This is a genomic window from Sorangium sp. So ce385, assembly GCF_051474135.1.
GTDB lineage: Bacteria > Myxococcota_A > Polyangia > Polyangiales > Polyangiaceae > Sorangium > Sorangium cellulosum_D.
Window position 1 is genome coordinate 12,379,387 of sequence record NZ_CP150337.1, and the last position, 230,686, is coordinate 12,610,072.

186 protein-coding genes (1 of these 186 cut by a window edge) are annotated in these 230,686 nt (G+C 72.4%); 89 read left to right on the plus strand and 97 right to left on the minus strand.

The genetic code is table 11. From position 1 onward, the window contains the following. Positions 1 to 298: the 5' portion of an AgmX/PglI C-terminal domain-containing protein gene (locus WME83_RS45285; RefSeq protein WP_437315928.1), read on the minus strand. 1,295 nt of this gene lie to the left of the window's left edge; only the first 298 of its 1,593 coding nucleotides appear in the window; the start codon lies at positions 296 to 298; the stop codon falls past the left edge of the window. A gap of 679 nt (positions 299 to 977) precedes the next feature. On the opposite strand from WME83_RS45285, the gene WME83_RS45290 reads away from it, so the two are divergent. From WME83_RS45290 to WME83_RS45300, 3 genes are all read left to right on the plus strand, one after another. After that, positions 978 to 3,035 carry a TonB family protein gene (locus WME83_RS45290; protein WP_437315929.1) on the plus strand — a complete coding sequence of 686 codons (2,058 nt, stop codon included), beginning with the start codon at positions 978 to 980 and terminating at the stop codon, positions 3,033 to 3,035. A 99-nt stretch (positions 3,036 to 3,134) separates the two neighbouring features. Next, a complete protein-coding gene (locus WME83_RS45295; RefSeq protein ID WP_020740943.1) occupies positions 3,135 to 3,623 on the plus strand; it encodes a thioredoxin family protein in 489 nt (162 codons plus the stop codon). Positions 3,624 to 3,732: 109 nt separating this feature from the next. Beyond that, a complete protein-coding gene (locus WME83_RS45300) occupies positions 3,733 to 4,365 on the plus strand; it encodes an AMIN-like domain-containing (lipo)protein (protein ID WP_437315930.1) in 633 nt (210 codons plus the stop codon). A gap of 69 nt (positions 4,366 to 4,434) precedes the next feature. Here WME83_RS45300 and WME83_RS45305 read toward each other — a convergent pair whose 3' ends face one another. Next, positions 4,435 to 5,655 carry a LysM peptidoglycan-binding domain-containing protein gene (locus WME83_RS45305; protein ID WP_437315931.1) on the minus strand — a complete coding sequence of 407 codons (1,221 nt, stop codon included), beginning with the start codon at positions 5,653 to 5,655 and terminating at the stop codon, positions 4,435 to 4,437. Positions 5,656 to 5,748: 93 nt separating this feature from the next. Next, positions 5,749 to 6,615, minus strand: a complete 867-nt coding sequence (gene mutM, locus WME83_RS45310; protein ID WP_437315932.1) for a bifunctional DNA-formamidopyrimidine glycosylase/DNA-(apurinic or apyrimidinic site) lyase — start codon at positions 6,613 to 6,615, stop codon at positions 5,749 to 5,751. 73 nt (positions 6,616 to 6,688) lie between these two features. Here mutM and recD2 point away from each other — a divergent pair, with 73 nt between their 5' ends. Beyond that, complete coding sequence (gene recD2 / locus WME83_RS45315; protein WP_437315933.1) at positions 6,689 to 9,103, plus strand: SF1B family DNA helicase RecD2; 2,415 nt, start codon at positions 6,689 to 6,691, stop codon at positions 9,101 to 9,103. A 422-nt stretch (positions 9,104 to 9,525) separates the two neighbouring features. Beyond that, positions 9,526 to 10,659, plus strand: a complete 1,134-nt coding sequence (locus WME83_RS45320; protein WP_437315934.1) for a tetratricopeptide repeat protein — start codon at positions 9,526 to 9,528, stop codon at positions 10,657 to 10,659. Between the two features lie 73 nt (positions 10,660 to 10,732). Here WME83_RS45320 and WME83_RS45325 read toward each other — a convergent pair whose 3' ends face one another. The 4 genes from WME83_RS45325 to WME83_RS45340 all read right to left on the minus strand — a co-directional run bounded on the left by WME83_RS45325 (position 10,733) and on the right by WME83_RS45340 (position 15,184). Further along, the gene (locus WME83_RS45325; RefSeq protein WP_437315935.1) at positions 10,733 to 11,575 is read right to left on the minus strand and encodes an HAD family hydrolase; all 843 of its coding nucleotides are present in this window, start codon (positions 11,573 to 11,575) and stop codon (positions 10,733 to 10,735) included. A gap of 86 nt (positions 11,576 to 11,661) precedes the next feature. Continuing rightward, the gene (rpmA, locus tag WME83_RS45330) at positions 11,662 to 11,919 is read right to left on the minus strand and encodes a 50S ribosomal protein L27 (protein WP_012240530.1); all 258 of its coding nucleotides are present in this window, start codon (positions 11,917 to 11,919) and stop codon (positions 11,662 to 11,664) included. A 14-nt stretch (positions 11,920 to 11,933) separates the two neighbouring features. Continuing rightward, complete coding sequence (gene rplU / locus WME83_RS45335) at positions 11,934 to 12,242, minus strand: 50S ribosomal protein L21 (protein ID WP_020740951.1); 309 nt, start codon at positions 12,240 to 12,242, stop codon at positions 11,934 to 11,936. Between the two features lie 329 nt (positions 12,243 to 12,571). Then, positions 12,572 to 15,184 (minus strand): ATP-dependent Clp protease ATP-binding subunit, encoded by a 2,613-nt coding sequence (locus WME83_RS45340; protein WP_437315936.1) that lies wholly within the window; start codon positions 15,182 to 15,184, stop codon positions 12,572 to 12,574. Positions 15,185 to 15,258: 74 nt separating this feature from the next. Here WME83_RS45340 and grxC point away from each other — a divergent pair, with 74 nt between their 5' ends. The 5 genes from grxC (at position 15,259) to WME83_RS45365 (ending at position 22,595) form a co-directional block, all read left to right on the plus strand. Next, positions 15,259 to 15,558, plus strand: coding sequence for a glutaredoxin 3 (gene grxC / locus WME83_RS45345; protein WP_437315937.1), 300 nt, complete (start codon positions 15,259 to 15,261; stop codon positions 15,556 to 15,558). 191 nt (positions 15,559 to 15,749) lie between these two features. Continuing rightward, positions 15,750 to 17,411, plus strand: a complete 1,662-nt coding sequence (locus tag WME83_RS45350) for a serine/threonine-protein kinase (protein WP_437315938.1) — start codon at positions 15,750 to 15,752, stop codon at positions 17,409 to 17,411. 6 nt (positions 17,412 to 17,417) lie between these two features. Further along, positions 17,418 to 18,650: a hypothetical protein gene (locus WME83_RS45355; RefSeq protein ID WP_437315939.1), complete on the plus strand. Its 1,233-nt coding sequence runs from the start codon at positions 17,418 to 17,420 to the stop codon at positions 18,648 to 18,650. A gap of 165 nt (positions 18,651 to 18,815) precedes the next feature. Continuing rightward, positions 18,816 to 20,783, plus strand: a complete 1,968-nt coding sequence (acs, locus tag WME83_RS45360) for an acetate--CoA ligase (protein ID WP_437315940.1) — start codon at positions 18,816 to 18,818, stop codon at positions 20,781 to 20,783. A gap of 264 nt (positions 20,784 to 21,047) precedes the next feature. Next, the gene (locus tag WME83_RS45365; RefSeq protein ID WP_437315941.1) at positions 21,048 to 22,595 is read left to right on the plus strand and encodes a serine/threonine protein kinase; all 1,548 of its coding nucleotides are present in this window, start codon (positions 21,048 to 21,050) and stop codon (positions 22,593 to 22,595) included. 51 nt (positions 22,596 to 22,646) lie between these two features. Here the strand turns inward: WME83_RS45365 and WME83_RS45370 are convergent, their stop codons facing one another. The 4 genes from WME83_RS45370 to rho form a co-directional block, all read right to left on the minus strand. Continuing rightward, a complete protein-coding gene (locus tag WME83_RS45370) occupies positions 22,647 to 24,326 on the minus strand; it encodes an ATP-binding protein (protein WP_437315942.1) in 1,680 nt (559 codons plus the stop codon). Beyond that, the gene (locus WME83_RS45375; RefSeq protein ID WP_437315943.1) at positions 24,323 to 25,408 is read right to left on the minus strand and encodes a (Fe-S)-binding protein; all 1,086 of its coding nucleotides are present in this window, start codon (positions 25,406 to 25,408) and stop codon (positions 24,323 to 24,325) included. The genes WME83_RS45370 and WME83_RS45375 overlap by 4 nt, the downstream gene beginning before the upstream one ends. A 49-nt stretch (positions 25,409 to 25,457) precedes the next feature. After that, on the minus strand, positions 25,458 to 27,446 hold the full coding sequence (locus tag WME83_RS45380) for a GAF domain-containing protein (RefSeq protein ID WP_437315944.1): 1,989 nt from the start codon (positions 27,444 to 27,446) through the stop codon (positions 25,458 to 25,460). 203 nt (positions 27,447 to 27,649) lie between these two features. Then, entirely contained in the window at positions 27,650 to 28,897 is a 1,248-nt protein-coding gene (gene rho, locus WME83_RS45385) for a transcription termination factor Rho (RefSeq protein WP_044986941.1), read from the minus strand. 387 nt (positions 28,898 to 29,284) lie between these two features. On the opposite strand from rho, the gene yccX reads away from it, so the two are divergent. Further along, positions 29,285 to 29,563 carry an acylphosphatase gene (gene yccX, locus WME83_RS45390; protein ID WP_012240542.1) on the plus strand — a complete coding sequence of 93 codons (279 nt, stop codon included), beginning with the start codon at positions 29,285 to 29,287 and terminating at the stop codon, positions 29,561 to 29,563. Between the two features lie 5 nt (positions 29,564 to 29,568). Next, the gene (locus WME83_RS45395; RefSeq protein WP_437315945.1) at positions 29,569 to 31,731 is read left to right on the plus strand and encodes a tetratricopeptide repeat protein; all 2,163 of its coding nucleotides are present in this window, start codon (positions 29,569 to 29,571) and stop codon (positions 31,729 to 31,731) included. Between the two features lie 206 nt (positions 31,732 to 31,937). Here the strand turns inward: WME83_RS45395 and rplQ are convergent, their stop codons facing one another. From rplQ to rplV, 24 genes are all read right to left on the minus strand, one after another. Further along, positions 31,938 to 32,456: a 50S ribosomal protein L17 gene (gene rplQ / locus WME83_RS45400; protein ID WP_437315946.1), complete on the minus strand. Its 519-nt coding sequence runs from the start codon at positions 32,454 to 32,456 to the stop codon at positions 31,938 to 31,940. A 20-nt stretch (positions 32,457 to 32,476) separates the two neighbouring features. Further along, positions 32,477 to 33,517, minus strand: coding sequence for a DNA-directed RNA polymerase subunit alpha (locus WME83_RS45405; protein WP_020740962.1), 1,041 nt, complete (start codon positions 33,515 to 33,517; stop codon positions 32,477 to 32,479). 208 nt (positions 33,518 to 33,725) lie between these two features. Further along, positions 33,726 to 34,355 carry a 30S ribosomal protein S4 gene (rpsD, locus tag WME83_RS45410; RefSeq protein WP_437315947.1) on the minus strand — a complete coding sequence of 210 codons (630 nt, stop codon included), beginning with the start codon at positions 34,353 to 34,355 and terminating at the stop codon, positions 33,726 to 33,728. An 11-nt stretch (positions 34,356 to 34,366) separates the two neighbouring features. Further along, complete coding sequence (gene rpsK / locus WME83_RS45415) at positions 34,367 to 34,777, minus strand: 30S ribosomal protein S11 (RefSeq protein ID WP_020740964.1); 411 nt, start codon at positions 34,775 to 34,777, stop codon at positions 34,367 to 34,369. Positions 34,778 to 34,797: 20 nt separating this feature from the next. After that, positions 34,798 to 35,178: a 30S ribosomal protein S13 gene (rpsM, locus tag WME83_RS45420; RefSeq protein WP_020740965.1), complete on the minus strand. Its 381-nt coding sequence runs from the start codon at positions 35,176 to 35,178 to the stop codon at positions 34,798 to 34,800. Between the two features lie 43 nt (positions 35,179 to 35,221). Continuing rightward, a complete protein-coding gene (gene rpmJ, locus WME83_RS45425) occupies positions 35,222 to 35,338 on the minus strand; it encodes a 50S ribosomal protein L36 (protein WP_012240549.1) in 117 nt (38 codons plus the stop codon). Between the two features lie 31 nt (positions 35,339 to 35,369). Then, positions 35,370 to 35,621, minus strand: a complete 252-nt coding sequence (gene infA, locus WME83_RS45430; RefSeq protein WP_129579869.1) for a translation initiation factor IF-1 — start codon at positions 35,619 to 35,621, stop codon at positions 35,370 to 35,372. Then, complete coding sequence (locus tag WME83_RS45435; protein ID WP_437315948.1) at positions 35,618 to 36,259, minus strand: adenylate kinase; 642 nt, start codon at positions 36,257 to 36,259, stop codon at positions 35,618 to 35,620. Before WME83_RS45435 ends, infA begins: the two co-directional genes overlap by 4 nt. Positions 36,260 to 36,269: 10 nt before the next feature. Beyond that, on the minus strand, positions 36,270 to 37,598 hold the full coding sequence (gene secY / locus WME83_RS45440; protein ID WP_437315949.1) for a preprotein translocase subunit SecY: 1,329 nt from the start codon (positions 37,596 to 37,598) through the stop codon (positions 36,270 to 36,272). A gap of 44 nt (positions 37,599 to 37,642) precedes the next feature. After that, a complete protein-coding gene (rplO, locus tag WME83_RS45445) occupies positions 37,643 to 38,134 on the minus strand; it encodes a 50S ribosomal protein L15 (protein ID WP_437315950.1) in 492 nt (163 codons plus the stop codon). A 50-nt stretch (positions 38,135 to 38,184) separates the two neighbouring features. Continuing rightward, positions 38,185 to 38,388: a 50S ribosomal protein L30 gene (gene rpmD / locus WME83_RS45450; protein WP_061609605.1), complete on the minus strand. Its 204-nt coding sequence runs from the start codon at positions 38,386 to 38,388 to the stop codon at positions 38,185 to 38,187. Continuing rightward, positions 38,385 to 38,993, minus strand: coding sequence for a 30S ribosomal protein S5 (rpsE, locus tag WME83_RS45455; protein WP_437315951.1), 609 nt, complete (start codon positions 38,991 to 38,993; stop codon positions 38,385 to 38,387). Before rpsE ends, rpmD begins: the two co-directional genes overlap by 4 nt. Before the next feature lie 79 nt (positions 38,994 to 39,072). Further along, positions 39,073 to 39,432: a 50S ribosomal protein L18 gene (gene rplR / locus WME83_RS45460; protein ID WP_020740972.1), complete on the minus strand. Its 360-nt coding sequence runs from the start codon at positions 39,430 to 39,432 to the stop codon at positions 39,073 to 39,075. Positions 39,433 to 39,479: 47 nt separating this feature from the next. After that, a complete protein-coding gene (gene rplF, locus WME83_RS45465; protein WP_437315952.1) occupies positions 39,480 to 40,109 on the minus strand; it encodes a 50S ribosomal protein L6 in 630 nt (209 codons plus the stop codon). Continuing rightward, the gene (gene rpsH / locus WME83_RS45470; protein ID WP_020740974.1) at positions 40,109 to 40,504 is read right to left on the minus strand and encodes a 30S ribosomal protein S8; all 396 of its coding nucleotides are present in this window, start codon (positions 40,502 to 40,504) and stop codon (positions 40,109 to 40,111) included. The genes rplF and rpsH overlap by 1 nt, the downstream gene beginning before the upstream one ends. Positions 40,505 to 40,508: 4 nt before the next feature. Further along, positions 40,509 to 40,694, minus strand: a complete 186-nt coding sequence (locus WME83_RS45475) for a type Z 30S ribosomal protein S14 (RefSeq protein WP_437315953.1) — start codon at positions 40,692 to 40,694, stop codon at positions 40,509 to 40,511. A gap of 10 nt (positions 40,695 to 40,704) precedes the next feature. Beyond that, a complete protein-coding gene (gene rplE / locus WME83_RS45480; protein ID WP_437315954.1) occupies positions 40,705 to 41,436 on the minus strand; it encodes a 50S ribosomal protein L5 in 732 nt (243 codons plus the stop codon). Between the two features lie 2 nt (positions 41,437 to 41,438). Further along, the gene (gene rplX / locus WME83_RS45485; protein WP_437315955.1) at positions 41,439 to 41,756 is read right to left on the minus strand and encodes a 50S ribosomal protein L24; all 318 of its coding nucleotides are present in this window, start codon (positions 41,754 to 41,756) and stop codon (positions 41,439 to 41,441) included. Beyond that, positions 41,756 to 42,124: a 50S ribosomal protein L14 gene (rplN, locus tag WME83_RS45490; RefSeq protein WP_020740977.1), complete on the minus strand. Its 369-nt coding sequence runs from the start codon at positions 42,122 to 42,124 to the stop codon at positions 41,756 to 41,758. The genes rplX and rplN overlap by 1 nt, the downstream gene beginning before the upstream one ends. A 4-nt stretch (positions 42,125 to 42,128) precedes the next feature. Continuing rightward, positions 42,129 to 42,428 (minus strand): 30S ribosomal protein S17, encoded by a 300-nt coding sequence (gene rpsQ / locus WME83_RS45495; RefSeq protein WP_061628603.1) that lies wholly within the window; start codon positions 42,426 to 42,428, stop codon positions 42,129 to 42,131. A 56-nt stretch (positions 42,429 to 42,484) separates the two neighbouring features. Further along, positions 42,485 to 42,688, minus strand: a complete 204-nt coding sequence (gene rpmC / locus WME83_RS45500; protein WP_012240564.1) for a 50S ribosomal protein L29 — start codon at positions 42,686 to 42,688, stop codon at positions 42,485 to 42,487. Positions 42,689 to 42,696: 8 nt separating this feature from the next. Then, on the minus strand, positions 42,697 to 43,110 hold the full coding sequence (gene rplP / locus WME83_RS45505; protein WP_020740979.1) for a 50S ribosomal protein L16: 414 nt from the start codon (positions 43,108 to 43,110) through the stop codon (positions 42,697 to 42,699). Positions 43,111 to 43,122: 12 nt separating this feature from the next. Beyond that, positions 43,123 to 43,815, minus strand: a complete 693-nt coding sequence (gene rpsC / locus WME83_RS45510) for a 30S ribosomal protein S3 (protein WP_020740980.1) — start codon at positions 43,813 to 43,815, stop codon at positions 43,123 to 43,125. Positions 43,816 to 43,832: 17 nt separating this feature from the next. After that, complete coding sequence (rplV, locus tag WME83_RS45515) at positions 43,833 to 44,171, minus strand: 50S ribosomal protein L22 (protein WP_012240567.1); 339 nt, start codon at positions 44,169 to 44,171, stop codon at positions 43,833 to 43,835. Positions 44,172 to 44,880: 709 nt separating this feature from the next. Between rplV and WME83_RS45520 the strand changes: the two genes are divergently transcribed. From WME83_RS45520 to WME83_RS45530, 3 genes are all read left to right on the plus strand, one after another. Next, complete coding sequence (locus WME83_RS45520; protein WP_437315956.1) at positions 44,881 to 45,576, plus strand: hypothetical protein; 696 nt, start codon at positions 44,881 to 44,883, stop codon at positions 45,574 to 45,576. Positions 45,577 to 45,904: 328 nt separating this feature from the next. Beyond that, the gene (locus WME83_RS45525; protein ID WP_437315957.1) at positions 45,905 to 46,795 is read left to right on the plus strand and encodes an SUMF1/EgtB/PvdO family nonheme iron enzyme; all 891 of its coding nucleotides are present in this window, start codon (positions 45,905 to 45,907) and stop codon (positions 46,793 to 46,795) included. A 229-nt stretch (positions 46,796 to 47,024) separates the two neighbouring features. Then, positions 47,025 to 48,449, plus strand: a complete 1,425-nt coding sequence (locus tag WME83_RS45530) for a hypothetical protein (protein ID WP_437315958.1) — start codon at positions 47,025 to 47,027, stop codon at positions 48,447 to 48,449. A gap of 92 nt (positions 48,450 to 48,541) precedes the next feature. Here WME83_RS45530 and WME83_RS45535 read toward each other — a convergent pair whose 3' ends face one another. After that, positions 48,542 to 49,114 carry a hypothetical protein gene (locus WME83_RS45535; protein ID WP_437315959.1) on the minus strand — a complete coding sequence of 191 codons (573 nt, stop codon included), beginning with the start codon at positions 49,112 to 49,114 and terminating at the stop codon, positions 48,542 to 48,544. A 1,421-nt stretch (positions 49,115 to 50,535) separates the two neighbouring features. Here WME83_RS45535 and WME83_RS45540 point away from each other — a divergent pair. Both WME83_RS45540 and WME83_RS45545 read left to right on the plus strand, forming a co-directional pair. Next, positions 50,536 to 51,201 (plus strand): class I SAM-dependent methyltransferase, encoded by a 666-nt coding sequence (locus WME83_RS45540; RefSeq protein ID WP_437315960.1) that lies wholly within the window; start codon positions 50,536 to 50,538, stop codon positions 51,199 to 51,201. Positions 51,202 to 51,280: 79 nt separating this feature from the next. Beyond that, positions 51,281 to 51,907, plus strand: coding sequence for a hypothetical protein (locus tag WME83_RS45545; RefSeq protein WP_437315961.1), 627 nt, complete (start codon positions 51,281 to 51,283; stop codon positions 51,905 to 51,907). A gap of 49 nt (positions 51,908 to 51,956) precedes the next feature. Here WME83_RS45545 and WME83_RS45550 read toward each other — a convergent pair whose 3' ends face one another. After that, on the minus strand, positions 51,957 to 53,057 hold the full coding sequence (locus WME83_RS45550; protein WP_437315962.1) for a PhoH family protein: 1,101 nt from the start codon (positions 53,055 to 53,057) through the stop codon (positions 51,957 to 51,959). Positions 53,058 to 53,464: 407 nt separating this feature from the next. On the opposite strand from WME83_RS45550, the gene WME83_RS45555 reads away from it, so the two are divergent. The 4 genes from WME83_RS45555 (at position 53,465) to WME83_RS45570 (ending at position 57,869) form a co-directional block, all read left to right on the plus strand. Beyond that, positions 53,465 to 55,096, plus strand: a complete 1,632-nt coding sequence (locus WME83_RS45555; protein WP_437315963.1) for a porin — start codon at positions 53,465 to 53,467, stop codon at positions 55,094 to 55,096. 185 nt (positions 55,097 to 55,281) lie between these two features. After that, positions 55,282 to 56,562, plus strand: a complete 1,281-nt coding sequence (locus tag WME83_RS45560) for a penicillin-binding transpeptidase domain-containing protein (protein ID WP_437315964.1) — start codon at positions 55,282 to 55,284, stop codon at positions 56,560 to 56,562. A gap of 461 nt (positions 56,563 to 57,023) precedes the next feature. Continuing rightward, positions 57,024 to 57,320 (plus strand): hypothetical protein, encoded by a 297-nt coding sequence (locus tag WME83_RS45565; protein ID WP_148314458.1) that lies wholly within the window; start codon positions 57,024 to 57,026, stop codon positions 57,318 to 57,320. 366 nt (positions 57,321 to 57,686) lie between these two features. Further along, positions 57,687 to 57,869, plus strand: coding sequence for a hypothetical protein (locus tag WME83_RS45570; protein ID WP_020740990.1), 183 nt, complete (start codon positions 57,687 to 57,689; stop codon positions 57,867 to 57,869). A 199-nt stretch (positions 57,870 to 58,068) separates the two neighbouring features. Here WME83_RS45570 and WME83_RS45575 read toward each other — a convergent pair whose 3' ends face one another. The 4 genes from WME83_RS45575 to WME83_RS45590 all read right to left on the minus strand — a co-directional run bounded on the left by WME83_RS45575 (position 58,069) and on the right by WME83_RS45590 (position 63,927). After that, on the minus strand, positions 58,069 to 58,572 hold the full coding sequence (locus WME83_RS45575; RefSeq protein WP_437315965.1) for a hypothetical protein: 504 nt from the start codon (positions 58,570 to 58,572) through the stop codon (positions 58,069 to 58,071). Positions 58,573 to 58,630: 58 nt separating this feature from the next. Continuing rightward, a complete protein-coding gene (locus WME83_RS45580; protein WP_437315966.1) occupies positions 58,631 to 61,681 on the minus strand; it encodes a BamA/TamA family outer membrane protein in 3,051 nt (1,016 codons plus the stop codon). Between the two features lie 24 nt (positions 61,682 to 61,705). Continuing rightward, positions 61,706 to 62,740 (minus strand): hypothetical protein, encoded by a 1,035-nt coding sequence (locus tag WME83_RS45585; protein WP_437315967.1) that lies wholly within the window; start codon positions 62,738 to 62,740, stop codon positions 61,706 to 61,708. A gap of 206 nt (positions 62,741 to 62,946) precedes the next feature. Continuing rightward, positions 62,947 to 63,927, minus strand: coding sequence for a methionyl-tRNA formyltransferase (locus WME83_RS45590; protein WP_437315968.1), 981 nt, complete (start codon positions 63,925 to 63,927; stop codon positions 62,947 to 62,949). On the opposite strand from WME83_RS45590, the gene WME83_RS45595 reads away from it, so the two are divergent. The 9 genes from WME83_RS45595 to WME83_RS45635 all read left to right on the plus strand — a co-directional run bounded on the left by WME83_RS45595 (position 63,900) and on the right by WME83_RS45635 (position 70,700). Continuing rightward, the gene (locus tag WME83_RS45595; protein ID WP_437315969.1) at positions 63,900 to 64,721 is read left to right on the plus strand and encodes a cell division ATP-binding protein FtsE; all 822 of its coding nucleotides are present in this window, start codon (positions 63,900 to 63,902) and stop codon (positions 64,719 to 64,721) included. The two genes, WME83_RS45590 and WME83_RS45595, sit on opposite strands and share 28 nt — an antisense overlap. A gap of 46 nt (positions 64,722 to 64,767) precedes the next feature. Beyond that, positions 64,768 to 65,661 carry a cell division protein FtsX gene (locus WME83_RS45600; protein WP_437315970.1) on the plus strand — a complete coding sequence of 298 codons (894 nt, stop codon included), beginning with the start codon at positions 64,768 to 64,770 and terminating at the stop codon, positions 65,659 to 65,661. After that, a complete protein-coding gene (locus WME83_RS45605; protein WP_437315971.1) occupies positions 65,658 to 66,662 on the plus strand; it encodes a murein hydrolase activator EnvC family protein in 1,005 nt (334 codons plus the stop codon). Before WME83_RS45600 ends, WME83_RS45605 begins: the two co-directional genes overlap by 4 nt. A 98-nt stretch (positions 66,663 to 66,760) precedes the next feature. Continuing rightward, complete coding sequence (rph, locus tag WME83_RS45610; RefSeq protein ID WP_437315972.1) at positions 66,761 to 67,534, plus strand: ribonuclease PH; 774 nt, start codon at positions 66,761 to 66,763, stop codon at positions 67,532 to 67,534. Continuing rightward, positions 67,531 to 68,154 (plus strand): RdgB/HAM1 family non-canonical purine NTP pyrophosphatase, encoded by a 624-nt coding sequence (gene rdgB / locus WME83_RS45615; protein WP_437315973.1) that lies wholly within the window; start codon positions 67,531 to 67,533, stop codon positions 68,152 to 68,154. Before rph ends, rdgB begins: the two co-directional genes overlap by 4 nt. A gap of 114 nt (positions 68,155 to 68,268) precedes the next feature. Continuing rightward, the gene (locus WME83_RS45620; protein WP_437315974.1) at positions 68,269 to 68,643 is read left to right on the plus strand and encodes an AtpZ/AtpI family protein; all 375 of its coding nucleotides are present in this window, start codon (positions 68,269 to 68,271) and stop codon (positions 68,641 to 68,643) included. Continuing rightward, complete coding sequence (locus tag WME83_RS45625; protein ID WP_437315975.1) at positions 68,633 to 69,097, plus strand: ATP synthase subunit I; 465 nt, start codon at positions 68,633 to 68,635, stop codon at positions 69,095 to 69,097. Before WME83_RS45620 ends, WME83_RS45625 begins: the two co-directional genes overlap by 11 nt. 203 nt (positions 69,098 to 69,300) lie before the next feature. Next, positions 69,301 to 70,071: a F0F1 ATP synthase subunit A gene (gene atpB, locus WME83_RS45630; RefSeq protein WP_437315976.1), complete on the plus strand. Its 771-nt coding sequence runs from the start codon at positions 69,301 to 69,303 to the stop codon at positions 70,069 to 70,071. Between the two features lie 290 nt (positions 70,072 to 70,361). Then, a complete protein-coding gene (locus WME83_RS45635; RefSeq protein ID WP_061622327.1) occupies positions 70,362 to 70,700 on the plus strand; it encodes an ATP synthase F0 subunit C in 339 nt (112 codons plus the stop codon). A gap of 257 nt (positions 70,701 to 70,957) precedes the next feature. Here the strand turns inward: WME83_RS45635 and WME83_RS45640 are convergent, their stop codons facing one another. From WME83_RS45640 to WME83_RS45650, 3 genes are all read right to left on the minus strand, one after another. Continuing rightward, on the minus strand, positions 70,958 to 72,316 hold the full coding sequence (locus tag WME83_RS45640; protein ID WP_437315977.1) for a L,D-transpeptidase: 1,359 nt from the start codon (positions 72,314 to 72,316) through the stop codon (positions 70,958 to 70,960). A gap of 37 nt (positions 72,317 to 72,353) precedes the next feature. Continuing rightward, positions 72,354 to 73,502, minus strand: coding sequence for an FHA domain-containing protein (locus WME83_RS45645; protein WP_437315978.1), 1,149 nt, complete (start codon positions 73,500 to 73,502; stop codon positions 72,354 to 72,356). Positions 73,503 to 73,797: 295 nt separating this feature from the next. Next, positions 73,798 to 75,402, minus strand: a complete 1,605-nt coding sequence (locus WME83_RS45650; RefSeq protein WP_437315979.1) for a hypothetical protein — start codon at positions 75,400 to 75,402, stop codon at positions 73,798 to 73,800. Between the two features lie 458 nt (positions 75,403 to 75,860). On the opposite strand from WME83_RS45650, the gene WME83_RS45655 reads away from it, so the two are divergent. Further along, on the plus strand, positions 75,861 to 79,298 hold the full coding sequence (locus WME83_RS45655; RefSeq protein WP_437315980.1) for a DNA translocase FtsK 4TM domain-containing protein: 3,438 nt from the start codon (positions 75,861 to 75,863) through the stop codon (positions 79,296 to 79,298). A 635-nt stretch (positions 79,299 to 79,933) separates the two neighbouring features. On the opposite strand, the gene WME83_RS45660 is transcribed toward WME83_RS45655, so the two are convergent. Continuing rightward, positions 79,934 to 80,821: a hypothetical protein gene (locus WME83_RS45660; protein WP_437315981.1), complete on the minus strand. Its 888-nt coding sequence runs from the start codon at positions 80,819 to 80,821 to the stop codon at positions 79,934 to 79,936. A 258-nt stretch (positions 80,822 to 81,079) separates the two neighbouring features. Continuing rightward, positions 81,080 to 82,771: a hypothetical protein gene (locus tag WME83_RS45665; RefSeq protein ID WP_437315982.1), complete on the minus strand. Its 1,692-nt coding sequence runs from the start codon at positions 82,769 to 82,771 to the stop codon at positions 81,080 to 81,082. Between the two features lie 193 nt (positions 82,772 to 82,964). Here WME83_RS45665 and WME83_RS45670 point away from each other — a divergent pair, with 193 nt between their 5' ends. Further along, complete coding sequence (locus tag WME83_RS45670) at positions 82,965 to 84,662, plus strand: cyclic nucleotide-binding domain-containing protein (RefSeq protein WP_437315983.1); 1,698 nt, start codon at positions 82,965 to 82,967, stop codon at positions 84,660 to 84,662. A 108-nt stretch (positions 84,663 to 84,770) separates the two neighbouring features. Here the strand turns inward: WME83_RS45670 and WME83_RS45675 are convergent, their stop codons facing one another. From WME83_RS45675 to WME83_RS45690, 4 genes are all read right to left on the minus strand, one after another. Continuing rightward, on the minus strand, positions 84,771 to 85,463 hold the full coding sequence (locus WME83_RS45675) for a hypothetical protein (protein ID WP_437315984.1): 693 nt from the start codon (positions 85,461 to 85,463) through the stop codon (positions 84,771 to 84,773). Between the two features lie 209 nt (positions 85,464 to 85,672). Then, a complete protein-coding gene (locus tag WME83_RS45680; protein ID WP_437315985.1) occupies positions 85,673 to 86,656 on the minus strand; it encodes a hypothetical protein in 984 nt (327 codons plus the stop codon). Between the two features lie 25 nt (positions 86,657 to 86,681). Then, complete coding sequence (locus WME83_RS45685) at positions 86,682 to 87,788, minus strand: M50 family metallopeptidase (RefSeq protein WP_061624635.1); 1,107 nt, start codon at positions 87,786 to 87,788, stop codon at positions 86,682 to 86,684. A gap of 179 nt (positions 87,789 to 87,967) precedes the next feature. Further along, a complete protein-coding gene (locus WME83_RS45690) occupies positions 87,968 to 88,534 on the minus strand; it encodes a hypothetical protein (RefSeq protein WP_437315986.1) in 567 nt (188 codons plus the stop codon). Positions 88,535 to 88,954: 420 nt separating this feature from the next. Between WME83_RS45690 and WME83_RS45695 the strand changes: the two genes are divergently transcribed. The 8 genes from WME83_RS45695 (at position 88,955) to WME83_RS45730 (ending at position 99,046) form a co-directional block, all read left to right on the plus strand. Continuing rightward, positions 88,955 to 90,775, plus strand: a complete 1,821-nt coding sequence (locus WME83_RS45695; RefSeq protein ID WP_437315987.1) for a right-handed parallel beta-helix repeat-containing protein — start codon at positions 88,955 to 88,957, stop codon at positions 90,773 to 90,775. Between the two features lie 283 nt (positions 90,776 to 91,058). Next, entirely contained in the window at positions 91,059 to 91,766 is a 708-nt protein-coding gene (locus tag WME83_RS45700; protein WP_437315988.1) for a hypothetical protein, read from the plus strand. Between the two features lie 321 nt (positions 91,767 to 92,087). Next, on the plus strand, positions 92,088 to 93,206 hold the full coding sequence (locus WME83_RS45705) for an SUMF1/EgtB/PvdO family nonheme iron enzyme (protein WP_437315989.1): 1,119 nt from the start codon (positions 92,088 to 92,090) through the stop codon (positions 93,204 to 93,206). 138 nt (positions 93,207 to 93,344) lie between these two features. Continuing rightward, positions 93,345 to 94,487, plus strand: a complete 1,143-nt coding sequence (locus WME83_RS45710) for a PEGA domain-containing protein (RefSeq protein WP_437315990.1) — start codon at positions 93,345 to 93,347, stop codon at positions 94,485 to 94,487. Positions 94,488 to 94,742: 255 nt separating this feature from the next. After that, positions 94,743 to 95,612 carry a hypothetical protein gene (locus tag WME83_RS45715; protein ID WP_437315991.1) on the plus strand — a complete coding sequence of 290 codons (870 nt, stop codon included), beginning with the start codon at positions 94,743 to 94,745 and terminating at the stop codon, positions 95,610 to 95,612. Positions 95,613 to 96,182: 570 nt separating this feature from the next. Continuing rightward, positions 96,183 to 97,289 carry a helix-turn-helix domain-containing protein gene (locus WME83_RS45720; protein ID WP_437322116.1) on the plus strand — a complete coding sequence of 369 codons (1,107 nt, stop codon included), beginning with the start codon at positions 96,183 to 96,185 and terminating at the stop codon, positions 97,287 to 97,289. Between the two features lie 522 nt (positions 97,290 to 97,811). Then, entirely contained in the window at positions 97,812 to 98,396 is a 585-nt protein-coding gene (locus tag WME83_RS45725; RefSeq protein ID WP_437315992.1) for a hypothetical protein, read from the plus strand. A gap of 284 nt (positions 98,397 to 98,680) precedes the next feature. Continuing rightward, the gene (locus WME83_RS45730; RefSeq protein WP_437315993.1) at positions 98,681 to 99,046 is read left to right on the plus strand and encodes a hypothetical protein; all 366 of its coding nucleotides are present in this window, start codon (positions 98,681 to 98,683) and stop codon (positions 99,044 to 99,046) included. A gap of 200 nt (positions 99,047 to 99,246) precedes the next feature. On the opposite strand, the gene WME83_RS45735 is transcribed toward WME83_RS45730, so the two are convergent. From WME83_RS45735 to gloB, 3 genes are all read right to left on the minus strand, one after another. Then, positions 99,247 to 100,173: an NAD(P)-binding domain-containing protein gene (locus WME83_RS45735; protein WP_437315994.1), complete on the minus strand. Its 927-nt coding sequence runs from the start codon at positions 100,171 to 100,173 to the stop codon at positions 99,247 to 99,249. Beyond that, positions 100,170 to 101,954, minus strand: a complete 1,785-nt coding sequence (locus tag WME83_RS45740) for a 1-acyl-sn-glycerol-3-phosphate acyltransferase (RefSeq protein WP_437315995.1) — start codon at positions 101,952 to 101,954, stop codon at positions 100,170 to 100,172. The genes WME83_RS45735 and WME83_RS45740 overlap by 4 nt, the downstream gene beginning before the upstream one ends. 66 nt (positions 101,955 to 102,020) lie before the next feature. After that, on the minus strand, positions 102,021 to 102,776 hold the full coding sequence (gene gloB, locus WME83_RS45745; protein ID WP_437315996.1) for a hydroxyacylglutathione hydrolase: 756 nt from the start codon (positions 102,774 to 102,776) through the stop codon (positions 102,021 to 102,023). 167 nt (positions 102,777 to 102,943) lie between these two features. Here gloB and WME83_RS45750 point away from each other — a divergent pair, with 167 nt between their 5' ends. Continuing rightward, positions 102,944 to 103,948, plus strand: coding sequence for a hypothetical protein (locus WME83_RS45750; protein WP_437315997.1), 1,005 nt, complete (start codon positions 102,944 to 102,946; stop codon positions 103,946 to 103,948). Positions 103,949 to 104,021: 73 nt separating this feature from the next. Beyond that, entirely contained in the window at positions 104,022 to 105,206 is a 1,185-nt protein-coding gene (locus tag WME83_RS45755) for a bifunctional methionine sulfoxide reductase B/A protein (protein ID WP_437315998.1), read from the plus strand. Positions 105,207 to 105,327: 121 nt separating this feature from the next. Here WME83_RS45755 and lpdA read toward each other — a convergent pair whose 3' ends face one another. The 6 genes from lpdA to WME83_RS45785 form a co-directional block, all read right to left on the minus strand. Then, positions 105,328 to 106,734 (minus strand): dihydrolipoyl dehydrogenase, encoded by a 1,407-nt coding sequence (lpdA, locus tag WME83_RS45760; protein WP_437315999.1) that lies wholly within the window; start codon positions 106,732 to 106,734, stop codon positions 105,328 to 105,330. 163 nt (positions 106,735 to 106,897) lie between these two features. Next, on the minus strand, positions 106,898 to 108,088 hold the full coding sequence (locus WME83_RS45765; protein WP_437316000.1) for a thiamine pyrophosphate-dependent dehydrogenase E1 component subunit alpha: 1,191 nt from the start codon (positions 108,086 to 108,088) through the stop codon (positions 106,898 to 106,900). 114 nt (positions 108,089 to 108,202) lie between these two features. Then, the gene (locus WME83_RS45770) at positions 108,203 to 108,478 is read right to left on the minus strand and encodes a hypothetical protein (RefSeq protein WP_020741038.1); all 276 of its coding nucleotides are present in this window, start codon (positions 108,476 to 108,478) and stop codon (positions 108,203 to 108,205) included. 108 nt (positions 108,479 to 108,586) lie between these two features. Then, on the minus strand, positions 108,587 to 109,201 hold the full coding sequence (locus tag WME83_RS45775; protein ID WP_437316001.1) for a DUF4149 domain-containing protein: 615 nt from the start codon (positions 109,199 to 109,201) through the stop codon (positions 108,587 to 108,589). Next, positions 109,198 to 110,235 (minus strand): HEAT repeat domain-containing protein, encoded by a 1,038-nt coding sequence (locus WME83_RS45780; protein WP_437316002.1) that lies wholly within the window; start codon positions 110,233 to 110,235, stop codon positions 109,198 to 109,200. The genes WME83_RS45775 and WME83_RS45780 overlap by 4 nt, the downstream gene beginning before the upstream one ends. Positions 110,236 to 110,288: 53 nt before the next feature. Continuing rightward, positions 110,289 to 111,017 carry a hypothetical protein gene (locus tag WME83_RS45785; protein WP_437316003.1) on the minus strand — a complete coding sequence of 243 codons (729 nt, stop codon included), beginning with the start codon at positions 111,015 to 111,017 and terminating at the stop codon, positions 110,289 to 110,291. 160 nt (positions 111,018 to 111,177) lie between these two features. Here WME83_RS45785 and WME83_RS45790 point away from each other — a divergent pair, with 160 nt between their 5' ends. From WME83_RS45790 to WME83_RS45805, 4 genes are all read left to right on the plus strand, one after another. Further along, positions 111,178 to 111,483 carry a YfhL family 4Fe-4S dicluster ferredoxin gene (locus WME83_RS45790; RefSeq protein ID WP_061621589.1) on the plus strand — a complete coding sequence of 102 codons (306 nt, stop codon included), beginning with the start codon at positions 111,178 to 111,180 and terminating at the stop codon, positions 111,481 to 111,483. Positions 111,484 to 111,576: 93 nt separating this feature from the next. Next, positions 111,577 to 112,365, plus strand: a complete 789-nt coding sequence (locus tag WME83_RS45795) for a hypothetical protein (RefSeq protein WP_437316004.1) — start codon at positions 111,577 to 111,579, stop codon at positions 112,363 to 112,365. A gap of 97 nt (positions 112,366 to 112,462) precedes the next feature. Continuing rightward, complete coding sequence (locus WME83_RS45800; RefSeq protein ID WP_437316005.1) at positions 112,463 to 113,434, plus strand: hypothetical protein; 972 nt, start codon at positions 112,463 to 112,465, stop codon at positions 113,432 to 113,434. 25 nt (positions 113,435 to 113,459) lie between these two features. Next, on the plus strand, positions 113,460 to 115,511 hold the full coding sequence (locus WME83_RS45805) for a protein kinase domain-containing protein (protein WP_437316006.1): 2,052 nt from the start codon (positions 113,460 to 113,462) through the stop codon (positions 115,509 to 115,511). Between the two features lie 6 nt (positions 115,512 to 115,517). Here WME83_RS45805 and WME83_RS45810 read toward each other — a convergent pair whose 3' ends face one another. Next, positions 115,518 to 115,805 carry a hypothetical protein gene (locus WME83_RS45810; protein WP_437316007.1) on the minus strand — a complete coding sequence of 96 codons (288 nt, stop codon included), beginning with the start codon at positions 115,803 to 115,805 and terminating at the stop codon, positions 115,518 to 115,520. A 184-nt stretch (positions 115,806 to 115,989) separates the two neighbouring features. Between WME83_RS45810 and hutU the strand changes: the two genes are divergently transcribed. Next, positions 115,990 to 117,663, plus strand: coding sequence for a urocanate hydratase (hutU, locus tag WME83_RS45815; RefSeq protein WP_437316008.1), 1,674 nt, complete (start codon positions 115,990 to 115,992; stop codon positions 117,661 to 117,663). Between the two features lie 78 nt (positions 117,664 to 117,741). On the opposite strand, the gene WME83_RS45820 is transcribed toward hutU, so the two are convergent. Then, positions 117,742 to 118,674 (minus strand): deoxyribonuclease IV, encoded by a 933-nt coding sequence (locus WME83_RS45820; RefSeq protein WP_437316009.1) that lies wholly within the window; start codon positions 118,672 to 118,674, stop codon positions 117,742 to 117,744. A gap of 265 nt (positions 118,675 to 118,939) precedes the next feature. Between WME83_RS45820 and WME83_RS45825 the strand changes: the two genes are divergently transcribed. From WME83_RS45825 to WME83_RS45845, 5 genes are all read left to right on the plus strand, one after another. Then, positions 118,940 to 123,520 carry an AMP-binding protein gene (locus tag WME83_RS45825; RefSeq protein ID WP_437316010.1) on the plus strand — a complete coding sequence of 1,527 codons (4,581 nt, stop codon included), beginning with the start codon at positions 118,940 to 118,942 and terminating at the stop codon, positions 123,518 to 123,520. Continuing rightward, the gene (locus tag WME83_RS45830; RefSeq protein WP_437316011.1) at positions 123,517 to 124,518 is read left to right on the plus strand and encodes an NAD-dependent epimerase/dehydratase family protein; all 1,002 of its coding nucleotides are present in this window, start codon (positions 123,517 to 123,519) and stop codon (positions 124,516 to 124,518) included. The genes WME83_RS45825 and WME83_RS45830 overlap by 4 nt, the downstream gene beginning before the upstream one ends. A 310-nt stretch (positions 124,519 to 124,828) precedes the next feature. Next, positions 124,829 to 125,860, plus strand: coding sequence for a sensor histidine kinase (locus tag WME83_RS45835; protein ID WP_437316012.1), 1,032 nt, complete (start codon positions 124,829 to 124,831; stop codon positions 125,858 to 125,860). Beyond that, on the plus strand, positions 125,857 to 127,404 hold the full coding sequence (locus WME83_RS45840; protein ID WP_437316013.1) for an RAD55 family ATPase: 1,548 nt from the start codon (positions 125,857 to 125,859) through the stop codon (positions 127,402 to 127,404). Before WME83_RS45835 ends, WME83_RS45840 begins: the two co-directional genes overlap by 4 nt. After that, complete coding sequence (locus tag WME83_RS45845) at positions 127,401 to 127,787, plus strand: response regulator (protein ID WP_437316014.1); 387 nt, start codon at positions 127,401 to 127,403, stop codon at positions 127,785 to 127,787. The genes WME83_RS45840 and WME83_RS45845 overlap by 4 nt, the downstream gene beginning before the upstream one ends. Before the next feature lie 17 nt (positions 127,788 to 127,804). On the opposite strand, the gene WME83_RS45850 is transcribed toward WME83_RS45845, so the two are convergent. Further along, a complete protein-coding gene (locus tag WME83_RS45850) occupies positions 127,805 to 128,698 on the minus strand; it encodes a DUF2267 domain-containing protein (RefSeq protein ID WP_437316015.1) in 894 nt (297 codons plus the stop codon). Between the two features lie 204 nt (positions 128,699 to 128,902). Beyond that, positions 128,903 to 132,907: a transglutaminase domain-containing protein gene (locus WME83_RS45855; RefSeq protein ID WP_437316016.1), complete on the minus strand. Its 4,005-nt coding sequence runs from the start codon at positions 132,905 to 132,907 to the stop codon at positions 128,903 to 128,905. A 203-nt stretch (positions 132,908 to 133,110) separates the two neighbouring features. Here WME83_RS45855 and WME83_RS45860 point away from each other — a divergent pair, with 203 nt between their 5' ends. The 4 genes from WME83_RS45860 to WME83_RS45875 all read left to right on the plus strand — a co-directional run bounded on the left by WME83_RS45860 (position 133,111) and on the right by WME83_RS45875 (position 137,800). Beyond that, positions 133,111 to 133,578, plus strand: coding sequence for a hypothetical protein (locus tag WME83_RS45860; RefSeq protein ID WP_437316017.1), 468 nt, complete (start codon positions 133,111 to 133,113; stop codon positions 133,576 to 133,578). A 71-nt stretch (positions 133,579 to 133,649) separates the two neighbouring features. Then, the gene (locus WME83_RS45865) at positions 133,650 to 134,081 is read left to right on the plus strand and encodes a hemerythrin domain-containing protein (RefSeq protein ID WP_437316018.1); all 432 of its coding nucleotides are present in this window, start codon (positions 133,650 to 133,652) and stop codon (positions 134,079 to 134,081) included. Positions 134,082 to 134,136: 55 nt separating this feature from the next. After that, a complete protein-coding gene (locus WME83_RS45870; RefSeq protein WP_437316019.1) occupies positions 134,137 to 137,049 on the plus strand; it encodes a protein kinase domain-containing protein in 2,913 nt (970 codons plus the stop codon). A gap of 7 nt (positions 137,050 to 137,056) precedes the next feature. Beyond that, a complete protein-coding gene (locus WME83_RS45875; protein WP_437316020.1) occupies positions 137,057 to 137,800 on the plus strand; it encodes a class I SAM-dependent methyltransferase in 744 nt (247 codons plus the stop codon). A 201-nt stretch (positions 137,801 to 138,001) separates the two neighbouring features. On the opposite strand, the gene WME83_RS45880 is transcribed toward WME83_RS45875, so the two are convergent. The 5 genes from WME83_RS45880 to WME83_RS45900 all read right to left on the minus strand — a co-directional run bounded on the left by WME83_RS45880 (position 138,002) and on the right by WME83_RS45900 (position 142,920). Continuing rightward, the gene (locus WME83_RS45880) at positions 138,002 to 140,566 is read right to left on the minus strand and encodes a hypothetical protein (protein ID WP_437316021.1); all 2,565 of its coding nucleotides are present in this window, start codon (positions 140,564 to 140,566) and stop codon (positions 138,002 to 138,004) included. 185 nt (positions 140,567 to 140,751) lie between these two features. Beyond that, positions 140,752 to 140,997: a hypothetical protein gene (locus tag WME83_RS45885; RefSeq protein ID WP_061622229.1), complete on the minus strand. Its 246-nt coding sequence runs from the start codon at positions 140,995 to 140,997 to the stop codon at positions 140,752 to 140,754. A 344-nt stretch (positions 140,998 to 141,341) separates the two neighbouring features. Further along, positions 141,342 to 141,653, minus strand: coding sequence for an NADH-quinone oxidoreductase subunit NuoK (gene nuoK, locus WME83_RS45890; RefSeq protein ID WP_020741059.1), 312 nt, complete (start codon positions 141,651 to 141,653; stop codon positions 141,342 to 141,344). A gap of 3 nt (positions 141,654 to 141,656) precedes the next feature. Further along, positions 141,657 to 142,172 carry an NADH-quinone oxidoreductase subunit J family protein gene (locus WME83_RS45895; protein WP_437316022.1) on the minus strand — a complete coding sequence of 172 codons (516 nt, stop codon included), beginning with the start codon at positions 142,170 to 142,172 and terminating at the stop codon, positions 141,657 to 141,659. Between the two features lie 88 nt (positions 142,173 to 142,260). Continuing rightward, on the minus strand, positions 142,261 to 142,920 hold the full coding sequence (locus tag WME83_RS45900) for a NuoI/complex I 23 kDa subunit family protein (RefSeq protein WP_437316023.1): 660 nt from the start codon (positions 142,918 to 142,920) through the stop codon (positions 142,261 to 142,263). 286 nt (positions 142,921 to 143,206) lie between these two features. Between WME83_RS45900 and dapA the strand changes: the two genes are divergently transcribed. From dapA to glyS, 4 genes are all read left to right on the plus strand, one after another. Continuing rightward, the gene (gene dapA / locus WME83_RS45905) at positions 143,207 to 144,112 is read left to right on the plus strand and encodes a 4-hydroxy-tetrahydrodipicolinate synthase (protein ID WP_437316024.1); all 906 of its coding nucleotides are present in this window, start codon (positions 143,207 to 143,209) and stop codon (positions 144,110 to 144,112) included. A 71-nt stretch (positions 144,113 to 144,183) separates the two neighbouring features. Next, positions 144,184 to 144,987, plus strand: a complete 804-nt coding sequence (gene dapB, locus WME83_RS45910; protein WP_437316025.1) for a 4-hydroxy-tetrahydrodipicolinate reductase — start codon at positions 144,184 to 144,186, stop codon at positions 144,985 to 144,987. 104 nt (positions 144,988 to 145,091) lie between these two features. Beyond that, positions 145,092 to 147,452 (plus strand): hypothetical protein, encoded by a 2,361-nt coding sequence (locus WME83_RS45915; protein WP_437316026.1) that lies wholly within the window; start codon positions 145,092 to 145,094, stop codon positions 147,450 to 147,452. Positions 147,453 to 147,694: 242 nt separating this feature from the next. Then, positions 147,695 to 149,794: a glycine--tRNA ligase subunit beta gene (glyS, locus tag WME83_RS45920; protein WP_437316027.1), complete on the plus strand. Its 2,100-nt coding sequence runs from the start codon at positions 147,695 to 147,697 to the stop codon at positions 149,792 to 149,794. A 139-nt stretch (positions 149,795 to 149,933) separates the two neighbouring features. Here the strand turns inward: glyS and WME83_RS45925 are convergent, their stop codons facing one another. Together WME83_RS45925 and WME83_RS45930 are read right to left on the minus strand one after the other, a co-directional pair. Then, positions 149,934 to 150,251: a DMT family transporter gene (locus WME83_RS45925; RefSeq protein ID WP_437316028.1), complete on the minus strand. Its 318-nt coding sequence runs from the start codon at positions 150,249 to 150,251 to the stop codon at positions 149,934 to 149,936. Between the two features lie 7 nt (positions 150,252 to 150,258). Next, entirely contained in the window at positions 150,259 to 150,999 is a 741-nt protein-coding gene (locus WME83_RS45930) for a 3-oxoacyl-ACP reductase family protein (protein ID WP_437316029.1), read from the minus strand. A gap of 101 nt (positions 151,000 to 151,100) precedes the next feature. On the opposite strand from WME83_RS45930, the gene WME83_RS45935 reads away from it, so the two are divergent. Beyond that, positions 151,101 to 151,718 (plus strand): TetR/AcrR family transcriptional regulator, encoded by a 618-nt coding sequence (locus WME83_RS45935; protein ID WP_437316030.1) that lies wholly within the window; start codon positions 151,101 to 151,103, stop codon positions 151,716 to 151,718. A gap of 55 nt (positions 151,719 to 151,773) precedes the next feature. Here the strand turns inward: WME83_RS45935 and WME83_RS45940 are convergent, their stop codons facing one another. The 5 genes from WME83_RS45940 to WME83_RS45960 form a co-directional block, all read right to left on the minus strand. Beyond that, positions 151,774 to 152,262, minus strand: coding sequence for a hypothetical protein (locus WME83_RS45940; RefSeq protein WP_437316031.1), 489 nt, complete (start codon positions 152,260 to 152,262; stop codon positions 151,774 to 151,776). Between the two features lie 236 nt (positions 152,263 to 152,498). Beyond that, entirely contained in the window at positions 152,499 to 153,389 is an 891-nt protein-coding gene (locus WME83_RS45945) for a zinc metalloprotease HtpX (protein WP_437316032.1), read from the minus strand. A 509-nt stretch (positions 153,390 to 153,898) separates the two neighbouring features. Beyond that, entirely contained in the window at positions 153,899 to 154,552 is a 654-nt protein-coding gene (locus tag WME83_RS45950) for a hypothetical protein (protein ID WP_437316033.1), read from the minus strand. Beyond that, positions 154,549 to 155,481 carry an ABC transporter permease gene (locus tag WME83_RS45955; RefSeq protein WP_437316034.1) on the minus strand — a complete coding sequence of 311 codons (933 nt, stop codon included), beginning with the start codon at positions 155,479 to 155,481 and terminating at the stop codon, positions 154,549 to 154,551. The genes WME83_RS45950 and WME83_RS45955 overlap by 4 nt, the downstream gene beginning before the upstream one ends. A 48-nt stretch (positions 155,482 to 155,529) precedes the next feature. Next, on the minus strand, positions 155,530 to 157,710 hold the full coding sequence (locus WME83_RS45960) for a MopE-related protein (protein WP_437316035.1): 2,181 nt from the start codon (positions 157,708 to 157,710) through the stop codon (positions 155,530 to 155,532). A 137-nt stretch (positions 157,711 to 157,847) separates the two neighbouring features. On the opposite strand from WME83_RS45960, the gene WME83_RS45965 reads away from it, so the two are divergent. Beyond that, positions 157,848 to 159,260, plus strand: a complete 1,413-nt coding sequence (locus WME83_RS45965; RefSeq protein WP_437316036.1) for a sensor histidine kinase — start codon at positions 157,848 to 157,850, stop codon at positions 159,258 to 159,260. 201 nt (positions 159,261 to 159,461) lie between these two features. Here WME83_RS45965 and WME83_RS45970 read toward each other — a convergent pair whose 3' ends face one another. From WME83_RS45970 to WME83_RS45980, 3 genes are all read right to left on the minus strand, one after another. After that, positions 159,462 to 159,899, minus strand: a complete 438-nt coding sequence (locus WME83_RS45970; RefSeq protein ID WP_437316037.1) for a hypothetical protein — start codon at positions 159,897 to 159,899, stop codon at positions 159,462 to 159,464. A gap of 33 nt (positions 159,900 to 159,932) precedes the next feature. Continuing rightward, on the minus strand, positions 159,933 to 160,289 hold the full coding sequence (locus WME83_RS45975; protein ID WP_437316038.1) for a hypothetical protein: 357 nt from the start codon (positions 160,287 to 160,289) through the stop codon (positions 159,933 to 159,935). Between the two features lie 139 nt (positions 160,290 to 160,428). Next, complete coding sequence (locus WME83_RS45980) at positions 160,429 to 161,559, minus strand: site-2 protease family protein (protein ID WP_437316039.1); 1,131 nt, start codon at positions 161,557 to 161,559, stop codon at positions 160,429 to 160,431. 291 nt (positions 161,560 to 161,850) lie between these two features. On the opposite strand from WME83_RS45980, the gene WME83_RS45985 reads away from it, so the two are divergent. After that, positions 161,851 to 163,914 carry a carotenoid oxygenase family protein gene (locus WME83_RS45985; protein ID WP_437316040.1) on the plus strand — a complete coding sequence of 688 codons (2,064 nt, stop codon included), beginning with the start codon at positions 161,851 to 161,853 and terminating at the stop codon, positions 163,912 to 163,914. A 5-nt stretch (positions 163,915 to 163,919) separates the two neighbouring features. Here the strand turns inward: WME83_RS45985 and WME83_RS45990 are convergent, their stop codons facing one another. Then, positions 163,920 to 164,519, minus strand: coding sequence for a hypothetical protein (locus WME83_RS45990; RefSeq protein WP_437316041.1), 600 nt, complete (start codon positions 164,517 to 164,519; stop codon positions 163,920 to 163,922). Between the two features lie 1,369 nt (positions 164,520 to 165,888). Here WME83_RS45990 and WME83_RS45995 point away from each other — a divergent pair. After that, the gene (locus WME83_RS45995) at positions 165,889 to 166,647 is read left to right on the plus strand and encodes a hypothetical protein (RefSeq protein WP_437316042.1); all 759 of its coding nucleotides are present in this window, start codon (positions 165,889 to 165,891) and stop codon (positions 166,645 to 166,647) included. A 226-nt stretch (positions 166,648 to 166,873) separates the two neighbouring features. Here the strand turns inward: WME83_RS45995 and WME83_RS46000 are convergent, their stop codons facing one another. From WME83_RS46000 to WME83_RS46020, 5 genes are all read right to left on the minus strand, one after another. Then, on the minus strand, positions 166,874 to 168,700 hold the full coding sequence (locus WME83_RS46000) for a glycoside hydrolase family 15 protein (RefSeq protein ID WP_437316043.1): 1,827 nt from the start codon (positions 168,698 to 168,700) through the stop codon (positions 166,874 to 166,876). A 67-nt stretch (positions 168,701 to 168,767) separates the two neighbouring features. Next, positions 168,768 to 169,310, minus strand: a complete 543-nt coding sequence (locus WME83_RS46005; RefSeq protein WP_437316044.1) for a response regulator transcription factor — start codon at positions 169,308 to 169,310, stop codon at positions 168,768 to 168,770. Then, a complete protein-coding gene (locus tag WME83_RS46010) occupies positions 169,307 to 170,590 on the minus strand; it encodes an ATP-binding protein (RefSeq protein ID WP_437316045.1) in 1,284 nt (427 codons plus the stop codon). The genes WME83_RS46005 and WME83_RS46010 overlap by 4 nt, the downstream gene beginning before the upstream one ends. 178 nt (positions 170,591 to 170,768) lie before the next feature. After that, positions 170,769 to 170,999, minus strand: coding sequence for a hypothetical protein (locus WME83_RS46015; RefSeq protein WP_437316046.1), 231 nt, complete (start codon positions 170,997 to 170,999; stop codon positions 170,769 to 170,771). 37 nt (positions 171,000 to 171,036) lie between these two features. Next, positions 171,037 to 171,651, minus strand: coding sequence for a class I SAM-dependent methyltransferase (locus tag WME83_RS46020; protein ID WP_437316047.1), 615 nt, complete (start codon positions 171,649 to 171,651; stop codon positions 171,037 to 171,039). A gap of 109 nt (positions 171,652 to 171,760) precedes the next feature. Between WME83_RS46020 and WME83_RS46025 the strand changes: the two genes are divergently transcribed. From WME83_RS46025 to WME83_RS46085, 13 genes are all read left to right on the plus strand, one after another. Further along, positions 171,761 to 174,004: a bifunctional salicylyl-CoA 5-hydroxylase/oxidoreductase gene (locus WME83_RS46025; RefSeq protein ID WP_437322117.1), complete on the plus strand. Its 2,244-nt coding sequence runs from the start codon at positions 171,761 to 171,763 to the stop codon at positions 174,002 to 174,004. A 123-nt stretch (positions 174,005 to 174,127) separates the two neighbouring features. Continuing rightward, on the plus strand, positions 174,128 to 174,979 hold the full coding sequence (locus WME83_RS46030; RefSeq protein WP_437316048.1) for a helix-turn-helix domain-containing protein: 852 nt from the start codon (positions 174,128 to 174,130) through the stop codon (positions 174,977 to 174,979). Between the two features lie 72 nt (positions 174,980 to 175,051). Beyond that, positions 175,052 to 176,299, plus strand: coding sequence for an MFS transporter (locus WME83_RS46035; protein WP_437316049.1), 1,248 nt, complete (start codon positions 175,052 to 175,054; stop codon positions 176,297 to 176,299). A gap of 167 nt (positions 176,300 to 176,466) precedes the next feature. Then, a complete protein-coding gene (locus WME83_RS46040; RefSeq protein WP_437316050.1) occupies positions 176,467 to 177,186 on the plus strand; it encodes a MerR family transcriptional regulator in 720 nt (239 codons plus the stop codon). 401 nt (positions 177,187 to 177,587) lie between these two features. After that, positions 177,588 to 178,505 carry an STAS domain-containing protein gene (locus WME83_RS46045; protein ID WP_437316051.1) on the plus strand — a complete coding sequence of 306 codons (918 nt, stop codon included), beginning with the start codon at positions 177,588 to 177,590 and terminating at the stop codon, positions 178,503 to 178,505. 387 nt (positions 178,506 to 178,892) lie between these two features. After that, the gene (locus tag WME83_RS46050; protein ID WP_437316052.1) at positions 178,893 to 179,906 is read left to right on the plus strand and encodes a YihY/virulence factor BrkB family protein; all 1,014 of its coding nucleotides are present in this window, start codon (positions 178,893 to 178,895) and stop codon (positions 179,904 to 179,906) included. Between the two features lie 38 nt (positions 179,907 to 179,944). Continuing rightward, on the plus strand, positions 179,945 to 180,295 hold the full coding sequence (locus WME83_RS46055; protein WP_437316053.1) for a hypothetical protein: 351 nt from the start codon (positions 179,945 to 179,947) through the stop codon (positions 180,293 to 180,295). Between the two features lie 217 nt (positions 180,296 to 180,512). Then, complete coding sequence (locus WME83_RS46060; RefSeq protein WP_437316054.1) at positions 180,513 to 181,463, plus strand: diacylglycerol/lipid kinase family protein; 951 nt, start codon at positions 180,513 to 180,515, stop codon at positions 181,461 to 181,463. Between the two features lie 423 nt (positions 181,464 to 181,886). Then, positions 181,887 to 182,138, plus strand: a complete 252-nt coding sequence (locus WME83_RS46065) for a hypothetical protein (RefSeq protein ID WP_437316055.1) — start codon at positions 181,887 to 181,889, stop codon at positions 182,136 to 182,138. Between the two features lie 131 nt (positions 182,139 to 182,269). Continuing rightward, positions 182,270 to 183,562, plus strand: coding sequence for a ketopantoate reductase family protein (locus WME83_RS46070; RefSeq protein WP_437316056.1), 1,293 nt, complete (start codon positions 182,270 to 182,272; stop codon positions 183,560 to 183,562). Positions 183,563 to 183,763: 201 nt separating this feature from the next. After that, positions 183,764 to 185,713, plus strand: coding sequence for a hypothetical protein (locus WME83_RS46075; RefSeq protein ID WP_437316057.1), 1,950 nt, complete (start codon positions 183,764 to 183,766; stop codon positions 185,711 to 185,713). 19 nt (positions 185,714 to 185,732) lie between these two features. Continuing rightward, positions 185,733 to 187,559, plus strand: a complete 1,827-nt coding sequence (locus WME83_RS46080; protein WP_437316058.1) for an acetyltransferase — start codon at positions 185,733 to 185,735, stop codon at positions 187,557 to 187,559. 29 nt (positions 187,560 to 187,588) lie between these two features. Then, on the plus strand, positions 187,589 to 189,082 hold the full coding sequence (locus WME83_RS46085) for an OmpP1/FadL family transporter (protein ID WP_437316059.1): 1,494 nt from the start codon (positions 187,589 to 187,591) through the stop codon (positions 189,080 to 189,082). A 235-nt stretch (positions 189,083 to 189,317) separates the two neighbouring features. On the opposite strand, the gene WME83_RS46090 is transcribed toward WME83_RS46085, so the two are convergent. Continuing rightward, positions 189,318 to 191,261: a multicopper oxidase family protein gene (locus WME83_RS46090; protein WP_437316060.1), complete on the minus strand. Its 1,944-nt coding sequence runs from the start codon at positions 191,259 to 191,261 to the stop codon at positions 189,318 to 189,320. Between the two features lie 146 nt (positions 191,262 to 191,407). On the opposite strand from WME83_RS46090, the gene WME83_RS46095 reads away from it, so the two are divergent. Both WME83_RS46095 and WME83_RS46100 read left to right on the plus strand, forming a co-directional pair. Next, complete coding sequence (locus WME83_RS46095; RefSeq protein ID WP_020741099.1) at positions 191,408 to 192,154, plus strand: ABC transporter ATP-binding protein; 747 nt, start codon at positions 191,408 to 191,410, stop codon at positions 192,152 to 192,154. After that, the gene (locus tag WME83_RS46100) at positions 192,155 to 194,275 is read left to right on the plus strand and encodes an FtsX-like permease family protein (protein ID WP_437316061.1); all 2,121 of its coding nucleotides are present in this window, start codon (positions 192,155 to 192,157) and stop codon (positions 194,273 to 194,275) included. Between the two features lie 126 nt (positions 194,276 to 194,401). On the opposite strand, the gene WME83_RS46105 is transcribed toward WME83_RS46100, so the two are convergent. From WME83_RS46105 to WME83_RS46145, 9 genes are all read right to left on the minus strand, one after another. Then, positions 194,402 to 199,186 carry a two-component regulator propeller domain-containing protein gene (locus WME83_RS46105; RefSeq protein WP_437316062.1) on the minus strand — a complete coding sequence of 1,595 codons (4,785 nt, stop codon included), beginning with the start codon at positions 199,184 to 199,186 and terminating at the stop codon, positions 194,402 to 194,404. Positions 199,187 to 199,260: 74 nt separating this feature from the next. After that, a complete protein-coding gene (locus tag WME83_RS46110; RefSeq protein WP_437316063.1) occupies positions 199,261 to 200,715 on the minus strand; it encodes a toll/interleukin-1 receptor domain-containing protein in 1,455 nt (484 codons plus the stop codon). A 450-nt stretch (positions 200,716 to 201,165) separates the two neighbouring features. Next, positions 201,166 to 201,513 carry a hypothetical protein gene (locus WME83_RS46115; RefSeq protein ID WP_437316064.1) on the minus strand — a complete coding sequence of 116 codons (348 nt, stop codon included), beginning with the start codon at positions 201,511 to 201,513 and terminating at the stop codon, positions 201,166 to 201,168. A gap of 2 nt (positions 201,514 to 201,515) precedes the next feature. Next, the gene (locus WME83_RS46120; protein ID WP_437316065.1) at positions 201,516 to 201,995 is read right to left on the minus strand and encodes a hypothetical protein; all 480 of its coding nucleotides are present in this window, start codon (positions 201,993 to 201,995) and stop codon (positions 201,516 to 201,518) included. Positions 201,996 to 202,344: 349 nt separating this feature from the next. After that, positions 202,345 to 203,220 (minus strand): hypothetical protein, encoded by an 876-nt coding sequence (locus WME83_RS46125; RefSeq protein ID WP_437316066.1) that lies wholly within the window; start codon positions 203,218 to 203,220, stop codon positions 202,345 to 202,347. A gap of 160 nt (positions 203,221 to 203,380) precedes the next feature. After that, entirely contained in the window at positions 203,381 to 205,450 is a 2,070-nt protein-coding gene (locus WME83_RS46130) for a dipeptidyl-peptidase 3 family protein (protein WP_437316067.1), read from the minus strand. A gap of 335 nt (positions 205,451 to 205,785) precedes the next feature. Then, on the minus strand, positions 205,786 to 205,941 hold the full coding sequence (locus WME83_RS46135; RefSeq protein WP_437316068.1) for a hypothetical protein: 156 nt from the start codon (positions 205,939 to 205,941) through the stop codon (positions 205,786 to 205,788). A gap of 380 nt (positions 205,942 to 206,321) precedes the next feature. Next, the gene (locus WME83_RS46140; protein WP_437316069.1) at positions 206,322 to 207,626 is read right to left on the minus strand and encodes a cation:proton antiporter; all 1,305 of its coding nucleotides are present in this window, start codon (positions 207,624 to 207,626) and stop codon (positions 206,322 to 206,324) included. A 216-nt stretch (positions 207,627 to 207,842) separates the two neighbouring features. After that, positions 207,843 to 208,931, minus strand: a complete 1,089-nt coding sequence (locus WME83_RS46145) for an AAA family ATPase (protein ID WP_437316070.1) — start codon at positions 208,929 to 208,931, stop codon at positions 207,843 to 207,845. A 358-nt stretch (positions 208,932 to 209,289) separates the two neighbouring features. Between WME83_RS46145 and WME83_RS46150 the strand changes: the two genes are divergently transcribed. After that, complete coding sequence (locus WME83_RS46150) at positions 209,290 to 209,748, plus strand: N-acetyltransferase family protein (RefSeq protein WP_437316071.1); 459 nt, start codon at positions 209,290 to 209,292, stop codon at positions 209,746 to 209,748. A 126-nt stretch (positions 209,749 to 209,874) separates the two neighbouring features. Continuing rightward, positions 209,875 to 210,759 carry an alpha/beta fold hydrolase gene (locus WME83_RS46155; RefSeq protein ID WP_437316072.1) on the plus strand — a complete coding sequence of 295 codons (885 nt, stop codon included), beginning with the start codon at positions 209,875 to 209,877 and terminating at the stop codon, positions 210,757 to 210,759. Between the two features lie 95 nt (positions 210,760 to 210,854). On the opposite strand, the gene WME83_RS46160 is transcribed toward WME83_RS46155, so the two are convergent. After that, positions 210,855 to 212,549: a hypothetical protein gene (locus tag WME83_RS46160; protein ID WP_437316073.1), complete on the minus strand. Its 1,695-nt coding sequence runs from the start codon at positions 212,547 to 212,549 to the stop codon at positions 210,855 to 210,857. Positions 212,550 to 212,566: 17 nt separating this feature from the next. After that, positions 212,567 to 213,598, minus strand: coding sequence for a DUF2169 family type VI secretion system accessory protein (locus tag WME83_RS46165; RefSeq protein WP_437316074.1), 1,032 nt, complete (start codon positions 213,596 to 213,598; stop codon positions 212,567 to 212,569). A 206-nt stretch (positions 213,599 to 213,804) separates the two neighbouring features. Here WME83_RS46165 and WME83_RS46170 point away from each other — a divergent pair, with 206 nt between their 5' ends. From WME83_RS46170 to WME83_RS46205, 8 genes are read left to right on the plus strand one after another with little or no spacing between them, the layout of a single operon-like run. After that, on the plus strand, positions 213,805 to 215,991 hold the full coding sequence (locus WME83_RS46170; RefSeq protein WP_437316075.1) for a type VI secretion system Vgr family protein: 2,187 nt from the start codon (positions 213,805 to 213,807) through the stop codon (positions 215,989 to 215,991). Further along, complete coding sequence (locus tag WME83_RS46175; protein ID WP_437316076.1) at positions 215,988 to 218,162, plus strand: type VI secretion system Vgr family protein; 2,175 nt, start codon at positions 215,988 to 215,990, stop codon at positions 218,160 to 218,162. Before WME83_RS46170 ends, WME83_RS46175 begins: the two co-directional genes overlap by 4 nt. A gap of 8 nt (positions 218,163 to 218,170) precedes the next feature. Beyond that, the gene (locus tag WME83_RS46180; protein ID WP_437316077.1) at positions 218,171 to 218,644 is read left to right on the plus strand and encodes a hypothetical protein; all 474 of its coding nucleotides are present in this window, start codon (positions 218,171 to 218,173) and stop codon (positions 218,642 to 218,644) included. A gap of 31 nt (positions 218,645 to 218,675) precedes the next feature. After that, positions 218,676 to 221,228 carry a type VI secretion system Vgr family protein gene (locus WME83_RS46185; RefSeq protein WP_437316078.1) on the plus strand — a complete coding sequence of 851 codons (2,553 nt, stop codon included), beginning with the start codon at positions 218,676 to 218,678 and terminating at the stop codon, positions 221,226 to 221,228. After that, the gene (locus WME83_RS46190) at positions 221,225 to 222,253 is read left to right on the plus strand and encodes a hypothetical protein (RefSeq protein WP_437316079.1); all 1,029 of its coding nucleotides are present in this window, start codon (positions 221,225 to 221,227) and stop codon (positions 222,251 to 222,253) included. Before WME83_RS46185 ends, WME83_RS46190 begins: the two co-directional genes overlap by 4 nt. Then, entirely contained in the window at positions 222,250 to 223,767 is a 1,518-nt protein-coding gene (locus WME83_RS46195) for a hypothetical protein (RefSeq protein WP_437316080.1), read from the plus strand. The genes WME83_RS46190 and WME83_RS46195 overlap by 4 nt, the downstream gene beginning before the upstream one ends. After that, positions 223,764 to 224,948 carry a hypothetical protein gene (locus WME83_RS46200; protein ID WP_437316081.1) on the plus strand — a complete coding sequence of 395 codons (1,185 nt, stop codon included), beginning with the start codon at positions 223,764 to 223,766 and terminating at the stop codon, positions 224,946 to 224,948. Before WME83_RS46195 ends, WME83_RS46200 begins: the two co-directional genes overlap by 4 nt. Positions 224,949 to 224,964: 16 nt before the next feature. Beyond that, positions 224,965 to 229,260 (plus strand): DUF6531 domain-containing protein, encoded by a 4,296-nt coding sequence (locus WME83_RS46205; protein WP_437316082.1) that lies wholly within the window; start codon positions 224,965 to 224,967, stop codon positions 229,258 to 229,260. 235 nt (positions 229,261 to 229,495) lie between these two features. Here the strand turns inward: WME83_RS46205 and WME83_RS46210 are convergent, their stop codons facing one another. After that, on the minus strand, positions 229,496 to 230,140 hold the full coding sequence (locus WME83_RS46210) for an RNA polymerase sigma factor (protein WP_437316083.1): 645 nt from the start codon (positions 230,138 to 230,140) through the stop codon (positions 229,496 to 229,498). Positions 230,141 to 230,686: the final 546 nt, after the last annotated feature.

Genomic DNA, 230,686 nt, shown 5'->3' on the forward strand with positions numbered 1-230,686 from the left:
CGCCCAGCCGCTCCGCCGGGAGGAAGAAATCGCACGCGCCCTCCGCGCCGTCCTGCTCGCCCACGTGGAAGGAGCGCGGCGGGGTCAGGTGCGCCACGTGGATCAGGTTGCTCCCCCAGCGGATCAGCACCTCGACAGACAGCGCCTCGGTCTCGCACTCCGCGGCGGGCACCTCGGGCGCGCTCTTGAGCAACGCGTACGTGTACGAGCCCTCCGGCGCGTCCGCGGCCACCTCGGGATCGCGGGCCGGCGACGCGCTGAAGGGCAGGTTGTCGAGAAACGGATTCGGGGATGCCATGCTCGGAGCCAACTTGAACGTATCCATCGGAAGCCAGGCCTTTCCCTGCTCGCTCGCGCGCTACCCGCGCAGCGAGCGGTCTGAATTGAGCGAGCCCGCGAGGGCCCGCGCTCTGGCGTTCCCCGGCGCACGCGCGGCGAGCTTCACCGCTCTCTGCGTGCGCCGCGGAGCACCGCGTCCACGCCCGGGATCGACAGCGACCCCGGCGCCAAGTTCCGGACCTGCGACGCGATTTTGAGCGGGAAGATGGCGCCCAGGGCGTTGAATGAACTCCAGATTGCCGGCCCGACCCCGCGCCGCTCGGCGGGGCGGCTCGCCCCCTGCCCTCGCGGCGCGCACCGCCTCGGAGGGGCGAGCGCCGACGTCCGAGCCGCGGTGTGTGTGCGGAGGCCACCTCGATGCGACGCGCGCTCGCGCGGTTGGCCAACAGACATGGAGTCGTCGCGAAACAGAGCCGTAAACTTCCGGTGCTCTCCGATGAACCGCGCCGCGCTCGCCGGCGCCGAGCCGCGTGAAGATGCGATCGAGCGCGCCGCCGATAGCGCACCAGACACGGCCGCGCCGCATCGCCGAACGAGCGGAGCTGCGCGGAGATCCCGAGGTGCGCAATCCAACGAGACGCGCAAAACACGGGCGTTGGGGTAGCCGCGCCCCCGCCGTCGTGCGTATGATGAACGGCATGGGTGCGACCAGGAGCAGCGGTCAAGACCCGCTCATCGGCGCCACGATCGCCGGTCGATATCGGATCGTATCGCTCATCGCGCGCGGGGGTATGGGCAAGGTGTACAGGGCAGAGCAATCGGCCCTGGGACGGATCTGCGCCCTCAAGCTCCTCGTGCCCGACGAGCGCCGCGAGCAAGATCCGGAGTTCTTCCGGCGCTTTTCACGCGAGGCCGCGACCGCGGCGCGGCTCACCCACCCGAACTCCGTCACCGTCTTCGATTACGGCAGGGACGATCCGCGCGGCATTTATTTCATCGCGATGGAGTACATCGCTGGCCGTACGCTGCACCGGGTGCTCCACGACGAGGGCGCGCTGCCCGAGGCGCGCGCGAGCCGGATCGCGCGGCAGATCTGCCGCGCGCTCATCGAGGCGCACGGCCTCGGCCTCGTGCACCGGGATCTCAAGCCGAGCAATGTGCTCCTCGTCGACCAGGGAGACGAGAACGACTTCGTCAAGGTGCTCGACTTCGGCCTGGTCAAGGACGTCTCGGGGCAGGACCTGGACGATCTGACCCAGAAGGGCCTGTTCATCGGCTCTCCCAAGTACACCGCGCCGGAGCAGGCGATGGGCCAGGAGCTCTCGCCGCGCGCGGACATCTACGCGCTCGGCGTCCTGCTCTACGAGATGCTCTCGGGCAAGGTGCCGTTCGACAAGAAGGTGCCCACGGCGACCCTCATGGCCCACGTCAGCGAGCCGCCGCCGCCGCTCGCCGGGAGCGCTCAAGGCGCGCTCGTGTCGCCGGCGATGGAAGCCATCGTGATGCGGTGTCTCGAGAAGGACCCGGACAGGCGCTTCCCGTCGATGAAGGAGTGTCTCACCGCGCTGAAGAGCGCGGCCGGCGAGCCGATCGATCTCACGCGGGCCTCGGCGCCCGACCGCCTGTCCGTGGCGCAGCTCGGCGGCGCGCTGCCCTCCGCGCCGTCGAACTCGGGCCCGCGCCTCTCGGCCCTCGCGCCGTCGCCGAACGAGCCGGGCGCGCCGCCCCGCGCCGGGGCGAGCGAGCCCTTCGCGCCGATCCGCCAGCCGCAGGGCGACTCGCTCTCTCCGGCCCAGGCGCCGCCGACCGTCAGCGGCTCCGTCGGCCCTGCTCGTCCTGCGCCGGTGTCCGTCTACATCGTGGCGCTCGTCGCGGCGCTCGTCGGCGGGGGGCTCGTGCTGGCGCTCACCGGGCACGTGCGCGGGCGCGCTCCGGACGCCCCGAGCGCCCCGGCCGCCGTCCAGCCCGCCCCGGTGCCGCTCGCGATGCCCGTCGAGGCCTCGGCGGGCGGAGAGCCCAGCGCGGCGGCCGAGTTCAGGATCGTGAGGATCGAGAGCGCCCCGCCCGGGGCCCGCGTGTCCGACCGGGGGACGGAGGTCTGCCTGGCGACCCCGTGCCGGCTCGTGCTGCAGGGCGCCGGGACCACGGCCGAGTACCGGCTCACGTTGACCAAGCCCGGCTACAAGTCGGCCGTGCTGGTCGTCCGCCCCGAGGACGAGACCGCCTCGGCGGAGCTCGAGGCGCTCGCCGCGGCGGCGCCGAGCCCGCAGCACGCGGCGAGCGCGCTCCCGGAGCCGGCGTACCCGGCAGAGCCGCCGAGCGCCGGGCCGCCGAGCGATGCACCGTCGTCGAGCGCCGGGCCCATCGCTGCCGGGCCGAGCGCCGCCCAGCCGGCCGCGCTCGCCCCGCCGGAGCCTCCGGCGGCCGGGGCCGCCGCGGCGCCGCCCGCGCCGGCGCCGGCCACCCCCGAGATCCTGCCGTTCCAGGAGGGGATGACGCGCCCCGTGCCGCTCGTCGCGCCCGCGGTCGTCTACACGCGGCAGGCGCGGCAGGCGCGGGTCGAGGGGACGGTCCTCGCGAAGTGCGTGGTGACGACGGCCGGCAGCCTCACCGGCTGCCGGATCGTCAAGGGCGTGCCCCACATGAACGAGGCGGTCCTCGAGGCGCTCGCGGCGAGCCGCTACAAGCCGGTCACCTACCAGGGCCGGCCGGTCAACGTCGACTACGTGTTCTCGATGAAGCTCGTGCTCCCCTGAGGCGCTGGCGCAGCCGGCCGCCGTGAGCAAGACCGTGGCCGAGAGGGAGACGACGACGTGAACGGTCATGGCCGGAAGGGGTCGGCTGGCGCCGGGCTTGTGCTCTGTCTCGCGGCGCTCCTCGGCTGCTCGCGGGAGGAGACCTCCGCGCCGGCCGCGGGGAGCGGCGTCGCGCGGCCGGCGGCGCTGCGGGCCGAGGTCGAGCTCGCGCCGGACGGCGGCGAGGTGCCGGCGCTGGTGCAAGCGGCGCGGGAGCGCGCCCGGCGGGAGGGGCGCGAGCTCGTCGTCTACGTGGGCGCGCCGTGGTGCGAGCCGTGCACGAGGTTCCACGACGCCGTGAAGGCGGGCCAGCTCGACGCGGCCTTCCCGGCGCTGCGCCTGCTCGAGTTCGACCTCGACCGCGACCGGGATCGGCTCGCCGAGGCCGGGTACGCGTCCGAGATGATCCCGCTGTTCGTCGTGCCCGGCGAGGACGGCCGGGGGACGCCCCTCCGCATCGAGGGGTCGGTGAAGGGCGAGCGCGCGGTGGACGAGATCGTGCCCCGGCTCGCGGCGATCCTGGCCAGGGCGCGGGCGCCCTCGCGGTGATCCTCGACGGCGCGCGCCGGCCGCGCCGTCGCTCGCGATGCCCGCGGCGCCGCGCGCGCCGCCTCGTCGCGGTGGACGTTCGGCGGCCGCGGCGCCATGAAAGCCCCTCATGAGGACCGCCGACCTCCTGCTCGCCGCCGCAACCGTGTCGCTCGCCGCGGGCTGCCGCGGCGGCGCCGGCAGCGAGCCTGCTCAGCCCATCCCGCACGTGACGCCGATCGACACGCGCCCCGAAGGGCCGGCCGTGGACGACGAGCCGCCCACGCCGCGGCCTCCGAAGGCGGCGGATCCCACGAGCACCGACACGTTCGAGGGCACCGCGGGCGCCACCGACAAGCCGCGCGCCGGCGCGAAGGTCGCGATCCTCCGCGACGTGCGCGCGGCCCGGCACGAGCACTACGACCGCGTCGTGTTCGAGTTCGAGGGGGACGCGGTGCCGGGCTACCACGTCGACTACATCGACAAGCCGGTGCGGCAGTGCGGCTCGGGCGAGGCGACCGAGATCGCCGGCGACGGATGGCTCGCCGTGCGCATGACCCCCGCCGCGGCGCACACGGACGAGGGGAAGGCCACGATCCCGTTCCGCGAGCGGAAGCTCGCGCTCGGCGTGGCGCTGGAGCTCGAGCGGACGTGCGACTTCGAGGCCGAGGTGACGTGGGTGCTCGGGGTCTCGTCGCCGAACAAGTACCGCGTCCTCGAGCTGACCAAGCCGGCGCGGCTCGTCGTCGACGTGAAGCACTGAGCGGGGCGGAGGCCGCGCCCGCGCGGAGGCCGCGCCCCGCAGGACCGGCAGCGGAGCCCCTCCCGCAGCTCAGCCGCCCAGCGCCGGCCCGGCTTCCTCGTGGCGCACCGGCGGAGACGCCTCCGCGGCCCGCGGCGGGGGCAGCCGGCGCGGCGGCACGACGACGTGCTTCGGCGGGGCGGCGGGTCCGCTCGACGGCCGCGGGATGTTGTAGACGCGCTTCGCCTGGATCGCCGTCGAGCGCAGGCCGTTGGCCCGCTTGATCGCCTCCACCGTGGTGCCGTACTGCCGGGCCAGCGAGCCCAGCGTCTGCCCCTTCTTCGCGGTGTGCCGCACGTACTGCGCCGTCGGCTTGATCGCCCCGCGCTTCACGAGCAGCGGGTACGCGCGCACGGCCGACTCCTGCGCGACCGGGCTGTAGAACCGGATGTGGATGTGGTTCGCGTGCCCCCGGGCATGGCGGATGAGCGGGCGCGGCTTCCTCGACCCGTACTGGAAGACCTCGTCGAGCCAGTCCTTGTCCTCGCCGATCTTCAGCGCGTGCTCCTTGAGCAGCCGCTGCACGCTGCTGTCGATGAGGATGAGCTCCACGTCGGTCTCGGTGATGAGCGCCCGGACGAACGCCCAGGTGCGCTCTCGATCGAGGTTCGCCGCCGTGGCCCGCTGGTACCAGCGGTGCCGCGCGTCGAGGAAATAGCTGATGTCGACGTCGCGCCCGGCCTGGTGGCTCTTGTGCGGAGAGAGCCGGCCGCCGTCCCGGGCGCTGATGTGCCCGATGTAGAGCTTCGGGCTGCCCGGGAACTGCCGGTGCACCTCCGCGATCGCCCGGTCGAGCGCGTCGATCGTCTCGCGCGTCCCCCAGGCGTGGCCCGGGTCGACGAGCTCCCACCGGTCGCTCTCCGGCATCCGGACGCCGTTGAACAGCGCGCCGGCGTTGGTGGCGCCCACCGACATCGGCCCCAGCGCCGCCGGGTCCTTCGCGAGCAGCTCCTCGATCTGGGACTCGGTCATCGCCGCGAGCGGCGAGTGCGCGCGCGTGCCGGCGCCCGGATCCACCGGCAGATCCAGGCCGTCGTCGACCTCCGCGCCGTCCTCGTCCACCTCGTCTTCGTGCTCGTGCGCGTCCGCGTGCGCGGCCTCCTCCGCCGCTGCCCCGGGCGCAGGCGCGCCGCCGCTCGGCTCCGTGGAGACCGAGGCGGCCACGCGCAGCAGGCGGTCCTTGGACCGCGCCGCCTCCGGCGCGCTCCCGGCACAGCCCGCGAGAACGAGGGCGCAGAGGACGGAAAGCAAGGTGCTGCGGCCCATCGCGGGGCCACTATACCGGCACGAAGATGTCACGCCAACCGCGGGTCCGCGGCGCAAATCCCTTCGCGCGACGGGTGTTCAGCGCCGGGGCGCCCTGCGCGGCCCCGCTCGCGCCCGCGCGCGGCCGCGCTCCGGCTGGCAGCGCGGGCAGAAGGCGCTGGAGCGGCCGCCGATCGCGCGCGTCTCCAGCGCCGCGCCGCAGCGGGGGCACGGCTCGCCGGCGCGCGCGTAGACCAGGAACGGGTTCGGTGTCGCGCCGGACTCGGACAGGTAGGCGATCTCCCCAACGCCGATCGCCCGGAGCGTGTGCGCGATCGAGTCCAGGGCGCCCGCGGCGATCGCGGCCACCTCCTCGCGCGAGAGGGATCGGCCCGGCCGCGCCGGGTGCACGCCGGCCCGGAAGAGCGCCTCGGTCGCCTGGATGTTGCCGAGGCCGGCGATCACCGCCTGGTCCATGAGGATCGCCTTCACGGCGCGCGCGCTCGCCCGCGCGCGCCGCGCCAGGTCGTCCACGTCGATCCCGTCGCGCAGCGGATCCGGGCCGAGCGCGGCGATCTCGGGGATCTCCCGCGGCGAGACGCCGCGCAGGACCGCGAGGCGGCCGAGGAGCCGCGGGTCGTTGTAGTGGAGCACGCTCCCCGAGGCGAGCAGCAGCCGGGCGCGGCTGTGCGCCGGCGCGGGCTCGCCCGGCGAGCGGCGCACCCACTTGCCGGTCATCCCGAGGTGGCTGAGCAGCACCACGCCGGCGTCGAGCTCCAGCGCGAGGTACTTGCCGAAGCGCGTGATGCGCTCGAGCGCGCGGCCCGCGAGATCGCGCTCGAAAGCGTCGCGGCTCGATCCGCGGAACACGCGGGTGCGGTCGCCCTCGGCGGACGCGATCCGGTCGCCCGCCAGGAAGCGGCGCAGCGAGGCGGCGGCGTGCTCGACCTCGGGGAGCTCCGGCACCCGCGAGGAGTATCACGCGCCGCGGCGCACGAGGGCGTTGCCGCCGGCGGGCCGGCGGCTACATGCTGCCTTCGTGCAAGGGTCCCAGCGGAGCGGCCGCCCCGATCGGGTAGCCCGGGGGGCAGCCGCGCCGGCGCCGCCGCCGGACGGCGCGCCGCGCCCGCACGAGCGCGGCGAGCGCCCCGGCGGGGCCGGCGAGCGCCCGCCGGGCGGCGGGGGCCAGCAGCGGCTCTTCTCGGCCAGGGAGGCGGCGGGCAACGGGCCCGCGACGGTCGAGGGCGAGGTCGCCCGCGTCACCTACGAGAACGAGTCGAGCGGCTTCCGGGTGCTGCGGGTGGAGGTCAGCCCCGGCGCCGCCCCGGAGGTCTGGGTCGGGGTGTTCCCGCAGGTCGTCCCCGGCACGCGCGTGCGCGCGACCGGGCGCTACGAGCGCGATCCGAAGCACGGCGAGCAGCTCAAGGTCGAGACCCTGCTGCCGATCGCCCCCGCCACGCTCGACGGGCTCGAGCGCTACCTCGGGTCGGGCATGGTGCAGGGCATCGGGCCCGCGTACGCGAAGCGGATCGTGGAGGCGTTCGGCGCCGAGACGCTGGAGATCCTCGACCGGTCGCCGGAGCGGCTCGCCGAGGTCCCCGGGCTCGGCCAGCGCAGGGCGCAGGCCGTCGCGAAGGCGTGGGCGGCGCAGCGGGCGATCGGGGCCATCATGATCTTCCTCCAGGCGCACGGCGCCTCCCCGGCGCTGGCGAGCCGCATTTACAAGCGGTTCGGCCCCCACGCGATCGACATCGTCTCCCGCTCCCCGTACCGGCTCGCGCTCGACGTGTGGGGCATCGGCTTCAAGACCGCCGACCGGATCGCGCGCTCGATCGGCGTCCGGGCCGACTCGCCCGAGCGGGCGCAGGCGGGCGTGCTGCAGACGCTCGTCGACCTGTCGACCCGCGGGCACACGCTCGCGGAGCGGCCGGAGCTCGCGGAGCTCGCCGCGGCGATGCTCGAGCGCGACGCCCCCGAGGTCGACGGCGCGATCGACGCGCTCGCGGCGAGCGGCCACGTGCGCGTCGAGACGCTGTCGACCGGCGAGGTGGCCGTCTACCCGAAGGACCTCTACGAGGCCGAGGTGCGGCTCGCGCGCCGGATGCGCTCGCTGCTCGGGGACGACGAGGCCGGCGACGCGCGCCTCGCGGAGGGCGTCGACGCGGCGATCGCCGCGTTCGAGGCGAAGACGAAGGTCTCGCTGGCGCCCGCGCAGCGCAGCGCCGTGGAGCAGGCGGCGCGGAACAAGGTGCTGGTCATCACGGGCGGCCCCGGCGTCGGCAAGACGACCATCGTCCGGGCCATCCTGGCGCTCTTCGACCGCGCCCGGCTCCCGGTGCGGCTCGCCGCGCCCACGGGCCGCGCCGCCAAGCGGATGAGCGAGGCGACCGGGCGCGAGGCGGTCACGCTCCACCGCCTCCTGGAGTTCGACCCCAAGCAGCGCAAGTTCGCGCGCCAGCGGGGTCGCCCGATCGAGGCGGCGGCGATCGTGGTCGACGAGGCGTCGATGCTCGATCTGGCGCTCGCCGACGCGCTCCTCCAGGCCACGTCCGACGCGGCGCGGCTCGTGCTGGTGGGCGACGTCGACCAGCTGCCGTCGGTCGGGCCGGGCGCGGTGCTGCGGGACGTGATCGCCTCCGGCGAGGTGCCCACGGCGCGCCTCACGCAGATCTTCCGGCAGGCCGAGGGCAGCCTCATCGTCCGGAACGCGCACCGGATCCACGACGGCGAGCCGCCGGAGGGCGCGCGCGGGCCCGGCGGCGAGTTCTACGTCATCGAGCGGACCGAGGCCGAGGCGGCGGCGGAGCTGATCCTCCACCTCGTGACGGAGCGCATCGCCAAGGGGTTCGGGCTGGACCCGCGGCGGGACGTGCAGGTGCTGACGCCGATGCACAAGGGCGAGGCCGGCGCGATCGCCCTGAACGCGCGGCTGCAGGCGGCGCTGAACCCCGAGGGCCCGAGCGTCACGCGCGGCGCGCGGACGCTGCGGCTCGGCGACAAGGTGATGCAGCTCCGCAACGACTACGACCGCGAGGTCTACAACGGCGACGTGGGGTTCGTCACGGAGGTGAACGCCGAGGAGCGGAAGCTCCAGGTGCGCTTCGACGATCGTGAGGTCAGCTACGAGGAAGCGGAGCTCGACGAGCTGACGCTCGCCTACGCGACGAGCATCCACAAGAGCCAGGGGAGCGAGTATCCGGCGGTGATCGTGCCGATCCTCACCCAGCATTTCGTGATGCTCTCGCGGAACCTCATCTACACGGCGGTGACGCGCGGCAAGCGGCTCGTGGTGCTCGTCGCGGATCCGCGGGCCGTGTCGCTGGCGCTGGCGGAGACCCGGAAAGAAGAGCGCCGCACCCACCTGGCGGAGCGGTTGCGCAGCGCGGCGCCGGCGCGCTCCGGGCCGGCGCTCGAGCTCAAGCCGGCCCTCGCCGCCGGCCCGCGACTCGACTAGGACGGCGCGCGGAGCACAGGGAGAGGGCGAGCGACATGAGCGTCCGTGACGGCGAGAGCGACAGCGAGCACGACAGCGATCCCACGAGCGACGGCGCGCCGCGCGTCGCAGCGACTGCAGCGGCGACGCAGGCCGCAGCGCGGCAATCCGGCAGCGCGGCGAGCGCGGCGAGCGCGGCGAGCGCGGCAAAATTCACTGGAATCACGGGTGGAATCTCGGGTGTAAACCCGGGCGGACCGAGCGCGGCGCGGGGCCGTGCTCTCCGAGCTCCCCCGTTGCCCGGGTGGGCCCTCCCTGCTAGCGTTCGCGCCCCTTCTACACGAACTACGGCCCCCATCAATTTGGCGCGCAGGGTACCGGGGCGAGGCTGGGTGATGCCTGCGCCTCGGCGCGCGTGGGGAAGAGATCTCGGAGCATCGACGATGACGACGAACGGACAGCAGCAGGCGGCTGGGCTCAATATCGCGGGAGGGGCAGCGATCGTCGCGCCCGTGAGCGCTTTCCCGAACGGCGTGCCGGGGAACGCGCTCATCGTCATCCCGGTCAACAAGCCGACCGATGAGCTGAAGGGTCTGCTCGAGCAGGGCCCCGCGGCGGTGACCCTCGATCAGATGTGGCAGCTCCTCGGCTTCAACGGGCCGGCGGTTCAGGTGCAGGACGACCAGGGGCGCCCGATCGCGATCGGCCTGGAGGACCTGCTCGCCGGCCTCGAGAAGCACTGGACCGAGCAGCCCGACGATCTGAACCGCGGGCGCATCTACGCGCAGGAGCTCCTCAAGCACAACCGGCTGCAGCGCGCCGAGCAGGTGCTCTCGAAGGTGGTCGCGAAGGGCGGCACGGGCGACGACTGGCTCGCGCTCGGCATCGCGCAGCTCTCGCAGGACAAGCACGACAAGGCCGAGGGGACGCTGAAGGGCGCGCAGAACCTGCTCAAGGACAACCCCTACCCCTCGCTGCACCTCGCGAAGCTCTACCAGGCGCGCAAGGAAGACGCGAAGGAGCGCGAGTTCATCGAGAAGGCGATCGCGATCGACGTGGAGTGCATCGACGCGTGGGCCTACCTCTTCCAGTACCTGAAGCAGCGCGGCGACGAGGCGAGCGCGGTCGCCGAGATCGAGAAGTTCTCGGCCGACAAGAAGACGCCGGCGCCGTACATCGCGATCCAGGGCTTCTACGCGGCCAACGAGGAGACGCGGGACAAGGCGGTCGAGTACGCCAAGAAGGCGGTCGCGCTGAACCCGGACAACCCGCTGGCGCTGCTCTGTCTCTCGGCGCTGTACGGGCAGAAGAACGACCTCGAGGCGGTGGTCCGCCTGCTCCAGCCGCACGAGGCGAAGATGAGCCGCGACGTGCGCCTGGCCAACAACTACTTCGAGGCGCTGTTCCAGTCGCGCCAGCTCGAGAAGGTGACCAAGCTGCTGAACGCGCTCGCGGGCTCTCCGAACAAGGAGGTCAAGCAGTTCGCCATCGAGCGCTCGCGCGCCGTCGCGCAGTACCTGCAGCAGCAGCAGCAGCAGCTCGCCGCCGCGGCCCAGCCGGCGCAGCGCAAGGCCTGACACGGAGCTTCGCGCGGGGGAGCGCCGAGCGGTGCTCCCCCGCTGCGCTTCGGCGCTCTCTGCCGCCCTCGGCTCAGCGACCGAAGGCGCGGCGGATCGCCTCGGCGATGCCGCCGCCGCGCAGGCCGTCGGCCTCCAGGCGGTCGGTCGCCGCCTGCTTCACGTCCTCGGGCGCCTGCGCCATCGCGAACGATCGCCCCGCGACCTCGAACATCGGCAGATCGTTGAGCCAGTCGCCGACGACGACCACGTCCGACGTCGCGCAGCCGTAGTGCTCCGCGAGCCACGCGATCGCCGTCCCCTTCGTCGACCCGGACGCGCGGACCATCATGGCCCAGATGCTCGTGTGACCGTCGCGCAGGAACGGGAACGAGACGACGAAGGCCGCTTCGCCGAGCCCGGACCGGACCTCCTCGACGGCGGCCATGACCTGCAGCTCGGTCCCGATCGCCACGAGCGCGAGCAGCCCGTGCTCGTGCTCCCAGTACGGGTGCGACGAGACGCGCTCGACCTCGGCGATCGCGTGCGACCAGCCGCGGACGTAGTGGACGTGCGGCGTGCCGGTCGCGTCGTGGACGATGCTGTCCTGCGCGAAGAGGAACGACGCCGTCGCGTGCCGCTCGGTGATCGAGCGCAGCAGGGCCGCGTGGGCGCCGGAGATCGTGCGCGAGTACAGGTGCGCGTCGCCCTCGGTGTGCACGATGTGGCTGCCGTCGACGCACGCGATGGGGCCGAGCACGCCGATCCGCCGCGCGACCTCGCGCGTCCCCGAGTACAGGCGCCCGGTCGCGATCGAGATCGGGATGCCGGCGCTCTGGAGCCGCTGGATGGCGAGGAGGTCTTCCTCGTGGATGGAGCCGTCGCGCCGGACGAGGGTCCCGTCGACGTCGAGGGCAAGGAGCTTGTAGGTCGTCACCGCGTTGGGGTGAAGCGTGAGCGCACGGAGCGCAACAGGCGGGACGCAAAAGGACGGCTCATGCCGCCGTCCCGGAGAGGGGAAGCTCAGGACGCCGGGTAGACCGACACCTGCTTCTTGGTGTTGGACTTCCACTCGTACGTCACGACGCCATCGACGAGGGCGAAGAGCGTGAAGTCGCGGCCGGTGCCGACGTTGTGGCCGGCGTGGATCGAGGAGCCGACCTGCCGGACCAGGATGTTGCCAGCGCGCACCGGCGCGCCGGCGTACACCTTCACCCCACGGCGCTGCGCGTTCGAGTCGCGGCCGTTCCTGGAGGAGCCGCCGCCTTTTTTGTGAGCCATGTCTACTTCTCCTGCTAGGCGGTGATGCCGGTGATCTTGAGCTCGGTGTACGGCTGACGGTGGCCGTTCTTGCGGCGGTAGTTCTTCCGGCGCTTGAACTTGAAGACCACGATCTTCTTGCCGCGGTCCTGCCCGGTGATCTCGGCAGCGACGGAGGCGCCGCTCACGAGGGGCTTGCCAATCTTGGGAGAGTCGCCGCCGACGAGGAGCACCTCGCTGAAGGTGACCTTGTCACCGGCATTGCCGGCAAGCTTCTCGACCCGGAGCTTCTGACCTTCGGCGACCCGATACTGCTTGCCGCCCGTCTTGATGACCGCGTACATGGTGCGTCTTCCTCAACCTGGGGACCGCGATCCCTCACCTTACGCCACGCATTGGCCCTCGAGCCGAGGGCCCGGTGAGCGAGGGAGCGGCAGTATACGGACCTTGCTTCGCTTGGCAAGAGGTTCGCGGCGCCGTCCGCCCAGGTTCTTCGCCCGGAGAGCCGGCCGCGCGCACCGGCGCTATAAAGCCCGAAAATTGCCCGCTTCTGCGGCTCAGGCCGAGCGCCGGCCGCGATCAGGCCGCGGTCGCGCAGCGCCCCGCCCTCCCCTGCGGCGCCGGCTCCGGTCGCGTCCGTCGCGCGCCCGCCTCGGGCCCGACGCGCGACCCCTCACGCCTTGGTGAAGACGAACTTCTCGTCGCTCACGTCGACCCGCATCGTCTGGCCGGGCTGGTATCCGCCGGCCAGGATGGTCTCGGCGAGCGGGTTCTGGAGCTCGCGCAGGATCGCCCGCTTCAGCGGGCGCGCGCCGAGGCTGGGCTCGTAGCCGAGCTCGACGAGCCGCGCCTTCGCGGCGTCCGTGAGGGAGAGGCGGATGTCCTTGTCGGTGAGCAGCTGCTCCAGGCGGCGGAGCTGGATGTCCACGATGCCCCGGAGGTCGTCCTTGCTGAGCGCCTTGAACACGACGATGTCGTCGATCCGGTTCAGGAACTCCGGGCGGAAGAACCCGCGCAGCTCCTCGAGCAGGACGTCGCGGATCGCCTCGCGCCCGTCCTCCGTGGTCCACAGCTTCGCGTCGGTCTCGAGCACGCGCTTCGACCCGATGTTCGAGGTCATGATGACGACCGTGTTCGAGAAGTCGGCGAGCCGCCCGCGGCCGTCCGTGAGCCGGCCGTCGTCGAGGATCTGGAGCAGCAGGTTGAACACGTCCGCGTGCGCCTTCTCGACCTCGTCGAACAGGAGCACGCTGTACGGCCGGCGCCGGGCCGCCTCGGTGAGGAAGCCGCCCTGCTCGCTGTCCGCGTAGCCCGGGGGCGCCCCGATCAGGCGCTGGGCCATGTGGCGCTCCATGAACTCGCTCATGTCCATGCGCGTCAGCGCCTGCTCGTCGTCGAACAGGAACTCGGCGAGCGCCTTCGCGAGCTCCGTCTTGCCGACGCCGCTCGGCCCGAGGAACAGGAACGAGCCGATCGGCTTGCCCGGGTCGCGCAGGCCCACGCGCCCGCGGCGCACCGCCTTCGCGATCGCGCGCACCGCCTCGTCCTGGCCCACCACCCGCTGCGCGAGCCGCTCCTCCATCTTGAGGAGCTTCTCGGCCTCGCCCTCGAGCATCTTGGCCACCGGGATGCCGGTCCAGTCGTTGAGCGTCGCCGCCACGTCCGACTCGCTGACGACGTTCGAGGTCGGCGCGACCCCCTCCCGCTGCGCGGCCTCCTCGGCGGCCTGGAGCCGCCGCTTGATCTCCGGGATGGTCACGTGCTCGAGCTCGCCGATCTTGGCGAACGCCTTGTCGCGCTGGGCCACCTTCAGCGCCTCGGTCGCGGCGACGAGCTCCCGGCGGATGGCCTGGCACGCGGCGATGACGCCGCGGCGCGACGCGTTGCGGCTGCGCATCGACGACGCCTTCGGCTCGATGTCCGCGAGCTCCGCCTCCAGGCGCGCGCGGGTCTGGACGCTGAGCTTGTCGTCGTCGTCGGCGAGCGCGGCGATCTGGGCGCGGAGCGCGTCGACGCGCCGGCTCAAGGCGTCGAGCTCGGCCGGCACGCCGTCGACCTCCACCCGCTTGCGGGCCGACGTCTCGTCGAGCAGGTCCACGGCCGTGTCGGGGAGCGCGCGGTCCGAGATGTACCGCTTGGCCAGCGCGACCGCCGAGGCGATGGCGCTCTCCCCCACGCGGACGCGGTGGTGGGCCTCGTACTTCGTCGCGATCCCGCGCAGGATCTCCGTCGCCTGATCGATGCTCGGCGCCTCCAGCGTGATCGTCGAGAACCGGCGGATGATCCCGGGGTCGCGCTCGTTGATCTTGCGCACGCCCTCCGGCGTCGTGGTGGCGATGATCCGGATCTCCCCGCGCGACAGGAGCGGCTTCAGGAGCTCGCCGACGCCGGCGCCCTGCACCCCTTGCCCGAAGAGCGCGTCGAGGTCCTCGACCACGAGGATGCTCTCGGCGTCCTGCGCGCCGCGCAGGCGGTCGACCAGGACCTTGAGGCGCTGCTCGATCTCGCCGCGGAGCTTCGCCCCGGCGACGAGCGCGCCGGTGTCGAGCTCGTAGAGGTGGGCGCCCGCGAGGTTCGTGGGCACGTCGCCGTGGGCGATCCGGTCGGCCAGGCCCCGGATGAGCGCGGTCTTGCCCACGCCGGGCTCGCCGACGATGAGCGGGTGGTTCTTGAACCGCCGCTCGAGGATCTGCAGCAGGCGCCGCGCCTCGACGTCGCGCCCGATGACCGGATCGAACCGCCCTTCGCGGGCGTCGGCGACGAGGTCCCGGGTGTAGGGCGCGGGCTGCCCGGGCTCCGACGCGCTGGACGCCGCGGGCGAGGGCTCGCGCGAGGCCGCCTCGAGCGCGCCGAGGTGCGGCCGGAACGCGCCGGGGCCGATGCCGAACGAGGAGAGGATCTCCCCCGCGGGGCCGCGGATCTCCTGCGCGAGCGCGTGGAGCAGGTGCTCGATGCCGACGTTCGCCGATTTGTCCCGGGTCGCCTCCCGCTCGGCGCGCCCGAGGAGGTCGAGCAGACGCGGGCTGACGTACGCCACCCCGCTGCCGGCCTTGGACAGCTTCTTCAGCGCGTTCTCGGCGAGCTGGAGCACCTCGTTCGGGTCGGCCCCGGCCCGCCGAAACACCTCGGATACCCCCCGGTCACGCTCCAGCAGCCTCATCAGCAGGTGCAGCGGCGTGACCTCGGCGTGCTGGCGCTCGTCCGCGATCTGCTGGGCGCCGGCGACGACCTGCTTCGCGTCGCTTGTGTAGCGATCGAGGTGAATCGTCCCCTCTTTCTCGGCCATGCGCGCAGCCTACCGCAAGGTGGAGCCGTGTGCGCTTGCATCTTTGGCCGTCCCGAGAAAGGAAAGAGGACGAGATGCCCATGCAAGCAGCCGACGTCACCATCTACGTCACCGAGTACTGCGGATACTGCGCCATGGCGAAGCGCCTGCTCAGCCAGAAGCAAGTGCAGTTCACGCAGATCAACGTGGAGGGCCGGGACGACCTCCGCGCCTGGTTGGTCAAGGCCTCCGGGCAGCGCACGGTCCCCCAGATCTTCATCAACGGCGTCAGCATCGGCGGGTTCAGCGAGCTGTCCGCCCTGGAGAAGCAGGGCCAGCTCGATCCGCGCCTCGCCGAGGCGCCGAGCCCGGACGCCGCCGCCCTCCCGCGCTGAGAGGGGCGGCCGATGTGCGACGGCGCCCCTCGCCCGGCGCACCCCTGACCGCCCCCGCCGGCGAAGGTGCACCCTGGCGGGGGTAGGTGATAAGCTGCCGCGCAGGGAAGGGGCGCAGCTTTCTTTGATACGGTTCGTCCATCGGGCCTCATAGCGCTTCGCCCGCCCGCCCCTCGCGAGTCGCAACCGCCATGCCTAGCAGCACCGACACCACTGCCGCAGCGACTCAGCCGGTCGAGGGCGCGCTCGTCGGAAAGCGGGTCCAGAAGTACGAAATCGTACGGACGATCGGGCGTGGCGGGATGGGCACGGTCTACGAGGCGGTCAACACCGCCATCGGCAAGCGCGTCGCGATGAAGTTCGTCGACGCCGAGCTCGCGCAGAACAAGGACGCCGTCGCCCGGTTCCACCGCGAGGCGCAGGCGGCGAGCGCCGTCGAGAGCGCGCACATCGTCGAGATCTTCGACGCCGGCTTCGCCGACGACGTCCCGTTCCTGGTCATGGAGCTGCTCCGCGGCGAGGACCTGGGCCACCGCATCCGGCGCTGCGGCAGGCTGGAGCTCGGCGAGTCGCTCCACGTCACCGCGCAGATCCTCCGCGGCCTCCACCGCGCGCACGAGGCGGGCATCGTCCACCGCGATCTCAAGCCGGACAACATCTTCCTGGTCGACCGCGACGACGACCCGAACTTCGCGAAGATCCTCGACTTCGGCATCTCGAAGGTGCGCCGCACCGACGGCGCCCCGGCGCACACGCTGACCCGGCAGGGCACGGTGCTCGGCACGCCGTTCTACATGTCGCCCGAGCAGGCGCAGGCGCTGCCCGTGGACGGCAGGACCGATCTCTGGGCGGTCGGCGCCATCCTCTACGAGTGCCTCACCGGGCACCCGCCGCACAGCGGCAGCTCGTACGAGCAGGTGATCGTCAACATCTGCATGAAGGACGCCCAGGACGTGCGGATGAGCAACCCGGCCGTCCCCGAGCCGATCGCGCGCGTCATCGCCAAGGCGCTCACGCGCGACAGGGACGCGAGGTTCTCGTCCGCGCGGGATTTCCTGGACGCGCTGGTCGCCGGCGCCGGCGGGCTCCTCGGCGCGCGGCGCAGCTCGAGCGACGAGCTCGGGGCGCACACGACGAGCGCGCCTGGGGTGCCCGGGCACACGCCGGTGAAGCTCACGCCGGGCGACCCGAACATCGCGATGGATCCGACGCTCGAGGTGCCCGGCACCGGCTCGAAGGTGGGCTGGTCGAGCAACGGGCGCGCGGGCGCGCGCAGGCCGCGGCGGCTCGCGCTCGCCGGGGCGGCGCTGGTCGCGCTGGTGGGCGGGCTCGCGGGCGCCGCCTTCCACGCGCGCCGCTCGCCGGCGGAGAGCGCCGAGGCCGCGGCGCCTGCGCCGCCCGCCCAGGTCTCCGTCGAGCTCCGGACGAACGCCGAAGGCGCGCGCTTCACCGTCGACGGCGTGGCGCTGGCCGATCGCACGCTGCGCGGCCGCACGGGCGAGACGAAGCGGGTGAGGATCGAGGCCTCCGGATACACGACCGTGGACAAGGAAGTGACGCTCCAGGCTGGCAGGGCCCCCATCGAGGTCCTGCTCCACCCGCTGCCGGCGCCGGTCGCGCCGGCGCCCACCGCGGAGCCGGCGCCCACCGCGCCGCCCCCGGCGTCCCAGGCCGCGCCGCCCCCGGCGCCCAAGGCCGCGCCGAGCGCGAAGAAGACGGCGACGCTCCCCTTCGCGGCGCGCCCCAGGGCGACCGGCGCCAAGGGCGCCGCGCCGGGTCCGGTCGTCGCGCCGGACGTCGCGACGTCGAAGCCGGCGGGGGTCGCGGCTGGCCTGCAGCTCAAGGTCGACTGAGGCGGCTTGGGCAGATCGCACGGACGACTCGCGGTCGCGCTCTGCGCGGCGCTCCTCGGCCTGGCCGCGCAGCTCTCGCCGGCGCTCGCGCAGGTCGAGCCGTACCGGCAGCACATGGAGAACGGCATCAAGCTGTTCCAGGACCGGAACTACCGGGCGGCGATCGTCGAGTTCGCGGCGGCCTACGAGGCGAAGCCGAAGGCCAGCCCGCTCTTCAACATCGCGCTCGCCGAGAAGGCCCTCTTCAACTACCCGCGGGCCATCGCGGCGCTCGAGCGCGCGCTCGCGCAGCACCGCGACACGATGGACGAGGGCGACGAGCGGACGGCGCGCAGCGCCATCGAGGAGATGCGCGCGCTGCTCGCCCACCTCACGATCGAGCTCAGCCCGCCGGACGCCGCGCTGCTCATCGACGGGGAGGAGCAGCCGCCCGCGTCGTCGGGGACGCGGGTCGTGGAGCTCGGGCCGGGGGTGCACCGCATCGGCGCGCGCGCCGATGGCCGCGTGAGCGCGGAGCAGAGCGTCACCGTGGTGAGCGGCGAGCGCGACAAGCGGGTGAAGCTGACGCTCGCCCCGGAGAAGCCCCCCGCGGTCGCGGCGCCGCAGCCGTACACGCCGCCGCCGCCGCCGCCGCCGCCGCGGCCGGTGCCCCTCTCGCTCGCGCCGCAGGGGTACTACGTGATCGGCGCGGCGTCGCTGCTCTGGCCGCTCGGCCACCCGCGCGACTTCAGGTTGCCGGAGGCGAACAGCGGCGGCGCCGGCTCGATCCGGGTGGGTTACCGCGTGAACACCCCCGCGGCGTTCGACGTGATGTTCCAGTACGCGAACATCGCCACCGGGTCGGACCACCCCAGCTACCCGAACGCCAGCTACACGCTCGGGTCGACGCGCCTCGGGCTGAACGTCCGCCTGATGACCCCGGGGCAGACCTGGCGGTTCGTGGGCTCGATCGGGGGCGGCCTCACCTACGACGACGTGAGCTTCGACAGCATCAAGGGGCCCGGCGGGGACATCTGCGACGGCCGGTGCAGTCACGCGTGGGGGGTGAACGCGTTCGTGTTCTCGGAGGTCGGCGTCGAGCTGGATCTCAGCGGCGTGCTCCTCGGGTTCTCGCTGGACAGCTATTTCCAGTCGTCGCGCGGCATCAGCTACAAGGACGGCGACGACGACATTCCCCTCTACTCGTCCGTGCTGCTGCAGCTGGGAGGCAGCCTGCACGCCGGCTACGCGTTCTGGTGAGCGGGCCGAGCCCGGGCGCCCGCCGGTTCCGTCCTTGTTCTGCCGCTCGACGGATGTATCCTCGCACGCCCTCGCGGTGAGTCGTAGATGGTTCGCCGTCCTCTCCAGCGGGGGAACAGCGATCGGGGGTCGGCCGCCGCCGTCCCCTCCAACGCAGGGGTGACCATGTCGCAGGATGCCATCACGTCGTTGCTGAAGGAGACGCGCCGGTTCGAGCCGCCGGCCGAGTTCTCGCGTCGTGCGCGCGTCGGCGCGCAGGAGGCCTACGAGGCGCTCTACCGCGAGAGCATCGAGCAGCCGGACGCGTTCTGGCGCCGGGAGGCGGGCGATCTCGTGTTCCGCACACCGTGGACCACCACCAGCGACTGGTCCCTGCCGCACGCCAAGTGGTTCCTCGGCGCGACCCTCAACGTCACCGAGAGCTGCCTCGACCGGCACCTCACGACCGCCACCAAGAACAAGGCCGCGATCATCTGGGAGGGCGAGCACGGCGCCACGCGCACGCTGACCTACGCCCAGCTCCACCGCGAGACGCTGCTGCTCGCGAACGCGCTCAAGAAGCTGGGCATCGAGAAGGGGGACCGCGTCGCGATCTACATGGGCATGGTCCCTGAGGTCGCCGTCGCGATGCTCGCCTGCGCGCGCCTCGGCGCGGTGCACACGGTGGTCTTCGGCGGCTTCGCCGCGGACGCGCTGCGCGACCGCATCCACGACAGCCAGGCCAAGCTCGTCATCACGCAGGACGGCGCGTACCGGCGCGGGCAGGTCGTGCCGCTGAAGGCGACCGTCGACAAGGCGCTCGCGCAGCCGGAGGCGAAGAGCGCGACGCGCGTCATCGTGTACCAGCACCTCGGCAGCGAGCGCTGTGAGGTGCAGATGACCGAGGGCCGCGACGTCTTCTGGCACGACCTGCTCGCCCAGGCCGCGCCCTCCTGCGAGCCCACCATCGTCGACGCCGAGCACCCGCTGTTCATCCTCTACACGAGCGGCTCGACCGGGAAGCCGAAGGGGGTGCTCCACACGACCGCCGGCTACCTGGTCGGCGCGCACGTCACGACGAAGTACGTCTTCGATCTGCGCGACGACGACGTCTACTGGTGCACCGCCGACGTCGGCTGGGTGACGGGCCACAGCTACATCGTGTACGGCCCGCTCTCGAACGGCGCGACGTGCCTCATGTACGAGGGCGCGCCGAACTTCCCCGACTGGGGCCGCTTCTGGCGGCTCATCGAGAAGCACGGCGTCACCATCCTCTACACCGCCCCCACGGCGATCCGCGCCTTCATGCGGCAGGGCGACGAGTGGCCCGCGAAGAGCGATCTGTCGAGCCTCCGGCTCCTCGGCTCGGTCGGCGAGCCGATCAACCCCGAGGCGTGGATCTGGTACCACCGGACCATCGGCGGCGGCCGCTGCCCCGTCGTGGACACCTGGTGGCAGACCGAGACGGGGGCGATCATGATGACCACGCTGCCCGGCGCGTCGTCGTCGAAGCCGGGGTCGACCGGGCTGCCGATGTTCGGCGTCGTGCCCGAGGTCGTCACGAAGGACGGCAAGCCGGTCCCCGCGGGCGAGGGCGGGCTGCTCGTCCTGAAGAAGCCGTGGCCGTCGATGCTGCGCACCGTGTGGGGCGACGACGAGCGGTTCCGCAAGCAGTACTTCAGCGACGTCGAGGGCTGCTACTTCACCGGCGACGGCGCTCGCCGCGACGAGGACGGCTATTACTGGGTCGTCGGCCGCATCGACGACGTGCTGAACGTGGCCGGCCACCGCATCGGGACGGCCGAGATCGAGAGCGCGCTCGTCTCTCACCCCGCCGTCGCCGAGGCCGCCGCGGTCGGCCGACCGGACGAGCTCAAGGGGCAGGCGCTCGTGGTGTTCGTCTCGCTCCGGCCGGGGTTCGCGGCCGGGCCGGAGCTCCAGGCGAAGCTCGCCGAGCACGTCGCCAAGGAGATCGGCAAGTTCGCGCGCCCCGACGCCATCCGCTTCGCGGACGCGCTGCCGAAGACCCGCAGCGGCAAGATCATGCGCCGGCTGCTGAAGGACGTCGCCGCCGGCCGCGAGATGACCGGCGACACGTCGACGCTCGAGGACCTGAGCGTCGTGGCGAAGCTCCGGCAGCAGGAAGACGAGTGAGCGCCGCGTCGGCGCGGGGGCGCGGCCGTGCCCCCGCGACCGGCGCGAGACGCCGCGCGTGAGGGGGGAGCGCCGGCGCATCACCCGAGGGGCGGAGGACCCACGGAAGAGCTCGATTCTGCGGCTCTTTCGCCGTCCTCGGCCGGGGCCGGGCGACGACGGGCCGCGGCCGGCGGCCCATCGCCCATGGTCGACTTACCGCGTTCGCGCCGGAGAATTTGATCGCCCGCATCGGCGCGGGGGATAATCTGGGGCGAGGCGCTTTTGGAGCTCGAAGCTGGAACCGTCGTTGCGAACCGGTACCGCATCATCCGCCAGCTCGGCCGTGGCGGGATGGGGGAGGTGTTCGCCGCGGAGAACATCCGCACCGGCCGCCAGGTGGCGATCAAGCTCCTTCGCGCCGACTCGAAGGCCAAGTCGTCCGCCGTCGAGCGGTTCCGGCGCGAGGCGCGCGCCGCGGGCTCCATCAACAGCGACCACGTCACCGAGATCCTCGACGTCGAGGAGGACCCCGAGCTCGGCATCGTGCTCGTCTTCGAGCTGCTCGAAGGCGAGTCGCTGATCGATCGGCTGAAGCGGACGGGGCCGATCGCGTTCGAGGAGCTGCACCCGATCATCGAGCAGGTCTGGATGGGCCTCGCCGACGCGCACCGCGCCGGGATCATCCACCGCGATCTGAAGCCGTCGAACGTGTACCTCGAGGCGCGCCCCGACGGGTCCACGCGGGTCAAGATCCTCGACTTCGGCATCTCCAAGCTGCCGAAGGAGATGGGAGGCGAGACCCTCACCGAGATGGGGCAGAGCCTCGGCACGTTCTCGTTCATGCCGCCCGAGCAGATCGGCAAGGCGAAGACGGTCGACCACCGCGCGGACATCTACGCCTGCGCCACGATGATCTACCAGTCGATGAGCGGTCAGCTGCCTTACCAGGCGCGCAACCTGCTCATCATGGTCGAGATGAAGCAGAAGACCGACGCGCGGAAGCTCGCGGACGCGATGGACGGGCCGGTCGATCCGCGGCTCGAGGCGTTCCTCGCGAAGGGGCTGGCGCGGGAGCCTGTAGACCGCTTCCAGAGCGCGCTCGAGGGGCTCACCGCGTGGCGCGAGCTGCGGCCCGCGCAGAGCTCGATCCAGCCGGCGATCAGCCCGCGCAGCTCCAGGGCGCCCGGCAGCGGCGCGTCGGGCCACGCGCCCGGCACGCCCCTCCCGCCCCCGACCTACAAGCCCCCGTCCTCGGGCGCGCGCAAGCTCCCGGTGCCGCCGGCCGATCCCATCCTGATCCGCACGGCCACCGATCCTGGGGCGCATCCGCCGGTCGAGGCCGCGGCGCGCCATCCCAGCGACCCTGCGCTCGCGGCCCACCACTTCCTCGGCGAGCCCGCGCCCGCGCTGGGCGAGGGGCAGCGTCCCTCTCACGCGGCGGGCGGGCTGCCGGCGGTCCAGCCCATGCACCAGCCCATGCCCTGGACCGGCCCGAACGGCACCATGGTGCTGAACAACGCGGCCATGGAGCTCGCGCCCCCGATCGTGTCGCACCCCGTGTCGCCGCGGACGCTGCCGGATTTCTCCGAGGACAGCTCGCCCGGGCCGACCAGCCAGGGTCCGACGCTCGTCTACAAACCCACGCGGCCGACCCTGGGCTCGGTCAGCTCGGGGCTGCCTGTCCACGGCGAGCCGGGGCCGCTCGAGCAGCCGCCGCGCGCGTCCCCGGCGCGGACGCTCCGGACCCTCTTCTACGTGCTGGCGGCGCTCGTGTTCGCCGTCGTGGGCTTCCTCGCCATGGGGATCATCCTCGAGCACCTGCCCAAGTAGCCGCGGCGGCCTGGCCTGCGCGCCGCCGTCACCGCGCGCGGCTGGCGCGGCTCAGAGCGCCGCGTGCGCCTCCGCGGAGCGGCCCTGAGACGGCGCGCCGCCGGCGGGCAGGACGATCCGGAACCGCGTGCCCCCCGCCTCGCGCGGCTCGCACGAGATGGCGCCGCCGTGCGCCTCGACGATGTCCCGCGTCACCGCGAGCCCGAGCCCCGTCCCGCGCTGCTTGGTCGTGAAGAAGGGGTCGAAGATCGACGCCCGCAGCTCCTCCGGCACGCCGGGGCCCGTGTCGTCGACCGCGATCGTCGCGGCCCCGCCCGAGAAGCTGACGCTCACCACGATCTCGCCGCCCTTGGGCATCGCCTCGCGCGCGTTGCGGAGCAGGTTCAGGAGCGCCTGCCGGAGCTGCGACTCGTCGAGGAGGATCTCGGGCCCCTCCTCCACCTCGACGCGGACCGCGACGCCGGCGCGGTCGAGCTCGGGCCGCACGAACGCCACGAGCTCCTGCACCAGGTCGTCCACCCGCTCCGGCACGAGCTGCGGGCGAGGGCGGCGGGCGACGCTGAGGTACTGCTCCGCGATGCGCGACAGGCGATCCACCTCGGCCCGGATGGCGGTGACGAGCTGCGCCGACTCCTTCATCACGGGCCTGAGCTCCGCGTCGGGCATGTCCGCGGCGGAGGCGCGCGCCACCTCCTCCTCGAGCAGCTCGAGGTTCAGCCCGATCGACGACAGCGGGTTCCTGATCTCGTGCGTGACGTGCGCCGCCATCTTGCCGATCGCCGCGAGCCGCTCGGCGTTCACGAGCTCGGCGCGCGCGCGGCGGATGGCGGCGACCATGCCCTCGAACGTCGTCGCGAGCTCGCCGATCTCGTCGTTCGTCGCGAGCACCTGCTTCGGGGTGAGGTCGCCGCGCGCGACCGCGTTCGCCCGCTCGGTGACCGCGGTGAGCGGGGCGAGCACGCGCCGCGCGTACAGCGACATCACCGCCCCGACGAGCAGCGTCAGCACGCCCAGCCCGAGCAGCAGGTGCATCGAGCGCTCCTCCCGCCGCCGCGCCTCGACGGTGAGGCTCTCCATCTGCTCCTCGACGCGGCTCTTGATGGCCCTGAGCCGCTGCGCGCCCTCGACCTCGCGCTTGACCAGCTCGTCGCGCGTGCGCTCCGCGAGCTCGCGGTTGCCGACGGCGAGCGCCTGGAACAGCTGCGAGAACCGCTCCGGGCTGGCGCCCACGAGCCGCTCTATCGCCGTCACCTCGGCCGCGATCTCGTCGCTGAACCGGCGCACGCCCGACGAGCCGGCCGCCTGCCCGACGCCGGCGCCCTTGCCGCCCTCCACCTCGTCGGCGCCGGCGAGCGCCCTGGCGGCGTCCTTGACGATCGAGAAGGCGAGCGGCCGGGTCCGCCGGGCGGTCTCGAGCCACTCGCGCACGTCGACGGGGTTCTTCGCGGCGGTGATGTGGTTGAGCTGGGCGTTGAAGACGTTCTGCTCGGCGAGGACCTCGCCGATGCGGAGCAGCAGCGGGACGTACCCGGCGCGCAGCAGCTGGGCGTCGCGCGACGCCGCGCGCAGGGCCTGGACGCTCCAGCCCACGGTCAGCGCGAAGGCGGCGAGCACCACGAGGTAGCTCGCGAGGAGCCTCCCCGCGACCGTGCGCCGCTTGTGGGGCGCCGGCCCCTCCTGGCCCGCGGCGCCGCCGCGCGCCTCGTCCACGGCAGGCGCCGGCGCGGTCATCGCGGCGCGACGGCCCGCGCGACCAGGCTCGCGAGGTCCTCCGCCGGCTCGCCCCGGGTCCTGAACCGCCGGAGGCTCTGCGCGCAGTGGGTCACGAGCAGCCCGCCGCCGAGCGCGCGGTGCTCCGCGATCCTGCCGTCGGCGATGGCCGCGGACGAGGCGGGGCGCGTGGCGGGCACGAGGCCGCCGCCGCCGCTGCAGTCGGCGTGCTCGCGGCGGTGGATGAACTCCTCCGGCGGCCGCCCCGTGATGCGGGCGAGGATCTCCCGGGGCGCGTCGTAGCGGTCGAGGCCGCGCCCGAGCTGGCAGGGGTCGTGGTAGCGCACCCGCCGCTCCGACGTCGACCGCTGCAGCCGATCGAGCGACGCCCGCGCGAGATCGACGAACAGCTCCGGGCTCTTCACGCTCACGCCCGCGCGCGCGTACTCGACGCGGACGGCGCGCGCGCACCCGGGGTCGACCGCGACGAAGCGCTCCCCCGCCGCGACCTCGGCGGCGAGCCGCCGCGCGGCGGCCTCGAAGCCCGGACGATCGCCGGCGTAGAGCAGCGGCAGCCCGCAGCAGGCGCGCACCGGGCGGACCGGCGCGCCGGTCAGCGCCTCGGTCGCCTCGAGCGCGTCGCGGGCGACGTCCGGCGCGTGGCGCTCGTAGCCGCAGCCGACCAGCACGTGCACCGCGGCCGTGTCCGGCTGGGTTCGCCCGTCGCGCTCGCCGGCGCGGGCGTCCTCGCGGGCCCGGAAGCGCGCCGCGACGCGCCGCGCCCCCTCCGGCTCGAGGCCGCGCGCGAAGAGCTCCGCGCGCGCGTCGGTCAGCACCGTGGCCACCTCGTTCTTGTGATCGCAGCGCTCGCGGCACGCGTAGCAGGCCGAGCACGCCCAGGCGGGATCCGCGTGGGGCGCGTCGAGCGGCACGTCGCCGCGCGCGGCGAAGTACGCCATCGACATCTTGCCCCAGGGCGTGACCGTCTCGTTCGCCTCGACGTTCGACACGGGGCAGGCGGCGCGGGAGAGCTTGGGGCAGTAGACGCACTTCTCGAGCGACGTCCGGTGCGGCTCGAGGAGCTTCAGGCGGAGCTGGGACACCGGTTGAGTCTCTCCATCGGATGCGCCTCGCGCAAGCGGCGGGGGCGCGTCACGCGTCCGAGCCGTTGCTCGACGAGCGCCTGCCGCGCTCGTTCACCGGCGTCGATGAGCCTGTCGGCCTGCGGCGAGGGACGCCCTCGTGCACGACCGGCGAGGGCTCCACCCCCGCCTTGGGCGCCGGGCCGCCGTCGGCCGGCGGCGGCTTGGGCTGCCCCTCCGCCGGCGCCGTGGACCGCGACGCGCTCTCCTGGGGCAGGCGGATCGTGAACTTCGCGCCCCTGTCGGACGACTCGACCGCGATCGTCCCGGCGTGCTCGTCCACGATCTTCTTCACGATCGCGAGCCCGAGCCCGGTGCCGCCGCGCTTGCCCGACGTGACGAACGACTGGAAGAGCCGGCCCTGGACCTCCTTCGGGATCCCCTTGCCGGTGTCGGCGACGCTGATGGCGAGATCCCCCCCGTCGCGGTAGGCGCGGATGGTCACCGTGCCCCCGCGTGGCCGCATCGCCTCGACCGCGTTGCGGACGAGGTTGTGCAGGAGCCGCGTCATCTTCGCCTCGTCGAACCGCGCCGTCCCGCGGTCCTCGAGCTCCAGGGAGAGCGTCACGCCGGTCCCGGCGAGCTCGTGCTCCAGCTGCTTCTCGATGTCGCCGAAGAACTTGGTCAGGTAGACCTTGCGCACGAGGATGCTCCGCTCGCCGCGCGCGAACTCCAGCACCTCGCGCTGCATCGCGCTGATCACGTCGAACTGCTTCAGGATCAGCCGCGCGTGCTCCTCCCTCGTCGCCGCGTCGGGGGCGCTGGCCATGAGCTGGACGTAGCCGCTGATCACCGTGAGCGGCGTGCGCACGTCGTGCATCACCCCCGAGAGCAGGCGCCCGATCGTGGTGAGCCGCTCGCTCTGCTCCCGCTCGAGGCGCGAGCGGAACAGCCGCAGCGCGGTCGACGCGTTCGCCGACACGAGCCGCAGGAGCGCCCGATCGTCCTTCGAGAAGCCGTGGGGCTTCCTGGAGTTGTAGAGCGCCATCGCGCCGATCGGCACCGCGTCCTCGCCCTCGAGCGGCACGGCGATCGCGGACTCCAGCTCACCGCCGAGCATCTGGGCGAGCCGGTGCGAGACCGTCATGTCCATGTCGTCGAGCTCGTCGCCCCCGCCCTCGCTCGAGTAGAACACGGCCTCGTTGTGCACCATGGCGCGCCCGACCAGCCCGTCGCCGCGGCGCATCGCGATGCGCTTCACCGCCGGCCTCGGCGGGGCCGCGACCACGACGCCCTCCGGCTCCTCGCCGGGCGCGCGGGGCGGCGGGCTGCCGCCCTCGGGCGCGTCGAGCTCGAAGAAGTAGAGGACCAGCCCGCCCTCGATCTCGTCGACGAGCATGCCCCCCGCGCGCGCCTCGCACGCCCTGCCGGCCGACGTGATGACCGCGCGCGCCAGGTCCTCCATGTTGGTCGCGCGGCCCATCGCGCTCTCGAGCTCGAAGAGCAGCTTGAGGTCGCTCACCCGGTGCTCGAGCTGCTCCTTCGTCTCGACGAGCTGCGTGTTCTTCTGGATCACCGAGAGGAACAGCCGCGAGTTGTCGATCGAGACCGCCGCCTGCGTCGCGAGCGCGCTCAAGAGCTCCTCGTCGTGGACCGAGAACTCCGCCCCCCCGTGCTTGTTCAGCACCTGGATGACCCCGATGGTCCGGCCGACGTGGTTCTTCATCGGCGCGGCGAGGATCGAGCGGGTGCGGTACCCGGTCACCTCGTCCCAGTCGCGCTGGAACCGGCGATCGCGGTAGGCGTCCTTCACGCGGACGGTGCGCCCGATCTTGGCGACGTGGCCGGCGATCCCGGCGCCGACGGGCAGCTCGATCGCGCGCGCCTCCTCGCCGATGACGATGCGCGAGTACAGCCGCTGGCGCTGCTCGTCGAGCAGGTACAGGGTCGCCCTGTCCGCGTCGAGCAGCTCGGTGATCTTGTTCAGGATGAGCGCGAGGAGCTGGTCGAGATCCAGGGTGCTGCCGAGCGCGAGCCCGACGTCCCGGAGCGCCTGCACGGTCTTGTCGGCTTGGGCAAGGCGCGCCTCGAGCTCCTGAACCCGAGCCTGAAGCGCTTTCGTGCGTTGTTCCGCCTTCGCGGTCACCAGGAGACGCTAACACGACTTCGCCCGGAGGAGCGCGCGCGCGGTCCCCTGCGCGACCCGTTCGCCCGGAAGAGAGCGCTCCCGACGTCCGCCGGGAGCGCCCCTAGGACGCGCCGCTACTGGTTCATGCTCTCGAGGAATTCCTGATTGGTTTCGGTGCGGCTCACCTTGTCCAGGAGGAATTCCATCGAGTCGATGACGTTGAGGGGATGCAGGAGCTGGCGGAGCAGCCACACGCGCTGGAGGATCCACTCCGGCAGGAGCAGCTCCTCCTTGCGGGTCGCGCTCTTGTTGATGTCGAGGCAGGGGAAGATCCGCTTCTCCATCAGCTTGCGATCGAGGTGGATCTCGCTGTTGCCGGTCCCCTTGAACTCCTCGAAGATGACCTCGTCCATGCGCGAGCCCGTGTCGACGAGCGCGGTGGCGACGATGGTCAGCGACCCGCCTTCCTCGACGTTGCGCGCGGCGCCGAAGAACCGCTTCGGCTTGTGCAGCGCGTTCGAGTCGACGCCGCCGGAGAGGATCTTGCCGCTCGGCGGGACGACCGTGTTGTAGGCGCGCGCCAGGCGGGTGATCGAGTCGAGCAGGATCACGACGTCGTGCTTGTGCTCGACGAGGCGCTTCGCCTTCTCGATCACCATCTCGGCCACCTGCACGTGCCGCGTCGGCGGCTCGTCGAAGGTCGAGCTGATCACCTCGCCCTTCACGGTGCGCTGCATGTCGGTCACCTCTTCCGGGCGCTCGTCGATGAGCAGCACGATCAGCGTGGTGTCCGGGTGGTTCGAGGAGATCGCGTTGGCGATCTGCTGGAGCAGGACCGTCTTGCCGGCGCGGGGCGGCGAGACGATGAGGCAGCGCTGCCCTTTGCCGATCGGGCAGAGCATGTCGATGATGCGGGTCGAGAAGCTCTTCGTCCCGTTCTCGATGTTGAACTTCTGCTGCGGGTAGAGCGGCGTCAGGTTGTCGAAGAGGATCTTGTCGCGGGCGACCTCGGGGGGCTCGCCGTTGATCTTGTCGACCTTGAGCAGCGCGAAGTACGCCTCGCGCTCCTTGGGCGGCCGGATCGAGCCGCTCACGCTGTCGCCGGTGCGGAGGTTGAAGCGCCGGATCTGGGACGGCGAGACGTAGATGTCGTCCGGGCCCGGCAGGTAGTTGTAGTCCGGCGCCCGGAGGAAGCCGAAGCCGTCGGGCAGGCATTCGAGCACGCCCTCGCCGTAGACCGGCTGGTCCTGCGCCGCGTGGGCCTGCAGGAGCGCGAAGATGACCTCCTGCTTGCGCAGCCCGGCAGCGCCCTCGATGTTGAGCCCCTTCGCCATCTGGACGAGCTCGGCCATCGGTTTCTGCTTCAGTTCCCTGAGGTGCATGAGTCGGAAAGCTCCAGGATGCGACAGCGCGCGCCCTGTCAAGGGCGTGGAGGCCGTCGGTCGATGGTTTCTGGTTGGGGGGGTCTAGCGGGTCGGGCCCGAGGCGGGGCCGAGCATGTCGTCGATGTCGGCGGGTCGCCAGGGGGAAGAGGGCTCGCCACGCAACCGGCGCCCTCACGTTCATGTCGCTCGATCGGCGGGCTGCGCTTGCCGATCGGGCGGCGACTCTATCAAGCGCGTCTGCTCTGTCAATGCGCGCCGGGAGGCACGGCCGCGGGGTCGACCGCGCCGTGCTCGCGCGGGACGGCGGGGGCGAACTGCCCGTGGCGCCCCGGCGCTCCCTGAAGTTGCCTCCCCCGGAACGCGCGGCTAAGTCAAGCTGGTTCCATGGGGCTCAAACAGGTTCAGCTGTTCGTCCGCGGTCGCGTCCAGGGCGTCTTCTTTCGTGCCTCCACGCAGCGCGAGGCCAAGCGGCTCGGCCTCACCGGCTGGGTGAAAAACCGCTCCGATGGCAGCGTCGAGGTGCTCGCCGAGGGGGAGGAGGACGAGCTCAAGGAGCTCATCGCCTGGGCGAACCGCGGCCCGAGCGCGGCGCGCGTCGAGCGCGTCGACGTCCGGTGGCGCGGCTTCTCGGGCGACTTCTTCGACTTTCGCATCACGGATTGAGGCGCTTGGCACGCGGCGCGTCGGATCCGAGGAGCGCGGGCGCGCGGCCGTCGCCGCGGGGCGGCCCGCGGTGCGCGTGGCTCGTCCTGCTCAGCCTGGTCGCGGCTGCGCCGCTCGCGCCGCCCCTGGCGCACGCCGCCGTGGATCGCGACGCCGGCGCCGCCGCGCCGGCTTCTTCGGCGCTCCCGGAGCTCCCGCGCCTCGCCCCGATCGCCCGTCCCGAGCCCGACATCACCGCGGTCCGCGAGCTCGATCGCGTGCTCGACCAGATCACGTCGCAGGACGCCCGCGCGCGGGAGAACGCGCGCGCGGCGCTCGACGAGCCCATCTCCGGCATCGTCGACGCGGTGCGGCTCCGCGTGCAGGACATCCGCGGCTCGATCGATCGCGACGCGGCGCCCCGCGCGCTCGCCGAGGCGCGCAGGGAGGGGCGCAAGGCGCTGAAGGGCGACAAGGGCGGCGACGACGCGCCAGACGGCAAGAAGAAGGGCGCGGAGGCGAAGGACGACAAGGGCGCGAAGAAGGGCGCCGGCGACGCGAAGAAGGGCGACGCGAAGAAGGGCGGCGACGCCAAGGACAAGAAGGACGCCAGGGACGACAAGGGCGCCAAGAAGGGCGGCGACGCCAAGGACGCCAAGAAGGACGCCAAGGCCGACCAGGGCGCCAAGAAGGGCGCCGGCGACGAGAAGGACGACGCCGAGGGCGACTGGCTGGACTTCATGCTCGCCACGCCGCGGCCGCGCGACAGCGCCTGGCGCGACGTCGTGAAGCTGCTCGCGATGGTGCGGATGCTCGCCGCCGACGGCACGACGCCGGCCGTCCGCGAGCTCATCGCGCTGCACGCCTACTTCGGCGAGCTGCTCCGCATCGATCTCCAGCGACAGGTCGCCAAGCTGCGCGACAAGGCGGTCCCCGCGCTGATCGAGGCGCGCCAGCACGACGCCAAGATCGTCCAGCGGTGGGCCAACAAGCAGCTCGATCTGCTCGGCCGGGCGATCCCCGGCGAGGCGATCGCGTCGAACGACACGCAGATCCTCGCCGACGTGCTCCGCGCCTACGGCCGCGTCCGGGACGTGGACGCCATGCGCGTGATCCTGAGCTTCTGCAACAGCGATCGCGCGCGGCTGCGCGACGCCGCCCGCGAGGCGATCGCCGCGATCGGCGAGCCCGGCGTCTGGCAGCTCCGCGACGCGTACCTGAACCTCACCGGCGAGAAGCCGCCGCGCGAGTGGTCGTGGGACCGGATCGCGCGCGAGCTCTTCGCGACGTACGATCGCGCGCGGCTCGCCGAGGTGTACAAGCTGATGGACGAGGGCGTCGCCGCGGCGAGCGCGAACAAGCTCGCCGAGGCGACCGACGCGTTCGACCGGGTGCTCGCCCGCGCGCCGCTCTTCGAGCGCCGCAAGGAGATGGTGGGGCCCTACGTCGAGCGCGCGAGGTCGATGCCGGCCGATCAGCGCGAGGACGCGCTCGCGATGCTGCGCAAGGCGCTGCGCCTCGACCCGACCGGCGAGCAGGCGCCGAAGATCGAGGCGGAGATCGCGTACCTCGAGGGCGCGCTCCTCATCGATCGCGGCACGCCGGACAAGTTCGTGCTCGAGCGGGTGATCGAGCTCGATCCGGGCCACGCCGGGGCGAGGGCGGCGCTCGCGTCCCTCGGGGACAAGGTCGCCGAGCGGAAGAGCCAGAAGAACCGCTACATCGCCGCCGGCGCCGTGGGCTTCGCGGCCCTGCTCGCGATGTTCTTCATCGCCCGCCGCCGGAGCGATCCGGCGCCGTCCGCGAAGCAGCCCAGCGCCGCCCCGCCGCAGCCGCCGGCGTCTCTCGGGGCAGAGCCGCCTCGAGCGCAGGCCAGCGCCGCGCCGCAGCCGCCTGCGCCTCCCGCGCCCGCGGCGTCCCCGACGCAGGACAGCGCTCCTCCTCGGCAGGCCATGGCGTCGTCCGACCCGGCGCTCTCTCCGGGACGGGACAGCGCTCCTCCTCGACAGGCCATGGCGTCGTCCGACCCGGCGCCGTCCGCGAGGCAGGACGGCGAGGCCGTGGCGCCGTCCGACCCGGCGCTGTCAGCCTCCGCGTCGGAGGCAAGCCCTGCCCTTCCCGTCCAGCCGATCGAGCCGGCGGAGCCGCGAGACGAAGGCGCACCTGAAGCCGGAACACCCAGCCGCTGAGCCACGGTCCGCGCCCGATTGCGAGCAACAACAGAACTCCACGACTCAGGTGGCGCGGCCGCGCCCCACGCGAATCATCCGCGGCGAGCTCGCGACACCACGGCCGCCGCGCGCGCCGGTCGCACAACGCAGAAACGCCGGGCGAGCTCATGGCTCTCCCGGCGTTCTCTCTGCAGCTGCGCCGGCGCCGCCGGCGTACCTCCGGCTCAGCCGGCGGTCGTCGCCGGGGTGGCCGGCTCCGCCGCGGCGACCGGCTCGGCCGCCTGCGCGGGCGCGTCCGCCACCGGCGGCGCGTCGATGAACTCGATGAGGCTCATCGGCGCGCTGTCACCGCGGCGCGGCCCGAGCTTGATGATCCGCGTGTAGCCACCCGGCCGCCCCTCGAACCGCTTCGAGAGATCGATCATCACCTTCGCGATGATGTCGACCTTCTTGCCGTCGGTCGCGACCCCCCAGCGAGGGATGTAGCTGCCCACGAGCCGCTCGGCGTGCAGCCGGCGCGCCCTGTCGCCAGGGCTGAGCTCCGCGTGCGCGGTGTACGCGACCTTGCCGAGCCGAGTCGCCTTGGTGATGAGCCGTTCGGCCACGCGCCGCAGCTCCTTCGCCTTGGCGTCGGTCGTCTCGATCCGCTCGTGCGTGATCAGGTTGGCCGTCAGGTTGCGAAGCATCGCCCTGCGGCTGGAGGTGTCCCGACCAAACTGCCTGCCCGCTTTCTTGTGACGCATGACGTTCCCTCAGTACCGACTCACGCCTGCGCCTGCTGCGCCTTCCAGCGCTCGAGGAGCTGCGGCCAGTTGTCGATCTTCATCCCGAGCGAGAGCCCCATGTTCGCGAGGATCTCTTTGATTTCCTTCAGCGACTTGCGACCGAAGTTCTTGGTCTTGAGCATGTCCTGCTCGGTCCGCTGCACCAGCTCGCCGATGAGCGTGATGTTCGCGTTCTGCAAGCAGTTCGCGGAGCGGACGCTGAGCTCGAGCTCCTCGACGGAGCGGAACAGGTTCTCGTTGAGCGGCTCGTCGTCGCTCATCACCGCCTGGTAGCTCGTCTCCTCGCTCTCCTCGAAGTTGACCCAGATGGAGAGCTGCTCCTTCAGGATCTTCGCGGCGAAGGCGACCGCGTCCGCCGGCGAGACCGAGCCGTTGGTCCAGACCTCGAGCGTGAGCTTGTCGTAGTCGGTCACCTGCCCGACGCGGGCGTTCTGCACGGTGTAGTTCACCTTGCGGATCGGCGAGAACAGCGCATCGATCGGGATCGTCCCGATGGGCATGGTCGGCGTCTTGTTTCGCTCGGCAGGCACGTAGCCGCGGCCCACGTTCACCGTGAGCTCCATCGAGAGCGGCCCCTTCTTGTCGAGCACGGCGATGAGGTGGTCGGGGTTGAGCACCGACAGCCCGTCCACCAGCTGGATGTCGCGCGCGTACACCGGCCCGGGCCCCTCGCGGTCGATCCGCACCGAGTACGTCTTCGGGGTCGCCGCCTTGAAGACGACCTCCTTCACGTTGAGGATGATGTCGCTGACGTCCTCGACCACGTCCGGCACGGTGGTGAACTCGTGCAGCGCGCCCTCGATGCGGATGGCCGTCGCCGCCGCCCCCTGGAGGGAGGAGAGCAGCACCCGGCGCAGCGAGTTGCCGATCGTGATCCCGAAGCCGCGCTCCAGGGGCTCACACGTGAACTTGGCGTAGAACTGGGTCCCGCTCTCCGCGTCGATCGAGATGCCCTTGGGCCGGATCAGATCGCGCCAGTTCCGGGCGATCATCGTGAGGTTCGGGTTGTTCATCGTCATGGCGATCTCCTTCCTTCATGAGGTTTGCGCGGAGGTCTCACGCCGCGGCCGCACTCGACCGGTCGGCGCCGCCTCCTGCCCGCATCCTTGGCTCCATGCGCCTGCGCGCCCGCGCGCAGGACGACGACGCGGAGGGGAGCCGGCAGCGAACGAGCGCACCCCGCAAGGTGCGCTCGTGGCGCTGCCCTCCTCCGCGCCGCCCTCGCGCTCAGCGCGAGTAGTACTCGACGACGAGCTGCTCGCGGATCTCGGGCTCGTTCAGATCCTCGCGGATCGGAGCGCCCTTGACCGCGCCGGTGAACGCCGCGCGATCCACGTCGATCCAGCTCGCGACCGGGCGCTTGTCCGCGCCCCCGACCGACGCGAGGACGCTCTTGAACTTGCGCGCCCCCTCGGTGAGCTCGATCCGATCGCCGGCCCGCACGACGTAGCTCGGGATGTCCAGCCGCTTGCCGTTCACGTGGACGTGCCCGTGCCGCACGAGCTGGCGCGCCTCGGCGCGCGACGAGCCGAAGCCCATCCGGTGCACCACGTTGTCGAGGCGCCGCTCCAGGAGCGCGAGCATCTCCTCGCCCGTCCGGCCCTTGCGCCGGTTGGCCTCCTGGAAGTACCCGCTGAACTGCCGCTCGAGCACGCCGTAGATGCGCCGCACCTTTTGCTTCTCGCGCAGGCGCACCGCGTACTCGCTCAGCTTGATGCGCCCCTGGCCGTGCTGGCCGGGCGGATACGGGCGCCGCGTGTACGCGCACTTCTCGGAGTAGCACCGCTCTCCCTTGAGGTAGAGCTTCATCCCCTCGCGGCGGCAGAGCTTGCAGACCGGACCAATGTAGCGAGCCATCGTGAATTACCTCAAACCCTGCGCCGCTTCGGCGGCCGGCAACCGTTGTGGGGGATCGGCGTGACGTCGCGGATCAGCGTCACCTTGAAGCCAGCGGTCTGGAGCGCGCGGAGCGCGCTCTCGCGCCCGGCCCCCGGGCCCTTCACGAACACGGCGACCGAACGCATCCCGTGCTCCTGCGCCCGCCGCGCGGCCTCTTCCGCCGCGAGCTGCGCGGCGAACGGCGTCGACTTTCGCGATCCCTTGAAGCCGCGAGCGCCAGCGGACGACCACGCGATCGCGTTGCCGTTGATGTCCGTGATCGTCACGACCGTGTTGTTGAAGGTCGACTGAATGTGCGCGATGCCCGCGGCGACATTCTTCTTGACCTTCTTCTTCTGCTTGGCCTTGGTGGTGGTGGCAGCCGTCTTCGCTTGCGCCATGGCGTCCTAATCCCCGCTCGTCACTTCGTAGCGGCCGGACGCCGCTGCAACATGCCCTTGCGCGGACCCTTCCGGGTGCGCGCGTTCGTGTGCGTCCTCTGCCCGTTCGCCGGGAGGCCACGCCGGTGGCGGAGCCCGCGGTAGCAGCCGAGGTCCATGAGCCGCTTGATGTTGAGCTGCACCTCGCGCCGCAGGTCGCCCTCGACCTTGTACTCGGCGTCGAGCAGGTCGCGGATCGCCTTCACCTCGGCGTCGCTGAGCTCCTCGACGCGCCTGTTCGGCGCGATGTTGGTCTTCTCGCAGATCTGCAACGCGAGAGTCCGCCCGATGCCGTAGAGGTACGGCAGGGCGAAGGCGACATGCTTCCGACGCGGGAGATCGACACCAGCGATACGAGCCATGGTTACTCCAAACCAAAACGAGGGCGGGCTTCCGCCGAAAGAGCTAGTTCCCCTGGCGCTGCTTGTGGCGGGGGTTCTCGCAGATGATCCGAACGACACCACGCCGCCGCACCACCTTGCACTTGTCGCAAATCTTCTTGACGCTCGGGCGCACCTTCACGGGGAGCCTCCAGATTCCTCAAAAAACTACGTTACTTGTGCCGGTACGTGATCCGGCCTCGGCTCGGGTCGTACGGCGAGACCTCGACGGTCACGCGGTCGCCCGGCAGGATCTTGATGTAGTACTGCCGCATCCGGCCGCTGATGGTCGCGAGGACGCCCAGGCCGTTGTCCGCCTTCACGCGAAACATGGCGTTCGGCAGGGCCTCTTGAACCACGCCGTCGAACTCGAGCTTGTCGCCCTTCGGTTCCTTCGGCGGTCTGGCTTGTTTCGTACGCCTCATTCTCCACCCGAGCCCGATCGGCCGAGGGCCGACAGCACCCTGTGCGTAACTTCGTCTGGCTTCCCGACCCCGTCGACGCGATGCAGCAGCTGCTTCTCCTCGTAGAACGGGAGAAGGGCAGCCGTCATCGCCTCGTAGGCATCGAGCCGCTTGGCAACAGCCTCGGGCCGATCATCGGCCCGATGCTCTAGCTCCGCACCGGGGGGCGGCGGATTATAAACGAGATGATATATCTGTCCACTGCGTTTGTCGGTCCGGCGATGGATCAGCCGTTCCTCGAGCAGGGGGCGCGGAACGTCCAGCTGGAGCACCGCATCAATCCGCCTGCCGCCCTGGCTGGCGAGGAGCTCGTCGAGCGCGGTCGCCTGAGGCACCGTCCTGGGAAATCCGTCCAGAAGGAAACCACCCTCGCAGTCGGGCTCGACCGTCCGCCGGGCGATGAGGCCGATGACGGCCTCATCCGGCAGGAGCCCGCCCGAGTCCATGATGTCCAGGTAACGCTTCTCCAGCGTGCCCGCCCGCTTGGCCTCGCGCAGCATGTCGCCGGTCGAGATCTGCGGGATACCGAAGCGCGAGCACAGCAGCTTCGCTTGCGTACCCTTCCCAGCCCCAGGAGGCCCCACCAGAACCAAGATCATTTGCCCTCCGTCACGCTTCCGGCAGCCTGCGGCCGCGGATGCGGGTGGCACCGGGGCCCGTCAGCCCCTCGTAGCTCCGCGTGATCAGGTGCGCCTCCAGCTGGTTCACCGTGTCGAGCGCGACGCCCACGACGATCATGAGCGACGTCCCACCGAAGCCGAAGGGGACACGCAGCAGGTTGCCGACGATCGAGGGGACCACGCACACCGCGGCGACGTAGAGCGCGCCGCCCACGGTGATCCGCTGGATCACCCGGTGGATGTAGTCCGCCGTCTGCTTGCCTGGCCGGATCCCGGGGATATTTGCCTGCTGCTTCTTCAGGTTCTCGGCGACGTCGACCGGCTGGAACGTGACGTTCGTGTAGAAGAAGCAGAAGAAGATGATGAGCAGCGCGTAGCCGGTGTTGAAGACCCAGTCCCCCCGGTTGATGATCGCCTGGAGCGCGTCGGCCCCGGGCACGTTCATGTTCGCGAGCGTCTGCGGGAACATCAGCAGCGACGACGCGAAGATGGGGGGAATGGTGCCCGCGGTGTTCACCTTGAGCGGCAGGTGCGCCGTCTGCCCGCCGTACACGCGGCGGCCGACCTGGCGCCGCGAGTACACGATCGGGATCTGGCGCCTGCCGTTCTCGAAGAACGCGATGATCCCGATGACGAACACGATGAACGCGGCGATCGCGGCCATCGTCAGCGGCTGGAGATCGCCGGCGTTCTGGGCGAAGTAGTTGCCGATCTGCTCGGGGATGCTCGTGATGATGCTCGCGAAGATCAGGAGCGAGACGCCGTTCGAGACCCCGCGCTCGGTGATCTGCTCACCGATCCACATCAGGAACGCGGTCCCGGTCGTCAGCGTGATGACCGTCATCAGCTGGAAGCCGATGCCGGGGTGGTTCACGATGCCGGCCCCCGTCTCGCTGCTCGACAGGCCCTCGAGCATCTTCGCGATCGAGAAGGCCTGGAACAGCGAGAGCGCGACCGTGCCGTACCGCGTGTACTGATCGAGCCGGCGACGCCCCTGCTCGCCCTCTTTTCGCAGCTCGTCGATGGGCTTGTACACCATGCCCATGAGCTGCATGATGATCGATGCCGAGATGTACGGCATGATCCCGAGCGCGAAGATCGACAGGTTCTCCAGCGCTCCGCCGGAGAACATGTTGAAGAAGCCGATCAGCCCCCCGGACTGCTTCGCGACGTACTGCCGCATCGCGTTCCGGTCGACGCCCGGGGTCGTCACGAACACGCCGACCCGGTAGACCGCGAGCATCACCAGGGTGAAGATCACGCGTCGCCGGAGCTCGGGGATCTTGTGGAAGTTGGTGATTCCCGCGAGGCTGGCCATAGGCGATCCTGGACTCCGGCTTGGTGGGGGCGCGTTCGCGCTGGCTACGAGGACGAGGAGTCCGTCGAGTTGTCCTGGGAGGCGGGCGACGCGAGGACGACCGCCTTACCCCCCGCCTTCTCGATCTTCGAGATCGCTCCCTTGGAGAAGCGATGCGCGGTCACCGTGAGCTTCTTCGTGAGCTCGCCGCTGCCGAGGATCTTCAGGACGTCGAACCGGCCCTGCACGAGGCGGCTTGCCTGGAGCGCAGCCACGTCGACCTGGGCGCCGTCGTCGAACGCCTCGAGGGCGCCGACGTTGACGTTGGCGACGATGTCCGCGAGCGGATTCCGGAAGCCACGCTTCGGGAGGCGGCGCTGGATCGGCGTCTGCCCGCCCTGGAAGTGCTTCTTGTTGATGTTGCCGCCCGCCCGCGCCTTCTGCCCTTTTTGTCCGCGGCCAGAGGTCTTGCCGACGCCCGACCCCACGCCGCGGCCGACGCGGAGCCTCTTGGTTACGGCGCCTTCAGGGGCTTGAAGCTTAGAGAGGATGTCCATGTTTCACACTTCCGTACGCGGCAGCTCCGCGGGGATGACGATCTCGCTTCTCAGGACTTCGGGGAGGTTGCCTCGTCGGCGACCTCCTCCACCTCGACCAGGTGGAGGATCTTCTTCACCATGCCACGGAACGAGGGCGTGTTCGCGACGACCACCTCGGACCCCGGCCCGCGCAGGCCGAGCCCCTTGATGACCTTGCGGGTGTGCTCGACCTGGCCGATGTTGCTGGCCTTCTGACGTACGCGGAGCTTCACTGCGAGCCTCCTTCAGCGCCGCCGCCGCCGCCCTGCGCGCCGCCCGGCCCGGGGGGCGCCACGCTCGCGCGCCGACGACCCGCGGTCCCGGTGCCGCCGCGGCGCTGGTAGTCGAGCGAGTCGAGCTGCATCGACCGCTTCCCGGCGACGCTCTCCGGGCTCTTCAGCCCGCGGAGCGCCGCGACGGTCGCGTGCACGACGTTGTGCGGGTTGCTCGTGCCGAGCGACTTCGACAGCACGTCGTGGATCCCCGCCGACTCGACGACGGCGCGCACCGCGCCGCCGGCGATGACGCCCGTCCCGGGGCTGGCCGGCTTCAGCAGGACCTTGCCCGCCCCGACGTGGCCGAACGAGTCGTGCGGGATGGTCACCCCGTCGAGCGGGATGCGGAACAGGTTCTTGCGAGCCTGGTCGTTCCCCTTGCGGATGGCCTCCGGCACCTCGTTGGCCTTGCCCAGGCCGACGCCCACGTGCCCCGCTTCGTCGCCCACCACGACCAGCGCCGAGAAGCTGAAACGCCGGCCGCCCTTGACGACCTTGGCGACGCGGTTGATGTGGATGACTCGCTCTTTCAGCTTCTCTTCGTCGACATGATCGAACGCCATATCCGTCCTCTATCACGTTCTCCGCCGCGGCAGTTGACCGCGCCCGCCGCCCTCACCATCAGGGCAGCGGCTGTGGGAGTCAGAAATCGAGACCTGCCTCGCGCGCCGCCTGGGCGAGGGCGCTGACGCGCCCGTGGTACAGATAGCCGTTGCGGTCGAAGACGACCTTGTCGATCTGCTTCTCTTTGCAGATCTTCGCGATCAGCGCCCCGACCTTCTTCGCCGCCTCGACCTTGTTGTCCTCGTCGAGCGCGCCCTTCAGATCTTTCGACAGCGTCGAAGCGTGGGCGAGGGTCTTGCCGCTCACGTCGTCGATGACCTGCGCGTAGATGTGCTTCGAGCTGCGGAAGACGCTGAGGCGCGGGCGCTCCGGCGTCCCCTCGACCTTCTTGCGGATACGGAGCTTCCGGCGCTCCCGACCGACGATTTTCATGCCCATGACCGTCTCGTCCCTCGGTGCAGCGGCGTCGCCGCCGCTGCTCGCCTTTACTTCTTGCCGCCCTTGCCGGCCTTGCCAGCCTTCTCCCGCACGCGCTCGCCGCGGTACCGCACGCCCTTGCCGCCGTACGGCTCCGGCGGCCTGAAGCCGCGGATCGTCGCGGCCGTCTGCCCGATGAGCTCCTTGTCCGCGCCCGTCAGGGTGAGGACCGTGCCCTTCGAGTCCGCCGGGATCGTCGCGGTCAGGCCCGCCGGCACCGCGAATGTCACGGGGTGGGAAAAGCCGAGGGCGAAGTTCAGCGTCGTGCCCTTGAGCTCGACGCGGTAGCCGGTCCCCTTGAGCTCGAGCGTCCGCTCGTACCCCTCGGCGACGCCCTTCACCATCGCGGCCACGAGCGCCCGCGTGAGCCCCTGGAGGCGCGACCCGTCGCGCCCGGGCGCCACCGAGCTCACGTGGAGCCTGGCCCCCTCGAGCTTGATGTCCACCTTGTCGGTGATCGCGCGGGAGAGCTGCCCCTTCGGGCCCTTGATGTCGATCTTCCGGCCGTTGACGGTCGCGGTGACCCCCTTCGGCAGATCGATCGGACGCTTGCCAACGCGCGACGTCTTCGTCGCGAGCCGGCTGTCACCGTTCGCGTTGCCCTTCGCGGGCTGGGCTGCGTTCGCCTGAGCTTCCATCACCACACCTCGCAGAGCAGCTCGCCGCCCACCTTCAGGCGGCGCGCATCCCTGTCGCTCATGAGCCCGCGGGACGTGCTCAGGATCGAGATCCCGAGCCCGCTGAACACGCGCGGGATCCTGTCGTGGCGCACGTACACGCGGCGCCCGGGGCGCGAGACGCGGCGCACGCCGTCGATCGCGCTCTGGCGGTCGCGCCCATACTTGAGCACGATCGTCAGCTTCTTGGGACCCTCACCCTCGGTCTCGCGCACGTCGGCGATGAAGCCCTCGGACTTGAGGATCTCCGCGACCGCAACTTTGATGCGGCTCGCGGGGATCTCGGTCCTGTCGTGCCGCGCGAGCGCCGCGTTGCGAATGCGGGTCAGCATGTCGGCGATGGGATCGGTCATCATAGAATCACCAGCTGGCCTTGATCACACCAGGGAGCTCACCACGGAGCGCGAACAACCGAAGGCAGACGCGGCAGAGCTCGAAGTCGCGGTAGTAAGCGCGCGAGCGCCCGCACACCTTGCAACGGTTCTTGTGCCGCGTAGTAAACTTCGGCGGACGGTTCAGCTTCGCAAACTCTTTTGCACGGGCCATCGAAAATCCCTCAATGCCGGAACGGGATGCCAAGCTCGGTCAGGAGCGCGCGTCCTTCTTCGTCCGTCTTCGCCGTGGTCACGAACGAGATGTTGAGCCCCTTCACGACGTCGATCTTGTCGTAGTCGATCTCGGGGAAGATGATCTGCTCGCGCAGGCCCATCGTGAAGTTGCCCTTGCCGTCGAACCCCTTCGGGCTGACGCCCTTGAAGTCGCGGACGCGCGGCAGGGAGAACGCGATCAGGCGATCCACGAACTCCCACATCCGCTCGGCGCGCAGGGTCACCATCACCCCGATGGGCAGGTTCTCGCGCAGCTTGAAGGTCGCGATCGACTTCCGGGCCCGGGTCACCACCGGCTTCTGGCCGGAGATCGCCCGCATGTCCTCGACGGCCGAGTCGATGATCTTCGGGTTCTGCACCGCGGCGCCGAGCCCCATGTTGAGCACCACCTTCTGCAGGCGGGGCACCATCATCGGGTTCTTGTAGCCGAACCGCTTCGAGAGCGCGGCGGTCACGCTCTTCTGATAGTGCGTGCGCAGCCGCGGGGTGTAGTTCGGGTCGCGCGGGCGCGCCTCGGTCGGCTCGCCGCCCTCGGCCTCCGCGCCCTTCCCCTTCGCGCCCTTGGCTTCCTTGCTCTTGGCGGGCGCCTGCGGCTTGGCCTGCTGCGGCTTGGGCTTGTCCTTGTCCTTGCCCTTGCCGCCGTCCTTGGCCGCCTTGTCCTTGTCCTTCTTGTCCGCCATGGCTAGCCCACACCGATCGCGCTGCCGCTCTTGCCGACGCGCGTCTTCTTGCCGTCCTCACCGACGCTGACCTTCACGCGCGTCGGCTTGCCCGTCGCCGGATCGACCGGCATGACCTTGGAGGCGTGAATCGGCGCCTCCTTGGTGATCTTCCCGCCCTCTTGGTTGCGCGGCGTGGGCCGCTGGTGGCGGGTCACCGTGTTCAGGCCCTCCACCACCACGCGATCCTCGTCGGCGAGGATCTTGGTGATGCGGCCCTGCTTCCCCTGCTCCTTGCCGCTGATGACCTGCACGAGGTCACCGACCCTGAGGCGCTTCATCAGAGGACCTCCGGCGCGAGCGAGATGATCTTCATGAACTTCTTCGCGCGCAGCTCGCGAGCGACCGGCCCGAAGATGCGGGTGCCGATCGGCTCCTTCTCCTTGTTGATGAGGACCGCGCTGTTCCCATCGAACTTGATGTAGCTGCCGTCCGAGCGGAGGTACTCCCGGGCGGTGCGGACGACGACGGCGCGCGCCGTGTCCCCCTTCTTCACCTTGGTCCCCGGCAGCGCTTCCTTGATCGACACGACGATGACGTCGCCGAGCGCGGCGTACTTGCGGCGCGAGCCGCCGAGCACCTTGATGCACTTCACGATTCGGGCGCCGGAGTTGTCCGCGACCTCGAGATGCGTCGACACCTGGATCATGGCGCTACTCCTCCACCGGCCGGGCAACGAGCTTGGTCACGAGCCACCGCTTGTCGCGGGAGATCGGCCTGTGCTCCGTGATCTCGACGCGATCGCCCACCTTGTACTGGTTCGTCTCGTCGTGCGCCTTGTAGCGCTCCCGCTGACGGACGTACTTCTTGTACACAGGGTCGAGCGCGTTCCGGATGACCTCGACGGTGACCGTCTTGTCCATCTTGTCGCTGGTCACCTTGCCGACCAGCTTGCGCCGGAAGCCGTGCGCCTTCGCCTCGGTCTCGGCCTGCGCAGGCGCGGCGGCTGCCAGCTCGGGCGCCGCAGCGACCGGCTGCTGGTTCTCTGCCTTCTTCTTCGTCGCCATGGCTACGCCTTCTCCTCGGCACGCGCGCGCTGCGTGAGGATCGTCTTCACCCGCGCGAGATCCCGCTTCGCCTTGCGGATCGTCGCCGTGTCGTTCAGCCGATTCGTGAAATTCTTGAACCGCGCCTCGAACAGGCCCGCCGCCAGCGACTTCTCGAGCTCGCGCAGGTGCTCGGTGGTGCGTTCACGCAAATCCTTCGCCTTCATCGCTTCCCTCACGTCAGCCCGCGGACGAGGAACTTGCACTGCATCGGGAGCTTGTGCGACGCGAGGCGGAAGGCCTCCTTCGCGATCTCCTCGCTCACGCCGCTGATCTCGTACATCACGCGGCCCGGCTTCACGACGGCGCACCACTCCTCGGGCGCGCCCTTGCCCCCACCCATGCGGACCTCGAGCGGCTTCTTCGTCACCGGGCGGTCCGGGAAGATGCGGATCCACAGCTTGCCGGCGCGCTTCACGTGCCGCTGGATCGCCATACGAGCCGCCTCGATCTGCCGCGAGGTGACGCGGGCCGGCTCGACGCACTGGAGCGCAAAGTCGCCGAAGGAGACGTCGCTGCCCGTCATGGCGAGGCCGCGGTTGTTCCCCTTCTGCATCTTGCGGAACTTGGTTCGCTTCGGAGACAGCATTCTGCAATCCCTCTACTGGATCCGGCGCGCCTTACGCTGCAGGACCTCGCCCTTGAACATCCAGACCTTCACGCCGATGATGCCGACCTTCGTCTTCGCCTCGGCGAGGCCGAACTCGATGTCGGCGCGCAGCGTGTGCAGCGGCACCCGGCCCTCGCGGTAGGTCTCGACGCGGCTCATCTCGCTGCCGCCGAGCCTGCCGGCGCAGCGCACGCGGATGCCCTTCGCGCCGAACTTCATCGCGGTGGAGACCGCCTTCTTCATCGCCCGGCGGAACGCGATCCGGCGCTCGAGCTGCGTCGCGATGTTCTCGGCGACGAGCTGCGCGTTGGTCTCGGCCTTCCGGACCTCCTGCACGTCGATGAACACCTCGTTGTCGGTGAACGAGGACACGCCGGGGAAGAGGGTCTCGCCCTTGGAGGCGGTGCCGACGTTGCCGCTCTTCAGCGTCTCGATCCCCTTGCCGCCCTTGCCGATCACCATGCCGGGGCGGGCGGTGAAGACGATCACCTTCGCGCGGTTCGCGGCGCGCTCGATCTCCACGCCGGCGATGTTCGCGTTGTAGAGGTACTGCTTGATCGCGCGCTTGATGCGGATGTCCTGGTGGAGCCACTTCTGATACGCGGCGCCGTCCTCGTACCACTTGCTGCTCCACGTCTTGATGACACCGACGCGGAAGCCATACGGATGGGTCTTCTGTCCCATATCGGCAGGTCCTCTACTTACTTTCTCTCGTCGACTTCGATGACGATGTGCGACACGCCCTTGGTGATCCGGGTCGCACGACCCATCGCGCGCGGCCGCCAGCGGCGGTTGAACTTGTTCGGCCCCTTGTCGACGGTGGCCTTGCTGATGAAGAGCGCGTCGATGTCCGCGCCCGCCTGCTGGGCGTTCGCGACCGCGCTCTCGATGATCTTCCGCAGGACGGGGGCGCCGCTCTTCTGCGTGAACGAGAGCAGCTGGATCGCCTCGTCCGCGTCGCGACCTCGGACGAGATCGGCGATCATGCGTGCCTTACGCGGGGCGATCCGCGAAAACATCGCACTGGCTTTGCTTACCATTCGAGACACCTCGCGACACCGGCGGGCGGAGTGACTCCGTACCGGGTTTCGGTTCGCTGCGAACCGGTTGCACCGTCGTACGCTTCCGGTCTCAGCCCGGCGTCCATCGACGCGGACCCCCTTCGCGTCACCGGGGGGGTTCCCGCGGCGGCCGAAGGGGCTGAGCTGAGATCGAAGCGCCGTTACGGCTCTTCTACTGGGAGACCGGGAGGACACCCGATCGCCCGGGAAAACGGAGCGCGGTGATTACCAGCGGGAGGCGCCGTACGCAAGCGCGATCCTTCCGCGTCCTTTCAGTTTGTTTCTCGCGCCCGAGCGACCTGAGCAGCTTTTCAGACTTTCCTGAACGGGCGTCAGGAGGGGGCCTCCCCGCGCGCGTCCGGCCTCCCCGCCCGCGTCCGGCCGCCGCCCGCGTCGGCGGGCCGACATCCAGGAGGCGCTCGGTCGTTCACGATCCCGAAATTCGCTCTTGACACACGCGAAACATTTCTGAAACAGGCTGCCCGAGCGGCCTGAGCGGGACGGCGCCGGTGCGTCCGCGGCGCATCGGCCTCGTCCGGCTCGACCGGGGCGAAGAACAGGATTGCGAGGGGAATAGGAGAGCCCCAGGCTGAGTCGAACGTACCAGGTTGTGGAACTCTTCCCCGACATTGTAGGAGGCAACGTGACCATGCTTGCTCGTCATCGCCATTCTTTCTTCGCGCTTACCTTGATCTTGCCCGCCGTCGTCGGCGGCTGCGTCGTGACCTCGGCGGACACGGACAACGACCCGGACCAGACGACCGGCCCCGGCGTCACCCACAGCTCCTCGGCCGGCGGAGGCGAGGGCGGCGAGGGCGGCGACTGGGGTGAAGGTGGCCAGGGGGGCGACGGAGGCGAAGGCGGTCAGGGCGGCGAGGGCGGCGAGGGCGGCGAGGGCGGCGAGGGCGGCGCAGCGGCGTGCATCGAAGCCGGGAACAGCAGCGTCACGGCGGACGCATGTGAGCGGCTGAACATCGCGCCGGCGCAGGGGGCGACGAGCCAGTGCGGCGACGACCGCAACGAGGAGCCCATCGGCTACCGGCTCTGCAAGCGCGCCTTCCTCCTGTTCGCCCGGAGCCACGCGGCGGATTTGGTTGACTGCCTGGCGGACATCGGCGTGCAGTACGCGTGCGATCTCGAACCCGCCCAGGATTGCCTCACCGAGATGTACGAGAACGCCTGCCCCAACCAGGCGCTCACGATCTGCGACGGGATCGCCGACCAATGCGATGAGTCGTTCAACGAGGGGCAGTGCGCAGCCGATCTGAACCCCTTCAGCGATGGCGGCGTGGACGAGCTCGTCGAGTGCATCAACGAGGCGGATGAGGACCTCACCTGCGGCGCGGCCTACCGCGACTGCTACGAGACCGTGATGAGCTTCTGAAAAGGTCCTCGCGCGAAGGCGGGGCCGAGGGCGCGCGCAGCGCCCTCTCTGCTCTCGCGGTTCTTTTCCCCCACCGCTCAACGCACATGCGATGACCTCTGGGCCGGTCCCCAGCCTGCGCCCACCCTAGCGCCCCGGCGCGCGCACCCTCTCCCGTACGCGCCTTCGGGGGTCCCCCGAGGGCGGTATTCGGTTGCAAAAAAGATGGCGGGAAGGGATCCTCGGCTCCGCCGTGGCCAAGGACCTCTCCCGCCCGCGTCTGGCAACTTCCCTTCCGCGTTCGTCGGGGGCGCGTGCATACCGCGGCGGTGTCCTGCTCGGACTGGTCGTGGCGTCGGCCGGCTGCGCGCCGGGGTCGACGACCGCCGAGCAGATCACGCCGCGCGTGGTGGCGCGAGCGTCGTTCGAGGGCGCCGCCGCCATCGTCGTGGAGCGGCCCCTCAAGGCGAAGGAGAGCGCGCTCTCGACCGTCAAGGACAGCACCGCGATCGCGTCCGTGATGGAGCCCGAGACCAGCGCCGCCGCGGTGTCCTCGTCGACGAGCAGCACGCGCTGTCCGGCCGAGATGGCCCTCGTCGAAGATCGCGTGTGCGTCGACCGCTGGGAGGGCTCCCTGGTCGAGCTGACGCCCGGCGGCGAGCGCCCGTGGTCGCCCTTCGATCCCGTCGACGGCAACGAGCGCCGCGTCCGCGCCGTGTCCTGGCCGGGCGTCATCCCGCAGGGCTACATCAGCGGGCTTCAGGCCAAGCGGGCGTGCGCGGCGTCCGGCAAGCGCCTGTGCACCTCGGACGAGTGGGTGAGCGCCTGCCGAGGGCCCGATGAGACGCTCTTCCCCTACGGCGCGAGCCGCCAGCACGGCGTGTGCAACGACGACGAGCGACCGGTGCACCCCGTCGCCGAGATCGCGGCGCTGCTCGGCATCAAGTCCGAGGAGCACTGGACGAGCGCGATGAACAACCCGCTCATCAACCAGCTGTCCAACGCGCTGCTCCCGACGGGCGAGCGCGCGGGGTGCACCAATGGCTACGGCGTGTTCGACATGGTCGGCAACCTCCACGAGTGGGTCGACGATCCGAGCGGCACCTTCCGCGGCGGCTATTTCATGGACACGACGCGCAACGGCGAGGGGTGCAAGTACGCGACGACCGCGCACTCCTTCGGCTACCACGACTACTCGACGGGCTTCCGGTGCTGCATGGATCCGGAGCAGGCCGACTAGTGCTGGCCGCACGGCGTGCGGCCGGCGGTAGAGCGGCCGCGAGGCGGGCGCGGAGCTCGAGGCGATGCGGCGAGGAATCCAGGCGAGCGCCCCGCCCGCGCCCCGCGGCGGCGCTGTGGCCCACGCCACGGATCGACCGCTCCGGCGCGGCGCGGCCGAGCGTGGCAGTCGGCGACAGCCCGGCGATGCGGCGCAGCGATCCCAGGCGACACCAGCGAAGAGAATGCCGATGCTCGACTCCGGAGTGAGCGCGGCGGCGCGGCGTCGCGCCGTCGCGACCGCCCTCGCCGCCCTGACCGCCCTCCTGGCGCTCGGGTGCCGGAAGAAGGAAAAGCCAGAGCCCATCACCGTCCCGCCGCCGGGCGCGGCGTCGCAGGATGAGCTCACCACGGCCATTGGCCAGGCGCGAGGCATCGCCTCGGCGCTCGCCCCGTCGTCGACCCGATGGCGACGGGTGTTCGTGCTCGACGACAAGCGCGCGGTGGTGACAGGCGAGGTCGAGAACGAGGCGATCGCGCTCGTGACCGAGACCGCCGGCAGGACGTGGCGCTCTCTGCGGCGTCTCCGCGAGGGGTGGTCCACCTGGTCGGTCGGCGCCGACGGCGCCACCGTGCTCACCGCCGGCCCGCGCGGCCCGGCGCCGGCGCAGGACGCGCGCGGCGCTCGAGGCGCGCCGCCCGCGGTGGACCCGCCGAGCCTCTTCTTCGCTCCGTTCGAGGCGAGCGAGCTCTCGGCGCCCTCGTCGGTCGCGCTGCCCGAGCTGGGCCGCGGAGCGCGGCCGCTCGCGAACTCCATACCTGCGGTGCTCTCGGCCGAGAGCGCCGCGCTGCTCGTCGAGCCGAGACCCCGACGCGCGACCCTCGTCTATGCGGGGCTGCCCGGAGCCGCGCCGGTGCCGCCGGTCCAGCTCCCAACGCAAGAACAGGCGCTGCCGGTGCCCTATGGCCGCCCGCCGGCGATCCTGTCGGTGCGCGGGCGCAACCTCCTCGCGCGGCCCGTCCCCGAGCCGGGAAAGCCGCTCGACGCGCCCCGGATCATCGAGGGACTCGCGATGAGCCCAGCGGCGACGGCCGCGCTCTCTGCTCCCCCTGCGTGCGACTTCGCCGGATGGTCGATCCAGGTTGTGCCCCAGCCGCCCGACAAAACGGCCGTGCTCGCCGTCTCCGCGACGCAGACAGCCGTGCTGAAGCTCCCCGCGAAAGCCGCCCCCGCAGCCGCGGTCGGCTGCGCGGCCGACCGGATCATGGTCGAGGTTGTCGCTCCCACCACCGGAGAGCGCACCCTCGCGACGTGCACCCTCGAAGGCGCCTGCGTGCTCGCCGAGAAACCGCCCTTTCGCCCCTGGCTGGAGCCGCACGAGCGGTCTATCGCCCTGGCGCCCACACGCCAGGGGGTCGCCGCGGTGCTGACGTCCCGCACCGCGACCCGGTGGGGGCTCTATATCGCGCAATCGCCGGAAGCAGGTAAGATCTACGACGTCCCCAGGGTAATCGGCGAAGACTCGGGCGAGCGCGGCCGTATCGAGCTCGGAGCGCTCCTCTCCTTCGGAAATCGACTGTTGATGCTCCTCCAGGCCGATGTCACCGGGACATCGCGTCGCGGCTGGTACGTCATGGCCTCTGAGGATAGCGGGCTCACCTGGAGCCCGCCCTGAGCTCCGTCTCGAACGGGACAGCCATTCTGAACGCGACGCGTCAGCAAAGCCTCCATCCCATCTGACCCTGGCGTGCGCAGTGGTCGCTTGACCTACTTCGCGGGCGCGGCAGCCTGAGCGACGCGCTTGCGCCCCTTGACGCTCGGCTTCTTCGCAGCAGGCGCAGGCCCGGCCGCGGTCTTGCGCGCGTTCGCGCTCGCCTGCTCGGCCGTCTTGGCGTCGCCTGCATAGCGGGCGAAGCGGCGGTCGCCCCCCTGAAAAATCCGCTTCTCCAGCTTGAGCTCCTTCAGCGCTGCGGCGGCGCGCGTCTGCGGGATACCCGCCTGCTTCGCCACCTCGCTCGCGCTGACGCCAGAGCTCGCCTTGACGACACGCTCGACCGCGTCGAGCGTCTCCTGACGCTCCGCCGAGGCGGCCGGCGACTTGCGCGGGCGGCCGGGCCGGCGCTTCGGCGCGGCGCCACGCTTGGCCGCGACGGAAGAAGGTTTGGACTGGACCGCTCCAGCGCGGGCGCGCGTACGGCTGCGGCGCGGTGCCGGCGGAGGAACCAACGGCGCTTCCCCTGTCACGGCGCCCAGCTGATTCTTGACGAGCGCGAGGATCGCCTCGTCCGGCATTTTCCGCACGAGGTTTACAATCTGCTGTGAAAAGGCATCGGTCGCCATGTGCTCTCCCTCGTCGCCGAATCCAGCTCGGCGGTTGGATACGACTATGCCGTTGCCACTTGCCTGGTCAAGCGAATTGAGGATAGCCGGCCGTCTTTTCTTTCAATAGGCGCTGCGGGCGGGCTCAATCGGAGAGCTCATTGGACGGCCACGAACGGCTGGGCTGCTTTGCTCGACACGAGCCGAGCGATGAAGCGCCCCTGCGCGCGTCGATTGATAGCCGAGACCCCTCCCCCGCGCAGGACGGCCCGAGCCGCGACAACCCTCTCAGGCACCCCACGCTGCACCGCGGCATTGCGTGTCTCGGGTGCTCGAGGCCGGTCAGGTGAGCACTGTATGAGAACCGAGCAACCCCGCTCCTCGATCAGGCCCGTCGCGGGCGGCAATGCGGGCTCGCGCACAACTGCGGGGCGCATCGACCCCGGCCTGGGCCTCCCCCCCAATCATTGAAGGGCCCCGCGCCGGGTGCGAGCGCCTGGCGACCACACACAGGCGGCCAGCGCATGGCTACATTGCACGCCCTGGGCGCACGACTGACCTATGCAGGCGCATGATGATACGATGCCGCCCCTCGGGAGGGGCGTGGCGGGGGAGCTTCGCTATCAGCGCCGGAGGGGCATGAATCAGGGCCGACCCCGCGAGCGCCCCGGCCCCGGGTGCGCGGCGCCACGGCCTCTCGCCGAGCGCGCCGCTTCCCTGTCCGCCCGCGGCGCGACGCCGGCGTCTATGCCCGCGCGCCTGCTTGAGCGCACTGCGCCGGCGCGAGTCGTCGGCAGGCTCGTCGCGAGCCGCTGCGCTGAGCGAGCGCTCTGCGCGGCATGCGCTCATCTCTGCGGGATTGCGCGGGCTCGCGCGCTCTGCCGCGCCTCGATCAAAAGCCAACCCGCCGAGCTCTTCGGACTGATGACTCCACGCCGGCGGCGCCGACGCCATCCAGGGCACGCGCCCTCTCGGCGCGGCGCCGATCTCGACATCACGCGCGGCACATCTCTCCCGCGGGCGACGCGGGGCGGCCGGCTGGAGCCCGTCGCGCCCGCCGGACCGGCGCGCGGCCTATCCAGCAGGACCTCTCGTTATAGAGAAGAGCGCCGACGAGGGCTCATCGCCGTGCTCGGCCTGTCCGATCGAGCGCTCCCGAGTGGGCTCAGCCTTCGGCCCGGCGCCCTCGAGCGCGGCGCGCGGTTCGCGCTCCAGGTGCACGGGCTCTACGACATTGGCGCCTACTCCAATGAGCGAAGCAGGAGCAACGGCGGCGGCCCGGCCCGCTCCGCCTCGACTTCTTCGAACGCCTTCCTGTCCATATCCACGGGGACCCGGAATCCGCGCGGGCCGAGGTCGACGCTGGCCCGGTGGTCGGACGGGATTGACCAGCCGCCCACAATCCGTTGACATGCGCGTCCGTCGGGGAGAACGATGCGCGCGTGTCGCTGGCCCGCGTGCTCGAGCCCGAGGTCATGGATACCGACGAGGACGCGCGGGCCTACGACAGCATGGATCACGCCGCCGTGAACACGGCGTTCTGCGACGCGCTCCTCTGCCACGATCCGGATCTCGGATACGCCCTCGACGTCGGCACGGGGACGTGCCTGTTGCCCATCGAGCTTTGCCGGCGCGTACCGACGGCGCGCATCAAGGCGATCGATCTCTCCGCGTCGATGCTCGACCTCGGGCGCCGCCGCGTCGAGCAGGCGGGGCTCACCGGCGCCATCGCGCTCGCCCTCGCGGACGCCAAGGCGCTGCCCGAACCGGACGAGACGTTCTCAGCCGTCCTCTCGAACAGCATCGTCCACCACATCCCGGAGCCGATGCAGGTCATGCGCGAGATGTTTCGCGTCCTCCGGCCCGGCGGGCTCCTGTTCATCCGAGATCTGCTCCGTCCGGAGGACGAGGCGTCGGTGGCGGCCCTCGTCGCCACGGTCGCAGCGAACGATACGCCGTACCAGCGAGCCCTCTTCGATGCGTCGCTGCGCGCCGCGCTCGCGCTCGAGGAGGTGCGGGAAATCCTGCGCTCGCTCGGGATCCCCCCCGAATGCGCGCAGGTGACGAGCGACCGCCACTGGACCGTGGCGTTCCGCAGGGCCTCCTGATCCGGAGGCGCCGCGCCTCGCGACGCCGACCCGTCAAATCGACGCGACGACCAGCCCGGCACGTAATAAAAGCGTCCGCGTGAACGCCACCGGAACACGAGCCCGCCGGGCGCGCGGCGGTGCCCCCGCGCTCCTCCTGTCCCTCGCCATCGCCCTCCTCGCCGCCTGCGAGGAGGGCCCGCCGCGCCCGGGCGAACCGGAGCGGCCCGCGCCCTCGCCGCCCCCGTCGACCTCGGCGAGCGCGCCGCCCGCGGCCGGCTCGGCAGCCGCCGAGCTGCCGGACGCAGGCCCGCCGGGAGAGGTGGTCGCTCCCACGGGCGCGCCCGCATGGCAGGGGACGTGGGAAGGGCGCTACGACGCCAAGAAAGGCAGCGTCGTGCTGCCCCCCAAGGTGAAGGACACCGTGCGCCAGAAGGACGACGGCAAGCAGGCCACCGGCCCAGGAACGGTGACGCTGACCATCGAGCCGAGCGGTGAGCTGAAGGGGACGGCGAAAGGCGCGCTCGGCGACGCGACCCTCGTCGGAAAGGTCGAGGACGGCATGGTGCGCGCCTCGGTCTTCCCCGACGATCCGCGCGCGCCGAGCGCGATGACCGGCATCCTCGTCGGCGAGCTGAAGGAGAACGTCATCGCGGGCAGGATCCGGGTGACCGGGCCCGACGCCATGCTCGTGCGCGAGTCGCCCGTGGAGCTGAAGAAGAAATGATCGACGCTGCTGGAGGAGACGGCGGCGTCTCGTCCAGCAGCGTCGCGCGTCAGCTCGCCGCGCCGGCTCCGCCCGGCTCGCCCGCCGCGCGGCCCGGCGGCGCAGCGCCGGCCTCGCCGGCCGCGCCGCTGCGGCCGCCGCCGCGACCCGCCTCGCTCCGCCGCTCCTCGCGCTGGCGGGCGATCTCGGCGTCCCGCTGCTCGTACGCGACGATGATCCGCTGCACGAGCGGGTGGCGCACGACGTCGACCTCGGTGAACGAGCAGATCGCGATCCCCTCGATCCCCGCGAGCAGCTCGCGCGCCTCGGCGAGGCCGCTGCGCGCGCCGTGCGGGAGATCGACCTGCGTGACGTCGCCCGTCACCACGGCGCGAGAGGCGTAGCCGAGGCGCGTGAGGAACATGCGCATCTGATCGCTCGTCGCGTTCTGCGCCTCGTCGAGGATGACGAAGCAATCGTTGAGCGTGCGGCCGCGCATGAAGGCCAGCGGGGCGACCTCGATCTGGCCGCGCGTCACGAGGCCTTGCGCCTTGTCCGCGTCCATCATGTCGTGGAGCGCGTCGTAGAGCGGGCGCAGGTAGGGATTCACCTTCTCGGCGAGATCGCCGGGCAGGAAGCCGAGCCGCTCCCCCGCCTCGACCGCCGGCCGGGTCAGGATGATCCGCTTCACGCGGCGCTCGAGCAGCGCGTGGACCGCCATGGCCATCGCGAGGTACGTCTTGCCCGTGCCCGCCGGCCCGATGCCGAACGTCATGTCGTGCGACCGGATCGCCTGGATATAGCGCTTCTGCGCCAGCCCCTTCGCCGAGATCGGCCGGCGGCGCGCCGAGATGAGCACGACGTCCTCGAACAGCTCGCGCAAGGTCATCCCAGGGTCGTCCCGGAGCGCCTGGACCCCGCGGACGTAGTCCTGCGGGTCGAGCACCACGCCGCTCCTCAACATCTGCGCGGCCTCCGCCAGGCACCGCTCGGCGAGCGCGACCTTGTCGGCGTCGCCGGCGAGCCGGATCGTGTTGCCTCGGACGCCCGACTCGATGCCGAGAGTGCGCGCGATGAGCTTGAGATTCTCGTTCCCTGGCCCGGCGAGGGCCACCAAGGTGCTGTTGTCGAGCACCTCGACATCCGCCGTGATCCGCACGCTGGTCGTCATCGAGTGATCCTTCCCCGCCTTTGCTCCGGCGCTCCGCCGCCGGCACGCGCCGTCCTCCCTTGAACGGACTCTTGACTGCCCCCACCTGTCACGCGACTGTCCTGCCCGCTCGTCCCGTGCCCTACACAGAATCGTAACGTCCTGGTCATAATTCGGCGTTGAAATGCGTGGAGCTTCGGGCACGCGGGCGAGCCGCACACAGGGAGAACTGCATGAGGTTAGCTACATCGGCGCTGCTGGGCATGACTGTTACGCTGTCGGGCCTTTCGGCGCTAGCACAGCCTGGACCCCAGGGCCCGGCGCAACCCGCGCCGGCGCCACCTCCGGCCGCAGCGCCGCCGCCCGCCGGCGCGGTGCCGCCCGCCGGTGCCGTGCCGCCCGCCGGTGCCGTGCCGCCCGCCGGTGCCGTGCCGCCCGCCGGTGCGGCAACGCCGGCGCCGCCTGCCGCCGCGGCGCCGGCGCCGCCGCCGGAGCCGGTGCCGCCGCCGGCAGCGCAGCTTCCGCCGCCGCCTCCTCCGGGCGCGCCGGCAATCGCCGCACCGCCGCCGCCGCCGGCGGAGGTGTTCGCGCCGACCGCCGAGGCCGCGGTCGTGAAGGAGCAGCAGCCGCTCGCCGGCTGGCACGGCGGCTTCTTCTTGCGGGACGCCAACGACACCTTCCGGCTGTACCCGAAGGGGAGGATGAACCTCGACTTCTACAGCACCTTCGGCGGCGGCGTGTCGGACGTGAGCGCGACGAGCGGCGGGGGCGCGCTCAAGCCGCGCTTCTTCGTCCGCCGCGCGCGGCTGGAGCTGGCCGGCGAGTTCCTGAAGAAGTGGTCCTTCGACGTCGACGTCGATTTCGGCGGCCAGGGGCTCGCGAACACGAACGGCAGGACCGAGAACGCCGCCGCGGCTCCCGGCCAGACGCCGACCGCCGAGACCGCGCGCTTCGCCCCCGTCGAGAGCACGACCTCGAACGCGGTGCTCGCCGACGTCTGGATCAACTACTCGGTCATGCCGGCGCTGAACTTCATGTTCGGGCAGTACTCGACGTTCTTCTCGATGGATAACCAGACGAGCGACAACAGCTCGACGTTCCTCGAGCGCAACATCGCGACCCGGAGCTTCACCTACCCCGAGGGCAAGGACATCGGCCTGACCATCTGGGGCGACGTCGCCGACAGGATGCTCGGCTACGGCGTCAGCGTGCTCGCCGGCGACGGGCAGAACCGGCCCGGCGTCGACGCCCCGCCCGATTTCGTCGCCCGCGTCTTCGCGCGCCCGTTCGGTGGCGACAAGAAGGCGTTGCTCGCGAAGGCGCAGATCGGCATCAGCGCGCGCCACGGCGAGCGAGACCAGGAGTTCGTGGGCTACGACTACTCGCCCATCAGGACGGGGCAGGGCTACGCGCTCTGGGGCGCCGGCTACACGGACTCGCTGAAGCGGCCGATCCACGTCATCCCGTCGGGCGCGCAGAACGCGATCGGCGGCGAGCTCCGGCTGCCCATCAAGATGGTCGAGCTCCGGGCCGAGGCCTACTACGTCGCGAACAACACGCGCGAGGCCGTGGAGGGCTATCAGCTCACCAACACCGAGCGGCTCGGGCAGGTGAGGGGGCTCGGGTGGTACGTGCAGCTCTCGGGGTGGCCGGTGGGCGACGCCTTCGTCAACGGGGATCCGGGGTTCAGCCCGCGCCCCACCAAGATCGACCTCTCGAAGGAGCTCGAGAAGCCGAAGGCGGGCCTCGAGGTCGCCGCGCTCCTCGCTGGGATCAACGCGACGTACGACGGCGCGTCCCGCGAGGGCGCGTACGACGAGAAGACGCCGGGCGCCGAGAACGGGCCGGGCACCGACCTCAACGTCCTGCAGATCGGCCTCGCCGCGAACTACTGGCATACGAAGAACGTGCGGCTCGGCGTGAATTACAACGCCTACCTGACGCCGGGCAGCGGCTCGAGCGACAACCTCCTCCGGGTGCCGGGCAACACCCTGACCGAGCCCGATCCGGATGCGCACGCGCTGCACGAGCTCAGCGCCCGGCTCAGCCTGTCCTTCTAGGCGCGCGTCGCCGCCTCCCTCGCCGCGGCCGGCGCGCCGGCCGCGCTCCTCGATCGTTCGTTTGCCCTCCAACGAAGCGCGCCGGCACGCCCCCTGCGCGGCGCGCCGCGGCGCGGGCCGCAGGCCGGCCAAATGGCGCGCCTCAATTTTGGCCCAGGACACCCCGGCGGGGTACCCGTCGGGCCATGCGCGAGATGCGTCAGTGGATCGCCGTCGGTGCAGCCGTGGGGCTCGTGGCGGTGACCCTCCCCATGCTGCGCGAGCACGACGTCCAGCTCGGAGGGCTGCTCGCCAAGAAGACGACCGCCGGCGGGCCGAAGATCACGCGGACCGTGACGCCGCCGCCGCTCACGGACCTCGACCTCACGCGCATCGACGATCGGAGGAGCCCGCCGACGGCGCCGGCGCACGGCGGCCGCGTCGCGGAGCTGACCCTCGATCCGACGTACCAGCGCGCGGCGATCGGCTTCCTGCGGGCCGGCCAGGTCCCGGAGGGCGCGGTCGTGATGACCGATATCCGCACCGGCAAGGTGCTCGTCTGGGCGAGCTACGTGCACGAAGGCGCGCTGCACGACGTCGCCGCGGAGGCCACCGCGCCGTCGGCGAGCATCTTCAAGGTCGTGACGGGCACCGCCCTCGTCGAGGCCGGCCTGAGCCCGAACACGAAGCAGTGTTACTCGGGCGGCGAGCACTCGATCCGGCCGGCCGACATGATCGACAACAAGCGGCGCGACAAGTACTGCGCGACGCTCGCGCAGGCGATGGGCCGGAGCATCAACACGGTGTTCGCGCGGCTCGCCGCCAAGAACCTCGATCACGAGAAGCTCGGCGCCGTGGCCGCGAAGCTCGGCTGGGGGCAGGACACGCCGTTCGACGTGAAGGTCGCGGCGAGCACGATCTCGCTGCCGGAAGACGAGCTCGGCTTCGCGCGCACCGCGGCGGGCTTCTGGAACACGACGCTGTCGCCGTTCCAGGGGGCGAACCTGGCGACCACCCTCGCGAACGGCGGCGAGATGATCCGGCTCCACGTCGTGTCGAGCGTCAAGGACGAGGCCGGCGAGATCTACCAGGGCGTGAGCGAGCGGCAGGTGCTCAAGCGCGTGATGGACGAGAGCACGGCGAGCGCGGTGACCACGATGATGGAGGCGACGGTGGATAACGGGACGAGCTACCGCTCGTTCCACGATCGCAACGGCCGCCCCTACCTCCCGGATATCCGCGTCGCTGGCAAGACGGGGACGCTCACGAAGCCGACGCCCGAAGGGCCCTTCTACACCTGGTTCGTCGGCTTCGCCCCGAGCCGCAAGCCGGAGGTTGCGATCTCGGTGATGGTCGCCAACGGCGCGAAATGGCGCGTGAAGGCGACCAACGTCGCGTGCGACATGCTCCGCACCTACTTCGCGGACAAGGGCGCGCCCGGCGTGACCGATCCGAACAACCGGACCGGAACGACCGCCCGGCGATGACGCACGCCCGGGCGGGCCGCCGAGACGCGGCGCGATAGGCCCGGGTCCGGCGCGCTGCGCGGCGTCGCGCGGCTCGGCGCAGCAGCGTCCGAGCGTGGCGAAGCGTCCGGACCGAGCCGACGCGGCCGGCAGCGCCGCCCGCCCCCGAGCTGGGCGTCAGGCAGACCACGCGTCGGCTGCCGGATCCCACCGCATCGCCGAGTGCGCTCGGCAGGATTCCGCCCTGGCCGCGATCCAACAATCCGGCGATGACGACCCGCGCGAGCGATGTGTCCGCTCGATGGCTGCCGGGTTTGCAGGACCATTGTACGCCTGCGGCAGCGATCCATTTATAGAACTTTTCCGCCCAGGGCCGGCTCCGCTACCACCTGCTCGCCGTCCGCGGCGCGAAGGTCCGGGCCGCTCCGATGCAACCGGACACCCTGGGCCAGGGTGGGACCTAGTTGCGAGAGGTGCTGCTTGTGCAGCTTGTGCTCGGCCGAGATCTGCGTGCTAGCATCTCTGTTGTGCAGGTTGTGCTCCGCAAGCTCGGCCGGGGATCGCGCGCAGTCGTTGGCCGGCTCGTCCGTGCACCACGGAAAGGCTCGGTCATCGTCATCGAGTTCTCCGACGGAATGCATGAATATGTGACGACGCCGGTCAAGCGCGTGTTGCGTCTCGCCGGGCGCGAGGTCTTCTACATAGAGACCGTGAACTCCCGGTACCGCCTCGAGGTCCGCGGCCGCGAGGTGGCGCTGGACGGCGCGGTCGGCGGCTGAGCGCTGCCGGGTGCGCCCGGGCCGCGCGAATCCCGCGCCGCGTGAATCCCGCGCCGCGTGAATCCCGCGCCCAACGCGCCGACGTGCTCACGTAACACCGCGCAACTACCCGGCAAATCGCGTAGATCCCGCAGGCGGCGGCCCGCGAGCGGTCGGCCTGGCCAGGCGTCGTACTGCACGCGCGTCTAGCGCGAGAACTGCGTTTCGGAGCGCATTGCCCCTTGCGCTTCCATGCGCTCTTGGGCAGAGTCCCGCTCCCTTTGAGGGGCCCCGCGGTAGGCCATCCACCGGTGCAGGATGGGGCTCGCCTGGCGAGCTGTCGTCACGATGCCGCGCCCGTGCCCCCGACCGTGAGGAGATTGAAGCATGGGCAAGCGCGATCGTCGCCAGTCGATGAAGATGAGGCGCCGCAAGGCGCAGGCTGCCAAGAAGGAGCGCGCCAAGCGCAGCAAGCTGTCGAGGGCCACGACGGAGGTCGCCGGCAAGGCGAAGAAGCCTCGCGCCCCCAAGAGCGCCGCCGCTCCCGCGACCCCTGCCCCGGCTTCCTGACGGTGCGCGGCCGGTCCGCCGGCCGTGCGCTGGATCCATCCCGCAGAACCGCCCCGACCTTCCTCGAGCTCGCGCCCGCCGCCGCCGTGCGGGTCCGGCGCGATCCCAGCGATCGCCGAGATCGCGCCCGCCGCCGCCGTGAGGGCCCCGGCGCGCGGTCCGCTGCGTAGCCTTGTGCCGCCCGGTTCAGCGGCGGCGTTCACTCGTCACGAATGACGCGCGTGTGAAGGCTCAGGCCGGGCTGCCGGCCCGGGTCGATCGCGCCCGCCGCCTCGCCAGTCGGCTTCTCCTTGGGCGGGGGCTCGCCGAGCAGGCCAGCGTCGCCGTCCTTTCGCTCCTCGCCGACCAGCTCCCAGTGGCCTCGCTCGTCGCGCCAGCGCTGCGCGATCCGGGTGGTGCGGACCGTGGCCTCGTCGTGCCGCAGCCAGAGGACGTCGAGGTAGACCTCGGCCTCGTCGCGCTGGGTCATCTCGAAGCCGCCGAACTCCACGTCGACGACCCGGAGGCGAGCGCCCCAATCGGCGTGGCGGCGCATGAAGTCCTCCCGCGCCGTCGATCCGACGCGCTCGAGCGCGACATCCATGCGGCCGAACCGGGCCGCCGTGTTCATCTCGAGCGCCGCCTCGGTGAGGCGCTGGGAGTTGCTCGGGGCGATGCCGCAGCCGGCGAGGAGGGCGAGGCTCAGGGCGAGGAGGGCGCGCATGGCCGACCACCGTGGGCGAAGGGGCCGGCGGGGGCAAAGTTTCCGGCGGCGCGGGCGCTCAGAACGAGTTCGTCGCGACGAAGTAGAGCTGGCCGCCCGGGATCGCGAGCGGGCTCAGGCCGACCGCGTACCCGAAGCGCAGCTGCGACGCGAGGACGTACCCGAGCGTCAAGCTCAGCCACACCTCGCCGCCGATCGAGGTGTGCAGCTGGGGCGAGTAGAGCAGGCTCCCCTGCGTGAAGAGCGCGAGGTCGTCCGTCTCGAAGCGGTTGAATGCGCCGCCGTGGTCGAGGAAGAGGCTCGCGTCGATGCGGCGCAGGTAGAGCGGCAGCGTCGAGAGGCCGCGATCGGGCTCCAGGACGGGCACGCGGTACTCGAACGTCTGCGAGAAATACGAGCGGCCGGCCACCACGCCCGGCGCGTAGCCGCGGAGCGTGAACGAGCTATTCGTGACGCCGGTGAGCAGGGTGTCGATGAGCGTGAGGTTCTCGAGATCGTACCCGCCGACCGCGTAGGCGGCGCCCCGAGGGAAGTTGCCGCCGGAGACCGCCCCGGCGACGCGGAAGGCGAGGGTGTGGTCGCCAGGCCAGGGCATCGCGACGTAGGCGCTGAGCGAGGTCGAGAACGCGTAGGTCGTATAGCTGCTGCCCGTCTCCGGGCCGGCGTAATCGAGGCCCGCGTTGAGCGAGATCCCGCGCGGCGCGCCGGACGCCTCGATCGAGCCCTCGGCGTTCGAGAACCCATAGCCGATGTGCGCGAGGTTCAGCGTGCCCTGCGGCGGGAGGATGGTCCGCGGCGCGTACGGGTCGAGCTCGCTGCCGATGGGGAGCTGCCCCTTGAAGGCGACGCTGCTGAACGACGCGGCGAGGCTCTGCCGCGAGAACTCGCCGCGGATCGGGTAGCTGACGCCCGAGACGACGCCGATCGATCGCTCGTCGTAGGTGACGTTGCGGCCGCTGATGCGGTAGCCGCTGCGCGGGGTCATGGCGTAGTACGCGCGGACGCCGAGATCGATGGGCAGCCGCCCGTAGGTGTACCCGACGAGGACGGTCGGGGCGGGCGCGTCCGGCTGCACGGTGAGCTCGCCGAAGACCGAGTGACGACCGACGATGTCCGAGCCGGTCACGCTCACCGTCAGCGCGTTCGACCCGTAGCTCCCGGGCGCGTAGTCGAGCGTGATCGCGCGCGGCGCGAGCGTCGGAAGCGGGTTGTACGGCGAGCGCTCGAGCCGCACCGCCGCGGGCGCGGTCGGCGGATCGGGGCGATCGGTCGGGGGCGGCGGCGCCGGGAGGAAGCGCGCCGGATCGAGCGGCATGACGAAGAGGTCGTGGCCGCGGGACGTATATCCGACATAGACAAGCGTCTTGCCGTCGGGGCTGATCGCCGGATGGAAGGCCCCGAGTCTCACGTTGGTGACCTGCCGCAGCGCGCCGGTCGAGAGCGCGTACGCGTAGACGTTGTGGATGCCGGTGCGGTCCGAGGTGAAATAGAGCGTCTCGCCGTCGGGCGACCAGACCGGGCTCATGTCGGTCGCGCGATCGCGCGTCACCTCGCGGAAGCTGCCGGTGGCGACGTCCACCACGCGGATGTCGCGGTAGCCGCCGGCGGTCCAGGCGCTGTAGGCGAGGCGCTTGCCGTCGGGGGAGAACGACGGGGAGTAGGCCTGCTCGAAGCGGGCGCTCGGCACGAGATCGCGCCGCTCCGAGAGGGCGCCGTCCCGCGAGAGCCGCGCGATCTCGAGGTAGCGGGTGCCCTTGCTGTTGAGCGAGAAGGCGACGAGATCGCCGGTCGGGCTCACGTCCGGGGCCGAGGACCGGAGGCCGCGCGTCAGCTGGCGGCGCGAGGGCTCGTCGCCGTCGGGCGCCTCCTCACCGCGCGGGAGGAAGACGAGGTCGTCCCGGTAGTACTGATTGCGCCACGGCATGAGCGCCGCGAAGATCATGTCGCCGGCCGGCGTGAACGCCGGTCGCGAGGCCGTGTTGGTGCGCGCGACGAGCGCTTCCTTGCGCTCGGTCCCGGGCGCGGGCGCGGCGAGCGAGAGGCGGTAGATGCCGGGGCGCTCGCGGCCGTCGTCGCGGAAGTAGACGATCTCGTCCGCGGACGTCCGACGCGCGACGGGCGGAACGAACCGCGGGTAATGAACGGTGCGGCCGTGGTGCGTGAGCCGCGCGCCCTCGCGGAGGCCGCGCGCCTCCACGGCCGCCATCTGCTCCCGGTAGAGCCGGCGGAGGTGGTCCTTCCAGCCCTCGTACAGCTCGACGTAGGTCTTGCCGGTGGCGCGGCGGATGGCGCGGTTGATCCCCCACGGGACGAGCGACGCGCCGTAGTCGGCGGAGACGGCGCGCATCGTGTTCGGCCCGTAGACGTCGAGGATCCAGCCCAGGAACCTCGAGCCGTAGAGGTACCAGAGGGTGCCCTGCGGCCAGCGGAACGGGGAGCTCGAGATCTGGTCGAGCCCCGCGATGTTGTCCTCGAGCACGTCGGCGCGCAGGTACATGTCGAACATGGTCGAGCGCATCCGGCCGCCGCTCGTGTGGTTGCTCTCGCTCACGACGGCGAGCCCCTCGATGATCCACCGCGGCTGCACCTGGTTCGGCGAGAACGACTTGCCCACGATCGCGTTCAGGATCGCGGGGATGCCCGACGTGTTGTCGATGTGCGCGATGTGCGTGAACTCGTGCGTGAGCAGGTCGAGGTACCAGTCGTCGTAGTCGCCGAGCGTCGACATGTCCTCGGGCCCCGACGCGAGGAGGTGGATCGCGTTGTACGGGAGCGTGCCGGCCGATCCGTTCGCGATCTCCGCGTCGTCGGTGATCACGATCTCGGTGCGGTCCCGCGGGGCGTAGCCGAGCGCGCCCTCGACGCGCCCGTAGATCGTCTCGGCGAGCGCGGCGATGCGCGCCGCGACGGGCTCGAGGCCTTGCGGGTGGTGCACCCGGAAGTGGTCGGTCTCGTAGGTCCAGAACGCGAGATCGGGATCGCCGGTCGCCCGGGCGGGCCGCGCCGCGAGGAGCAGCAGCGCCGCGAGGGCGACGGCGGAGACGACGGAGGCTGCGCGGTGGAGCGGCCGGCTCGCCCGCGAGCCGGAGCGCGAGAAGAAACGGTTCACCAGGATCGAGGCGGCGTGGCGGCGTCAGAGGTCGTCGTAGAAGAGCGGCTCCCTGTTGCGCGTGAACCGGGAAACGAGCTGGCGGCCCTCCGCCGAGATCTGCGTGATCCGGGCGCCGAAGCCCGGCTCGGCCGAGTCCTTCGAGCCGCCGGCCTCGCGCGTCCACCGGACCGCCGCCATCGCGGTGAACTCGTAGTCGCCCGGCAGGCGGACACGCAAGGTCACGACGGAGCCGATCGGCGGGATCTTGTAGGTCGCGACGAAGATGCCCCCGTGCTCGATGACGTCGTTGCCAGCGAGCCCCTTGTAAAAGTTCGACGGGGTCAGAGCGCCGAGCTCGACGTCGACGACGGCGGCGGGCGCGCGGTTGTCGACCGGCGGCTGGGCGGCCTGGGGCGGCGGCGCTCGGCGCGCGTCCGCAGCCGGGTGAGGCGCGGCGGGGTACGCGGGCGCGGCCGGCGCATGCCGCTGCGGCTGCGGCGAGGGCAGCGTCTGCTGGAGGTGCGGAGGGGCGGCCACCGCGGCGGGCGCGGGGGCGGCCGCCGCGACCGGCGGCGGCGCAGCGACCGGGGCGGGCGCGCGGGCCGCTGCGACGGGTGCGGGCGCGGCTACCGGGACGGGGACGGGCGCGGGCGCCACCGCGACGGGTGCTGGCGCCACCGCGACGGGCGCTGGCGCCACCGCGACGGGTGCTGGCGCCACCGCGACGGGCGCTGGCGCCACCGCGACGGGTGCTGGCGCCACCGCGACGGGTGCTGGCGCCACCGCGACCGGCGGCGGCGCGGCCGCCGCTGCGGGCGCCGGCGGCTGCGCGCCTGCGGCGGCCTGCGCCCTGCTCAGCGCGTGCACCTTGCTCAGCGAGGAGGCGACGTGCTCCATCAAGACGTCGATCACGGGATCGGCCACCGTGATCCTCTGCAGGCGGTTCAAGACGTCGCGCACGTGGCCGAGCGCGATCTCGCTGCCTTCGAGGGTCTGTCCCCCGGAGCGCTCGATGCGGTGCATGATGCCCATCGCCTGCGCGATCGGCTCGGCGAGCGCCTCGACTTCCGGCGACACTCCCCCGTTCGACTGGAGCGCATTGAGCGCCGATGCGAGCAGTTCGCGGGCGCTTTTCGCAAGCTGCGCGGGTTCCGACATGAATCCTCCGAAGGGCGCATCCTACGCGGTCGCGCGCGCGTAGGTTCAGGTTTCGATGGCCCGCGCGCCGGCCAGGCGGCCCCGCCGGCGCCGCGGCCGGTAGCCGAGCGCGCCCGGGCCGGCCGTCACCCGCTCGGCGCGCCCGACGCCACGAGCGCCGCGAGCTCGCCCGCCGACGCCGGCTCGCCGTCGATCTCCCCCTCCAGCAGCGCGACGGCCGTGTCGCCGGTCCTCACGAGGACGACCCCGCTCTGCGCCACCGCCTCGCCCGGCGCGAGCGCCCCCGGGAAGACCGGCGCCGGCGCGGCCCGCAGGACGATGACGCAGGCGCCCTCGATCTCGGTCCACGCCCCCGGCGCCGGCGCGAGGGCGCGGATGTGCCGGAGCACGCGCTCCGTCGGCCAGGACCAGCAGATCGCGCACGCCTCGTCGTCCGGCGCGGGCGCCTGCGTCGCGAGCGCCGGATCCTGGGCGACGCCCGCCACCTCCTCGCCGCGCGCGAACCGGGCGACCGTGCGTCGCAGGACGCGCAGGCTCGGCCGGTCCAGCGCGCGGGCGAGCTGCCACGCGGTCCACGCCGGATCGATCGGGAGCCGCTCCTGGTCGAGGATGTCGCCGGTGTCGTACTCCGCCTCGATCCGGTGCGCCGTGACGCCGCTCTCGGCGTCGCCCGCGGCGATCGCCCAGTAGGTGGGATCCGGCCCGCGGTGGCGCGGGAGCAGCGAGGGGTGCACGCCGATCCCGCCGAGCCGCGCAGCCCGCACGAGCGACATCGGCAGGCGCGTGGTCCAGAACCAGCTGACCAGGAGATCGGGCGCGAGCGCCTCGACGCGCGACCTGAGCTCGGGGCCGTCGACGTCGGGGCGCAGGAGGAGGCGCTCGCCGAAGAGGCGGCGGGCGCGGCGGAGCCCCACCGCGTCGGCGCGGCTGATCGCGGCGAGCGCGATCTCGTGGCCGTCGCCGTGGAGCAGCAGCGCGGCCAGCGGGAGGCCGAAAAAGGCGACCCGGAGGGGGCGCTCGCCCGGGCGTCGGCCGAAAAGTTTTCCGTGTCCGAGCAGGCTGATAGGTGAAGGGTCCGATGGCGGCGCCCCCTCCGCAAGGCTCATTTCGTCCGGCGCTCCGGCCCGGCCACCGCTACGACGCGTCCGCCGCGCGCCGGCCGATCCTCGTGTTCGAGGACGTATATAAGTCGTACCGCGCGGATCAGCCGGTGCTCCGGGGGATGTCGCTCTCGATCGAGCGCGGCGAGTTCGTGTTCATCACCGGCCCGAGCGGCTCGGGGAAGAGCACGCTCCTCCGGCTCGTGCACCGCACCGAGCGCGTCGACGACGGCCGCATCCTCTTCCTCGGCCGGGACATCGCGCGCCTGACCGACGCGTCGATCCCCGCGCTCCGGCGCAACATCGGCTTCGTGTTCCAGGATTTCAAGCTGGTCCCGAGCTGGACGGTGTTCGACAACGTGGCGATCGCGCTCGAGGTCCTCGGGCTGCCGTCGCGCCTGCTCCGGACCCGGGTCGGCGAGGCGCTCGAGCGCGTCGGCCTGTCGGGGCGCGGCGGCGACCGGGCGCAGGTGCTGAGCGGCGGCGAGCAGCAGCGCGTCTCGATCGCGCGCGCGATCGTCGGGGAGCCGACGCTGATCCTGGCGGACGAGCCGACGGGCAACCTCGACCCGCAGCTCGCGATCGATCTGCTCGGGCTGTTCGAGGACATCCACGAGACCGGCACGACGGTCCTGTTCGCGACGCACGATCGGACGCTGCTCGACGTGCGCCCGCGGCGCGTGGTGGTGCTCGACGACGGCAAGGCGACGGACGTGCCGCACGGCCTCGGGTCCGGCGGCGAGCTCGCCGGCGACGAGGGCGAGGACGAGATGGACAGCGGCGTGCGCGGCGCGGCGTAGCGCCGAGGGCTCCGGCTCAGGCGGCGGGGATAGAAGAGGGAACGGGATGCAGACGAGCGAGCGTGACGATCGGCGGCGATGGCTTCGCACCTGGCGGGCCGGGAGGAGCGACTGGCGCCTGCAGGCGCTGTCGATCTTCTCGCTCGCGGTCGCGTTCGTCTGCCTCGCGTCGGCCCTCCTCGTGGTCACGAACCTCATGGCCGTGCGCGATCGCTGGTCGCGCGCGGGCCGCGCCACGATCTACCTGCGCGACAGCGCGACCGACGCGGAGATCGCGGAGCTCACCCGCGCGCTCGAGGGCACGGAGGGGGTCAAGAAGGTCCGCCTGGTGACGAGCGCCGAGGCGCGCCGCGAGGTGGTGCACGACGACGGCGACAAAGCGCTCGCCGCGCTGCCGCCGAGCGCGTTCCCGGCGTCCCTCGAGGTCGGCTTCACCGAGGAGATCTCCGACGAGGCGCTCGCGTCGATGACCGTGAAGCTGCGCGCCCTGCCGGCCGTGGACACGGTGGAGACCTACCAGCGCTGGACGGAGCGGCTCTCGTCGCTCCTCGGCGGCGGCGTGGCCGCGAGCACCTGCCTCGCGGCGATCGTCCTCTGCGCCGTCGTCAGCGTCATCGGCTCGACGATGCGCCTCCTCTTGCACCGCCGGAAGATCGAGGTCGAGGTGCTGAAGCTGGTCGGCGCGACCGACGGCTTCGTGCGCCGGCCGTTCATCGTCGAGGGCGCGACGCAGGGCGCGGCCGGCGCGGCCGGCGCGCTCCTCATGCTCGGCGCGCTGTTCCTGATGGTGCGGGGCCGCTTCGATCACGAGCTCGCCAACCTGCTCGGCGTCTCGCCGTCGTTCCTGCCCTGGGAGATCGCGCTCGGCATGGTCGCCCTCGGCGCCGCCCTCGGCGCCGCCACCGCGCTGCTCACGCTGCGCAAGATGGTGGCCGTGTGAGGCGCCGCGCCCGGCTCGCGCCGATCGCGCTGGCGCTCTTGACCGGCGCGGCGACCAGCGGCGCCGCGGTCCCGGCGGCCGACGCCCCGTCGCCCTCGGCCTCGCTGGCGGCGCCGGCGGCGCGCCCGAGCTCCGCGCTGGCGGAGAACGATCTCGATCGGCTGCTCGCGAAGCTCGACGCCGAGGAGAAGGCGCTGCGCGCGGAGCTCGACTCCATCGGCCCCGCGCTCGAGCTCACCCGCCGCCGGATGGTCGCGCGCGGCCGCGCGTACTACCGCCACGTCCGCGCCGGCTTCCTCCCGGTGGGCGGCGGGTTCGACGCGCTGGTCGACCACGCCGCCCGCGTGGAGCGCACCCGGCTCGCGCTCGAGCGCGATCTCGCCCGCGAGGCCGAGCTGACCCGGCGCAGCGCCGAGCTCGCGGATCGGCTCACGCACCTCGGCGCAGAGCGCGCGCCGCTCGAGGTGCACCGCGAGGCGATGAACCGCGCGCGGGTCGCGCTGGCCCAGGAGGAGGAGCGCCGCGCCGCGTTCGCGCGCGCGTTCGAGACGAGCGTGCGCCCCGACTACCTCGCGATCTACGGCGCCGACACCGGCCCCGCCGAGCTCGATCGGCGCGCCGGCTTCCGCTCGCTCCTCGGGCGGCTCCCCTTCCCCATCGCCGGCCGCGCCGAGGTGCGCAAGGTGTCGCGCCGCGGCGCCGGCGGGCCCGGCGTCGAGCTCACCGCGCTCTCCGGCGCGCCGGTCCGCAGCGTGGCCGCGGGGCGGGTCGCCTTCGCCGACACCTACGCGGACTACGGGCTCACGGTGATCGTCGATCACGGCGAGCGGCACTACTCGGTGTACGCGAACCTCGGCGCCGCCGACGTGCGCGCCGGCGATCAGGTCGCAGGCGGGGCGCGGCTGGGCACGGTCGGGAGCGGGCCGGACGGCGCCAAGCTCTACTTCGAGCTCCGGCGCGGCGCCGAGGTGATCGACCCGGGCCCCTGGTTCGGGATGTAGCGCGCAGGACCGCTGGACCGACCGCAGGGCGCCTCGCCCGCCGCGCGCCGCCGCGAGGCGAGCCCGTGCGTCGCCCGAGTTGTGCTAAGGCGGCCCTCGTGAATCGCCCTGACGGCCGCGCCCTCGACGTCCACCGCCCGGTGGAGATGATCCTCGGGTTCCACCGCAACGCGGAGGGGTCCGTCCTCTACCGCGCCGGGAGGACGGTCGTGCTCTGCACGGCGTCGGTCGAGCCCACCGTGCCCGCGTGGATGATCGGCAAGGGGACGGGCTGGCTCACGGCCGAGTACCAGATGCACCCGCGATCGAGCCCGACCCGGAGGGAGCCGCGCGACGGGCGGGGCAAGGCGCCGAGCGGGCGCACGCAGGAGATCCAGCGGCTCATCGGGCGCGCGCTCCGCGCGGCGGTCGACATGAAGCAGCTCGGCGAGCAGACGATCGCGATCGACTGCGACATCCTCGAGGCGGACGGGGGCACGCGGACCGCGTCGATCACCGCCGGGTTCGTGGCGCTCGCGCTGGCGCTCGACCGGATGCGCGCGGCCGGGTCGCTCAAGGGGCCGGCGCTCCGCGATCAGGTGGCGGCGATCAGCGTGGGCCACCTCCCGGGCGGGCTCGCCCTGGACCTCGTGTACACGGAGGACAGCGCGGCGCGCGTCGACATGAACGTCGTGGCGACCGCGGTCGGCTCGATCGTCGAGGTCCAGGCGACCGCCGAGGACGAGGCCATCCCCCGGACGGAGCTCGACCGCATGATCGACCTCGCGCTCGCGGGCGTGGCGTCGCTCGCGAGCGCGCAGCACCGCGCGCTGAGCGACGCCGGCGTCGACCTCGCGGCGCTGTTCCAGACCGATCACTGGAGGGTCGCGTGAGCCGGGAGCCGCTCCGCCTGCTCGCCGCGACCTCGAACCGGGGCAAGCTCGCGGAGCTCCGATCGCTGCTCGCCGATCTCCCGATCGAGGTGCGCTCGCTGGCCGAGGTGCTGCCGGACGCGCCGCCGGTGGTCGAGGACGGCGCGACCTTCCTGGAGAACGCGCTCCTCAAGGTGCGCGCCGGGGCGCTCCGGTCGGGCCTCGTGACGCTCGCCGAGGACTCGGGGCTCGAGGTGGACGCGCTCGGCGGCCGGCCGGGCGTGCGGTCCGCCCGCTTCGCCGGCGAGCACGCGACCGACGCGGAGAACAACGCGGCGCTGCTCGCGGCGCTCGCGGACGTGCCGGACGACCAGCGTCGAGCGCGCTTCCGCTGCGTGATGGTCCTGCTCGATCCGCGGACCGCGGAGCAGCCCGTCGTCACCGAAGGGCGCTGCGAGGGGTGGATCGCCAGGCAGCCCAAGGGCTCGGGCGGCTTCGGCTACGACCCGCTGTTCGTCGTGGAAGCGTACGGACGGACGATGGCCGAGCTCGGCGAGGCCGAGAAGAACCGCGTGAGCCACCGCGGCGAGGCGACGCTGGCGATGCGCTCCGCGCTGGAGGCGCTGATCGCGCGGCGGTAGGCCGGCGCGACGCGCGACGCCGTCGGAGCGCTCCGACGGCGGTTGACCCCGTCCGGGACCGCTTGTAATCGCGACCCGAGGCACCCAAGTACTGCCTGGTGATCGGATCCCCTGATGAAGCAGGACTGGAAGGCCGTCGGAAGCTACGGGACCGTCGGTCTCGAGGTGGTGCTCTGCATCCTGGTCGGCCTGTTCATCGGCCGCTGGCTCGACGCGAAGCTCGGGACCGAGCCGTACCTCGCGGTGCTCTGGTTCTTCTTCGGCCTCGGCGCCGCCGGCAAGGCGGTCCACCGGGCGTGGAGGGAGATGCAGGCGGCGGCCGCGCGCGAGGAGCGCGAGCAGGGGAACCCCGCGCCGATGTTCGACGACCGCAAGGCGCGCGCGGACGAGCGCGCGACGAGCGGTCACGGGAACCGCCGAGCGGACTCGATCGACGTCGTCCCCTACCCCGACGAGCGGCAGCCCGCGAAGGAGCACGATGAGCGCTGAGCGAAGCCCCGGGACGCGCGGCGGCGGCCCGCCGCACGAGGAGCCCGACGCGGACGGACAGCCCGGCGTCGGCGACGCGACCATGCAGGCCGTGCTCCGCTGGGTGGCCGGCACCGCGGCGGTCCTGTCCGTGGCCGCGCTGCTCGCGTACGGCGTGCGCGCGGCGCTCGGCGTCGGCATCGGGGGCGCCATCGCCACCGCGAACCTGTACGTCTTCGCGCGCATCGTCGACGCGTTCCTCTCGCGCAGGGGCCGCACCGTGTCGTGGACGCTGATCGCGATCATCAAGCTGCTCGGCCTGATGGGCGGCGTCTGGCTCGTCCTGAAGAGCGAGCTCGTCTCGGGGGTCGCGCTGATGGTCGGCTACGCGTCGCTCGTGGTCGGCATCACCCTGGGGACGCTGTTCGGGCCGAAGCCCCCGGCCGACGGAGCCCCCCCTGGCGCCCGCGGCTGAGCTCCCGCGTCGGCCGGCGCCGCCGCGAGCGACCCGCGCGACGCGGCGGAACGTCGGCGCGCTCCAGGGTGCCCACCGTAAAGGAGTTGTGGTAGAGGCGAGGCCCCTCGACCGAGGGCGAACTCCCCCAAGGCGCGCCGGCGCGCGCGGCCGTCCCGGCACAGCCGCGCGGCCGTCGGCGCGGCGCATCGACGACGAAAGCCATGCCTGAGCATACAGGGTTCCTCACGTACCTCCTGGCGCAGCTCCCCGGACTCCGGGAGAACGCTCGCAACATCGGCAAGACGTTCATCGGTCACCACACGGTGGACTACCGCGGGACCGAGCCGATCTTCATGAGCCTCCTCATCATGGTGCTGTTCGTGCTGCTCGCGAGCGAGGTGCGCGGGCAGTACCGGCGCCTGAACGAGTCCGTGGTCCCGGAGGACAAGCTCACGCTGCGCACGTTCTTCGAGGCGTTCTTCGGCTACTTCTACGGCATGGCTCGGGACGTGATGGGGCCCGAGAACGCGAAGCGGTACTTCCCGCTCATCGGGGGCTCGGCGGCGTTCATCTTCTTCTCGAACGCGTCGGCGCTCATCCCGGGCGTCAACCCGCCGACCTCGAACCTGAACGTCACGATCGGGTGCGCGGTCGTGGTGTTCGTCCTTTTCAACTACTACGGGCTGAAGGAGAACGGCTGGGGCTACATCGCTCACCTCGCCGGGCCGAAGTGGTACCTCGCGCCGCTCATCTTCCCCATCGAGGTCATCTCCACCTGCGTCCGTCCGGTCACGCTCTCGATCCGGCTCATGCTCAACATCGGGGTCGACCACCTCGTGGCGAGCATCTTCCTCGGGCTGGTCGCGCTGTTCGTCCCGGTGCCGCTGATGTTCCTGGCGATCATCGTCATCGTCGTGCAGACGCTGGTGTTCTGCCTGCTGAGCTGCATCTACATCGGGCTCGCGACGGAGAAGGCGGACCACCATCACTGATCGCTTCGCCTGACCGCTCGATCAGGCATCACCCGGCGCCGAGGAGAACGGCGCTGGAGGTGAAGAGAAGGCTAGCCAGCCCTCGAAAATCGGATTAGAGGGGCCCCGCTGTCGATGGGTTGCCCCAGAGCGGTGGGTGGACTGCACGAGCGCGTCCCCTACCGAGCAGTCGAAGAGGTCCCGGGAGCGATCCCCGGTTCTCGAGGGGGTGCCGCCCGCGCGGCCCCCGACCCACGCAGATGTACGCATGCAGCCCCGCGGGCTGTGTGGCTTGAAAGGAGCAGATTCGGATGTCGCTGAAGAGCAAGCTGTCGCTGTCCGCCGTTGTCGGCACTGCGCTGGTACTGGTTCCCGCTATGGCGCTGGCGCAGGATGGCGCGGCGTCGAACAAGTACGACGCGAACTCGTGGCTCGCCGTCGCTGCCGGATTCGCGATCGGCATCGCTGCCCTCGGCGGCACCATGGGCCAGGGGCGCGCCGCTGCGGCCGCCCTCGAGGGTATCTCCCGGAACCCGGGCGCCGCGGCCCGGATCCAGACCCCGATGATCCTCGGCCTGGCGCTCATCGAGTCGCTCGTGCTCCTCTCCTGGGTCATCGCCTTCTTCCTCCAGGGCAAGATCGCCCTCTGAGCCAGCGCCGGCCGCGCCCACCGGGTCCGGCTCCGCTGCTCCTTTCTCCCCTCCCGCTGCGCCGGCCGAGCGCCCCTTCGATGGGATCTCGCCTGCGCGCGCGCTCCCTCTCCTGCGCATAGACCCATCGATGCCGCGGCTTGCGCGACCGGCTCGCGCGCGCCGCGGCCGCGTGATCCGTCGCGCGCCGCGGCCGCGTGATCCGTCGCGCGCCGCGGCCCGCCTGATCCGTCGCGCGCCGCGGGTAGCGCCTGCCGCTAGCGCACGCGCACCACGGTGCCCGGCTCGTGCGCCGTGGGGAGGACCGCCGTCCAGCCCGCGGGCAGCCGCGGCGACGTCCACCAGAACAGCCGCTGCGCGTCGAGCGGGGCCAGGTTCACGCAGCCGTGGCTCCGCACCTGGCCGAACGAGCGATGCCAGAACGCGCCGTGCAGCCCGACCCCCTTGGAGAAGTACTGCACGTAGGGGACGTCCTCCATCCGGTAATAGCGGTCGGCGCCCTCGTCCTCGAGGTTGTCCATGTCCGAGGTGAGCAGCTTGGCCCAGATGCGGAACGTGCCGGCGGGCGTCACGCGCGACGACCCCGGGGCGCCCTTGCCGGTCGAGACCAGCGTCGCGAACACCGGGCGACGCCCCTCGTAGGCCACGAGCGTCTGCGTCGAACGCTCGACGTCGATCCACCGCTCGCCCGCCTCGACGTCGACCTCGGGCGGCGGCGGCGCCACCGACGGGCGCCGGAGATCGCGGAGCGAGATCCACGCCGCCGCGTCGCCGTCCGCGACCCGCGCGAGCTTGCCCGAGGCGCCCTGTGCCTCCTCGAGCGTGGAGACGACCTCGAACCGCGCCTTGCTCTCCTCGGTCCGCGCGAAGCCCGCCGCCGTGCGCGTGAAGAGCGGAGCCCGCTCGGACACGACCCAGGCGATCCCGATCTCCGCGGCGCCCGGAGGGACATCCACGCCGTGGAAGGCGAACGCGCGCACCGGGCCGAGATCGCGCATCGGCACCCAGTAGCCGCTGTTCGTGCGGCCGTAGCGCGACCCGCCGAGCGCCCGCTCCTCGACGATCGCCACCGCGAAGCCGGGCTCGAGCTGCGCGTCCGGCGCGTCGATGTCGGCCGCCTCGACCCGACGGTAGCCGAACGACCCGTCGGGGCCGACGAAGTAGTAGCGGTACGGGAGCCCGTCCGGCATCTCGCGCCACGTGCGCACGAGCGGGCTGATCGGACCCGCGGCGGAGAGCTCGACGGCGTCGTCGCAGACCCAGGCCGCGGCGCCGACCTCGAGCCAGCGCCCGAGGCACCCGCCGTCGCGCCGGGCCGCGAAGATGGGCAGCTGCACGTTGCGATCGACGGAGCCGCGCCGGCGCGGGTTCTCGCCCGGCGCCTCGAACAGCGGCTGGTCGCGCTTGAGCACGCGCGCGCTCTTGACCCACGCCGGCAGCGGAGCGTCGCCCTCCGCGACCCACGGCGGCAGCTGCGACGCGAGGACCACGCCGCCCCAGACCGTCGCGCCGAGGGCGACGGCCGCGGCGCCGGCCCTCAGCGCGCCGCGGCGCGGCCGCCGCCCCCCGCGGGGCAGCTCCGAGAGGCCCGCGGCGGCGCCTCCACGCTTCGTCATCGTGCGAGCTCCGGCGGAAGGGGCGGGCCCGCCGCGATCAGCGGTAGGAGAAGCGCACTTCGTGATCGCAGATCCGGAAGAGATCGCCCTCGACGATGGCCTTCCGGGCGATGCGCTGGCCGTTGTACTCGACGCCGTTCGTCGAGCCCATGTCGACCATGTAGTACTGGCCGTTCAGGAACTCGACCATGGCGTGCTGGCGCGACACGTTCGGGTCCTTGATCGTCAGATCGCTCGACTGCTTGCCGCGCCCGATGATGAACCGGTCCTTGTTCACCACGAACCGCTGCCCCGCGTAGAACGCGGCGAGCGCCGGGCCGGCGGGGACCTGGTTCGGCATCGCCATGTTCATCGGCGGCGGGCCAGGCACGCTCGCCGCCGCCTGCGGCGGCACGCCGTACGGCGGCGGCGCCATCGGCGGCGCGATGGGCGAGGCGTACCCGGCGCCGCTGCTCATCGGCGGCGGCGGCCCCGAGCGGCTCGCCGCGGCGCCGGGCATGCTCTGGCGCCCGCCGGGGTTGGTGGCCTGCGACGGGAGCGGCGGCGGCGCGCCCAGGCGGGTCACGCTGGTCGGCGGCGGCGGCGGGCCGCCGACGCGGCCCGGGATGGGCGGCGGAACGGGCAGGCTGGGCCGCTTCCCGCCGGCGCTGCTGCTGCCCGGCGGCGGCGGCGGCGGCGGCGGCGCGCCCGGCCGGACCTGCCCCGGCGGCGGCGGCGGCGTGAGCGCCGGCACCGGCGTCGGCACCGGCCCCACGGGGGACACGCCGTACGGCGGCGAGGGCGCGCCGTAGGCAGGCGCGCCGGCCGGCGCGCCGTAGGCCCCCGCGGGCGTCGGCTGCTGCTGCAGGGCGACCATCGGCGGCCCGCCCGGCGGTCCGAAGGGCGGCGGCGAGCCGGGCGTCATCAGCCCGGGCGGCGGGGGCGTCGCGGCCGGAGGCACCGCGCTGGGCTGATGAGCGTGCGGGACCGGCTGGTGTCCGGAGCCGGGCGCCGCGTCGACCCTCGCGGGCGGCGGAAAAGGCGTGCGCGGGCTGTAGCTTCGCTGCCGCGCGTACTGCTTCATCGACTCGTTGATGAGGTAGTCGATGGAGCACTCGAGCTCGCGCGCCATCTGCTCGAACGTCTCCCAAAGGACATCGCGACACTGGAACGTCCGTGCGCTTTTCTTGTTCGGATCCGCGCTCATCTCTACCCAACGATAACGGAGGATGAATTGCGCTGGGAAGCGTCCTCCCGGCCTCTTCCCTGCAAGCACCTGATGGCTCTGGGCCGCGCCGAAGGCGCGCTGCGATCGCAACCGTGGCCGCGCGAGATCCGCGGAGCGCGCGCGCGGCCCGCCGCGAAGCGCGCGCCCCCGCCGCGCTCTGCGCCGAGGCAGGAGCGCGGCGCGAGGGGCGCGCCCTCAGCGGCGCGCCGCGCGGCGCGCCCCCTCATCGCGGCGGGATCGCCCGAGGATCCCGCGTGCTGCGCCGGCGCTCGAGTCACTTCTTCTCGCCCTTCTCGAGCTCCGGCTTCCTCTCCTGCATGGCCGGCTCGATGCAGTACTGGACGAACTCGCCGACGGTCTTCACGTCCCTGAGCTCGCGCTCGTTCGACCCCTCTTTCTGCACCTCGCACGCCCACTTGCAGTCCGGATCGGCGTCGCAGACCGGCGCGCGGGTGGTGTCGCCCTCGAGCGCCTTCACCGCCGGGAGGTCGGCGGCCGTGCCGAAGGTGAAGTAGTAGGCGATCGCGCTCGTGCGCACCGGCGCCGGGCCCTCGGTGAAGTGCTTCTTCAGCGCCTCGAGGGGCGAGCCCTCCTTCAGGTCGCCGAACGACGCGCCGTACGTGAGCGCCTCGGGCATGGCGAACCCCTTGCTGTCGGGGAGCCTGCTCATGAACTCGTCGATGTGCTTCACCGTCGACATCTTCAGGATGGTCGCGGCGGCGGCGCGGCGGATCTTCCACTTGTCGGTCTTGAACAGGCCGTAGAGCTTCTCGACGACGAGCTCGCGCGGCATCTCGCCGACGCGACGGAAGGCCTGGTCGAGGACCGCGTCGGGCGCGTCCGCGGTCGCGATCTCCAGGATGCGCTGGATGTCGCTCGGGTTGTTGCGGTCGAGCCGGCCCTCGAGCGCGGCGAGGGCGGCCTGGCGGCGCTTCTCGGGCTGGTTCTTGTCCGCCGCGAACCCGAGGAGGAAGTCGACCGACGGCCTGCCGCCGAGCTTCTTCATCGAGCCGAAGACCCGGAAGAGCTCCTCCTCCTGGTACTGCGCGAGCTGCGCCTCGAACTGCTTCTCGGTGGGCGTGATCTTCGACGCGGCGTTCGCCGCCTGGAGCTCGGGCTTCTTGGCGTCGACCCACTCGTTCGAGGTGACGAACCTCGCGATGGCGACGAGGTTCGCCGAGGCGGCTTCCTTCGCCTGTGGATCGCCGTACTCGGACACGAGCGACGCCATCTGGTCGAGCCGCTTCGCCTCGCGCGTCATGAGCTTCGGCAGGCCGGCCACCGCGGGTGGGCCGATGAAGCGCAGGAGCTGCTCCATCCCGTAGGCCTGCGAGCGGTCCTCGAGCCGGTGCTCGAAGTCAGCCATCGCCCAGTCGATGAGGGCGGCCTTGAGCCCCTCCTTCAGCGCCTCGTCCGCGATGATCACGGTCCGATCGGACGTGAGCATCGCGTACGCGGCGTCCTTGTAGGGGAACGAGGTGTCGACCGGGCGGGGCTGCCCGGGCGGCGCGACGGGCGGCGGCTTCCTCAGCTCGGCGATGATGGACGGCACGAGCGCGGCCACGATCGACTGCCTCGCCTCCGGGGCCATGGTCGCGAGGGTCTCGACCATGATGCCGATGCCCACGCGCCGGCCCTGCCGCGGCTTCATGCGGATGAGCGACGTGGCCGCCTCGATGCGGAGCGAGTTGTCGTACTTGTCGTGAAACAACACCGCCCTGAGCTTGTCGGGCCCGTGCGCCGTGGTTTCCCACCGGTGGATGTCGTTCTCGTTGACGCGGCACCCGCTCGTCGCGAGCCCAACGCCAGCGGTCGCGAGGCACAGCACAAGAAGGCCCGCAGCGCCGACGCGCCGCCCTGCTCGTTCGACAGTTTCCATGCACGTCCCAGGAGGGTCGGGATGGTACCGCCCGCGGCGCTCTGTTTGAAAGAATTTCAAGGGCGGGAAGAAGGGAGCCAGGACAAAGTTTGCGCGAAATCCGGCCGGAACTCCAGCGCGGCAGCGCCCTCGGAGGCGTCCCCTCTCCGTGCCTCCCTCCCCCTGCCTTCCCCCTCCCCTCCCCCTGCCTCCCCCCTCCCCTGCCTCCCGCCTCGCACGCCGAGGCCCGGAGGCGGCTCGCGTCCCCGTGTTTGGCGAGCTCAGACGCTCGTGACGGTGCACGGAAGCGCGCGAAGGCGCCCGTCTCTTCCTGTTGCTTCCCGTTGCTTCCCGTTCGCTTCCGCTGCCCGGCTGTTTTTCTTTTCCGTCCGGCGCTTTCCCCTCCTTACTCAGACCTCCCAGACTTCTTGCCCCCGGGGTGGAGTGCGCATATGTGAGCAAGGTAGGTTTAGGTAGGCATGAACGTCCCCTTGTTCGCTCCTCGCCGTGCCCAGCCCGCCGCCGGCCTTGGCGAGCCCTTGCGGTCCGGGGCGCGCGGCGCCGCACGGACCAGCCCGGCGGGGGTCTCGGGTCCTGCCGCGCCGCCGGGACACAGCTACGCCCGGGACGCGGCGGCGCTGGTCCTCCTGGTGTCCGCCCTGTACAGCGCCCTCGCGCTCGCGTCGTTTCGCGCGGATCCGCTGCGCCCGGAGGTCTCGGGCGACGACTGGGTGGGGCCGGTGGGCGCGGCGCTCGCGGGGGCGTCGGTCCAGGCGGTCGGGGTCATCGCGTGGTTCGTCCCGCTGGAGCTCGCGCTGCTCGCGATGCCGCTGCTCGGGGCGAAGCGCTCGATCGCGAGCCTGTTCCGGCTGAGCGGCGACCTCGTCGTGGTCATCGTGCTCGCGGCGCTCGCGCACGTGGCGTTCCCGCGGGCGGTCGCGTTCGGCGCGATGCCGCTCGGCGGGGCCGTGGGCGAGCTGTTCGGGGAGGTGCTGCGCGCGCTCTTCTCGAACATCGGGTCGTACATCATCGGGCTCACCATCGTCGCGCTCATCCTGATGGGCCGGGCGACGTTCTCGTTCATCGAGCTGGCGCACCGGGCCGAGCAGCTCGCCGTGGCGATCGCCGTGCGCGTCGCCGGCTGGGCGCGCGCGCTCTTCGGGGCGTGGGCCGCGGCGCGCGACCTGGAGCGGCGGGAGGGCGCCTCGGCGCAGGAGGCGCCGCCGATCATCGCGCGCAACTCGAGCCCCGACGCGATCATCGCCGCGCTGGCCGACGACGCGGACGAGCCGCTCTCCGACCCCGCCGCGAGGAACACGCCCGTCGAGCCGGCCCACGCCGAGGCGCCGGCGCTCGATCTCTGGAAGAGCGCGCCGCTGAGCGCCGCCGCCGAGGAGCCCGCGGCCCCGCCGAAGCCGCGGCGCGGGAGGAAGGCGCAGGCCAAGGAGCCGCGCGAGGCGGCGTCGCAGGGGAGCGAGGCGCGCGAGCCGGCGGTCCGCGGCGGCGAGGCGCACGAGGTGGTCATCCACGGCGGCGAGCCGCGCGAGCTGGTGATCCACGGCGGCGAGCCGCGCGAGCTGGTGATCCACGGCGGCGAGGCGCACGAGGTGGTGACCCGCGGCGGTGAGGCGCGCGAGGTAGCGACCCGCGGCGGTGAGGCGCGCGAGGTAGCGACCCGCGGCGGTGAGGCGCACGAGGTGGTGACCCACGGCGCCGATCCGGAAGAGGCGCCCGAGAGCGACGCGCCGCGCGAGGCGGCGCTGCACGGCGCCGGGCCGCGCGAGGTCGCGCAGCGGTTCGTCGAGCTGACCGAGGAAGCGGAGCGCGAAGGAGCGCAGCGCGCCGCCGACCCGCGCGAACGGGCGCAGCGCGCCGCTGAGCCGCGCGAGCGAGCGCAGCGCGCCGCCGAGCCGCGCCGGCCTGCGCGGCGCCGCGGCGCAGCCCTCGCAGGGCCGCGCGACGCCGCTGCCCTGGAGGACAGCGACGAGTCGCCGTTCGCGGGCGAGGCGCACCTCGTCGAGAGGATCATCGAGCGGGAGGTGGAGCTCGACGAGGACGACGCGGTCGAGCCCGCGGCGTTCGAGTCGGACGACGACGACAGCGCGGCCGCGTTCGCGGAGCCGGAAGCGCTCGACGTCCCCACGCCGTCGCCCATCCTGCCGGTGCGCGAGCTGTCAGCGCGGGAGCCGGACGCCCACCGCGACCTGCCCGCTCGCGAGCCGCGCGACCTGCCCGCTCGCGAGCCGCGCGAGCCCGATGCCCGGGCGGCCCACCGCGAGCCTCCTCCCGCCGGCGGCCCGGAGCGGCCTCAGGGCGCCGCGCCGCGCGCGCCGACGATCGTCGACACGAGCCGCGCGCTCGTCAGCGAGAAGCCCGCGGTGGTCAAGGTCGTCCCGGCCACCGGCGAGGGCTTCCGCCTGCCGTCGACCGACATGCTCGACGTGCCCGCGGGCGGACGCCTCCAGCTCGACGCGGATCAGCTCAAGGCCACGGCGCAGCTCCTCGAGAAGACGCTCGCCGACTACGGCGTCAGCGGCAAGGTCGAGGAGATCCACCCCGGGCCCACGGTCACGACGTTCGAGGTCTCGCCCGCCGCCGGCACCAAGGTCTCGAAGGTGGCGGGCCTCGCGGACGACCTCGCGCTCGGCCTGTCGCGCAAGGTCCGCATCGTCGCCCCCATCCCCGGGAAGAACCGGATCGGCTTCGAGATCCCGAACGAGCACCGCCTGCCCGTCAACCTGCGCGAGCTCGTCGAGGATCGCCGCTTCGTCGAGATGAAGGCGCCGCTGCCGTGCGTGCTCGGCCGCGACATCATCGGGACGCCGTACTTCGCCGACCTCGCGTCGATGCCGCACGTCATCGTCGCGGGCGCGACCGGCGCCGGCAAGAGCGTCGGGCTCAACGTGATGCTCGTGAGCCTGCTCTTCCGCAAGACACCGGACGAGCTCCGGCTCCTGATGATCGATCCCAAGGTCGTCGAGCTCGCGCCCTTCGACCGCATCCCGCACCTGCTCCTGCCGGTCGTGACGGACATGAAGCAGGCGGCGAACGCGCTCAAGTGGGCCGTCGACGAGATGGAGCGGCGCTACCAGCTCTTCGCGAACGCGGGGACGAAGAACATCACGACGTACAACGCGTGGGTCGAGCGCGTGCACCGCGGCGAGGCGCGCCCGCCGAAGCCCCCGGCCAAGGTGACCGCGATCGGCGCGGACGGGCTCGAGGTGGAGGTCGACGCGGCGAAGGACGGGACCGACGCGGCGCTGCCGGAGAAGATCCCGTTCATCGTGATCGTGGTCGACGAGTTCGCCGATCTGATGATGCAGCAGGGCAAGGACGTGGAGGCGAGCGTGGCCCGGCTGGCGCAGAAGGCGCGCGCCGCCGGCATGCACGTCATCCTCGCGACGCAGCGGCCGAGCGTCGACGTGATCACCGGCATGATCAAGGCGAACTTCCCCACGCGCATCGCCTTCCGCGTCGCGCAGAAGGTGGACAGCCGCACGATCCTCGACGAGCAGGGCGCCGAGCACCTGCTCGGCCGCGGCGACATGCTGATCAAGATGAACGGCTCGAACGAGACGCGGCGCGTCCAGTGCCCGTTCTGCTCCGAGGAGGAGGTCCAGAAGATCACCGACTTCCTCCGGCTCCAGGGCGAGCCGGTCTACGATGAGGCGATCCTCCGGCCTCGCGACGACGAGGGCGAGGAGCCCGACACGTCCGACGCCGAGGCCGATCCCATGTACGACGCCGCCGTGAGGATCGTGGCCGACACCCGGCGCTGCTCGACCTCGTGGCTGCAGCGCAAGCTCGGCGTCGGCTACAACCGCGCGGCCAAGCTGGTCGAGGCCATGGAGAAGCGCGGGCTCGTCGGGCCCGCGAACGGCGCCAAGGATCGCGAGGTGCTCATCGCGCCGATCTGACCCGCGCACAATTTTTTCTTGACGCCGCTTCGCAGCGCGTGTTGGCACGCCGTCGACCGGGACGCGCGGTCTCGATCGGATGTGGAGGAGAGCACAGCGCCGACCTTTCCGCCGCCGAGGCCGCGCGCTAGCATCGCGGTTCTTTTGACTTTCCCGTTCGAATGCTTCATGGAGCACGCAGGATGGCGCCTGAGGAAACGCGCACGCGTCTGATCGCTCAGATCGCGAGCCTCCTGAAAGAAGGGACGATGCCCGCAGACGCCCGCGCAGCGGGGCTGACGCTCATCGGTTGGCTTGCGAGACGCATGCCCGGAGAGGCGGCTTCGCGGGACGGCGTCGACGAGATGTGCCGTCGCGCGTCGGTCCTGGGCTGCCCGCCGCGGCGCGTGGGCGGGCGGCGATCCACCTGAGCGGGCGGCGCTGAACGGGCGGCGGGCGACGCGCGCCGCTGCCGTGCGCAGCGAGGCGCACCCAGGGCCGGCCCGAGCCGGCGGGACGGCGAGCTGGCCGACCGCCCCTGGCGGGAGCGCGGCGCGCGCCTCCTTCCATGGGGGCGTCGCGCCGGCCCCGCGCGGCGGCGAGGCGGCCGAAAGCGACATCAGTATCGTAATTTGTACGTGCCGTATCCAGCGCGGCTAAGCTCTCGGTGGCGCGGCTTTCCGCGCCGCGGGGCTCGCGCGACGCTCGAACCGGGACGTCGGCTCGCTCGGTATCATGGGTAAACGGCCGCAGTGGGGCCTGTGATAGGTGGTGTTGCTCATGGCGAACCGCGTGGTCGCCCTCCCCGAACCGCACCCGAATGACGATGAAGATGTCGTGTGGGGGATCTCCACGGCCAGCGCGCTGTGGGCGCGCGGCGAGCGGCGCGACGCCATCGTGTGGCTGCGGCGCGCGGCCGAGGCGGCGGGGGCGGCCGGGCAGCCGTTCCGCGCCTCGGAGCTCGGGCTGTGCGCGACGGCGCTCGAGGAGGTGATGGCCTCGGAGGTCGGGCAGCCGAGCGATCCCGATCTCCTGGAGACGATCGCGAGCGAAGACGACGCGCCGTCCCCGCCCGTCGACGACGAGGACGAAGCGCCGCCGTCCGACGAGCAGACCTGGCGCCGCCGCATCTCGCTCACTGCAGAGCTGCGCGCCTCGATGCCCTCGATCGAGATCGACCTGTTCGAGCCGCTCTCGCAGCCGGAGCTGGCCGCCGAGGCGGAGCGCCTGGAGGTGCCGTCGCGGCCGTCGTCGAGGCTCCTCCCGGGCGCAACGGAGGGGCCGGCCGCAGCGGGCCGGCCGATCGCGCCGTTTTCTCCGGTGCCTGCCGGGTTGCCGCAGGGCAGCGCGCCGCAGCCGCCGCAACCGCCGCCGCCCATGGCGCAGCGGCCGGCGCAGCAGGCCCCCGGCAGCGCGCTCCCGCCGCCTGCGCCGCCCGCGCAGCAGCCGCCCTCCTTCGCGCCGGTGACGCCGCGCTCGCAGCCGCCGGCTGCGCCGTACCCGCAGCCGCCGGCTGCGCCGTATCCGCAGCCGCCGGCCGCCACATACCCGCCACAACGGCTCGACCCACCGTACGCACAGCCGCCTGCGCGGGTGGCCCCCTCGGCACCCCCACCGGCGGCGCCCAACGCCCAGGCCGGCGCGCTTTATCGCAGCCAACCACCACCGGCGCCTCCGCAGGCTGCCCCGCCGGCGGCGAGCGCTATCCCGCCGCCGCCTCCACTGCCAGGGTCTCCCTCGGTCAGGCCGCAGAGCACCCCGGACCCGCACTCGCCCGCGGCGCAAGCCAGGACGCAGAGCGCTCAGCCGCCCGCCCCGGTGCCGCCGCCAGCCGTGCCGCGGGCAGCTTCACCCGGGCCGTCATCGGCCCCGCCCCGCATTTCCCCGGCGCCGGGACTTCCGGAGCCGCCGCCCACCCTGGCTTCGTTGCCGGATCGCGGCCGGGCCGACGCGACGATGGGGCCCCCGCGCCCCACCGCGGCGCACCCCACGAGCGAGCCGCCGCCCGCGGCGCCGCTGCCTTCGCCAACGTCCTCCCCGCTTCCGGCAGTACCCCTCGGTGTTCCACCGCCGCCGCGCCTCGTCGCGGATGCGCATTCACCGCCCGCACCAGGAATCGCCGCGCCCGCATCGACGCCGCCGCAGCCGCCCTCCTTCGGGCCGCCATCGGCACCGCCGCTGCCGCCCTCCTTCGGGCCTCCACCGGCACCGCCGCTGCCGCCCTCCTTCGGGCCGCCGCCGGCACCGCCGCTGCCACCGTCCTTCGGGCCGCCGTCGGCACCGCCGCTGCCGCCGTCCTTCGGGCCGCCGTCGGCACCGCCGCTGCCGCCGTCCTTCGGGCCGCCGTCGGCACCGCCGCTGCCGCCCTCCTTCGGGCCTCCGTCGGCATCGCCGATCGGACCTCCGTCGGCGCCGCTGCCGCCGCCGTTCGCGCCCCCGCGCCCGCAGCCGCCGCCGGCGCCGCACCCGCCGTCGTTCGCGCCCCCGCGCCCGCAACCTCCGCCTCCAGCCGCCGCGCAAGCACCCGCGCCGCCGCCACCTGCGGCACCGCCACCCCCGCATGGGCTCGCCGCGCCGGCGTCACCGCCGCTGCCGCCGCCCGCCGCGCCGCCGCGCCCGCCGACGCTGCCTCCGCCGCCGCTTTCGGCGGCCCCTTCCGCTGCGCCGCTGCCGCCGCCCGCCGCACCGCCGCGCCCGCCGACGCTGCCTCCGCCGGCGCCGCCGCCGCTTTCGACAGCCCCTTCCGCTCCGCCGCCGCCGCCCGCCGCGCCGACGCGCCCGCCGACGCTGCCTCCGCCAGCGCCGCCGCCGCTTTCGACGGCCCCTTCCGCTGCGCCGCTGCCGCCGCCGCCCGCCGCGCCGACGCACCCACCGACGCTGCCTCTGCCGGCGCCGCCGCCAGTACCGACGCTAACCTCCGCCGCACCTCCGTCGCACGCCGCGCCTCCGTCGCACGCCGCGCCGCTGCCGCCGCCCGTCGCGCCGCTTCCGCCGCTCGCCGCACCTCCGGCGCCTGCTGCGCCGTCGCCGTCGGCGCCGCCGTTGGCCGCACCGTCGCCGCCCGCAGCGCCGCCGCCTGCTGCGCCTCCGCCTCCGCCTCCCGCTGCGTCGTCGCCTTCCGCGCCGCCGCTCGTGGCGCCGCTTCCGCCCCCCGCTACGCCTCCGCTGCCCGCTGCGTCGTCGCCTTCCGCGCTGCCGCCGGCCGCGCCGCCTCCGCCGCTCTCCGCTGCGCCGCCGCTCTCGGCGCCGCCACTACCGCCGCCGCCCGCAGCGCCGCTCCCGCCGCTCGCTGCGCCGCCACCGCCGCCGCCCGCGGCGCTGTCTCCTTCCGCGCCGCCGCTGGCCGCGCCACCGCCGTCCGCTGCGCCACCGCCGTCCGCTGCGCCGTCGCCGTCCGCTGCGCCGCCGCCCGCAGCGCCGTTGCCGCCCTCGACGCCGCCGCACGCCCCGAGCCCCGCAGCGCCCACCGAGGTGCACGCGCCGGACGACGACATCGTCGGCGAGATCCTCGTCGAGGCTCCGATCCCGACGCCCGCCCCAACCCGCACAGAGACGACCGCTCCCACCGCCGCAGCGGCTAGCTCGAGAAGGAAACCTCGCGAGCCGATCCTCGACCCCTGGTCCGACGACGCGGAGGTCGCCGCGCCGCCTCGGCCTCTTCAGGAGACGATAACGCCGAGCGGCGACATGTACCTCGTGGCTCGCCGGCCCCCCTCGACACCGCAGGCGGGCGACGAGGAGGAGGTCGTCACCTCGGCAGCACCGCTCGACCTCACGCTCAAGCGGAAGCCGATCTCCGCGCGGCCCCCCGCGCCGCCGGCCGCCGCGCCGCCGGCCCCCGCGCCGCCGGCCCCCGCGCCGCCGGCCCCCGCGCCGCCGGCCCCGGCGCCCGCGGCGCCGCGCGCCCGCGCAGCCACGCCCTCCGGAAGCGAGCCGCCCGGGCACCTCGGGGCCTCCGCCGACGACGTCACCTCGAAGGGCGCCGGCGCGGCCGCCATCCCCGCGACGACGATCGAGCCTGCCGCGAGCACGGAAGAGCCCTCCCCGATCTCGACGCCCGATGGGACCGTCGTCATCGAGCTCTCCGACAGCGATCTCGACGCTCCGACGTCATCGCGGCTCGACAGCCCCTTCCCCGCGCCGCAGGCGGCGGCGCAAGGCGACGACCCGCAGGCGATGGCCGGTCCGCCGCTCGACGAGCCCGCCTCCGGCGGCGCCGCGACCCCGGCGCAGCGCCCGCTCGAGCTCGACGTAGCGACCGCCGAGCCCGCGGCGGAAGAAGAGGTGCTCGACGACGCAGACATCGCGCTCGTGGAGGAGCCCGCGACCCAGGCGACCGCCGTCGAGCCGCCGCCGGCGGGCGACGCGTCCCTCGCGACCGACGCGGCGCAGCCCTTCGCGACCGACGCGGCGCAGCCCGGAGCGCTCGCGGTCGAGCGCCCCGGACCGGACACTGGCGAGACCATCGACCTCGCCGCCATCGTGCTCGACCCGCCGCCCGGCTCGCCTCCGGAAGCGGGGACAAGCGCGCCCCTCGACCTCGGCCCGGAGCTGGCTCCGGGTCTGCCGCAGCCGGAAGCGGCCAGCGCCTCGCCGCCCGCCGCCGGCGCCGCGGCCCTCACCGGCCGCGACCTCGAGCCCATCGAGGCGTTCGCCGACCTGCCCGAGGAGATGCACGACGAGCTCGCGCTCGCGGCGCACGTGGAGGACCTCGCGCCCGAAGAGGAGCTCGCCGTCTACGGGGCGGCGCTGGTGCTCAGCGGCAGCGCCGCCGTGTGCGCGACCATCGTCGACGCGCGCGCCGAGCACGCCGCCATCAGGACGCTCGTGCCGTCCCGCGGGACGCTCGAGGAAGGCATCCCGCTGCGCGTCGTCGCCGGCGCGCACGGCGCGCGGGTGGCGATCTGGGACCAGGCGACCATCGACAACGCGCTCCGCACCTGCCCCTGGGTGCTCGACGAGCTGCGCGCCGTCGCAGACCGGCTCCAGTCGCTCGCCGGCGCCACCATGGGGCCGCTCGGCGAGCTCGAGGAGACGCTGCTGCGCCGGGTCCTCGGCCGGCTCCGCCTGCGCAGCCTGGAGCCCGGCGAGCCGCTGATCCACGCCGGCAATCCGATGCCCGGCCTCGTGATCGTCGGCGCCGGCGCGCTGGAGCTGGTCGCGGAGCGGACGCTGGAGCGCGCCGGCGCCGCCAGGCCCGGCGAGCTGCTGTTCGCCTCCGAGCTGCTCGGCGGCCAGCCGGCGCCGGCGATCGCGCGCGCGGCCGGGACCGGCGCGCTCGTGCTCATCGCCGACCACCCCGTGCTGCGCGAGCTGTTCGAGAGCACGCCGGAGCTGCTCTCCGTCCTCGCGCAGTCCGTCTCGCTGGACGCCCAGCGCAGCTGAACGAAAGGCTGGCCGCGCCGCGCAGGGCGGCCATCCGCATCGCCCGCTCGTCACGAGCGCCGCGCGTCCAAGGCCCCGAGCGGGATCGCCGGCGCGCGTCGCTGGCGACTAGAGCCGGCCGATCGTCCGCACGCGCCGCGATCGCGCGGCCTCCTGCTCCAGCGGGGCGGCCTCGGTGGGCTCCTCGTCGTCGTTGAGCTGCCAGACGAGCTCGCTGTTGCCCTGCGCCCCGGCGAAGCGGAGCCCGAACCACTTCGCGTTCGGCGAGATCGTCGGCCTGCCCTCCGCGGTCGCGCGCGGGAAGCGGATGCGGAACGCCTGCCGCCACACCGTGTTGTACGGGAAGTAGGTCCGCTCGAGCGCGTTCGGCTTCGGGATCGCGACGATCTCCTCGGGCGCCGTCTCGTTCCCCGTGTCGTCGATCAGCCGGACGATCCACGCGCTGTTCGGCGTCGAGAGGTCGTTGTACTTGCGCTCGCCGCCGAAGATCGCGACGAAGAACTGGTGGCGCTGGCGCGTCTCCTCGAGCGTCTTCTCGAGCAGCTTCTGCCGCTGCTCGATCGTGAGCCGGTAGTCCTGCGCGTAGCGGGCCACGTAGGCCCAGCGGAAGTCCCACGACTCGAACGTCGCGGTGGCGGTGAGGAAGTTGTCGAGCTCGGAGAGCGCGAACAGGTGCTCCGTGCGCGTCCACGCGCGCAGCACGTTCTCGTAGTCCGTCGCGACGTACTCGCGAGGCCCCTCGTTCAGGCTGACGAGCTGGGTCGAGCAGCCGGTCGACGCGAGGAGCGCCGCGAGAACCACACCGCGCCGGAGCCATGCCGCAATGACCACGCCGCCAGGGTACCCAGCGGCCGCGCCGGATGCACGCGCTCGAACGAGATCCCCTCACCTTCGCCCGCGGGAGCGCGCTCGCCGGGCCCGCGCCCGGGCCGGCGCGGCGGCGGGGCGCCCGATCCTCCTAGCCTCCCCCCCGCGCGCGCGAGCGCGGGCCCGGCGAGCGCGCCGCCCGCTCACCGGGGCGCCGCCGGACGATCCGTCGGGAAGGTGAACCCGACGCTGAGCCGCGCGGCGTAGTACCAGGCGACGTCGCCGCGCAGCGGGGTCGCGACCGGCAGGAGCACGCTCAGCGCCGGCTGCACGTTCGCCAGGATGAAGCGGACGCTCGGCGAGATCGCGAACGTCGCGCGCTTGTCGTCCGGCAGCTCCTGCGTGAGCTGGTAGACCTCCCACAGCTCCAGGCCCACGCCGACCGGCCGGGCGAGCCGGTAGCCGAAGTAGAACGCGGTGTACGCGGAGATGTCGGTGCGGCGCTCGTTGAACCGGAGGCGGCGCACGACCAGCGACCAGTCGATGCCCTGCCGGAGCTGAAAGATGAACGGCCCGGTGATGTGCCGCATGTCGAACCAGGGGCGGAACGTGAGCGTGAGCTCTCGGAAGCGCGTCTCGTCCCACGGCCGCACCACGCGCGCGGTCCGCAGCACCTCGGCCTCGGCCGGCGAGACGTCGCGCGGGACCGGGAGGACGATGCCGAAGCCTCCCCCGGACGCGAGCCCGCGCACGCTCGACCAGACGCCCCGCCCGTAGAGCTCGGGGCTCCCGAGCAGGATCGACCGACCGACCCCCGGCACGCTCGCGGCGGCGCTGTCGTGCACCGCGCCGACGAACCACTTGCGGGGGACGAGCGGCACCTCCACCTCGCCGTGCGAGTACCAGGCGTAGGCGGTCCTGCCGCTCGCCAGGCTGGTCGCCTCGGGCTCGATCGCGGCCGCCGTGTACTCGAACGTGAAGGTCGGGTCGCGCAGCGTGAGCCCTGGGAGCGTCGGGGGCGCGGGGACGTCGAAGACCGCCTGCTCTTCCTCGTCGGACCACGCGCCCGGACCCGGCGGCGCGGCCAGCGCGGCCCCCGTCTCGCCGGCGAGCGCGAGGAGCGAGAGGCACGCCGCCGCGCGGGCGAGCCGCCCGGCCGGCGCCGGAGCCCGCGCGGGAAACCTCATGCCACGGGGAGGCGCGCGCTCGGCGCTACTTCGACCCGAGGCCGAAGTCGTTCGCGGTGACGTAGAGCATCAACCCGATCAGCATGAACACGCCGACCAGATGGATGTGCGCCTCGATGCGGGCGTTCGGCCGGCGCCGCGTGGCGGCCTCGTAGAACAGGAACATCAGGCGGCCGCCGTCCAGGGCCGGGAACGGGATCAGGTTGAACGCGCCGAGGTAGGCCGAGAGCAGGCCGAGGAACTCGAGCCCCTCGGCCCACCCGCGCTTGGCCGCGTGCGCCGTCTCCTCGATCATCCGCTTCGGGCCCCCGAGCTCGCCCTCGACCTTGCCGGTCAGGTACTGGCCGAGCCCGACGACCAGGCTCTGCACGACCTTCGGCGGCTTCGTCACGGCGAGCACCGCGGCCTCCTTCGCGGTCACCGGCGCCGACTGGATCGGCCCGATGGCCATCACGCCGATCTTGCCCGCGCCGTTCTCGTTCACCGGGGTGACCTGGGCCTGGACGCGCTCGCCGGCGCGCTCCACCACGATGTCGAGCGGCCGGCCGGGGCTGCGGGAGATGATCTCCGCCATCTTCTCCCAGTCCTTGACCGGGGCTCCGTCGATCTCGACGATGCGGTCGCCATCCTTGAGGTTGGCCGCCGCGGCCGGCATCCCGGCGACCACGCCGATGTCCGTCAGGCGGTAGGGCTTGCCCCCCGTCATCAGGCTCGCGAAGAAGAGCACCGACGCGAACAGGTAGTTGGCGAGCGGACCGGCGAAGATCGCGGCGATCCGGCCCATCAGGCTCGCGTTCGCGTAGCTGCCCTTGTCCTCGGGGTCGACCTCCTCGAGCGGGTTCATCCCCGCGATCTGCACGTACGCGAGGAAGGGGATCATCGCGACCTGGAACACGGTGGGGCCGTGCTTCACCGGGTCGTGACGCCAGAGCCGCACGCGGACCTTGTCCGCCGCGGTCGTGAACCAGAAGTACCCGTCCTTCGGGACCACCTTGAAGAAGGTGGGGCCGAAGCCGATCGAGAACTTCAGGACGCGCATGCCGTAGGCGCGCGCGGCGAGGTAGTGCCCTCCCTCGTGGACGACCATCAGCAGGGCGAGCCCGAGGATGCCTACGAAATACCAGCCGACCATCTGCGGCTAGTCTAACCAGGGTGGGGCGCGTCCGCACGCGCCCGATGTCCGCCCCGTACGCCTGCCCCGGCACAATCCCGCCGCCCACGGCGGAGTCCGGGCGCTCTCCCCCCAGCCCCCGCGGCAGCAGGGCAGCGCTCCGGGCGGTCCAGCCCGCCGGAGCCGCGGCGCGGCGCGGCTCAGCCGGTGAAGAACGACGCGCCGATGCTGAAGAACGGATAGCCGATCCGCATGGTCAGCGAGATGTCGTCGTTGAAGTGGTACCGGCCGCCGACCATGGTGACGAAGTCGAACCACACCCTGTCGTAGAACCCGTCGGTGCGGAGGACGGCGCCGAGATCGGCGAAGGCGCTCCACTTGTCGTTGAAGAAGAAGTTCCACTGCATGGTGACCGGACTCCAGATGGTGAAGTCGCGGCGGCAGTACGTGCAGTTGGTGAAATCCAGGCCGAACGAGATGCCGACAGTGTTGTTGAGCCTGGGGATGAACGCCGGATCGGCGAGCTCGATCGTGGCCCGGAAGCCGAGGCCGAACTCGGGGTCGCCGAAGTCGTCGTAGTACCTGTACCCGGCCCGCCGCAGGCCGTAGTCGCGGTGCAGGAAGACGAAGTTCGCGTGCGGCTCGAGCTCGGCCACGTAGTCGGGGTGATCGTTCGGATTCTTGATGTTCGCCTGCGCTTCGGGCGCGAGCGTGAGGAGGGTGACCGAAGCGAGAGCGACACTCACGAGCGAGGGGAGCGCTTTCATGGGCTCTTCGTACCAAAGGAACGGCAGCGAAGGAAGCGAACGGCCACGGGGCCGGGTCATGGCGGCCGCCCCGGGATGGCGACCGCCCCGGGATGGCGGCCGCCCCGGGATGGCGGCCGCCCCGGGATGGCGGCCGCCCCGGGATGGCGATGTCGCACCACGCGCGGCGCGCGGCGCGCTGCGCCCGGAGCGGAGCGCGCCGCGGCGCCGGGCGCGAGCCGTCGCCGTGATGTGAGCCCGCGCCGCGACGCGAGCGCGCGCCGCGACGTGAGCCCGCGCCGCGACGCGAGCCCGCGCCGCGACGCGAGCCCGCGCCGCGACGTGAGCTCGTCTGGCTGAGGCGCGCGCTTCGGGGTAAACAGAGCCAGCGCCGCATGAGCCCGCGTGCCGCGGCGGGGCGGCCTTCCCGGGAGCGTCGAGATGAGAGGACCGACAAGCGTCATCCAGCTGGCCCGTGGCTGCGCCCGCATCGGCGGCGCGCTCGTCGCGGCCGCCGCGCTCGCCTGCAGCGCCACGATCCAGGTCGCCGGGCCGCCGCCCGAGGAGCCGGCGCAGCCGACGGCGCCGCAGAAGAAGCCCCCCGCGCCGGCCGAGCCCTCCGCGCCCGCGGAGCCGCCCTCGCCCGCGGCCGTCGAGCCGTTCGTGACGACGCGCGACTCCGACGAGTGGGTGAGCCAGACCTTGAAGCTGCAGCGGCGGTACGAGCGCGTGCTCGTCGTGGGCGCGCCGGCGCCCGCCACGATCCGCGTCGCCGCGCTCGATCTGAACGCGCCGGGCGCCGCGGCCGAGCCGCAGGATCTGCCGGTCACGCGCGCGTTCGCGACGCTCCAGGACGCCGCGGACGCGGCCCGCGGCGGCGATCTCGTCGCGGTGCTCCCCGGCGCGTACGCGGGGTTCTCCCTGGGCGAGAAGCCGAGCGCCACGCAGGAGCGGTACATCCATTTCAAGGCCATGGGGCGCCCGGGCGAGGTCGTGATCCACCGGGGGGCCGCCGCCGACCCGAACTGGATGATCTACCTGAAGGGGGCGCACCACGTGGTGATCGAGGGGTTCCGCCTCGCCGGCAGCAGCGGGCCCGGCAGGCAGAGCGCGGGCACGCCGAAGGCGGGGATCATGGTCGACGGCGCGTTCGGCGAGACCGGCAGGCTGGCGCACCACATCGCGATCGTCGGCAACTTCTCTCATCACCATCGGACGTGGGGGTTTCACTCCACCGACAGCCACACCGTCCTCCTGCAGGACAACCTGTTCGCCTTCTCTGCGGCCGAGCACGGCGCCTACGTGTCCGACGGCTCGGACAACTACGTGGTTCGTCGCAACGTGTTCTTCGGCAACAGCGCGAGCGGGTTCCAGGCGAACCTCGATCCGGAGGCCTCGCTCGACGCGGTGCTGGAGCACCCGTCGTTCCGGGGCTATCCGCGCAGGGAGCCGACCCGCGCCTGGGCCGCGGGGCTGATGAAGCTCGCGACGGACCGGTTCGGCGAGCACGGGTTCCCGGACGGCCGCGGCGTGAACTTCATCATCGAGCGGAACGTCATCAACGGCAACGGGCGCATCGGCGGCGGGGCGATCAACCTCGCGGGGGTGTCGGACTCGGTCATCCAGAACAACCTCATTTACGGCAACCTCGGCAGCGGGATCGCGCAGTGGGACAACGGGAACCCGTTCGACCAGGCCTATGTGGAGCCGGGCCCGCGCTCTCCGGAGCAGGTGAGCGGCCCCGACGCGCTGCCGCTCTGGGGCTGCCGCAACAACCTGATCCGCAACAACACCGTGGTCATGAGCAGCCGGGGCCGGCCCGCGCTCCAGTGCGGCAACGGGAGCTGGGGTTGCCGGCTGCGGAACAACATCCTCGTCAGCGACGACTCGCCCTCGATCGAGGTGCTGAGCACGAGCATCTACCGGTTCGACGCGGGCCACAACGTGGTGACCCAGGTGAGCTACGGCGGGATGCCCGACGGGCTGAAGCGCCTGGCGGCGGCGCTGCCGGAGACGCGCGCAATCACGGGCATCACGCGCGCGCGGCTCGCGGCGGAGGTGGTGCGCGCGGGCGAGGAGCCGTGGGTGGTCGTGGAGGGGAGCTGGTGGAAGCTCAACCCGAGCCGGCCGGATTTCAGGCCGAAGCGGTCGTCGAAGATGCTGCTCGGGCAGGGCGACGCGCGCGAGGTGCCGGCGCTGGATCTGCTCGGAGAGAAGCGTGGGGGCGCGGAGCTCGGGGCGCTGTCGCCGGGGCCGGGATGAGGGGGCGCCGGGGGCCGGGATGAGGGACGGCGCCGGGCTAAGGGCTGAGGGGACGGCGCCGGGCTGAGGGAGCGCGGGGGTATGGCCGTCCGAGAGCGCCGCCGGCGACCGAGAGCACCGGCGCGGCGGGGCGGGGTGCCAGCGGGCGCTGCCGGGGAAACGCTCGCGCGGGGGCATTCCCCCGGCAAAAAAGTTCTTGCCGGGGGAATGCAGCAGGCGAACGATCGCGCCGCGCTGGGGGTAATCACGTGGAAGGCCCGCGGCGCGCCCAAGGAGGACGGCGATGCGCGGCAGGACTTCTTCTCTTGTGTTCGTCTTCTGTTTCGTTGCGGGCGGAACGATCGCGGCCTGCTCGGGCGAGACGACGGAGAACCCCGGCGGCGGCGGGGGGAGCGGCGGGAGCGGCAGCGGGGGAACGACGAGCAGCACGACGTCGAGCACGACGGGGGCGAGCAGCAGCAGCAGCAGCTCGACGACGGCCGCGTCCACGACGGCGGCGTCGACCGGAGCGGGCGGCGCCGGGGGCGGCAACGTGTGCGATCAGGCGTGCGACAAGGCCGAGGAATGCATGGTTCCCGTGTGCGACCTCTTCACGTTCGACTGCGCAGAGCCGGCGGCGGAGTGCGGCGCTCAGTGCGTGCGCGACGCGACGTGCGAGCAGCTCCAGTCGCTCACGGGGGATGCCGTGGATCCAGAGCTCGCCGACTGCCTGAGCGAGTGCCAGGGGACGGAAGGAGGCAGCGGCGTGGAGTGCCTGAGCTGCTCAGGGCAAAGCGGCTGTCTGACCGCCTGCGCGCTCAACGCGGACTGCCGGCCTTGGCTCGAGTGCGCACAAGCATGCATGGATAGCGACCCCCAGCCGGAGTGCTTCAGCGACTGCAACGCGGAGCACCCTGACGCGGAAGAGCTGTTCAACGCCGTGTATGCCTGCACCTGCACGGATTGCAGCGAGACGTGTGGCGCTGTCGTAGATCCGTGCAACCAGCCGTGAATGCAGCGCTCTCGGGGCGCGCCGGTGCGGCCTACGTTGCGCGCCTTTCATCACGACACCGAGGCGCTCCCCTTCAGCTCGACGTGATCCCACTTACCTCGACGTGAGCTTCAGAAGAGCGGCGCGGCGGCGCCGTCGCGGCGAGCAGCCGAGCGCGCCGCGATCCCACGCAGCCGCGCGCCGGGCGCGTGTACACTCCGCCTCGTGCCGTCCGCGCCGCGCCGCGATTGCCTCCGGGCTCGCCTGTCTCGCCTCTGTGCTCGCCAGCCTTCGAATTCCTCGCTCCCCCGGCGCTGCCTGTCACGATGCGCGACGCCGGGCTTGCTCGCCGTCCTGGCGGGGATCACGGCGTGCACGGCTCCGAGCGACGGCGGCGGCAGCCCGGCAGCGAAGGCGGACGCCCCCGGCCAGGCCCACGTGGCGCATGCGGCCGCTCCGGCGCCCGCCGCGACTTCCGCGCTCGCGGCCTCCACCGCTGCCGCGCTCGCGGTCGCTCCGACGCCCGCCGCACCCGCGCCTGCCGGCAGCGCGCACGCCGGCGCCGCCATCCCGGGCGGCGCAGCAGCCGAGCCCGCGCCCAGCGCCGCCCCGGTCGAGCCGCCGCCGCCCGGTTCGGCCGGCGTCGCGCTCTCGGTCTTCCCCCCGCAGCCGCTCGGGATCCCGCTCTCGCTCGGGTCCTGCCCCGCCGACATGGTCCTCGTCGGCGGCTCCTGCATCGACCGCTACGAGGCGCACCTGGTCACCGACGCCGGCGGGGAGCTCGTCGTATACCCGCACTTCAAGCGGCCCGAGCCGGGCGTCCGCTACGTCGCGCGCAGCGCGGCCGGCGTCTTCCCGCAGGCGTACATCAGCCGCGTCGAGGCCAAGGCCGCGTGCACCGCCGCCGGCAAGCGCCTGTGCACGCGGCGCGAGTGGCAGCGCGCCTGCCGCGGCAACGGCGTCCACCGCTACCCTTACGGCCCCCGCGGCGAGCGCGGGCGGTGCAACACGGGCAAAGCCCACCTCCTGAGAGAGCTCTTCGGCGAGCACCCGCCGGGCGGGTGGAGCTACGAGCGCCACTTCAACAGCCCAGAGCTCAACCAGAAGCCGGGTTTCCTGGCGAGGAGCGGCGATTACGCCGGCTGCGCCAGCGAGCTCGGCGTCCACGACATGATCGGCAACCTCCATGAGTGGGTCGGTGACATGGTCGATCACGAGCTCGTGATGCGCATGCAGACCGAGGGCGTGGAGCGCCGCGATCAGCCCTGGCACGAGGGCAACGGCGTGTTCATGGGCGGCTTCTTCAGCACGACCAGCGAGCTCGGCCCGGGCTGCTACTTCACCACGATCGCCCACGAGCCGGCCTATCACGACTATTCGACGGGATTCCGCTGCTGCGATGATGCCGAGCTGCCGGCGGCGCCGGAGACGGCGGGCGCGATCAAGCGAGATGGCGGCTGACGGCGCGGCGGGCTGCGACGCGCAGCTCGGGGCACAGGAACCAGCTCCGATCGGCCCCATCGGGCCTAGGCAGGTCCCGGGTGGACTTCGCGCCAAAACAGGGCGCGTCGAGCCGCCTGACTCCCGTTAGGATGCGGCATGTTCCCCGGCCGCCACGCTGTGTCGCGTGCCCTGAGCGCCGCACTCGCGCTGGGGGTCGTGCCTGCGTCGGCGGAGCCGGACGCCTCCGGGCGATCTCCGGCTTCCGCCGCGCCGACTGCGGAAGCCGCCGCGCGCGACGCGCTCCATCGCGCCGAGGAGGCGCGGCGCGCCGGCCGGTTCGCCGATGCCGTCGACGCTTACCGGGACGCTCTGGAGGACCATCGCGGCCCGGCGCTCCCCCTCGCGAAGCGCGCCGAGGTGCTCGGGGAGCTCGGTCTGTGCGAGCTCGCGCTCGGCGCGCACCGGGACGCCGCGGAGCACCTGCACCTGAGCCTCCAGCACCGGAGCCTGCTCTCCGTCGAGCAGCAGAGGCGCTTCGAGGCCGCGCAGAAGCAGGCCGAGCGCGAGGTCGGCACGCTCTTCCTCGCCGTGAGCCCCCGCGACGCCGAGGTGCTCCTCGACGGGAAATCGCTCGGCGCATCGCGCCCGACCCACGTCGTCTTCGTCGAGTCCGGGCCGCACACGATCCGCGCGAGGCTCGCCGGATACGCCGACGCGACGGCGGCGCTTCAGGCCGAGCGCGGCTCCTCGTCGAGCGTGACGCTCACCCTCCCCGCGAGGACGTCATCCCCGGCGCCCTCCCCCGAGGTGAGCGGCGCGCCCGCGCACGCCCCCGTGCCGGCCGGGGCTCCCGGCGCGCCCGCACACACGCTGCGGCGCATCGCCCTCGGGACCGCCGCGGCGGGCGTCGTCCTCGGCGTCGGCTTCTGGGTCGCCGCCGGCGTGCTCGACGGCGTCGTCGACGAGCGCGCCGCGAGCCTCCGCGCGCGCGGCGGGTCCGGCGCGTGCAACGGCACCGCGTTCCCGACGGAGTGCAAGCACCAGGAGTTCCTCATCGCGCGGCGCGACGGCGTTGGCGCGGCGGCCATCGCGGTCCTCGTCGCGAGCGGCGCGCTCGGGGCGCTCGCCGTGTCGTCGTACTGGTGGGCCCCGGACACATCGCCGCGTCCAGCGATCGGCTTCGGGCCCGCGACCGCGGACGCGCCGGACACCTCGCCGCGCGTGGCGATCGGCCTCGGGCCCATCGACGCGGACGCGCCGGGGTTGTCTCCCGGCGTGACGTTCCAGACCGTGTGGTAGGTTGCTCCCGTGACCTGGGGCACACTGCACCGGCCGCTCCCCGGGGAGATGCCTCGGCTGGTCGCAGAGCGTTTCTCGACGCGGATGCGGAGGGGCCGAGGCAAGAATCCGTCGCGCAGCACCCGTGCCTGGTGGTTGACCCGTTGAAGGCGGCTCCGGAAGGATGCGCGATGGACAACCTGCCGCAGGGCAGTTTGCTTGGACAACCCATGTCCCTGCTGAGCGAACAGCCTTCGCGGCCGCAAGGGAGGAATCGTGGCAACAGCGAGAACGAAGAAGAAGTCAGCGCCGGCCAGGCCGAGCGCGCCCGATGAAGCTGCCGAGGCGTTTGCGCAGATCGAGCCCGAGCTCGATCGCATCGAGAAGGTCGTTCCCATCAACGTCGACATCCCGCGCGCGGTCGCCGTCGCGGTGGGGGCCGTTCCGCACCTCAAGGCGCTGCGCGCGCGCTTCGTGGACGAGCTGCCCAGGTTCCCGATCGAGGCGCTGGACAAGCTGATGAGCTACGCGCTCGGCGCCTGGTACGCGCACCTTTTGGCGCTGCCCGCCGGCCCGGGCCAGGAAGGGCTGAAACGGCTCCTCGACGAGGCGTCCGCGCTGCGCGCCGACCTGCTCGTGGCGGCGGAGGCGCTCGCGCACAAGGGCTTCGTGGATGCGGGCCGGGTCGCGGAGATCCGGAGCGGCAACGGCCACCTCGACACGGCCAACGATCTGGTCGCGCTGGCCGCGCTCTTCGGGGAGTCGTGGAGCACGGTGAAGCACAAGACGACGGTGGAGTGGTCCGATGTGGAGCGCGCGTCGAAGCTCGGTCCGGAGCTGCTCGTGGCGCTCGGCGCGCGCAACCAGCCGGGGGTGCCGGCGCCCAAGGCGGCCGATCCGGCGGATCGGCGCGCGCGGGCGTTCACGCTGCTCGTACGGGCGTACGACCAGTGCCGCCGCGGCGTGACGTACCTGCGGTGGATCGAGGGGGACTACGATGCGATCGCGCCGTCGCTGTTCGCGGGGCGCGGCGGAGCGCGGCGCGCGGGGCCGGTGAAGGAGGAGCCAGCAGACGAGGGGGCGGAGGGAGAGACCGCGGGCGACGGCGAGTGGGGTGCGGACGGCGGCGAAGCGCCGGAGGAGTAGCGCGGCGGAAGGGCCGGCGGCGGGAGCGGCGAGGCCCCCACCTCGAGGCCGGAGCAACGGACGCGGCGGGGCGGCGCTGAACGACCGGCCCCGTCGGCCTCGCCACCCTCCGGCTCGGTGTGCCGCGCACACGGCGTCCGCGATGACCGGTCCGACCGGCCCAATCCCGCTGGACTCAGGCTCTTCGAGCGGTCCGACCGCCTCCCCGCTGTCGCGATCGGTGCCGGGAGGGCGGTCCGACCGCCTCCCCGCTGTCGCGATCGATGCCGGGAGGGCGGTCCGACCGCCTCCCCGCTGTCGCGATCGATGCCGGGAGGGCGGTTCGACCGCCTCCCCGCTGTCGCGATCGATGCCGGGAGGGCGGTCCGACCGCCGTTGCCCTAAATAGCCGATCCTGATTCGGGAACGCCAGCAATTCCAATTACTTGAACGTAAAGCTTGCAGGTCGGCCTCTCCGTACGCTCGTGGACGCTGTGAACGAACCCACCACGAGGAGGAGAGGCCGATGGGGAGAATGTTCTTCGGCTTCGTTCCCGTCACAAGCGGGTGCTCCAGCAGCGAGCCCGAAAAGTGCGGGATGGAGCCTACCGAATCCGTTGCCTGATCTTGCTGAGGTTGGACGCCGGAGCGACGCCGGCATCCATCGCGGAGCAACTCCAGGTCGCTCGCTCGACGATCAGCCGGGTCCGCTCGCGCTTTCTCGCCGAAGGGCTTGCGGGCCTGCGCGACCATCGCGCGCACAATGGTCAGCGGAAGGTCTCTGCGGCGCACCGGCGGCGACTGGAGCAATTGCTCGACGCCAGCCCCCGGGACTTCGGCTGGGCCCCGGGTTTCGGGGCAGGCGATCAGCTTTCAGGGCACGCGCGTCATCCCACGGCTCCGAACCGGGCGCCAGCTCAGCGACGTGATAACTTCCCACACATGCCGAAGGTCCCTCAAACCCGTCGAGAGTTGGAGCAGCAACTCGACGAACATGTCGCATTTCTGAAGGATTCCGCAGAAGCCTACGATAGCGGCAAGACACATGAAGCAAAACGACTGGCGGCCAGTATGCGGGTGCTGCTGCATGATACACCAAACTCGCACTCTCTGCTTGGGCAGCTCGGCAAGAAAACGATAGCAATTCTTGATACTGCTGGAGAAATCGACCCAGAAAACCTGCTTCCAGAATCGCTCCTCACGATGCTTTGGTCAGGCGATCTTTCCAATTACCTGCCCAAGCTCGACGAGCTTCATGATCACAGAAGCTTCGTGCCGTTTGAGCAATGGTGGAAAGCAACTGTGATTGACGATCGTTGCGGCAACGTTCTGTCACACAAAGATCTCGTTCTCATTATGGCAAATCAGGATGGCGGAGCGCACGTCGATCCTGGAGTTGATTCGAAGTATCATCGCATTTCGCGACAGTTCGCGATGAAACTCACCGCGCATCACATGGAGACGGGCGCATCCGATTTTGTCAGGCTTGTTGAAAGAGCCAGCGTGCGACAGATCGCGCATGAACTACTGAAAACGCTCGACCCATCTTACGGTTGCAACAACAGACTATCGACATCTTTCGCACATGACTACGTCGAGATCAACTTCACGGTGCCTGCGCCACCGAAGATTATCGAGACGGATCCGTGCCCATGTGGGAGTGGACGTTCCTTCAAAGAGTGTCACGGCACATTGTAAGGTGAATGCGAGCGCTGCCGCGTGACGCGAGGCTGCAAACCTGATCGTCCTGGGGCAGACGATCAGGTTTCGGGGCACAGGCGGCTTCTAGGGCAAAGCCGGTCCGACCGCCTCCCCGCTGTCGCGATCGGGTGGTGTCCTAATTAGGACAAGCGGCACCTCGACCGCTTGACCGTCCGGGAGCATCAAGCTCAGCGGTGGCGGTCCAGGCTCCCAACGCGATGGACCGTCGCCTGCACAAAGCCGTGGTTTGCGGCGGCGAGAGCTACATCCTGGAGTGGTGACGCGCTGGCGCGTCGGTCGCACCGCATGGGCCTGCACCCACGTCGCTACGGCAGCCAGATCCCGGCAGCTCGGTATGGGATGGTGAGCGGCGAGCCTGGTTCGGTCGTCCGCCGCGACCTCCGCACCGTGCGGGCAAAAAAATCGCGACGCGACCTAACATGCTGATATCACATGGCTTCTGCTGGCCTACTGCGGCGATGCAGGTGACAGCGCAGAGGCATCGAGCTACCTGTCGGCATGAACCTGACCGACCTGCTGATCGACTGGCTGAATGGGCTTCCGGAGGAGGTGCGCTTCGCTGTGGAGGGCCGGCTTCGCATGCGCGGGCCCGACTGGCTCTACCGCGACACATCGAACGACGATGACGAGAGTGTCATCAAGGCGCTGCGAGCGGCGGATGATGCACAGGTTCGTGGCGTCGCCGGGGTGATCACCGCGGTCTTGAACGAGCCCACCGCGACCGATGACGCCAAGCGCTGGACGGAGATGAAGAGGCGGTGGGACGAGGTCTGCTCGATGGTCACCTACGACCGCCAGCTCAAGAGGTACGTGTTGCGCGGCGTAGAGTACGAGGTCGAACTTGGAGCTCGTATTCCAGACGGTGGATTTGCTCGGCCAGGCGGCTCGAACTACTGTATCCGACGAGCCGCAGACGGTGTCGAGATCGCGAGGCTTGAAGCGTTCGACTCGGTGAGTGCACCGCAAGTCGGTGTCGTCCCGGTCGTGTACGCGGCCGCCGGCGACTCGTTTGGTCGCGATGACGCAGTGCAGATCTACCACTGCTGGCGAGCCGTACAGAAGAAGCAAGGCACGAGCGTGTAGCAAGCCCTCATCCATCCCCACCGAGACCAAGCCCACCTCATCACGAGGCGCCCCGTCAAGGCGCCCTCCTGCCCGTAGGACGGGCCGTGTCACACGGCGCACCCGTTCCCCTTGACTGTGCATAAAACCCTGCGTTTGACGCTGGATCCGCAGCGGAGGCTAGGACATCTGCTGTCCTAGCTGCGCTGGGGAAGGCGCTGCGCACCCTGGGACCAACGCTTGCAGCCTGGCGGCGTGGTCGGGAGAGGCGCCTCGACAACAAGGCGCGCCCGGAAGAGCTCTCCGTGCCCAACGGCGAGATGCGCCCCATCGGTTACGTCATCCTGCAGCACGCCGCGCGCGACGCGTATCCCGCGAGGGCACACCAGCGATGGGTCCATGAGATGCCGAGGGTCTATCGCCAGGCGCTCCTCCACGAGGAAGGTGAAGCACCCAGCCCGGATCCGCACCACCTCGCGACCCTGCGGTACTACCGCAGCCTCATGCCCATCGCGCAGGAGGCGCGGAAGCCGATGTTCCTGCTCACGCCCGCCGACGGCGCTATCGGCAGCAACGCCGCCGCCGTGCAGGACTGCCGGCGCGACTTCGATGCGCTCGCGCGCCGCATCGCCGCCGCCGTCGGCATCCCCCTGGCCCCGCGTCCGACCTGAGCGCTCCTTGCCCGGAGCGGCTCAGCCCGGCGGCCGCTCTAGAGCGGTTCTGATCCGTCTCTGGTACGAGCGTCGCAGAGCGGCGGTCACCCGCACAGGAGACGGGTCCAGATCGGCGTTTTCGGCGCGCAAGCGCACTCCTGTGCGCTGAGCACCGAAAACGCCGAGATGGGCCCGTATCCGAAGCGGGTGACCGCCGCTCACGCCGCGAACATCCGGTCGAGCACCGCCCTCGGCTCGCCGCCCTGCAGGATCGCCTCCAGCGCCCCGAACACCCCGCCGTCCACCTTCCGCGCCTTCGCGAACGCCACGATGCGCGGGATCAGCGGGATCGCCTCCACGCGCAGCCTCGCCTCCGCGACTGCCTCGTCGAGCGTCCGCCCGCGCGCGAGCGCCTTGCCGAGGATCACCTCGGGGCGGCCCGCGAGCCGGATCGACGCGAGCAGATCGCCGTAGCCGCCGAGCCCCAGCATCGTCCGCTCCTCCGCGCCCGCCGCGGCGGCGATGCGCGCCGCGCTGTCGACCGCCCTCGAGATGAGCGCGGCGAGCAGCCCCGGCCCGGCGCCCGCCTGCTCGGCGAAGCCGACGCCGACCGCCAGGCACCCCACCAGCGCCGACGCCCACTCCAGGCCCTGGAGATCCGGCGTCGTGTAGACGTGGAGCGCGGGCGACTGGAACGCCGCGGTCACCGCCGCGTGCACCTCGGGGAACCGCGAGCCGCACACCATCGCCGAGGGGCGGCCCTCCCGCAGCTCGTCCTCCTGCACCGGGCCGCCCAGCGCGCCCACCCGGCGCGCCGGGGTCTCCTCGCGCACGAGATCCGAGACGGTCTTCAGCGCCTCGCCCTCGAGGCCGCGCACGCCGTGGATCACGAGGTGCGCGCCGTCCATGTGATCGCCGAGCGCGCGCAGCGCCGTCCGGGCCGCGTTCGACGGCACCGCGATCACGAGCAGCCGCGCCCGCGCGACCTCCGCGTGGTCCCGCACGATCCGCGGGCCGTCGTTGATCTGCGGGTGCTCGCGGCGCGAGTACAGGAGCACCTCGGCCCCGGTGCGGCTCGCCGCGAGCGCGAGCGCCACGCCCCAGAAGCCGCCGCCGATGACCCCGACCGCCGGACGCGCGCTCACCGGCCACCTCCGGCGCCGTTCATCGAGCCCGCGGAGCCCGCACGCGCCGCCGCGGCGCCGCCGCGCGCCGAGGCCGCGCCCCGCGGCTGCTGCTGCTCGTCGAATGACGACGGCGCCGACGAGGACGGCGCGAGCGGCGGGAGCGGCGGCTGGACCTGCAGGCCGGAGGGGACGCCGGGCGGCGCGATCACGTCCCACGCGACGCCGTGCGCGGCGAGGCGGTTCTGGTAGTAAAAGAGCAGGTTCGTGTCGCAGATGGCGATGCCCTCCGGCCGCGAGTCGAGCACCGGCGACGAGTGGTACCCGGCGAAGGCGCGCAGCGCGCGCTCGACGATGTCCCCGCCCGAGCCGAGCCGGACGTCCTCGCCCAGCACGACGCACCCCTGCTGCTCGAGCGCGCGCAGCCGATCGCACAGCGCCATGACGTCGGCCGCGAGGTCGTCGCGCGGCACCGTGAGCACGTCGCGCTGGCGGAGCACCGTGAAGAGGTCCGCGGCCGGCGCGTGGGCGCGGAGCCGGGCGAAGCTCGCCGCCGCGACGACGTGCGTCGCCATCACGACCGTGTCGCGCGCGTACGCCCGGCAGATCTCCTCGCCGAGCTCGCGGGCGTACTGGGCGTCGCGCGCCGCGTCGATGTTGGGAACGCCGTCCTGGTCCTTCACGTAGCTCGCCGGGTCGACCTCGCGCCCGCGCGCGTCGAACGAGCGCCCGAGCTCGTCGACCCGGTTGCCGAACGGATCGAGCGGCTCCGAGAAGCGGATGACCACCGCGGCGTTCATCGCGAGGAGCTTGCGGAGGAACGAGGCGATCCGGCCGATCCGGCTCGACTCGTCGTCCTCGATGATGAAGCGGCCCTTGCCGGCCTCGGAGAGGAAATCGGCGATGAGCGTCTCGGCCTCGAGCGTGATGAGGTAGTTGATCGTGGCCGGGACGAAGAAGATGCGGCGCTCGCGGCCGCTCAGCAGCGTCCGCGTGTAGGCCTCGAAGGCGCTGCCGACCAGGCCGAGCTTGAGCCTCCGCTCGATGCCGCCCGAGCGCGACCGCGTGCCCCCGGGGAAGAACAGCGAGTGGTAGCCGCGCTCGAGGAGCACGCTCGAGTACGTCTTCAGCACGTCCTTGTAGAGGTTGTGCCGGATGCGCCGATCCACCCGGTAGGCGCCGAGGTTGTGCATGAAGAACGAGAGGACCGGGTTCGTGAACAGGTTCTTGCCGGCGCCGTAGGTGGCGGGCGGCAAGCCGGCGCGCTCGAGGGCGTAGCCGAACACGATCGAGTCCATGTTCGAGAGGTGCGTCGGGACGTAGACCGCGGTGCCGCGCTGCACGAGCGACCGGAGCTTCGCGAGCGGGCCCTGCACGAGCACCCGGTCGGCGAGCAGCTCGAGGCTGACGAGCTTGCGCGGGTCGCGGACCACGGTCACGAGCTTGCGCGGCGCGAGCAAGGCGCTCACGACCGGCGGCAAGAGCCGCGACGACAACTGGTAGACGCGCCTGTCGAAGTTCCCCGCGATGTCCCAGGCGTACTCCTCGGCGAGCTCGCGGAGACGGCGGCGGCGCTCCGCGTCGTGCATGCGGCCGAGCGAGCGGGCGAGCCGCTGCCACTCGCCGAGCTCGCGGACGTCCTGCGGCTTCCGGGACCCCTCGAGGCGCTTCGCCTCCTGGTACGCCGCCTCGTTCATGGCGAGCAGCGGATCCCTCGTGGCGCCGATGACCCGGTCGACCACGGTGCGCACGATCTCGTCGCGCGCGTCGTTGAACCCGAAGATGGGAGCGCGGGAGTCCATGGCCCTAGTCGTATAGAAAACAGGCGGCGGGCGCGAGCGGAATACGGCCGCGCGCGACGCCGTTGCTCAGCGGTAATTGTCCTTCGCGCGCCGCACGGCGGCGAACACGTCGGGCGGCGTGGGCCCCGGGAAGCGGGCCTGCACGGACGCCTCGCCGCAGCGCAGGAACGGGTTCGTCGCGAGCTCCTCGGCGATGGTGCTCCCGACCGTGGGCTCGCCGCGCTCGCGCGCCGCGCGGGCGGCCGCGAGCTTCTTGCGCACGGCCTCGTTCTCGGGCTCGACCGTCTCGGCGAAGCGGAGGTTGTTCACGGTGTACTCGTGGCCGCAGAAGACGCGCGTGTGCACCGGGAGGGCGGCGAGCTTGGAGAGCGAGGCGTGCATCACCTCGGGTGTGCCCTCGAACATGCGGCCGCAGCCGCCGATGAAGAGCGTGTCCCCGGTGAAGACGGCGTCCTCGACGCAATAGGACACGGCGCCCATCGTGTGGCCGGGGACGTGCAGCGGCCGGAAGGTGAGGCCGGCGACCTCGACCGGCTTGCCCTCCTCGACCCGCTCCGTCTGCGCGGGCACGCGGCCGACGTCGCTCGCGTGCGCGTAGACGGGGAGGTCGCCGTACCGCTGGCGGAGCGCCTCGTTGCCGCCGACGTGATCGTGGTGGTGGTGCGTGTTGATGATGGCGACCAGGCGGAGCTGCTCGCGCTCGAGCGCCGCGACGACCGGATCGGCCTCCGAAGGGTCGATGACGATCGCCTCGCGCCGCCCGTCCGCGGCCGCGAGGTACGCGTAGTTGTCGCTGAGGCAGGGCACGGGGAGGATGCGCATGGGGCGAGAAATATAGTGCGGCGCGCCGGGGGAGCCTGCGAAAAACTCGGGGCAGAAGACGTAATGCGGTGCGCTTGTCGATTTCGATCGACACCGCGCGAGGGATGACGCCGGCGGGCCGCCGCGCGCCGTGACGCGGGCGCGGTCGTGTGGCAGAGGGGCCGTGCATGGCGTCCGCCGAGCCCTCTGTCCGCTACCGCATCGGCGTCGATGAGAACGGCCTCGGCCCGCGGCTCGGTCCGATGGTGGTGACGGCCGTCCTCTCGCGCGTCACCGAGGCCGGGTGGGAGACCGCCGGCCGCGCGCCGCGCGGCGCCCTCGCGCAGCGGCTCGGCGACTCGAAGCAGCTCGTCGCGCACGGGGACGTCTCGCTCGGCGAGGCGTGGGCCCGCGCGCTGGTCGCGCGCGGCTGCGGCCGCGGGGCGGCGGCCGCAGACCCGTCGTCGGTCGACGAGCTGATCCACGCCGTCGCGCTCGAGGACCGCGCCGCGCTGCGCGCGCTCTGCCCGGGCCACGTCGAGGCGCAGTGCTGGTCGACGGAGGGCGAGGGGTTTACCGCGCCCGACAAGCTGCTGCGCGCCATCGGCCGCGACCTCGACAAGCTCGCCGACAAGGGGGTCGAGATCGTCGCCGTGCGCTCGGTGCTGCTCTGCGCGAAGCGGATGAACGACGGGGTGCGCGCCGGGAAGAACCGGTTCGTGCTCGACCTCCACGCGATGGAGCGGCTCATCCTCGAGCTCGGCGGCCTCGCCGGCGCGGAGATCTTCGCGGTGTGCGGCAAGGTCGGCGGCTTCGGCAAGTACGGGACGGCGTTCGGCCCGCTCGCCGGGCGGCTGCACCTCGCGCTCGAGGAGGGCCGCGCCCGCAGCGTCTACCGCTTCCCCGGGCTCGGCGAGATCGCGTTCGTCCGCGACAGCGACGCCTCGGATCTCTGCGTGGCGATGGCGTCGATGGTGGGCAAGTACGTGCGCGAGGCGCTGATGGAGCGGGTCGCGCGCCATTACCAGCGCGCGGTCCCGGGGCTGCACGGGGCGAGCGGCTACCACGATCCGGTGACCACGGCGTTCATCGGGGCGACCCGGCTCGTCCGCCGCGCGCGCGAGATCCCCGACGACTGCTTCGAGCGGCGCGCCGCCGAGGGCGAGGCCCCGCTCGAGGGCGGCAGCCCATAACGTCGAGCCCGGCGCGCGCGGGGCCGCGGCCGCCGGGTGAAACCGCCGGCGGTGCGCGGCGTAGGAGGGGTGGATGCGCTACCCTCGACCGGCCAGGTGGATGATGAATTGGCTCCGCGCTGCTCGTCTCTTCTTCGCGCTCTTGCTCGTCGCGTCCGCCGCCCTGGTCGCGTGCTGGCGCGCGGGCGCTGCGGGGGAGGCGAGCAAGGCTGCCCCGGGGTCCAAGGAGGCTGTGACGATGTCGGATAGAACCTATCGCAAACCGTCGGAGGAGGAGCTGCGGAAGCAGCTCACGCCGCTCGCGTACGAGGTGACCCAGCGCGACGCGACCGAGCCGCCGTTCCGCAACGCCTTCTGGAACAACCACGAGGCGGGCCTCTACGTGGATGTCGTGACCGGCGAGCCGCTCTTTTCCTCGCGCGACAAGTTCGACTCGGGCACCGGCTGGCCGAGCTTCACGCGCCCGGTCGAGCCGAACCGGGTCGTGGAGCGCTCGGACCGGGCCCACGGGATGGTCCGAACGGAGGTGCGCTCGAAGGCCGGCGACTCGCACCTCGGGCACGTCTTCGAGGACGGCCCTGCGCCGCGCGGGCTGCGGTACTGCATCAACTCTGCGTCTCTCCGGTTCATCCCGATCGATCGCCTCGAGGCCGAGGGCTACGGCGCCTACCGGGCCCAGGTCGAGGGCCGGAGCCGCGCGCCGGCGGCGCAGGACGGCGCGAACGCCTGCGCCGTCCCGGCGTCGGGGGAGGCCCCCGGCTGCAAGACCACGCTGGAGACGGCCATCCTGGCGGGCGGCTGCTTCTGGGGGATGGAGGAGCTCCTCCGCAAGATCCCTGGCGTCCTCGAGACGGAGGTCGGTTATACCGGCGGCCGGACGAAGGACCCGACCTATCGTGACGTGAAGACCGGGGAGACCGGGCACGCGGAGTCGGTGCGCATCGTCTTCGATCCAGCGAAGGTGTCCTATGCCGAGCTGCTCGAGAAATGGTTCTTCCGCATGCACGATCCCACGACGCGGGACCGCCAGGGCAACGATGTCGGCACGCAGTACCGCTCGGCCATCTTCGTGACGACGCCCGAGCAGCGCCGCGTGGCCGAGGAGGTGAAGGCGCGCGTGGGCCGGAGCGGCAAGTGGCGCGCGCCGATCGTGACCGAGATCGTGGAGGCCGGGCCGTTCACGCGCGCCGAGGAGTACCACCAGAAGTACCTGGTGAAGTACCCGGACGGGTACACGTGCCATTACATGCGCGACTGACGCGTCGATTCGAGCGCGCTTCTCGGACGGTTGCGACGAGTCGACCGGAGACGCGAAGAGAGAGGGCAGGACGAGCGGTCTTGCCCTCTCTCCGTCTTTGGCGCCTTGGCGCCTCGGGTTTTCAGCGGTTCGCGATGTGGATCGCCGCGCCCATGGCGTGGGCGGCGGCTTCCATCAGCGACTCGCCGAGGGTCGGGTGGGGGTGGATCGTGAGCGAGAGATCCTCGAGGAAGGCCGCCATCTCGAGCGAGAGGGACGCCTCGCTGATCATCGTGCTCGCCTCCGGGCCGACGATGTGGACGCCGAGCACCTGCTTCGTCTTCTTGTCGGCGACGATCTTCACGAACCCCTCGGTCTCGTTCAAGGCCATGGCCTTGCCGAGCGCCGAGAACGGGAACTTGCCGACGCTGACCTCGAGGCCCTTCGCCTTCGCCTCCGCCTCGGTGAGCCCCACCGTCGCGATCTCCGGATCGGTGAAGATCGCGCCCGGGATCGCGACCCAGTCCTTCGCGGCCTTGTGCCCCGCGATGACCTCCGCGACGATCTCGCCTTCCTTCGTCGCCTTGTGCGCGAGCAGGGGCGGGCCGCTGACGTCGCCGATCGCGTAGATCGACGGCACGTTGGTGCGGCACGTCTTGTCGGTCGGGATGAACCCGCGCTGATCGACCGTCACGCCGACCTTCTCGAGGCCGAGCCCCTTCGACGTCGGCCGCATGCCGACGGCGACCAGCACCGTGTCGACGACGATCGTCTGCTCCTTGCCCTCGATCTGGATCTTCACCCCGACCGAGCCGTCCTTCTGCTTCTCGTAGCCGATCGCCTTGGCGTTCTTGTGGATCGTGCCGCCGCGCTTCAGGATCTTGCGCTCGACGATCTTCGTGCAGTCGGGGTCGACGCCCGTGAGCAGGTCGGGCAGCGCCTCGACCACGGTGAGCTGGGAGCCGAAGGCCTGGTAGACCATGCCGAGCTCGAGGCCGATGACGCCGCCGCCGATCACCATCAGCCGCTTCGGGATGTGGCGCAGGCTCACCGCCTCCTTCGCGCCGATGATCGACTGGCCGTCGAACTTGAACGACGGGATCTCGATCGTGGTCGAGCCGGTGGCGATGACGATCGCCTTCTTCGCCTCGATCTGCTCCACCGAGCCGTCCGGCAGGGTCACGTCCACGCGCTTCGGCCCGACGATCGTCGCGGTGCCGGTCATCAGGTCGGCGCCGTTGCCCTTGAGCAGCGACCGGACGCCGCCGGTGAGCTTCTTGACGATGCCTTCCTTCCAGTCCTGCATCGCGTTGGCGTCGAGCTCGACGCCGCTGACCTTGATCCCCATCGAGGCGCCGGCCTGCGACTTCTCGTAGAGGTGGGCGGCGGAGATCAGCGCCTTGGAGGGGATACACCCCCAGTTGAGGCAGACGCCGCCGGGCTGCTCCTTCTCGATGCAGAGCGTCGTCTGCTTGAGCTGAGCCAGCCGGATGGCGCAGGGGTAACCGCCCGGGCCGGCTCCGATCACGATTGCGTCGTAGGTCTTCATCCTTGTCCTTGTTGTGCGCTTCGGAGACTGGGATTAGGGGCGCCGGGGTCCGTCAGACAAGCCCCTCGCCCACCAGCCCTGAGGCCGCGCCCGCAACCGCGAGCCGTGCCCGGGGTGTCCGGGGCTTACACGACCTCGCACCGAGGGGAAATCCCTCCCGTGGTCAGCGTCCGCCGCCGTGCGCGGGCGCTTTCGGGGAGCGCAGGAGCTCCGCGCGCTGGTCGCGCAGGTGCCAGGGCAGCTCGGCGTAGACGTCGTCGAACAGGGTCTCGCGGGCGGGCGGGTCCATCCCCTCGACCTCCGTGACGGCGGCGGCGATCTCGGCGTTGAGCTCCGCCTCGAGGGCGGCCTCCGCGGCGTCGTCGAGGAGGCCTCGGGCGGCGAGGTGGCGCCCGAGGCGCAGCAACGGGTCGCGCGCCGTCCAGCGATCGACCTCCTCCTGCGACCGGTACCGGCTCGGGTCGTCGCTCGAGGAGTGCGCGCCGACCCGGTAGGTGAGCGCCTCGATGAAGCTGGGGCCCCCCCCGGCCCGGGCCCGCGCGACCGCCTCGGAGACGGCGCGGTAGACCGCGATGACGTCGTTGCCGTCGACCCGCACCGACGGGACGCCGTAAGCCCGGCCCTTGACGGCGATCGTCCTGGAGGCCGTCTGCCGGTCGGTCGGCACGCTGATCGCCCAGTGGTTGTTCTGGCAGATCATCACGCAGGGCGCCTTGAAGACCCCCGCGAAGTTCATCGCGCTGTGGAAGTCGGGCTCGCTCGTCGCGCCGTCGCCCAGGAAGCCCACCACCACCGTGCGTTCGCGCCGCAGCCTCGCGGCCCACGCGGCGCCGACCGCCTGGGGGATCTGCGGGCCGATGCAGCTCGACCAGGACACCTGGTTCACCTGCCGGCCGCTCATGTGCGACGGCATCTGGCGCCCCTTGAGGAGATCGCCCGAGTTGCCGAACACCTGGGCCACGTAGGTGCGGAGCGGGAAGCCGCGCACCAGCATCATCACGCTCTCGCGCAGCGCGGGGAAGATCCAGTCCGTGGGCTCGAGCGCGAGCGCGGCGGCGATCGGCGTCGCCTCCTGGCCGGTGCACGCGCCGTAGAAGCCGACCCGCCCCTGCCGCTGGAGCAGGAGCATGCGCGCGTCGAGCAGCCGGAGGCGCTTGATCTCGCGGTACGCGCGCAGGAGCAGCGCGTCGGCCAGGCCGGGATCGGTCGCGGGATCCAGCGTCCCGTCGTCGCGGAGGACGCTGAGCAAGCCCTCGTCGTCCCCCTCCCCCGCGCGGGGCGGCGGCGCGTGAGGTGGAGGGGCGCCTTCGGCCCTGATCGAGGCGCCGGGCGGCGTGGCTTCCAGCTCGCTCATGACCGGACCATACCGCGAAATGGCGGCGATCGCGGCCCCTTCGGCGCGCCGGCCCGGCACCGCCCGCCCCGGTCGCCCGCCGGAGCGAACCGGCCCACACGCCGCGCGCCGCGCTCAGCCGAGGAGGACGCGGAACATCCGCTTGCTGTCGGAGAGGTAGTAATAGGCGGCGCGATCCGCGTCGCCCATGAGATCGAGGATGGCGCGCTCCATCTGGTCCGGGCTCAGCGTGTTGGACACCTCCCAGGTGCCGGGCGTGACCTCGTCGCCCTGCCACGGTCCGGCGCAGAGCGCGACGAGGCGCGCGCGGCTCTCCTCGTCGGCGATCGAGAACGTGAGGATGTAGTCGTGGTTGACGAAGCCGCTATACAGCTTGTTGTCCCGCGGCATCTGGTCTCTCCCTGTCCTGGCCGCGCCGCGCGGCGGCGCCTCGCGCGCCGGTGGTCGGATCGGCGCCCCCGCGCCGGCGCCCGCGCGGGTGACGTGCGCCCCGCGCCCTCACCGCGGGCCGGGCGGCAGCGGCGCGGCCGCGTCCTCGTCGTCCTCGTCGTCCTCGGGGCGGCGCGCGCCGAGCGTGAAGACGTGCAGCGCGACGAGGCTCGCGCCGAGGAACACCTCCGACTTGCTCACGAGCTCGGCGCGGCGATGGGCGCGCTCGAGCTCCATGCCGCGCTCCCCCTCGCCGCGCCGCGCGCCCTCGCGGTGGAGCGCCGCGATGCGCGGCGTGAGCGCGAGGCCGGCGTACGCGGCGCACCCGGCCATCGCCATGGCGACGACCCGGCGCACGCGGGCCGCGCGGCTCGCGCCCCGGCGCCCCGCCGCCCAGGTGCGCGCCACCTCCGCGCCGAGGAGGATCACGGCGGCGCCGAGCGCGAGCTGATCGAAGCGGGCGAAGGCCGCGCTCATCGCGTCGCCGGAGAAGGGGGCCGGGGTGAGCCGAAAGACGAACGGCGCGGCGCAGGCGCCCAGCGTCACGACGCCGCCGGCCCACGCGCCCGCCGCGAGCGCGGCCACGCTCGCGGCCACGCGATCGATCAGGGAGCGGCGCGACGCGGCGCGCTCTTCGGGGCTCGGGGCGAGGTCGGCCTCGCTGAACTGGGCGTCATCGTTCATGCATCCACCTCGGAACCGTCGGAGCCGATGGCGGCGAGCGCCTCCTCGACGGCCCCCTGATCGGCCTTCCGGTCGTCGCCGCGCATCGCCTCGATCGCCGGCCGGGCGGCCGCGAGGCGCGCGCGGCCGGCGGCCGCGACGGCGAGCGTGCGCCGGTGGCGGTCCCACGCGCCGAGCTCGCTCAGGATCTCGCGGACCGCGCGCTCGTGGCGCATCCGCGCGAGCGCGACGCGCGCGTGCCAGCGCAGCGGATCCCGGCCGAGGCCGAGCCGGCGCCCGAAGGCGCGCCGCTCGAGCGCGCCCCGCGAGGCGGCGAGGCGGAGCTCGCCGCAGAGCTCGATCGCGGCGGCCTCGTCCTCGTGGTCGACGTCGCGGAGCTTCCCCTCCACGACCTCGACGAGCACCGCGTGGCCCGCCGGATCGCCGAAGCGCGCGGTGACGACCGCCGCCGTGGCCCGGACGAGCGGCGACGCGTGGCCGAGCAGCGCGCGCGCCCGCGCCATGCACGGCGGGGGGAGCTCGCCGTTCTGCTCGCCCAGCTCCTCGAACATCCGCAGGGCGATGTGGCAGACGAGCGGGTCGCCGTCGTGGGTGGCCTCCATGACGGCCTCGAGCGCGTCGGCCGGCTGGGCGCAGACGCGGGGGAAGGCGATGACCGCCTGGAAGCGGACCTCGGGCCGCTCGTCCGAGAGCGCGCGCCGGAGCCGGCCCGTGGCGCGCACGTCGCCGATCTCGCCGAGCGCCGTGATCGCCATCTGCCGGACGTTGGGGTCCTCGTCCTCGACGGCGAGGAGCAGCGCGGGCAGCGCCTCGACGGCCTTCGTGTCGGCGAGGGCGATCGCCGCCGCCGCGCGCACGGCCGCGTGCGCGTCGGAGCGCAGCGCGCCCTCGATCGCGCGCAGGACCCGCTCCCGCTCCGTCGCGGCATACGGGACGAGATCGGTCACCGCCTCCACGCGCACGGCGGGCTTCTGCGAGCCGACGTCGCGCAGCGCAGCCTCGAGCGTCCTCTTCGCGGGGGCCGGTCCGAACACGCGGCCAACGCTAGCACGGTCGCCGCGCGGCGCCGGATCGCACCGCGCGGCGCTCAGCCGCCGCCCGCACCGCCGACGCCGTCCGAGCCGCCGGCGCCGCCGCCCTCGCCGCCCGCACCGCCCGCACCGCCGGCGCCGCCCTCGCCGTTCGAGCCGCCGGCGCCGCCCTCGCCGCCCGCACCGCCCTCGCCGTTCGAGCCGCCGGCGCCGCCCTCGCCTCCCGCGCCCGGCGTGTACGGCGTCCACGCGGGCTGCTCGGGCGCGGCGCCGCAGACCCCGGGCCCGCTGTCGGCGTCGCCCGAGGTCTCGCCGGGCGCGCTCGGGGGAGAGGACGGATCCGGCAGGCACGCCTTCGAGCCCTCCGGCTCGGCGTCGATGATCGCGGCGTTGCGCTCGCCCGGCGGGATCGCCGCGGCGCTCCGGATGTCGCGCAGCGCGACGCACGAGTAGCCGCTGCGGCAGTCGTCGTCGTCGTCGCAGGTGGCCATGCAGAACGTCCGCTCGAAGCGCGGCCAGCGGACGTTCTCGAGCGCGCTGCACTCCTGATCCAGCACCGGGTTGAACGCGACGCAGACGCTGCTGCCCTGGCAGCTGTCCGGCCCGCAGTTGAAGACCGTGCAGTAGCCGCCGGGCTGCGTGCCGTCGCAGAAGAGCTCCTGCTCTTGCTGGGCACAATCGAGCGACGTGATGCACGCGTCGCCGATCTGCGGACCGCATCCGGCGAGCAGCGAGGAGGCGCCGAGGGCGGCGAGCAGGAGGGCGGGCCCGGTGAGGCGGAGCATCGAGGAGGGCCGCTTAGTACCGGCAGGGGCGCCGGCGCGCAAGCATACGCCAGCGCCGCCGCGCGGAACCTGCGCTCCCTTCCGCCCGAATTGACACCTTGCCCTCAGGCCTCTAGAAACGACCGGACCGGGGTTGACCCCGGAGAATGAAGCGAAGGCCATGGCGACTTACATCACCGAAGACTGCATCAACTGCGGCGCCTGCGAGCCGGAATGCCCGAACGAAGCCATCAGCGAGGGCGATGAGATCTACGTGATCGATCCGGAGCTCTGCACGGAGTGCGTCGGCTTCTACGACCACGAGGCGTGCCAGGCGGTGTGCCCGGTCGAGTGCTGCCTGCCGAACCCGCAGATCGTCGAGACCGAGGAGACGCTCATCGCGCGCGCCATCAAGCTGCACCCCGACGATGCCGATCTGCAGAAGCGGGCCGCCGCGAACGACTACCCCTCGCGCTTCCGGAAGTAGAGCATCGTCTCGAGCACCGTCGCGTCGCCTCTCGGCCGCGCTCCTCATGTCCCCGCCGGCACCGTCGGTTCAACGCAGCGCCCGGGTCACACCGTGATCCGGCGCTGGGCCGCAGCGCTCCTCGCGGGGGCCTGCGCGGGCTGCCATGGCAGCGGGCCGCTGCTCCATCCGGCCCACGTCCTTCTCCCGGGCAAGGTGAGCGTCGGCGCCGGCGTGTCGGGCGACATGGTCGTCGCCGGCGCGACGGCCGCCCCGCCGGCCGCGGGCGACGCGGCCGCGACCGAGGGCGCCGCGCGGCGGAGGCTCTCCGAGATCGCCGTGTCGCCGGGCGTCGCGCCGTGGGCCAGCGCCCGCGTCGGGATCGAGGGCGGGAACGAGGCAGGGCTGACGTACTCGGGGCGCGCCCTCCGGCTCGACGGGCGCCACGCGTTCCCGCTCGGCGACGCGGCCCTGTCGGTCGGCCTCGGCGCCTCGGCCCTCTTCGCCGGCGCTCCGGGCCCGAGCGCGGGTCCGAGCGCGGAGGGGGGCGACGCCGTCGACGTCTACGGCGCCGGGGTCGACGTCCCGATCCTGCTCGGCTTCCGGTCGGACGCGGATCTCTACGCCCTCTGGTTCGGTCCGCGGCTCGGGCTCGAGCTCCTCGGCGGCGAGGTGCGGCTGCCGCCCGCCGGGTCGGCCTCCCGCGGGCCCCTCGTCGACGCGTCGGGCCAGCACCTCCGGCTCGGGTTCGTGCTGGGCGTGCGCGCCGGGTTCCGCCACGTACATGTCGCCCTGGAGGCGACAGCGACGTACCATCACGCCACGGGCGAGATCGGCGGCGCCCCGGCCGTCATCGACCAGGGCACGATCGCCCCGGGCGGCGGCCTCACGGTCACCTTCTGACCTGACCGTAAAGCTGTAAAATTGCGGATTTTCGCGCGCTTTCCGTGGCCAGCGCAGGCGCTTGCCCGGCCGGAGGACCCGTCTTAGACTCGGATCTATGCGTCCCTACGGCGCCCTCTCCACCTCATGCCTCCTCGCCGGTGCGGCTCTCATCGGCTGTTCGGCGCCTGTCGCGGGCGACGCGACCGACGTCAGCGGGGTGGTCACCCAGGGGGTCGTTCGCGTCGAGCGCGCGATCAACCTGAGCCGGGACGCCGCCGCCATCGAGCTCGACGACGCGGTGCCCGAGGCCGCGGCCGACGAGGGCGCCGGCTCGGTCACCAACGTCCTCGCAAAGTTCATGCGCCTCTCCTCCGCGATGGATCCCGAGCTCGCCGAGGGCGCGGTCGGCCAGCCGTTCGTCCTCCCGTCCGCCGGCAGCTGCATGGTCCTCTCGCCCGCCGCCGAGGACGAGGCGGCGAGCAGCTTCAGCTCGCTCAGCCCGATCGAGCTCCTCGACGCGGGCGACGTCACGATGCGGACCGACAACACCGAAATGCCGCTCGCCGCCCGCGCATTCCCGGACGTGGGCGCCCTGGTCTTCGGCGTCTTCTACACGTCGCGCGACGCCACGAGCGATCTGCCGGCGCCGGCGCGCTACGTCTTCGAGAGCTCCGGCTCGGGGCAGCTCGATCGGTTCGCGTTCGAGGCCGACGCCCCCGCCGGCCCCGAGGACGTGCGGGTGGGCGACGCCGACCTGGCCGACGGGGTCGAGCTCGGCGCCGGGGTCGGCGCGGTGGTGCAGTGGCGCGCGGACGAGGGCGGCGACGCCGGCCGGGCGCGCGACATCATCTACGTCGACGTGACCTCGGCGCACGGCGCGACCGTGCGGTGCGCCTTCAAGGACACGGGCCGGGGCGTGATCCCGGGCTCCTTGCTGGATCCCTCGACGCTCGGCCCCCTGCCCGCGAGCGCGACGCTCGCCGTGCACCGCACGCGGCAGGTGCCGTTCAGCGCCGCGGGGATCGACGCCGGCGAGGTGCGCTTCGACCTCTCCGTGAACGGCCGCGCGCGCCTCGCCGCGCACTGACGACGGGCTCGCGACCAGCGCCGGGGTGACGTACGAGGACCTGCGACGGCGCGCGGCCGAGCTCGCCGCGATCGGGCAGCGCGAGCGCGGCGAGGCGCTCCTCGTGGCGGCCGGCGATCACGCGGGCGCGTCGGAGCTGCTCGAGCGGGTCTGCGACTTCGCCGGCGCGGCCAGGGAAGCGCTCGCCGCCGAGGACCCGGCCCGCGCGGCGCTGATGGCCGCGCTCGGCGGCGACGACGCGCTGGCGCGCCAGGCGCTCGACGCGCTCGTCACCGCGGCGCCCCGGGACGCCGCGCTGCGCGTCGCCGCCGACCTCGCGGCGCGCGGGTTCGCCCGCCACGCCGGCGCGCTGTTCGCGGCGCTCGGCGCCCACGCCGCGGCCGCGGAGGCGTTCACCGCGGCCCAGGACGCGCGCCGCGCCGCCGAGAGCTTCGAGCTCGCCGGCCGCCCCGCGGACGGCGCGCGCGTGCTCGAGGCCTCGCTCCGCCGCCGCCCGGGCGACGCGGCGGCGTGGCTCGCCCTCGGCGAGCTCCTCGCGCGCCACGGCCGCACCGAGGCCGCGGTGCGCGCGCTGCAGCACCTGCCGCCCTCCTCCGCGGAGCGCGCCCGCGCGCTGCCGCTGCTCTGCCGCTGCCTGAGCGCGCTCGGGCTCGAGGACGCCGCGCGCACCGTGCGCGACGAGCTCGCGCAGCTCGACCCGCGCGGCGAGGAGGCGCTCTCGTCGCCCGGCCCCGCGGCGGCTCCCGCTGCGCCGGGCCCGGCGTCGGGCGGGCCGCTCCTCTTCGGGCGCTACGAGACCCTGCGCGAGGTCACGGCCACCCCCCACGCGCGCGTGGTGGAGGCGCGCGACCGGATCACGGCGGAGCGCGTCGCCGTGAAGATCTTCGCGGGTGCGGCGTTCGGCGCGGGCCGCGACGCGCTCCTCCGGTTCGAGCGCGAGGCGCGCGCGCTCGCCCAGCTCCGGCACCCGAACGTCGTCGCGCTCCGCGCCTATCACCCGGAGGGGCCCGCGATGGTGCTCGCCTGGATGGCCGGCGGCTCGCTGATCGAGCGGCTCCGCGGGGAGCCGGTCGCGCCCGCGCGCGCCGTCGAGATCGCGTGCGCGCTCCTGTCCGCGCTCGGCGAGGCGCACCGGCTCGGCATCCTCCACCGCGACGTGAAGCCGAGCAACGTGCTCTTCGACGAGATCGGGACGGCGCACCTCGCGGACTTCGGCGCGGCGCACCTCGGCGATCTCTCGACGACCGCCACGGCCGGCGCGATCGGGACGTTCGCGTACATGTCGCCGGAGCAGCGCATGGGCCGGCCGGCCACGCTGGCGAGCGACCTGTACGGCGTCGGCGCGGTGCTCGCCGAGCTGCTCACCGGAGAGCCGCCCGCCCCCGCCGTGGGTGGGCAGCTCGAGCCTGCGCCGAGCGCGATCCACCCGGAGCTCACGGCGGCCCACGACGCGGTCGTGGCAGCGCTGCTCGCCGAGGACCCGGCCGCGCGGCCGGCCGACGCGTTCGAGGCGCGGCGCGCGATCACGGCGCTCCCCTGGCCGGAGAGCCCGCGGGCGCGGCGCGCGCGCGCGAGCGCCCGACCCAGGTCGAGCGAGGCGCCGCCCCCGACGGCGGCGCGGCTCGCGGCGACCCTGGAGGTCGGCGACGGCCGCGACACGGAGGGGCGATGGCACGACGTCTGGCTCGATCGCGACGTGCTCGTGCTGCAGCTCGACGACGCGACCCTCGCCCGGGCCCGGGCGTTCGCGCGCGCCGGCCACGCGGCGCTGCCGTGCGTCCTGCGGGCCGACCTCGCCGCCGGCGAGGTGTGGGTGGCGCCGCCCCAGGGCCGCGCGCTCGCCGACGAGGGGCGAGCCCTGACCCGGGGCCAGCGGGCGCGCCTCGGCGAGGCCATCGCGGCGCTCCATGCGGCGGGGGGCGCGCACGGGCGCATCGACGGCCAGCACCTCTACGTGCTCGACGGCGAGGTCGCGCTGGCCTACCCGCGCGAGGCCGACGGCAGCGTGGAGGAGCTCGCGGCGCGGGATCTCGCGGCGCTCCAGGAGCTCGACAGGAACGCGCTGGACGAGCTCTAGGGGAGACTAGAAGGGGTCGCAGGGGGCGTCGTCGGTGCGCTTGGTGATGTCGTAACAGCAGTAGTCGCCGTCGAACTCGGGCTCGCTGTCGACCGACTTGACCTCGCTGCCGCAGGTGGCGCCGCCGAAGTACTCGAGCGCCTCCTCCTGGGAGGGGCACGCCCCCTCGTACTTGGTCCACTCGAAGCACCCGACCTTGTCGCACCCCGTGGTCGCGAGGGAGACCGCCAGGGCTGCGAGCGGAAGGACCCGGACCGGGCAACGCGCGAGGGCCGAACGGATCGTCGAGATCATGGATTCTCCCAGGGTCGGGCGCTGCTCGCGCCGCGGGCGAGCATACTCCGGTTCGGACGAAGCCGGCTGTCCTGGGAGAGGCGGCGGGCGCGCCGAGCAGCCTTACGTCACGCGTCGTCGCGCGTCGCGGGCAGCGCGCGCCGCGCCGCCTGGTCCGCCTCCGCCGGCTGGGGTACACGACAGCATGGCGACCGGAGAGCAGGGGGCCCGGGCGGTGCGCGCGCCGCGCGGGAGCGAGCGGAGCTGCAAGGGGTGGATCCAGGAGGCGGCGCTCCGGATGATCCACAACAACCTGGATCCGGAGGTCGCGGAGCGGCCCGACGACCTCGTGGTCTACGGCGGCACCGGGAAGGCCGCGCGATCGTGGGAGGCGTTCGACGTGATCGTCCGCGAGCTCCGGGAGCTCGAGGACGACGAGACGCTCCTCGTGCAGTCGGGCAAGGCAGTGGGCCGCTTCCGCACGCACCCGGACGCGCCCCGCGTGCTCCTCGCGAACTCGAACCTCGTGGGCCGGTGGGCGACGTGGGACGAGTTCCGCCGCCTCGAGGCGCTGGGCCTGACCATGTACGGGCAGATGACCGCGGGCTCCTGGATCTACATCGGCTCGCAGGGCATCGTGCAGGGCACGTACGAGACGTTCGTCGCCGCGCGCAAGGCGCACGCGGCGCGCGCGCCGGGCGGCGGCCGCTGGGTGCTCACCGCGGGGCTCGGCGGCATGGGCGGCGCGCAGCCGCTCGCCGCGACCATGGCGGGCATGGCGTGCCTCGGCGTCGAGATCGACCCGGCGCGCATCGAGAAGCGGCTCCGCACCCGCTACGTCGACGAGCGCATCGACGACCTCGATCGCGCCGTCGAGGCCGTCCTCGACGGCGTCCGGCGCGGGGCGCCGCGCTCGATCGCCCTCTGCGGGAACGCCGCCGATGTCTACCCGGAGCTCGTCCGCCGCGGCGTCACGCCGGACCTCGTCACCGAGCAGACCGCGGCCCACGATCCGCTCGTCGGCTACGTCCCGCCGGGGCTCACGCTGGAGCAGGCGGCGGAGCTGCGCGCGCGAGACCCCGGGGAGTACGTCGCGCGCGCGAAGGCGGGGATGCGGCTCGAGGTCGAGGCCATGCTCGAGATGCAGCGGCGCGGGGCCGAGGTCTTCGACTACGGCAACAACATCCGCACCTGCGCGATGGAGGCGGGCTGCCAGGGCGCGTTCACGATCCCCGGCTTCGTGCCCGCGTACGTGCGCGAGCTGTTCTGCCAGGGCAAGGGCCCGTTCCGCTGGGTGGCGCTCTCGGGCGATCCCGAGGACATCCTCGCCACCGACCGCGCGGTGCTCGAGGCGGTCCCGGACGACCCGGATCTCCGGAGGTGGATCGAGCTCGCGGAGCAGAAGATCGCGTTCCAGGGGCTCCCGTCGCGCATCTGCTGGCTCGGCTACGGCGACCGCGCGAAGGTCGGGCTCGCCTTCAACGAGCTCGTGCGCACCGGCCGGGTGAAGGCGCCGCTCGTGATCGGGCGCGACCACCTCGACTGCGGGTCGGTGGCGTCCCCGTTCCGCGAGACGGAGGCGATGAAGGACGGCTCGGACGCGATCGCCGACTGGGCGATCCTCAACGCGCTCGCGAACACGGCCGGCGGCGCCTCGTGGGTCAGCTTCCACCACGGCGGCGGCGTCGGGATCGGCAACTCGCTGCACGCCGGGATGGTGATCGTCGCCGACGGCACCGAGGCCGCGCGGCGGCGGCTCGAGCGGGTGCTCACCATCGACCCGGGGATGGGGATCATCCGGCACGCGGACGCGGGGTACGAGACGGCGATCCGCGTGGCGGACGAGGCGGGCGTCCGGGTGCCGCACCGGGCGAGGTGAGGGCGCCTTTGGCCCGGCGCGCGGGCGCCGCGTCGCAGGGCCAAAGGCGCCCCGAGGCGCTCCGCCGTCGCGCGAGCGTCAGCCTCGAGGGGCGCGCGGCTTGCGCTTCGTCGGCGGCCGGGCATCGGCGGGGGGCGGCGCCGCCGCCGGCGCGGGCGCGCCGCGGAGGGCGCGCAGCCGCGCGATCTCCTCCGCGTAGCCGCGTCGCTCCTTCGAGAGCGGCGGCAGCTCGACCACCGCCGGCACGCGCGCGAGCCGCGCGTCGTTCGCGAGGCGCCAGAACGGCGCGAGCCCCATCGCTCCGTCGCCGATGCGCTCGTGCCGATCGACCCGCTGGCCGAGCGCCGCCTTCGAGTCGTTCACGTGCATGCACCGCAGCCGATCCATGCCGAGCAGCCGGTCGAAATCGCCGAAGAACCGCTCGTAGCCGGCCTCGCTCCGGAGATCGTGCCCCGCCGCGAACGCGTGCTGCGTGTCGATGCAGACCCCGAGCCGCGCCCCCTCCGGCCCGGCGCGCTCGATCATCGCGGCGATGTGATCGAGGCGATCGCCGAGCGTCGACCCCTGCCCGGCCATGTTCTCGATGCACAGCTGCGCGCGGAGCCCCCGCCCCCGCGAGAGCACCATCGCGAGGCTCTCGCCGACGCGATCGAGGCCGGCCTCCTCGCCGAGCCCGCGGTGCGCGCCCGGGTGGAACACGACGAAGTCGATCCCGAGCGCGTCGCAGCGCGCGAGCTCCTGGAACAGCGCCTCCCGCGAGCGCTCGAGGATCGAGGCGTCGTCGGCGCACAGGTTGATGAGGTAGCTCGCGTGGGCGAGCGTCGCGCCCGCGCCCGCCCACGCCGCGCGCGCGGCCCGGAACGCGGCGATCTGCTCCGCGCCCAGCGCAGGCTCCCGCCACTGGCCCGAGACCTTGGTGAAGATCTGCAGCACCTCGCAGCGATCCTCACCCGCCAGCGCGATCGCGCGGTGGAGGCCGCCGGCCACGGACTCGTGCGCCCCGAAGATCATCGGCCGCACTGCTTGGGTCGCGCCCCCCGCGCCGGCAAGCCATTCCTCCGAGCGCGACGGATCTGCCACGCCGCCGCGACGCGCGCGCGACCGCAACCCCAGGAACATGCCGTCCGATCCTCCGCGACGACCCCGATTCCGCGCGCAAACGCGCGAGCAAACCCCATGCCGGGAGGGCGCGAACCTCCGTTCGCGGCACCTCACCCTTGACGCGTTCCGGCCCAGGCGCGAATTGAGCGGCCTTCCTGGAGTCTCGATGAGCCATATGGGTGTTACGAACGGGGCCGGCGCCCGCGGGGTGGAGCCGGGGTCGCCGGGTGCGGCCAAGGGCGAGGAAACCGCGGCGGCCCCGCCGCTGGTGCCGTCTCAGGTGCTCTCGGGCAAGCGGCTCGTGGTGGTCGGAGGCACCGGGTTCCTCGGCAAGGTCTGGCTGGCCATGCTGCTCGCCAGGTTCCCGGAGATCGACCACATCTACCTGCTCGTCCGGGCCAAGGAGAGCCAGTCGCCCGAGGAGCGCTTCTGGTCGCAGATCGCGACCTCGCCCGTGTTCGACCCGATCCGCGAGCAGCACCCGGGGCCCGCCTTCGAGGAGTACCTGCGGCGGAAGATCACCCCCATGAACGGCAACGTCGGCCAGCCGATGCTCGGGCTCGGCGACCGCGTGGGGGAGCTCACCGGCAACATCGCCGCCGTCGTGAACGTGGCCGGGGTCGTCGACTTCAACCCCCCGCTCGACGAGGCGCTCGAGGTCAACGCGTTCGGCATCAGCAACCTGGTCGAGCTCGCGCGGGCCCTCGGGGCCAAGGTGATGCACACGAGCACCTGCTTCGTCGCGGGGTACCGCTCCGGGCTCATCGAGGAGAACCACCCGGCCGAGATCCCCTTCCCCCGCGCCGCGGGCGAGACGTGGTTCGGCGCCGCCTGCCCGAAGCGCACCCTCGATCGATCGCACTGGGACCCGCAGCGCGAGATCAGCGAGTGCCTCGACCTCGTGAAGCAGGCGCGCCAGCGGTGCGAGGACGCCTTCCGGCAGAGCGCCTTCCTCGACGAGGCCAAGGCCAACCTGACCGCCCGCGGCGAGCCGAGCCGCGGCAGCGCGCTCGAGAACGAGCTCGCCAGGGTGAAGCGCAAGTTCATCAAGGACCGGCTCGTCGAGGCCGGCAAGGAGCGCGCGCTCTTCTGGGGGTGGACCAACATCTACACCTACACGAAGAGCATCGGCGAGCAGGTCCTCGCGAGCTCCGGGCTGCCCTTCACCATCGTCCGCCCCGCCGTCGTCGAGACCGCCGTCGAGTTCCCGTTCTGCGGCTGGAACGAGGGGATCAACACCTCGGCGCCCTACCTCTACCTCGCGTCGAAGGGGCAGGTGCAGTTCCCGGGCGACCACGACGTGCGGCTCGACCTCATCCCGGTCGACATGACCGCGAGCGGCATGATCGCCTCGCTCTGCGAGCTCATCGAGGGCCGCGCGCCCGCCGTGTACCAGTACGGGACGACCGACACGAACGGCTGCCGCGTGACGCGCTACCTGGAGCTCGCCGGGCTCTACAAGCGACGGCAGGTCTTCGAGGGGAAGAAGACCGCGCTCTTCGACATCGTGTCGTCCCGGTTCGAGCCGCGCGGCCTCACGCGGCAGCAGTACGGCGCGCACGGCGCGCGCGCCATCGAGGGCGCGCTCCGCGGCCTCGGCGGCCTGCTCAAGTCGGCGAGCGTCGGCCCCGCCGCGGCCCTGCTCAAGCCGGCGGCCGCCGCGCTGGAGAGCGCCGCCAAGGCCGAGCAGAGGACGGCCACCCTCCTCGAGGTCTTCATGCCGTTCGTCGCGGAGGCCGACTGGGTCTACTCGTGCGCCAACACGCGCGCCGCCATGGCCCGCATGCCGCCCGAGGAGCGGGCGCGCTTCACCTGGGCGCCCGAGTCGATCGACTGGCGCGACTACATCTGGAACGTCCACCTCCCCGGCCTGGAGAAGTGGGCCTTCCCGATCATGGAGGACATGCTCCGCCGGGAGATCAAGCCGCTCCGGCCCTACGACAGCCTTGTCGACCTGCTCGACGAGGTCGCCGAGCGCTTCGATCACGCGCTCTCCGTCCAGCGGATCGAGCAGGACGGGCTCTCGCGCACGAGCTACCGCGAGCTCCGCGACGCCGCCTGCCAGACGGCCGCGCGCCTCGCCGCCCTCGGCGTCCGCCGCGGCGATCGCGTGGCGCTCTCCGGCGACAACCAGCCGTCGTGGCCCATCGCCTACTTCGGCATCCTCCGCGCGGGCGCCGTCGCCGTGCCGATCGACCCCGCGCTCGACGCGGAGGCGTTCGCGGGCATCGTCCGCTCGTCGACGGCGAAGGTCGTGCTCTGGGACGGCGGCGTCGAGGAGAAGATCGGCGCCGCGGTGCGCGCGGCGCTGCCGAACCTGTACGCCTTCGACCTCTGCGGCTTCGCCGAGGGCCGCGCGGCCGACCTGGGCCCGGCGTCCGGCGAGGGGCTCGCGCCCCCGGACGTGCGCGTGGGCAGCGAGGACGTCGCGAGCGTGGTCTACACGAGCGGCACGACCGGGGAGCCGAAGGGCGTGCTGCTCACGCACGGCAACTTCACCGCGCTGCTCGCCGCCCTCGCCCCGCTGTTCCCGCTCAAGGCGAGCGATCGCGTGCTCAGCGTGCTGCCGCTCCACCAGACCTTCGAGGTCACCTGCGGCCTGCTCCTGCCGCTGTCGCAGGGCGCGCGGATCATCTACCTCGACGAGGTCTCGGCCGACCGGGTGACCGACGGGCTGAAGAGGGCCCGCGTCACGGCGATGGTCGGCGTGCCGGCGCTCTGGCAGATGCTGGAGCGGCAGATCGTCGCCCGCGTGAAGGAGCAGGGGCCCGCCGCGGCCGCCGCGTTCAGCTGGGCGATGGAGCTGAACCGCATGCTCGGCAAGCGCTTCGGGCTGAACGTGGGGCGGCTCTTCTTCGGGAGCGTCCACGAGGCGCTCGGCGGCAACGTCCGCTTCCTCATCTCCGGCGGCGCCGCGCTCCCCAAGGACACCGCCGCCGTGTTCAAGGGGCTCGGCCTGCCGCTCGCCGAGGGCTACGGCCTGACCGAGGCGGCGCCGCTGCTGACCGTCGCCAAGCCGTCGCCGACGGTGAGCCCCGGGAACGTGGGCAAGCCGATCCCCGGCGTGCAGATCAAGATCGCGAACCCGGACGCGAGCGGCGTCGGCGAGGTGCTCGCGCGCGGCCCCAACGTCATGAAGGGCTACGCCGAGGGCGCCGGCGCGACCGAGGCCGCGCTCGACGCGGACGGGTGGCTCCACACGGGCGATCTCGGCAGGCTCGACAAGCAGGGGCGGCTCGTCCTCGTCGGCCGGCAGAGCGAGGTGATCACCGCGGCGAAGGGCGAGAACGTGTACCCGGCCGACGTCGAGCGCCAGCTCGGCAAGGTCGAGCACGTGAAGGAGCTCGCGATCGTCGGGATCGACAACGGCCGCGGCGGCGAGCAGGTCGCCTGCCTCGCCGTCCCCGCGGCGCCGAGCGCGAAGGGCGAGGGCGGCGACGAGGCGCTCGCGCGGGCGGCGCAGCACGAGCGCGCGCTCGACGCGCTCCGCACGGCGATCCAGGCGCTGCCCAAGCCGTGCCACCCGATGGCGCTGCACCTCTACGACGCCGACCTGCCGCGCACCGCGTCCGGCCAGGTGAAGCGCGCCGAGGTGAAGGCGATCGTCGAGCGCCTCGCCGCCTCCGCCGCCTCCGCCGCCGAGGCGGGCGCGGGGGCGCTCGCGCAGGACGCCGCCGCGGCCGCGGAGCCGACGTCGCACAAGCCGGGCGAGGAGCCGATCCACATCCCCCGCCCGGTGGCCGACTTCGCGAAGCACTGGATGAACAAGGTCCAGTCCGGCTTCTACGGGAACGTCATGCGCCCGAAGGTCTACGGGCGCGCGTTCATCCCGCACAACCGCAACACGATCGTCGTCTCGAACCACGCGAGCCACCTCGACATGGGGCTCGTGAAGTTCGCGCTGGGCAGCTACGGCGACGGCATCGTGTCGCTCGCCGCCCAGGACTACTTCTTCGAGGGCAACCGCTGGCGGCGCGCCTACTTCGAGAACCTCACGAACCTGGCGCCCTTCGACCGCAAGGGCGGCCTGCGCACGGCGCTGCGCCAGACCGGCGAGATCCTCGACCGCGGGCGGACCGTGCTGCTCTTCCCCGAGGGCACGCGCAGCCCCGACGGCAGCATCCTGGAGTTCAAGCCGGCGATCGGGCACCTCGCGCTCACGCACAACGTCGACATCCTGCCCCTCTACCTGGGCGGGACCTTCGAGGCGCTCCCCAAGGGGCGCAGCGTCCCGATCCGCCGCGATCTGGTCGCGCGCATCGGGCCGCCGCTCGAGATCGCCGACCTGCGCCGGCTCACGGCCGGGATGAAGTACGCGATGGCCTGCCGCAAGGTCGCGGAGCTCACGCAGCTCGCCGTGATCAAGCTCAAGGAGGGCGGCGCCCTCGACCTGCGCCGGGTCGAGAGCATCGATCAGGCCGCCACCACGAAGGAGCACCCGCTCACGGTCCTGTTCCGCGAGCTCGAGTCGAAGTACGTGGCCGGGCGCGTCACCCAGCCGATCACCTACTACGTCACGCTCGGGGCGGAGGAGGAGGCGAAGTGGACGCTGCGGATCGATCCGGCCAGCTGCGAGGCGCGGATCGGCAAGCCGAGCCAGCAGGCGGACTGCGTCCTCAAGACGACGCCGGAGATCTTCACCAAGATCGTCCGCGAGGCCTACACACCGAGCCCGATGGAGTTCATGACGGGCCTCGTGAAATCGAACGACATCTCCCTCCTCCAGACCTTCCAGAAGGTTTTCGATCTCGCATGAGCCGCTACCTCGTCACCGGCGCGACCGGTTTTCTGGGCTCGCACCTCGTCTCGGCGCTGCGCGGGGCGGGCCACGACGTCGTGGCGCTCTGCCGGGCGGAGGCGCCCGCGCTCGCCGAGCAAGGCGTCGCGCTCCGCCGCGGGGACGTCCTCGACGCGGCGTCGGTCCGCGCCGCCGCCGAGGGCTGCGAGGGCCTCTTCCACTGCGCCGGGCGCGTCTCGCGGCGCCGCGAGGACGCCGAGGCGCTCTACCGGACGCACGTCGAGGGGACCAAGATCACCCTCGACGCCTGCCGCGGCGCGGGGGTGAAGCGCGCGGTGATCGCGAGCACGAGCGGCGTCGTCGCGGTGAGCCGGGATCCGGACGTCATCCGCGACGAGACGGCGGAGCCGCCGATGGACATCATCGCCGGCTGGCCCTACTACCGCTCGAAGCTGTACGCCGAGCGCGCGGCCTTCGATCGCAACGGGCCCGGCTTCGAGGTCGTCGCCGTCAACCCGAGCATCCTGCTCGGCCCGGGCGACGTCCACGGCGCGTCGACGGGGGACGTCGTGAGCTTCCTCGAGCGCCGGCTGCCCTTCATCCCCGCGGGCGGCCTCTCCTTCGTCGACGCCCGCGACGCGGCGCAGGGGATGGCGCTGGCGATGGACAAGGGCCGCCCGGGCGAGCGCTACCTGCTCGGCGCCGCCAACATGAGCCTCGACGTCTTCTTCCACCGCCTCTCGCGGGTCTCGGGCGTCCCGGCCCCGGCCCTGCGGCTGCCGCGGAGCATCGCGCTCGCCAAGGCGGGCGCGCACCTCATCGAGCGGGCGCGGAAGCGGCTGCCGTTCGACCTGCCGGTCGACCCGGTGTCGGCCGAGATGGGCCAGCACTTCTGGTACCTCGACGCGACGAAGGCCCGGCGAGAGCTCGGCTGGACGCCCCGCGACCCGCTCGAGACGCTGGCGGACACCGTCGCCGATCTGCGCGCGCGCGGCGTCGTCTGGCCGCAGCCGTAGGCCACGCCGCGCGCCGAGGTGCGCTGGGCCAGCAAGAGCAGCACTTCCATTGAAGCGTCGATGGTGGTCCGTCACCACCTCCGCACGCGCCAAGTTGCCCCGCGCAATGGCGTTACGCCACAGCCGCCCTCCGGCGCCGGCGCGAGCGCCGCTGTGCGCCGGAGCTCCCGCCGGAGGATGGGGGCGGTCCGCCGTTTGCACGATGAGCCTGCTCGAGACCCCGCAGACAGCGAGGAGCGCGAGCTTGGTGAGACCGCATCTATCCACCGAACCCAACGCCGCAGACGCGATTCAGGCAGGCCTCGTATTGATGACGGTCGGACGGGGTGGCCGGGTCATCTTCGCCAACCCGTCGGCGCGCGAGATCTCGTTTGCCTACGAGGACCTGGACGGGCACACCCCGCAGGTCACCGACGCCGAGGGGAGGCCGCTCGGGCCCGACGAGCGGCCGCGGACCCGCGCCCTCCGGGGCGAGTCGTTCGGCCCCCTGCTGACGCACTGGAAGACCGCCGAGGGCGACTTCGCGCTCCTCGTCCGGTGCGACGCCGTCGACCACGGGGACAAGCTCGCCGCGCTCACCCTCATCGACGTGACCGCCTTCCAGCGCTGGACGGAGGACACGCGCGCCGCGCTCGCAGCCCGTGACGAGTTCCTGTCGATCGCGGCGCACGAGCTCCGGTCGCCCCTCAACGCCCTGCTCCTCACCCTTCATCGCATCAAGCTGCGCGTCCCGCCGGACGGGTCGTTCCCGGAGCTCGACAGGCTCGTCGACATGTCGGAGCGCCAGATCGATCGCCTGACCAGCCTGGTCCAGAACCTCCTCGACGTGACCCGGATCCGCGCCCGTCGGCTCGAGCTCGATTTCGAGCCGAAGGATCTGCTCCAGATCGTGCGTGACGCCGCGGAGGCGATCGCCGAGCACGCCCGGGCGGCCGGGACGCCGGTCCAGATCGTGGCCAGCGAGCCCATCTTCGGGCTCTGGGACGGCGCGCGCATCGAGCAGGTCGTGCAGAACCTGCTCACGAACGCGCTGAAGTACGGCGGCGGCGGCCCGATCGAGGTCTCCCTCGCGCGCGAGGGGACGACGGCCAAGCTCACGGTGCGCGACCACGGGCCGGGCGTCGCCGCGGAGGACCACGACCGGGTCTTCGAGCCCTTTCAGCGGATCGCCTCCACCTACAAATCGCAGAGCCTCGGGCTCGGTCTCTACATCGTGCGCGAGATCGTGCAGGCGCACGGCGGCAGCATCGTCATCGAACCCCCCGACGGCGGGGGCGCGGCGTTCGTCGTTCGCCTGCCGGTCGCACAGCAGACGTCGGAGATTTCAGCGGAACCGTCATGACGCGAGAACGTGAACACCCGAGAGACGCACAGGCACCCTCGACCGAGGACAGGGAGAGCGACAGCCCAAGCGCGGACATCCCCCGGCTGGAGACCGGCATTCCGCGGCTCGATTACATCCTGAAGGGCGGCTTCCTCCGCAACGGCACCTACGCCCTGATGGGACCGCCCGGGAGCGGAAAGACGATCTTCGGCAACCAGCTCTGCTTCGAGCACATCCGGAGGAGCCCGAGCGCGCGGTGCGTCTACGTGACGCTCCTCGTCGAGTCGCACAGCAAGATGATCCGCCACCTGCGCGGCATGAAGTTCTTCGATACGGGGATGATCCCCGATCGCATCTACTACATCAGCGGCTACCCGGCGCTCCGCGATCAGGGCCTGCCGGCGCTGCTGGAGCTCTTGCGCCGCACCCTGCGCGAGCGCCGCGGCACGGACCTGCTCGTGATCGACGGGCTCGAGAGCGTCGAGCAGCGCGCGCCGACCGCGCTTTCGTTCCGCGAGTTCGTGCACGAGATCCAGGGGCTCTCGGCCCTGAACGACTGCACGACCTTCCTCCTCTCGAGCACGCGCGATCCGTCGCACGCCGAGAACGCGCTCGTGGACGGCGTCATCGAGCTCACCGATAAGCTGATCGGGCCGCGGGCCGTCCGGGAGCTCACCGTGCACAAGTTCCGCGGGAGCGACTACCTGCGCGGCAAGCACGAGGTCGAGATCGACACGTCCGGGATGGTCATCCACCCGCGCACCGAGATCCAGTTCGACAGCCCGCGGGCGAGCGCGTCCGAGGAGCGCTGCCGGATGGGCTTCGGGATCGAGAGCTTCGACGCGATGCTCGAGGGCGGCTTGCCCTCGGGCTCGACGACCGCCCTCCTCGGGGCGCCCGGCACCGGCAAGACGCTCCTCGGGCTCTCGTTCCTGGCCGAGGGGGCGAGGCGGGGCGAGCGGGGGACCTACTTCGGCTTCTACGAGCCTCCGCCGCGGCTCTGCGACAAGGCCCGGAAGGTCGGGATCGATCTCGACGCCCACATCAAGGAAGGGACGATCCAGCTCATCTGGCAGCCGCCGCTGGAGCACATGATGGACTCGCTGGCGGAGCAGCTGCTCGAGCTCCTGCGCCAGGACCCGACGCCGCGGAGGCGGCTGTTCATCGACGGCATCGAGGGCTTCCGGGCCGCGTCGGTCTACGCCGACCGGATGCCGCGGTTCCTCTCGGCGCTCACCAACCAGCTCAGGATGCTCGACGTGACGACCGTGGTGACCGAGGAGCTCGACCTGTTCACGCCCCTCATCAAGATGCCGAATCCCGAGCTCGGGAACGTGGTCGAGACCGTCATCCTGCTCCGCTACGTCGAGCTCCGGTCGCAGATCCACCGGCTCATCTCGGTCATGAAAATGAGAGAGAGCCTCTACGACAGGTCGATCCGCGAGTTCGTCATCTCCGAGCGCGGCATCGAGGTGGCGAGCTCGTTCGAGTCGGCGGAGCAGATCCTCTCAGGGCAGGCGCGGCTCCTCGCCGGAGCGCACCAGAGAGAGGAGGCGCCGTGACGACGGTGCTGGTGGTGGACGACGAGGTCGACCTCCTCGCGTGCATCGAGGGGCTGCTCGAGGACGAGGGGTACTCGGTCGTGACGTGCCCCGACGGCAAGCAGGCGCTCGATTACCTGCGAGGGTCGCGTCCGGATCTCGCCCTCGTCGACCTGATGATGCCGATCATGAGCGGCTTCGACCTGGTGCAGGCCGTCTCCGCGGAGCGGCGGCTCGACGGCATGCCGATCGTCATCATGAGCGCGGTGGAGCAGCGCCACGAGCTGCTGCAGAAGCTCGGCGACCGGGCGCAGGCCGTCCTCAAGAAGCCGTTCACGGCCGACAAGCTCCTCGGCACGGTCCGCAAGCTGCTCGCGGCGCCCGCGCCCGCGCCGGCCCCCTGAGGCGCCGCCCCGGCGGCTCAGACCGCCCGGCGCAGGGGGGTCGGCGGGAACAGGTCCTTCATGTCGAGCGGGAGCTGGCCGCGGAACCCCTCGATCTCGCCGGCGGACACGCTGTCCGCGACCGCCTCGCAGATCGCCTGCAGCACGAAGCCGGCGGCCTCGCGGTCCATGCGCAGCTCGCGGGCGACGTCGTCCTCGATGGTCTCCGTGGTGATGCGCTTGTCAGGCCCGTCGAGGAACGGATCGAGCGACGGGTGGAGCTTGGAGGGGAGCTGCGCGATGAGGTGGCGCGCCTCCTGGGGCGTCACCCGGCGGCAGAGGTTGCCGAGGACGATCTGGAGCGCGAGCTCGGCGCGGTCGCGCTGCTGGAGGCCGCTGTGGCGCTCGACCGCGTGCAGCAGCCGGCCATAGGCGCTGTCCGCGCGCGCCTTGCGGCGGGTGAGGGCGCGCACGGGGCCGCGCGAGCGCTGCTCGGGGCGCGCGATCCCCTCCGGGTGCAGCGCGCCCCCCGGCTTGAACCGGGCGGCCACCTCGAGCTGCGCGCGCACGACGGAGCCGGCGGCCTCGGCGTCGATGGCGCCGTCGGCGAGCAGGTCGTCCAGGGTCACGACGCCGACGGGCCGACCTTGCTCGGTCAGCGGTACGCGCCGACACGCATGATCGCGCATGATGCGCACGGCGTCGTCGATCGACGCGTCGATCTCGAGCGTCGCGATCTCGTCCGACATGACGTCGCGCAGCGCGGTGCTGCGCGCGTCGAGATCGCCCGCCACGATCTCGAGCGCGATGTCGCGGTCGGTGACGATGCCGGCGAGGCCCTGGCCATCGTGGACCAGGACCGCGCCGACGTGGTTGTCGACCATCGCCCTCACCGCGTCGTAAGCGGTCGAGCGCGGGCTCAGAACGATCATTCGCGGGCGTCGGTACTGTTCGAGCGGCATGGCGAGACCCCTCCCCTGGGTAGCGCTGGCGCGTGGGCGCGTTGAACGGCGGCTAGCCAGAACGGTACCAAGGGCCGACGGCCGGGGCGGCCGCGCGGCGGGGGAGCCGGCCCGGCCGCGCGAGGCTGGGAACGGCCGTGGCGGCGGCCCTCCTCGGACCGCCGCCGCCCGCCGTCACGGCGCCTTCGGGCTCGCCGTCCCGACGGGCACGAGCCGCACCATCCGGTGCAGGAGCCCGTCGACCCGCTGCAGCCAGCTGCGCCAGGCGGCGTACTGGGCCACCGGGATGGTCGACCGGTCGATGACCACGCGCTCCTTCACCACGACCGCGTTCTTGCCCGGCGCCTTCGCGAACGAGATCGACGCGCGGCCGAAGTCGCCGCCGTTCTCGTCGCCGCCCGGCGGGAGCTCCGCGAACGCGTACCCCGCGGGGGCGACGATCGTGATCGTCCGGGTGTGGTGCCGCGGCGCGAGGCTCGGCGGCAGGACCACGGGCAGCGTGCGCTTCACGAGCGGGGCGAGCTGCGACGTCAGCGTGGACGTGCCCGAGAGCGGCACCGCGAGCTCCGCGCCCTCGCGGCGCGCGAGCCCCTCGGAGCGCGCCTCGAACTCGAGCGTCGCCGCCCCGTGCGGGAGATCGGCCTGGAACGCCACCCTGGGCTTCACGTCGACGGTCGGGAACCAGCCGTACGCGAGGTACTGCTCGACCCACTGCGCCCGCGCGTCGGCCTCCGCCAGGTTCGACCGGAGCTCGAACGCCGCGTCGCCGATGTGCCGCTCCTTGGCCGCGAGCTCGCCCGCGCCCGACGGCTGCAGCGCGATCGTCCACTCGGCGTCGACGCCGTGATCGGCCGGCGAGCTCGCCGGCGTCTCCACGATCTTCGGCGGCCCGTCGTCGACGAACAGCGCCAGCGTGCGCGCGTCCATCGCCGGCAGCGGCCCGAGCCGGCTCTGCGGGCTCGTCGCGTCGAGCCACAGGCCCGGCGCGCCGCCCGCGCCCGGGAGGTACGCGATGCCGTGATCGAACACCGGGATCGCCGCCACCTCGCTCCGGAGCAGCGAGGGCTGGCCCGTGTAGCGCGTCTGCACCAGCACCTCGGTCGCCTCGATGCCGATCGACTTGAGCAGCGTGATCAGCAGCATCGCCTTGTCGTCGCAGTCGCCCTGGCGCCGCGCGAGGAGCTCCTGCGGGCGGTTCGGCAGCCACCACTCGCCCGAGACGAAGTTCACGTACCGGATGTCGTCGGCGACGAAGTCGAAGAGCGCCCGCAGCTTGTCCTCGCGCGTGGTCTTGCCCTTCGTGAGCTCGGCGGCGAGCCGGCGGACCTGATCGTCCGGCTCGGTGAAGCCGGCGACCGCGCCCCGGTACCACTCCCGGAAGTCGTGCCAGCCGTGGAACGTGGAGCCGACGACGACCGGCAGCACCTCGGCGAGGTGCGGGGCGAGCGGCTCCTCGGGCACCTCGGGCGGGTCGTCCCAGATGAACCGCGTCACCTGGCGGCCGTCCTTCTCGGACCGGAGCACCCGCTCGGCCTTGCCGTTCAGCACGTCGATCGCCAGGGGATCGCTCGTCGGCGAGTCGACGACGACCTCGTTGTAGAGGATCGGCCGCGTGTCGGTCGAGCCGACGTAGTCGATGAAGTAGAACGGCGCGTCGCCCCGCCGCCCGACCGGGCCCGGGGTCCACGCGCGCACCGCGACCTCCACCACGTCGCCGGCCTTCAGCTTGGGCCAGCGCACGAACGGCCGCTGCCCGCCCGCGCCCTGCTCGTCCGGCGGCGCCACCGTGCCGTCCTTGCGGTGCACGCGCGCGAACAGGAGCTCGGTGTCCTCGGCCTCGGCGGGGATGTCGCGCTCGTAGAGGTCCTGATCGGTGCGCGGCTCGATGACGATCTCGCGCGCGTAGTGCATGAGCTGCGAGACGCGCTTGTCCGGGTGGTACGTCACGACGCGCACCCAGTGGAGCTGCCGGTCGGCCACCTCGCCCTTCTTCGCCGGGGTCTTTCGCCCGCGCTCGAGGAAGACGCCGGGCGCGGCGAGGTACTGCTCGTCGCGCATGCGCCGCCGGCCCGGCGCGCCGGCCGCGCCCTCGCCGAGGCGGAGCGCGAGCTCGGCCTTGAGGAACGGGTCGCCCGGCGCGAGATCGCGCGCCCGCGCGAGCGCGCCGTTCGCGAGCGCGGCCGCCGCGCCGCCCGCCTGGCCCTGCCGGACCGCGGCGAGCGCCTGGAACGCGGCGGGCTGGTTCGGCGCGACCTGCGTTGCGTACGACAGGACCTCGCGCGCCCACGCGACGCGGCCCGCGTCGTGGAGCGCGCGGCCGATGCGGATGACGTCGTCGGCCGACGTCTGCTGCGCGAGCGCGCCGGCGGCGGCCACCTCGAGCGCGGCGCCGCCCTCGGGCTCGAACGCGAGCACGTAGTCCGCGCCCCGCGACTCGGGCGCGATCTCGGCGAGCCTCCGCGCGGCCCGGAGCGCGAGCGCCGGGTCGAGCCGGGCCGCGGCCGCGATCTCCTGCCAGACGACGACCGGGGTCCGGTCCTTCTGCTCGCGCTCCACCGCGAGCAGCTCCTCGAGCCCGGCGCGCGCGAGCCCCGACGGGCCGAGCTTCTTCTCGACGAGCCCGCGGAGGACGCGCGCCTCGGGGTCGCGCGCCGAGCGCAGCGGCTCCTCGCGCAGCACGGCGGCCGCCCAGTCGGCGCGGTCCGACGCGAGGTGCGCCGCGACGAGCCTGCGCTGCGCGAACGAGGCGGTGGCCCGGTCCTTCTCGGCGAGGCCGCGGGCGCGCGCGGCCTCGAGCCAGCCGCTGCGGTTCGCGCCGAACGGGGACACCCACCCGGCGAGGGCGAGCGCGTCCGCGGAGATCCCCGGCGACCGCGTCACGCGGTCGAGCAGGCCGGGGGCGCGGGGCGATCGCTGATCGTCCGCGCCCCCGAGCGTGCGCGCCACGATGGCCGTGAGCGTCTGCTCCAGCGTCTGCGCCGCGCCCGCGTCGAACGCCTTGTCGAGCGCCGTCGCGACGGCGGCCGTGGGCGACGGCGCGGCCGGGGGCAGCGCGAGCTTCGTGAGGTCCGACGAGGTCGCGAGCGCCACCGGCCGGCGCTGCTCGTCGGTGAAGCGCACGCGGACGCGCCCCTCGTCGGCGATGGCGCCGGTGCACACCTTGAGGGCGAGCAGGTGATCGCCCGCGGGCGCCTCGATCCGCGCGGCGATGCGGTCGAGCACGAGGCGCTGGTGGGCCGCGTCGCTCGAGGCGACGTCCGCGCCGTCCCACGCGAGCCGCACGGCGCCGGTCGCGGCGACGTGGGCGAGGATCGGCTTGCGATCGAGCGCGGCGGGGACGGTCACGCGCGAGGCGAGGTAGGTGCAGCTCTCGGCGCGGGGATGGATGTAGAGATCGAGCGGCACGCCGCGCGCGGTGGCCGCGGCGGGCAGCGCCCGGCGCCACGCGACGTCGTAGACCCCCCAGGCGTAGCGGGCGCTCATGTCCGAGAAGCGCTGGCCTTCGGCCTCGGGCCCCTCGCGGCGCGCGAGCCCGCCGCCCGAGTTGTCCTGGAACGGCCCGAGGATGGCGAACGCCTTCACGAGCCCCGACGGGTCCGGGGGCGCGTCGTACGAGGCGGCGCGCGCGCCGGGCCACGTCGCCGCCGGCGGCTCGGGGGCGAGCGAGGCCGCGAGCCAGCGCGCCTCGTCGGCGAGCGGCGAGGCGGACGTCGCGATCTGCGCGAGGCCCTCGCGCGCGCGGCCCTGCGCGGCGCGATCCGAGAGCGCCGCCGCGATCACGAGCCCCGCGAGCGCGTCGTCGCCGCCCCGCCGCGCCCGGGCCAGCGCGGCGCCGAGCATCTCGTCGGGCGTCGCGGCGGTCCACCGCGGCGCGGGCGTGATCGGCGTGCGCTTCTCGGCCGCCGGCGCGCCGCCCGCCGCCGGCGCGCGCGGATCCACCTTCGCGCCGCTCGGACGCCGCGCCGGCGCGCCGCTTGCCGCCGGCGCGCCGCCCGCCGCCGGCGCGGCCGCGTCCGCCTTGGCGCCGCCCGGGCGCGGCGCCTGCGCGTTGCCCGCCGCGGGCGCGACGGCGATCGCGAGCAGCGCCGCCAGGCATCCGCCCCGGCGCGCCGCGCGCCCCGCGCGCCGATCTCGTCCTCGTCGATCGCCTCGATCTTCCCCCGGCGAGCTCCGCTCCATCGATCCTCGCTTCCAGGCCACGGCATAGCGCGTGCCCGATCGCGGCGCGAGCGCGGCGCTCTCGCGCCGGGGCGCGCGGGCGCGGCGCGCCGTGTCGCGCGGGCGCGAGAGCGCCGCGCCGTGTCGCGCGGGCGCGGCCGCCCCGCGGCGTGAAGCCGTGCGCGAATTTGGCCGCCGGGCACGCGGCCCACTAGCTTGCTCCCATGCGCCGCGCGTCCCGATGGCTGCTCTCGGCGGTGATGGCCCTGACCACCCTCACGGCCTCGCCAGCGTCGACCTTCGCCCGCGACACCAAGGTCGAGTGGAAGAGCGTCGACGTGCCCGCGGGCGAAGGCCAGGCCCAGCGGGCGCGCGCCCTGCGCGGCCTGCTCAAGAGCGCCGCGAAGAAGGCGGATTTCGGCAAGGCGAAATCGGTCGTGCTGAGCGCGCGCGTCGCCGAGTTCACCTCGGTCACGCGGGGCGACGTGCACCGCGTGACCTGCACCATCGTCGGCCGCGTCGTCGGCGGCCCCACCGCCCGCTCGCGCATCTCGTTCGGCGGCAGGCCGTCGGAGCGGCAGGCGCTGGAGAAGCAGGTGCTCTCGATGGTCGCGAGCGGCGTCGTCGGCCGGCTCGCCGCCATCGTCCGCGCCCGCGCGGACGACAAACGCGCGCGCGCCTCCGCCGACTGACCCCGCGCTCGAGATCGCGCCGCGCCGGCCTCGACCCCGTCCGGGATCTGGACTACGACGGCCCGCGCGTCATGGAACTGGACCGGATGGTGAGCGAGCTCTTCGAGGAGGAGGAGCTCGCCCGCGAGATGGCGCGGAAGCTGATGGCGATGGCGCAGCGCTCCGCGGACGAGGCCAGCGCCGAGCGCGGGAGCCTGCTCGCGTTCCTCCGCGGTCCGATGGAGCGGCACATGCGCTACGAGGAGGCCTCGATCTTTCCTCATTTCCAGGCCCGCGGGCTCGCCGACGAGGTCCAGGTCGCGCTGAAGCAGCACGCCGCCGTGCGCGAGGCGACCGAGGCGCTGGCGAACGTCGCGCAGGCCGGCGACGTCGCGGGGAGCATCGTCAATGTCGCCCGCCTGCTCCTGCACCATACAAATTTCGAGGGCGACTACATTTATCCGGAGCTCACCCGCGACGAGTGGCGCGAGCTGATGAAGGAAACCGTTCGTCAGGGGATCTGAGGTGGTACGCAGGAACTCGACACAGATGTTCCCCTCGACGTAGGCTTTTGCCGCCGTGTCTACCGCAGCTGGTCAGGTGCTGAGCGAGCGCTACCGCCTCATCCGACCCGTGGGGCAGGGCGCGCAAGCCTCGGTGTGGGTCGCCGAGCACCTGGCGCTCGGCACCCAGGTCGCCGTCAAGCTCATCGATCCCGAGCTCGCGAAGCAGGAGGACGCCCGCGAGCGGTTCCGCCGTGAGGCGACCGCTGCAGCGCAGCTGCGCAGCACCCACGTCGTGCAGATCCTCGATCACGGCATCGAGGGCGAGCAGCCGTTCATCGTGATGGAGCTGCTCGAGGGCGAGGACCTCTTCGAGCGGCTCGCGCGGAGGCGCCGCCTCACGCTCCAGGAGACGTCGAAGATCGTGACGCAGGTCGCGCGCGCGCTCACCCGCGCGCACGGGGCCGGCATCGTGCATCGCGACCTCAAGCCGGAGAATTTTTTCCTCTGCGCGAACGAGGACGACGAGGTCGTCAAGATCCTCGACTTCGGCATCGCCAAGGTGGGCCACGGGAAGCGGGCCGCCCAGCGCACCACGGTCGGGACGCTCATGGGCACGCCGCACTACATGAGCCCGGAGCAGGTGAAGGGGCTCCGGGAGGTCGACTTCCGCGCCGACCTGTGGGCGCTCGGCGTGATCGTCTACCAGTGCGTGACGGGCGAGCTCCCGTTCGACAGCGAGGGGGTCGGCGACCTGCTCATCAAGATCTCGCTCGGCGAGATCCCGGTGCCCTCGCGGGTGAACCCGGAGCTGCCGCCGAGCTTCGACGCGTGGTTCGCGCGCGCGTGCGATCGCGATCCGGAGCAGCGCTTCAGCAGCGCGCGCGACCTCGCGGAGGCGCTCGCCCGCATCGCCGAGCTGTCGACCGAGACGGCGGCGAGCAGCGTGAGCTCGCCGCGGCCGCCGCCGATGCCGCCCCGCGCCTCGCCGACGCGCCCGCCGGCGGCCCCGCCGCGGCCGGCGATGGGCTCGACGATCCCCAAGGCGCCGCCGCTGCCCCAGGTGGGCGACCCCGTCGGCGCCATCTCGACGCGCTCGCCCGAGCGGCGGCCGAGCGAGCAGGCCGCGGAAGCGGCGGCAGCTCCGCTGTCGGCCCGGCCGAGCGTGCGGGTCCCGGCGCGGCCGAGCGAGCGGCCGCCGGCGCCGCCGCGGCTCACCGAGCGGCCGCCGCTCAGCGAGCGCTCGCCGCTGTCGGCCAGGTCCGGGGAGCGGCCTCCGATGCCGCCGAGGGCCACGGAGCGACCGCCGGCGCCGCCGCGCCCCACCGAGCGGCCTCTGACGCCGCCGCGCGCCACCGAGCGGCCTCCCCCGGCGCCGCCGCGCGCCGCCGAGCGGCCTCCGGCGGCGTCGCTGGCTCAGGTCGCCGAGCAGCCGCCGGCGTCGTCCCAGCGGATCGAGCGGCAGCCGCCCAGCGAGCGCGCGCCGCTGTCGTCGCGGCTCGGGGATCGACCGCCGGCGCCGCCGCGGCGCAACGACAGCGCGTCGCAGCGGGCGCCGCTCTCCGCGGGCACGCCGCTCCCTCCGAGCGCGCCGCCCTCCGCGGGCACGCCGCTCGCCACCGGGACACCGCGCTCCATGAGCGCGCCGCTCCCTCCGAGCGCGCCGCCCTCCGCGGGCACGCCGCTCCCTCCGAGCGCGCCGCTCCCTCCGAGCGCGCCGCTCCCTCCGAGCGCGCCGCCCTCCGCGGGCGCGCCGCTCGCCACCGGGGCGCCGCTCTCCGGGCCGCCGAGCAGCGCGTCGCCCGCGGCGGACGGGGTCGAGGCCCCGCCTGGCTCGGAGCCGCTGGCGCTGGCGCGCAGCAAGATGCCCCGGAGGGAAGCCGACAGCGCGCCCTCGCTCGTCGACGTCGACATCGAAGAGTTCGACGACGACGCGATCGACACCGACGTGGACGAGCCCTGGGCGGCGCCGTCCGCGCCTGCGGCGCACGCCCCGCCGGCCGACGCGGCGCCCGCCTCCGGCAAGCCCGCCGCCCACGTGCCGGCCGTGCCCGCCGCCCACGCGCCGGACGAGCCCGCAGGTCCTGCGCCGGCCGTGCCCGCGCTGCCGGCGCTCCAGAGCGGCGCGCCCGTCGCGCCGAGCGCGCCCGTCGCGCCGAGCGCGCCCGTCGCGCCGAGCGCGCCCGACGAGCCGCCGCCCGCGGCGCAGACGCCGCGCGCGCTCTCGCCGCACGAGGCCGATCCGCGCGCGGCCTCGCGCGAGCACGACGAGCCTCCGGGCCCCGAGCTGCCGGAAGAACCCCGCGACAGCGTCCGACGAGCGGCCGTCGCGGCGGCCGTGGCCGCGCCGCCCCCCGCCTCGGTGCGCGCGCCGCGGCCGCTCGAGCCCCCGGTCGCGCCAGCCGTCGCCCCACCGGCGCGCGCCGTGCCTTCCGGCGAGACGCCGGAGCACTGGATGAAGGCATCCAGCGTGAGCGGGCTGGCGCAGGAAGGCGAGCTTCCGGAGTTCGACCCCGGCTCGCGTCGGCGCCGGCGCGTCCGCTGGGCGGCGCTCGCGCTGGTGGCCCTCGCCGGCGTCGTCGCCTGGCAGGTCCTCCGCTCGCAGCGGCTGCCGCAGAGCGCGCCGGCGGCCGAGAGCCAGACCCCGCCGCCCGCCGCCGCGCCGGCGCCGGCGCCGCCGCAGGAGCCCGCGCCGGCGCCGCCGCAGGAGCCCGCGCCCCAGCCCAGCGCCACGGCGTCGGCCCCGCCGGCGGCCGCGCCCGCTGCACAGCCGTCGGCCAGCCCCTCCGCGACGGCCGCGCCGCGGAAGCGGCGCCCGACGCCGCCGAAGAGGCCGCGCAAAGAGCCGGCCAAGGTGGACGACCTGACGATCGAGATCCCGACCCCGCCCTCGGAGCCGGCCGGGGAAGAGCCGGCCTCGCCCCCCGGAGAGTCGCCGTCCCCGACGGCGGCCCCTCGCCAGGAAGAACCGGCCTCGCACGCAGAGTGAAGAGCGGATGGAAACGACGGCATACCAGCAGTACTCCGAGGAATCCGGCGACTGGTTGAGGAAGGGGAGGGCTCGGCTGCTGGCGCACCTGGTGCGCGAGTTCGGCCCCGGACGGCGGCCCCTCGAGCTGCTGGAGGTCGGCGCTGGGGTCGGCCAGAACCTGGGTGTCCTCGCGGAGTTCGGGGCCGTCGACGCGAACGAGGTGAGCCCCCTCGGCCAGGAGGCGATCGCGAAGGCGGGCACGGCGAGGACGCTCTACAGCGCGCCGCTCCCGTTCGAGCTCGACCGGCGCTACGACGTGATCTGCGCGCTCGACGTCATCGAGCACATCGAGGACGACCGCGCCGCGCTCCGCTGGATCCACGACCACCTGAGCCCTGGCGGGATCTTCGTCGCCACGGTGCCCGCGTATCCGTGGTTGTTCAGCGATCACGACCGCGCGCTGCAGCATTTCCGCCGGTACACCGCCGGCAGCTTCCGCGCCGCGCTGCCGGCCGACTTCCATGTGGAGGCGTGCGCTTACTTCAACCAGCTCCTCTTCCCGGCCGCGGTCGGCTCGCGCGCCGTCTGGAGCGCCGCGCGCAAGCTGCGCCCGGGCAAGACCAGCATGAAGCAGCCTTCGCCGAAGTCCGGCCTCGCTTCGTCCGCGCTCGAAGCGGTCCTTCGCGCGGAGGTCGATCTCATCGCGCGCGGCCGCCGGCCGAGCTTCGGGCTGTCGGTCTTCTGCGTGGCGAGGCGCACGGCGGCCTGAGGTTGGGCCCCCGTTCCCGGGCCTCCCGCGGCCCCGGGATCGCCGCCTCGGCAACCGCGCCGCGGCAAAGGGGCCTCCCGCGACGGGCCGCGCCGCGGCAACGGCCTCCGCGACGGGCCGCGCCGCGGCAACGGCCTCCCGCGACGGGCCGCGCCGCGGGAGGGGCTTCCGCGACGGGCCGCGCCGCGCCGCAGGCGCGCTTCAGCGCCTGCCGGGGAGGTCCTCGTCGTCGTCGGGCTCCGGGGCCAGATCCGGCTCCCCGGGGGTCGGCTCCGGCGCCGGCGCCGCGGCCGGCGCGCTCACCTCGCCGTCCTTGCGCAGGTAGAGGTCGAGCTTCCCCTTCCCACCGAGGAGCACGCGCCGCTTGGCGGCGAGCTTGAAGTCGCTCCGGGCCGAGGTGGGCAGCGAGTGACACTTCGGATCGACCACGGCGAACCCCGCCCGCTCCAGCAGCGCCGCGGCGCTCTCGCCGGCGGGGGGACCGCTCACCCGGGGCGCGGGGTACGCGCGGTTGTTCGGCCCGAAGACCGGCACCGTCAGGTCGCTGAGCTCGTAGAGCCCCGACTTGTAGGCATTGCCGCAGCCCAGGTACGCGACGGTGGTGGGGAACGGGGCTTGCGGGTCGGGGGGCGGGCCCATCTCGGCGAGCGTCATCCCGCCGTGCTTCGCGTGCTTCACGGTGCGCTTGAGCGCGAAATCGAAGAACATGAGATCTCCGGCGACCGTGTCCCACCCCTTGCTGACCTGGGTATCCCAGGCGACGTGGGTCACCCCCATGCCCTTCAGGAGGTCCCAGACCTCGCGGGGCGTGCGCAGCCGGCCATAGCTGATGCCGTATTGCCAGCCGTTCCAGTCCGACAGCGTCTCGGCGCCGATCCCGAGGTGGTTGTGGTTGTCGTGCAGCAGCACGCGCGCGCCCTTGGGGAGCGCCCGGGAGATGGACTGGAACGTCGGGTAGACGTCGAATCGCTGCGCGTAGCGCTTCGCGTAGCCCTGGGAGAGGAGCTCGATCACGGCCTTGATCGGCGACTTCACCATCGCGTGGCCCGGGATGAAGTACACGTCGCCCGCCCAGACGACCTGCAGCCCGACCAGCGTGCCGAGGCCCGTCCTCGTCGCGAGGACGGCGAGCCTGCTGTCGCCTCCCGCGCGCCAGACGAGCGCGATCATCGCCGCGGTCGCGGCCGCCATCTGCGGGACGATGGCCTGGAGATACCTGTCCTGGTGGTGCGTCCAATACCAGCAGAGGAGCCCGACCTGAACGTAGCCGACGAGCGCCCAGACGCGCCGCGTCCCCTTGAGGAACGGCAGGCAGAGGAGCAGCAGCGTGTAGACCGACCCGAAGGTGGGGACCTTGCCGTGGAACTTCGGGTAATCGTTCGGGATGAAGGAGAAGTCGACGAGCGCCTTGAGCGTCCTCAGCACCCCGTCCAGGCTCCGCTCCGGCCGCCAGAACTGGTAGTCCTTGTAACCCCACTCGAAGATGTTGGCCGCGTCCGGCGTCCAGGGGTTCAGGGGGAGGATCTTGTACAGCGTGGGATAGAGCGGATCCGCGTAATAGACCCAGTTCTTCGCCCAGTGCGTGGAGGTGAAGAGCAGGCCCGCGGCGACCGCGACGAGCGGGCCGAGGTACCAGTTCTTGCGGATCGCGGGGGCGGCCTGGCCACGGAGCGAGCGGTAGGCGAGGACGAGCGTGCGCGCGCCGAGGAGGAGCGCCGGGAAGGGGACCAGGATGACCGCGCCGGTGTACTTGGTGAGCCCGGCGCCGGAGATCATCATCATCATCAGCGCGATGAAGCGCGGCGAGAGCTCCCGGTAGGCGCGGATCATCAGGGTGAACGCCGGGAGCGCGAAGATGGAGGCGATGTGGTCGCCGCCGACGCTCAGGCTCGAGTCGTAGAGGAAGATGCCGGGGAAGAGGAAGCGCGCCGTCCACGAGAGCCGGAGGGCGTAGGGCCCGAGCCCGCGGGGGACCATCAGCCGCACGGCGGCCGGGATGGCGACGAGGGTCCAGAGGAACCCCACGAACTCCATGTGCGCGGCGAGCTCGACCTTGTCGAACAGGAGCCCGCGCGGCAGGAGGAAAGCCCACGAATAGACGAACGTCGCGAAGTGCGGATAGGTCTCGACCGTCCAGCCCTCCGGGAAGCGGCGAATGCCCCCCGTGACGGCGTACTCCTCGGCCAGCGCCAGGTGCTTCCAGCGCGAGTCGAACTGGACGTTGTCGGGCGTGAGGATGACGAAGTACACCATGCCCACGCCGAGCAGCCCGAGCGCGAGGATCCCGTAGGTCCATAGCGGCGCGGGCGGCGCCCTCCGCTGCGCGCCGCGGACGTGGCGGGTGACCCGCGTCAGATAGCCCCGGAGCGGCGCGAGCCCGGCGCCGAGCATCGCGAGCGGCAGGACCACGAAGAGCACAGGGCCGTAGAGCTTGAGGAGCCCGGCCACGCTCATGAGGAACGCGAACTCGAAGACGCCGATGGCGAAGCTCGTGGCGAGCTGCTCCACGATCGGCAGGGAGCGGCCGACAACGAGCTTGAGCGTCAGGTGGCCCGCAGAGACGCAGGCGGCCGTCCACAGCCCGCAGAGGAGCCAATAGCCGGCATAGCGCCAGAAGAGCCAATGCTGAATGGGATAGAAGCGATGGACGAAGCTGGCGAAGAAGGCGATGGCACCGAGCAGGAGGACCGGCACGGCGATCTGCCGGACGCGCTCCCAGCGCTCACGCGCGCTTCCCGAGATTCTCGGCGTGGGCGGGGTATCCATCAGCGCTTCGCAAACCAGGTGGGCTCGACCATGAGCCCGCTCCTAGCTTGCTGCGCGCTGGATGACCAGCAGGAACGTGCCCGCGCCGTCCCTGAGCAGGAATCCACACCCGGAGGGCCGCGCTGCCCGGGAGCCGTGTCCCGCAGCCCGCCCGGGCCGCAGGGCGCCGTTCCGTGCGCGCCGCCCTAATTGAGCAGCTTCCTCGAGAGGTGCTTGACCGCCTCCTGCGCCGCGTGTCGCAGCGCGACCTCAACCGCCTTGGAGGACGTATCGCCGCGCACGAGGATGGCGCAATTGTCCCCTTCGGCCTCGAACGACGCGAGGGGGAGCTCCTTCGCCGCCTCTGCTGCACGGATCGGCACCTGCACAGCAAGCGAGCCGACCTCGAGCTCCACGAACCCCACCAGCTCCGACTTGGATAGGTTCTGCATGGTTCGAACGTGGGTCGTCCACAGGGGCTTAGCAAGGTCAGGTTTTTCCTGCTTGTCGGTGGGATTGAGCTCCACCTGAAGCGGCAGAACACGTGCGCGTCAAGCGCCGCCGGCGGCGCTGGCGGCGGACCCGCGACGCACGGCGTGCGACGCGGTGCGCACCGGTCCGGACGCCGTGCTTGACGCGATCGTCGCGCCCGTCGCGTTCCTCGCGCCCGTCGCGCTCCTCGCGCCCCGTCGCGTTCCTCGCGCACCGTCGCGTTCCTCGCGCCCGTCGCGCTCGTCTCGCCCGTCGCGTTCCTCGCGCCCCGTCGCGCACTTCCGCACGGATGACCGCTCTCGCGTCAGTTCTTCAGGGAGGTCAGCTCGTCGGCCATGATGCTGCGGTGGTGGCGGTAGACCTGGAGCACGATGGCCAGCGCGATCGCCGCCTCGCTCGCGGCGAGGACGATGATGAAGACCGTGAACACCTGGCCAGACACGCCGCCCGCGACGAAGTGCTCGAACGCGACGAAGTTGAGCGCGGCGGCGTTGAGGATGAGCTCGACGCCGAGGAGGATGCCCACCGCGTTCTTCCGCGTCATGACGGTGAACAGCCCGAGGCCGAAGAGCGCCGCGGCGACGCTGAGGTAATGGATGAGCCCGATCTCCTCCATCGCCTACTCCCTCTCCCAGGCGCGCCTGACGGCGCGGCGCGCGAGCACGACCGCGCCGATCATGGCGCCGAGCAGGACGATCGAGCCGAGCTCGAACGGGAGCAGGTACTCGCCGAGGAACGCGTGGCCGAGCTTGGCGGTGGACGGCATCGCCGGCTTGGCCTCGGCGGGCCAGGGCGTCCGGGTCGCCACCCGGCCGAGCACGAGGAGCACCGCCGTGACCAGGACGAACGCCACGGCGGCGCCGCCGCGCGGGTTCGAGATCTTCATCTCGGCGATGCGGCTCGTGAGCATCACGGCGAAGAGGATCAGGACGAGCGTGCCGCCCACGTAGACGAGCACCTGGGTGGCCGCGAGAAAATCGGCCGACAGCGTGACGTAGAGCCCCGCGATGCCGAGGAACGTGCCGAGCAGGGCCAGCGCGGAGTGGATGATGTTCCTGGAGAACGCCACGAGCCCGGCGGAGCCGAGCGTCAGCGCGGCGAGCCCGAGGAAGGCGAGTGCGCTCAGGGAGGGCATGCGGTGAGGGCCGCGACGTTAGACCGCTGGCCATCCCCCATCAAGGGCGACGCCCCGCGACGGGCGACGCACTGGACGACGCACTCGCTCAGGCGCCGGCTCCGGCCTCTCCGCCAGCGGCTTCGGTCGCCGCTCCGGCGGCCTCGGCGTCCTGCTTCCGGGCGCGCTCCCTGCGCCAGATCGCGCGCAGCTCCTCGAGCGCGGCGGGGTTGTCGCGCATGGCGCGCTCGCGGGCCTCGCGGGCGTGCGGCCCGTACTCGCCGACAGGGACCTCGCCGAGGTCCTTCGGCGCCTTGTACAGCGGGACCAGCCCCTCCGGGATGAAGCGGAAGGTGAGGTGGTCGAGCGTCGGCGCCGCCCCCTCGAACTCGCGCGTGTGGCGGATCGCGCCGGTCGACTCGGTCTTGCACGCCTCGACGCAGAGGCCGCAGTACATGCACTTGCCCATGTCGATGTCGAAGCGGCTCATCGCCTGCTTCTTCGTCGCCGGATCCTTCTCCAGGTCGATGGCGATGCACTCGATGGGGCACGCGCGCTCGCAGCGCTTGCAGCCGGTGCAGATGTCCATCTGCACCTCGAGGAAGCCGCGGTACCGCGGCGGGAGCATCTCGCTCACGGGTCGGTCCGTCTTGTCCGGATACTGGACGGTGATGGGCTCCCGGAACAGATGGGAGAACGTGACGGCCATCCCTTCCAGGATGGTGCTGGCCGCGCTGGAGATGCTCTTGATGTACTGGGCGAGATCCATGGCCGGTGCCTCTCCGGGACCTGACGCGCTCGGGCATACCCCCCGCAGGAGCGAGGCGCCACACCGACCAGGCTAGCAGACGCGCCCTCCTCGATTGCGTCCGGGCGTAGAGCCAGGCCGCCCGCCGCCGTCCGCGCCGGGCTTGCGCGGGGCCGGCGCGGCGCCGCGTGGACGGCCGCGGCCGAACGGCGCCGCGCGCGTCGAGAGGCCGCGGAGAGCGCGGAGTCCGCGGCGGACCCGTCCTCTCCTGTTGACGCGCCCCCCGGGTGGCGATCATGGTCCTCGAATGACGCAGCTCCCCTTGTCGGGAACGTTCACCGCCCTGGTCACGCCGTTCACCCCTGATGGCGAAGCCGTCGATTTCGAAGCGCTCACCGCGCTCGTCGAGGCCCAGATCGCGGGCGGCGTCAGCGGGCTCGTGCCGTGCGGGACCACGGGCGAGTCGCCGACCCTGAGCGAAGCGGAGACGACCGCGGTCATCCGGCGCGTCGTCGAGGCGGCGCGCGGCCGCGTGCCGGTGATCGCGGGGACGGGCTCGTTCTCGACGAAGAAGACGATCGAGGCCTCGCGCGCCGCGCTCGCCGCCGGCGCGGAGGGCGTGATGATCGTGATGCCGTACTACAGCAAGCCCTCGCAGGACGGGCTCCGCGAGCACACCCTGGCCGTGGCCAAGGCCGTCGCGGGGCCGGTCGTGCTCTACAACATCCCGGGGCGAACGGTGATCGACCTCTCCGCCGAGACGACCGAGCGCATCTGCGCCGCCGCGCCCAACGTCGTCGCCATCAAGGACGCCACGGGCAACGTGCTCCGCTGCCAGGAGCTGGTGCGGCGCCTCGGCGATCGGCTCACGGTCCTGTGCGGCGACGACGCGCTGACGCTCGCGATGATGGCGCTCGGCGCGCAGGGCGTCATCAGCGTCACGTCGAACGTGCTGCCGCGCGAGACGAGCGCGGTGACCCGGCGGTTCTTGGCCGGCGACCTCGCGGGCGCGCGGGCGGCCCACCTCGCGCTGCTGGAGATCCACGGGCTCATGTTCATCGAGCCGAACCCCTCCCCGGCGAAGGCGGCGCTGGCCGCCCTGGGCCGCATGAGCCCCGCCGTCCGGCTGCCCCTCTCGCCGGCCGGCGAGGCGACCCGGCAGCAGATCGCCGAGGCGATGAAGCGGCTCGAGGCGAGGCGCGAGGCGACGTGAAGTCGAACGGCGATCATCGAGGCGTACCGATGGGCGCGCTCTTGGGAACCGGCCAGGGAGAAGAGGCTCGCTTGCTGAAGGTCGCGATCCACGGCGCGAGCGGGAAGATGGGGCAGGCGATCGTCCGGCTCGCCGCGAACGAGCGCGCGCAGGTCGTGGGCGCGATCGTGTCGCGCGGCTCCTCCCGCATCGGCCGCGACGTCGGCGAGCTCGCGGGGACGGGCACCATCGGCGTCGCGATGAGCGACGACACCAGCGCCGGGCTGCTCGGCGCGGACGTGGTCATCGATTTCTCGCGGCCCGAGGCGCTCCCCCGGCTCCTGCACCTCGCGATGCGGGCCAAGGTCGCGGTGGTCAGCGGCACGACGCGCCTCGACGGCACGTGCGAGCGGCTGCTCGAGGAGGCGGCGCAGCACGTCCCGGTCCTCTGGTCGCCGAACACGAGCATCGGCATCCACGTGCTCGCGGAGATCGCGGCGAGCGCGGCGCGCCGGCTCGGGCCCGGCTACGACGTCGAGATCGTCGAGGTGCACCATCGCGCCAAGGTGGACGCCCCGAGCGGCACGGCCGTGCGGCTCGCCGAGGCGCTGCGCGAGGCCCGCGGCGGCGAAGGGGCCGCGGCGCTCGCCGACGTGCACGGCCGCGAGGGCAACGTCGGCCCCCGCAAGGCGAACGAGCTCGGGATCTTCGCCGTGCGCGGCGGCGACGTCATCGGCGACCACACGGTCCACCTGCTCGGCCCCGGCGAGCGCCTCGAGCTCACGCACCGCGCCACGAGCCGCGATCTCTTCGCGCGCGGCGCGCTGCGCGCGGCGTGGCACCTGCACGGCAAGCCGCCCGGCCGATACACGATGGCCGACGTGATCGGGGGCTGAGGCGGCGCCGCCGGGCGAAGGACCGGCGATCGGCGATCCGGCGCGCCGCGCGGACAGCACAATGTGGTCAGCGACGGGCCGCCGCACTAGGCTGCCGCGCTCGTATGGAGACGCTCGCTGCGCGGGTCGCACGTGCCGGTCCTTTGCCGGACAGGGACGCGGTGGGCTGGGTCGTCCGTCTGGCGAAGCGGATCGAGAGCCTGCACGGGCGCGGGACCGTGCACGGCCGCCTGTCGGCCGCGTGCGTGATCATCGAGGACGAGCGGTGCACGTCGCGGGGGTGGCTCTCCGATCCGCTCGCGACGCCGGCCTTCGTGGGTTACCGCTCGCCGGAGCGCGCGGCGGGCGAGGGACCGTCGCGCCGGGACGACACGTGGGCGCTCGCGGTCACCCTGTACGTTGCGCTCTCGGGGACGCTCCCCTTCCCGGCCGAGAGCGACGGGGAGCTCCGCCGCAAGCAGAGCGCCGGCGATGCGCCGCGGGTGACGCCGCCGGGGGCGGCGGGCGACGCGCTGTGGCGCGTCCTCGAGCAGGCGCTCGCGCGCGACGCGAAGCGACGGATCGTCGAGGTGGCGGCGCTGCGTCGCGCGCTGGAGGCGGCGCGGCCGAGCGACGACTTGGGCGAGCTGCCGCCGCTCGACGAGCACGCGGTCGCGGCGCCGACGAGGACCGTGCCGGCGCCGCGACCGTCGAACAGCGGCCTGCGGGGCGCGTCGAGCTCGCAGCCGCCGCCGCGCAGGAGCTCGCCGCCGCGCGAGAGCTCGCCGCCGCGCGAGAGCTCGCCGCCGCGCAGGAGCGCGCCGCCCCGTGAGAGCGCGCCGCCCCGCGAGAGCGCGCCGCCCCGCGAGAGCGCGCCGCCCCGTGAGAGCTCGCCGCCGCGCGAGAGCTCGCCGCCCCGTGAGAGCGCGCCGCCGCGCAGGAGCGCGCCGCCCCGCGAGAGCTCGCCGCCGCGCAGGAGTGCGCCGCCCCGCGAGAGCGCGCCGCCGCGTGGGAGCTCCAGCTCACAGCCGCCACGCGGGAGCTCGCCGCCCCGCGGCCGCACGAGCTCGCTGCCGCCGGGCAATGCGAGCTCCACGGCGCGCCGTACGCCGTTGCCGCTCCACGGGCTCGCGGCCCTCGGTCTCCGGTCGACGGGCGCGCCGACCACCCCGGTCCCCGAGGCGCCAGAGCGCCGCTCGACGGCGCCGGCGGTCTCGCCTGCCGCACCGCCGGGGCACGCCGACGCCCCGAGGGCGGACGCCTCCAGCGGCCCGCCCGGGGCGGCTGTTGCGGCCGCGCCGCCGGAGCAGCCGCTCCTCCCGCCCAGCACGGCGGAGCAGCCGCCTCTTGCTCACGCGCCGGCGGAGCAGCAGCCCTTCCCGCCCAGCGCGGCGGAGCAGCCGTCCCTTGCCCTCGCACCGCCGGAGCAGCCGCCCCTCCCGCCCGCGCCCGCGGAGCAGCCGCCCCTCCCGCCCGCGGAGCAGCCGCCCCTCCCGCCCCCGCCCGCGCCGCTCGCCACCGCCGACGAACCGGCGAGCCGGCGGTCCAGCCGCGCTCGGCCCGCCCGCGTCGACAGCGGGCTGCCCCCGGCTCCGTCCGCGCTGGCGACCGACGGCGCCGCCGCGCACGTCGGCGTGCCCGATGCGCCGCGCACCCCGGCGCCCGATCGGGGCGCAAGCCGCAGCGCGCCCTCCGCGGCGCGCCGCGTGGCCGTGCTGGCCCTGTACACCGTGGTCTTCGCGGGCGCCGCTGCGGTGGCCTGGTTCTGGATGCGCCACCGCGATCCCGCACCACCGCAGCCATCTCTCCCCGCCTTGGCTGCCGGCTCGGACGCCGCTCCCGCCGCCTGCGCCGCCCCCGCGGCGCCGAGCGCCCCGGCAGCCGAGGACGCCGCCGTCACGGGCGACGCGGCCGCGGCGGCGCCGGTGGACGCCGGCGCGGCGAGCGCGGCGCCGGACGCCGCGGCCACGGCGGACTTCGCCGCCTGCGCGATGCCGATCTTTCCGGGCAAGGGCGTCGACGCCGCGACCGCGGGCCAGCTCGGGTTCCTCTGCACCGAGGTTGACCCGATGAAGGGCGTCGCGGCGCTCAAGGGCCACCTCGCCAGGGCCGCCGGGCCCGAGGGGATCTCGGACGCGACGAAGGAATGGGGCGTGCTCGGCTGGTACGACATGGCGGCGCTCGCCGCCCTGCGCGCCCGCTGCTGCCACGCCCCGCCGCCCCTCGCGCTGCCCCGCGCGCCGGAGGGCTGCGTCCCGCTCGACGAGGCGCTGAACGACCTCGGCGCGGCCGTCGCGTCCGCGTCTGCGCCGGACGATCGGGCCGTCGCGAAGGCGTCCCGCCGGTACACGCGGGCAGCCCAGTGCGTCGTGCGCGTCGGCGCGGCGACCTGGTACGGACGCAAGAGCAAGCCGAATGGAGGCGAGGCGAGCGCCTTCAAGAAGGTGCTCGCGCGCGCGCTCCGGCAAACGGCGCAGGCCCGCTGAGACGCGCAATCCGGGTCGGGGCGCGTCGGGGCGCGGTCCGGGCAGGCGCGCCGCGCGCGGCCAGGCTCGAACGCCGCGCGCAGCGGGGGCGGGCCGCGCGCAGCCGGGGCGGCCCGCGCTCGGCTCGGCCCGCGCTCGGCTCGGCCGGCGGTGGCGGCCGGCGGCGGGCCCGGCGCGCAGCGCTGCCCGGTCCCTCGACCGCCTCGCCGGACGGGCGGTTCTGGGGTAGCGTCCGCGGTCCCATGTCCAACGAAGCGAGCGATCTCCTGCTCGAAATCGGCGTCGAGGAGCTCCCCTCGTCGTTTGTCGAGGCCGCGCTCCGCGCGCTCCCGGATCTCGCAACGAAGCGCCTCGCGGAGCTCAGGCTCCGCCACGGCGCGATGCGCGCGCTCGGCACCCCGCGGCGCCTCGCGCTGCTCGTCTCCGGGGTCGCGGCGCGCCAGCCCGACCTCGAGGAGGAGGTCACCGGCCCGCCGGTCAAGGCGGCCTTCAAGGACGGCGCGCCCACCAAGGCGGCCGAGGCGTTCGCGCAGAAGCTCGGGTGCGCGGTCGCCGATCTGCGGCGCGTCGAGGGGCCGAAGGGCGAGTACCTCGCGGGCACGCGGCGCGAGGCCGGCAGGCCCGCGGCCGATCTCCTCCCCGAGGTCCTGACCTCGCTCGTCGCGGCCATCCCCTTCCGCAAATCGATGCGCTGGGGGAACGGCGAGTTCGCGTTCGGCCGCCCCATCCAGTGGCTCGTCGCGCTCTCCGGCGCCGACGTCATCCCCGTCGAGATCGCCGGCGTCCGCAGCGGCCGCACGAGCCGCGGCCACCGCTTCCTCGCGCCTGGCGAGATCACCCTCGGCGCGGCCAAGGACTACGTCGAGGCGATGCGCGCGGCGCACGTGATCGTCGACCCCAGCGAGCGCGCGCGCCTGATGCGCGAGCGCCTGCTCGCCGCCGCGCGGGACGCCGGCGGGGCGCTCATCGAGGACGACTTCCTGATCGGCGAGAACCTGTCCCTCGTCGAGGAGCCGCACGTCATCATCGGCAGCTTCGAGGAGCGGTTCCTCGAGCTGCCCGAGCGGGTGATCCTCGAGGTCGCGCGCGGGCACCAGCGCTACTTCGGCGTCCGCGACGCGAAGACGGGCGCGCTGCTCCCGAAGTACCTCGCGGTCGTCAACACCGCGGAGGCGCCCGAGAAGATCAAGAGCGGCAACGACAAGACGATGCGCGCGCGCCTCTCGGACGCGCAGTTCTTCTACCGGGAGGACGTCAAGCTCCCGCTCGCCAGCCGGCGCGAGAAGCTCGGCGGCATCGTGTTCCAGAAGCGGCTCGGCAGCGTGCTCGCGAAGGCCGAGCGCGTCGAGCGGCTCGCCCGCGAGCTCGGCCTGCTGCTGATGCTGCCCGAGCCGACGCTCGTGGCGGCCGCCTCGGGGGCGCACCTCGCGAAGTGCGACCTCGTCGCGCTGATGGTCGGCGAGTTCCCCGAGCTCCAGGGCGAGATGGGCCGCGCCTACGCGCTCGCCCAGGGGGTCAGCCCCGAGGTCGCCGACGTGATCCGCGATCACTACCTGCCGAAGGGCGCCGCGGACGCGACCGCGCCGACGCACGCCGGCGCGCTGGTCGCGATCGCCGATCGGCTCGACACGCTCGTCGGCTGCTTCGCGATCGGGCTCATCCCCACGAGCACGGCCGATCCGTACGGCCTCCGCCGCGCCTGCCTCGGCGTGCTGCGCACACTCCTGGATCGCGACCTCGATCTGCGCCTCGGCGCCGCGTTCAGCGCCGCGTACGACGGCTACGCCGGCGTGAAGCTCGACGCCTCGCGCGAGTACCTCACGGCGCGCCTCGGCGAGTTCTTCGTCGAGCGGCTGCGCGGCCTGCTCTCCGATCGGCTCCCGCCGGACGCGGTCCTCGCGTGCCTCCCCGTCGCCGCGGGTCGCCCGCTCGATCTCCGGGCGCGCGTGCGCGCGATCGACGCGCTCAGCCCCGAGGTCCGCGCCCGGGTCGGCGAGGTCTTCAAGCGGGCGACGAACATCGCCGACAAGGCCCCGCCCGGCGAGCCGGTCGCGCCGTTTGGCCAGGACGTGCACGCGAGCGAGACCGCGCTCTTCGCGGGCTACCTCAAGCTGCGCGAGCAGATCGCGTCGGACGTCCGGAGCGGCGCGTACGACTCCGCCTTCAAGGCGGTGGCGGACTTCGCGCCGCTCCTGCACCAGTACTTCATCGACGTGTTCGTGATGACCGACGACGCGGCCGTGCGCGACAACCGCCTGCGGCTGATGCGCGCCCTGTCGGAGACCTGCGCGAGCCTGGCGAGGCTCGAGCTGCTCGGCGAGGCGCCGCGCGCGGCGTCCTAGCGGCGCCCGGGCCCGACCCACACCGAGCGCCGCCGGGCGCGACAGCCCGGGCGGCGCGCCGTCCGACCGGCGGGCCTCCTCCTCGGCGGCGCCGCCGGCCAGCGGCGCCGCCGGCCAGCGGCGGCGGCCCGGGGGCGCGTCACCCCTCGACGAGCTTCAATCCGATGATCCCGACCAGGATCACCGCGAGGAACGCGAGCCGGAGCGGCGACGCGCTCTCGCCGAGCGCGACGATCCCCGCGAGCGCCACCCCGAGCGCGCCGACGCCGACCCACACCGCGTAGGCGGTCCCCATCGGCAGGGTCTTCAGCGAGACCGACAGCAGGAAGAAGCTCAGCGCCGCGCCGCCGATCCCGACCAGGCTGGGCCACAGCCGCGTGAAGCCGTCCGTGTACTTCAGCGCGGTGGCCCACACGATCTCCAGGAGACCGGCGCCGATGAGCAGAGCCCAGGCCATCGCGCTGTCAGGCCGCGAAGCCGCCGTCGACCGAGATCGTCGCGCCGGTGATGAAGCGCCCGCCCTCTCCGGCGAGGTGGGCGACCGTGGCGGCGATATCGTCGCCGGTGCCGTAGTGGCCGACGGCGAGCTGGCTCCGCTGCTCGTCCGCGCCCGGGCCGCTGGCCGGGTTCATGTCGGTGTCGATCGGGCCCGGATGAACGACGTTGGCGGTGATGCCGCGCGGCCCGAGATCGCGGGCGAGACCCTTGGTGAGGCCCACCAGCGCCGCCTTGCTCATCGAATACAGGGTGATGCCCGGCCCCGGCACCCGGTCGGCCAGGCAGCTGCCGATGCTGATGATGCGCCCGCCCGCGCCCATGTGCCGCGCCGCGGCCTGGGCGGCGAGGAACGAGGCCCGCACGTGGATCGCCAGCGTCCGGTCCACCTGCTCGAGCGTCAGGGCCTCGAGCGGCCCCATGATGGCGATGCCGGCGTTGTTGACGAGGATGTCGATCCGACCGAGCTCGGCCACGGTCCGCTCGACCGCGTGGACGACCTGCGCCGGATCCGCGCTGTCCGACGCGATCGCCAGCCCCCGCCGACCCGCCGCCTCGACCTCGGCGACCACCGCGCGCCCCTTCTCCGGGGCGCTCACATACGTAAGCGCCACATCCGCCCCGTCCCGCGCCAGCCGCTTGACGATCGCCGCGCCAATCCCGCGGCTGCCTCCGGTCACCAGCGCCACCTTGCCAACGAGCTCCGACATGTCTACCTCATTTCTGTGTCGATCAGCACAGAACGTATACTCCGCCGGGCGGCGAGGGGTCAACCGATTTATTTACCGATCGACACAGAAAGGTTGTCGTGATGGCCGGACGGGGACGTCCACGCGGCTTCGACCGGGCCGCTGCGTTGCGGCGGGCGATGGAGGTGTTCTGGGAGCGGGGCTACGAGGGCACGTCGCTCAGCGATCTCACGGCCGCGATGGGCATCAACTCGCCGAGCCTCTACGCCGCGTTCGGCTGCAAGGAGGCGCTGTTTCGCGAGGCGGTGGCGCTCTACAACGAGGTCGAGGGCGCGGCGGCGGGCCGGGCGCTCCGCGAGGAGCCGACGGCGCGCGGGGCGGTCGAGGCGATGCTGCGCAGCAACGTGGAGGCGTACGCGAGCCCGGGGAAGCCGAGCGGCTGCATGATCGTGCTGGCCGCGACGCTCGGCACGCCGGAGAGCGAGGGCGTGCGCAGCCACCTCGCCGCGTGCCGGCGGGGCGCGCTCGACGAGCTCCAGCGGAGGATGGATCGCGGCGTCGTCGAGGGCGACCTGCCGGCGGGCACCGATACGGCGGCGCTCGCCGCCTTCTACACCACGGTGCTCCAGGGCCTCTCCATCCAGGCCCGCGACGGCGCCTCGCGCGAGGCGCTGGAGGCGATCGTCGACTGCGCCATGGCCGCCTGGGATGCGCTGGCGCGGCCGCGCGCTGCGGTCTGAGCGGGCCGGCGGCCGGGCGCCGCCGGCGGCTCCAGCGCTCCCGCCCTGCGTCGCGCTACACGGTCTCGGGCACGAGGATCCGCTTCGTGCCCTTCCCTCGCTTCTGCTTCTTCGCGGGCTTCTGCTCCAGCCCGAGCTGCTTCCCGATCGCCTTGCGCGCCTCGCGCGCGACCTTCCGGACCCGCTTCGCCTCTTCCTGGGTGATCACGCCGTCCCTTGCGGCCGCGTCGACCGCCGCCCGCACCTTGGCCTGGACCTCATCGAGCGCCTTCCGGACCTCGGCGCGGCGCGCGTCCGGGACGCCGCCCTTCTGCATCTTCGCCTCGACCTTCGCGCGCTGCTTCGCGATCTTCTCGTCGACCCCCTTGCTGAAGCGGGCGGCGTCCTGCGGGAACGGGGCCGCGCCCTTGCGCAGGCCCTGGCGCGGCGCCTCCGCGGCCGCCGCGGTGGTCTCCTCGGCAGCGGCGGCGGCCGGGGCCGCGACCGCCGTGAGGGCGGCGAGCGCGGCGAGCGTTGATGCGATGCGAGGGAGCTTGTTCATCATCCTGCCTCTCGAGATGACACCGTGCGGTGCGAGACTGAGGTCGCGTCACGAGCCGCGGCCCCGAGGGCGCCGCGCGCTCGCCCCGTGGGACGTGGAGCGAGCGACGCTATTCCCGCCTCGCGGAGATCGCCAGTCCGGCGCCGAGCGCCAGGCTGGCCGCACGGACGGGGATGCCGGCAGGAGCACCTCCGCGACGGCTGAGGCCGCACGCCGCGACGCTTCGCGCCTCGCCGCCGTCACGCCAGCGCGCTTGCCCTCCTCGGGGAGGCCGCGCGGCCGCCGCTCGCCGCCATCGACAGCAGCCGGCTGACGCGCTCCTCGGTCGTCGGGTGCGTCGAGAACCACTTCAGCACGGAGCTCGCCCCGGCGAGCGGGCTCACGATGAAGAGGCTGGCCGTGGCCGGGCGGGCGGACTCGGCGGGGATGAGCGCCACGCCGTGCTCCAGCTTGGAGAGCGCGCTGGCGAGCGCCTCCGGGTCGCCGCACAGCTTCGCCCCGGTCTCGTCCGCCATGTACTCGCGCGAGCGCGAGATGCCGAGCTGAACGAGCGTGGCCGCGATGGGAGCGACGATCGCGAGCGCCAGCCCGCCGAGCGGGCTCTCCCCCTCCTCGTCGTCCGATGAGCCGCCGAACAGCCCGGCGAAGCTCACGGCGTGCGCGATCCACGTGATGCCGGAGGCGAACGCCGCCGCGATGGTCGACACAAGGATGTCGCGGTTCTTGATGTGCGCGATCTCGTGCGCGAGCACGCCGCGCAGCTCGCGCTCGGTCAGGAGCTGCATGATCCCTTCGGTCACCGCGACGACGCCGTGCTCCGGGTTGCGCCCGGTGGCGAAGGCGTTCGGCTGCGCGTCCGGGATGACATAGACCCGCGGCTTCGGGATCTCCGCCCGCCGCGAGAGCTCCTCCACCATCCGGTGCAGGCCGGGCGCCTCCTCGGGCGAGACCTCGGCGGCCCGGTGCACCGCGAGCACGATGCGATCCGACATGAAATAGGCGCCCAGGTTCATCGCGAGCGCGAGCACGCCGAACAAGACGAGGTACCCCGGCCCGAGCGCCCCACCGATGGACACCAGGATTGCCGACATGACGCCGAGCAACAGGATCGTCTTGATCTGATTCTTCATGAAACTCGTCACCTCCACGGAACGGAGCGCTGCAAACGCTGCTCCCACAACATCGATGTGTCGTGCACCGCGGCTTTGCAATGCCGCGTGCCAGCCGATCAGCAGGCGTCACGGCCCGTCAATTCCCGAGGTGGCCGTCCTGACCGGCCGGCCCGTTTCGCCGCCCCATTTCGCCGCGATCGCCCCATTTTGCCCCGTTCGCGATCCCCCGGAGCGGGTCTCGCTCGAGCTTCGTGCAGACGTCTCCCGTCTCCCCTCTCCCGTCTCCCGTCTCCCGTCTCCCTCCCCCGTCCCCCGTCTCCCGTCTCCCCTCTCCCGTGTTCGTCCTTCGTGCGCGTGCGCGTGCGCGTGCGCGATTCTCCGGCGCCAGCGCGCACGCGCACGCGCACGCGCACGAAGAGGAGCACGGAAGACGAAGGACGGAAGACGGATAACGGGAGACGGGAGACGGGAGACGGGAGACGGGAGACGGGAGACGGATGACGGATGACGGAGACGCGGAACGGCGGTCAGGCCTGCCAGATCGCCAGCAGCCACACCGCGATCCCGGCCGCACACACCGCGAGCCCCGGAACGGCCCGCGGCCACACCCACTGGCCCGTCACCGTCACCGCGCGCCGCACCACCCAGATGGCGCCCGCGACCCACGCCACGAAGGCCGCCACGAGCGCGACGACCCAGCCGACCCGCGGCGCGTCGTCCCGCGCGAGCGCGGCGAGGTGCTCCCGCGCGACCACCGCCGCGGGCTCGGTCCGGGTGCCCGGCGGGCGCGGCGCGGCCGCCGAGAGCCGGGCGATCGCCGCGTTGGCCTGCTCCAGATCCTCGGCGTGCGGCGTCGTGAGCCACCGCGTCTCGAGGGCGGCCGTGCGCACCGCGCGCCAGGCGAAGAGCGCCGTGTCGGCCTGGCCGAGCCCCTCCGCCGCCGTCGCGAGCGCGATCAGCCGCTCGTAGGCCACGCGGACGTGCGGGGCGCCGGGAGCGTACCAGGCCGCCGCCCGCCGGGCGTGGAGCGCCGCCGCGTGCGGATCGCCGGCGAGCAGGGCGGCCGTGCTCTCGGCGATCTCCCGCTCGCCGGCGACCACCACGCGCAGCGACGCCGCGCCGAGGAGGAAGCCGGCGACCGCGATGGCGCGCACGACGCCGAGCACGACCGAGAGCTTCACAGAAAATCGCGCTTCTTGAAGACGAACGCCGCCACCGAAAGGAGCCCGAGCGCCCAGCCGGCGCACGTGATCGACGCCCACCCCAGGTAGACCAGGAGGTTCGCGTCGGCGACCTCGCCCGCGAGCAGCGGGCGGGGCGGCACGTAGATCTGCAAGTTGGGCACGACCCGGGAGAGGGCGCGCCCCGCAGCGCTGATCTGGGGGCCGAAATACTTCACCGGCAGCTGGGCGAGCGAGTCGGCGTTGCGCCCGACGAGGAAGATGCCGAGCGTGAGCAAGGCGGACAGGAACGGCGTCGAGAACGAGGAGAACAGCGTGGCCACGGCCGCGACGATGCCGACCTCGAGGAACGCGAGCGCGCTGCCGGCCAGGACGACGCGCCGCTCCGTGGGGGCGCCGGCCGAGAGGACGACGCCGAGGACGAGGAAGACCGCCGACCACGGGATGAACCCGTACGTGCGCAGCAGCGGAGAGCGCCACGCGCCGAGGCCGAGCGCCGCGAGCGAGGCGGCGCCGGCGCCCACGACGAGCGGGAGCGAGCGGCCGGACAGGACGGCGCTGATCAGCAGCACGAGCCCGGTGTCGGCCAGGATGAACACCGCGAGCGTGAGCAGCGTGCCGAGGTACTTGCCGACGAGGTACTCGCCGCGGCGGACCGGGCGGGCCAGGATCGGGAAGATCGTCTTCTGCTCGAGCTCGCGGTACAGCGACGTCGCGCCGATGATGACCGCGACCGCGATGCTGAACAGCGAGATCGACGCGACGCCGAGATCGCTGACCACGCGCGCCCCGTTGCGGAGCGTGTAGGCGCCGACGATGATCGAGTAGAAAGCGACCGCGAAGGCCACGCCCGCGAGGCCGATGAGGATGCGCGCCCGAAGCGATTCCCGGTAGGTGTTGAGGGCGATCGCAGAGATGCGGCCGAACATCGGGGCGACGTTAGCAAGGGACAGGGGCAGCTTGCAAAGGGCCGCGGGTCAGGGATCGACCTCGTCGACGGGGTCGACGACCCGCACGTCGAGGAACCACAGGCCGTGCGCCATCGCGTGGCCGTCGATCTGGACGTAGTAGACGCCCGGATCGAGCACGAGATCGAGGAAGCTGCGCTGGGGATCCGTACCGATCGTGCAGGAAAGCGGCATTTCGGTGCCGGGGCAGGCCGGGCCGCGGCGGACCGAGAGCAGCGTCTCGTAGCCCGAGCCGGCCATGTCGAGCACCACCCGGCGACGCGCGGTGAGCGTGAGCTTCAGGAGCTGGTCCCGGGCGCCGCGGTCTTGCGTGCCGGCGCGATCGCACCCCGCGTCGAAATCCGCGGCGGCGTTGGTCGTGTTGCCCTGGAAGAACCCGCCGGTCTCCGGGATCTCCAGCGCGCCCTCGCACGCGTCGGCGAAGGGCACCAGCGTGGGCGGCGCCGCCGGCCGCACGAACGCCGTCACGCTCACGGGCTGGCCGAGCTGCGCCTCGGCCACCACGCGGTACGACCCCGGGGGGACGCCGCGCCGCGCGCTCCGGAGCGGGCTGACGTCGCCCTCGCCGCACGCGAGCCGGTCGTCGGCGCCGCCGCACGCCGGCGCGGACAGGGCGATCGAGCCGCTGTCGCCGGCCGACAGCCGCTCGACCAGGAGCACGTCGGACGCGACCTCCAGATCGAGCGCGTACGCGGCGTCGACCGAAGGCGGGCCGCAGCCGAGGTCGACGTCGTCCTGGTGGCCGAGCAGCGAGACGGCGACCGTCCGGTTCGGCGCGAGCGGCGCCGCCTCGGCGCAGCCCTCGTCCGGCGGCGGGTCGGTCGGCGGCGCGAGCTCCAGCGTGACGAGCACCGAGGTCGGCGCCGTCGCAGAGACGGCGACGGCGTAGACCCCCGCGGGCAGCGCGCGCCGGAAGAGGTGCGGCGCCGCCGCCGTCTGGCAGGTGAGCTCGTCCTCGGGCAGCGCGCACCCCTCGGACCGCAGCGAGAGCGAGGGCTCGCCGTCGCCGTCGGTCGAGACCGCGTAGAGGTCGACGTCGCTGGGCTCGGTGAGCTCGAACGTGTAGACGAGCTCCCCGAGGTCGGTCTCGCACGCGGTCCCGAGATCCCGCGCGGCGTCGAGGATCGTCGCCAGGACCGGCGCGCCCGGCTCGAGGGGCGCCGCGGTGCCGCACGTCTCATTTTCGGGCGCCGGCGAGGGCGGCAGGAACGCGACGTCGACGACGACCGGCGCGCCCTCCGCGGTGGTCACGTAGACCGGCAGCGCCGTCGCCCGCTCCGGATCGCCGAGGCCGCGGCCCCGGAGCTTCGCGAGCTTGCCGCCGTCCGCGCTCGGGTGCGGGCGCCCGCACGCGAGCTCGGTCGCGGCGTCGCCGCACTGGCCGGCGAGCGTCACCGCGACGTCGGTGCCCTCCGTCCGCGCGGTCACCTGCACGTCGACCGGCGGCCCCGGCGGCAGGAGCACCGCGGCCACCACGTCGTGCGTGCTCATCGGGCGGGGCAGGCCGCACGAGCTCGCGTAGTGGAAGCCCGCGCCCGCGGTGTTCATCGCGTACGAGCCCGGCGCCGAGATCTCCAGCGCGTCGGCGCACGTGTCGTGCTCCGGCGAGACGCAGCCGGACTCATCGGTGCGCCCGTCGCAGTCGTCGTCCCGGTCGTTCCCGCAGATCTCGGGCTGCAGCGACGACGCCGTGGGATCGGCGTCGTCGCAGTCGTCCCCGCCGCAATGCGCGTCGGGATCGCCGTCGAGGTCGGCGTCGCGCGGGGCGCTCGAGCACGTCCTGGTCGCCTCGTCGCAGGCGTCGATCGTGCAGGTGCTCCCGTCGCCGCACGCGATCGGCTCGCCGGGCACGCAGCCGAGGCGCGGGTTGCACCGCTCGACCCCGTCGCAGTAGACGTCGTTCTGGCACGCGCTGTCGTCCGGCGTGAAACGGCACCGGCCTGCGTTTGTGTCACAGGCGTCGAAGGTGCAGGGAAATCCGTCCTCGCATTGATCGTCGTCGACGCACGGACCGCCGAGCGTCGGGTCCGCCGGAGCCTGCTCGCCCCCTGCGCCGCCCGCGCCGCCTTCGCCGCCAGCCCCGCCTGCTCCGCCCGCCGACGGGAAGGGGCTCGGCGCGCTCGAGCCGCAGGCGGCGCCCCCGAGCGCCGCCGTCGCGGCTGCGGCACAGAGAAGAGCAAGAGGCGTCAAGGAGGAAGGAGAGCGAGTTCGCATCGAACGAGGTGAGCGGCAATGAGCGTAGCAGGGCACCGCCACGTCTGGCATCATGGCGCGCGATTCCGCGGAGCGTGGCGGATAGAGGGAAAAACAGGGTGACCAGCGACAGATTGACCCGACCCGAGCTGACGTGGCTGCTGGCGCAGGAGGCGCGCAGCGCCGCCCAGAAGCTCCGCCAGGGCGTGGGGATGATCGCGACCGAGACCACGCCGCCGCCGGTGCCGTCGCCGGACGACGGCTCGGGCGGCGTGGAGAGCACGCTCAACCGGCTCGACGAGGCGGTGAGCATGCTCGCCTCGCTCCACGGCCGGCCCATGCCGCGCGGGCGGCGCGGCCGCGTCGACCTGACGGCGCTGCTCTGGGAGGTCGCGCCCGAGGCGCGCGTGCAGATCGAGATGGGCGAAGGGACGACGGTGTTCGGCGACGAGACCGAGCTCCGGCGGATGCTCCAGGTGCTCATCGCCCAGGGCGGCGATCCCACGAGCCAGGCCGGGGCGCCCGACGTGAGCATCCACCGCGTCGGCGACGAGGTGAGCGTGCGCGTCAACCTCGGGCCGGAGACGCCGGTGAACTTCGAGACCGAGCGGGTGTGGCTGTCGCGGATGGCGCTGCGCTACGGCGGCCGGCTGGAGCTCGACGGGCAGATGCAGACGCTGACCTTGCCCGCCGAGGTCGATCTCCAGCGCCTCGAGGTCGAGAGCCTGAAGAAGGAGCTGGCCGCGGCGCAGGCGCAGGGCGAGGCCTACGCGCGCGAGCTCGCCGCGGTCTTCTCGCGGGTCGAGGGCGAGCGCGAGCGCGGGTCGCTGGCCGGCATCGTGTCGCGGCTGAGCGGCAGCGATCCGGTGTCGCACCTGCCGCCGAGCGGCGACAGCCTCGCGGTGCTCGTGGCGGCGGTGCGGGTGCTCGGGACCCAGCTGCGGGGCATCCTGTCGGCGATCGGGCGGGACATCGCGCCGCTCCGGTCGCACGGCGGCGACGCCGGGGAGACGGCGGCCTCGGTGGGGCGCCACGTGACCGCGGCGTCGGAGATCGTGAGCGATCTCGCGAGGCTGGGTGCGTGCCCGCTCCACGAGTTCCCGCGCCACTGCGACGTGGCCGACGTGCTGCGCGACGTCGTGAAGGACGACCTCGCGCGCGCGGCGCGCCACGACGTGCGCGTGGTGGTCGAGGCGCCGGAGGCCGCGCAGGAGGTGGTGCCGCAGGGCGCGCTCACGGTGCTGCTGCACGCGCTGCTCGATCACGCGATCAGCGCGTCCCCGCCGGGCAGCGAGGTGATCGTGACGCTCGTCGAGGGGCCGGGCGGGGTCGAGATCACGTTCGACGACGCGGGGCCGCCGCTGCCGGCGGCGGCGCGGAGCGTGGTGCTGAGCCGCGATTTCGAGGCGGTCGCGCAGGGGAGGCCGCCGGCGCTGCCGCTCATCGCGGCGCACGCGATCGCGGCGCACACGAACTACGGGATCGCGATCGAGGACGGGCCGCGCGGGGAGACGCGGGTGCGGCTGACGATCCCGAGGGCGGGGTAGCTCCGGGCTGCCCGGCCCGGGGCGGCGCTGTTCCCAGCGCGGCGCGGGGGCCTCGTCTGGAGCGACAGACGGGTTGGAACCGCCTGAAAAGCGCAGAATTTCGAACCGCCAAGCCGCTAAGAACGCCAAGAAGGGAATCCCCTCTCGGTGTCCTTGGCGGCTCGGCGGTCGAGCTCTCGCTCGATCAACGCGATCTGCGGTCTAGAAGAGGAACGAGGTCGCCGAGAAATCCACCTCCCGGTGGAGGTTGAAGCCACGCACGACGTCGATCTCCTCGAGCTTCGCCGACGTGGTGACAGGTCGGTCGTCGCCGCGCCCCACGAGCGTCGCAATAGCCCTGTACTCGTCGGGCGGAAGATCCACCGTCAGGATGAAGTCCTCGCAACGCGCATACTCCCTCGCCACCTCGACGCTGCCACGGTAGATGATCAGCTCGAGATCGGCCCTGCCGCCGCTGAAGCGAGCGCAGTCCCGCGGCTCGCGCCGGTCGTCGATTGTCCACTCCATCACCAGGCTCCCCATCGACGACGGCCGAGGCCGATGCCGATCGCCGTCCTTCACCTCGAAGAAGCAGCCCAGGGCCAGGAAGCTCGATAGAGCGAGGCCGCAGATGGGAATGACGCTCTTCTCCTGATTCATGCTCGAATCCGTCCTTTCGCAGCCGCACCACTGTCAACGCGGCGTGTAGTAACCGCGCCCCCGCTCGCGGGGAAAGCTCAGCTCGCGCTCCGGCACGTACCTCGGCGACGCACGGTACGTCTGCCGGTAACGCCTGAGCTCCGCGGGCTCCTCCTCGAAGATGACCCAGCCCCGGTTGGTCGGGTAATACCACTGGCCGTCGACCAGGTACGCATAGGTGCCGCGGAAATAGACGCGCGGAGACGCCGCGATCTCCACCGGGACGACCTCGGCGCGCACCGCCGGGAAGCCGGACACGACATACCCCTCCGCCCCGACCGTGCCCAGACACCCGACCAGCAGCGAGGCGCCGGCCGCGAGCGCAGCCGCCGCGAGCGCAGACCTCGCCACCGAGAGACACCTGGGCCATCTTCGCTCGCGCGAAGTCACGATGTTGCTCTGCTTCACGTCATTGCTCCTCGGAACGGAGCTCAGCAACGTGAGTGCCAGCGCGGGGCGGCGCGACTCGGCATCTCCCGCGACCGGGCGCTCAGCGGCCCGCGCCGGCCGCGCCGAGCGCGCCGGCGAGCGCGAGCGCGCGCTGGATCTCCGCCGACGTCACCAGGCCGATCACGTGCTCCCCCTCGTCGAGCACCGCGACCGCGCTCGCCTCGCCGCTCGCCAGCGCGTCGAGCGAGCCGGACGCGTCGTCGCCGGCGCGCGCCCTCGGCACGTCCACCGGCATCACCGCGCCGACCGTCGCCGGCTCGGCGCCGCGCGCGAGCTGGCGGGCGAGATCCCAGACCGTCACCACGCCGATCTCGCGGCGCCCCTCCCCGCCCCGAGGATCGTCGATGACCCGCGCGCCGACCAGGTTGTGGCGGAGGAGCCGCTCGGCCACCGCGCGAGGGCTCTCGTCCGCATACGCGTCGCCGAGCCGATCGGTCATGAAGCGCGCGACCGGGAGGCCCCGGAGGAGATCGCGCGTGCTCGAGCGCGCCTGCTCGGCCGAGGCGCCCATATGGACGAACACGGCGATCAGCACCAGGATGAGGTTCCACGAGAGCAGACCGAAGAGCCCGAAAGCCACCGCCATCGCCTTGCCGGTCGCGGTCGCGACGCGCGTCGCGCGCGCCCGCCCGAGGCGGCGATGGAGCAGCCCCCGGAGCACCCGGCCGCCATCCATCGGGAACGCCGGGAGCAGGTTGAACACGCCGAGGATCGCGTTCGTGATCGCGAAGGCGAGGAGCGCCACGCCGACCTCCGCCGGCGCGGGGAGCAGGCGATACGCGGCGTAGCTGCCGAGCGCGATACCGAAGCTCATCAGCGGCCCGGCGAACGCCATCCACGCCTCGTGCTCGGGATCGTCGCGCTCTATCTGCGAGACGCCGCCCAGCATCATCAGCGTGATCGCGCGCACCTGGATCCCATTCTTGAGCGCGACGAGCGCGTGGGCCAGCTCGTGCGCCAGCACGGCGATGAACAGCCCGACCGCCAGGATCGCTCCCCAGGCGAGCGGCGGCAAGCGCAGCGCCTCGCGCGGGATCTCGAGCGAGGCCGCGATGAACGTGAACTGCGACGCCGCCGCGTACGCGAGGTACGGCAGGAAAATCAGCAGCGTGATGTGCAGCCGGATCGGGATTCCTCGGATGCGCAGGACTGTCAGCCCCTGGTCGAACATGTGCCTCCTGATCGCTGGTACAGATGGGGCCGACAAGCACCTTCGCAAGCCGCCGAGACGGCGCCAATGCATGGAAAATCAGGGCAGCGGCGCAGACGCCGAGCGCAATGCAGGAGGCGCCCGCAGCCCCGCGCCCGCGTCCAGCGCACGCGCGTCCGTCCTAGGCGGGAATCGGCGCGCGCGCGCGGGTCCCCGAGGCGCACAGCGCAGCGCGGCGCCCCCGCCGGCCACAGATTGGCGTAGCTTGGTGTGACCGAGGTCGTCATGCGCCAGCGCGTCCCCGATGCATTGATGGCAGCGAGCACGGAAGAGCTCACGAAGGTCGAGCTCACCGTCCTGGAATCCTCGCTCTCCGGCGGCGTGCCCAAGGACCTCACGGGCCATGTGTTCGCGATCGGCCCGGTCGGCTCGGTGGACGGCGGGCTGCCCAGGGCGGACGGCGCGCCGATCCTCAATGGCAATGGGATGATTTATCGGCTCGATTTCGGCGGCGGCGGCGCGGTCCGTCTGACCTCGAGGATCGCGCGCACGCCCTGCTATCACGCGGACGCCGCCTCGCGCCCCGGCGCGCGCTTCGAGGCGCTCGGCTTCCGCGACGCCGGGCTCCTCCGCTTCTCGCCCCACCTCGGCCTGCGGGACCACCTCAATCATGCGTTCGTGCCGATGCACGCGCCGCGCGCGCCCGCGCGGCTCCTCGTCACGGGCGACACGGGGAGGCCTTACGAGATCGATCCGGCGACGCTCCAGCTCGTCACGCCGGTCGGGCGCAACAGCACGTGGTACCCGGCGGCGCCCGTCGACCACCCCTTTCCCATGACGCTGGCGACGGCGCACCCGTGCTTCGACGCGGAGCGGGGCGAGCTGCTCACGGTGAACTACGGCCGCTCGCTCCTCCACCTGTTCTCCGCGTCGCTGCCGCGGCTCGACGAGATCGCCGCCCTCCCGCGCTCCTGGGACCGGCTCGCGTCGGCGGCCGCGTCGATGATCGAGCAGCAGCTGCTCCGGCCGAGCGCGGATCGGCTCGAGCTCCTCGCGAAGCGCGCGCTCGAGCGCCTGCCCGCGCGCTTCCGCCCGAGCGCGCCGCCCGGGCCGGGCGACCTGCTCGCGCGGCAGGCGGCGCGCTTCGGCGGCGTCGCGCTCGACGAGGCGGCGGGCGACTTCGTGCACCTCTTGCGGTGGGACGGCCACAACGAGCCGGAGCGGCACGCGCTCCTCCTGCCGAGCGGCGCGCCGGTGCGCATCGAGCAGAGCGTGCATCAGCTCGGCCTGACGCGGCGCTGGGTCGTGCTCGCGGACACGGCCTTCCGGATCGGCCTGGAGAGCGTGGCGTGCCGGGGCTCCGGGGAGAGCCCGGGGGTCGAGCGCCTCCTCCGGTCGCTGCTCACGATGGCCCACGAGCCGAGCACGACGTTTTACCTGGTCCGGCGGGACGCGCTCCGGCCGGGCGGCGGGTCGGTCGTCGTGAAGAAGGTCGTCGTGCCCCTGGAGACGCTCCATTTCCTCGTCGATTACGAGGACGCGGGCGACCGCATCACCGTGCACGCGGCGCACAACTGCGCCACGGATCACGCCGAGTGGCTCCGGCCCTACGACCGGCACGCGGCCGACAGGGCGCCGGCGCCGGCCCGGCTCCGCGGGCTGTCCCCGCTCGGGCAGGCGGACGTGAACCGCATCGGCCGGTATACAATCGACGCGGCGGCCGAGCGCGTCGTGGATCAGGCGGTGTTCGCCGACCCGGCGCGGGCGCTCGGCGTCGGCCTCTATGCGCACCGGGAGGCGGGCCCGTCGTGGATGCCGCCCGATCGCATCGAGAACGTCTACTGGCGCGGCGCCGGGATCTGGGACGAGCTCTCGACCGAGTTCATCGATCGGCTCTACGCGGCGCACCCGCATCGATCGCTGTCCCTCCCGGCGCTCCGGCGGATGCGCGCGGAAGGCGGGCACCCCGACAGCCTGTTCCGGTTCAACCACCGCGCCATGCGGATCGAGGATCGCTACGAGTTCCCGCAGCGCGCCGTGGGGTGTTGGCTCAGCTCGCTGCAGTTCGTGCCCCGCCGCGGCGGCAGCGGGGCGGACACCGACGGATACGTGGTCGCGCTCGTCACGACCGCCCACCGCGCTGAGGTCTGGATCTTCGACGCGACGAACCTCGCTCGAGGGCCGCTCTGCAAGCTCGGACACCCGGCCTTCCGGCCGGGGCTCACCCTCCACACGGCATGGCTCAACGCCGCGTCGCCGTGGAGAAACGGATACAAGGTCCCGGTGCGCGAAGACTACGAGGATTTCGTGGCCGACGCCCCCGTCGACGAGGTGAAGGCGCTGTTCGAGGAGGCGGTCTATCCGCGGTTCGCCTGAGCCGCCTACAGGCAGGGGGCCGCGGCGCGGGGCAGGGACGGCTCGGCGCCGCGCGCGGGGGCCTCGGCCCCGAGGCCGTCGCCCCGCTCGAGCAGCACGCCCGCGGCGCCGTCGCCGAGGATCGCGGTGATGTGGTCGTCGACCCACGGCTGCCCCGCGCGCAGGCGCCACGACCTCACCTCGCTCGCCACGAGGAGCACGCGCCGCGCGCCGCGGTAGAGATGCCGAGTCGCCGCGTCGAGGGCCGCAGAGAAGCCGCCCTGCGCCGACCAGAGATCGAGCGCCAGCGCGGGGGAGAGGCCGGCCATGCACGCGGCGAACGCCGCCCCGCCGGCCTCGCCTCGCCCGCGGTCGTCGCTCGTCATGATGAGGACATCGACGAACGGGTCGCGGAGCCGCCCCGCCTCGATGAGCTGCCGCAGCACCGCCGCGGCCATGGACAGCGTGGTCTCCGCCGCGCCGGCAAAGCGCCGCTCCACGACGCCCGTGGTCCGCTGCAACCACTCTGCGGAATAAGGGAGGCCATAGCTCGCGATGAGCTCCTGGTTCGTGACGATGCGCTCCGGAAGATAGGTCGCGACGGCCGTGATGCGACACTCTGGCATGTTTCCGCTCTGTTCAGCGCCCGCAGCCGGCGGCCGCCGATCCTGCAAACCTGGGTCAAGACAGCTCGATCCGGCGCTCCGCCCCCGCCGATCGGCCAGCGCCGAGCGCGGTGGCAAGCCAGCGTCCCGGACGACATGAGACAACCCAACGTCGAAACGAAAAGGGCAGTGCGGCAGACTACAAGTTCGGATGCTCCCTCCCCGTCTCCGACATCCAGCACTGGACCATTTACAGAACGTCCTGCGCAAGTGGGAATGACGGCCGCTTCGGCTCCGTCGATGCCGAGGGGAGCGGCGCCAGGGATAGAGCGGCGGCGCGGGCGCGCGCTCGCGACGCGGCGCGTCGCGGGCACTCCGGGGCTTGAAGGAAGCAGCGCGCGGCGCGCGCGGCTCAATCGCAGGAGGGGTCGTCACACCGCTGTTGCGGCGGGGGTGGCGCCGTGGCGGATCGAGCCCCCGCGCCTCACGGTGGCGTCCGCGAAGCGGACACAGCCGTAGTGCTCGCCGGCCGAGATCGCCGTGGCGTTCGAGGTGCCCGCGGCTCGCATCGCCGGAGATCGACCCCTCGGCGACCACGCCGGGAGCTCCGGGCCACGGGCGGCAAACACCGCATCACGCCCTGGCGCACCGGCGCCGTTCATCGCCTGCCGTCCGGGAGGTTACGTCCTCGCTACGCCGCGCGCAGGCGGCTTCGGACACGCGCCCGGGCCGGAAGCGCGGGCGCGTGAACGGAGGCGCGCAACGACGCGAACCGAGCGCGACGCAGCGCTCGAGCGATCATGTCGCGGAGGGAACGAGGATGACGGCGGCGGACGGTTCCGGCCGGAGTCGAGATTTATGCTCTCGCGGGCGCGCGAATGCACAAACGTATCGGAGCGCTCTGCGCTGAGCAGGCAGGGCGCACCGCGCGCGTCTCCCTCGGACGGCGCGAGCGATTGCGTCGGCGCTGCGCGGAGGCCGGGGTTTCTCTGGGTCCGGAGGGAGGTTCCACCTATTGTGAGAACACCGCTGCTCGCCGCGGCCGCGCGCGCGACCGCGGCACGGCGCGCCCTGCGCGGCGCGCGGCGCTCTCGCACGGCAAAAGCTCCCGGCGTGGGGCAGAGGTCCTCGTCCCCGGCGCGAAATCGGCGCGCGCGGGGCCGCCGCCGCGCGCGCGCCGCGCCTCGCCCGGATCCACCGCGATCGAATCGCGGAGAAATACCAAGGGAGCGCAGATCCGAGGAGCGCCTAATTCGCGGACGCTACCCGCGAATTCACGAGGTCTCGAAGCGGCAGCCTCTGCACAGGAGCGCGAGGCACACAGCCTGCTCTTGGGTGAGCCAAGGTGTTCGGGGGCCGCAAGGCCTATCAGGGACACCGGGGAGGACCAATGATCTCGATTCACGGCAAGATGATGGGTCTCGCGATGGTGCTGGCGCTCGGGGCCGGGTGCGCGGTCGGCGCGGATGAGGAGTTCGACGTGGATGACGAGAGCGTCGACTCGACGACCCAGGGGCTGGAAGAGGCGGAGCGCGGCGGGTACGCGGCCCAGTCTCAGGCTCAGATCGGCCAGATGGGGCCGAGCAAGCTCGGTCTGCCCCCGAGCAAGGGTCTGCCCCCGAGCAAGGGCCTGCCCTCGAAGGGCGTCATGCTCGGCAAGGGCGAGCTCCTGCCCAGCAAGGGCATGCTGCCCAGCAAGGGCGAGTTCCCGACCAAGGGCAGCCTCCCGAGCAAGGGCTACCCGACCAAGGGCGGGTACACGGGGCAAGGCCCGGCGCAGCTCGGCCAGGTCGGGCAGGAGGCGCAGCTCGGCGCGCCCGCGCAGATCGGCCAGGCGCAGCTCGGCGCGCCCGCGCAGATCGGCCAGGCGCAGGTCGGCGCGCCGGCGCAGATCGGCCAGGTGGGCGTCGGGCAGACGGGCGTCCTGGTGGGGCAGGAGACCGGGCAACGTGACGGCGAGCGCTGCTTCGGCGGCTTCGGCGGCCTCGGCTGCGGCGGCTTCGGCGGCTTCGGCGGCTTCGGCGGCTTCGGCGGCTTCGGGTGCGGTGCGACGGCGATCACGACGTCGGTCACCAGCTTCTTCCCGAACTTCATCAATCCGTGCTTCAGCCCGTGCGGCTTCGGCGGCTTCGGCGGCTTCGGCTGGTGATCTCGATCTGACCGCACCTCGCCGGCCGGCGCCCGAGGCTCCGCCTCTCTCCGGATCCCGCGGCGCCGCTCCGGCCCTCCTCAATCTCCCGGGCTCTCGAGCGCCGGCGGCCTGGGGTTGGATATCCCAGGCCGCCGGTAGCTCCTCTCTCTCCCTCCCTCCGCCGCTCGCGCAGGAGCCCCACCCCACCGCCGGCCGGTGGGGAGCGCGCGAGCCCCCGATCCCCTCAGCCGCCCTGACCGAGGGCGCGATCCAGGTAGAACGCCGCGCTGACCAGCCCGAGGTGCGTGAACGCCTGGGGGAAGTTGCCGAGCAGCTCGCCGCTCGCGCCGATCTGCTCGGAGTACAGCCCGAGGTGGTTGGCGTAGGTGAGCATCTTCTCGAAGATGAAGCGCGCGTCCTCGAGGCGGCCGGCGCGCGCCAGCGCCTCGACGAGCCAGAAGGTGCAGATGCTGAAGGTGCCCTCCTTGCCGGTCAGGCCGTCGCCGGCGCCCTTGCCGAGCTCGTAGCGGTGGACGAGCGTGTCGCTGGCGAGCTCCGCGAGCGTGCGGTCGATCGTGCCGACGATCCGGGGGTCGGTGGGGGAGATGAAGCGCATGAGCGACATGAGCAGGTTGCTCGCGTCGAGCGCCGACGAGCCGAAGGACTGCACGAACGTTTTTCGCTCCGCGTCCCAGCCGTGCGTCATGATCGCCTCGTAGATGTCGTCGCGCGCGCGCGCGACGCGCTGGCGATCGAGCGGCAGCGAGCGCTTGTCGGCGAGCCGCAGCGTCCGGTCGAGGGCGACCCAGCACTGGAGCTTCGAGTACACGAACTGCTGCCGTCCGCCGCGCACCTCCCAGATGCTCTCATCCGCCTGCTCCCAGCGCTGGCATACCCAGTAGGCCATGCGCCGGAGCTCACACCAGAAGTCGTAATGGATGGGCGATCCGTACTTGTCGAACAGGTACACCGAGTCGATGAGCTCGCCGTAGATGTCGAGCTGGAGCTGCGCCGTCGCCCCGTTGCCGACCCGGACCGGCCGCGACCCGCGGTAGCCGTCGAGGTGGGTGAGCGCGACCTCGGGCAGCTCGTGGCGGCCCTCGATACCGTACATGAGCTGGAGCGGCCCGGTGGGGCCGTCCTCCTCGGAGACGCGGGCGCTCAGCCATTCCATGAAGCGCGCGGCCTCCTCGGTGTAGCCGAGCCGGAGGAAGGCGTAGAGGGTGAACGCGGCGTCGCGCACCCAGACGTAGCGGTAATCCCAGTTGCGGACCCCGCCGATCTCCTCGGGCAGGCTGGTGGTCGCCGCGGCGACGATCGCGCCGGTCGGCTCGAACGTGAGCAGCTTGAGGACGAGGGCCGACCGGTCGACCATCTCGCGCCAGCGCCCCTTGTAGCGCGACTTGCCGAGCCACCTCCGCCAGAACTCGACCGTGCGCCGGAGGGCGTCCTCGCCGTTGATCGGCGTGGAGAGCAGGCCGTCGCTCGCGGTCCAGTCCTCGACCTGGCGCAGCGCGAACGTGGCCGACTCGCCGGGCTGCAGCACGAAGTCGGCGGTCACCCCGCCGGCGCCGTCGCTCGACAGGGGAACCGGGCTGATCAGCGCGAGGTCGAGGCCATCCGAGTCGAAGACGGCGCCGCGCGGGTCGTCGAGGATGAGGCGGTGGGGGCGGCGGGCGAAGTCGATGGCGGGGCGGCAGGCGAGCTGGAAGCGCACCGCGCCGCGGACGGCCCGCGCGACGCGGACGATCTGGTGCATCCCGCGGCGGTAGGCGCCGTACGGGTCCCGGTGGATCGGCATGAAATCGCAGACCTCGCCGACCCCGTCCGCGTGGAGGAAGCGCGTGAGGAGCACGTTGGTGTCGGGCATGTACATCTGCTTGCGCGACGCGGCGTGCGCCGCCGCGAGCGCGAAGCTGCCCCCCTGCTTGTCGTCCAGGATCGCCGCGAACACGCTCGGCGAGTCGAAATGGGGCAGACAGCACCAGTCGATGGATCCATCCATCCCGACCAGCGCCACGGAGTGCATGTCGCCGATGACGCCGTAGGACTCGATGGGCTTGTAGGGCATCACCCCTCCATAGCGCCCGCCCGGCCGAGAGGAACCTCCCCCCGCCGATCTTTCGCGGCGCCCGCCCTCACGACCTCGGCGGCAGCCGCGAGAGCTTCCGCTGGAGCGAGCGCCGGTGCATCCGGAGCTTGCGCGCGGCCTCGGAGATGTTCCCCTCGCAGTCCGCGAGCACGCGCTGGAGGTACTCCCACTCCACCCGCTCGAGCGACGGCAGGTCCTCGTCGCCGCCCGCGGCCGGGGCGAAGCCGAGCAGCGACCGCGCGCACCGGGCCGCGTCCACCGGCTTGGTCAGGTAATCGACGGCCCCGGCCCGGATCGCCGCCACCGCGTTCGCGATCGTGCCGTACCCCGTGAAGACCACGATGCGGATGCCGTCGTCCATGCTCCGCAGCGCCCCGACGAGCTCGATCCCGCTCTGCCCGGGCATCCGGACGTCGACGAGCGCGTACTCGAACACGTGCTCGCGCGCCATCGCCGCGGCCTCCTCCGCGCTGCCGGCGAGGAACACCGCGAAGCCGCGCTGCCCGAGCGCCTGCCCGAGCGCCGACCGGAACGTCGCGTCGTCGTCGACGATGAGCAGCGTCGGCTCGCCGGTGGGCTCCGCGCTCATGGGTCCACCGGCGCGAGGCGCAGGGCGACGCGGGTGCCGGCCGGCTGCCTCGCCGACACCGTGAGCCGGCCCCCGACCTGCTCGATGAGCGTCCGCACGAGGTAGAGCCCGAGGCCCATCCCCTCGCCGGGCGCCTTGGTCGTCACGAACGGCTCCCCGAGCCGCCCCTCCAGGCCCGCCGGGACGCCCGCCCCGCCGTCCTCGACGCTGATCACCGGCGCGCCGCTTTCGTCCCCCACGGTGACCACGATCGGCCCCGCGGCCGCGGGGCTCGGCCCGAGCGCGGCGAGCGCGTTGTCGAGGAGCGCGAACAGCGCCGCCTCGATGTCGGCCGCGTCGAGCGGCACCGTGCGCCGCGGCGCGAGGTCGCCGCGCACCTCGACGGCGACGCCGGGGTGCGCCGCCTGCCACGCCGCCACGCCGCGCACGGCCGCCTCGCCGACCTCGACCCCGGCGCGCAGCTCGTCCGCGCGGACGTCCGCCCGCATGCGCGCGATCACGACCCGGCAGCGCTCGACCTGCTCCGCGATCGTCCGGGCGCGGCGCCGCGCGGCGTCGCTCGCCGCCGGGTCGCTCTGGCTCTCGCCGGCGAGCACCGCGATCGTCCCGAGCGGGGTGCCGAGCTCGTGCGCGGTGCCGGCGGCGAGCGCGCCGAGGGCCTGGAAGCGCGAGGCCTCCTCGGCGCGCCGGCGGAGCGCCGCGTTCTCGGCCGCGCTCTCGTCGAGGGCGCGGCGGACCTTCAGGAGCACGTGGGCGACGAGCGACGAGCTCAGCACGAAGGCGAGGAGCATCCCGTAGAGGTGGGTCGAGAAGGCGCCGTGCTCCGGGTGGCTCGGGCAGCACGCGCCGGCGGGGAGCGCGAAGAGCGCCGCGAACAGGCACGCCGCGAGCGCCGCGAGCGCGAAGGTCGTCCGCGCCGGCAGGAGCGCGGCGGCGAGCGCGACGTGCACGAAGAAGAGGGCGCTGAACGGGTTGCCCGCGCCGCCCGACGCGGCGAGGACGCCGGCGATCGCGACGAGGTCGAGCGCCACGACGCCGGCGACGAGGGCGCTCTGCGCGCCCTGCTGGGACCGCACCCGCCGGGCGAGGGCGAGGTTGAGCCCGCCGGCCAGCGCGAGGATGGGCACGGCGATGCCGTACCGGACGTGGTAGCCGAAGAGCGCCTCGTCGGCGATCAGGGTCGCGGCGAGCAGCGCGAAGACGGCCCAGCGCAGGCCGACGAGCCACCGGAGGACGATCCCGCCGGCCGGCGCCCGATCGAGGGAGGCGTCGTGCGTCACGGCGGGAGTATACCGCAAAGGGCCCGGGCGGCCGCGGCCCGAGCCGCGGGAGCGCGGCGCGCCACTTCAGAGCGCCGCGGACGAAGGATGCGCGGTCGGCGCGGCGCTGGCGCGCGCCGGCCGCCGCCTCGGAAGGTCGACTGGACAGGCTCTGTCGTCGTACCCTGGTTCAAAAACGCTATTCGTGGACGCTCGACGTGCCCTTCTGTGGCGCATAGAACGCACGGCACACGTCGACCGTGGGCTGTTGCCCCGGAGCAACCGTGATCGTCACGCGAGCATCGCCGATCCGGAGCCACCAGACATCATCATCCATCTGCTCCAGATGAATCCAATCATCGACGACGAGCTCGTCGAAGACGCCCTCCCCTTCGACCTCCACGCGCTCCACGCCGCGATGAGCGAGCACTCTCCACGTGCTTCCGACCGTCGGCGTCCGCTGCGATTCACTCATGGGAACGCGGCCGGAGCACGGAGAACAGCGCGCGCGGGAGCGGGTCCAGGGTCCCCTGATAGACGGTCTCCTCGCTGGAGAGGAGCTCGAACTCGGCCCCGAAGATCTCGCGGATCTCCTCGGGCGTGAAGCGGTACGGCCCTTCGGTCCACGGCTCCAGCGCGCTGAAGCACTTGAGGAAGAAGAACCCGCCGGGCGCGACGAGCCGCTTCAGCGTGCGGACGTAATCGCCCCTCCGGTCCGGCGGGAGCGTGTGGAAACAGCCGCGGTCGAAGACGACGTCGAACCGGTCGTCGAGTCGGCTGTCCAGGATGTCGTCCTGCACGAAGCGCACGGCGGCGCCCCGCTGCGCCGCCTGCGCCGCGGCCTGCTCGACGGCGGCGTGCGAGAGGTCGGAGCCGGTGACGTCGAACCCGCGCTCGGCCAGCGCAAACGCCTGCGTGGCCGGGCCCGTGCCGAGGTCGAGCGCCCGCCCGCGGGCGACCTGCAAGCGATCGAGCGCCTGCGCGAGATCGGGATCCAGGCCCGCGTGGTACCAGGGCAGGCGCTCTGCCGGGGTGTTTCGATACAGCTCTTGCCAGTCCGGGAAGTTTCGCTGCTCGCTCATGTCCAACCTTATAGTCCTCCGGAGCGGCGCCGCACCCGGCGTTCTCGTGTAGGCTCCGGCGCATGCAGCGGCGCCGGAGCGGAGGGGCAGGGCGGTGAGGATCACGTGCGTGGGCGGCGGGCCGGCGGGCCTCTACGCCGCGCTGCTCGCGAAGCAGCGGGACCCGCGGCGCGAGGTGGTCGTGATCGAGCGGAACCGCCCCGACGACACCTTCGGCTTCGGGGTGGTGTTCTCGGACGCGACGCTCGACAACCTGGCCGAGGCCGACCGCCCGACCTACGACGCGATCCGGGGCAGCCTCGCCCATTGGGACGAGCTCCACGCGCACTTCGGCGGGCGCGTCCTCGTGTCGAAGGGGCATGGCTTCAGCGGCCTGTCGCGCCGGAGGCTGCTCGCGATCCTGGAGGACCGGGCGCGGGAGCTCGGCGTCGCCCTGCGCTTCGAGGAGGAGGTGACGGACCCGGCCGAGGCGCTCGCCGGGAGCGATCTCGTGGTCGCGGCCGACGGGGTGAACAGCCGCATCCGCGAGCGCTTCGCCGACCGGTTCGCGCCGCGCATCGACGTGCGCCCCAACCGGTTCGTGTGGCTCGGCACGACGTTCCCCTTCGACGCCTTCACCTTCTACTTCGAGGAGAACCGCCACGGCCTCTTCCGGGTGCACGCGTACCGCTACGAGCCGGACCGCTCGACGTTCATCGTCGAGTGCCGCGAGGAGACCTTCCGGCGGGCGGGCCTCGATCGCGCGAGCGAGGACGATACGATCGCGTACTTCGAGGAGCTCTTCGAGGGCAAGCTGAAGGGGCACCGGCTGCTCAAGAACCGGAGCGTCTGGCGGAGCTTCCCCACGGTGCACAACGAGCGCTGGAGCTTCGAGAACGTGGTGCTGCTCGGGGACGCGGCGCACACGGCGCATTTCTCGATCGGCTCGGGGACGAAGCTCGCGCTCGAGGACGCGATCGCGCTCGTCGAGAGCCTGGGGCGGAGCCCGCGCGTGCCGGAGGCGCTCGCCGCCTACGAGGCCGAGCGCAAGCCCAAGGTGCTCGCGTTCCAGCGGGCCGCGCAGGTGAGCCTCCAGTGGTTCGAGAACACCGAGCGCTACATGGCGCTCGATCCGGTGGAGTTCATGTTCAGCCTGCTGACGCGGAGCCTGCGGGTGACGCACGAGGGGCTGAAGGCGCGCGACCCGGCGTTCGTGCGCGAGGTGGACGCGCACGTCGCGCGGAAGGCGGAGGCGCAGTCGGGCGCGCGCGTCGCGGCCGGGGGCGGCCCGCCGCCGCCGATGTTCACGCCGTTCCGGCTGCGGTCGCTCGTGCTGGAGAACCGGGTCGTGGTCTCGCCGATGTGCCAGTACTCGGCGGAGGACGGGCGGATCGACGACTGGCACCTCGTGCACCTGGGCAGCCGGGCGCTCGGCGGGGCGGGGCTCGTGATCACCGAGATGACGGACGTGAGCGCGGAGGGGCGCATCACGCCGGGCTGCGCCGGGCTCTACCGCGCCGATCACGCCGAGGGGTGGCGGCGCGTCGTCGACTTCGTCCACGCGCGCTCCCGGGCCAGGATCGGCGTCCAGCTCGCGCACGCCGGGCGCAAGGGCGCGACGAAGCGGCTCTGGGAGGGCATGGATGTGCCGCTCGAGCGCGGCGCGTGGCCGCTCCTCAGCGCCTCCGCCATCCCCTACCATCCGGGAAGCCAGGTCCCGAAGGCGATGGATCGCGGGGACATGGATCAGGTGACCTCGGATTTCGTGCAGGCGGCGAGGTGGGCGGACGAGGCCGGGTTCGACCTCATCGAGCTGCACTTCGCGCACGGCTACCTCCTGGCGAGCTTCATCTCGCCGCTCACGAACCGGCGCGACGACGCGTACGGCGGGCCGATCGAGGGCCGGATGCGCTATCCGCTCGAGGTGTTCGACGCGGTGCGGGCGGCGTGGCCGGCGGAGAAGCCGATGAGCGTCCGCATCTCCGCGACCGACTGGGCGCCGGGCGGGCTCACGACGGACGATCTCGTCGCGCTGGCGACGATGCTGCGGGAGCACGGCGCCGACATCCTCCATGTCTCGGCGGGGCAGACGGACCCTTCCGGCAAGCCGGAGCATGGCCGGCTGTTCCAGACGCCGCTCGCGGAGCTCGTGCGGCTGGAGGCGAAGGTGCCGACGATCGCGGTCGGCAACATCCAGAGCTACGCGGACGTGAACAGCATCATCGCGGCCGGCAGGGCGGATCTGTGCGCGCTCGCGCGGGCGCACCTCTACGACCCGTACTGGACGCGGCACGCCGCCGCGGAGCAGGGGTTCGACCTTGAATGGCCGCCTCAGTACCGGTCGGTCGCGGGGTATACGCTCCGCATGCGGTGACCCGGTGCCCGTCGTCGTCGGCAACGGCGCGACGGCGCGGCGGCGCGCTGCGCCCGCGGCGGCCTCGAGGATCAGCGCGGCGCTTGCGCGCTGCGCCTGCGCCATGCAGAGTCGCCTGACCCGATGGCGTCCGAGGACGTCCGCTACCGCGAGCGCGCACCACACCCCCTCTTGCGCGGTGCGGTGCAGAGCTACTCCACGTACGAGGAGCGACACACGGTGAGCACGGAGGAGCACCGCCTCCTGCCGGAAGCCAACATCGATCTCGTGTTCCACTGCGGCGATGCGCGCATCGAGGGGCGCGATGGCCGCCTGCGCCCCTTGCCGCCCGTCTTCGTGATCGGCGTCCGGGACGAGCCTGTCCGGATGGTGTCCCGCGGCCTTGCCCGCGTGCTCGGCGTCCGCTTCCACCCGTGGAGCGCGCTCTCCTTGCTCGAGCGCGAGGCCGATCTCCGCGGGACCTGCACGACGGTGGGCGCTGGGCTGCGGGCGCTCTCCGAGCGCGTCGGACCGCTCCTCGAGCAGGGCGCCTGCGACGCGGCGACGCGGCTCATCGAGGGGTGGCTGCTCGCGCGGCAGCGCGTGGCCCGCCCTCCCGCCGGCCCGGTGGCGGCGGCGGGTCACGCGCTGCACGCGAGCCACGGCGGCGCCCGCGTCGGCGCGCTCGCCGGGCAGCTCGGGCTGTCGGTCCGGCAGCTCGAGCGGCAGTTCAAGCGCGCTGCTGGTCTGTCCCCCAAGGCGCTCGCGCGGCTCATCCGCTTCTCCCGGGCCACCGAGCGGCTCGAGCGCGATCCGGACGCGAGCCTCACCGCGCTGGCCTTCGAGCTCGGCTATGCGGATCAGGCGCACTTCATCCGGGAGTTCCGCGCCTTCACGGGCATGAGCCCCGGCGGCTACGCCGGCGAGGTGCGGCGCCTCTCGCCGCGCGGCGAGGGCGCGCGGGGCGTAGATCGAGGGAAAGACACGCGCGGTTGACCTGCTGGCGAACGCGCGCCGATGTCGCGTTTGTTCAATCGGAGGCGGCGCGGGGATCGTTACGGTCGCCGCATGACGAGCACCGTCGAGCGCCGCTCCGGCGCGGGCCTGCGCCCTCGGGCGCTCCTGCTCCTCCAGGCGACGGCCTTCCTGAGCGCGGCCGGCAACGGGCTGGCCGCCCCGGTGGTCCCCTTCCTTGCCGCGCGCTTCACCGGCGACCCTGCCCATGCGGCGTCGGCCGTGGGCCTGCTGAGCGCTTCGTACTCGCTCTGCGCCTTCTTCTCCGCGCCGGCGCTCGGGGCGCTGAGCGACGCGACGGGCCGCCGCCCGGTGCTCGTGCTCAGCCTCGCGGGCTCCGCGGCCGGCTACGCGCTGTTCGGCCTCGCCGACGCCCTCCCGCTCCTGCTCCTCGGCCGCATGATCGACGGCCTCACGGCGGGCAACGTGGCCACGGTGTTCGCTTATCTGGGCGACACGACGCCCGACGAGCAGCGCGCCCGGAGCTTCGGGCGGGTGGGCGCGATGTTCGGGGCGGGGCTGATCGCCGGCCCCGCGCTCGGCGCTCTGGCCCTGAAGCTCGGCCTGAAGGCGCCTTTCTTCCTCGCGGCCGCCCTCACCGCGTTGAACGCCGCAGGGAGCTACCTGTTCCTCGCGGAGAGCCTCGCCCCCGAGCACCGGGCCAGCGCGCTATCGTGGCGAAGGCTCAACCCGTTCTCGCAGCTCTCGGGGCTCTTGCGCGTGAGGCACCTCCGTCCGCTCCTGACCGTGGGCGCGCTCTTCACGACGGCCTTCGTCTCGCTCCAGGCGACGTTCGCGCTGCTGGCCAAGGACCGGCTCGGGTGGGGCGCCGACGCGGTGAGCTTCGCCGTGATCGCGGTCGGCGCCACGGATGTGTGCGTCCAGGGGGTGCTGCTGGAGCGCCTGGTCAGGCGGATCGGCGACGCGCGCGTGCTGGCGCTCGGCCTCTCCCTGGTCGTGCTCGCCCTCGCGACCATGGGCCTCGTCGCGAGCCACCCTTCGGCGCCGGCGTTCGTCGCGGCCATCGTGGCGATCGCGGCGGGCGAGGGCCTGCTCACGGCCTCCTTCTCCGCGCTCCTGTCGCGCGCCGCCGGACCGGCCGCGCAGGGGCAGGTGCAAGGCGGCCATCAGGCGCTGCAGGAGCTGGGCTATGTCATCGTCCCGCTCGTCGCCACCCAGCTTTACGCGCGGGCCGGCATGGGCGCGCCGTTCTGGGCGGCGGCCGCGGCTGCGGCGCTCGCTGGCGTGGTCCTCCGGTCGAGCGCCATCGAGGCGCCCGCGCCCGGCGGGGGATCTTCGTGATGGGAGCGGCGAGCGCCTGACGCCCGGAGCGCGCCGGAGAGGCCCCTGGGCCGGTGCGGCGCGGCAGCGAAAAAAAGTGGGGGCCGGGCCTTGATCCTCACGCTACGTGAGGACCTAGCCTCCGGGGCATGGACGTCCTCCCCCGCCCTGGAAACAGGGGAAGCACCATGCGTTCAGCACCGTTGAAAGTCGGCGATCTCGCCAAGCAGACCGGCCTCTCCGTCCGTACGCTCCACTATTACGAGGAGATCGGGCTGCTGTCTCCGTCGCACCGCACGGCGTCGGGGCACCGGATGTACTCGGCAGGCGACGTCGCCCGGCTCCAGCAGATCAAGTCGTTGCGCGAGCTCGGCTTCAGCCTGGAGCAGATCACAGGGTGTCTGGACAGGCCGGGCTTCTCTCCGCTGGAGACGATCGAGCTGCACCTTTCGCGGCTGCGCGAGCAGATCGCGCTGGAGCAGAAGCTCTGCGCGCGGCTCGAGGGTCTGGCAAGCGTGCTTCGCGCGGGGGAGGACGTGTCTGTGGAGCAGCTCCTTCAAACCATCGAGGTGATGACCATGATCGAGAAGTACTACACCCCAGAGCAGCTCGCGGAGCTCCAGCAGCGCGCGGAGGCGATCGGACCGGAGAAGATGCGCGAGGCCGAGTCGGCGTGGAAGCAGATCTACGACGACATGCGGGCGGAGATGCAGAAGGGCTCCGATCCGAAGAGCGAGCCGGTGCAGCGGATCGTGAAGCGCATGCGGGAGCTCATCGACGCGTTCACGGGGAAGAATCCGGGGATCGAGAGCTCGCTGAACAGGATGTACAAGGAGGAGCCGTCGATGAGGAACCAGCACGGGATGGATCCGGCGCTGCACGAGTTCATCGGCAAGGCGATGAGCTAGTGCGACAAACGGGTTGAAACCGTCTGACAACGCAGAACTTCGAACCGCCAAGGCGCCAAGGTCATGTTTTCATCTTGGCGCCCTTGCGCGTCCTTGGCGGTTCGTCTCTTCGCACCTGCCGCTCCGCGCGACGGTGACCCCTCCCACATCGGCCCGTCCCGGCGCCGCGCGATGGGCCCCCTCCCCTCCCGCCTGATACCTAGCTATTTCCGTCCTCGTAGAGGTTCGACAGCCTCCTCCGTGCGCTTCCAAGCTTATCCAGCGTGGTAAAACTTACAAGCGATACGCGGTCGCGGATCGCTCCTGTGGACAACAGCGATCCCATGCCGGATTTTGCTCGATCGGATCGACTTCCTGGAGTAACAATAGCATTGGAATCTTGACACGGTGCTTGACACACGATGAGTGAACGACCGAGCTCGACGGAACTCGAAGGCGAGAACGCGGCCCTGCGCCAGCGCGTGGCCGAGCTGGAAGATGCCCGGGCGAAGCTGGAAGCGCTCTGCTCGGTGATCCCGATGTTCGTCGCCTTCATCGATCGCGACGGGGTCATCCAGGACGCGCTCCCGACGCTCATCATCACCGCCGAGATGGCCAGGCAGGGGCGCAACACCCGGATGGGCGCGGTGGTCCGAGAAGACCACCTCGAGCGCTGCGTCGCGGTCATCCGGGAGTCGCTCGCGAACCGAACGGTCCTGAGCCTCGAGTACCCCATCATGATGGGCCAGGACGAGGTGTGGTGCGAGGCCACCTGCAAGCCCTTCACGAGCGACACCGTCCTCTGGGTCGCCTACGACATCACCGCGCAGCGGCAGCTGGCGCACACCCAGGCGGAGCTGCGCGACTCCCAGGAACAGGTGATCCGGGCCCAGCAAGCCGCCCTGCGCGAGCTGTCCACGCCGCTCGTCCCGCTGGCCGAGGGCGTCGTCGCCATGCCCCTCATCGGCACCCTCGACAGCGCCCGCGCCCAGCAAGCCATGGAGAAGCTCCTGGACGGCATCGTCCAGCACCAGTTTCACACCGCCATCGTCGACGTCACGGGCGTCAGGAACGTCGACGCCGAGTCCGCCGACGCCCTGCTGCGCATCGCGCGCGCCGCGCGCCTCCTGGGCGCCCAGCTCATGCTCACGGGGATCAATCCGGGCACCGCGCAGACCTTGGTGGAGCTCGGGGTCGACCTCGCAGGCATCACCACCCGCAGCACCCTGCAGAGCGGCATCGCCCACGCCCTCGCCCGGCCAGGCACGCGCCCCGCGACGCCCGCGCCCGCTGCCCCCACCTCGGCTGCGCGCGCCCGGCGTGATCCCCAGGGGAGCTGATCCCTCGACGCCAGGCCTCCGGCGCTCCGGGGGACACGGGAGAGGCGCCACGCCCGCTGACCGCGCGGAAGCACCCGCGCCAGCGGTCGCCGCGTGTTCCAGCGAGGCAGCGCGAGCGGCAGCCGGCCCACGATCGCACACGCCGTGATGTGGCCTTTGTGCCGCGTGGGGCAATTCGCGCCACGGGCGACGGCGAAGCCAGCAAGCGCCCGGCGCGAGCGGGACCCCCGGCGCCGACGCGGGCAGGCTGGCAGCCTCCTTGTCCGTCCCGCTGCCGCCGCGCCCGGCCTGGCACTCGGGTTGCTCTCTCCCAGGCGGCCGCCCCGGCGGATGCCGCCCAGGAAGAACGCAACGGCGCGTCGCGCGCCCCTGCAGTGAAGGTCTGTCATGTACCTGCCCGGAAAAGAAATCCCCTGGAAGGATTTTCTGAACGACATCAAGCAGGAATGGGTCAAAGACAAGGTCGACACCGTCGCTGCTGCGCTGACCTTCTTCGGCGTCCTCTCGATCTTCCCGTTCCTGCTCTTCGCGGTCGCCCTCGCCGGCCTGGTCATCGATCCGGCCGAGTCCGCGCGGCTGATGCGCGAGTTCTACCAGATGGCCCCGCCCGCCGTGGCGAACATCCTTGGCGAGCGCCTCCAGGCGCTCACCGAGGGACAGAGCCCGGCGCTCCTGACGGTCGGCGCGCTCGGCGCGGTCTGGGCCGCCTCGGGCGGCGTGATCGCGCTGATGGACGCGCTCAACGCCGCCTACGGCGTCGAGGACAGCCGCTCGTTCCTCAAGCGCCGCGGGATTGCGCTCCTGGTCACGCTCGGCGGCGCCGTCCTGCTGACGGTCGCCTCGGCGCTCGCGGTGGCCACACCGGCGGTCACCGAGCACCTCGGCCCGCTGGCGACGCCGATCCTCTGGCTGCGCGTGCCGGTCTCGGCGTTCATCGTGATGGCCGTCCTGGCGGCCCTCTATTACGTGCTCCCCGACGTCGAGCAGAAGTTCAAGTTCATCACCCCGGGATCGGTGGTGGCGGTCGTGATCTGGGCGATCGCCTCGCTGGGGTTCTCCTTCTACGTCAGCCGCTTCGGCAGCTACGAGGTGAGCTATGGCGCGCTCGGCGGCGTCATCATTCTCCTCCTCTGGATGTGGATCTCCTCGATGGCGGTGCTCCTCGGGGCCGAGATCAACGCCATCATCGAGCACCGCTCGCCGGACGGAAAGCGCACCGGCGCCAAGGACGCCGAGGACACGGGGGTGGACGTGCCCAAGACCGCGAAGGAGGAGGGCCAGGAGTCCGCGCTCCCGGCCGGCGCCGGCCGCCCCCCGCGCGAGAGGAGCGCGGGCGGGGACATCGCGCTCCCCCACCCCGTCCGCTCGAACCGCTCGGAGCTCCACGGGGGCAGGGCCTAGAGCGCCGATCAGCTTGACCTGTTCACCGGAGCCCTCTCATGCCGCACAGAATCATCGCTTCCACATCGCTGCTCGCGTTGATCGGCTCGCTCGCCGCTGGCTGCCAGGGCGCCCAGGGCGGCGCGCCCATGACCCCCCTGCCCGCCGACGGCGCGAGGGCCCCGGAGTCCGGCGGCGCGCTGGGCGAGGAGGTGGACGCAGGGGGCGGCGATCCGGTCGGCGCCGGCGACGCGCCGGGCACGGGCGGCCAGCAGGGCTGCACCGACGGCCCGCTGCTCAAGTACGTCGGGCAGAGCCCTGACCAGTGCGCCCGGATGCGCTTCGTCTGCGACCCCGGCTGGACCTATTTCAGCGACGATTGCGGCTGCGGCTGCACGAAGCAGCCCTGAGCCGGGGGCAGCCCTGAGCCGGGGGCAGCCCTGAGGCGGGGGCAGCCCTGAGCCGGGGGCAGCCCTGAGCCGGGGGCAGCTGCCCTGGGCCGGGGCGCGCCCCCGGGCACCGCGGACGAGAGCACGCCTCGCGCGGCGCCCCCGGGAGCCCCGGGCCGGCCCCTCCACAAAAACACCTCGCGCTGGGCGGCCTCCGGCATCTAGCATCGGGGCCCGCATGCGCCCCCTTCTCATCGTGAATCCCCGGTCCAGCGGCGGAAAGACGGCCAAGCTCTTCGACGGGATGCAGGAGCCCATCCAGCGCATCCTCGGCGAGGTGGACATCGTGCGCACGGAGCGCCCGCGCCACGCCGTCGATCTCGCGCGCGAGGCCGCGCTCGGCGGGCGCGAGACGGTCGTGGCGGTCGGCGGGGACGGCAGCGTCAACGAGGTGGTGAACGGCCTCATGCAGGCCAAGGACCGGGGCGCTTCGGGCACCCGGCTCGGGATCATCGGCGCGGGCACGGGCGGCGATCTCTGCAGGACGCTGAAGCTGAACCACCGGCTCGATCACTACTGCACGGCGATCGCGAGCGGCAAGGCGCGCCCCATGGATGTGGGCCGCTTCTCGTACGAGACGCACGACGGAAAGCAGGCCGAGGCGTTCTTCGTCAACGTCCTGTCGGCGGGGATGAGCGGGCTTGTGGATCAGATCGTCAGCGAGACGACGCGGGCGCTCGGCAACACGCTCGCGTACACGATGGCGTCGTTCCGGGGCCTCGTCCGCAGCCGCGTCGGCCGGGTGCGCTGCGTGGCGACGCTGCGCGGGGAGCGGCGCGAGCTGGAGCTCGCGACGCGCACCGTGGCCATCTGCAACGGCCGCTTCTTCGGCGCGGGGATGCAGGTCGCGCCGATGGCGCGGGCCGACGACGGCGTGTTCGACGTGATCGACCTGGGCGGCGCGCCGCACGTCCGCTTCGCGGCGGTGTCGACCGGCATGTACACGGGCGCGCACATCCGCCACCCGGACGTCCGCCACTTCCAGTGCGACCGCATCGAGCTCACGCTCCTGAACCGCGATGTGGAGCACGCGTTCCTGCTCGACGTGGACGGCGAGCCGCTCGGGCGGCTGCCGATCACGGTCACGATCGAGCCGAAGGCGATCGAGGTGCTGGCGCCGGCGGATTGAGGGGGGCGAGGGGGAAGCGCCGCGGCCGAGCTCGGCGGGGCTGGCCGGTTGGCCGACATGAGGCGGGCGCGTAGACTGGCCGCCGTATGAGGATCCTGACCTTCCTGCTGAATGGTCACGCGATCCCGAGGTTGGACCGGGCGCAGAGTGCAATTGCCGTCCTCAAGGAAGACTCGGTGATGGCTCCGCTTTCTAGGGCCTTTTCTTGCAGCGTTCTTCTGGAAGCGCTCGAAATCTACCGAACTACGGAACACAAATAGAGACTCATTTCGAGAAGCTGCGGAACGACGATCAGTCCGCGGCTGACGTCGGTGCGGACTTCGCGTTGCCCCTGCATAACAAAGCCGAATTTCTCCAGGAGCTGTTTCCAGACGCGTTCACCGAGATCGAAGAGGCGTTCCGGGAACGCGTTCCCCACCGTGGATGGGGAAGTATCCCGGCTACGTCACGCGCGCCAGCTTCCACCTCGCGTATCTCAAGGCCATGCTCATCGAGCGCAGCCACCGCTACACGAAGCAGCGCCCGGGCGTGGTGATCGAGCCGTCGTACGTCGAGGCGCTCCGGGCGCGGTGCGCGCGCACAGAGCACCTCCCGAGCTTCCGGCACCTGCTCGCCGCCTTCGAGGCAGCGGGGGACGCGGGGCGCGTGATGACGCGCACACGGGCTGCCCGCTAGCCCCGCGCAGCGCCCGCTCCTCACACCTGACGCGCTGCGGAAACCGCCGCGACTCCCGACCCTCCCGTCCCCCCATCCCGCTCCCCTCGAGCCCGTCGAGCCCGCGCCCCAGTGGTGGTAAGGGACCTCTCATGAGCTTCACCGATTCACCCGGCGAGCCCGCCCCGAGCTCGTCCGCTGCCCGCGCTTCCTCTGCTCCCCGCCTGCTGATCGTCGGTTGCGGCGGCATCGGCGGCATCATCGCCGCGCACCTGTTCGAGCAGGGCCACGACGTCACCGCCTTCACCACGAACCCCCTCATCGCCGACGCCATCAACGCCGCCGGCTTCCGCGTGCGCGGCGAGGCGAGCCCGGGCACCGTCCGCGGCCGCGCCGTGCGCGAGCTCGGCCCGGACACCCGCCCCTTCGACTACGTCCTCCTCGCGACGCAGCCGCCGCAGGTCGAGGAGGCCGCGCGCAGCGTGGTCGCGCACCTCGCCCCGACGGGCGCGATGGTCTGCCTCCAGAACGGCCTCTGCGAGGAGCGCGTCGCCCGCATCGCCGGCCCGGAGCGCACCTTCGGCGGGATCGTCGCGTGGGGCGCCTCGATGGTCGAGCCCGGCGTGTACGACCGCACCTCGAGCGGCGGCTTCGTCCTCGGCCGGCTCGACGGCGCCCGCGACGGGCGCCTCGACGAGCTCGCGCGCATCCTCGAGGCGATCGGCCCGACCACCGTCACCGACAACCTCGCCGGCGCGCGCTGGTCGAAGCTCGCCATCAACTGCGCCATCTCGTCGCTCGGCACCGTCGGCGGCGACCGCCTCGGCGCGCTCCTCCGGCACCGCTTCGTCCGCCGCCTCGCGCTGGAGATCATGACCGAGACCGTGCAGGTCTCGCGCGCGTCCGGCGTGCGCCTCGAAAAGGTGGCCGGGACGCTCGACCTCGACTGGATCGCGCTCACCGACGCCGAGCGCGCCGCGGTGGGCTCGCCGGGCCTGTTCGCGAAGCACGCGCTGCTCCTCGCGGTCGGCGCGCGCTACCGCCGCATGCGCTCCTCGATGCTCGCCGCCATCGAGCGCGGCCGCCCGCCGGCGGTCGACTTCCTGAACGGCGAGGTCGTCGAGCGCGGCGCGGCGTTCGACATCCCGACGCCGATCAACGCCGCGGTCCGCGAGGAGGTGCTCGCGATCGCCGCGCGCAAGCGCAAGCCGAGCCTCCCCCTGCTGCGCGCGCTGTTCGACCGGACGCGCGAGCTCGTGGGCGCGCCCTCGTCGAACCGGCCGCCGCCCGCGACCGCGACGGGAGAGCCGTCCGCGGCGGCGGCGAACGCCCAGGCGACCGCGCCGGACGAGCCGTCCACGACGGGAGCGAACGCCCCGGCGGCCGCGTCGGACGAGCCGTCCGTGGCGGCGACGGACGCCCCGGGCGATCGCGAGGGCGCGTAGCGCGGGGCGCGCGGCGCCGTCGAAAAAGACGAAAGAACGCCGAGGGACACACACGACGTGTCCCGGCCTCCGCATCGTCGCGGATCGCGCGCTCCGCGTCGTCGCGGCGCGATCTCTTTGTCGCGCCGGCGCGTCGAAGTTGGGTAGCATCGGGCGTCTCTTCCTGTGGATCTCGAGCAGGTCCCTCGACGAGGAGCCCTCATGACGCACTCCCCGTTCGCTCTCCCCTCCCGGCGCGGCGCCGCGCCCTTCGGCCGCGTTCCCCTCTTGCTGCTCGCCGCGCTCGCCGCGTGCGGCGACGGCGGAGGCGGCGGCGGCAGCGGGGCCGCCGGCGGCGGGGGCGGCGGCGAGGGCGGCGGGGGCGGCGGCCCCGTGATCGAGGAGCCGAACCGGTTCCGGCTGCGCATCGACGATGCGGAGGTCCCGTCGGTCGTGCTGGAGCTCGACAAGGAGAAGGCGCTCCAGGTCTTCGGGGAGGACGGCGCCAAGCAGATCACGATCCTCGACGTCGACACCACAGGCCTGCTTCAGAGCGCGCTCGAGCAGATCCAGAACGCGTGTGGGGAACTGTGGAAGGAAGACAGCCCGAGCCCCGGCCACGACTGCACGCTCACCCCGCTCGGCCAGAGCTTCGGGGCGGAGTGGCGGACGTCGGCGGAGTTCGCGCTCGTGCGCCTGCTCAGCATGACGCCCGCCAACGCCGACGTGACAGGGACGTCGCTCGAGGGGCTCCAGCAGATCTTCGAGGAGAACCCCGGCACCTTCGCGTTCGACTTCGCCGACGTCCTCTCCGACAGCATCAGCCTGGATCTAGCGGTCCAGCCGGAGCCCACGGCCACGCGCGACAAGCGGACAGCCCCGTTCGTACCGATACCCAAGCTCATCCTCGCCCTCCAGCAGCAGCTGCTCGGCACGCACCCGGCCGTCTCCGATCCGGATGGAGCAAGGTTGCCTGTCACCCTCTACGAGGCCCTCTTCGATCTCCAGCCGCTCTCCGAGAAGCTCGGCCCCTCCGGAAACCATCCCGGGGTGCTGGTCCCTGACGACAGCACGTTCACCACGAAGAGCAATGTCCTGCTGCCCAACTTCCAGATGCGCGTGGTCGCCGAGTCGGGCCTGCGCAGGGTCACGGGGGTTGATCTCTCGAAAGGGGGCGGCGACATGTTCGTCCGGACCGGCGACGCGCCGCTCCGGTTCGACTTCAATGATCCGGAGAAGCTCCAGATTACCGGCATCGCCCCGACGCCGACGATCGATATGCGCATCGCGCTTCGCGAGCTCCCCACCAAGGTGGAAGCGTGCACCGAGGCCGTGGCGCCGGCCTGCAAGGAGAACCGTCCAGACATGCCGGTCGGCTCCAGCACGGTATGGTCCACCCCGCCGTTCATGATGGAGCACATCGTGGGCAAGGCGGCTTACCTCACGTATGGCGAGCGTGTGCCCTTCACGGGGTGCTACTTCCGTCTGAGCGGGACATGCCGGGTGGGCGTGACCATCGGCCAGGCCGGCGACCCGCGCGGCTGGACGGCCTTCACCGACTTGGTTTCCGACCAACCGCCCCCAATACCGCCGTCGCAGTTCTTCTGGGAGCTGCTCACCGAGGTCGGCCAGGTCGCCATCCACGACCCGACCGGCGACGGCAACCCCGAGATCTCGGAAGGCGCCGCCCAGCCGGTCTTCGCGCTCCACGACGTCGGCATCGGCCTCACCGGCGATCAGATCCTCGCCGATCTCCGCCCCACGCTCCAGAGCCAGGCCAAGGAGATCGCCGAGATCATCCTCGGCCGGTACTGGGTCAACAACGACGCGCTCGACTTCTTCTACGGTCGCGCCGCGCCGGACGGCGCCCCGACCTTGTTCTTCGTGGCCGAGGACGACCTCCGGCCCTCGGATCAAAGCTCGGAGGCCCCCCGCGACTACACTTACGAAAAGCCCGGCTTCTTCACGAGCCCGGAGCTCGACGAGGCGAGCAAGGTCTCGAAGAAGGAGCTCGAGGGCGCCGTCGACACCGCGCACGAGAAATACCGGCTGCCGCCGGGCGATACCACGCTGTACATGCAGGACGACGAGGGCGCCGTCTACGAGGTGCGCTTCCACGTGCCCGACGGCGACGATCCCGTGCAGATCACCGCCGACGTGGAGAAGCTCTGATCATGGTGAGGCTCTGATCATGATAGCGCGAGACAGCACCCCCCCCGCCGCCCCCGCCCGCCGCCGGCGCTCCCGGCTCGGCCCCCTGGTCGCCGCCGCGCTCTCCGCCGCGCTGCCCGGCTGCGTCGACGCGGTCACCGTCGACCAGCCGCCGCCCCCGCCGGCGCTCAACGTGAATGAGAGCCGCACCCTCACCCTCGAGTTCCTGCGGTTCGACGCGAAGCGCTTCGCCAAGACGCTGACGCTCGACGAGCTCAAGGCCATCCCGCGGCCCACGCTCGAGGGGATCTGGCTGCTCGATCTCGACATCGCGGCCCTCATCGAGAACGCGCTGCTCAAGGTCATGTACATGCCCCCCGCGGACATCGACGCGCTCTCGCCCGCGTCGAAGAACCTCGTCGGGCTCCTCAACATGACGCCGGAGAACGCCGATCTCCGCGGCACGAGCCTCGAGGGCCTGCTCGGCGTCGGCAACGCCGTCGGGCTCCCGACGTCGAAGATCCTCTCGGACCTCGTGGGCGTGGCCGGCAACGAGCGGCTCATCCCCGTCCAGATCACGTCGCAGGCCGTCCTGGAGAACCTCGTCAGCACCCACCCGAACACCCAGCGCCGGAGAGGACCGCCGAACGACGAGCACCCGGACGGCATCTACCCCGTCGCGCCCCACTCCATCCCCGTCACGCTCTACGACGTGGTCACCGACTTCGCCGGCCTCGCCGAGCAGTTCGGCCCGACACCGCTCGATCCGGACGACCCCGAAGGGGCGAAGCACCCCGGCTTCATCAAGGCGGCCGCCGGGGTGAAGGCGGCCCTCGACGACTTCACGATGACGGTCCGGGTCAACGTCAACGCCCTCCCGTACAAGGGGGTCGACGCGACGATGGCCGACGTCGCCAGCATCAACAGCACGCCCGGCCAGATCGACACCCTGTTCGACTTCAGCGAGCCGGACTGGCTCGAGCTCGCCAACCTCGCCAGGAACCTCAGCATCGGCGAGCTGACCCTGGCCATCCCCGAGAGCGCGATGTACCTGCCGGGCGGCACGAGCCGCGAGCCCGCGCCGCGCGGCGACTCGCCCGTGTGGGAGCAGCCGCTCTGGGAGTTCGAGCACATCCTCGCCCGCGCCGGCGAGCTCAAGGCAGCGCAGATCGAGGAGCATTGCTCGAGCTACGGGCCCCAGGGCACCTCCACGAGCGAGTTCCAGCCGGTGAAGGTCTGCGTCGACGGCACCGGATGGACCGAGATCGGCGTCGATAGCAGCATCGTCCTCGAAGACCCGCCGCCCCCGCCGTCGTACTTCTGGGACATCCTCCTCGAGGTGGCCCAGGCGCGGCTCCACGACGGCGGCCTCGCCGAGGGGGAGGCCGACCTCGAGGTGACCCTCCGCGACGTCCCGGTCGGCGTGAAGACCGAGGAGCTCGTCGCGAGCATCAAGGAGAACCTCGCGAAGGATCCGGCGGTCCTCAAGGACATGGCGATCGAGCTCAACAACAACGCCGCCGGCGACGCGGACTTCTACCTCTACCAGCCGAGCACCGAGAGCGGCGTCGCCGGCCAGCGCGATTACCTCTACTTCGTCGCGCCCGACGACATCCGCAAGGACGACGAGGGCGTGCGCGTGCGCGACTATGCTTACGAGAATCCGGGCTTCTTCGCCGACGCCGCGCTCACGAAGAAGGTGTCGACGGCCGAGGAGATCGACGGTGACGCGCTCCACGAGAAGGTGGAGGTCCAGCAAGGAGATACGCTGTATTTCGCGGACGACGAGGGGCGCCGCTACGAGATCAAGATCGGCGACAAGCCGAGCGCCCATCGCCTCTCGCTCACCCTCACCCGGATCCAGTGATCGGCCCCCCCACCGTGAGGACCCGTGTCATGACAGGAGCTCTGCCGACCCCGCGGCCCCGCAACCGCGCGCGTGCCAGTGGACTGACAGGACGTGAACTCGCCGCGCTGGCGCTCGCGACAGGCCTCGTCTGCCAGACGGCGGGCGACGCGCGCGCCTCGGGCATCGACGCGCCGTGGGTGACGAGCGGCGCCTCGGGCCCCACGACCGCGGACGCCGCCGCCGTCTTCTGGAACCCGGCCGCGCTCGCGGGCGTCGAGCGGACAGAGCTCATTCTCGGCGCGGGCCTCATCGTCGGCCGCGCCACCTATACGCGCGAGCGGCGCGGCACCTACCAGACGCCGGACACCCTGCAGTTCAAGCTCCCGCTCGATCCGGCGAACGCGGCCCCCGGCAAGACCGGCCCGGCCGAGCAGGTCTCGACCACGCCGGTCGCGCCGACGGGCAACGCCTTCCTGGCGATCCCGGCCATCCCGAAGCGCCTCACCGTGGGCGTCGGCCTCTACGTGCCGTATGCCGCGGCGCTCAGCTTCCCGGACGGCGCGCAGCGCTGGCAGCTCCAGCAGGCGTTCATCGTGGCGAGCTCGCTGACGGCGGCCGCCGGGCTCCGGCTGACCGACCAGCTCTCGGTCGGCGCCGGCCTGTCGTACGTGGGCGGCCTGGCCGAGCTCTCGAAGGTGCAGGACTTCGCCAGCCTCAAGGAGTTCCACGACGGCCTCGACTACCTCAAGCAGGACAACGACTTCGGCCCGAGCACGCCGTCCGAGCTGCGCGAGCTCGACGTCCTCGCGCGGCCCATCTCGCTCAAGCAGGCGCTCTCGCACGGCGCCTCGTTCCACCTCGGGCTCGCGTTCAACCCGAACAAGGACCTGCGCTTCGGCCTGACGTACCAGCACAGCACCGCGATGCGGTACAAGGGCAAGTTCGCGATCGACATGAACCACCCGTTCTTCACGCAGGACCTGGCCGAGCAGGGCCTGCGCTACAAGGCGCTCGTGGAGGGCGACGCGGAGCTCTCGTTCACGCTCCCCAAGCGGCTCACGGCCGGGGTCGGCTACCGGGTCAACGACAAGCTCAGCATCGATGGCCTGCTCTCGTACGTGCTCTATTCGGACATCGAAGCGTTCGTGGTCACGGCCTCCTCGCCGGACCTCGCCCAGCCGAAGCTCGGGATCAGCGATCGCGTGGCCGTGACGCTGCCGCGCCGGTGGAACGACACGGTGTGGGTGGAGGCCGGCGCCAAGTACCGTTTCAGCGAGGCGTTCGTCGGGACCGCGTCGGTCGGGTACCAGTCGCCGGCCTCGCCGGACGAGACGATCGACGTGGCGTCGCCCGACAATCACCGGCTGATCGGCGACGTCGGCGGCATCTTGAAGGTGAGCGACAACGTATCGCTCTCGGGCGACGTCCGCGTGCAAGGCATCTTGCCGCGCACGGTGACCAATTCGGACTACGACCTCGGCAACGGGGAGTACACGCTGGTGCTCACGACGGTGGGCGGGCACCTCAAGGTCGTGTTCTGAGCGGGGAGGCGGAGCCGAAAGCGCAGCGAGATGAGCTGCTGCGGGATCGCCATCCTCCAAGGGACAACGGCGTACCCGCCGGATCGGACACGGCCCTCCACGCCGAACCACGGGTCACCCGTCACCTCGGAGACAATTTTGTAAGCCGGATCACGCATCCACCGCCGAACGGGAGGCAGCGCAGAGAGCGCGGCGACGCCGGGCGCGTCGCTTCGATGATGCGGCTTTCAACGGCTCACGGCCCGCACAGCTCGAGATCCGGCTTCGGCGGCGCCGGGTACGCGTCCGTCGCCCTCTTCGCGAACTGGCACTGCAGGTCGTCCGGCAGGCACCCGCCCTGCGGGATGCACGCGCCGTCCTCGCCCGTCCCGAGACACAGGCACTCCTGATCGTCGGGATCGCAGATCTCCACGAGCTCCATCATCCCCTCGTCCTCGTGGTTCAGCTTGTGGCAGTGCAGCACGAACTGCCCCGTGAACTTCCGGGGGTTCATGATCACGTCGCGCGGCCCGTCCTCGACCTGGACCCACATCGTGTCCCGCCAGTGAGGGAAGTTGGGCTCCTTGTTCGATTTGTTGGGGCACACGAGGAAAGGGTTGATGTGGATATGGAAGGGGTGGCCGTCGAACGCGCGGATCTCCCACCGCTCCGAGCTGCCGACCGTCATGATGCGGTCGCTCCGGTAACCCCGCAGCCGCCGATCGTCGAACTTGCGGCAGCTGATGTTCGGATCCGGGCAGAGGCACACCGGCGCGTCGGGGTCGATCTCGTGCGGGTGGTCCTCCGGATCGCACGACATGAGCGCCACGTCCGAGCTGAGGTCGGGCGGCTGTGACCCCGGCGTGGGCACCAGCAGCACCACCTTCTGGTGCACGGTCTCGACCGAGTCGCAGCTCACCTCGGTCATCTGCCCGTCGACCATGCCGGTCCACGAGGTGGGCGGGGCGAGCGCGGCCACGTCCGCCTCGCTGGGCAGGTTCACCTCGGTCGGCTCACCCGCGCTCCGGCTCACGTCGACGATCGCGATCACGCTGCCCAACAGGTCGTTCGGCCGCCGGCCGACGAGGCAGAGCGTCTGCTCCTGCTCCGGCATCTTCACCATCACGTCGGCGCGGTAGCCCGGCGACACCCACACCGTGTCGCTCCGGTACAACTGCGGGAGCGTCACCCCATCGCGCGCGATCTGCGTCGTCTCGATGGGCTCCTTGTCGAAATCGGAGCACGCCGCGTCCTTCGCGACGTGGAGCTTCATCCCCATCTCGTCCGGGCTGCCCGCGTACACCATGCGCCAGCGCTCCACCTGCCCGGGCGGCGTCACGATCCGCGGCCTCAGCTTGCCGTTGATCAGCGTGGCCCGGAGCGTCTCGACCGCGAGGAAGTCGAGCACCGACAGGTTGTCCTCGGTGCAGTCCTCCCCCTCTTTCAAGGGCACCGTGTTCTCGTGATCGATGGGCACCTGCGTCATCACCATGACCCGCTCTCGGGCCTTCGCGATGCCGGGCAGCTCGTCGAGCTCCCCCTCGATGAGGAGCGCCCCCGCGGCGCCGTCCATGACCTGGATGGCGGTCGAGCCGTGGATGTGCGGGTGATACCAGTTGGTCCCCTCGTGATGGATCCCGTCCTCGTCGATGTCCCAGCGGTACCGGGCGCTCTCCCCCGGCGCCACGTGGTGCAGCACGTGGTCCCCGAAATACCGCGCCTCGGGGGCGCAGCCGTCGCCCTCGCACGGGTCCTCGGCGTCGTCCGTCGCGAAGTTGGGCTGCACGTGCAGGCCGTGCGCGTGCAGGTTCGTCAGGTTGAAGTCGTGACACGACCGCGACCCGTGACCCATCATGCTCGCGATCTCGCGGAAATCGCTCCTCGTGAAGTCGTTGCGCAGGTTCACGTGGATCCTGCGGTCCTCGCCCTTCGGGACGCGGATCGTGGGCCCGCTCGTCATCCCGTTGTAGGCGCGGAGACAGAACCGCCGTCCGCCGATCTCCACCGCGCTGGGGCCGTAGCGGAGCTCGTACACTCCGTCCTCGCCCGGCTGGAGCTCGGGGGGATCCTCGTACATCGGCGACACCGGCGTCGCGCCCGTCTCCTCGTCTCCGCCAGCGCCCGTGCACGCCGCGGCCCCCAGGGCCACCGCCGCGATCGATCCCGCGCGCATGAGCGCGTGTGAAGCGTCTCGTCCCATCGGCTTTGCTCCTCCGGGAACGACCCTATCGATCCGCGCCGTACGCGGATGGCCGAAGACGGTCACCGGCTGGCTCGAATGCGGCCAGTGGCAGGATGTAAGGTGAACGCCGCGCGCAGATGCGGTAGACAGGTAGCGATACTCCCGTGAGCTCCGATCAGCCCGTCCTCCGCGTCCGCAACCTCCACAAGTCCCACGCGCTCGGCGCGACGCCGATCGAGGTGCTCCGGGGGGTCGACCTCGACATCCACGCCGGCGAGATGTGCGCGATCATGGGCCCCTCCGGCGTCGGCAAGAGCACGCTGCTCTCGTGCGTCGCGGGCCTCGAGTCGCCGGATCGCGGCGAGGTCCACGTCCTCGGCGAGGACATGGCGGCCCTCGACGAGCACGGGCGTACCCTCCTGCGCCGCCGCCGCATCGGCATCGTCTACCAGTTCTTCAACCTCGTCCCGACGCTCACCGGCTACGAGAACATCGTCCTGCCGTACCTCATCGACGGCGCCGCGCCGGACCACGACGCCGCCTCGCGCATGCTCGATCGCGTCGGCATGCGCGCCCGCGCCGAGCACCTGCCCTCGCAGATGTCGGGCGGCGAGATGCAGCTCATCTCCATCGCGCGCGCGCTGGTCCGCCGCCCCGCGCTCGTGCTCGCCGACGAGCCGACCGGCAACGTCAACGTCGCGACCGGCCGGCGGATCATGGCGCTGCTCGCCGACGCCCTGCGCGAGGCCGGCAGCGCCATGCTCCTCGTCACGCACAACGCCGAGGACGCCGCCCGCGCGCACCGCGTCGTGTTCATGCGCGACGGCCTCCTCTTGCACGACGCCGCCCTCGCGGGCCCCGCCGTCACCTCGGCCGCGGTCCACGATCGGCTGAAAGAGCTGGGCATCTGAATGCTCCTCCTCCTCCGCGCCCTCTTCCAGCCGCTCGTCCGCATCCTCGCGCTGCGCAACCTGCGCGCCGACCGCTTCGGCGCGATGGCCGCGCTGCTCGGCGTCGCCCTCGGCACGGCCACGGTCAACGTCGTCCTCATCCTCGACGTCGGCACGCGCGCCGTCGAGGCGCGGAGCTTCGTCACCAACCCCGATCTCCCCGTCTTCACCGAGCAGACCGTCACCCTGCGCGGCCTGCGCCCGGACGGCGAGGTCATCGCCGCGGCCGACGCCCAGGAGGAGACGCACGAGGACTACGAGATCATGCGGTCCGCGATCCGCCTCGGCTCGCTCTCCGCGTTCCTCGTCGGCGCCCTCATCGTGTTCTTCACCTTCAACGTCGCCGTCGAGCGCCGCCGCCGCGAGATCGCCTTGTTGCGCAGCGCCGGCGCGCTGCCCCCGCAGGTCGCGGCGGTGTTCGTCCTGGAGGCCTTGCTGCTCGGCGTGGGCGGCGCGGCGCTCGGCCTGCTCGGGTCGATCCCGCTCGCGTACCTCGCGGCGAAGGCGGGCATCACGACGACCGGCCGCGCGCGCATCCCGCTCTACGCGATCCGCCTGCCCTGGAGCGCGATGCTGCTCGTCAGCGGCACCGGCGCCCTCACGGCGTTGCTCGGCGTGCTCCGCCCGGTGCGCGACGCGCTCCGCGTCGACATCGCGCGCGCGCTGCGCCCGCGCTTCCTCGAGGGCGGGGCCGAGCAGCGGCGCCGCCTGCGGGGGATCACGCTGCTGGCGCTGCCGTTCATGGTGCTCGTCTACGGCCTGCTCCGCCCGTTCTTCCGGGATTCGGTGCCGATGCTCGCCTTCTTCGTCGTCGAGGCGGGGCTCGTGTGCGCGGCGTTCCTGGCGGCCATCGTGTTCGTCCCGGACCTCGTCGCGCGGCTCGGCGCGCTCGCCGTGCGCCTCGCGCCGCGCCGCTGGGCCGCGGAGCGCCTGCTGCTCCGGCGCCGGGTCGAGCACAGCGGGCACGAGCTCGCCTGGAGCGTCGGCGGCGTGATGATGGTCTTCGCCCTGCTGCTCGCGCTGCACATCGCCACGGCGGCGCTCAAGCAGGAGGTCTCGGCCTGGGCCGGGCGCGCGCTCGCGCCGTACGCGTTCCTCTACCCGGACGAGCCGCTCGGGCATGCGCAGCGCCTGTTGCCGAGCCTGCCGCCGCGGCTGGTCGCGGCGCGGTTCTCGAGCCGCACGCCGTGGCCCAACGTGGTCTACGCGGTCCCGGGGGACGAGCTCCTCGCGCTCGCCGAGGCGACCGGGCGGGCCGAGTCGATCGCGGTCGCCCGACGGTTCGGGCCGGGAAAGGCGATCGTGTCCACGATGATGGCCCGGCGGTTCGGGGTCGGCGTCGGAGATCAGCTCGAGGTGAGCGGCAGCGCGGGCGGGCGGCGGTTCGAGGTCGTGGGGGTCACGGACGATCTGGGATATGTGCATGCGCCCGGCGCGTACAGGAACCTGCGGACGTACGCGGTGATCGATGCGGCGGACTTCACGGTGATCTCGCCGTACGCGCTCGCGATCGGGCACACGGTGGCGCTGGCGGATCCGGTGACCGGGGCCGAGGCGGCGCGGGGGGGCGCGGCGACGCCGCCCTGGGGCGAATTGCTGGCCGACGCGCCGCGCGCGAGAGACGTGCGGATGCAGACGGGGGTCGAGATCGAGGCGGTGCGGCGGAAGGCGACCGGACGGGACTTCGTGATCTTCGACATGATCCTGGGGTTCACGACGGTGCTCGCGGCGATCGGCGTGGCAAACCAGATGGTGCTGGCGCTGCACGCGCGGCGGCGGGAGCTCGCGCTGCACCGCGTGCTCGGGATGACGGCGGGGCAGGTCCGGCGGATGGTGCTGATGGAGGGGGCGCTGGTGGGCGCGCTGGGCGGGGCGCTGGCGGTGCTGCTCGGGGTGCCGCTCGGGTCGGCGGCGCTGGGGGCGCTGAGGACGGTGTCGAGCTTCGAGGTCGAGTTCCATATCCCGCCGGAGTACGGCGTGATGACGGCGCTGGGGGCGACGGCGGTGGCGCTGTTCGCGTCGCTGTATCCGGCGCGGAGCGCGGGGCGGAGCAACGCGGCGGAGTCGGTGCAGTACGAGTAGGGGCCGGGGGCGGCGAGGCGGGGGCGGCCGTGGGGCCGGGCTTCCGTCGTCCGGGTTCGTCCCTGGCTGCCGGGGGTATCGAACGAGCGCATCGTCCTGCTCTTGGTCCGCCAGGGAGAGCAGGTGTCAGCTGCTGGAAGACAGGGTGGCCATCAGCTGCTCGGCCGCGTGCCCCTGGTCGCCTGCGCGGAGCGTGTCGCGGAGCAGAGGGATGGCGAACGAGAAGCGGCCATGCTGCTCCACGAGGAAGCCGAAGAGCCGGAGCTCCTGGAGCGCTCGGTCAACGACCGCGGTGGGCACCGCGCGGCCGAGCGCGCTGGCGAGCGCCTGCTGCGCGTCGGCCGCGGAGAAGTCGTCCCGATCGAGCAGCTGGTAGACGAGCAGCTGCGCCTCGTCGCCGGCGTTGGAGCGGAAGACGTCGCGGAGCGAGACGCCCACCTTCTGCTCGGCCTGGGCGAGGTGCTCCGCGGAGAGAACGAGATCGCCGCTGCCGACCTCCCGGAGCACGTCGAGCTCGGCGTCGCAGAGCTCCTGGACGAAGCTCGGGTATCCGCCGGTCCGCTCCGCGATCCGCGAGGGCAGCTCCGGGTCGGCGTAGGCGACGCCGAGGCGCTGCATGGGCACGAGCGCGAGGTCGCGTGCGGCCTCGCGCTCGAGCGGGCCGAGCGTGCGCACGGTCGCGAAGTTGTAGAGGGGGGAGCGGTGGTTGAGCGACTCGCGGTAGAGGAAGAGATAGCCGGCCAGGATGAAGGAGCAGACCTCTTCGGCCTGGAGCGTCCGCAGGGCAGAAAGCAGGGGATAGCCCCTCGCCGCGTCCGCCTGGATCAGCCCGTCGGCCTCGTCGATGAGCACCAAGCCTCTCTTGCCGCTGTCCTGGAAGTGTGCGCGGAGGAGGTCGGCCAACGCCGTCTCCGGTTCATGGTCGCGTGGCACGTCGCGCTTGAGCGTCCGGGCGAGCGTGCGCGCGGCGCGGGTGGGGTCGGCGACGCCGAGCAGGTCGACGAAGGCGGCGTCGACGTCGGGCCGCCGGGCGGGGAGCTCGCGCAGGAGGCGCTTCAGGAGCGACGTCTTTCCGACGCGGCGCGGGCCGATCACGATGTGCTGGATGGAGCTCGCGATCAGCAGCTCTTTGAGGAGCGCCACGCGGCCGAAGAACATCTGCTCGTCCTTCACCTCACCCGAGGTGGTGTAGGGCGAGAGGGCGACGAGGCGGCGGGCGTGGAGCAGCCCGGCGAAGGTGCGCTGTGGATCGCGCGCGAAGAGGAGCGCCTTGAGCTCGCGCTCGCCGAGGCGGAGGCTACCCAGGTCGGCGGGGAGGACGTCGCGCTGGACATCATCGCGGGCGAGCAGCACGAACGGGAGCTCGAAGCGCTGGTTGGCCTCCTTGAGCGCGGCTTCGAGGGCGGCGCGGAGGTGAGCGGGCTCGGCGCTCCTGGCCTGGGCGAGGTCGAGCGAGACGAAGGCGACCGGGTGGCCGCGCAGCGGCGCTGGGTACGGAAGCCGGGCGGCGAGGTACGAGACGCCGTGAGGGCGCGCCTTCACGGGCGCGGCGGCGGCGTGCTCCATGCCGAGCAGGTCCGCGAGAGCGCGCAGCTGCTTCGACGGCGGCGCGGCCGGCGACGCGAGCGCCTCGATGGAGCGAACTCGGGTCGTTGGCAGCCCGAGGCGAGACCAGCTCTCGTCGAGAACACGGAAGCGGCGCATGGAAGCGATGGTCGAGGGCAGGCCGGCGAGGGCGAGGCCGGCGAGCGGCGTGCGGAGATAAAGGTTGCGGCGCTGCGCGACGGCGACGGTCGCGGCGACGACCAGCACGCCGATGACGCTGGCAGCAAGCCAGATCAACCACGTCGGATCGGGGGCGATGGGGACGAAGACCGGACCTCGGGCGAGGGTCGAGCCGACAAGGACGATGAGATCGCCGTCTGGCGTGAACGCGAGATCGTCGATGGTGTTGCCCCTGGGGACGCCGAGATCGGGCGTCAGCGTGTAGACCCAGCCTGTACCGGGGCGATACCCGACGACGAGCGCGGGGGTGTCGCCTTGTCGATCGACCCCCATCCAGAGCGTCTTAGCGTCGTCAGGGGCGATGACCAGCCGGCTTATCGGCATCGGAGGGAGGCGGCCCTGGCCGGTCACTGGCTCGAAGCGCTCGGCTCCCGCGCCGGCGCTCCCCTTTTCTGAAGCCTTCACGACGAAGAGACCCGCGGACGTGCCTGCCCAAAGGCCGTGCTTGGGGCTGTACGCCAGGGCGCGTACCTGGCTGGCAGCAAGGGCGTCGACGGCCACGATCTCACGCGCCCGAGGGCGATCTGGCGCGGATACGTGATAGACGCGCGTGCGGGAACGCCGCTTTGCCAGATCGGGATCCAGGAATTGATCGCTCGGAAGTGCGTTGTAAGCCAGGTACACCGAGCCATCCTCGCCGGCTACCAGGGCGTCGACTGGACCGGTGGGCATGCCTTCCCAGTGGACAGGGTCCGCATGAAGCGTTTCCTGCTCTCGGCGGACCAGGGCCGGCCCAGCGGTAGTGCCGACCCACGCTCGGGCGCACCCCGTGTCGGGCACCACGGAGATTGCCGTCACAGTCCAGGACGGCAGCTTCTGGTCCGGAGTGATCTGCAGAGGGCGCTCCGGCACGCGCAGCGTCGGCACGCGAAGCGTTAGGCCACCGAGATCGGTCCCTGCCCACACGACGCCGGATGAGCAGGGAGCCAGCGCAGTAATGTTGGCGCCGGGGGAAAAGGAAGACCGAGTGCCAATAGAATGAGCCTTCCAATCACTCGACACGAACGACAGACCGTTGGGCCCGGCAACAGCAGCAAGATCACCCGCGACCACGATACGCGCACGTGATCGCGTGATCGCTTGCGCTGTACCCGCCTCATTCGAGCGGCCAGCGACGAATCGGGTTGTACCTCGTGCCGATCCTACCCACAGCGATCCGCTGGCATCTCCAGCGATCGTCAGGGCGACACCGAGACCAGATTTCGTGAAGTAGGTAGCCCAGGAGCGCGTCTTGGTATCGAAGCGGCTTATCCTTCCTCTGACAACAGTACTTTGGTACACGAATTCATCGGTATCCTGGGCGAAGGGCAGGATGCTGTTGTTATAAATGTAGCCCTTCATGATGAGATAGCTGGACCAGAAGCTACCGATGGGCGAGGAGCCGCCGAACATCCTGACCGAACCCGAAGCACTCATCTGGACCGAGCTGAACCAGAGCGAACCAGCGGGAGCCGTGGCCATGTGTAAAAACTGGCTACGGCCTTGGATGTTGGCGCTGAGACTGCCATCGATGTTGTAGGTGGTCCAGGAGCGAGTCTTCGGGTCGAAGCGGCTCACTCCATCCGAAGTTCCGAACCAGAGCAAGCCATCGGCATCCCGGGCAATGGCTTGGACGCCATCAGGAGCGAGGCCATCCTTCGTGGTGTAGGTGATCCAGGCGCCAGCCTTCGGGTCGAAGCGGCTCACCCCATTCGAAGTTCCGAACCAGAGCGAGCCATCGGAATCCTGGGCAATGGCTCGGACGCCATCATGAGCGAGGCCATCCTTCGTGGTGTAGGTGATCCAGGAGCGAGTCTTCGGGTCGAAGCGGCTCACCCCATTCGAAGTTCCGAACCAGAGCGAGCCATCGGCATCCTGGGCGATGGCTCGGACGTCATCATGAGCGAGGCCGTCCTTCGTGGTGTAGGTGCCCCAGGCCCCCGTCTTCGGGTCGAGGCGGCTCACCCCATCCGAAGTTCCGAACCAGAGCAAGCCATCGGCATCCTGGACGATGGCTCGGACGTCATTGAAAGCGAAGCCGTCCTTGGTGGCGTAGGTGGCCCAGGAGCCAGACTTCGGGTCGAAGCGGCTCAACGATCCATTGATGGTCACGAACCAGAGCGAGCCATCGGCAGCCTGAGCAATCTTGAGGACAGCATGATGAGTGGGGCCATCCTTGGCGGTGTAGGTGGCCCAGGAGCCAGCCTTCGGGTCGAAGCGGCTCACTCCTCCAGCGAAAGTGCCGAACCAGAGCGAGCCATCGGCAGCCTGGGCGATGGCTCGGACGTCATCATGAGCGAGGCCGTTCTTGGTGGTGTAGGTCGCCCAGGCCCCGGTCTTCGGGTCGAAGCGGCTCACTCCTCCATCGAGAGTTCCGAACCAGAGCGAGCCATCGGCAACCTGGGCGATGCTTTGAACGTCATCATGAGCGAGGCCGTTCTTCGTGGTGTAGGTCGCCCAGGCCCCGGTCTTCGGGTCGAAGCGGCTCACTCCTCCGCCGAAAGTGCCGAACCAGAGCGAGCCATCGACAACCTGGGTGATGCTCTGGACGCTATTATGAGCGAGGCCGTTCTTCGTGGTGTAGGGGACCCAGGCCCCGGTCTTCGGGTCGAAGCGGCTCACTCCTCCACCGAAAGTGCCGAACCAGAGCGAGCCATCGGCCGCCTGGGCGATGGCTCGGACGTCATCATGAGCGAGGCCGTCCTTGGTGGTGTAGGTGGTCCAGGCCCCGGTCTTCGGGTCGAAGCGGCTCACCCCTCCGCCGAAAGTGCCGAACCAGAGAGAATCATCGGCAGCATGAGCAATTTTGTGGACAAAGTTGCCGGCGAGGCCGTCGATGACGGTGTAGGTGGACCAAGAGCGATTGTTCGGATTGAAGCGGCTCACTCCTCCGCCGGCAGTCCCGAACCAGACGGAGCCATCGCCAGAACGAGCAATGTCGAGGACGCTATCGTTGGCGAGTCCATCCTTCGTGGTATAGGTCGACCAGGAGCCAGTCTTCGGGCTGAAGCGGCTCACTCCTTTATCCATCGTCCCGAACCACAGCACCCCGTTGCTGTCGCGATAGACGGCCGTGATCCTGCTCGACAAGAGCTCCGGCTCTTCAGCCAGCGACGGATCCCATGGCTCAAGCTTCGGGCTCTCCACCCCCCGCTCCTCCCCGCACCCCGCCCCGAGCAGCAGCACCAGCGCAGCCGGCGCGACAGCGATGGCCGCTCGCCTCATGACCACTCTGCCGCGAACCGCCGCATCACAGGCGCCACCCAGTTCCAGCGCGTGGCCCCCTCCTCCTTCAGCACCCCGAGCCAGGCGAGCCGCTCCTCGCCTCGCCCGCGCCGCGGCAGCGGCCTCTCCGCCACCGCCGCGAGCGCCCTCAGCATCTCCTTCGCCTCGGCGTCGCCGTCCACGGTCCGTCGCAGCCGGACGAGGTGGTCGCTCGCCAGGATGCGCGCCACGATCGCCTCCCGATCCGCGGCCCGCACGTCATCCACGTGCTGCTCGATCAGCTCGCGCACGAGCGCCGGGTGCCCGCCGGTCTCGGCGCGGAGCACCTCGGCCGCAGCCGCATCCCCGCCGCGCTCCACCACCAAGTCGTGCACCTCCCGGGCCGACAGCGCGCCCAGCGAGACGGCGCTCAGCACGTGGAACGCCGAAAACAGCCCTGCCGACGCTGGCCGCGTGCGGAGCTCGTGCAGGTTCTGCCCGCCCCAGACGAGCAGCTTCAGCCCGCGGCTCGAGAGCCGCGCCATCAGGTACCCCCACCGCTCGAGCTGCGGCGCCGGCACCTGCGCCAGCGCGTCGACCATGAAGAGCAGCTTTCTCCCGGCGTCTGCGACGGGCCCGTCGAGCAAGTCCTCCACCGCGTACTCGAATCGATCCATCGCGCTCGGCTCGGTGCGCGCCTCCACGAGCCATCGCCACGGCTCCGGGAGCGCCCAGCGCAGATCGCGCAGCAGGCGATCGTAGAACCGCTCCTCGTTCGTCGCCTGGACCTCCGGCACGAGCCGCACGGGCAAGAGCGCCTCGTCCGGTCGCTGCAGCCGGTGGAGCACCTCGCCGGCCACGTGGTGCGCCTCGAAGCCGAGCGGCGCGAGCAGCGCGACGCCGACGCAGTCGGGTTTGCTCAGCGCCTGCATGACCTCGCGCACCTTGTCGGCGCGCGTTCCCTCGCCTTGCTCGCGCCGCGGCGACCCGCCGAGGAGCGCAGGCGGCCGGACGCCCGCAATGGCGGTCACGGCCTCGCGGATCCCCCGCGCCACGTCGGCGAAGGCCTCGTCCTCGTCCTCCCAGCTCTTTACCGGTCGCCCGTTCTTGGGCAGCGCCTTGAGCGTGCCGAACGCAGCGCGGCGCCAGTCGCAATCGCGCAGGAGCACCGGGATCACCTGCGCCTGCCCGGCCTCGTGGCGCGCGAGCGCGTGCGCCACGTCGACCTCGTAGCAGTCGCTCGAGGCGAGAAAGTCGGAGCTGACGAGGAGCAACACCAGGTGCGCACGCCCGAGGTGGGCCTCGGTGACCGCCTTCAACTCCTGTCCGCCAAGGACGTTGCCGGCGTGAAAGCTCCGGATCAGGCCCTCGCGGCGGAGCGTGCTGAGGTGGTTCTCGAGCTTGGCAAGGAGCGCTTCGTCCTCGGGCGCATACGAGAGAAATACCTCGACCGGACGATCGTGAGCCGGCATCGGGACAGTATACACGAACGGGCGCGCGCCAAGTACCGTGCATTACATATAGAAGACGCGGGAAGGCATCCTGCGGTTGCTGCACGACCCGCACGCCGCGGCTGCACCGGCGAGCGCGTCGACCGAGAGATCGGTCCGCGTGCGCGGTGCGCGGCGTGATCGCGTTACCGAGCGGGCTGAACAGCAGTGCATCCGCCGCGTCTCATCGGCCAACATGCCGATCTGATCGGTGCCCGAGGAGTACGCGAACACGAGACCTCTCCGGTACTGCCGGCAGCCCGAGCTGCCGACCGAGGGCCTCGTGAAGGACCAGGGCGGCCGACTCGTCCCCGAGTGCGTATTCCGACGGACGTGACGGCTCGTGGCGCGGAAGCCCTGCCTGCAGGCCGCCTGCGCCAGCGCGCCGCCGAGAAAGCTCTCTTCCAAGATCACTCCTCCTTGTCGAAGTACTCAGCACCGCGGATGTTCTCGTGCGCCAGGGCCCCCCCGGGGCGGCGGCTCGACCAGCGGCACGCGGTCGAGGCCGTTCCTCAGGATCGCGGTCACGCTCTTCGCGGTGGGGCTGCCGATGCGAAGCGCACGCGCGCACGCAGCGTCGACGCGATCACGCCCGTACTTGTCCGCGAGCCGGATCACGCCCAGGCACGTCCGGTAGCCCGTCTCCGGGTGAGTGCGGTGGCGCATGACCGCGCGCGCGAGCTCGCCGACGTTCGGGCCGATCGTCTCGGCCCACGCCACCACGCGCTCCGGCGGCCACTTGCCGTAGTCGCGATGGGCCCTCGGGCGATGCTCGTCCACGATCACCGCCGTGCCCTTCCGCCCATAGGGTGGGTCGGGTTGATGTCCGGCTCGTACCGATCCGGCCCGGAGACCGCGCTGCGGAGCTGGTCGGGGACGAGCACCTCGGGCACGCCACCGAAGTACTCGAACATGCGCACCGTCGAGCCGACGAAGTCGGCGAGCTTCTGCGAGCGCGTCGCCTCAGCGTACGTGTAGTTGCTCGCGCCGAGCACCGCGACGAACAGCTCGACCTCGGTCGCCTCGCCGGTTGTCCGATCGACCAGGTGCGGCTTCCTTCCCGAGTAGTCGATGATAACTTTCTCGCCGGCGCGGTGAACCTGACGCATCACGACGCCGAGCTTCTTCTTCCAGCCCGCGTACAGGTCGCAGAACCGGCTGTACTCGTAGGGCTTCAGCGGAGCCTGTGCCGCGCTAGCTTCGCGGTACTCCAGCCAGAGCGTCTGCAGCGTGACGCACGGCTTCGATAGCTCGCGGTGCACCCAGGAGAAGTCGATCGGCCCGCGGCACGACCCTCGTCGCTGTCGGCGAAGGCCGGCGCGACGCGATGTTCGGGCTGCTCGGGACGGTCACGGGAGCGCTCGCCTTCATCCGCGTGTACCCCCACATCAAGGAGGTGGTCGAAGCGACGGACCTGGGCAAGGTCACCCTCCCTTCGGCGACGAAGACGTCCCCTTGGCCCCCGGGTGGCCGGCCTTGCCGGGCTCGCCGCCGCAGCGGCGCTCGTCAGACGTGTGCAGGCGGCGAAGTGAGGCCAAGGCGCACCCCCGCCAGCCGATACGGCCGAGGCCCTCCGATCTGAACGCAACGAGGACGCTCACTCGGTGGTCATCACCGCGGTCTCGCCCCCGATGTCCAGGCCCGAAAGAAAAGATTCGATGTCCTCCATGGACAGGGGGGCGCCGTCATGACCAGCGCGGATTCACGAACCCTGGTGAGGGCTGGGAGCCAGTCGAGGCTCGTGAGCTCGCCCGAGCTCAGGAGTCTGAGCTCACCCACCTCCGCGAGGGCGTCGAACCCGTCGAGGCCCGGGCCCTGCAGCAGGCGCATCTGAAACTTTGCGCCGACGCGGCGCAGGCTGCGCAGCGCGGTGAAGTCGTCCGTGTGGTTGCGGAAGAGGGTCAGCGAGCCGTCGATGTGGACGAGGGAGGAGAGCGGCTCCAAGGCGCCTGCCGTCGTGTCGCTCAGGTGGATCGAGCCTCGGAAGCGGGTGCATCCGGCCACGCTCGTGTAGGGCCCGATCACCAGATCGCTCGGCTGGCCACACACGACCGCCTCGGCATCGGGGTCCGGCGTCTCTTTGGGAACGGCGTCCGTGAGGGACACCAGCGCGCCGCTGCGCACGCGCGACGTCGCGAAAGACTCCAACGCTTCAGCGGTCAGATTCGCGTTGCGCCGAGCGACCATGGAGGCGCCGATCTCCGCGAGAGCAGGGAGCCACGAAAAGTCGGCAAGGCCGCTCTCGTGGAGCCACAGCCCGGAGACGTACTGGATCGACTCCAGGCCGCGCAAGGATTCCGGCGCTCCCACGACCAGCAACCGACCTTCGATGCGCCTCAGGTTGGACAGAGGCCCGAGATCGCCAGGAGGCGAAAGGAGCAGCAAGGACCCCGCGATTTCCCTGAGATCCGTGAGCGCGTCGATCGCCTCGGGTCCGGCCAGATTCAGCAGATGAAGCGTGCCGAGGAAGCGCGTACAGCCGCGCAAGCGCTCCAGCTCGGGCGCGGGTCCGGCCGCGTCTTGAAATGTGCGAGGAACGCTGGACTCCGACGTCGAGCGCGTAGGCAAATCGAGCCGGAGCGCAGCGCGAGGTTAAGCCGCCTGAGGGGCTGCGCGCTGCGCGAGGGCCGCGCTGCACCCCCGGCGCTCAGTCGGCGTCGGCCCAGGACTTCTCCAGGGCTGCGATGTAGGCGTCGAGCGAGGTGGTCTGCTCGGCCGTCGCGTCCACGACCCTCCCGTCGGCGTCGAGGATGGGCTTGATCATCGGCGGGATGGTCGCGATGTTCGGCGGCAGGCTCAGCGCCTTCAGCCGGGCCAGCACCTCGTCGCGCCACGCCGGGTTGATCCGCGTCCCGTACTTCTCCACGAGCGCCTTCAGCGCCTCGCGGTCGCCCGTGGCCTTGATCCGGTGCAGCTCCGCGAGCAGCTCGCCCGAGGCCCTTCGCCAGGCGTCGGGGTCCTTCACCACGAAGAACGTCTTGCCGTCGCGCGTCTCGGCGGCCACCGCGCCCTTGTCCTTCACCCAGCCGAAGGCGATGAGCTCCGCGCGGAGGTGATCCTCCTCGGCCACGTCGCCCTGCGGCACGGACTTGAGCATCGTGAGCTGCATCATCGCCGTGTAGGCGGGGAAGACCCGCGCGCAGCCGGCGTCGGGCAGCATACCGAGCTCCACCGTCTTCGCATCGCCCGCCAGCCAGTCGGCGACGCGCGAGGCGCGGCCCTCCTCCAGGGCGGCATAATAGGGGGCGAGCAGCTCCGCCGGATCCCCCTTGAGATCCGGGTTCACCTTGCCCGAGCCGTGCCCGGTGACCTCGTGGAAGGAGACCGCCGCGAGCATCATGGCGTTGCCGCACCGGTGGATCTCGGCGCGCACCTCCGCCGGCGCGAACTCGTCGACGGTCTTGTCGAAGGTGAGCGCCACGCGGGTATCCATCGCGGAGAGGACGACGAAGTTCTTCGATCCGTACTTCTCGCGCAGCGCCTGCGCGTTCGGCAGGTTCACGCCCGAAAACGTGAACGGACCGCCGTCGCCCGTCGCCGCGAGGGCGATCACGGCCGCGGCCGCGGGCGCCTGGAAGACGTCGCGCTTCCATTTCGCCTCCCAGGGCAGCTTCTGCTCGAAGTACTGCGCGTTCCTGGCGACCGCCTGGAGCGGCGGATCGCGATCCGGATCGGGGATGAAGACGAGCCCCTCGAAGCCGCCCTTGCGCGCGCGGACGTCGGTGTACGTCTCGATGAAGCCAAGGATGTAATCGACCGGGAACACCTGCTTGAGCCAGGCGATGTCGTGGTCGGTGAACTCGTCCGGCTGACCCGTCTTCAGGTACCTGATGAGGTGCCGGAGCGCCCCCTGCTGCGCGGCCGGCGCGAGCGCGCGGGCGTCCTCCAGGTGCTTCACCACGCGGCCGAGCTCCGCCGCGCCCACGCCGGGCTGCGCGCCGTCGCCGCCGGCCCGGTAGATCTCCTCGACGAGCCGGCCGGCCTTCTTCACGATACGGCCGTTGAGCTCGTACTTCTCCTTGAACTTCTCGAGATCCTTGCTGCTCACCCCCTCGTAATGGTTGGCCGCGGACTCGACGAGCGGGTCCTTGCCCTTGCCCGGTGTCTTGTTGGTGACGACGGGCGCCACCTTCGGGTCGAAGAGCCCGGCGAGCAGGTCGTTCGGAATCGCGATCTTCAGCGCCTTGGCCGCGGCCTCCAGCTCCTGCCGCGAGAAGGGCGGGACGAGCTTCTGCCCCGAGCGCGCGTCGTGGATGCCGTGATGCAAAAAGAGCATCTTGCGGAAGGTCACGAGCTTGCCGCGCAGCGCGGGATCGAGCTTGCTCTTCTGCGCGAGGAGCTGCATCACGAGCTGCGTCGCGGGCCAGCCGTACCGCGAGGTCTGCATCGTGAAGAGCGGGTCGCCCGCGAGCGCCGCCTGCGCGAGGTGGTAGGCGACAGCGCGCTGGCTGGCCGTGAGCTTGTCGAAGCCGCGGGGCTCGTACGAGGCCGCGGTCACGCCGGCGACCTCCTCGAGCACCTGGACGTTGCTCGCGGGCGCGGGCGCTGCCGAGGCGACGGCGCTGCCCGGCGCGGACGCCGGCGCCGCGCTCGCGGCCGGGGCCGCCGATGGCGGGGGCGCGGTCGAGGACGGCCCGGCCGGCGGCGGGGTCGGGGAGCAGGCGGACTGGAGGACTGCGCACAGGGCGAGGGCTGCGGCGGGGTGCTGGCGGCGCATCGTGGGGAGAGGTCTAGCGAATGCGCCGGTCGGCGAGAAGGCCGTGGTGCGGCGCGGTCAGGCCGTGCGCCCCGGCGCGATCCGGAGGAGATCGAACTCCGCCACGAACCCCTCGGCGCGTAGGCCAATCAAGCCGGAGCGCAGCGCGAGGAAGCGTAGCGCAGCAAACCGAAAGGGTGGGGCCGCGAGCGTCGTGATGGCTCGGTCCTGGGTCGACAGAGCGTGGTCCGGGCGGCGCCGAGCGCGCCACGGGGCGCATCGGCGTGCCGTGGGCACACGTGTCCGTCCGGGCGTTGGTCTGGCCCGGGAGGCGCGTCGCGAGACGCTATGCGGCGTCACCGGGCGCCTTGCAGCGCAGAGCGGTGCTTTTCCAGTACGGTGGCCGCCGCGTGGACGCTGGGAGAGCGTGCTGAAACATTGGTCGGCTCGCCGAGCGCGGAGAGGAAGCGGACGATGTTCCGGGGCTCGGTGACCATGGCGACGAGCGTCATCCGCCCCTTGCAAGTTGGGCACTCGAGCATGACTGCTTGAGAGAGAGCATGCCACTTTGACAAGGTCGGCTGCGGGATCTTGACCTCACGAGCGAGCTCCGTGGCCGTCACTTGTTGGGACCGGTCATTCGCCGGATCATCTTGGCTCGAAACGCTGCTGAATACGTTCGTCGCATGCGGGATCCATATCCGCTCTATCCAGGTCCTTCTACCCTTGCTAGATCTAGGAAAGCGACAACTAGCCTGACACCGAAGGCCCTATACGCCAGGGAAGTTGTCGCGTCCTCAGCCCAGCAGTCCGGCCTGAGGAGCTCGGGAGATCGTGACCCATGGCAGAGCGCCGAAGCCCTTGACCTCAGCGCTACCTCCTCGTCGGTGCTCTAACCACCTCCCACGGCGACCGGCCCCTCCCCCGGCTCGGCGGCAGCGGCGGCGGCGATCGTCCGGCGCAGCAAGGGGCCGATGGTCAGGCCCTGCACAACGATGGAGGCGACCACCACGACATAGGTGATGGTCAGCACCATCTCGCGCTCCGGAACGAGCGTGCCATCCGCGAGCCTTCCAGGGATGGAGAGCGCGAGGGCCACCGAGACGCCGCCGCGCAGACCGCCCCAGGTGAGGATGCGGATCGCCCCCGGGGTAAAGACCCTGCGCCTCTTCATGAGGCTCACCGGCAGCGCGACCGCGATGAACCGCGCGAGCAGCACGACCGGAAACGCGAGGAGCCCCGCGAGCAGCGACTGGGCGTCGAAGGCGACGATCAAGAGCTCGAGGCCGATCAAGACGAACAGCACCGCGTTCAGGATCTCGTCCATCAGCTCCCAGAAATCGTCCAGGTGCTCCCGGGTCTTCTCGCTCATGGCGCCGGCGCGCGCCTCGTTCCCGATGAAGAGCCCGGCCACCACCATGGCGATGGGCCCGGAGACATGGAGCGCGTACGCCAGGGCGTAGCCGCCCGCCGCGGTCGCCAGCGACAGCAAGACCTCGACCTTGTAGTCGTCGACCTTTCGCAGCATGGCGAGCGTCACGAAGCCGAGCGCGAGGCCGTACAGCACGCCGCCGATCGCCTCCTGGACGAACAGCAGCGAGAGCCGCTGCAGATCGAGGCCCGACGTCCCCGACGCGATCTCCAGGAGTCCGATGAACGCCACCACCGCCACGCCGTCGTTGAAGAGCGACTCCCCGGCGATCTTCATCTCGAGCTCCTTCGGCGCCCCCACGTGCTTGAGGACCCCGAGCACCGCGATGGGATCGGTGGGGGAGATGAGCGCGCCGAAGAGCAAGCAGTACACCGGCCGGATGTGCACGCCCATCAGCGTCATCAGGGCGTAGGTCATGCCGCCCACCAGCACGGTGGACATGAGCACACCCCCGGTGGCCAGGACACCGATGACGACCCGCTGCTTCTTCAGATCCGCCAGGTTGACGTGCAACGCGGCGGCAAACAGCAGGAAACCGAGCATCCCCTGCATCAACGTCTTGTTGAAATCGATGCCCGAGAGGTGCTCCTTCGCCTCGGCCTCCACCTCCGGAAACAGCTCTCCGATAGCCACCATGACGAGAGACGTCGTCATCGCGATCAGCATCAACCCGATCGTGGTCGGCAGCCTGAGGAACCGATGGTTGAAGAAGCTGAAGATCGCCGTGAGCGAGAGCAACGCCGCCGAGACTTGGAATAGATCCATGCTCCCAGGCTTACGGACCGACGCGCGCCGGCTCGAGAGAGGCGCGGCGCGGTCCGGAGAAAATGTTGGACGTCAAAGTATCCCCGAGGCGGAGAAAATCCAAGCTGATTCAAAATGTCAAGCCTCGACCGCGGGACCTGCGTCGGGCCGTCCGAACGGCTGCCGAGCAGCTGGCTCCGCCGATGTGCCGCAGGTTCTGCGCCCCGGCGCAGGGCGTCATTCCTCGTCCGCCGCGCCGCCCGCCAGCACCGTCTCTCCACCGTCCTTGTCAAGCTCGATGACCCGGCAGGCCGTCGCCTTCCGGATCCGCTCCGCCAGCGGGCGCGAGTGCGTCGTGATCCACAGCTGGCTCCGGGACGCCGCGTGCACGAGCAGATCCCCGAGCGGCCCGAGCAGATCCGGGTGCAGGCTCGTCTCCGGCTCGTTCAGCGCCAGGAGCAGCGGAGGCCTCGGGCTGAGCAGCGCCGCCAGGAGGCAGAGATAGCGCGCCGTGCCGTCCGAGAACTCGCGGGCGTCGAGCGGCCGCGACATCCCTGGCAATCCGAGCTCGACGCGGAATCGCCCCTGCCTCGAGGAGACCTCGAGCGACGCGCCCGGGAACGCGCTGGAGACGGCATCCTTCAAGGCGCCCCTGTCGCCGATATCGAGGATCGTCGCCAGCGCCGCGGCCAGATCGTGGCCATCGGTGCTGAGCACCGGCGTCCGCACCCCGACCTGCTCCACCCGGAGCGGCGCGCCGGCGTCGGTGCGGAAGTGGTGATAGAACCGGAAGTTCATCAGCTTTTGCCGCACCACCGAGAGCAACGGAAAGCGGTGCGGCTCCACCACCTGCGACAGCACCGACTCCGAGCCCCAGAGCGAGAAGGGGAAGGTCACGCGGTGGCCCTCCACGTCGCGCGCGAAGGCCGAGCCCGCGGCCCGCTCCAGCATCGGCAGGCGGCGGCGCTTGTCGAGCAACCAGAGGTTCTCTTCCTTGATGTCCGGGTCCAGCGCGAACGGCCCTGCTGGCGGCGGCGTCAGCCCGCACTGAATCTCGTAGACGAGCTGATCCAGCCGCACCCGCAGCGTCATCCGCACCGGGCCTTTGCTGCGCTGGCCGGCCCAGAGCACAGACGGCATCCCCCCCTCCTCGGCCAGGGTGCGCGCGAAGCTCCCGCTCGCCGCGGCGCCGAGCAGCACCATGGTGCGATAGAGGTTGGTCTTGCCGACGCCGTTCGGTCCGACGATGAGATTGACCTGCGCGAGGGGGAGGGTCAGCTCGCGGATCGAGCGATACCCCGCGACGTGGAGCTCCTGGACCGTCATCCCGCCCAGGATAGCCCATCGTGGGCACCCGCCGCCCGCGGCGGCCGCGCCGAGCTCGCCTCCCCTTCACCTCCCGCCACGCCGGCCCTTGGCGACGATCCTCGTCCTGTTGTGCTCGCGACCCCAGGTCGCCGACGAGGTGGCCGAGCTCGACCCCTAGGGCGCTGGACAGCATCTGGGCCTTGCGGCACAGAGCCCATCCATGGGACTCTCCGTGGGGGAGGCCACAAATGCGACGGTCTGGACAGACCTGGCCCGGCGGCTTCGGTGGACCCATCGACGAATCGTTGTGCAGGCCGATGCAGGTCGCCGAGTCGTTCGGTGTGGGCAGCTCGCCACCAGCCCATGAGGGAATCACGTGATCGCCTTGCGGGCCTTGACGCCTGACGATTGGGCCACCTGGCGCGACGTCAGGCTGCGCGCGCTCGCGGACGCTCCCCATGCGTTCGGCTCGACGCTGAAGCAATGGGAAGACGCATCCGAGGAGCGCTGGCGCGCGCGCCTGGAGCTGCCCGGTTCCCACAACCTCGTGGCCTACGTCGACGGCGAGCCGGTCGGCATGGCGACAGGCGCGCCTCTCGACGGCACCTGCGAGCTGATCAGCATGTGGGTAGCGCCGGAGGTGCGCGGCCGCGGCGTCGGAGACGCGCTGGTCGCGGAGATCCTGCGGTGGGCACGCGAGCAGGGCGCACGTGAGCTCCGCCTCGACGTGAAGGAGAACAATCCCAGCGCCATCGCGTTGTACATCCGCCACGGGTTCATCGACGTGGGTCCGTCTCGCGAATCGGGCGAGCGAGCCATGGTGAAGCGTGTGTGAGTCGACGATCGCGCAGGCGGTCCTGTCCAGCGACGGCCGCGCGACGCGCGGGTGCACGGGAGGCCGTGCCACCATCTGCCGGCGAGGCGCGTCAGACATCGGATGGCGTCGAAGGAGTCAGGTGCAATGAGAGAACCGGAACTGGTGAAGTTGGAGATTGAAGGTGCCGAAGTGGCGGTCCGCCTGGCGGGCGATCGGGAGAAGCCGGCGCTCCTTCTGATCCACGGTTTTCCAAGCTCTTCGGAATCGTTTCGGAGCGTGATCGGCACCCTCGCGCACGACGGCTTCGTGATCGCTCCGGACCTCCCGGGGTTCGGAGGCTCCGAGCCGATCGAGCGGCCCTCATTCTCGCGTTTCGCGGACATCATCGACGGATTGCTCGCCCGGCTCGGAGCCGAGTCCTTCCACCTCTACCTCCACGATTTTGGAGCGGCGGTGGGGCTTCATCTCGCCACGCGCGCGCCGCGCAGGATACGCAGCCTCATCGTCCAGAACGCCAATGCCCATGAGAGCGGGATGGGGCCGCAATGGTCGGCGACCAGAGCCTACTGGGACGATCCCACGCCGGAGCGGGAAGCCGAGGCGACCGCGCACCTGACCTTCGACGGGACGCGCGACCAGTACGTGGGCGGCGTGCCCCCGGACATCGCGGAGCGCATCGATGCCCGGCGGTGGGAGGAGGACTGGCGGATCATGTCGCTCCCCGGCCGGCTCGAGACGCAGCGCGCGCTGGTGCTCGACTATCGCACCCACTTCGCGCGGTTCGCGGAGATCGCCGAGGTTCTCGCTCGCTGGCAGCCCCCGGCGCTGATGGTATGGGGTCGGCACGATGTCTTCTTCGGCCTCGAGGAGACCCTCTCCTGGATGAGGGCGCTCCCGCGCATGGAGGCGCACATCCTCGACGGTCCGCATTTTCTGCTCGAGACCCATCCGGCCGAATGCGCCGCGTTGATCAGCGCCTTCGTCAGGCGCACGGAGGGACTGCGTGAGGAGGGGTCGTACCGTCCATAGCGTGCGCCAGCGCGCAGCTGCCTGCACGGCTCTGGACAACATCGACGCTCATCGCGGCTGCCCCGCTGCGCGGCAGCCGCCCGAGACACGCGATATCAGCGCGGCCCTGCGGTCCGGGCCGCGTACGCCTCGCAGGCCCGCTCCCATGCGAGCCGCACGGCGGGCTCCTCGGCCATTCGCTTGTGCCAGTGCGTGTCGAGGTCCGCCCGTTGCTCGGCGGTGAGCCCGTGACGGCGGAGGATCTCGCTCCCCTGCTCCGGGAACCGGCGGAGATCCACGCAGAGCACGGCGTACCGCTCGAGCGAGAGCGACGGCACGCCGCTCTCGAGCGGCGCCATCGCCGCAGGCGGGGGCGCGAAGGGCAACGCCGGTCCAGACGGGCTGGAGGACGCGCGCTCCGTCTCACGGAGGCTCTGGAAACGCCTCATGCCCGCCGGCATCTCGAAGCCGGACCGCACCTCCGGGGCCGCGGCCGGCGCCGGCGCCGCGCCCGCCGCGCGCTCGCGCAAGAACGGCAGCGGCGATCCGCCGGGCTCGCCGCGCAGCGGCGCCGTCGCCGCGAGCGGCTGCGCAGGCGGCTCCGCGCGCGGCCCCTGCGTCGCCTCCGCGTGCTGCTTCGCGCTCTCGAACGCCACGTCCGGCGGCATCGCCGGCACCGACGCGAACGGCAACGCCGGTCCCGACGGCCCGGGAGACCCGAGCTCCGTTTCACGGAGGCTCTGGAAACGCCTCATGCCCTTTGGCATCTCGAAGCCGGACCGGACCTCCGGGGCCGGGGCCGCGCCCTCCCCAGGCTCGCGCGAGAACGGCAGCGGCGGCCCGCCGGGCTCGCCGCGCAGGGGCGCCGTCGCCGCGAGCGGCTGCTCGCCCCGCAGAGGCGCCGTCGCCGCGAGCAGCTGCGCGGGCGGCTCCGCGCGCGGCCCCTGCGTCGCCTCCGCGTGCTGCTTCGCGCTCTCGAACGCCACCTCCGGCGGCACGGCCGGCGCCGACGCGAACGGCAACGCCGGTCCCGACGGCCCGGGAGGCCCGAGCTCCGTCTCGCGGAGGCTCTGGAAATGCCTCATGCCCGCCGGCATCTCGGCCCTCTCGCCCGCTGCGGACGCCCCCGGCGCCCCAGCGGCCGCCTCGGCGCGCGGCGCCGGCGGAGGTGTCGGCCCGTTCAGCGTTCCCGCCAGCGGGGGTGAATCGCTGCCCGGCGTGGGCAGGGGCGTCCAGAGCGAGGGACGGGGCGCCGGCCTGTCCCCTGGCCCGCTCGCCGGCCTCCCGGACGGCCGCGCCTCCGCGGGCGCCGCGATGCCGGGCTCCACCGCGATCTCCGGACAGGGCCCCGGCGGCTCCCCCGCGATGGCGAGCACCTGCTCCCGCAAACCGGCGTCCGAGGCGATGCGCTCCGCCCAGCGGATCTGCAGGCGCGCGATGTCGCTGAAGCGCACGCCACGCGCGTCGAGAAAGGCGAGGTGGTCGCCGGAGGACGACCAGGCGCGCAGGAAACCCAGCCAGGCCCGGACATCCTCGTCGATGGGCCGGATCCGCCGGGAATACCGGGCGCGCGCCTCGGCGAGCAACGCGTCGTACCGGCCGAGGAGGGCCTGATCCCCTCCGGCGCTCTCCGCGAGCCGCGCGGCCCACGCAGGCTCCGCGTCGCCCCAGGACGCCAGGGAAACGCGCTCGCGGACGAGCGCAGCGTCCAGCGAAAACCCCTCCGAGAGGGCCGCGTGCACCGCGGCGTAGCGCGAGAGGCTCACGCCCCCTTCCACCTCTCCGCCACCGGCCCTCTCGTCGACAGCCATCCTCGTCCTGCCTCGCGTCACCCGCGGTCGAGGTCCACCCGGAGCTCGCGCAGCACCTCGACGCCGCGGCCGATCGGGAACGCATGCCGGCCCGCGATCTCGAACCGACGCTCGGCCGGCTCGAGGACGAGCGTGTCGATCTCCGGGCGGACACTCACCTTTCGCCCGCTGTCGAACCGAGCATGGATGACGACCGGGAGCGCGGGCAGCTCGAAGCGAAAGAGCCCGTCGGGCGACATCCCGAGCACCGCGACCGGGTCCGAGGCCCGCAGCGGCTCGTCCAGGATCAGCGCCGGGTGCGCGACGTTGTGGTGCCTCACGTCGAAATCCAGCGGCATGAGCGGCATTCGCTCTGCCTTCCAGCGCTCATCGAAGGTGCCCGCGCGCTCGCGCCTCGGCGACCAGTGGGTGGGAATCGGCCCGTAGCCCGCGGGCGCCGGGCGATCGAGCGGCCCGGCGATGGGATGTTCCGGGTGCTCGATCTGCGGCGCGAGGCGATCGATGAGATCGTGAGGGCGCTGCGCGACGCCCGCGCCGCTCGGGTTGCGAGGCTCGATGAGCTTCAGGTCGTCAGTCCTCCCGCCATACGCCTTCTCGTAGACGAGCGGGACTCGCTCGAACGGCGCCGCCGGACCGACGGCGACCTGACCGAGCCACGCATAATAGACCCGCGGCCCGTGGACCCGCAGCGGCGCAGAGGCCCCGCGGACCTTGATCGCCACGTCCATCACCACGACGGGCCGCGGGGAGATCGCCTCGCCCACGGCCACGACATCGGCCCCGTGCTTGCGCGGGCAGAGATCCGACGCGTACCGGAGGCTGCTCCACGGATCCTCCTCGTCGCGCGGGACATCGCTCATCCGGACAGGCCGAGGCTCCACCGGCACGACCCTGCTGCGCTCCACCCCGAACGTGCCCTTCACGATCACGGCGACCACAGGCCGCCCGGAGGCCTCGACCAGCGGACACGCCACGACCGCGAACGGCGTCGCGTTGGCCACCGCCCCGCTGACCGCCGCCGCGCCGACGGCGGCCGAATCAACTCCCACGTTGCCCAGCCTGGCGCCGAGCGAGACGCGAGCTCGCGCCGAAAACCTGCGGGGAGCGACGAGAACGTGCGATCACGCGAGGCAAGCAGCCGTGTGGCAAGCCATACGAGCCCACATGACAAGGGACAGGGCGAAGAGCTGTTGCCTGCACGATGAGCGCATGGTACCAGGATGGCTTATGCCCCGCAACGGCCGAGAGTAGGGACGTGTTCGAGATCGAGCTCGAGATCGCGAACAAGGTCGTTCAATCGTGCCATGTCCTCCGCGTCACCGGCACGGAGGCGATGAACGAGCTCCCTCGCTGGGAGGTCGAGATCCTCACGGCAGAGGCGCTCGATGTCGGAGCCGCGGCCGGATCTCGGGCGCGGCTCTCGCTCCGGGACGATCTCGAGGGGGCGACGCGCCGCATCGAGCTGCTCCTCTCCGAGATCGGCGATGAGGGGCGCGAGCAAGCCTTTCATCGGTACACGCTCGTGCTCGCGCCGGCACTCTGGCAGCTCACGCTCCAGGGCGGATACCGCGTCTTCCTCGACAAGACCGCTCACGAGATTGTCGCCGATGTGCTGCGCGACGCGGGCGTCCCCGCCGAGCGGCTCGACCTGCGGCTCGCGGGCGATTACGCGCGGAGGCGGCAGTGCGCGCAGTACGGCGAGCGAGCGTGGTCGTTCGTCGAGCGGCTCCTCGCGGACGAGGGGATCTCGTACTGGTTCGACACGGCTGACGACCGCGAGGTCCTCGTCCTCGGGGACACGCCGGAGGCGCACGACGGGATCGCAGCGCCGGCGACCGTCCCCTACCAGGACGCGAGCGGCATGATCCGGCGGCGCTCGATCGACGAGCTCACGCTCACCGCGGAGATCACCCCATCTTCGGTGCTGGTCCGCGACTTCGACGTTCAGAACCCCGACGTCTACATCGAAGGCGCCGCCGGCGAGGGCGCGCTCTCGTATTTCGAGTATCCCGCCTTCGTGCCCACCAGCGCCGCGGCGCAGCGCCGGGCGGAGGTGCGCCTCGAGCAGCTCCGGCGCTCCTCCGTGCGCGCGCTCGCGGCGAGCGACTGCACGCGCATGCGGCCGGGGCGCCGGGTCCGCGTCGAGGGGTGCGTGGATGACGAGATGAACCGCGAGTACCTCGTCGTCCGGGTGGAGCACGCCTATCGGCGGCCCGCCCCGCGCGACGCGGCGGCGGCGCCTTACCGCAACCGGCTGCTCCTCGTCCCCACCGGCGAGATGCCCTTCCGGCCGGCCATTCCCGCCCGGGCGCCGAGGGTCGAGGGCATCGAGAGCGCGGTGATCACCGGGCCGCCCGGCGAGGAGATCCACGTCGACGAGCTCGGCCGCGTCAAGCTCCGGTTCCTCTGGGATCCTTCGGGGATCACGGACGATCGGTCGTCGGCCTGGGTGCGGTGCCTGCAATGGCCGCTCGGAGGCGCCATGCTCCTGCCGCGCGTCGGATGGGAGGTGCCGGTCGCCTACCTGGATGGCAATCCGGACGTGCCCTTCGTCCTCGGCCGTCATTACAATGCGACAGCCGTGGTGCCGTATGCGCTGCCCGCGCGCGCGGCGACCACGACCCTCCAGTCCACGACGTCGCCCGGAGGCGGCGGCACGAACGAGATCCGGATGAGCGACGACGCTGGCCGGGAGGAGCTGTTCCTCCACGCCGCGAGGGATCAGAGCGTGTCGGTGGGCGGCGCTGCGAGGACCGAGGTCGGCGCGGATCTCACGCAGGACGTCGGCCTCTCGCTCGCCCACGTCGTCCTCGGCGCGCAGGCGCACGCGGTCGGAGGCTCGCAGTCGGTGAACGTGGGGACGACCTTCGCCACGTCCGCGAGCGGCGCTGTGTCGCTCTCCGTGGGCGGGGCCGAGCTCCTGAGCGCGGGCGGGAATCGCACCGTCGCGGCGAGCGGGGAATACACGGAGGTCGTCGGGGCCGCGTACGCGCTCCAGTGCAACCAGGCGAACATGCAGGTCGACGGCGCCTTCGTCCAGACGACCGGCGGATCATCGACGCTCGCGGCGACGCTCGGCGTGACGGAGAGCGTCGCCGGCGCGCGCGTCGAGTCCGTGGGCGGCGCCTATACCGTCGTCGCAGGCGGCAGGTTCGCGGACACCGCGCACGGGGCCAAGCGGATCCAGGCGGGCGGCGCCGCGGTGGAGTCGGCCGGCGGCGCGGCCGCGCTCTCCGCCGCGGTCGGGAGGATCGCGGCGGGCAGCGCGACGCTGCGCGCCGGCGGCGAGTTCGCCGTCAGCGGGGCGGACATCACCATCGAGGCGGCCTCGCTGAGCGCGGGGGCGCTCGAGATCCGCGACGGAGCGCTGCGCGCGACGCGCGGCACGACGAAGGTGGACGGGTGCCTGGTCAAGCACCTCGACGGGACGAAGATCGCGTGAAGGGAGCCGCGGAGATGGCGCTCGCGCAGCTCTTCCAGGTGTCGGTCGAGGGCCTCACGGAGGCGGTCCGGGTCACGCGGCTCGTCGGGCGGGAGCGCCTCGATGCCCCGTTCTCGTTCGAGATCACCTGCGCTCTCTCGGACTCATCGAGCGAGACCGACCCGCTCCCGCTCGTCACCGCCTCTGCCCGCCTCACGTGGCAGGGGCCTTCCGGGCGCGAGCGCGCGATCGACGCGGTGGTCGACGCGGTGAAGATCCAGCCTGGCCAGTGGGTGCTCACGCTCGTGCCGCGCGCGGCGGCGTGCATGGACGCCATGGATCACCGCGTCTTCGTCGATCTCGACGCGATCGCGATCGCCCGGATCCTGCTCGAGGAGCATGGAGTCGCGCTCGACGTCCGCGTCGGCCGCGCGCCGCAGAAGCGCGCCCAGCGCGTCCAGCAGTTCGAGGGAGATCTCGAGTTCATGACGCGCCTCCTCGCCGAGGAGGGGATCACGTGGTTCCTGGATCCGGCGGGGAACACCTGCATCCTCACCGATCGCGTCGCCGCGCACCCCGAGATCGAGGGCGATCCGCTGCCCGTCCGGGAAGCGGCGGGGATGGAAGCGGGCGAGTCGGTCTACCGCGCGCGGCTGGTCGAGCGGGTCGCGATCGAGGAGGTCGCGTTGCGCGATTACGACTTCGAGAAGCCGATGCTCGATCAGGGCGTGTCGGCGGGCGCGGGCGCGCGGCGGGTGTACGACTACCCCGGAGGCTACCTCGACCCGGCGTCGGGGCAGCGCGTCGCGGCGCTGCGGCTGGAAGAGGCGCGCGCCCGGCGGCGGGTCCTCCACGGCGAGACGAACGCCCGCGGCCTCTTCGCGGGCGCGGTGCTCACGTTGAAGGGCGGCGAGCGGGAGGATCTCGACGGGCGCTGGCTGCTCGTCGAGGTGATCCACGAGGGGCGCGAGCGCCAGGCCGAGGAGAGGCCCTATGCCGCCCGGTTCACGGCCATCCCCGCCGAGATCCCTTATCGCCCCGAGCGCTCCCGCGCGCCGCGGCTCGGCGGCGTGCAGACGGCGGTCGTCGCCGGGCCCCGCGGCGCCGAGATCCACACGGAAGAGCACGGCCGCGTCCGCGTGAAGCACAGGTGGGACCGGCGGGGGCCCGACGACGGCGCGAGCTCGGCGTGGACGCGCGTGAGCCAGCCGGCCACCTCCGGCGCACTCTTCCTCCCCCGCGTCGGCTGGGAGGTCCTCGTGGGGTTCTCCGGCAAAGGCGGCGACGCCCCCGTCGTGCTCGGGCGGCTCTACAACCGCGCGGCCCCTCCGCCCGCGGCGCTGCCGAGGGAGAAGGTCGTGAGCGCGCTCGGGACGCTGACGACGCCGGGCGGCGGCGGCCGGAACCGCCTCGCCACCGACGACACGGCCGGCGACGAGGGGATGATCTTCGAGGCTTCGAGCGACTACAACGAGCGCACCGAGAACGACAAAGTCACCGCCGTGAAGGCCGATGACACCTGGGCCGTCGGCGGCTCTCGCAAGCTCGTCGTCGGGCAGGTCTTCGAGCAGAGCGTGACCGGCGCGCAGACGTACAGCATCGGCGGGTCGCGCACGGTCGAGGCGGGCGCGCAGATCAGCCTCAGCGCCGCCTCCGAGTCCGTCGCGATCGCCGCCTTGCGCGGCGTCCGGACGGGCGGCGATCACACGACCGCGTGCGCCACGTTCACGCGCATCGTGGGCGGCGGCGAGGCGCAGGCGGCGGTCGAGCACCAGCAGCGGGTCGTGAAGGGCGGCTCCCTCGTCGTCAACGGGGGCGGCTGGTCGAGCGCGGCGGCGTCGAGCGCCTCCGTCGACGTCGGCGGCGTGTCCACGCTCCAGATCGCCGGCGCGAAGAGCGTCGCGTGCTCCGAGTACACGCTCACGGCCAAGGGCCTCCTCTCGGAGACGTACCCGTCGCGCAAGGTGACCGCGGGCGGCGCGATCACCGAGACGTTCAGCGCCGCGGGCTCCTACGCCGTCGGGGGCGACATGGCGATCGAGGGGTCGGACATCTCGATCGAGAGCTCGGGCACGCTCACCCTCAAAGCGGGCGGCGTGGTCGTGAGGATGAGCCCGGGGAAGATCGAGATCTCCGGGCAGTTCAGGGGCGATGTCGGCAGCGTCGAGAGCGGGACGCAGAAGCACGAATGAGGTTCGGCATGGCGAAGAAGAAGAGCTCCTCACTTCCCCGCCCGAGCGCGATCGACCGGGAGCCGGCGCTCGGGCCCGGGATCCATGGAGCGTTCATCGAGCTCGCGCTCTCGGGGTCGTACCGGATCCGGACCACCTCCGGCGCGCGCTGCGCCGCCGTCCTCGGCGACGGCGTCGACCCGGCGCTCGCGGACGACTGCCTGCGAACCGGCCGGATGATCATCGTGGCAGACGGCCCGCGCGGCCCGGCCATCATGGGCGCGCTGCAGACCTCGCCGCCCATCGCGCGAGACGCCGACGGCGTCGTGTCCGTGACCGCGAAGGAGCTGCGCTTGCGGCTCGATCGCGCGGCCCTGATCGAGGTCGGCGCGGCGTCGATCGCCGCGGACGCGGCCGGCGTGGTGCGGATCGAGGGCGACCGGATGGTGGTCGACATGGGCGCGCTGGTCCGCGTCCTGTCCGCCAGGGTGGAGCTGCCGTGACCCGAGGGCAGCGCGCGCCCGGGGGCCCGTCATGGGCGTAGCCGTCCGGCTCGCGGAGGGCGTCCCCGCGGTGGAGTGCCGCGCCTTCTCGGGCGAGGAGCGCCTCGGCGAGCCGTCGCGCTTCGAGATCGTCGTCGCCTCGCCCGCGCCGATCGCCGCCGCGGCCGTGCTGGGCGGCCCGTGCTCGGTGACCCTCGACACGCGACACGGCGCGCGCACGATCCTCGGCGTCGTCACGCAGTGGACGGCGGTCGCCACCTCGCGGCGGGACGCGCCGCGCGAGTACCGCTTCGCGCTCGGCTCGCGGCTCGCCTTACTGGAGCACCGCCGCCGCTCCCGGATCTTCCGGCGCCTCTCGGTGCCGGCGATCGTGCAGAAGGTGCTGCGGGAAGGGGGGTACGGCGCGAGCGCCGTCGTCCTCGCCCTCTCGGAGGAGCACGCGCCGCGCGACCACGTGGTCCAGTACGACGAGACGGACGCCGCGTTCGTGCAGCGGATGTGCGAGGAAGAAGGCCTGTACTTCCGCTTTCCCTGCCAGGCGGGCGACGCGGACGAGACCATCGAGATCGCGGATCGCTCGCCCGACGCGCCGCCGGCGCTCCCGGATCCGCTCCCCCTCGTCGACGAGGCCTCGCTGCTGGGCCCCGGACCGGCCCTGACGCGCTACCGCGCCGTCCGCCGCCGCCGCCCCGGCAAGCTCACGCTGCGCGGGTACGACCCCGAGCGCCCGGCCGTCTCGCTCGAGGCCTCGCGCAGCGACGGCACGGATCTCGAGCGGCGCAGCGAGGTCTACGCGATCGCCGCGCGCCCTGGCGAGGCGGGCGATCCCGCGCGGGCGCGCCTCCGCCTGGAGAGCCTGCGCGCCGAGGCGCTGCGGTGCTCCTTCGAGTCGACGGCGCTCGCGCTCGCTCCGGGGCTCCTGTTCTCCGTGGATGTCTCCGCCGGCCACGTCGGCGCGCCCCCGCCCGGCCGCGAGCACCTCGTCGTCGCCGTCAAGCACGGCTGGAGCGCATCGATGGATGTGCACCGCGTCGAGGTGGAGTCGATCCCGCGCGAGGTCCCTTTCCGGCTCGCGCAGCGCACCGCGCGCCCCCGCATCCACGGCGCCCAGTCCGCCATCGTCACGGGCGCCCCGGGGGCCGAGATCCACCCCGACGATCTCGGCAGGATCTCCGTCCGCTTCCACTGGGATCTCGAGGGCCCCGGCGACGCCGCCAGCAGCCTGCCGATCCGCACGCTGCAGCCAAACGCGCCGGGCTCGATGATCCTGCCGCGCGTCGGCTGGGAGGTCTTCGCCCTCTTCGAGGACGGCGACCCGGCTCGACCGTACGTGATCGGGCGGTCCTACAATGCCAAGAGCCCGCCCCCGTTTCCGCTGCCGGCCAACAAGACCATGACCGTCCTCGCGACCGACAGCTCGCCCGGCGCCGGAGGCCGCAACCTCATCTCGTTCGATGACGCGGCGGGGCGGGAGCACCTCGCCCTCCAGGCGGCGTTCGGCAAGACGACAACCGCCCGCGCCGCCATGGTCGTGCAGACGGTCCACCACGAGCGCTACAGCGTCGCGGGGAGCCAGTCGCGCGAGGTCGCGGCGGACGAGGCGGTCTCGGTCGAGCAGGCGTATTTCGACGCGGTGGGCTCCCAGTCCGGGTCGGTCGGGGGCCAGCACGAGGTGACCGCCGCGGGGGATCTCGGCGTGGCGGTGGGGAGCGAGTCGGTGCTGGTCGGCGGCGCCCTGCTCGAGCAGGTGGGCGATCCGGTGAAGGGCGCGCTCCAGCTGGCAGCGGCGGCCGCGTTGCACGGGGTCGGCTCGAAGGGAACGGCGGGGATGATCGCGGCCTCGGCGCTGGGCATCGCGAAGGCCGCGGCGGAGGGCGCCATGCAGCGCGACGGGGGCGGATGGGAGGGCGCGGCGCAGGCCGGGACGATGGCCGCTGCGGGCGCACTCCTCGGGCTCCTCCCTGGCGGCGACGCGATCGTGGCCAGCGTCGCTGGCGCCAAGGCGCCGCCTCCGTGGGATCGGGACGCGCCGGATCCGGGCGCCGCGCAGGGGGGCGGGGGCGCTGGCGGCGGGAGCAGCGACGCGAGCGCGCCCGCCGGGCCCGGCCCTGGGCACCGCAACGTGGTGGTGAGCGGCAGCGCGCTCGTGGGGATCGGGGGCTCGTCGTCGATCGCGAGCGCGGGCTCGATCGGGTGGAAGACGCTCGGCGCGAGCGCCCACGCGACGGGCGGGAGCCGGACGATCAAGGCGGCCGCCGTGACGCAGACCGCCGCGGGCGCGTCGGTCGAGTCGATCGGCGGCGGCGCGCGGATCGCGGCCTCCGGCGGGATCGGGCGCGGCGCCGCCGCCGTCGCGAGCCTGGAGGTCTCGGGCGCGCTCGTCGCCGAGGGCGCCTCCTATGCGATCGAGGCGCCGAAGATCTCGATCCGCGTCGGCGGCGCGCTGTCGATGTCGGGCGCGCATGTCACCTTCAGCGTGCCTGGCGCCACGCTGGCGGCGTCTCCGGCGGGGCTCCTGCTCAAGGCATCGACGATCGAGATCGCAGGGCTCGTGACGCAGTCGGGGAGCCTGTCGCACCGATGAGGATGGCCGTCGTCGGTCTGGGGCTGGTTTCGCCGGCGGGGATCACGTCCTCGGAGCACGTCTTCTACCTGCGCGCGCGGGTGCCGCCGCCCGAGGCGTCTCCGTTCCTGCTCGCCGGCGGCGAGCGGCTGAGCGTCGGCTTCTGCCCGTGGATCGGCGCCCGCGAGCGGACCGCCGCGCGGATCGCGCGCATCGCGCTCGCCGCGATGCACGAGGCGACTCAGCCTCTCCTCCGCCCCGCGCGCGCGCCGGGGCTCGATCGGATCGCGCTCGTCCTGGTCGCGGCGAGCCCGCGGCCAGGGCTGTCCAGGGACGATGTCCGCGAGGTCGAGGCGACGCTCGCCGCGCGGCTCGGCGTCGTCGATCCGCTGCGGCTCCGCGGCGAGGCCGGGTGCTTCGCTGGCCTGCGCGCCGCCGAGGAGCTCCTCGCCGGAGGTCAGGCGCGCGCGGTCGCGATCGTGGCCGCGGACTCGCTGATCTCGATCGAGCGCTTGCGCCACTGGGTCTCCCACCCGCCGAGCCCGTGGGCCGCGGAGGTCCCGCGGCCCTCGGAGGGCGCGGCGGCCCTGGTCGTCACGACCCCGGACGCCGCGCGCCTCGCCCGGCTGCCGCTCCTCGGGACCGTGCACGGCGCCGCGGTCGTCCAGGGGAGCTCGACGGACGCGGACGACGCGATCGTCGACGGCGCCGCGATGACGCAGGCCCTCCGCGACCTGCCGCGCATCGGCCGGGTGGGCGCCGTCTTTGGCCAGCTCCGGGTGGGCTCGCTCCGCCAGACGGAGTGGCTCCTCGCCCTCGCGCGGAGCGGCGAGCGCTTCGAGCCCGAGCACGAAGCGACCTGTCCCGAGGCGGACGTCGGCGTGGTCGGCGCGGCGGCCGGCGCGTTCAACCTGGCCTACGGGCTGGCGACGCTCCGGCACGGAGCGACCGAGTCGCCCGCCGCGGCCGGCGCGCCGATGCTCGCCTGGGCGATCTCCCCCGATGGAACCCGCGGGGTGGCCATGGCGACGGGAGCCGGCGCATGACACCGGTGCTCAAGGCGGCGCGGGAGCGGCCGCTCGCGCACGCGCTGCCCGGGGTCGAGCTCACGCCTCCGCCCGGAGTCCGCCCGGAGGCAGCGCTCCTGCCCGAGGCGCTCGGCGGCGATGCCCAGCTCGCGGCCGAGGCGGCGGCGATCGCGGAGGCCGGCGCGGGGCTCGCGACGCCCGAGGAGCGCGTCGCGCCGGGCTCGCAGGACGACGATCCGCTCGCGAGGTTCGACGCGGCGGACGAGCCTCCGGTGCGGCTCGCCGATACCGGGGGCGAGCCCCTGCCGATGGCGCGCTTCCACGCGGCGATCGTCGACGCGTGTGCCGGGACGATCGCGATGCTGGCCCGCCATCGCTGGCAGCGGCCCGCGGTTCACCGCCCCTCCATCGAGGCGAGGATCCTGGTGCAGACCGAGGCGATCCTCGCCACGGGCGCAGGCTGCGTCGCCGAGGTGGTGCGCTGGTGGATGCGCGCGCTGGAGGGGTCTGATCCCTGGAAGAGCTGGGCGCCGGCCTTCGTGCTGGGCTCGATCGAGGGCCCGGCGCCGCTCGAGGCGCTGGCGCATGGGATCGAGCGGCTCCCGGGCGACGCGCTGTGGGACGCCCTCGCGATCGCCGAGGCGCTCGCCGTGGCGCCTCACCCGGATCTCGCGCAGCTCGGATCCTCGCTGCTCGCCTCGCGCCACCCGGTCGCCCGCGCTGTCGGCGTCGACGTCTGTTCCCGCCGCGGCGGGGTCTCTCAAGACGACCTGGCGCGCTGGCTGCAGCGCGGCGAGGCCCCTGTCGCCTTGGCGGCGATCCGCGCCATCGATCGATGCGAGGCGCGCGAGGTCGTCCCGCCCTCGGTGGTGCCGCTCCTTCGCGCGCGGCTGCGCGACCCGAGCCCTGCCGTGGCGTGGGGCGCGGCGCGGGCGCTCGCGATCGCGGGCCACCGCGATCCTTACGAAGAGGTCTGCGCTCGCGACGATCTCGTCGCGGTCCTCGGCGCCCGGGCGCTCGAGCTCTTCGTGCTCGCGGGCCGCGCCGAGGATCTCCGGAGGATGGAGGGCATCCTCTCGCGCGCTCCGATCACGCCGGAGGCGCTCTCGGCCATCGGCCGCTTCGGCCACCCGGGGTCGTGGGCGTTCTTGACGCATTTCCTCGCGGACGAGGATCTCGCGGACGCCGCGGCCGGCGCGCTCGTGACGCTCTTCGGCCCCGCGGTCCCCGCGCCGGATCGGAAGCGGGCGCTCGCGTGGAAGAGCGCCATCGCGGCGACGCACCTGGATCCGGCGCTTCGTTATCGCCTCGGCGAGCCGTGGCGGCTGGAGACCGTCGCGGCGGAGCTCTCGAGCGGCCACCTCGATCGGGAGGAGGCGCAGCGGCGGGCGGACGAGATCGCCGCGCGCGCCGGGCTCGGCCGGTCGATCGAACTTTCGCTGTGGACGCCGGATCCGGAGGACCGGATCGCGGCGCTCACGGCCGCCTGCGCGCAGGGGTCACGGGGGTGTCCGGCAGGAGGGTGGAGATGAGCGAGGAGAGCGCGCCGAAGCAGGTGGCAGACGAGATATGGGCCTGGTCGGTCCTCGCGTATCTGGCCTACGCCGCGCCGCGCGCGAGCACGCCAGAGGACCAGGAGCTGGTCGCGCGGTACGACGAGGTACTCGCCAGCTGGCTCCGGGGGTATCCCGGCCGCCTGGAGCGACGACTCTGGTTGTTCGCTGAGGGGCTGGAGCGAGCGGCGGGGAGCGGGGCGCCGTTGCCTGAGGACGTGGAGAGGGTGCTCGATCTCCGGGAGGAGCACATCCCGCAGACGTTCAAGGTGATCCGGCCGGACGCGATCTTCAAGCTCAACTCCGTTTACCACTGGCGGTACTACCCGCACAAACATCCTTCGCTCCCGGTCATGCTGGGACGGCGGCTGTGTAACGAGATCGCCTCGACGACGACCGGGGAGCTCCCGCCCGACCTGAATATTACGCCCGAGATGCGCGACTGGATCATCAGGCGCGTTCAACGCCAGGGGACGTCGAGCGCTGTCCACGGACATCCGGACATCCTCCCGCTCGATCTGGAGGGAATGACACCGGAGGACATCGAGGCTGCGCTCGCGTCCTACTTCGAGGCCCCTGTCGAGGCGCTCGTCTACAAGCTGCGGCCGGAGCGGTACTCCGCCAGCGGGTTCCTGAGCGCGGACGACCGGCTCGGGCAGGTCATCTGGGAGGACGCGAGAAAGCTGCGCGAGCTCGGCATCAACCGGCATGCGCTGGCCGATCGGGTCGACGAGGCGATTCGACAGTGCCGCGAGGCGGACACGCGCGCGAAAGACGAATTTCAGAAGTGGCTCAGGGCCTATCTCGAGGGCAAGAGCTTCGAGGAGGCCGAAGCCGCCAAGCGGACGGACGAATGCAGGGAAGAGTACAGACGGCTCATGCTCGTGCGCAGGCTGGTCGCGCTGGATGACCCCGCGGCCCGGCTCGAGGTCGCGCTGAAAGGGTACCTCGGCTATCAGGAGGATCCGTTCTGCTCGACTGTTCCGGCCGAGGTCAACGAGGATTTCATCCTCCGCAACCTCGACCGCGAGGAGGAACCTGCGATCACCGTGAGTTTGCTCACGCTCCAACTGATCCGCAGGGTGTGCTTCTTCGAGGGCAACGTCCGCTACCGGGTCGATCCCGAGCGGCTCGCTCGCGTCCTCGGGATGATCCGCTGAACGCCGGAGGCAAGCCATGGCGACGACCAGCAGCAACAAGGAGATCGCGACGACAGGCAGCGGCCACGTGATGCCGGGGCCCACGCCGGCGGTGAGCCATGGCCCTGCGCTCACGCCCGCGGGCGCCCCCGTCCCGACACCCTACGTTTACATGGCGCGCTCGGCGACCGCCGAGCGGACGAAGTCCTGCACCACGATCGCCGACAATCCGGTGCTCACGCTCTGCAGCCATATGAAGATCGACGAGCCCGGCAACACGCCGAGCAAGTCGACGGGCGGCGACGTGGTCACGTTCGCCACCTGCGGTCGGGCGACCATGTTCACGGCATCGCACAAACTCTCGGCTGGCGAGGAGCAGGTATGTCGCACGCTGGACCGCGGGTACATGAACACGGCGATGGCCGACGGGAAGGTCGCCCAGTGCGCCGGTACCTTGTTTCATGGCGTCGACGTGAGCGCCTCCGGGGCGAATCCAGCAAATTTCAGCGCCGAGCCCCACTATGTCATCGACCCGGTCTCGGTCGCCTCGGGCGAGGTGTGCGATGAGGACGTGGATGCCGTCCTGGAGGGGCGGATCCGGGTGGTGTGGCGGAGGCTCTACGCTTCCGGCAGGAACCGGGAGAGGACCCCGCTCGGCCGGGGCGGGTGGACGCACAGCTTTCATCAGTGGATCGACCTGGCCGACGACCACCTGCTCCTGCGCGACGCGAGCGGGCGGGACGTCCGCCTGCCTCCCGTGCCCGAGGAGGGCGCGTCGTTCCACCGCGGGAAGCGGCTCACCGTCACGAGAAAGGCAAGGACGATCGAGGTCTTCGAGATCGGTGCTCGGCTGACGCGCGTCTTCCGGTCCGACGGGGGTTCCGGGAGGGCGAGGCTCCAGGCCCTGCGCGATCCCTCTGGCAACCTGGTCGAGCTGGTCTACGAGGGCGATCGGCTCGTGAAGATCGTGGGCACCTCGGGCCGGGAGCTCCGCCTCTCGCACGACGGCGAGGGCAGGGTCGTCCGGCTCGAGGTCTGGGCCGCCGGGGCGCCGCGGCGGACCGTGAGCTACGCCTACTCGGAGCACGGCGACCTCGCGCGCTACACGGACGCGCTGGGGCACGCCACCCGCTACGACTACGACGGCCACCACCGGCTGATCGCCAAGACGCTCCCGACCGGGCTCGGCTTTCATTACGAGTACGACGCGTCGGGCCGGTGCGTCCGCGGCCACGGCGACGGCGGCATCCACGCCGCCGATCTCGCCTATGACACGAGCAAAGGCGAGACGACGGTGACCGGCAACCCCGCGCCTCGGGTGTTCGAGTGGGACGCGCGGGGGGCGGTGACCTTGCAGCGGACCAGCGATGGCGCCGTGGTCCAGAAGACCGAATATGACGACGACCTCCTGATCGTGGCCGAGGAGAACGCCGCGGGTGAGCGCCATCAGTACGAGTACGCCGCGCGCGGCAACCTGATCGCCCACACCGACGCCGGGGGCCGGATCACCCGGCGCGAGTTCCGCGACGACCGCATGGTGAAGCGCGTCCTGCCGGACGGCCGCGCCACCGAATTTGCCTACGACGACCGGGGAGCGCTCATCGAGGTCAAGTATCCCTCGGGGCTCACCCTCTCGCTCGATTACGACAGCCGCGGGCGGATTTCGGCGCTCCGGGATCCCGACGGGCTGCACGTCTCCTTCGAGTACGACGAGCAGGACAACATCGTGGTCGAGTCCGGCGCGACCGGGGATCGGACGCGGTACACGTACGACGCGCTCGGGAGCCTCACGTCGATCACCGACGCGCTCGGGCGGACGGCGCGCTTCACCCACGACGCCGAGGGGCGCGTGACGACCATCCAGCGGCCCGACGGCTCGACGGTGCGCCGGGAGTACGACTCGCTGGGGCGGTTGATCCGCGAGACCGATCCTGCCGGCGCGGTCTTCACCGGCGAGCACGGCGGGACGCACTCCCTGCGGAGGACGGTCGGCCCCGACGGGCAGGTCTGGGAAGCCGACTACGACACGATGGAGCGGGTCCGCGCGATCCGCAATCCCCGGCGCGAGGTCTGGGAGTACCGCTACGATCGCGCCGGGCGCGTCATCGAGCAGAGGACGTTCGACGGGCGCATCCTGCGCTACCGCTGGTCGAGGTCCGATCACCTCGCGCGGATCGAGCACATGGACGGCACGTACCGCGCGTTCGAGACCGACGCGCACGGCGCGCTCCGGATCGAGCGCTCGCCGCACGGCGCGCTGTCGTTCGAGTCCTCCGGCAGGAAGCTCGTGGGCACCGTCGACGAGGCGACGGGAAAGACGGTGGTCGAGTCCGAGTTCGACGCGCTGGGCAGGCTCGTCGCCGAGACCCAGGACGGGCTCACGATCCGTTACGGGTACGACGAGCGGAACCGGCGCGCCGTGCGCGTGCTGCCCACCGGAGAGACGACGCGGTACCGTTACGACGGCGCGGGGGCGCTGATCGCGGTGGAGCACGAAGGCCGGGTCGTCAGCATCGTGCGCGACGTGATCGGCAACGAGGTGCGCCGGCATCTCCACACGAGCGGGGTCGACATCCTGACGTCGACCGACGTGATGGACCGGATCGCGCGGCAGCGGGTGCTCGCGCCCGAGGGGGCGCCCGGGGCGCCGCGGACCACGCTCCTCGATCGCGCCTTCCGCTACGACGTGCGCGGTTATCTCGAGGCGGTCGACGATTCCCTGCGCGGGACGACGCGGTACGAGCATGACGTCTCCGGCCGGCTGGTCGAGGCGAGGCGGGGCGGGCAGCGGGAGATCATCGATTACGACGCCGCCGGCTCGGTGGTGGGGGTGCGCGGCGATCCCGAGCAGGGGATCCCCTGGGCCATGAGGCCGGGCAACGTCCTGATCCGCGCCGGCGACGTGGAGTACGAGCACGACGAGGGCCGGCGGCGGGTGCGGCAGCGCCAGGGAGGGGCGGTGACCGAGCTGCTCTGGGACTGCCGCGATCGGCTCCGCGAGGTCCGGCTCCCGGGCGGGGCGAGGGTGCTTTACACCTACGATGCTTACGGGCGACGGGTGCGCAAGGAGATCCTCCCGCCGCCTCCGGCCTCACCCATGGATCCGCCCGCCGCGCCGCGCGTGGTGCGCTATCTCTGGGACGGGCTCGCGCTGGCCGCCGAGGTCGACTCGCAGCGGGGAACGCGGGTATTCGTGCACATGCCGGGAACGCTCGCGCCCCTGCTGCATCAGGAGCAGGGCGAGGTGTTCGCGTACATCAACGATCACCTGGGCGCGCCGCGGGAGCTCGTCGATGAGCGGGGCGAGATCTCGTGGGCGGGCGTGTGCTCGGCCTGGGGCGCGGTGGTCGACCGCGCCACGCCTTCCGAGCGAGCGCGCCCGCCGGAGACGCCCTTTCGGCTCCTCGGCCATTACCATGATGAAGAGACGGGCTTCTCTCATACCTTGCATCGCTACTTCGATCCCGCGACGGCGCGCTGGCTCAGCCCGGACCCTCTCGGCCTGCCTGGCGGCGCGAACCCCGCCGCCTTCAATGGAAGCCCCGTCGTCCACGTCGACGCGCAGGGGCTCCAGTGCGTGCTCGGCAACCCCGCGTGGGATGATGTTCTCGCAAGGGTCATATTACTCAGAGTTCCCGAGCCGGGTTATTACGATGTCATCGTCCACGGATCGGTCCACTATGTCGCGTCGAGTCCGGTCCCTGTGGAAGGCGTAGGCGACAAGATCGTCTTGTGGCCCCGAAAATTGGCCGAGGTGATCAAGGGGCTGCCCGACTACAAGGGGCAGAAGATCCGGCTCATCTCCTGCAAGACCGGAGCAGCCGACGACGGCATGGCCGCGGACCTCGCGAAGCTGCTGAACACCGAGGTGCAGGCGCCCCGCCGCGACATCGCTCCGGAGGAGGCCAATGACGGGTCGTGGCTCTTCCGGACATTCGATCCCACCGGTCCCCGCGATCCCTGGCCTCCCAAGCCAGCCATGGTGGTGGCTCCTCCGGCCACGGTGACGCCGGGGGCGGCGGAGGGGGGATCGCCGGCGGTGACGCCGGCTGGCGCCATGCCCCAGGCGCCTGCGATGGTCACGCCTGGCTCCGTCGAGGGCCTGCCCGTCACGCCCCCGGGAACCGTCCCCCAGCCACCTGCGATGGTCACGCCTGGCTCCGTCGAGGGCTTGCCCGTCACGCCCCCGGGGACCGTCCCCCAGCCGCCCGCGATGGTCACGCCTGCATCCATCGAGGGCTTGCCCGTCACGCCCCCGGGAACCGTCCCCCAGCCGCCCGCGATGGTCACGTCGCCTCCGGCCGGCTGGCCTGAAGTGCCGCCAATGCGTTGAGGCAGTGCTCAAAATTGAACATGAAGGCGGGAAGGCAGGAAAAAATGATCAATGTTCTTCCTGCCTTCACGCCTTCATGTGAGCTCTCTCCGGGCAAATCGGGACGACAAGCGGGAGAGAGGCTGTCATCGCGTGGAAATCCTCCGACGACCAGGTGCTCGTTGAGCCATGCCCCAGCGCCGGCGCCATGGCGCTCGAAGGCACCGCCCCGCGGCCGCCGCGCCCGAGCGCCTCGCTACTCGCGCCGCGGCGGGGCCGGCCGGCGCCGCGTCGCCGCCTCGGTGGCGAACGGCCGTTCGCCGAGGCGCAGCGCGCTCCGCTGCTCGGGCGCGAGCCGCTTCACCGCCGCCCGGAAGTCCTCCCGGGCCAGCCGGAGGCGGTTCTGGGCCGTGTTCTCGTTGATCTGGAGCTCCCGGGCGATCTCCACGACCGGGATGTCGAGCATGTCGTGCATCACCAGCATGACGCGCCGCTGCGGGACGAGGCTCGCGAGCAGCAGGTCGATCACCTCGGCCCGCTCCGTCGCTTCCACCCGCTGCTCCAGGCGAGGGCGCTGGTCCACGCCAGCGAAGATCGCGCTGCTCTGCAGGCCCACCGGGATCTCGCGGCGCCGGAACGCCCGCTGCCGGTAGTGGGTCAGCTGCCGCCACGTGAACCCGTAGAGCCACCGGTACACCGGGTCCCACGCCCGCCGCGCCCGCAGCTTGCTCACGTAGGGGAGGACCGCGCTGAACGGCACCGGCTCGCCGCCGGGGACCTCATCCTCGTCGCTCAACCCCAGGGCGGCGCGCAGCAGGCGGCTCGCGTCGAAGCTCCCCAGACGGCGGTAGGCAGCCATGAGGATGTCGTGCAGGACGTCCTCGAGATCGTCGGCGTCCACGCCATAGCTGCGGAGTGTCCGGCGAAGGAAGGGAGCCCCCACCTCGTACACCACAGCGAAGCTGCGTTGTTTGGCGCGGAGGGCATCATCGGGTTGAGATTCCACATATAAGTTTTACGAACCCTCTTTCCGAGTCATTTGGGAACCCGCCCCCTCGACGCGAAAACCCCGGGTTTTGCCGCTTATTTTTGTGGATCGCGCGCGACTTCCACCGAGCGACTCCCGCCCGCCCCGGCGCGCCAGCCCCCATGTCGCGTCCGGAAATCGATACTTGGCCATCCGAATTCGTGATCAGCTGGCGAACGTCGCGCAATTTGCGGGTTTTGCCCGGGGAAATGCGGCCGGCGCCCGCCGGCGCCCCCCCGGCGCGCCGGCCTCGGCCGCGCCCTCGCCGCCTTCCAGCGCCTCGGCGGCGAGCGCCCGCCGCCCGGGCTCGACGGCAGATCCCCCCAGCGCCCCACCCCGCAGGCGCCGCTCCGCAGCGCCCGCCCCGCAGCCCCGCAGGCGCCCCGCAGGCGCCCCGCAGGCGCCCCGCAGACGCGCCCG

What these genes read in the sequence shown, in the direction of transcription:
- WME83_RS45290 (WP_437315929.1), top strand. Translation starts at nt 978, where the DNA reads ATGGGTGCGACCAGGAGCAGCGGTCAAGACCCGCTCATCGGCGCCACG.
- WME83_RS45300 (WP_437315930.1), top strand. Translation starts at nt 3,733, where the DNA reads ATGAGGACCGCCGACCTCCTGCTCGCCGCCGCAACCGTGTCGCTCGCC.
- WME83_RS45320 (WP_437315934.1), top strand. Translation starts at nt 9,526, where the DNA reads ATGACGACGAACGGACAGCAGCAGGCGGCTGGGCTCAATATCGCGGGA.
- rpmA (WP_012240530.1), bottom strand. Translation starts at nt 11,919, where the DNA reads ATGGCTCACAAAAAAGGCGGCGGCTCCTCCAGGAACGGCCGCGACTCG.
- rplU (WP_020740951.1), bottom strand. Translation starts at nt 12,242, where the DNA reads ATGTACGCGGTCATCAAGACGGGCGGCAAGCAGTATCGGGTCGCCGAA.
- WME83_RS45340 (WP_437315936.1), bottom strand. Translation starts at nt 15,184, where the DNA reads ATGGCCGAGAAAGAGGGGACGATTCACCTCGATCGCTACACAAGCGAC.
- grxC (WP_437315937.1), top strand. Translation starts at nt 15,259, where the DNA reads ATGCCCATGCAAGCAGCCGACGTCACCATCTACGTCACCGAGTACTGC.
- WME83_RS45350 (WP_437315938.1), top strand. Translation starts at nt 15,750, where the DNA reads ATGCCTAGCAGCACCGACACCACTGCCGCAGCGACTCAGCCGGTCGAG.
- acs (WP_437315940.1), top strand. Translation starts at nt 18,816, where the DNA reads ATGTCGCAGGATGCCATCACGTCGTTGCTGAAGGAGACGCGCCGGTTC.
- WME83_RS45370 (WP_437315942.1), bottom strand. Translation starts at nt 24,326, where the DNA reads ATGACCGCGCCGGCGCCTGCCGTGGACGAGGCGCGCGGCGGCGCCGCG.
- rho (WP_044986941.1), bottom strand. Translation starts at nt 28,897, where the DNA reads ATGCACCTCAGGGAACTGAAGCAGAAACCGATGGCCGAGCTCGTCCAG.
- yccX (WP_012240542.1), top strand. Translation starts at nt 29,285, where the DNA reads ATGGGGCTCAAACAGGTTCAGCTGTTCGTCCGCGGTCGCGTCCAGGGC.
- rplQ (WP_437315946.1), bottom strand. Translation starts at nt 32,456, where the DNA reads ATGCGTCACAAGAAAGCGGGCAGGCAGTTTGGTCGGGACACCTCCAGC.
- WME83_RS45405 (WP_020740962.1), bottom strand. Translation starts at nt 33,517, where the DNA reads ATGACGATGAACAACCCGAACCTCACGATGATCGCCCGGAACTGGCGC.
- rpsD (WP_437315947.1), bottom strand. Translation starts at nt 34,355, where the DNA reads ATGGCTCGCTACATTGGTCCGGTCTGCAAGCTCTGCCGCCGCGAGGGG.
- rpsK (WP_020740964.1), bottom strand. Translation starts at nt 34,777, where the DNA reads ATGGCGCAAGCGAAGACGGCTGCCACCACCACCAAGGCCAAGCAGAAG.
- rpsM (WP_020740965.1), bottom strand. Translation starts at nt 35,178, where the DNA reads ATGGCTCGTATCGCTGGTGTCGATCTCCCGCGTCGGAAGCATGTCGCC.
- infA (WP_129579869.1), bottom strand. Translation starts at nt 35,621, where the DNA reads ATGAGGCGTACGAAACAAGCCAGACCGCCGAAGGAACCGAAGGGCGAC.
- WME83_RS45435 (WP_437315948.1), bottom strand. Translation starts at nt 36,259, where the DNA reads ATGATCTTGGTTCTGGTGGGGCCTCCTGGGGCTGGGAAGGGTACGCAA.
- secY (WP_437315949.1), bottom strand. Translation starts at nt 37,598, where the DNA reads ATGGCCAGCCTCGCGGGAATCACCAACTTCCACAAGATCCCCGAGCTC.
- rplO (WP_437315950.1), bottom strand. Translation starts at nt 38,134, where the DNA reads ATGGACATCCTCTCTAAGCTTCAAGCCCCTGAAGGCGCCGTAACCAAG.
- rpsE (WP_437315951.1), bottom strand. Translation starts at nt 38,993, where the DNA reads ATGGCGTTCGATCATGTCGACGAAGAGAAGCTGAAAGAGCGAGTCATC.
- rplR (WP_020740972.1), bottom strand. Translation starts at nt 39,432, where the DNA reads ATGGGCATGAAAATCGTCGGTCGGGAGCGCCGGAAGCTCCGTATCCGC.
- rplF (WP_437315952.1), bottom strand. Translation starts at nt 40,109, where the DNA reads ATGGAAGCTCAGGCGAACGCAGCCCAGCCCGCGAAGGGCAACGCGAAC.
- rpsH (WP_020740974.1), bottom strand. Translation starts at nt 40,504, where the DNA reads ATGATGACCGATCCCATCGCCGACATGCTGACCCGCATTCGCAACGCG.
- WME83_RS45475 (WP_437315953.1), bottom strand. Translation starts at nt 40,694, where the DNA reads ATGGCCCGTGCAAAAGAGTTTGCGAAGCTGAACCGTCCGCCGAAGTTT.
- rplE (WP_437315954.1), bottom strand. Translation starts at nt 41,436, where the DNA reads ATGGCGGACAAGAAGGACAAGGACAAGGCGGCCAAGGACGGCGGCAAG.
- rplX (WP_437315955.1), bottom strand. Translation starts at nt 41,756, where the DNA reads ATGAAGCGCCTCAGGGTCGGTGACCTCGTGCAGGTCATCAGCGGCAAG.
- rplN (WP_020740977.1), bottom strand. Translation starts at nt 42,124, where the DNA reads ATGATCCAGGTGTCGACGCATCTCGAGGTCGCGGACAACTCCGGCGCC.
- rpmC (WP_012240564.1), bottom strand. Translation starts at nt 42,688, where the DNA reads ATGAAGGCGAAGGATTTGCGTGAACGCACCACCGAGCACCTGCGCGAG.
- rplP (WP_020740979.1), bottom strand. Translation starts at nt 43,110, where the DNA reads ATGCTGTCTCCGAAGCGAACCAAGTTCCGCAAGATGCAGAAGGGGAAC.
- rpsC (WP_020740980.1), bottom strand. Translation starts at nt 43,815, where the DNA reads ATGGGACAGAAGACCCATCCGTATGGCTTCCGCGTCGGTGTCATCAAG.
- rplV (WP_012240567.1), bottom strand. Translation starts at nt 44,171, where the DNA reads ATGGTAAGCAAAGCCAGTGCGATGTTTTCGCGGATCGCCCCGCGTAAG.
- WME83_RS45530 (WP_437315958.1), top strand. Translation starts at nt 47,025, where the DNA reads ATGCTCGACTCCGGAGTGAGCGCGGCGGCGCGGCGTCGCGCCGTCGCG.
- WME83_RS45535 (WP_437315959.1), bottom strand. Translation starts at nt 49,114, where the DNA reads ATGGCGACCGATGCCTTTTCACAGCAGATTGTAAACCTCGTGCGGAAA.
- WME83_RS45550 (WP_437315962.1), bottom strand. Translation starts at nt 53,057, where the DNA reads ATGACGACCAGCGTGCGGATCACGGCGGATGTCGAGGTGCTCGACAAC.
- WME83_RS45560 (WP_437315964.1), top strand. Translation starts at nt 55,282, where the DNA reads ATGCGCGAGATGCGTCAGTGGATCGCCGTCGGTGCAGCCGTGGGGCTC.
- WME83_RS45570 (WP_020740990.1), top strand. Translation starts at nt 57,687, where the DNA reads ATGGGCAAGCGCGATCGTCGCCAGTCGATGAAGATGAGGCGCCGCAAG.
- WME83_RS45575 (WP_437315965.1), bottom strand. Translation starts at nt 58,572, where the DNA reads ATGCGCGCCCTCCTCGCCCTGAGCCTCGCCCTCCTCGCCGGCTGCGGC.
- WME83_RS45595 (WP_437315969.1), top strand. Translation starts at nt 63,900, where the DNA reads ATGGCGGCGCCCCCTCCGCAAGGCTCATTTCGTCCGGCGCTCCGGCCC.
- WME83_RS45590 (WP_437315968.1), bottom strand. Translation starts at nt 63,927, where the DNA reads ATGAGCCTTGCGGAGGGGGCGCCGCCATCGGACCCTTCACCTATCAGC.
- WME83_RS45600 (WP_437315970.1), top strand. Translation starts at nt 64,768, where the DNA reads ATGCAGACGAGCGAGCGTGACGATCGGCGGCGATGGCTTCGCACCTGG.
- WME83_RS45620 (WP_437315974.1), top strand. Translation starts at nt 68,269, where the DNA reads ATGAAGCAGGACTGGAAGGCCGTCGGAAGCTACGGGACCGTCGGTCTC.
- WME83_RS45625 (WP_437315975.1), top strand. Translation starts at nt 68,633, where the DNA reads ATGAGCGCTGAGCGAAGCCCCGGGACGCGCGGCGGCGGCCCGCCGCAC.
- atpB (WP_437315976.1), top strand. Translation starts at nt 69,301, where the DNA reads ATGCCTGAGCATACAGGGTTCCTCACGTACCTCCTGGCGCAGCTCCCC.
- WME83_RS45635 (WP_061622327.1), top strand. Translation starts at nt 70,362, where the DNA reads ATGTCGCTGAAGAGCAAGCTGTCGCTGTCCGCCGTTGTCGGCACTGCG.
- WME83_RS45640 (WP_437315977.1), bottom strand. Translation starts at nt 72,316, where the DNA reads ATGACGAAGCGTGGAGGCGCCGCCGCGGGCCTCTCGGAGCTGCCCCGC.
- WME83_RS45645 (WP_437315978.1), bottom strand. Translation starts at nt 73,502, where the DNA reads ATGAGCGCGGATCCGAACAAGAAAAGCGCACGGACGTTCCAGTGTCGC.
- WME83_RS45650 (WP_437315979.1), bottom strand. Translation starts at nt 75,402, where the DNA reads ATGGAAACTGTCGAACGAGCAGGGCGGCGCGTCGGCGCTGCGGGCCTT.
- WME83_RS45655 (WP_437315980.1), top strand. Translation starts at nt 75,861, where the DNA reads ATGAACGTCCCCTTGTTCGCTCCTCGCCGTGCCCAGCCCGCCGCCGGC.
- WME83_RS45665 (WP_437315982.1), bottom strand. Translation starts at nt 82,771, where the DNA reads ATGTCGTCGTCCGGCGCGTGCACCTCGGTGGGCGCTGCGGGGCTCGGG.
- WME83_RS45670 (WP_437315983.1), top strand. Translation starts at nt 82,965, where the DNA reads ATGTACCTCGTGGCTCGCCGGCCCCCCTCGACACCGCAGGCGGGCGAC.
- WME83_RS45680 (WP_437315985.1), bottom strand. Translation starts at nt 86,656, where the DNA reads ATGAGGTTTCCCGCGCGGGCTCCGGCGCCGGCCGGGCGGCTCGCCCGC.
- WME83_RS45685 (WP_061624635.1), bottom strand. Translation starts at nt 87,788, where the DNA reads ATGGTCGGCTGGTATTTCGTAGGCATCCTCGGGCTCGCCCTGCTGATG.
- WME83_RS45690 (WP_437315986.1), bottom strand. Translation starts at nt 88,534, where the DNA reads ATGAAAGCGCTCCCCTCGCTCGTGAGTGTCGCTCTCGCTTCGGTCACC.
- WME83_RS45695 (WP_437315987.1), top strand. Translation starts at nt 88,955, where the DNA reads ATGAGAGGACCGACAAGCGTCATCCAGCTGGCCCGTGGCTGCGCCCGC.
- WME83_RS45700 (WP_437315988.1), top strand. Translation starts at nt 91,059, where the DNA reads ATGCGCGGCAGGACTTCTTCTCTTGTGTTCGTCTTCTGTTTCGTTGCG.
- WME83_RS45710 (WP_437315990.1), top strand. Translation starts at nt 93,345, where the DNA reads ATGTTCCCCGGCCGCCACGCTGTGTCGCGTGCCCTGAGCGCCGCACTC.
- WME83_RS45725 (WP_437315992.1), top strand. Translation starts at nt 97,812, where the DNA reads ATGAACCTGACCGACCTGCTGATCGACTGGCTGAATGGGCTTCCGGAG.
- WME83_RS45740 (WP_437315995.1), bottom strand. Translation starts at nt 101,954, where the DNA reads ATGGACTCCCGCGCTCCCATCTTCGGGTTCAACGACGCGCGCGACGAG.
- gloB (WP_437315996.1), bottom strand. Translation starts at nt 102,776, where the DNA reads ATGCGCATCCTCCCCGTGCCCTGCCTCAGCGACAACTACGCGTACCTC.
- WME83_RS45750 (WP_437315997.1), top strand. Translation starts at nt 102,944, where the DNA reads ATGGCGTCCGCCGAGCCCTCTGTCCGCTACCGCATCGGCGTCGATGAG.
- WME83_RS45755 (WP_437315998.1), top strand. Translation starts at nt 104,022, where the DNA reads ATGCGCTACCCTCGACCGGCCAGGTGGATGATGAATTGGCTCCGCGCT.
- lpdA (WP_437315999.1), bottom strand. Translation starts at nt 106,734, where the DNA reads ATGAAGACCTACGACGCAATCGTGATCGGAGCCGGCCCGGGCGGTTAC.
- WME83_RS45765 (WP_437316000.1), bottom strand. Translation starts at nt 108,088, where the DNA reads ATGAGCGAGCTGGAAGCCACGCCGCCCGGCGCCTCGATCAGGGCCGAA.
- WME83_RS45770 (WP_020741038.1), bottom strand. Translation starts at nt 108,478, where the DNA reads ATGCCGCGGGACAACAAGCTGTATAGCGGCTTCGTCAACCACGACTAC.
- WME83_RS45775 (WP_437316001.1), bottom strand. Translation starts at nt 109,201, where the DNA reads ATGAACGATGACGCCCAGTTCAGCGAGGCCGACCTCGCCCCGAGCCCC.
- WME83_RS45785 (WP_437316003.1), bottom strand. Translation starts at nt 111,017, where the DNA reads ATGCTCCGCCTCACCGGGCCCGCCCTCCTGCTCGCCGCCCTCGGCGCC.
- WME83_RS45790 (WP_061621589.1), top strand. Translation starts at nt 111,178, where the DNA reads ATGGCGACTTACATCACCGAAGACTGCATCAACTGCGGCGCCTGCGAG.
- WME83_RS45800 (WP_437316005.1), top strand. Translation starts at nt 112,463, where the DNA reads ATGCGTCCCTACGGCGCCCTCTCCACCTCATGCCTCCTCGCCGGTGCG.
- WME83_RS45810 (WP_437316007.1), bottom strand. Translation starts at nt 115,805, where the DNA reads ATGATCTCGACGATCCGTTCGGCCCTCGCGCGTTGCCCGGTCCGGGTC.
- hutU (WP_437316008.1), top strand. Translation starts at nt 115,990, where the DNA reads ATGGCGACCGGAGAGCAGGGGGCCCGGGCGGTGCGCGCGCCGCGCGGG.
- WME83_RS45820 (WP_437316009.1), bottom strand. Translation starts at nt 118,674, where the DNA reads ATGATCTTCGGGGCGCACGAGTCCGTGGCCGGCGGCCTCCACCGCGCG.
- WME83_RS45825 (WP_437316010.1), top strand. Translation starts at nt 118,940, where the DNA reads ATGGGTGTTACGAACGGGGCCGGCGCCCGCGGGGTGGAGCCGGGGTCG.
- WME83_RS45830 (WP_437316011.1), top strand. Translation starts at nt 123,517, where the DNA reads ATGAGCCGCTACCTCGTCACCGGCGCGACCGGTTTTCTGGGCTCGCAC.
- WME83_RS45835 (WP_437316012.1), top strand. Translation starts at nt 124,829, where the DNA reads ATGACGGTCGGACGGGGTGGCCGGGTCATCTTCGCCAACCCGTCGGCG.
- WME83_RS45840 (WP_437316013.1), top strand. Translation starts at nt 125,857, where the DNA reads ATGACGCGAGAACGTGAACACCCGAGAGACGCACAGGCACCCTCGACC.
- WME83_RS45850 (WP_437316015.1), bottom strand. Translation starts at nt 128,698, where the DNA reads ATGATCGTTCTGAGCCCGCGCTCGACCGCTTACGACGCGGTGAGGGCG.
- WME83_RS45855 (WP_437316016.1), bottom strand. Translation starts at nt 132,907, where the DNA reads ATGGAGCGGAGCTCGCCGGGGGAAGATCGAGGCGATCGACGAGGACGA.
- WME83_RS45860 (WP_437316017.1), top strand. Translation starts at nt 133,111, where the DNA reads ATGCGCCGCGCGTCCCGATGGCTGCTCTCGGCGGTGATGGCCCTGACC.
- WME83_RS45865 (WP_437316018.1), top strand. Translation starts at nt 133,650, where the DNA reads ATGGAACTGGACCGGATGGTGAGCGAGCTCTTCGAGGAGGAGGAGCTC.
- WME83_RS45875 (WP_437316020.1), top strand. Translation starts at nt 137,057, where the DNA reads ATGGAAACGACGGCATACCAGCAGTACTCCGAGGAATCCGGCGACTGG.
- WME83_RS45880 (WP_437316021.1), bottom strand. Translation starts at nt 140,566, where the DNA reads ATGGATACCCCGCCCACGCCGAGAATCTCGGGAAGCGCGCGTGAGCGC.
- WME83_RS45885 (WP_061622229.1), bottom strand. Translation starts at nt 140,997, where the DNA reads ATGCAGAACCTATCCAAGTCGGAGCTGGTGGGGTTCGTGGAGCTCGAG.
- nuoK (WP_020741059.1), bottom strand. Translation starts at nt 141,653, where the DNA reads ATGGAGGAGATCGGGCTCATCCATTACCTCAGCGTCGCCGCGGCGCTC.
- WME83_RS45895 (WP_437316022.1), bottom strand. Translation starts at nt 142,172, where the DNA reads ATGCCCTCCCTGAGCGCACTCGCCTTCCTCGGGCTCGCCGCGCTGACG.
- WME83_RS45900 (WP_437316023.1), bottom strand. Translation starts at nt 142,920, where the DNA reads ATGGATCTCGCCCAGTACATCAAGAGCATCTCCAGCGCGGCCAGCACC.
- dapA (WP_437316024.1), top strand. Translation starts at nt 143,207, where the DNA reads ATGACGCAGCTCCCCTTGTCGGGAACGTTCACCGCCCTGGTCACGCCG.
- WME83_RS45915 (WP_437316026.1), top strand. Translation starts at nt 145,092, where the DNA reads ATGGAGACGCTCGCTGCGCGGGTCGCACGTGCCGGTCCTTTGCCGGAC.
- glyS (WP_437316027.1), top strand. Translation starts at nt 147,695, where the DNA reads ATGTCCAACGAAGCGAGCGATCTCCTGCTCGAAATCGGCGTCGAGGAG.
- WME83_RS45925 (WP_437316028.1), bottom strand. Translation starts at nt 150,251, where the DNA reads ATGGCCTGGGCTCTGCTCATCGGCGCCGGTCTCCTGGAGATCGTGTGG.
- WME83_RS45930 (WP_437316029.1), bottom strand. Translation starts at nt 150,999, where the DNA reads ATGTCGGAGCTCGTTGGCAAGGTGGCGCTGGTGACCGGAGGCAGCCGC.
- WME83_RS45935 (WP_437316030.1), top strand. Translation starts at nt 151,101, where the DNA reads ATGGCCGGACGGGGACGTCCACGCGGCTTCGACCGGGCCGCTGCGTTG.
- WME83_RS45940 (WP_437316031.1), bottom strand. Translation starts at nt 152,262, where the DNA reads ATGATGAACAAGCTCCCTCGCATCGCATCAACGCTCGCCGCGCTCGCC.
- WME83_RS45945 (WP_437316032.1), bottom strand. Translation starts at nt 153,389, where the DNA reads ATGAAGAATCAGATCAAGACGATCCTGTTGCTCGGCGTCATGTCGGCA.
- WME83_RS45955 (WP_437316034.1), bottom strand. Translation starts at nt 155,481, where the DNA reads ATGTTCGGCCGCATCTCTGCGATCGCCCTCAACACCTACCGGGAATCG.
- WME83_RS45970 (WP_437316037.1), bottom strand. Translation starts at nt 159,899, where the DNA reads ATGAATCAGGAGAAGAGCGTCATTCCCATCTGCGGCCTCGCTCTATCG.
- WME83_RS45980 (WP_437316039.1), bottom strand. Translation starts at nt 161,559, where the DNA reads ATGTTCGACCAGGGGCTGACAGTCCTGCGCATCCGAGGAATCCCGATC.
- WME83_RS45985 (WP_437316040.1), top strand. Translation starts at nt 161,851, where the DNA reads ATGGCAGCGAGCACGGAAGAGCTCACGAAGGTCGAGCTCACCGTCCTG.
- WME83_RS45990 (WP_437316041.1), bottom strand. Translation starts at nt 164,519, where the DNA reads ATGCCAGAGTGTCGCATCACGGCCGTCGCGACCTATCTTCCGGAGCGC.
- WME83_RS45995 (WP_437316042.1), top strand. Translation starts at nt 165,889, where the DNA reads ATGATCTCGATTCACGGCAAGATGATGGGTCTCGCGATGGTGCTGGCG.
- WME83_RS46000 (WP_437316043.1), bottom strand. Translation starts at nt 168,700, where the DNA reads ATGCCCTACAAGCCCATCGAGTCCTACGGCGTCATCGGCGACATGCAC.
- WME83_RS46005 (WP_437316044.1), bottom strand. Translation starts at nt 169,310, where the DNA reads ATGAGCGCGGAGCCCACCGGCGAGCCGACGCTGCTCATCGTCGACGAC.
- WME83_RS46020 (WP_437316047.1), bottom strand. Translation starts at nt 171,651, where the DNA reads ATGAGCGAGCAGCGAAACTTCCCGGACTGGCAAGAGCTGTATCGAAAC.
- WME83_RS46030 (WP_437316048.1), top strand. Translation starts at nt 174,128, where the DNA reads ATGGCGTCCGAGGACGTCCGCTACCGCGAGCGCGCACCACACCCCCTC.
- WME83_RS46035 (WP_437316049.1), top strand. Translation starts at nt 175,052, where the DNA reads ATGACGAGCACCGTCGAGCGCCGCTCCGGCGCGGGCCTGCGCCCTCGG.
- WME83_RS46040 (WP_437316050.1), top strand. Translation starts at nt 176,467, where the DNA reads ATGCGTTCAGCACCGTTGAAAGTCGGCGATCTCGCCAAGCAGACCGGC.
- WME83_RS46045 (WP_437316051.1), top strand. Translation starts at nt 177,588, where the DNA reads ATGAGTGAACGACCGAGCTCGACGGAACTCGAAGGCGAGAACGCGGCC.
- WME83_RS46050 (WP_437316052.1), top strand. Translation starts at nt 178,893, where the DNA reads ATGTACCTGCCCGGAAAAGAAATCCCCTGGAAGGATTTTCTGAACGAC.
- WME83_RS46055 (WP_437316053.1), top strand. Translation starts at nt 179,945, where the DNA reads ATGCCGCACAGAATCATCGCTTCCACATCGCTGCTCGCGTTGATCGGC.
- WME83_RS46060 (WP_437316054.1), top strand. Translation starts at nt 180,513, where the DNA reads ATGCGCCCCCTTCTCATCGTGAATCCCCGGTCCAGCGGCGGAAAGACG.
- WME83_RS46065 (WP_437316055.1), top strand. Translation starts at nt 181,887, where the DNA reads ATGGGGAAGTATCCCGGCTACGTCACGCGCGCCAGCTTCCACCTCGCG.
- WME83_RS46070 (WP_437316056.1), top strand. Translation starts at nt 182,270, where the DNA reads ATGAGCTTCACCGATTCACCCGGCGAGCCCGCCCCGAGCTCGTCCGCT.
- WME83_RS46075 (WP_437316057.1), top strand. Translation starts at nt 183,764, where the DNA reads ATGACGCACTCCCCGTTCGCTCTCCCCTCCCGGCGCGGCGCCGCGCCC.
- WME83_RS46080 (WP_437316058.1), top strand. Translation starts at nt 185,733, where the DNA reads ATGATAGCGCGAGACAGCACCCCCCCCGCCGCCCCCGCCCGCCGCCGG.
- WME83_RS46085 (WP_437316059.1), top strand. Translation starts at nt 187,589, where the DNA reads ATGACAGGAGCTCTGCCGACCCCGCGGCCCCGCAACCGCGCGCGTGCC.
- WME83_RS46090 (WP_437316060.1), bottom strand. Translation starts at nt 191,261, where the DNA reads ATGGGACGAGACGCTTCACACGCGCTCATGCGCGCGGGATCGATCGCG.
- WME83_RS46100 (WP_437316061.1), top strand. Translation starts at nt 192,155, where the DNA reads ATGCTCCTCCTCCTCCGCGCCCTCTTCCAGCCGCTCGTCCGCATCCTC.
- WME83_RS46110 (WP_437316063.1), bottom strand. Translation starts at nt 200,715, where the DNA reads ATGCCGGCTCACGATCGTCCGGTCGAGGTATTTCTCTCGTATGCGCCC.
- WME83_RS46130 (WP_437316067.1), bottom strand. Translation starts at nt 205,450, where the DNA reads ATGCGCCGCCAGCACCCCGCCGCAGCCCTCGCCCTGTGCGCAGTCCTC.
- WME83_RS46135 (WP_437316068.1), bottom strand. Translation starts at nt 205,941, where the DNA reads ATGACGCTCGTCGCCATGGTCACCGAGCCCCGGAACATCGTCCGCTTC.
- WME83_RS46140 (WP_437316069.1), bottom strand. Translation starts at nt 207,626, where the DNA reads ATGGATCTATTCCAAGTCTCGGCGGCGTTGCTCTCGCTCACGGCGATC.
- WME83_RS46145 (WP_437316070.1), bottom strand. Translation starts at nt 208,931, where the DNA reads ATGACGGTCCAGGAGCTCCACGTCGCGGGGTATCGCTCGATCCGCGAG.
- WME83_RS46155 (WP_437316072.1), top strand. Translation starts at nt 209,875, where the DNA reads ATGAGAGAACCGGAACTGGTGAAGTTGGAGATTGAAGGTGCCGAAGTG.
- WME83_RS46160 (WP_437316073.1), bottom strand. Translation starts at nt 212,549, where the DNA reads ATGGCTGTCGACGAGAGGGCCGGTGGCGGAGAGGTGGAAGGGGGCGTG.
- WME83_RS46180 (WP_437316077.1), top strand. Translation starts at nt 218,171, where the DNA reads ATGGCGAAGAAGAAGAGCTCCTCACTTCCCCGCCCGAGCGCGATCGAC.
- WME83_RS46185 (WP_437316078.1), top strand. Translation starts at nt 218,676, where the DNA reads ATGGGCGTAGCCGTCCGGCTCGCGGAGGGCGTCCCCGCGGTGGAGTGC.
- WME83_RS46190 (WP_437316079.1), top strand. Translation starts at nt 221,225, where the DNA reads ATGAGGATGGCCGTCGTCGGTCTGGGGCTGGTTTCGCCGGCGGGGATC.
- WME83_RS46195 (WP_437316080.1), top strand. Translation starts at nt 222,250, where the DNA reads ATGACACCGGTGCTCAAGGCGGCGCGGGAGCGGCCGCTCGCGCACGCG.
- WME83_RS46200 (WP_437316081.1), top strand. Translation starts at nt 223,764, where the DNA reads ATGAGCGAGGAGAGCGCGCCGAAGCAGGTGGCAGACGAGATATGGGCC.
- WME83_RS46205 (WP_437316082.1), top strand. Translation starts at nt 224,965, where the DNA reads ATGGCGACGACCAGCAGCAACAAGGAGATCGCGACGACAGGCAGCGGC.